Source organism: Streptomyces abyssalis (genome assembly GCF_001751365.1).
Lineage (GTDB): Bacteria > Actinomycetota > Actinomycetes > Streptomycetales > Streptomycetaceae > Streptomyces > Streptomyces abyssalis.
In genome coordinates, this window is the sequence record NZ_LJGT01000037.1 from 287972 (window position 1) to 517716 (window position 229745).

At 70.8% G+C, this 229745-nt stretch carries 203 protein-coding genes, 1 tRNA gene and 3 pseudogenes (2 of these 207 running past the window's edge); 115 read left to right on the forward strand and 92 right to left on the reverse strand.

Annotated features, from left to right (window positions below; all coding sequences use genetic code 11):
* The 4 genes from AN215_RS04455 to AN215_RS04470 form a co-directional block, all read right to left on the reverse strand.
* A protein-coding gene (locus tag AN215_RS04455) for an OFA family MFS transporter (protein WP_070010115.1) crosses the window boundary here: on the reverse strand, positions 1-388 show its 5' end (the start). It extends 995 nt beyond the left edge of the window; 388 of the gene's 1383 nt are visible here — the first part of the coding sequence; the start codon lies at positions 386-388; its stop codon lies beyond the left edge, outside the window.
* A 302-nt stretch (positions 389-690) separates the two neighbouring features.
* On the reverse strand, positions 691-2850 hold the full coding sequence (locus AN215_RS04460; RefSeq protein ID WP_070010114.1) for an acetate--CoA ligase family protein: 2160 nt from the start codon (positions 2848-2850) through the stop codon (positions 691-693).
* A gap of 3 nt (positions 2851-2853) precedes the next feature.
* Positions 2854-4086, reverse strand: coding sequence for a formyl-CoA transferase (gene frc / locus AN215_RS04465; RefSeq protein ID WP_079122780.1), 1233 nt, complete (start codon positions 4084-4086; stop codon positions 2854-2856).
* Positions 4087-4132: 46 nt separating this feature from the next.
* A complete protein-coding gene (locus AN215_RS04470) occupies positions 4133-5833 on the reverse strand; it encodes a thiamine pyrophosphate-binding protein (RefSeq protein WP_070010113.1) in 1701 nt (566 codons plus the stop codon).
* 151 nt (positions 5834-5984) lie between these two features.
* Here AN215_RS04470 and sucC point away from each other — a divergent pair, with 151 nt between their 5' ends.
* The 11 genes from sucC (at position 5985) to AN215_RS30215 (ending at position 16495) form a co-directional block, all read left to right on the forward strand.
* Positions 5985-7139, forward strand: coding sequence for an ADP-forming succinate--CoA ligase subunit beta (gene sucC / locus AN215_RS04475; RefSeq protein ID WP_070010112.1), 1155 nt, complete (start codon positions 5985-5987; stop codon positions 7137-7139).
* Positions 7140-7154: 15 nt separating this feature from the next.
* Positions 7155-8033 (forward strand): succinate--CoA ligase subunit alpha, encoded by an 879-nt coding sequence (gene sucD / locus AN215_RS04480; RefSeq protein ID WP_070010111.1) that lies wholly within the window; start codon positions 7155-7157, stop codon positions 8031-8033.
* A gap of 478 nt (positions 8034-8511) precedes the next feature.
* Positions 8512-8596 (forward strand) — tRNA-Leu (locus AN215_RS04485).
* Positions 8597-9034: 438 nt separating this feature from the next.
* On the forward strand, positions 9035-10579 hold the full coding sequence (locus AN215_RS04490; RefSeq protein WP_070010110.1) for a Re/Si-specific NAD(P)(+) transhydrogenase subunit alpha: 1545 nt from the start codon (positions 9035-9037) through the stop codon (positions 10577-10579).
* Between the two features lie 6 nt (positions 10580-10585).
* The gene (pntB, locus tag AN215_RS04495; protein WP_070010109.1) at positions 10586-12079 is read left to right on the forward strand and encodes a Re/Si-specific NAD(P)(+) transhydrogenase subunit beta; all 1494 of its coding nucleotides are present in this window, start codon (positions 10586-10588) and stop codon (positions 12077-12079) included.
* Positions 12080-12505: 426 nt separating this feature from the next.
* Positions 12506-12853, forward strand: coding sequence for a hypothetical protein (locus tag AN215_RS04500; protein WP_139140686.1), 348 nt, complete (start codon positions 12506-12508; stop codon positions 12851-12853).
* 67 nt (positions 12854-12920) lie between these two features.
* Entirely contained in the window at positions 12921-13226 is a 306-nt protein-coding gene (locus tag AN215_RS04505; protein WP_070010107.1) for a DUF6317 family protein, read from the forward strand.
* Positions 13226-14569, forward strand: coding sequence for a putative T7SS-secreted protein (locus tag AN215_RS04510; protein ID WP_070010106.1), 1344 nt, complete (start codon positions 13226-13228; stop codon positions 14567-14569). Before AN215_RS04505 ends, AN215_RS04510 begins: the two co-directional genes overlap by 1 nt.
* Positions 14569-15276 carry a hypothetical protein gene (locus AN215_RS04515; RefSeq protein WP_070010105.1) on the forward strand — a complete coding sequence of 236 codons (708 nt, stop codon included), beginning with the start codon at positions 14569-14571 and terminating at the stop codon, positions 15274-15276. Before AN215_RS04510 ends, AN215_RS04515 begins: the two co-directional genes overlap by 1 nt.
* Positions 15277-15459: 183 nt before the next feature.
* A complete protein-coding gene (locus tag AN215_RS04520) occupies positions 15460-15831 on the forward strand; it encodes a hypothetical protein (RefSeq protein ID WP_139140687.1) in 372 nt (123 codons plus the stop codon).
* 253 nt (positions 15832-16084) lie between these two features.
* Positions 16085-16495 (forward strand): hypothetical protein, encoded by a 411-nt coding sequence (locus tag AN215_RS30215; RefSeq protein ID WP_245694320.1) that lies wholly within the window; start codon positions 16085-16087, stop codon positions 16493-16495.
* A 97-nt stretch (positions 16496-16592) separates the two neighbouring features.
* Here the strand turns inward: AN215_RS30215 and AN215_RS30220 are convergent.
* Together AN215_RS30220 and AN215_RS04535 are read right to left on the reverse strand one after the other, a co-directional pair.
* Positions 16593-17036: pseudogene (locus AN215_RS30220) on the reverse strand (ATP-binding protein); the annotation flags it as partial.
* 106 nt (positions 17037-17142) lie between these two features.
* A complete protein-coding gene (locus AN215_RS04535) occupies positions 17143-18744 on the reverse strand; it encodes a GMC family oxidoreductase (protein ID WP_070010101.1) in 1602 nt (533 codons plus the stop codon).
* A 226-nt stretch (positions 18745-18970) separates the two neighbouring features.
* On the opposite strand from AN215_RS04535, the gene AN215_RS04540 reads away from it, so the two are divergent.
* Positions 18971-19825: a helix-turn-helix domain-containing protein gene (locus AN215_RS04540; protein ID WP_245694223.1), complete on the forward strand. Its 855-nt coding sequence runs from the start codon at positions 18971-18973 to the stop codon at positions 19823-19825.
* Positions 19822-20034, forward strand: coding sequence for a DUF397 domain-containing protein (locus AN215_RS04545; protein WP_070010099.1), 213 nt, complete (start codon positions 19822-19824; stop codon positions 20032-20034). The genes AN215_RS04540 and AN215_RS04545 overlap by 4 nt, the downstream gene beginning before the upstream one ends.
* A 98-nt stretch (positions 20035-20132) precedes the next feature.
* Here the strand turns inward: AN215_RS04545 and AN215_RS04550 are convergent, their stop codons facing one another.
* Positions 20133-21335: an acyl-CoA dehydrogenase family protein gene (locus AN215_RS04550; RefSeq protein ID WP_070010098.1), complete on the reverse strand. Its 1203-nt coding sequence runs from the start codon at positions 21333-21335 to the stop codon at positions 20133-20135.
* 563 nt (positions 21336-21898) lie between these two features.
* On the opposite strand from AN215_RS04550, the gene AN215_RS04555 reads away from it, so the two are divergent.
* Together AN215_RS04555 and AN215_RS04560 are read left to right on the forward strand one after the other, a co-directional pair.
* Positions 21899-23092, forward strand: coding sequence for a Glu/Leu/Phe/Val dehydrogenase dimerization domain-containing protein (locus AN215_RS04555; protein ID WP_070010097.1), 1194 nt, complete (start codon positions 21899-21901; stop codon positions 23090-23092).
* A 73-nt stretch (positions 23093-23165) separates the two neighbouring features.
* Positions 23166-23735 carry a GNAT family N-acetyltransferase gene (locus AN215_RS04560; protein WP_070010096.1) on the forward strand — a complete coding sequence of 190 codons (570 nt, stop codon included), beginning with the start codon at positions 23166-23168 and terminating at the stop codon, positions 23733-23735.
* 73 nt (positions 23736-23808) lie between these two features.
* Here the strand turns inward: AN215_RS04560 and AN215_RS04565 are convergent, their stop codons facing one another.
* From AN215_RS04565 to AN215_RS04575, 3 genes are all read right to left on the reverse strand, one after another.
* Entirely contained in the window at positions 23809-25143 is a 1335-nt protein-coding gene (locus AN215_RS04565) for a M14 family metallopeptidase (protein WP_070010095.1), read from the reverse strand.
* 190 nt (positions 25144-25333) lie between these two features.
* Positions 25334-26485, reverse strand: a complete 1152-nt coding sequence (locus AN215_RS04570) for a S8 family peptidase (RefSeq protein WP_245694225.1) — start codon at positions 26483-26485, stop codon at positions 25334-25336.
* Positions 26486-26933: 448 nt separating this feature from the next.
* Positions 26934-27380 carry a PaaI family thioesterase gene (locus AN215_RS04575; protein WP_070010093.1) on the reverse strand — a complete coding sequence of 149 codons (447 nt, stop codon included), beginning with the start codon at positions 27378-27380 and terminating at the stop codon, positions 26934-26936.
* A gap of 210 nt (positions 27381-27590) precedes the next feature.
* On the opposite strand from AN215_RS04575, the gene AN215_RS04580 reads away from it, so the two are divergent.
* The 3 genes from AN215_RS04580 to AN215_RS04590 all read left to right on the forward strand — a co-directional run bounded on the left by AN215_RS04580 (position 27591) and on the right by AN215_RS04590 (position 31044).
* On the forward strand, positions 27591-28730 hold the full coding sequence (locus tag AN215_RS04580; protein ID WP_079122691.1) for a site-2 protease family protein: 1140 nt from the start codon (positions 27591-27593) through the stop codon (positions 28728-28730).
* A gap of 174 nt (positions 28731-28904) precedes the next feature.
* Positions 28905-30095 carry an NAD(P)/FAD-dependent oxidoreductase gene (locus AN215_RS04585; RefSeq protein ID WP_070010092.1) on the forward strand — a complete coding sequence of 397 codons (1191 nt, stop codon included), beginning with the start codon at positions 28905-28907 and terminating at the stop codon, positions 30093-30095.
* A 10-nt stretch (positions 30096-30105) separates the two neighbouring features.
* Positions 30106-31044: a sigma-70 family RNA polymerase sigma factor gene (locus tag AN215_RS04590; protein ID WP_070010091.1), complete on the forward strand. Its 939-nt coding sequence runs from the start codon at positions 30106-30108 to the stop codon at positions 31042-31044.
* A gap of 33 nt (positions 31045-31077) precedes the next feature.
* Here AN215_RS04590 and AN215_RS04595 read toward each other — a convergent pair whose 3' ends face one another.
* From AN215_RS04595 to AN215_RS04605, 3 genes are read right to left on the reverse strand one after another with little or no spacing between them, the layout of a single operon-like run.
* A complete protein-coding gene (locus tag AN215_RS04595; RefSeq protein ID WP_079122692.1) occupies positions 31078-33546 on the reverse strand; it encodes a GcvT family protein in 2469 nt (822 codons plus the stop codon).
* The gene (locus AN215_RS04600; protein ID WP_070010090.1) at positions 33543-35159 is read right to left on the reverse strand and encodes an APC family permease; all 1617 of its coding nucleotides are present in this window, start codon (positions 35157-35159) and stop codon (positions 33543-33545) included. Before AN215_RS04600 ends, AN215_RS04595 begins: the two co-directional genes overlap by 4 nt.
* A gap of 49 nt (positions 35160-35208) precedes the next feature.
* A complete protein-coding gene (locus AN215_RS04605) occupies positions 35209-36162 on the reverse strand; it encodes a choline kinase family protein (protein WP_070010089.1) in 954 nt (317 codons plus the stop codon).
* A gap of 242 nt (positions 36163-36404) precedes the next feature.
* On the opposite strand from AN215_RS04605, the gene AN215_RS04610 reads away from it, so the two are divergent.
* Together AN215_RS04610 and AN215_RS04615 are read left to right on the forward strand one after the other, a co-directional pair.
* Positions 36405-37256, forward strand: coding sequence for a helix-turn-helix domain-containing protein (locus AN215_RS04610; protein ID WP_070010088.1), 852 nt, complete (start codon positions 36405-36407; stop codon positions 37254-37256).
* Positions 37253-37468 (forward strand): DUF397 domain-containing protein, encoded by a 216-nt coding sequence (locus tag AN215_RS04615; RefSeq protein ID WP_070010087.1) that lies wholly within the window; start codon positions 37253-37255, stop codon positions 37466-37468. Before AN215_RS04610 ends, AN215_RS04615 begins: the two co-directional genes overlap by 4 nt.
* A gap of 73 nt (positions 37469-37541) precedes the next feature.
* On the opposite strand, the gene AN215_RS04620 is transcribed toward AN215_RS04615, so the two are convergent.
* Both AN215_RS04620 and AN215_RS04625 read right to left on the reverse strand, forming a co-directional pair.
* Positions 37542-38399, reverse strand: a complete 858-nt coding sequence (locus tag AN215_RS04620) for a TauD/TfdA dioxygenase family protein (RefSeq protein WP_216093813.1) — start codon at positions 38397-38399, stop codon at positions 37542-37544.
* Between the two features lie 2 nt (positions 38400-38401).
* A complete protein-coding gene (locus AN215_RS04625; protein ID WP_070010086.1) occupies positions 38402-39610 on the reverse strand; it encodes an isocyanide synthase family protein in 1209 nt (402 codons plus the stop codon).
* A 105-nt stretch (positions 39611-39715) separates the two neighbouring features.
* Here AN215_RS04625 and AN215_RS04630 point away from each other — a divergent pair, with 105 nt between their 5' ends.
* The 3 genes from AN215_RS04630 to AN215_RS04640 all read left to right on the forward strand — a co-directional run bounded on the left by AN215_RS04630 (position 39716) and on the right by AN215_RS04640 (position 43215).
* Positions 39716-40690, forward strand: a complete 975-nt coding sequence (locus AN215_RS04630; protein WP_070010085.1) for a LysR family transcriptional regulator — start codon at positions 39716-39718, stop codon at positions 40688-40690.
* Positions 40691-41170: 480 nt separating this feature from the next.
* Positions 41171-42652, forward strand: coding sequence for an amino acid permease (locus AN215_RS04635; protein WP_070010084.1), 1482 nt, complete (start codon positions 41171-41173; stop codon positions 42650-42652).
* Between the two features lie 170 nt (positions 42653-42822).
* Positions 42823-43215, forward strand: coding sequence for a DoxX family protein (locus AN215_RS04640; protein WP_070010083.1), 393 nt, complete (start codon positions 42823-42825; stop codon positions 43213-43215).
* Positions 43216-43432: 217 nt separating this feature from the next.
* Here the strand turns inward: AN215_RS04640 and AN215_RS04645 are convergent, their stop codons facing one another.
* Positions 43433-44074 carry a DUF2238 domain-containing protein gene (locus AN215_RS04645; RefSeq protein ID WP_420856124.1) on the reverse strand — a complete coding sequence of 214 codons (642 nt, stop codon included), beginning with the start codon at positions 44072-44074 and terminating at the stop codon, positions 43433-43435.
* A gap of 1 nt (position 44075) precedes the next feature.
* Here AN215_RS04645 and AN215_RS30225 point away from each other — a divergent pair, with 1 nt between their 5' ends.
* Positions 44076-44225, forward strand: coding sequence for a hypothetical protein (locus AN215_RS30225; RefSeq protein ID WP_245694227.1), 150 nt, complete (start codon positions 44076-44078; stop codon positions 44223-44225).
* 346 nt (positions 44226-44571) lie between these two features.
* On the forward strand, positions 44572-46056 hold the full coding sequence (locus tag AN215_RS04650) for an amino acid permease (protein WP_245694229.1): 1485 nt from the start codon (positions 44572-44574) through the stop codon (positions 46054-46056).
* 53 nt (positions 46057-46109) lie between these two features.
* On the opposite strand, the gene AN215_RS04655 is transcribed toward AN215_RS04650, so the two are convergent.
* Entirely contained in the window at positions 46110-46667 is a 558-nt protein-coding gene (locus AN215_RS04655; protein WP_079122694.1) for a hypothetical protein, read from the reverse strand.
* 210 nt (positions 46668-46877) lie between these two features.
* On the opposite strand from AN215_RS04655, the gene AN215_RS04660 reads away from it, so the two are divergent.
* A complete protein-coding gene (locus AN215_RS04660; RefSeq protein WP_070010080.1) occupies positions 46878-47312 on the forward strand; it encodes a PaaI family thioesterase in 435 nt (144 codons plus the stop codon).
* A 137-nt stretch (positions 47313-47449) separates the two neighbouring features.
* Positions 47450-48442, forward strand: coding sequence for a hypothetical protein (locus tag AN215_RS04665; RefSeq protein ID WP_245694231.1), 993 nt, complete (start codon positions 47450-47452; stop codon positions 48440-48442).
* Positions 48443-48629: 187 nt separating this feature from the next.
* Here AN215_RS04665 and AN215_RS28385 read toward each other — a convergent pair.
* Both AN215_RS28385 and AN215_RS04670 read right to left on the reverse strand, forming a co-directional pair.
* Positions 48630-49100, reverse strand: a pseudogene (locus AN215_RS28385) (DedA family protein); the annotation flags it as partial.
* Positions 49097-49828 carry a class I SAM-dependent methyltransferase gene (locus AN215_RS04670; RefSeq protein ID WP_070010078.1) on the reverse strand — a complete coding sequence of 244 codons (732 nt, stop codon included), beginning with the start codon at positions 49826-49828 and terminating at the stop codon, positions 49097-49099. The pseudogene AN215_RS28385 and the gene AN215_RS04670, both read right to left, overlap by 4 nt.
* Before the next feature lie 132 nt (positions 49829-49960).
* On the opposite strand from AN215_RS04670, the gene AN215_RS04675 reads away from it, so the two are divergent.
* Together AN215_RS04675 and AN215_RS04680 are read left to right on the forward strand one after the other, a co-directional pair.
* Complete coding sequence (locus tag AN215_RS04675) at positions 49961-51097, forward strand: sensor histidine kinase (protein ID WP_070010077.1); 1137 nt, start codon at positions 49961-49963, stop codon at positions 51095-51097.
* Positions 51094-51750: a response regulator gene (locus AN215_RS04680; RefSeq protein WP_070010076.1), complete on the forward strand. Its 657-nt coding sequence runs from the start codon at positions 51094-51096 to the stop codon at positions 51748-51750. Before AN215_RS04675 ends, AN215_RS04680 begins: the two co-directional genes overlap by 4 nt.
* A 72-nt stretch (positions 51751-51822) precedes the next feature.
* On the opposite strand, the gene AN215_RS04685 is transcribed toward AN215_RS04680, so the two are convergent.
* Positions 51823-52254 carry a nuclear transport factor 2 family protein gene (locus AN215_RS04685; RefSeq protein ID WP_070010075.1) on the reverse strand — a complete coding sequence of 144 codons (432 nt, stop codon included), beginning with the start codon at positions 52252-52254 and terminating at the stop codon, positions 51823-51825.
* Between the two features lie 142 nt (positions 52255-52396).
* On the opposite strand from AN215_RS04685, the gene AN215_RS04690 reads away from it, so the two are divergent.
* Both AN215_RS04690 and AN215_RS04695 read left to right on the forward strand, forming a co-directional pair.
* Positions 52397-52966, forward strand: a complete 570-nt coding sequence (locus tag AN215_RS04690) for a PadR family transcriptional regulator (protein WP_070010074.1) — start codon at positions 52397-52399, stop codon at positions 52964-52966.
* Entirely contained in the window at positions 52953-53783 is an 831-nt protein-coding gene (locus tag AN215_RS04695) for an SGNH/GDSL hydrolase family protein (protein WP_070010073.1), read from the forward strand. Before AN215_RS04690 ends, AN215_RS04695 begins: the two co-directional genes overlap by 14 nt.
* A 130-nt stretch (positions 53784-53913) precedes the next feature.
* Here AN215_RS04695 and AN215_RS04700 read toward each other — a convergent pair whose 3' ends face one another.
* The 8 genes from AN215_RS04700 to AN215_RS04735 form a co-directional block, all read right to left on the reverse strand.
* Positions 53914-54711 carry an urease accessory protein UreD gene (locus AN215_RS04700; RefSeq protein ID WP_245694233.1) on the reverse strand — a complete coding sequence of 266 codons (798 nt, stop codon included), beginning with the start codon at positions 54709-54711 and terminating at the stop codon, positions 53914-53916.
* Positions 54708-55436 carry an urease accessory protein UreG gene (gene ureG / locus AN215_RS04705; protein ID WP_070010072.1) on the reverse strand — a complete coding sequence of 243 codons (729 nt, stop codon included), beginning with the start codon at positions 55434-55436 and terminating at the stop codon, positions 54708-54710. Before ureG ends, AN215_RS04700 begins: the two co-directional genes overlap by 4 nt.
* 122 nt (positions 55437-55558) lie before the next feature.
* Complete coding sequence (locus tag AN215_RS04710) at positions 55559-56227, reverse strand: urease accessory protein UreF (protein ID WP_070010071.1); 669 nt, start codon at positions 56225-56227, stop codon at positions 55559-55561.
* A 91-nt stretch (positions 56228-56318) separates the two neighbouring features.
* The gene (locus AN215_RS04715) at positions 56319-58067 is read right to left on the reverse strand and encodes an urease subunit alpha (RefSeq protein ID WP_070010070.1); all 1749 of its coding nucleotides are present in this window, start codon (positions 58065-58067) and stop codon (positions 56319-56321) included.
* A complete protein-coding gene (locus AN215_RS04720; RefSeq protein WP_070010069.1) occupies positions 58060-58392 on the reverse strand; it encodes an urease subunit beta in 333 nt (110 codons plus the stop codon). Before AN215_RS04720 ends, AN215_RS04715 begins: the two co-directional genes overlap by 8 nt.
* A 57-nt stretch (positions 58393-58449) precedes the next feature.
* On the reverse strand, positions 58450-58752 hold the full coding sequence (locus AN215_RS04725; RefSeq protein WP_070010068.1) for an urease subunit gamma: 303 nt from the start codon (positions 58750-58752) through the stop codon (positions 58450-58452).
* Positions 58753-59141: 389 nt separating this feature from the next.
* Positions 59142-60092: a sulfite exporter TauE/SafE family protein gene (locus tag AN215_RS04730; protein WP_245694235.1), complete on the reverse strand. Its 951-nt coding sequence runs from the start codon at positions 60090-60092 to the stop codon at positions 59142-59144.
* A 132-nt stretch (positions 60093-60224) separates the two neighbouring features.
* A complete protein-coding gene (locus AN215_RS04735; RefSeq protein ID WP_070010066.1) occupies positions 60225-60683 on the reverse strand; it encodes an RrF2 family transcriptional regulator in 459 nt (152 codons plus the stop codon).
* Between the two features lie 293 nt (positions 60684-60976).
* Between AN215_RS04735 and AN215_RS04740 the strand changes: the two genes are divergently transcribed.
* A complete protein-coding gene (locus AN215_RS04740) occupies positions 60977-62440 on the forward strand; it encodes a GntP family permease (protein WP_070010065.1) in 1464 nt (487 codons plus the stop codon).
* A gap of 66 nt (positions 62441-62506) precedes the next feature.
* Here the strand turns inward: AN215_RS04740 and AN215_RS04745 are convergent, their stop codons facing one another.
* Positions 62507-63313 (reverse strand): thioesterase family protein, encoded by an 807-nt coding sequence (locus AN215_RS04745; protein WP_070010064.1) that lies wholly within the window; start codon positions 63311-63313, stop codon positions 62507-62509.
* A 192-nt stretch (positions 63314-63505) separates the two neighbouring features.
* Here AN215_RS04745 and AN215_RS04750 point away from each other — a divergent pair, with 192 nt between their 5' ends.
* Positions 63506-64192: a TetR/AcrR family transcriptional regulator gene (locus tag AN215_RS04750; RefSeq protein ID WP_070010063.1), complete on the forward strand. Its 687-nt coding sequence runs from the start codon at positions 63506-63508 to the stop codon at positions 64190-64192.
* 159 nt (positions 64193-64351) lie between these two features.
* Positions 64352-65731: an MFS transporter gene (locus tag AN215_RS04755; protein ID WP_070010062.1), complete on the forward strand. Its 1380-nt coding sequence runs from the start codon at positions 64352-64354 to the stop codon at positions 65729-65731.
* Positions 65732-65880: 149 nt separating this feature from the next.
* On the opposite strand, the gene AN215_RS04760 is transcribed toward AN215_RS04755, so the two are convergent.
* Positions 65881-66330 (reverse strand): PaaI family thioesterase, encoded by a 450-nt coding sequence (locus AN215_RS04760; protein ID WP_070010061.1) that lies wholly within the window; start codon positions 66328-66330, stop codon positions 65881-65883.
* Between the two features lie 157 nt (positions 66331-66487).
* Here AN215_RS04760 and AN215_RS04765 point away from each other — a divergent pair, with 157 nt between their 5' ends.
* A complete protein-coding gene (locus AN215_RS04765) occupies positions 66488-66790 on the forward strand; it encodes an AMP-binding enzyme (RefSeq protein ID WP_070010060.1) in 303 nt (100 codons plus the stop codon).
* 91 nt (positions 66791-66881) lie between these two features.
* Here the strand turns inward: AN215_RS04765 and AN215_RS04770 are convergent, their stop codons facing one another.
* Both AN215_RS04770 and AN215_RS04775 read right to left on the reverse strand, forming a co-directional pair.
* The gene (locus AN215_RS04770) at positions 66882-67793 is read right to left on the reverse strand and encodes a cytochrome c biogenesis CcdA family protein (protein WP_070010059.1); all 912 of its coding nucleotides are present in this window, start codon (positions 67791-67793) and stop codon (positions 66882-66884) included.
* Positions 67794-67808: 15 nt separating this feature from the next.
* Positions 67809-68432 (reverse strand): redoxin family protein, encoded by a 624-nt coding sequence (locus AN215_RS04775; RefSeq protein WP_070010339.1) that lies wholly within the window; start codon positions 68430-68432, stop codon positions 67809-67811.
* 161 nt (positions 68433-68593) lie between these two features.
* Between AN215_RS04775 and AN215_RS04780 the strand changes: the two genes are divergently transcribed.
* Together AN215_RS04780 and AN215_RS04785 are read left to right on the forward strand one after the other, a co-directional pair.
* Positions 68594-69766 (forward strand): CapA family protein, encoded by a 1173-nt coding sequence (locus AN215_RS04780; RefSeq protein WP_070010058.1) that lies wholly within the window; start codon positions 68594-68596, stop codon positions 69764-69766.
* A 152-nt stretch (positions 69767-69918) separates the two neighbouring features.
* Positions 69919-70329 (forward strand): hypothetical protein, encoded by a 411-nt coding sequence (locus AN215_RS04785; protein ID WP_070010057.1) that lies wholly within the window; start codon positions 69919-69921, stop codon positions 70327-70329.
* A 52-nt stretch (positions 70330-70381) separates the two neighbouring features.
* Here AN215_RS04785 and dgoD read toward each other — a convergent pair whose 3' ends face one another.
* The 5 genes from dgoD to AN215_RS04810 form a co-directional block, all read right to left on the reverse strand.
* Positions 70382-71530, reverse strand: a complete 1149-nt coding sequence (gene dgoD / locus AN215_RS04790) for a galactonate dehydratase (RefSeq protein ID WP_070010056.1) — start codon at positions 71528-71530, stop codon at positions 70382-70384.
* A 60-nt stretch (positions 71531-71590) separates the two neighbouring features.
* Entirely contained in the window at positions 71591-72508 is a 918-nt protein-coding gene (locus tag AN215_RS04795) for a carbohydrate ABC transporter permease (protein ID WP_070010055.1), read from the reverse strand.
* Complete coding sequence (locus tag AN215_RS04800) at positions 72505-73479, reverse strand: carbohydrate ABC transporter permease (RefSeq protein ID WP_245694237.1); 975 nt, start codon at positions 73477-73479, stop codon at positions 72505-72507. Before AN215_RS04800 ends, AN215_RS04795 begins: the two co-directional genes overlap by 4 nt.
* Positions 73476-74801 (reverse strand): ABC transporter substrate-binding protein, encoded by a 1326-nt coding sequence (locus AN215_RS04805; protein ID WP_070010053.1) that lies wholly within the window; start codon positions 74799-74801, stop codon positions 73476-73478. The genes AN215_RS04800 and AN215_RS04805 overlap by 4 nt, the downstream gene beginning before the upstream one ends.
* 112 nt (positions 74802-74913) lie before the next feature.
* Positions 74914-76947 carry a beta-galactosidase gene (locus tag AN215_RS04810; protein WP_070010052.1) on the reverse strand — a complete coding sequence of 678 codons (2034 nt, stop codon included), beginning with the start codon at positions 76945-76947 and terminating at the stop codon, positions 74914-74916.
* A gap of 147 nt (positions 76948-77094) precedes the next feature.
* Between AN215_RS04810 and AN215_RS04815 the strand changes: the two genes are divergently transcribed.
* From AN215_RS04815 to AN215_RS04855, 9 genes are all read left to right on the forward strand, one after another.
* Positions 77095-77964, forward strand: a complete 870-nt coding sequence (locus tag AN215_RS04815) for an SDR family NAD(P)-dependent oxidoreductase (protein WP_079122695.1) — start codon at positions 77095-77097, stop codon at positions 77962-77964.
* Between the two features lie 92 nt (positions 77965-78056).
* Positions 78057-78788 (forward strand): FadR/GntR family transcriptional regulator, encoded by a 732-nt coding sequence (locus tag AN215_RS04820; protein ID WP_070010051.1) that lies wholly within the window; start codon positions 78057-78059, stop codon positions 78786-78788.
* A gap of 268 nt (positions 78789-79056) precedes the next feature.
* The gene (locus AN215_RS04825) at positions 79057-80358 is read left to right on the forward strand and encodes an ABC transporter substrate-binding protein (protein ID WP_070010050.1); all 1302 of its coding nucleotides are present in this window, start codon (positions 79057-79059) and stop codon (positions 80356-80358) included.
* The gene (locus AN215_RS04830; protein WP_070010049.1) at positions 80355-81314 is read left to right on the forward strand and encodes a carbohydrate ABC transporter permease; all 960 of its coding nucleotides are present in this window, start codon (positions 80355-80357) and stop codon (positions 81312-81314) included. Before AN215_RS04825 ends, AN215_RS04830 begins: the two co-directional genes overlap by 4 nt.
* A gap of 13 nt (positions 81315-81327) precedes the next feature.
* Positions 81328-82140, forward strand: coding sequence for a carbohydrate ABC transporter permease (locus AN215_RS04835; RefSeq protein WP_070010048.1), 813 nt, complete (start codon positions 81328-81330; stop codon positions 82138-82140).
* Positions 82141-82153: 13 nt separating this feature from the next.
* Positions 82154-85345, forward strand: coding sequence for a glycoside hydrolase family 38 N-terminal domain-containing protein (locus tag AN215_RS04840; protein WP_070010047.1), 3192 nt, complete (start codon positions 82154-82156; stop codon positions 85343-85345).
* Between the two features lie 51 nt (positions 85346-85396).
* Positions 85397-87103, forward strand: a complete 1707-nt coding sequence (locus tag AN215_RS04845; RefSeq protein WP_070010046.1) for a class I mannose-6-phosphate isomerase — start codon at positions 85397-85399, stop codon at positions 87101-87103.
* Complete coding sequence (locus tag AN215_RS04850; protein WP_070010045.1) at positions 87100-87951, forward strand: ROK family protein; 852 nt, start codon at positions 87100-87102, stop codon at positions 87949-87951. The genes AN215_RS04845 and AN215_RS04850 overlap by 4 nt, the downstream gene beginning before the upstream one ends.
* 17 nt (positions 87952-87968) lie before the next feature.
* Positions 87969-89015, forward strand: a complete 1047-nt coding sequence (locus AN215_RS04855; RefSeq protein WP_070010044.1) for a LacI family DNA-binding transcriptional regulator — start codon at positions 87969-87971, stop codon at positions 89013-89015.
* 137 nt (positions 89016-89152) lie between these two features.
* Here AN215_RS04855 and AN215_RS04860 read toward each other — a convergent pair whose 3' ends face one another.
* Positions 89153-90421 (reverse strand): PP2C family protein-serine/threonine phosphatase, encoded by a 1269-nt coding sequence (locus AN215_RS04860; protein WP_070010043.1) that lies wholly within the window; start codon positions 90419-90421, stop codon positions 89153-89155.
* On the reverse strand, positions 90418-91221 hold the full coding sequence (locus tag AN215_RS04865) for an alpha/beta fold hydrolase (protein WP_070010042.1): 804 nt from the start codon (positions 91219-91221) through the stop codon (positions 90418-90420). Before AN215_RS04865 ends, AN215_RS04860 begins: the two co-directional genes overlap by 4 nt.
* A 119-nt stretch (positions 91222-91340) precedes the next feature.
* Between AN215_RS04865 and AN215_RS04870 the strand changes: the two genes are divergently transcribed.
* From AN215_RS04870 to AN215_RS30230, 4 genes and pseudogenes are all read left to right on the forward strand, one after another.
* Entirely contained in the window at positions 91341-91967 is a 627-nt protein-coding gene (locus AN215_RS04870) for a MarR family winged helix-turn-helix transcriptional regulator (protein WP_070010041.1), read from the forward strand.
* The gene (locus AN215_RS04875) at positions 91967-92887 is read left to right on the forward strand and encodes an EamA family transporter (RefSeq protein WP_070010040.1); all 921 of its coding nucleotides are present in this window, start codon (positions 91967-91969) and stop codon (positions 92885-92887) included. Before AN215_RS04870 ends, AN215_RS04875 begins: the two co-directional genes overlap by 1 nt.
* Before the next feature lie 147 nt (positions 92888-93034).
* A complete protein-coding gene (locus tag AN215_RS04880) occupies positions 93035-95707 on the forward strand; it encodes an ATP-dependent Clp protease ATP-binding subunit (protein WP_070010039.1) in 2673 nt (890 codons plus the stop codon).
* A gap of 54 nt (positions 95708-95761) precedes the next feature.
* Positions 95762-95953: pseudogene (locus AN215_RS30230) on the forward strand (DUF4236 domain-containing protein); the annotation flags it as partial.
* A gap of 175 nt (positions 95954-96128) precedes the next feature.
* Here AN215_RS30230 and AN215_RS04890 read toward each other — a convergent pair.
* The 3 genes from AN215_RS04890 to AN215_RS04900 all read right to left on the reverse strand — a co-directional run bounded on the left by AN215_RS04890 (position 96129) and on the right by AN215_RS04900 (position 98357).
* Positions 96129-96839 carry a GAF and ANTAR domain-containing protein gene (locus AN215_RS04890; RefSeq protein WP_070010038.1) on the reverse strand — a complete coding sequence of 237 codons (711 nt, stop codon included), beginning with the start codon at positions 96837-96839 and terminating at the stop codon, positions 96129-96131.
* Between the two features lie 168 nt (positions 96840-97007).
* A complete protein-coding gene (locus AN215_RS04895) occupies positions 97008-97889 on the reverse strand; it encodes an Fpg/Nei family DNA glycosylase (RefSeq protein WP_070010037.1) in 882 nt (293 codons plus the stop codon).
* Positions 97890-97931: 42 nt separating this feature from the next.
* Positions 97932-98357 (reverse strand): OsmC family peroxiredoxin, encoded by a 426-nt coding sequence (locus tag AN215_RS04900; RefSeq protein WP_070010036.1) that lies wholly within the window; start codon positions 98355-98357, stop codon positions 97932-97934.
* 268 nt (positions 98358-98625) lie between these two features.
* Here AN215_RS04900 and AN215_RS04905 point away from each other — a divergent pair, with 268 nt between their 5' ends.
* The 3 genes from AN215_RS04905 to AN215_RS04915 all read left to right on the forward strand — a co-directional run bounded on the left by AN215_RS04905 (position 98626) and on the right by AN215_RS04915 (position 100613).
* Complete coding sequence (locus AN215_RS04905) at positions 98626-99177, forward strand: glycoside hydrolase family 25 protein (protein ID WP_070010035.1); 552 nt, start codon at positions 98626-98628, stop codon at positions 99175-99177.
* 101 nt (positions 99178-99278) lie between these two features.
* Positions 99279-99743 (forward strand): hypothetical protein, encoded by a 465-nt coding sequence (locus AN215_RS04910; RefSeq protein ID WP_245694239.1) that lies wholly within the window; start codon positions 99279-99281, stop codon positions 99741-99743.
* Positions 99744-99782: 39 nt separating this feature from the next.
* The gene (locus AN215_RS04915) at positions 99783-100613 is read left to right on the forward strand and encodes a DUF1707 SHOCT-like domain-containing protein (RefSeq protein WP_070010034.1); all 831 of its coding nucleotides are present in this window, start codon (positions 99783-99785) and stop codon (positions 100611-100613) included.
* Positions 100614-100785: 172 nt separating this feature from the next.
* Here the strand turns inward: AN215_RS04915 and AN215_RS04920 are convergent, their stop codons facing one another.
* The 4 genes from AN215_RS04920 to AN215_RS04935 all read right to left on the reverse strand — a co-directional run bounded on the left by AN215_RS04920 (position 100786) and on the right by AN215_RS04935 (position 105231).
* Positions 100786-102432: a CoA transferase gene (locus AN215_RS04920; RefSeq protein WP_079122697.1), complete on the reverse strand. Its 1647-nt coding sequence runs from the start codon at positions 102430-102432 to the stop codon at positions 100786-100788.
* Between the two features lie 189 nt (positions 102433-102621).
* The gene (locus AN215_RS04925; RefSeq protein WP_070010033.1) at positions 102622-103428 is read right to left on the reverse strand and encodes a DeoR/GlpR family DNA-binding transcription regulator; all 807 of its coding nucleotides are present in this window, start codon (positions 103426-103428) and stop codon (positions 102622-102624) included.
* The gene (locus AN215_RS04930) at positions 103425-104267 is read right to left on the reverse strand and encodes a class II fructose-bisphosphate aldolase (protein WP_070010032.1); all 843 of its coding nucleotides are present in this window, start codon (positions 104265-104267) and stop codon (positions 103425-103427) included. Before AN215_RS04930 ends, AN215_RS04925 begins: the two co-directional genes overlap by 4 nt.
* A 67-nt stretch (positions 104268-104334) precedes the next feature.
* Positions 104335-105231, reverse strand: a complete 897-nt coding sequence (locus tag AN215_RS04935) for an SIS domain-containing protein (protein WP_070010031.1) — start codon at positions 105229-105231, stop codon at positions 104335-104337.
* 421 nt (positions 105232-105652) lie between these two features.
* On the opposite strand from AN215_RS04935, the gene AN215_RS04940 reads away from it, so the two are divergent.
* From AN215_RS04940 to AN215_RS04960, 5 genes are all read left to right on the forward strand, one after another.
* Complete coding sequence (locus AN215_RS04940; RefSeq protein WP_079122698.1) at positions 105653-106909, forward strand: CaiB/BaiF CoA transferase family protein; 1257 nt, start codon at positions 105653-105655, stop codon at positions 106907-106909.
* Positions 106906-107931 carry an LLM class F420-dependent oxidoreductase gene (locus AN215_RS04945; protein ID WP_070010030.1) on the forward strand — a complete coding sequence of 342 codons (1026 nt, stop codon included), beginning with the start codon at positions 106906-106908 and terminating at the stop codon, positions 107929-107931. The genes AN215_RS04940 and AN215_RS04945 overlap by 4 nt, the downstream gene beginning before the upstream one ends.
* Before the next feature lie 100 nt (positions 107932-108031).
* Entirely contained in the window at positions 108032-109174 is a 1143-nt protein-coding gene (locus tag AN215_RS04950) for an acyl-CoA dehydrogenase family protein (protein ID WP_070010029.1), read from the forward strand.
* 65 nt (positions 109175-109239) lie between these two features.
* Positions 109240-110454, forward strand: coding sequence for an acetyl-CoA C-acetyltransferase (locus AN215_RS04955; RefSeq protein ID WP_070010028.1), 1215 nt, complete (start codon positions 109240-109242; stop codon positions 110452-110454).
* Between the two features lie 86 nt (positions 110455-110540).
* Positions 110541-112721, forward strand: coding sequence for a 3-hydroxyacyl-CoA dehydrogenase NAD-binding domain-containing protein (locus AN215_RS04960; RefSeq protein WP_070010027.1), 2181 nt, complete (start codon positions 110541-110543; stop codon positions 112719-112721).
* A gap of 9 nt (positions 112722-112730) precedes the next feature.
* Here the strand turns inward: AN215_RS04960 and AN215_RS04965 are convergent, their stop codons facing one another.
* Entirely contained in the window at positions 112731-113495 is a 765-nt protein-coding gene (locus AN215_RS04965) for a MerR family transcriptional regulator (protein WP_070010026.1), read from the reverse strand.
* A gap of 166 nt (positions 113496-113661) precedes the next feature.
* Here AN215_RS04965 and AN215_RS04970 point away from each other — a divergent pair, with 166 nt between their 5' ends.
* Positions 113662-115482 carry an AMP-dependent synthetase/ligase gene (locus AN215_RS04970; RefSeq protein ID WP_070010025.1) on the forward strand — a complete coding sequence of 607 codons (1821 nt, stop codon included), beginning with the start codon at positions 113662-113664 and terminating at the stop codon, positions 115480-115482.
* 95 nt (positions 115483-115577) lie between these two features.
* Here the strand turns inward: AN215_RS04970 and AN215_RS04975 are convergent, their stop codons facing one another.
* From AN215_RS04975 to AN215_RS05005, 8 genes are all read right to left on the reverse strand, one after another.
* Entirely contained in the window at positions 115578-116786 is a 1209-nt protein-coding gene (locus AN215_RS04975) for a cytochrome P450 family protein (RefSeq protein ID WP_070010024.1), read from the reverse strand.
* 68 nt (positions 116787-116854) lie between these two features.
* Positions 116855-118060, reverse strand: coding sequence for a cytochrome P450 (locus AN215_RS04980; protein ID WP_171904143.1), 1206 nt, complete (start codon positions 118058-118060; stop codon positions 116855-116857).
* A gap of 110 nt (positions 118061-118170) precedes the next feature.
* Positions 118171-118785, reverse strand: a complete 615-nt coding sequence (locus AN215_RS04985) for a GTP-binding protein (RefSeq protein ID WP_070010023.1) — start codon at positions 118783-118785, stop codon at positions 118171-118173.
* Positions 118766-119122 carry a DUF742 domain-containing protein gene (locus AN215_RS04990; RefSeq protein ID WP_070010022.1) on the reverse strand — a complete coding sequence of 119 codons (357 nt, stop codon included), beginning with the start codon at positions 119120-119122 and terminating at the stop codon, positions 118766-118768. Before AN215_RS04990 ends, AN215_RS04985 begins: the two co-directional genes overlap by 20 nt.
* Entirely contained in the window at positions 119119-119535 is a 417-nt protein-coding gene (locus AN215_RS04995) for a roadblock/LC7 domain-containing protein (RefSeq protein ID WP_070010021.1), read from the reverse strand. Before AN215_RS04995 ends, AN215_RS04990 begins: the two co-directional genes overlap by 4 nt.
* Positions 119532-121283, reverse strand: a complete 1752-nt coding sequence (locus AN215_RS05000) for a sensor histidine kinase (protein WP_079122699.1) — start codon at positions 121281-121283, stop codon at positions 119532-119534. Before AN215_RS05000 ends, AN215_RS04995 begins: the two co-directional genes overlap by 4 nt.
* A gap of 153 nt (positions 121284-121436) precedes the next feature.
* Positions 121437-121610, reverse strand: coding sequence for an acyl-CoA dehydrogenase family protein (locus AN215_RS30820; RefSeq protein ID WP_079122700.1), 174 nt, complete (start codon positions 121608-121610; stop codon positions 121437-121439).
* 345 nt (positions 121611-121955) lie between these two features.
* Positions 121956-123485, reverse strand: coding sequence for an aldehyde dehydrogenase family protein (locus tag AN215_RS05005; protein WP_070010019.1), 1530 nt, complete (start codon positions 123483-123485; stop codon positions 121956-121958).
* A gap of 507 nt (positions 123486-123992) precedes the next feature.
* On the opposite strand from AN215_RS05005, the gene AN215_RS05010 reads away from it, so the two are divergent.
* Positions 123993-124814 (forward strand): oxygenase MpaB family protein, encoded by an 822-nt coding sequence (locus AN215_RS05010; protein ID WP_070010334.1) that lies wholly within the window; start codon positions 123993-123995, stop codon positions 124812-124814.
* 201 nt (positions 124815-125015) lie between these two features.
* The gene (locus AN215_RS05015) at positions 125016-125801 is read left to right on the forward strand and encodes a VOC family protein (RefSeq protein WP_070010018.1); all 786 of its coding nucleotides are present in this window, start codon (positions 125016-125018) and stop codon (positions 125799-125801) included.
* Positions 125802-125973: 172 nt separating this feature from the next.
* Here the strand turns inward: AN215_RS05015 and AN215_RS05020 are convergent, their stop codons facing one another.
* Positions 125974-127473, reverse strand: a complete 1500-nt coding sequence (locus tag AN215_RS05020; RefSeq protein ID WP_070010017.1) for a M1 family metallopeptidase — start codon at positions 127471-127473, stop codon at positions 125974-125976.
* Between the two features lie 212 nt (positions 127474-127685).
* Positions 127686-128639, reverse strand: coding sequence for an FAD-dependent oxidoreductase (locus tag AN215_RS05025; protein ID WP_070010016.1), 954 nt, complete (start codon positions 128637-128639; stop codon positions 127686-127688).
* Positions 128640-128798: 159 nt separating this feature from the next.
* Between AN215_RS05025 and AN215_RS05030 the strand changes: the two genes are divergently transcribed.
* A complete protein-coding gene (locus AN215_RS05030) occupies positions 128799-132311 on the forward strand; it encodes a hypothetical protein (protein ID WP_070010015.1) in 3513 nt (1170 codons plus the stop codon).
* Positions 132312-132455: 144 nt separating this feature from the next.
* Positions 132456-134105, forward strand: a complete 1650-nt coding sequence (locus AN215_RS05035) for an ABC-F family ATP-binding cassette domain-containing protein (protein WP_070010014.1) — start codon at positions 132456-132458, stop codon at positions 134103-134105.
* An 82-nt stretch (positions 134106-134187) separates the two neighbouring features.
* Here AN215_RS05035 and AN215_RS05040 read toward each other — a convergent pair whose 3' ends face one another.
* From AN215_RS05040 to AN215_RS05050, 4 genes are all read right to left on the reverse strand, one after another.
* Positions 134188-136626: a Tex family protein gene (locus AN215_RS05040; protein WP_070010013.1), complete on the reverse strand. Its 2439-nt coding sequence runs from the start codon at positions 136624-136626 to the stop codon at positions 134188-134190.
* 54 nt (positions 136627-136680) lie between these two features.
* A complete protein-coding gene (locus tag AN215_RS30605) occupies positions 136681-136806 on the reverse strand; it encodes an LPFR motif small protein (protein WP_253186427.1) in 126 nt (41 codons plus the stop codon).
* Positions 136807-136892: 86 nt separating this feature from the next.
* Positions 136893-137756, reverse strand: a complete 864-nt coding sequence (locus AN215_RS05045; protein ID WP_070010012.1) for an SCO6745 family protein — start codon at positions 137754-137756, stop codon at positions 136893-136895.
* 55 nt (positions 137757-137811) lie between these two features.
* A complete protein-coding gene (locus AN215_RS05050; RefSeq protein ID WP_079122702.1) occupies positions 137812-138618 on the reverse strand; it encodes an enoyl-CoA hydratase/isomerase family protein in 807 nt (268 codons plus the stop codon).
* A gap of 220 nt (positions 138619-138838) precedes the next feature.
* Here AN215_RS05050 and AN215_RS05055 point away from each other — a divergent pair, with 220 nt between their 5' ends.
* Entirely contained in the window at positions 138839-139387 is a 549-nt protein-coding gene (locus tag AN215_RS05055; RefSeq protein WP_079122784.1) for an ATP-binding protein, read from the forward strand.
* Here AN215_RS05055 and idi read toward each other — a convergent pair.
* The 3 genes from idi to galE form a co-directional block, all read right to left on the reverse strand.
* Complete coding sequence (gene idi / locus AN215_RS05060; RefSeq protein ID WP_070010011.1) at positions 139338-139922, reverse strand: isopentenyl-diphosphate Delta-isomerase; 585 nt, start codon at positions 139920-139922, stop codon at positions 139338-139340. The genes AN215_RS05055 and idi overlap by 50 nt on opposite strands.
* A 64-nt stretch (positions 139923-139986) precedes the next feature.
* Positions 139987-140922, reverse strand: a complete 936-nt coding sequence (locus AN215_RS05065) for a cation diffusion facilitator family transporter (protein WP_070010010.1) — start codon at positions 140920-140922, stop codon at positions 139987-139989.
* Positions 140923-141160: 238 nt separating this feature from the next.
* Positions 141161-142156, reverse strand: a complete 996-nt coding sequence (galE, locus tag AN215_RS05070; RefSeq protein ID WP_070010009.1) for a UDP-glucose 4-epimerase GalE — start codon at positions 142154-142156, stop codon at positions 141161-141163.
* Positions 142157-142545: 389 nt separating this feature from the next.
* Between galE and AN215_RS05075 the strand changes: the two genes are divergently transcribed.
* The 7 genes from AN215_RS05075 to AN215_RS05105 all read left to right on the forward strand — a co-directional run bounded on the left by AN215_RS05075 (position 142546) and on the right by AN215_RS05105 (position 149778).
* Positions 142546-144462, forward strand: coding sequence for a DUF5941 domain-containing protein (locus AN215_RS05075; RefSeq protein ID WP_070031115.1), 1917 nt, complete (start codon positions 142546-142548; stop codon positions 144460-144462).
* Positions 144459-145211: a phosphocholine cytidylyltransferase family protein gene (locus tag AN215_RS05080; RefSeq protein ID WP_070010007.1), complete on the forward strand. Its 753-nt coding sequence runs from the start codon at positions 144459-144461 to the stop codon at positions 145209-145211. Before AN215_RS05075 ends, AN215_RS05080 begins: the two co-directional genes overlap by 4 nt.
* A complete protein-coding gene (locus tag AN215_RS05085) occupies positions 145199-146260 on the forward strand; it encodes an iron-containing alcohol dehydrogenase family protein (protein WP_070010006.1) in 1062 nt (353 codons plus the stop codon). The genes AN215_RS05080 and AN215_RS05085 overlap by 13 nt, the downstream gene beginning before the upstream one ends.
* Positions 146238-147017: a CDP-alcohol phosphatidyltransferase family protein gene (locus AN215_RS05090; RefSeq protein WP_079122785.1), complete on the forward strand. Its 780-nt coding sequence runs from the start codon at positions 146238-146240 to the stop codon at positions 147015-147017. The genes AN215_RS05085 and AN215_RS05090 overlap by 23 nt, the downstream gene beginning before the upstream one ends.
* A 17-nt stretch (positions 147018-147034) precedes the next feature.
* Positions 147035-147943: a glycosyltransferase family 2 protein gene (locus AN215_RS05095; protein ID WP_070010331.1), complete on the forward strand. Its 909-nt coding sequence runs from the start codon at positions 147035-147037 to the stop codon at positions 147941-147943.
* A gap of 67 nt (positions 147944-148010) precedes the next feature.
* Positions 148011-148955, forward strand: coding sequence for an ABC transporter permease (locus AN215_RS05100; protein ID WP_070010004.1), 945 nt, complete (start codon positions 148011-148013; stop codon positions 148953-148955).
* On the forward strand, positions 148942-149778 hold the full coding sequence (locus tag AN215_RS05105) for an ABC transporter ATP-binding protein (RefSeq protein ID WP_070010003.1): 837 nt from the start codon (positions 148942-148944) through the stop codon (positions 149776-149778). The genes AN215_RS05100 and AN215_RS05105 overlap by 14 nt, the downstream gene beginning before the upstream one ends.
* A 103-nt stretch (positions 149779-149881) precedes the next feature.
* Here AN215_RS05105 and AN215_RS05110 read toward each other — a convergent pair whose 3' ends face one another.
* A complete protein-coding gene (locus tag AN215_RS05110) occupies positions 149882-152098 on the reverse strand; it encodes an MMPL family transporter (protein ID WP_070010002.1) in 2217 nt (738 codons plus the stop codon).
* A 103-nt stretch (positions 152099-152201) separates the two neighbouring features.
* Between AN215_RS05110 and AN215_RS05115 the strand changes: the two genes are divergently transcribed.
* The 9 genes from AN215_RS05115 to AN215_RS05155 all read left to right on the forward strand — a co-directional run bounded on the left by AN215_RS05115 (position 152202) and on the right by AN215_RS05155 (position 162902).
* Positions 152202-152969, forward strand: a complete 768-nt coding sequence (locus tag AN215_RS05115) for a TetR/AcrR family transcriptional regulator (protein WP_245694241.1) — start codon at positions 152202-152204, stop codon at positions 152967-152969.
* Positions 152970-153157: 188 nt separating this feature from the next.
* Positions 153158-154072, forward strand: coding sequence for a squalene synthase HpnC (gene hpnC, locus AN215_RS05120; RefSeq protein ID WP_070010001.1), 915 nt, complete (start codon positions 153158-153160; stop codon positions 154070-154072).
* 7 nt (positions 154073-154079) lie between these two features.
* Entirely contained in the window at positions 154080-155021 is a 942-nt protein-coding gene (hpnD, locus tag AN215_RS05125) for a presqualene diphosphate synthase HpnD (RefSeq protein WP_070010000.1), read from the forward strand.
* Positions 155018-156601 carry a hydroxysqualene dehydroxylase HpnE gene (gene hpnE / locus AN215_RS05130; protein ID WP_079122704.1) on the forward strand — a complete coding sequence of 528 codons (1584 nt, stop codon included), beginning with the start codon at positions 155018-155020 and terminating at the stop codon, positions 156599-156601. The genes hpnD and hpnE overlap by 4 nt, the downstream gene beginning before the upstream one ends.
* The gene (locus AN215_RS05135) at positions 156598-157668 is read left to right on the forward strand and encodes a polyprenyl synthetase family protein (protein ID WP_070009999.1); all 1071 of its coding nucleotides are present in this window, start codon (positions 156598-156600) and stop codon (positions 157666-157668) included. The genes hpnE and AN215_RS05135 overlap by 4 nt, the downstream gene beginning before the upstream one ends.
* Positions 157669-157719: 51 nt before the next feature.
* Positions 157720-159744 (forward strand): squalene--hopene cyclase, encoded by a 2025-nt coding sequence (shc, locus tag AN215_RS05140; protein WP_070009998.1) that lies wholly within the window; start codon positions 157720-157722, stop codon positions 159742-159744.
* Positions 159741-160415: a phosphorylase family protein gene (locus AN215_RS05145; protein WP_070009997.1), complete on the forward strand. Its 675-nt coding sequence runs from the start codon at positions 159741-159743 to the stop codon at positions 160413-160415. Before shc ends, AN215_RS05145 begins: the two co-directional genes overlap by 4 nt.
* Positions 160416-160422: 7 nt before the next feature.
* Positions 160423-161436 (forward strand): adenosyl-hopene transferase HpnH, encoded by a 1014-nt coding sequence (gene hpnH / locus AN215_RS05150; protein ID WP_070009996.1) that lies wholly within the window; start codon positions 160423-160425, stop codon positions 161434-161436.
* An 83-nt stretch (positions 161437-161519) separates the two neighbouring features.
* Positions 161520-162902, forward strand: coding sequence for an aspartate aminotransferase family protein (locus tag AN215_RS05155; protein ID WP_070009995.1), 1383 nt, complete (start codon positions 161520-161522; stop codon positions 162900-162902).
* A gap of 55 nt (positions 162903-162957) precedes the next feature.
* On the opposite strand, the gene AN215_RS05160 is transcribed toward AN215_RS05155, so the two are convergent.
* Entirely contained in the window at positions 162958-163749 is a 792-nt protein-coding gene (locus AN215_RS05160; RefSeq protein ID WP_070009994.1) for a tyrosine-protein phosphatase, read from the reverse strand.
* A gap of 1012 nt (positions 163750-164761) precedes the next feature.
* Between AN215_RS05160 and AN215_RS05165 the strand changes: the two genes are divergently transcribed.
* The 5 genes from AN215_RS05165 (at position 164762) to AN215_RS05180 (ending at position 168774) form a co-directional block, all read left to right on the forward strand.
* Entirely contained in the window at positions 164762-166612 is a 1851-nt protein-coding gene (locus AN215_RS05165; protein WP_245694243.1) for a sensor histidine kinase, read from the forward strand.
* Positions 166613-166822: 210 nt separating this feature from the next.
* Complete coding sequence (locus AN215_RS05170) at positions 166823-167239, forward strand: roadblock/LC7 domain-containing protein (RefSeq protein WP_070009992.1); 417 nt, start codon at positions 166823-166825, stop codon at positions 167237-167239.
* A gap of 9 nt (positions 167240-167248) precedes the next feature.
* Entirely contained in the window at positions 167249-167632 is a 384-nt protein-coding gene (locus AN215_RS28400) for a DUF742 domain-containing protein (protein WP_070009991.1), read from the forward strand.
* Positions 167610-168215, forward strand: coding sequence for a GTP-binding protein (locus AN215_RS05175; RefSeq protein WP_070009990.1), 606 nt, complete (start codon positions 167610-167612; stop codon positions 168213-168215). Before AN215_RS28400 ends, AN215_RS05175 begins: the two co-directional genes overlap by 23 nt.
* Positions 168205-168774, forward strand: coding sequence for a GAF domain-containing protein (locus AN215_RS05180; RefSeq protein WP_070010329.1), 570 nt, complete (start codon positions 168205-168207; stop codon positions 168772-168774). The genes AN215_RS05175 and AN215_RS05180 overlap by 11 nt, the downstream gene beginning before the upstream one ends.
* A 118-nt stretch (positions 168775-168892) precedes the next feature.
* Here the strand turns inward: AN215_RS05180 and AN215_RS05185 are convergent, their stop codons facing one another.
* A complete protein-coding gene (locus AN215_RS05185) occupies positions 168893-170095 on the reverse strand; it encodes an acyl-CoA dehydrogenase family protein (protein WP_070010328.1) in 1203 nt (400 codons plus the stop codon).
* Positions 170096-170750: 655 nt separating this feature from the next.
* Between AN215_RS05185 and AN215_RS05190 the strand changes: the two genes are divergently transcribed.
* On the forward strand, positions 170751-171710 hold the full coding sequence (locus AN215_RS05190) for an alpha/beta fold hydrolase (protein WP_070009989.1): 960 nt from the start codon (positions 170751-170753) through the stop codon (positions 171708-171710).
* Between the two features lie 46 nt (positions 171711-171756).
* On the opposite strand, the gene AN215_RS05195 is transcribed toward AN215_RS05190, so the two are convergent.
* Together AN215_RS05195 and AN215_RS05200 are read right to left on the reverse strand one after the other, a co-directional pair.
* Positions 171757-173997 (reverse strand): putative bifunctional diguanylate cyclase/phosphodiesterase, encoded by a 2241-nt coding sequence (locus AN215_RS05195; RefSeq protein WP_070009988.1) that lies wholly within the window; start codon positions 173995-173997, stop codon positions 171757-171759.
* Positions 173994-174815: an SAM-dependent methyltransferase gene (locus AN215_RS05200; RefSeq protein WP_070010327.1), complete on the reverse strand. Its 822-nt coding sequence runs from the start codon at positions 174813-174815 to the stop codon at positions 173994-173996. The genes AN215_RS05195 and AN215_RS05200 overlap by 4 nt, the downstream gene beginning before the upstream one ends.
* Positions 174816-175593: 778 nt before the next feature.
* Between AN215_RS05200 and AN215_RS05205 the strand changes: the two genes are divergently transcribed.
* From AN215_RS05205 to AN215_RS05215, 3 genes are all read left to right on the forward strand, one after another.
* A complete protein-coding gene (locus AN215_RS05205; protein WP_070009987.1) occupies positions 175594-175794 on the forward strand; it encodes a DUF2180 family protein in 201 nt (66 codons plus the stop codon).
* Between the two features lie 138 nt (positions 175795-175932).
* Positions 175933-176346 (forward strand): hypothetical protein, encoded by a 414-nt coding sequence (locus tag AN215_RS28405; protein ID WP_079122706.1) that lies wholly within the window; start codon positions 175933-175935, stop codon positions 176344-176346.
* A 59-nt stretch (positions 176347-176405) separates the two neighbouring features.
* The gene (locus tag AN215_RS05215; RefSeq protein WP_070009986.1) at positions 176406-176909 is read left to right on the forward strand and encodes a hypothetical protein; all 504 of its coding nucleotides are present in this window, start codon (positions 176406-176408) and stop codon (positions 176907-176909) included.
* Between the two features lie 67 nt (positions 176910-176976).
* On the opposite strand, the gene AN215_RS05220 is transcribed toward AN215_RS05215, so the two are convergent.
* Together AN215_RS05220 and AN215_RS05225 are read right to left on the reverse strand one after the other, a co-directional pair.
* A complete protein-coding gene (locus tag AN215_RS05220) occupies positions 176977-178329 on the reverse strand; it encodes a transglycosylase family protein (protein WP_070009985.1) in 1353 nt (450 codons plus the stop codon).
* Between the two features lie 205 nt (positions 178330-178534).
* Entirely contained in the window at positions 178535-179326 is a 792-nt protein-coding gene (locus AN215_RS05225) for a DUF6227 family protein (RefSeq protein ID WP_070009984.1), read from the reverse strand.
* A gap of 199 nt (positions 179327-179525) precedes the next feature.
* Here AN215_RS05225 and AN215_RS05230 point away from each other — a divergent pair, with 199 nt between their 5' ends.
* Positions 179526-180167: a phosphoribosyltransferase gene (locus tag AN215_RS05230; RefSeq protein ID WP_070009983.1), complete on the forward strand. Its 642-nt coding sequence runs from the start codon at positions 179526-179528 to the stop codon at positions 180165-180167.
* A gap of 160 nt (positions 180168-180327) precedes the next feature.
* Here AN215_RS05230 and AN215_RS05235 read toward each other — a convergent pair whose 3' ends face one another.
* On the reverse strand, positions 180328-181509 hold the full coding sequence (locus AN215_RS05235; protein WP_070009982.1) for a zinc-dependent alcohol dehydrogenase: 1182 nt from the start codon (positions 181507-181509) through the stop codon (positions 180328-180330).
* 264 nt (positions 181510-181773) lie between these two features.
* Between AN215_RS05235 and AN215_RS05240 the strand changes: the two genes are divergently transcribed.
* Together AN215_RS05240 and AN215_RS05245 are read left to right on the forward strand one after the other, a co-directional pair.
* Entirely contained in the window at positions 181774-183321 is a 1548-nt protein-coding gene (locus AN215_RS05240; protein WP_070009981.1) for an FAD-dependent oxidoreductase, read from the forward strand.
* Between the two features lie 211 nt (positions 183322-183532).
* Entirely contained in the window at positions 183533-185014 is a 1482-nt protein-coding gene (locus tag AN215_RS05245; RefSeq protein ID WP_079122707.1) for an LCP family protein, read from the forward strand.
* A gap of 65 nt (positions 185015-185079) precedes the next feature.
* On the opposite strand, the gene AN215_RS05250 is transcribed toward AN215_RS05245, so the two are convergent.
* From AN215_RS05250 to AN215_RS05265, 4 genes are all read right to left on the reverse strand, one after another.
* Entirely contained in the window at positions 185080-186882 is a 1803-nt protein-coding gene (locus tag AN215_RS05250; RefSeq protein WP_070009979.1) for an acyl-CoA dehydrogenase, read from the reverse strand.
* 104 nt (positions 186883-186986) lie between these two features.
* Positions 186987-187994, reverse strand: a complete 1008-nt coding sequence (locus AN215_RS05255; RefSeq protein ID WP_079122708.1) for an SAM-dependent methyltransferase — start codon at positions 187992-187994, stop codon at positions 186987-186989.
* 42 nt (positions 187995-188036) lie between these two features.
* The gene (locus tag AN215_RS05260) at positions 188037-188294 is read right to left on the reverse strand and encodes a DUF397 domain-containing protein (protein WP_070009978.1); all 258 of its coding nucleotides are present in this window, start codon (positions 188292-188294) and stop codon (positions 188037-188039) included.
* Positions 188295-188298: 4 nt separating this feature from the next.
* Positions 188299-189156 carry a Sco1979 family transcriptional regulator gene (locus AN215_RS05265; RefSeq protein ID WP_070009977.1) on the reverse strand — a complete coding sequence of 286 codons (858 nt, stop codon included), beginning with the start codon at positions 189154-189156 and terminating at the stop codon, positions 188299-188301.
* Positions 189157-189375: 219 nt separating this feature from the next.
* Here AN215_RS05265 and AN215_RS05270 point away from each other — a divergent pair, with 219 nt between their 5' ends.
* Together AN215_RS05270 and AN215_RS05275 are read left to right on the forward strand one after the other, a co-directional pair.
* On the forward strand, positions 189376-189828 hold the full coding sequence (locus tag AN215_RS05270; RefSeq protein ID WP_171904128.1) for an ATP-binding protein: 453 nt from the start codon (positions 189376-189378) through the stop codon (positions 189826-189828).
* 174 nt (positions 189829-190002) lie between these two features.
* On the forward strand, positions 190003-190818 hold the full coding sequence (locus AN215_RS05275; RefSeq protein ID WP_070009976.1) for an SAM-dependent methyltransferase: 816 nt from the start codon (positions 190003-190005) through the stop codon (positions 190816-190818).
* Between the two features lie 100 nt (positions 190819-190918).
* Here AN215_RS05275 and AN215_RS05280 read toward each other — a convergent pair whose 3' ends face one another.
* Together AN215_RS05280 and AN215_RS05285 are read right to left on the reverse strand one after the other, a co-directional pair.
* Positions 190919-191836 carry a Sco1979 family transcriptional regulator gene (locus tag AN215_RS05280; protein WP_070009975.1) on the reverse strand — a complete coding sequence of 306 codons (918 nt, stop codon included), beginning with the start codon at positions 191834-191836 and terminating at the stop codon, positions 190919-190921.
* Positions 191837-192008: 172 nt separating this feature from the next.
* Positions 192009-192251, reverse strand: a complete 243-nt coding sequence (locus AN215_RS05285) for a DUF397 domain-containing protein (protein WP_070009974.1) — start codon at positions 192249-192251, stop codon at positions 192009-192011.
* Positions 192252-192462: 211 nt separating this feature from the next.
* Here AN215_RS05285 and AN215_RS05290 point away from each other — a divergent pair, with 211 nt between their 5' ends.
* The 3 genes from AN215_RS05290 to AN215_RS05300 all read left to right on the forward strand — a co-directional run bounded on the left by AN215_RS05290 (position 192463) and on the right by AN215_RS05300 (position 195333).
* Positions 192463-192666 carry a hypothetical protein gene (locus AN215_RS05290; protein WP_070009973.1) on the forward strand — a complete coding sequence of 68 codons (204 nt, stop codon included), beginning with the start codon at positions 192463-192465 and terminating at the stop codon, positions 192664-192666.
* A 211-nt stretch (positions 192667-192877) separates the two neighbouring features.
* Positions 192878-193777 (forward strand): universal stress protein, encoded by a 900-nt coding sequence (locus AN215_RS05295; RefSeq protein WP_070009972.1) that lies wholly within the window; start codon positions 192878-192880, stop codon positions 193775-193777.
* Positions 193778-193899: 122 nt separating this feature from the next.
* Positions 193900-195333 carry a dihydrolipoyl dehydrogenase family protein gene (locus AN215_RS05300; protein WP_070010323.1) on the forward strand — a complete coding sequence of 478 codons (1434 nt, stop codon included), beginning with the start codon at positions 193900-193902 and terminating at the stop codon, positions 195331-195333.
* A 115-nt stretch (positions 195334-195448) separates the two neighbouring features.
* Here AN215_RS05300 and ligD (AN215_RS05305) read toward each other — a convergent pair whose 3' ends face one another.
* The gene (gene ligD, locus AN215_RS05305) at positions 195449-196330 is read right to left on the reverse strand and encodes a non-homologous end-joining DNA ligase (protein WP_245694245.1); all 882 of its coding nucleotides are present in this window, start codon (positions 196328-196330) and stop codon (positions 195449-195451) included.
* Positions 196331-196535: 205 nt separating this feature from the next.
* Here ligD (AN215_RS05305) and egtA point away from each other — a divergent pair, with 205 nt between their 5' ends.
* From egtA to egtD, 4 genes are all read left to right on the forward strand, one after another.
* Positions 196536-197756 carry an ergothioneine biosynthesis glutamate--cysteine ligase EgtA gene (gene egtA / locus AN215_RS05310; protein WP_070009971.1) on the forward strand — a complete coding sequence of 407 codons (1221 nt, stop codon included), beginning with the start codon at positions 196536-196538 and terminating at the stop codon, positions 197754-197756.
* Between the two features lie 152 nt (positions 197757-197908).
* Entirely contained in the window at positions 197909-199267 is a 1359-nt protein-coding gene (egtB, locus tag AN215_RS05315) for an ergothioneine biosynthesis protein EgtB (protein WP_070009970.1), read from the forward strand.
* On the forward strand, positions 199267-200163 hold the full coding sequence (gene egtC / locus AN215_RS05320) for an ergothioneine biosynthesis protein EgtC (protein WP_070009969.1): 897 nt from the start codon (positions 199267-199269) through the stop codon (positions 200161-200163). Before egtB ends, egtC begins: the two co-directional genes overlap by 1 nt.
* Positions 200163-201173 (forward strand): L-histidine N(alpha)-methyltransferase, encoded by a 1011-nt coding sequence (gene egtD / locus AN215_RS05325; RefSeq protein ID WP_070009968.1) that lies wholly within the window; start codon positions 200163-200165, stop codon positions 201171-201173. The genes egtC and egtD overlap by 1 nt, the downstream gene beginning before the upstream one ends.
* Here the strand turns inward: egtD and AN215_RS30235 are convergent.
* Complete coding sequence (locus AN215_RS30235) at positions 201163-201504, reverse strand: DUF4190 domain-containing protein (RefSeq protein ID WP_245694296.1); 342 nt, start codon at positions 201502-201504, stop codon at positions 201163-201165. The genes egtD and AN215_RS30235 overlap by 11 nt on opposite strands.
* Before the next feature lie 12 nt (positions 201505-201516).
* Positions 201517-201675 carry a hypothetical protein gene (locus tag AN215_RS29725; RefSeq protein WP_171904129.1) on the reverse strand — a complete coding sequence of 53 codons (159 nt, stop codon included), beginning with the start codon at positions 201673-201675 and terminating at the stop codon, positions 201517-201519.
* A gap of 109 nt (positions 201676-201784) precedes the next feature.
* Between AN215_RS29725 and AN215_RS05335 the strand changes: the two genes are divergently transcribed.
* Entirely contained in the window at positions 201785-202426 is a 642-nt protein-coding gene (locus AN215_RS05335) for a TetR family transcriptional regulator (protein WP_070009967.1), read from the forward strand.
* 70 nt (positions 202427-202496) lie between these two features.
* On the opposite strand, the gene AN215_RS05340 is transcribed toward AN215_RS05335, so the two are convergent.
* From AN215_RS05340 to AN215_RS05350, 3 genes are all read right to left on the reverse strand, one after another.
* Positions 202497-204191 (reverse strand): serine/threonine-protein kinase, encoded by a 1695-nt coding sequence (locus tag AN215_RS05340; protein ID WP_070009966.1) that lies wholly within the window; start codon positions 204189-204191, stop codon positions 202497-202499.
* Positions 204192-204346: 155 nt separating this feature from the next.
* A complete protein-coding gene (gene ligD / locus AN215_RS05345) occupies positions 204347-205360 on the reverse strand; it encodes a non-homologous end-joining DNA ligase (protein WP_070009965.1) in 1014 nt (337 codons plus the stop codon).
* A gap of 178 nt (positions 205361-205538) precedes the next feature.
* Positions 205539-206057: a GNAT family N-acetyltransferase gene (locus tag AN215_RS05350; RefSeq protein ID WP_070009964.1), complete on the reverse strand. Its 519-nt coding sequence runs from the start codon at positions 206055-206057 to the stop codon at positions 205539-205541.
* A gap of 338 nt (positions 206058-206395) precedes the next feature.
* Here AN215_RS05350 and AN215_RS05355 point away from each other — a divergent pair, with 338 nt between their 5' ends.
* On the forward strand, positions 206396-207475 hold the full coding sequence (locus tag AN215_RS05355; RefSeq protein WP_070009963.1) for an ATP-dependent DNA ligase: 1080 nt from the start codon (positions 206396-206398) through the stop codon (positions 207473-207475).
* A gap of 94 nt (positions 207476-207569) precedes the next feature.
* Positions 207570-208130, forward strand: coding sequence for a DoxX family protein (locus AN215_RS05360; protein ID WP_070010320.1), 561 nt, complete (start codon positions 207570-207572; stop codon positions 208128-208130).
* On the opposite strand, the gene trxA is transcribed toward AN215_RS05360, so the two are convergent.
* Positions 208118-208525 carry a thioredoxin gene (trxA, locus tag AN215_RS05365; protein WP_070009962.1) on the reverse strand — a complete coding sequence of 136 codons (408 nt, stop codon included), beginning with the start codon at positions 208523-208525 and terminating at the stop codon, positions 208118-208120. The genes AN215_RS05360 and trxA overlap by 13 nt on opposite strands.
* Before the next feature lie 395 nt (positions 208526-208920).
* On the opposite strand from trxA, the gene AN215_RS05370 reads away from it, so the two are divergent.
* From AN215_RS05370 to AN215_RS05380, 3 genes are all read left to right on the forward strand, one after another.
* Positions 208921-209439, forward strand: a complete 519-nt coding sequence (locus AN215_RS05370; protein ID WP_070009961.1) for a lytic polysaccharide monooxygenase auxiliary activity family 9 protein — start codon at positions 208921-208923, stop codon at positions 209437-209439.
* Positions 209440-209742: 303 nt separating this feature from the next.
* Positions 209743-210816 (forward strand): LLM class flavin-dependent oxidoreductase, encoded by a 1074-nt coding sequence (locus AN215_RS05375; RefSeq protein ID WP_070010319.1) that lies wholly within the window; start codon positions 209743-209745, stop codon positions 210814-210816.
* A 122-nt stretch (positions 210817-210938) separates the two neighbouring features.
* Positions 210939-213077 (forward strand): neutral/alkaline ceramidase, encoded by a 2139-nt coding sequence (locus AN215_RS05380; protein ID WP_245694247.1) that lies wholly within the window; start codon positions 210939-210941, stop codon positions 213075-213077.
* Positions 213078-213108: 31 nt separating this feature from the next.
* Here the strand turns inward: AN215_RS05380 and AN215_RS05385 are convergent, their stop codons facing one another.
* On the reverse strand, positions 213109-214431 hold the full coding sequence (locus AN215_RS05385) for a S1 family peptidase (protein WP_245694251.1): 1323 nt from the start codon (positions 214429-214431) through the stop codon (positions 213109-213111).
* 361 nt (positions 214432-214792) lie between these two features.
* On the opposite strand from AN215_RS05385, the gene AN215_RS05390 reads away from it, so the two are divergent.
* Positions 214793-215386 carry an LAETG motif-containing sortase-dependent surface protein gene (locus tag AN215_RS05390; protein ID WP_070009959.1) on the forward strand — a complete coding sequence of 198 codons (594 nt, stop codon included), beginning with the start codon at positions 214793-214795 and terminating at the stop codon, positions 215384-215386.
* 118 nt (positions 215387-215504) lie between these two features.
* On the opposite strand, the gene AN215_RS05395 is transcribed toward AN215_RS05390, so the two are convergent.
* From AN215_RS05395 to AN215_RS05405, 3 genes are all read right to left on the reverse strand, one after another.
* A complete protein-coding gene (locus tag AN215_RS05395; RefSeq protein ID WP_070009958.1) occupies positions 215505-216848 on the reverse strand; it encodes an MFS transporter in 1344 nt (447 codons plus the stop codon).
* 147 nt (positions 216849-216995) lie between these two features.
* Complete coding sequence (locus AN215_RS05400) at positions 216996-218216, reverse strand: acetyl-CoA C-acetyltransferase (protein WP_070009957.1); 1221 nt, start codon at positions 218214-218216, stop codon at positions 216996-216998.
* 230 nt (positions 218217-218446) lie between these two features.
* The gene (locus tag AN215_RS05405; RefSeq protein ID WP_070009956.1) at positions 218447-219367 is read right to left on the reverse strand and encodes a LysR family transcriptional regulator; all 921 of its coding nucleotides are present in this window, start codon (positions 219365-219367) and stop codon (positions 218447-218449) included.
* A gap of 229 nt (positions 219368-219596) precedes the next feature.
* Here AN215_RS05405 and AN215_RS05410 point away from each other — a divergent pair, with 229 nt between their 5' ends.
* The 6 genes from AN215_RS05410 to AN215_RS05435 all read left to right on the forward strand — a co-directional run bounded on the left by AN215_RS05410 (position 219597) and on the right by AN215_RS05435 (position 226089).
* The gene (locus AN215_RS05410) at positions 219597-220544 is read left to right on the forward strand and encodes a CoA transferase subunit A (RefSeq protein ID WP_070009955.1); all 948 of its coding nucleotides are present in this window, start codon (positions 219597-219599) and stop codon (positions 220542-220544) included.
* A gap of 91 nt (positions 220545-220635) precedes the next feature.
* Entirely contained in the window at positions 220636-221430 is a 795-nt protein-coding gene (locus AN215_RS05415; RefSeq protein WP_070009954.1) for a CoA-transferase subunit beta, read from the forward strand.
* Positions 221431-221512: 82 nt separating this feature from the next.
* A complete protein-coding gene (locus tag AN215_RS05420; protein WP_070009953.1) occupies positions 221513-223084 on the forward strand; it encodes a 3-hydroxyacyl-CoA dehydrogenase NAD-binding domain-containing protein in 1572 nt (523 codons plus the stop codon).
* Complete coding sequence (locus AN215_RS05425) at positions 223081-224256, forward strand: acyl-CoA dehydrogenase family protein (RefSeq protein WP_070009952.1); 1176 nt, start codon at positions 223081-223083, stop codon at positions 224254-224256. Before AN215_RS05420 ends, AN215_RS05425 begins: the two co-directional genes overlap by 4 nt.
* Positions 224257-224383: 127 nt before the next feature.
* Positions 224384-225190 (forward strand): SAM-dependent methyltransferase, encoded by an 807-nt coding sequence (locus tag AN215_RS05430; RefSeq protein WP_070009951.1) that lies wholly within the window; start codon positions 224384-224386, stop codon positions 225188-225190.
* A gap of 119 nt (positions 225191-225309) precedes the next feature.
* A complete protein-coding gene (locus AN215_RS05435; RefSeq protein WP_420856130.1) occupies positions 225310-226089 on the forward strand; it encodes a VanZ family protein in 780 nt (259 codons plus the stop codon).
* On the opposite strand, the gene AN215_RS05440 is transcribed toward AN215_RS05435, so the two are convergent.
* Positions 226064-226747, reverse strand: coding sequence for a DUF4230 domain-containing protein (locus AN215_RS05440; RefSeq protein WP_070009950.1), 684 nt, complete (start codon positions 226745-226747; stop codon positions 226064-226066). The genes AN215_RS05435 and AN215_RS05440 overlap by 26 nt on opposite strands.
* 128 nt (positions 226748-226875) lie before the next feature.
* Positions 226876-228162 (reverse strand): FAD-binding protein, encoded by a 1287-nt coding sequence (locus AN215_RS05445; protein ID WP_070009949.1) that lies wholly within the window; start codon positions 228160-228162, stop codon positions 226876-226878.
* A 456-nt stretch (positions 228163-228618) separates the two neighbouring features.
* Between AN215_RS05445 and AN215_RS05450 the strand changes: the two genes are divergently transcribed.
* Positions 228619-229521 carry a Sco1979 family transcriptional regulator gene (locus AN215_RS05450; RefSeq protein WP_070009948.1) on the forward strand — a complete coding sequence of 301 codons (903 nt, stop codon included), beginning with the start codon at positions 228619-228621 and terminating at the stop codon, positions 229519-229521.
* A gap of 66 nt (positions 229522-229587) precedes the next feature.
* Here the strand turns inward: AN215_RS05450 and AN215_RS05455 are convergent, their stop codons facing one another.
* Positions 229588-229745 carry the final stretch of an MBL fold metallo-hydrolase gene (locus AN215_RS05455; RefSeq protein ID WP_070009947.1) on the reverse strand. It continues 967 nt past the right edge of the window, so the window shows 158 of its 1125 coding nt (coding positions 968-1125); the start codon falls outside the window, past its right edge — the gene reads right to left on this strand; the stop codon is at positions 229588-229590.

Here is a 229745-nt window from a genome sequence, read left to right on the forward strand (position 1 = left end):
TCACGTTCGGCGAATACGCGAGCGCAAGGTAGCCGATGAAGGTGCCGAGCGCGCCCCACATCATGGCCTGCCGCGCCGGGAAGCGCCCGCTCTCACGCAGCTTGCCGACGGGGAAGGCCACGCCGCCCTGGAAGAGGACCCAGATGCCCATCATCCAGAAGATGTGGGAGCTGTTCCAGCCGTGCGCGGTGTGAAGGGTCTCCTCGGCGGACGCGAAGGCGTACTCCGCCGAGCTGATGCCCATCATGCCGATCCACGGCAGGATGACCATCCACCGGCGGTGCCGTCCCATGATGTCCACATCGGACTCGCCGATGCGGAAGGTCCGTCCGTTCTTGTCGGTCACCTCCCTGTAGGGAAGGGCCGACGGTGCTTCTGTTGTTGTCATGTGCTGCACCCCTTGCGTTGAAGAGAGTCTGGCCAGCGCCCCCTGTCCCGATCCCTTGCTCTGGTGCTCCGTCCTGCCTTTCCGCTCGTGAAGTGTGTGGAGGGTGTTGAAGGGTGGACTCCGCCGTCACGGGAGGAGCCCGCGGTTCCGCCGGAGCCCTGCCGCGGGCCTCCCGCCGTGACGGCGAGGGGAGGTGGTTCCGCCCTCATGGGGGAGGCCCACGGCATCTGCGGCTCTTGTGATGTGCTTGCGGTGATGTGCTTCCGGATCAGCAGGCGTGCGTACGGCTGCGCGCCCCGCCGCTACTTCAGGAGGCCCGCCGCACGCGCCCAGCGGTACTTGGCGCCGAGCACGGCGACCGGCTTCTCCGTCGTGTACGGGTAGGCGACCACGCCGCGTTCGAAGAGGTACTGACTCGCCTCCTCGACCTCGGTGTCGCCCGCGAGTGACGCCACCACCGGCTTCTCGATGCCCTTCTCCCGCGCCTCGGCCACGACCCTGGCCGTCAGCTCCGCGAACACCATGGGAGGAGTGACGATCGTGTGCCAATAGCCGAGCACCAGAGAATGGATGCGGGGGTCCTCCAGACCGAGCCTGATCGTGGCCTCGTACGTGGAGGGCGGTTCACCTCCGGTGATGTCCACCGGGTTGCCCGCGGCGCCGAACGGCGGGATGAAGGCGCGGAACGCCTCGTCCAGGTCCGCGGGGATCTCCATCAGCGACATGCCGTTGTCGACGATCGCGTCCGAGAGCAGCACGCCCGAACCGCCCGCGCCGGTGATGATCACGGTGTTGTCGCCCTTGGGGGTGGGCAGCACGGGCAGCGCCCGCGCGTACTCCAGCATCTCGTTCAGGCCCGGTGCCCGGATGACGCCGGCCTGCCGCAGGACGTCGTCGTAGACCGCGTCGTCGCCCGCGAGAGCGCCCGTGTGCGAACCGGCGGCCTTGGCGCCGGCGCTGGTGCGGCCGGCCTTCAGCACGACGACCGGCTTCTTCGGCACGGTCTCCCGCGCCGCTTCCACGAACGCCCGCCCGTCCTTGAGGTCTTCGAGGTGCATCGCGATGCACTTCGTGTTCGGGTCGTCCGCGAAGTAGGTGAGCAGGTCGTCCTCGTCCAGGTCGGACTTGTTGCCGAGCCCGACGATCGCCGAGACACCGGTGCTGGTGCTGCGGGCGAATCCGAGGATGGCCATGCCGATGCCGCCCGACTGGGAGGTGAGCGCCACACCGCCCTTGACGTCGTACGGCGTGCAGAACGTGGCGCACAGGTCGTGCCACGTCGAGTAGTAGCCGTAGATGTTCGGCCCGAGCAGCCGGACACCGTGCTTCTCGCCGATGGCGACGATCTTGTCCTGGAGCTCCACCTCGCCCGTCTCGGCGAAACCGGACGGGATGAGCACGGCGTTGGGTATGCCCTTCGCGCCGACGGCCTCCAGCGTGTCCGGCACGAACTTCGCCGGCACGGCGAAGACCGCCACGTCGACGTCGCCCGGGATGTCCGCGACCGACTTGTACGCCTTGCGCCCCAGGATCTCGTCGGCCTTGGGGTTGACCGGGTGTATCTCGCCCGGGAACCCGCCGTCCACGAGGTTGCGCATGACCGAATTGCCGATCTTGCCCTGCTCGTTGGAGGCGCCGATCACCGCGACCGACGACGGCTGCATCAGCCGCTTCATCGAGACGCGGATCTCCTCCGGCGTGTACCGCCGCCGCTCGGCCGGCTGCCCCTCGGTGAGCAGGATGCGGATGTCCGCGGCCATCGCGCCGTCGGCCGACGCGAAGACGGGGTTGAGGTCGACCTCGGCCAGCTCGGGGAAGTCGTGCGCGAGCTGCGAGACGGACCGGATCACCCTGGTCAGCGCCGCACGGTTCACGGGGTCGCCCCCGCGTACGCCCTTGAGGATCTCGGAGGCACCGATGCCGTCGAGCATCGACTCCGCGTCCTCCTGGGAGGCCGGCGCCAGGCGGAAGGTGACGTCCTTGAGGACCTCCACCAGCACGCCGCCCAGCCCGAAGGCGACGACCTTGCCGAAGGTCGGGTCGGTGACCGTACCGACCAGCACCTCCTGCCCCGGCTTCGCCATCTGCTGCACCTGCACGCCGAGGACGTCGGCCTTCGCGTCGTACGCACGGGCGTTGCCGACGATCTCGGTGTACGCGCTGCGCACCTCCGCCGCGGAGGCAAGACCGACGCGGACTCCGCCCGCGTCGGTCTTGTGCAGGATGTCCGGTGAGACGATCTTCATGACGACGGGGAAGCCGAGCCTGTCGGCCAGCTGCACCGCCTCGTCGGCGGATTCCGCCAGCCCTTCGTCCGGTACGGGAATGCCGTAGGCGTCCGCCACGCGCTTGCCCTCGGGGGCGGTCAGCGAGGTGCGGCCCTCGGCGCGGGCGGCGTCCAGCACCGCCCGTACCGCTTCCCTGTCCGGCGTGGCGAGGCCGTCGTTCTTCTCCTGCGCCATCGGTCAGATCACTCCGTTCGTCTTGAGCAGCGCCAGTTCTTCCTCGTTCAGGCCCAGCTCGCCCAGGTAGACCTCTTCGTTGTGCTCACCCAGCAGCGGAGACGAGGTGATCTCCACGGGGGAGTCGGAGAGCTTCATCGGGGAGCCCACGGTGGTGAAGGAGCCACGCTCGGGGTGATCGACCTCGACGATCATTCCGTTGGCCGCCAGGGACTCGTCCTCGACGATCTCCTTCGTCGAGAGGATCGGCCCGCAGGGAATGTTGTGGGCGTTGAGCGCGCCCAGCACCTCCCACTTGGGCAGCGTCGAGGACCACTCCTCGATGAGCTGGAACATCTTGTTGAGCTTCGGCAGCCGCGCCTCGGGCGTGTTCCAGTCCGGGTCGTCGGCGAGTTCGGGACGGCCGATGAGCTTCGTCAGCGGCTCCCAGCCGACCGGCTGCACGATCACGTACACGTAGTCGTTGGGGCCGCCGGGTGCGCACTTGACCGCCCAGCCGGGCTGGCCGCCGCCGGAGGCGTTGCCCGAACGCGGCACCTCGTCGCCGAAGTCCTCGTTCGGGTACTCGCCGAGCGGGCCGTGCGCCAGCCGCTGCTGGTCGCGCAGTTTCACCCGGCACAGGTTGAGCACCGAGTGCTGCATGGCCACGTTCACCCGCTGGCCCTTGCCCGTGCGCTCACGCTGCAGCAGCGCGGCGAGGATCGCGGCGACGGTGTGCACGCCGGTGCCGGAGTCGCCGATCTGCGCCCCGGTCGCCAGCGGCGGACCCTCCTCGAACCCGGTCGTCGACATCGAGCCGCCCATGGCCTGAGCGACGACCTCGTACGCCTTGAAGCTGGTGTACGGGCCTTCGCCGAAGCCCTTGATGGAGGCGTAGACGAGCCTGGGGTTGATCTGCTTGATGCGGTCCCAGGTGAAGCCCATCCGGTCCACCGCTCCGGGGCCGAAGTTCTCCACCAGCACGTCGCTGCGCCGGATCAGCTCCGTCAGCAGCTCCTTGCCGCGGTCGGACTTGGTGTTGAGGGTGATGCTGCGCTTGTTGCAGTTCAGCATCGTGAAGTAGAGCGAGTCGACGTCCGGGACGTCCCGCAGCTGCTTGCGGGTGATGTCGCCCGAGGTCGCCTCGAGTTTGATCACGTCGGCACCGAGCCAGGCGAGGAGCTGTGTGGCGGAGGGGCCCGACTGGACGTGGGTCATGTCCAGTACGCGAATCCCGTCGAGCGCCTTCTCCGTCACCGTCGTCGTACCGGTCACATCGGTCACATCGGTCACCGCGGTCACCTCACTTGTACATCGTCTGGTTCATGGTTCCGGGGGCGTACGCGTCCGGGTCGATCCACACGTTGACCAGGGACGGCTTGCCGGAGGCGCGGGCCCGGTCCAGCGCGGGCCGGATCTCGGACGGTTCGCGCACGACCTCGCCGTGACCGCCGAGCATCCGCGCGAACTCCTCGTAGGGAACGTCGCCGAGGGTGTTGCCGACCCGCTCGCGCTCCTCGCCGTACTTGGCCTTCTGGCCGTAACGGATCTGGTTCATCGAGGAGTTGTTGCCGACGATGCCGACGAAGGGCAGGTTGTAGCGCACCAGCGTCTCGAAGTCCCAGCCGGTCAGCGAGAACGCGCCGTCGCCGAAGAGCGCCACGACCTCCTTGTCCGGACGGGCCTGCTTCGCCGCGAGCACGAACGGCACGCCGACGCCGAGCGTCCCCAGCGGCCCCGGGTCCATCCAGTTGCCCGGTGCCTTGGGCTGCACGACCTGACCGGAGAAGGTGACGATGTCGCCGCCGTCGCCGATGTAGAGCGAGTCCTCGGTGAGGAAGTCGTTGATCTCGCTGACCAGTCGGTACGGGTGGATCGGCGAGGCGTCCGAACGAAGCTGCGGCAGCCGCTTGTCCAGCGCGGTCTGCTCGGCGCTGCGCAGCTCCTCCAGCCATGCCTTGCGCTTGTCGCCGCCGCCGTTGAGCCGGCCGGAGGCCGCCTGCGTGACGGCAGAGAGCACCAGGTCCGCGGAGCCGACGATGCCGAGGTCGATGTCGCGGTTCTTGCCGACGGTGCGGTAGTCGAGGTCGATCTGCACGACCGTCGCGTCCTGCGAGAGGCGCTTGCCGTAGCCCATGCGGAAGTCGAAGGGCGTGCCGACGATGATGATGAGGTCGGCGTTGGAGAAGGCGTAGCGCCGCGAGAGCTGGAAGTGGTGCGGGTCGCCGGGCGGAAGGGTGCCGCGTCCGGCGCCGTTCATGTACGCGGGTACGTTCAGCGTCCGTACGAGCTCGGTCGCCGCGTCCGTCGCCCGGCACGTCCAGGTCTGCGAGCCGAGCAGGATCGCCGGGCGCTCGGCCTGCACGAGCAGGTCCGCGAGCTTCTGCACGTCCTCGGGGTCGCCCGGCTGGCGTGTGGAGGCACGGTAGTTGCCGGTCTTGGGCACCCGGGCCTTCTCCACGGGAACCTTCGCGTCGAGAACGTCGCGCGGGATCTCCAGGAAGGACGGGCCGGGCGCGCCGTGGTAGCACTCGCGGAACGCCATGGAGACCATGTCCGCCGCGCGCGCCGTGTCCGGCACCGTGGAGGCGAACTTGGTGATCGGCGTCATCATGTCCACGTGCGGCAGGTCCTGCAGGGACCCCATCTTGTGCTGCGTGTGGGCGCCCTGACCGCCGATGAGAAGCATCGGCGACTCGGCGCGGAAGGCGTTGGCCACGCCTGTGACGGCGTCGGTGGTGCCCGGGCCGGCTGTCACCACGGCGCATCCGGGTTTGCCGGTGAGCCGTGCGTAGCCGTCCGCGGCGTGCGCGGCCACCTGTTCGTGGCGTACGTCCACCACGTCGATTCCCTCGTCGACACAGCCGTCGTAGATGTCGATGATGTGGCCGCCGCAGAGCGTGTAGATGACCTCCACGCCCTCCGCCTTGAGCGCCTTGGCGACCAGGTGTCCGCCGGATATCAGGTCCTGGTTGTCGCGGCTGTCCTGGCTGTCGTCGGGCATGGCGTAGGAGTCCCTTCGTCGGGTACGAGCTCAGGTCAGAGCAGATTGCATACAGTCGACGAATACTGTATGAACCTTGTTATCCCGCATCGAGAGAGCGATGTCCAGGGGGCGTGCACCGATCGTTTCGAAGATCGACCAGGGAGCACATGTGGACCTTTTCGAGCACCAGGCGAGGGAACTCTTCGAGCGCTACGGCGTCTTGGTACCGGAAGCACAGGTCGCGGACACGGGCAGCAGCGCCCGTGAGGCGGCCGGGAAGCTCGACGCCGACCGGCACGGCGTCGTGGTCAAGGCGCAGGTCAAGACCGGAGGCAGGGGCAAGGCCGGCGGCGTGAAGCTCGCGGCCGACGCCGCTGCCGCCGAGATCACCGCACGCCAGATCCTGGGCATGGACATCAAGGGCCACACCGTGCACAAGGTGATGCTCGCCCGGCCCGTGAAGGTGGATCAGGAGTACTACGTCTCCTTCGTGCTGGACCGCGCGCAGGGATGCTTCATCGCGATCGCCTCCGCGGAAGGGGGCATGGAGATCGAGGAGGTGGCGGAGGCCCGTCCGGAGGCCGTCGCCCGCGTCCCCGTCGATCCGGCGGAGGGCGTGACGGACGAGAAGGCCGCGGAGATCGTGGCGGCCGCGGCGCTTCCGGCGGACGTCGCGCCGGTGCTGCGCAAGCTCTGGCAGATCCTGCAGTCCGAGGACGCGCTGCTCGTCGAGGTCAACCCCCTTGTCCGTACGGCGGACGGCGCGGTCGTCGCGCTCGACGGCAAGGTCACCCTCGATGACAACGCCCGTTTCCGGCAGGCGCGTTGGGGCGAGGAGGACGAGGGCGGCGACACCGGCGGGCTGGAGGCGCAGGCCGCGGAGAAGGGGCTGAACTACGTCAAGCTGGAGGGCGAGGTCGGCGTCATCGGCAACGGCGCGGGGCTGGTGATGTCCACCCTCGACGTCGTCGCCGGCTGCGGGGCGAGGCCGGCCAACTTCCTGGACATCGGGGGAGGAGCCTCGGCCCAGGTCATGGCCGACGGGCTGTCGGTCGTCCTCGGCGACCCCTCCGTGAAGTCCATCCTCGTCAACGTCTTCGGCGGGATCACCGCCTGCGACGCGGTCGCCGAGGGCATCACCCGTGCCCTCGGGCAGATCCGGCTGACCAAGCCGCTGGTCGTACGGCTCGACGGCAACAACGCCGCACGCGGGCGCGAGATCCTCGAAGCGAACCCGCACCCGCTGCTGGAGCAGCGGACCACGATGGACGGCGCCGCCCAGCGGGCCGCCGAACTGGCCACGGCAGCGGCTGCGGCCGCGTAGGGAGGCGGGAGAGGCATGGCGATCTTCCTCAACAAGGAGAGCAAGGTCATCGTCCAGGGCATGACCGGCTCCGAAGGCATGAAGCACACCCGCCGCATGCTCGCGTCGGGCACCGACATCGTCGGCGGCGTGAACCCCCGCAAGGCCGGAACGAGGGTGGACGTGGACGGGACCTCCGTCCCCGTCTTCGGCTCGGTCGCCGAAGCGCGGGACGCGACGGAGGCCGACGTGTCGGTGCTCTTCGTCCCGCCCGCCTTCTCCAAGGCGGCAGTCGTCGAGGCGGCGGACGCAGGCATCCCGCTCGCCGTCACCATCACCGAGGGCATCCCCGTGCACGACGCGGTCGCCTTCCGTGCGTACGCCCAGGAGCGCGGCACGCGCGTCATCGGCCCCAACTGCCCCGGGCTCATCAGCCCCGGGCTCTCGAACGCCGGCATCATCCCGGCCGACATCGCACCCGAGCCGGGCCGTATCGGGCTCGTCTCCAAGTCCGGCACCCTCACCTACCAACTCATGTACGAGCTGCGCGACATCGGCTTCTCCAGCTGCGTCGGCATCGGCGGCGACCCCGTCATCGGCACGACGCACATCGACTGCCTCGCGGCCTTCGAGGAGGACCCGGAGACCGATCTGATCGTGATGATCGGCGAGATCGGCGGCGACGCGGAGGAGCGGGCGGCGGACTTCATCAAGGAGAACGTCACCAAACCCGTCGTCGGCTACGTCGCCGGATTCACCGCCCCCGAGGGCAAGACCATGGGTCACGCGGGAGCCATCGTCTCCGGCTCCTCGGGCACCGCGCGTGCGAAGAAGGAGGCCCTGGAGGCGGCCGGTGTACGGGTCGGCGAGACCCCCACCGGGACGGCACGTCTCGTACTGGACCGGCTGGTGTGAACTGCTCAGGGGGTGCCGCCCGCGGCACCCCCTGAGAGGCCCGCGCACCCCTGCGGGCGGCCGGCCCGGTGCGAACCCGGGCGGCTCGCGCGCCTCGGGGCGCGGCCCGGCGACGTGCCCCGGCGGCCTGCCGCGACGTGACGTTCCGCATATCGGGGCGGTGGCGGGTGTGCCATCATGCGCCGACTCACTACTGTCCAGTAATAAGTCCACGCCGGCTTCATCGACCGCCCGTCCTGTGCAAACGAGAGCGGAGAAGAACGATGGGCAACACACCCTCACCCTCGTCACTCCCGACCACGACGCGACCGAACCCGACTGATCCCACCAGCCGGCGGCTTGACCGACCGCCGGAACCGCCGGCCCGGCGGAAGCCCCGCCGGGCCGGCCGTTCACCCGGGATCACCGAGGTGAAGACCGCTGCCGTGGCTTGGTATGGTTGTCCGCGTCGCCACGGCCGAGCCGGGCGACGACCCTTGTCCGGGTGGCGGAATGGCAGACGCGCTAGCTTGAGGTGCTAGTGCCCTTTATCGGGCGTGGGGGTTCAAGTCCCCCCTCGGACACAGAATTTGCGCCTTCCGGTGCCGGCCCCTTCTCCGGCCGGCACCCCGGGCCCGTCGGCGTCCCGCCGGCCCGGCAGCCGTCCTCTCTGCGTACCGAGGGTGTTCTCAGCCCCCGTCTGCCGCCGTGCCCCCGCCGCAGCGCGTCGCCACGGCCCACCGCCCGTCCCGGCACCGGGCTCTTCCCGGTCAGGGCCAGACCCGGCACCAACGCCCCCTCGCCTGCGCGGTCCTTCTCGGGTGATGCTTCCGTACGCAGGTACAGCGCCCCGCAGCGGAAGGTCACGGAGGAAACGCATGGCGACCCGAGCCCGTCACACTGACAGTAAATAAGCACGCCCCGAGTAGTCCCGTCACTGTCGCCCGTCCCCGCAGTACAACGGACCGTCCCGCCGCAGAACGGAACCGCAGAGCCGCCCAACACCCCGCAAAGGGAGACCGATGTCAGATTCACATCCGCAGCAGGTCGGCGTCGCAGCCGAGTCGAGAGCCGGTGAGACCCGGGTCGCGGCCACGCCCGACAGCATCCGGAAGATCCTGAAACTCGGCTACGAAGCCGTCGTCGAATCGGGAGCGGGCGCGGCCTCGGGCTTCTCCGACGAGCAGTACACCGAAGCGGGCGCACGGATCGGCGACGCCTGGCAGGCGGACATCGTCCTGAAGATCAACGAACCCTCCCGCGAGGAGACGGCACGGCTGCGCGACGACGCGACCCTGGTCGGCATGATCGGCCCGGGCCTGAACCCCGAGCTGCTGGACGACCTCGCACAGAGGTCGCTGACCGTCATGTCCATGGACGCGGTGCCGCGCATCTCGCGGGCCCAGTCGCTGGACGTGCTCAGCTCCATGGCCAACATCGCCGGATACCGCGCCGTCATCGAGGCCGCGCACGTATTCGGACGGTTCTTCACCGGCCAGGTCACCGCGGCGGGCAAAGTACCCCCGGCCAAGGTCCTCGTGGCAGGCGCGGGTGTGGCCGGGCTCGCGGCGATCGGCGCGGCCAGCAGCCTCGGCGGAGTCGTACGGGCGACCGACCCGCGACCGGAGGTCGCCGACCAGGTCCGCTCGCTCGGCGGTGAGTACCTCGCCGTAGAGGTCGAGCAGGAGGCATCCACCGACGGGTACGCCAAGCAGACCTCGGACGACTACAACCGCCGTGCCGCGGAGATCTACAGCGAGCAGGCCGCCGAGGTCGACATCATCGTCACCACGGCGCTGATCCCCGGCAAGCCCGCCCCGCGGCTGATCACGGCGGAGGACGTCGCGAGCATGAAGCCCGGAAGCGTCATCGTCGACATGGCCGCCTCACAGGGCGGCAACGTCGAGGGGACGGTTCCGGGCAAGGCCGTCGTCACCGGCAACGGCGTCACGCTCATCGGATACACCGACCTGGCCGGGCGCCTGCCCACGCAGGCCTCGCAGCTGTACGGCACCAACCTCGTCAACCTGCTGAAGCTGCTCACACCGGAGAAGGACGGGCAACTGACGCTGGACTTCGACGACATCGTGCAGCGCGGCGTCACCGTCGTACGGGACGGTGAGAAGACCTGGCCGCCGCCACCGGTACAGGTCTCCGCGGCCGCCCCGGCGCCCAAGACCGACGAGGCCGCCACCGCCGCCGAACCGGCGAAACCGCGGCTCACCGCCGCGGGGCGCTACGGCCTCATCGGCGCCGGAATGGCCGCGGTGTTCGCGCTGATCGCGTTCTCACCGACTCAACTCGCAGAGAACTTCACCGTGTTCGCGCTGTCGGTCGTCATCGGCTTCTACGTCATCGGCAAGGTGCACCACGCGCTGCACACACCCTTGATGTCCGTCACCAACGCAATCTCCGGCATCGTCGTCGTCGGGGCGCTGCTGCAGATCGGCCACGTGGGACCCGCGGTCACCGTCCTGTCGTTCGTGGCGATCCTGCTGACCAGCGTCAACATCTTCGGAGGCTTCTCCGTCACCCGTCGCATGCTCGGCATGTTCTCGAAAGGCTGAAGCCCCATGACTGCCACCACGTCTGCCCAGGCCGCCGATCTCGTCGCGGCCCTGTTGTTCATCCTCAGCCTGGCCGGGCTCTCGCAGCACCGTACGTCCCGCGCCGGCGTCGTCTTCGGCATCGCCGGCATGGGGCTGGCGCTGCTCGCCACCGTCGTTCTCGCCGCGCGCGAGATCTCAGCCACCGCCACCATCCTGATCCTGGTCGCCATGGCTATCGGCGCTGTGGCGGGCCTGTGGCGCGCCCGTCTCGTGGCGATGACCGAGATGCCGGAACTCATCGCGATCCTGCACAGCTTCGTCGGAGTCGCGGCCGTACTGGTCGGCTGGAACAGCTACTTCGAGGTCGAGGCGAAGGGGGACGCGCAGCACGTCGTCCCGGCCGAGCTGCTCTCGATCCACCACGCCGAAGTGTTCATCGGCATCTTCATCGGCGCCGTCACCTTCACCGGTTCGGTCGTCGCCTTCCTGAAGCTGTCCGCGCGGATCAAGTCGCAGCCGCTGATGCTGCCGGGCAAGAACGCCCTCAACCTCGGCGCCCTGGCCGCCTTCGTGGCGCTCACGGTCTGGTTCACCATCGCCCCGAGCCTCGGGCTGATGATCGCCGTGACCGTGCTGGCGCTGCTGCTCGGCCTGCATCTCGTCGCCGCGATCGGCGGCGGCGACATGCCCGTCGTCGTCTCCATGCTCAACAGCTATTCGGGCTGGGCGGCCGCCGCCGCGGGATTCCTTCTCAACAGCAACCTGCTCATCGTCACGGGTGCGCTGGTCGGCTCCTCCGGTGCGTACCTGTCGTACATCATGTGCAAGGGCATGAACCGGTCGTTCATCTCGGTCATCGCCGGCGGCTTCGGCATCGAGGCTCCTGCCGGCGGCGACGACGAACAGGGCGAGCACCGGGAGACCAGCGCGGAGGACGCCGCCGAACTGCTCGGCGCCGCAAGCTCCGTGATCATCACCCCGGGCTACGGGATGGCCGTCGCGCAGGCCCAGCACCCGGTGGCCGAGCTGACCCGCACCCTTCGCGAACGCGGCGTCGACGTCCGCTTCGGCGTCCACCCCGTCGCCGGGCGCCTGCCGGGACACATGAACGTCCTGCTGGCGGAGGCGAAGGTGCCCTACGACGTCGTCCTGGAGATGGACGAGATCAACGACGACTTCGAGCAGACGTCGGTTGTCCTCGTCATCGGTGCCAACGACACCGTCAACCCGGCCGCGACGGAGGACCCCACCAGCCCGATCGCGGGCATGCCGGTGCTGCGCGCCTGGGAGGCCGAAAACGTGATCGTCTTCAAGCGCTCGATGGCCTCCGGGTACGCGGGAGTTCAGAACCCGCTGTTCTTCCGGGAGAACACCGCGATGCTCTTCGGCGACGCGAAGCAGAGCGTGGAGAGCATCCTCCGGGCGCTGGACGACGCGGGGGCGCCCTCCGGGGCTGGGGGTTCCGCGTCCGGCGGCGCCGGCGCGGGGCGGCAGACGGCGGGCGCGTCGGCGGAGTAACGGCCGTACCTCCTCCGGTCCAGGCCGCCCGGAACTCGGGCGGCCTGGACCGGTGTTGCGGCTGCGGAACTGGCTCAACAAATCGTGATCCGCGCACGCTGAGGGGACCCAACGTTCGGGGCAGGGCCCCGACGTTCGGTATACGACTCTCCGGGAAGGGCCCACGCAGTGGACGTTCTGGCCCCGGGCGGAACTGTGCCGATGACGCTGGGATACGGTCGGGGCGAGCTGTTGCAGAGCAAGCGGCGGCGTGGGGGATGGGGTGCCGTCGCGGACATGCTGTGTGACACTGCGTGACCGGCTTCAGTACGGCTAGGTGGTCAGGGGGGACCGCGTGCCTGGGCTGTTTCACGGCCGTTTTCCTTCACGCCGATCGTCCAGTTCTTTGCCTTGGGGGTTTACGTGGGACCTTTCTTCGGATCACCAGTGGTGATGGCAGCACCGCCGGGGGGTGAATTCGGTACTGCGGGATGGTGGATTGTCGGCGCCATCGGTCTCCTTTGGATTGTGTCGCTTTTCGTCATGTTCTTGGAAGGCTGGAAGATGCGGAAGCGCACATTTGAGGAGCAGGTGGAGATCTTCCTTACGGACCTGCGATCCGGGGCTGTCACCAGGCGCGGCCACATCCGCTTGAATCCACACAAATACACGAAGCTGAGGAGGGAGGACGCGGACCGGGTCGCCGAGGAGGCCGGGTACTACCGGCAGACCTTCGGAACCAAGGGGAACTGGCTCTTCCTTCGCTCGGCGGACTCCGAGGATGAAAACAAGTGATCTCGCGATGATTCTGGGGACGCCACAGGGGCAAAGGTAGCAACATCAACACGGGGAGCAGGGGAACGTGGCACAGGCTGATTTTCAAGTTGACCTGGCTGAACTGCGGCAGCTCAAGCAGAAGCTGACCAGGAGCAAGGATCGTCTCGAGGAGTCCTTGCGACGTATGAAGGACACCGGCCCCAAGAACCTGGGGAAGCGTTCGCTCGACAGTGCCTGTGAGGACTTCGAGGACGACTGGGAGCACGGGCTGAACGAGACGAAGAAGCGCATCGAGACCCTGGAGGAAGGCATCGATGCGATTCTCAAGAACTACGAGAAAACAGAATCAGAGATCCACAAGAGTCTTACGCAATCTACACGGGGGCGGTAATGGGGGACGACTGGAGCGGGCTGGGCTGGAACCCCACGCCGGGACACCCGCGTTTGGCGACCAATCTCGCGAAGCACCTCAAGGGGACGGCTGACGTCCTCAAGGACACGCATGACCTGCTGGACTCTCTGAGGAAGGAGAGCTCGCACTGGAAGGGCAAGGCCCGGGAGAACTTCGTCGACAAGATTGCCGACCTGCCCAAGTACCTGGCAGATGCGAAGGATTCGCTTCGGGGCGCGAGCAAGGAGATCCAGTCCTGGAGTGATTCCCTCCAGGGGATGAAGACGAAAGCCGCGGACTACGAGGCGGAGGCCAAGAAGGCGCGGAAGGAGGAGGACGCGGCACAGGCGAAGTATGACGCGGCGCGGAAGAATCCCGACCTCCAGCTTGCGGGGCAGACCTTCAGTACAAAGGGCGAACTCGACAGTGCGCAGCAGCGCCTCGATACCGCCAACAACGATGTGCAGTCGGCGTGGAACCGACTGGACCGTGCCCAGACGGAGCTACAGGAACTCATCGACGCGGCGGAGAAATTGGAGCGCAGCCACTCCGACACCGCTCAGGACCACGCAGACCAGATACGCAAGCACGCCGAGGACCACGCCCCGGATGGTGGGGTGTGGTCGAAGATCTCGGACTGGTGGGACAAGCACGGCGGCGACGTGCTGACGGTCGCTGCGACGATTGCGGGCATTGCCGCCATCTTCGTGCCGGTCCTCGCTCCGGTCGCGATCGGTCTGAGCCTGGCCGCAGCGGGCCAGCATGCCCGCCAGTACGCCAAGAGCGGCAAGGACATGTGGCCACCGACATCCAAGAACATGTCCGAGTGGGCCACCCTTGGCGGAGATGTGCTGGGGGCCGTCCCGGGCGTGGGTCCCGCTGTCAAGGGAGCCAAGGCGGCCATCGCCACCGCCCGTGGTGCCAACGCCGCGAAGCTGGTGGGCACGGGGATGAAGAACGTCCGCGGCATCGTGGCGGCAGGCGAAGCCGCGAAGGGGGCCACCGGTGTTTCCCGTGCGGTGCATGCGGTGAGGAATGGTGCGGTTCATTTCAAGGAGTATTCGAAGGCTGCGGACCCGTTGAATCCGGTGTTCGCACACACGGTGGAGAAGGGAGCGGCCGCGTTGGGTGCCTCCAGCAATGCGGCTGGTACCGCTGCCGAGGTCTCCCAGGCTGTCGTGACGGGAGCGCTCGGTGCGCCCACAGCAGCGACCCTGTGGGATTCCAGCGACAGCACAGCGGACCTCGCGGTCAAGGGCACTATGGGCAACAACGTTCTTGTGGGCACGGGAATGGCAGCGGAACCCTTGGAAAGGATCTCCGCCGTTGCGAGGGCCTTGTGATGGCCGCTCCCACCGAACACCCCGCGATCGTCCCCGAGCCCATCCCCCTCTGGTACCGGATACCCGAGGGGTTTCGGCCCATCGACTTCGCTCAGCCACCGGAGGAGCGTTTCGATCAGGTCGTCGCCGACCTGTCAGAACTTCACCCCTCCGCGACGCGCGAGCAGATCGCAGTCACCGCTCTCAGTTTCGAAGCCTCGCTCGCCAAGCTGGCCGATGACGGGGTCGTGCACTTCAGTTCCTTCCTGCTGCGCACCGACGACGACGAACTGGTATCCGGCGTCTGCCAGATCGCGGTTGTGCAACGTCCACCCGGCGATCCTCACTTGTATCCGCTGAGTGTCCTGGAATCCAACGACCCTCCTCCCAAGGGCACGCATCAGGGCCTGGTGGAGCTGCCTGCGGGAGTGGCCGCGGTCATCGTCGCCGGTCATGAAATGTCCGTCCCGGGCGTGCTGTTCGGCATCGAGGAGGACACGCTGTCGCGGGTGCGCACGGTCACCTTCCAGCTTGCCTTCCCCTACACCGCCGAAGCTGTCTCCATCTCCTTCGCGACGGAGGACTTGGAGCACGGCGACGAATTCCTCGAACTGGCAACGGTGTTCGCCGCCGGCGTCTCCTTCACCGCTCCGCCCGAGCCGCCCACGGAGGAAGAGCTGCAGTCTGCTCAGCAGGTCCGGGACGACATCAGGGACACGTTCGGATAGTCGCGTGGCGGGCCTTCGTCCGCCCTTCCGGCAGGAACACGCCGCGAGGTACCAATACCGGCCGCCGCAGAGGCCCTCACCAGTCCGTTCGGGCGCCGTTGCTGGACATGCCGTATGGGGTGCATTGCGATCGCTGGCAGTTGCATGATCTCGATCGTCCAGTACTTTTCCTAGGGATTTCACATGGCACCGTCCTCGGAGACATCAGTAGTGATCGCAGCGCCGCCGGGGGGTGAATTTGCTGATTGGGGTTGGTGGGTTATAGGGGCCTTCGGTGTCCTGTTCGTCCTGTCGATCTTCTTCTCATTTTTGGACGGCTGGAAGATGCGGAAGCACACCTTCGAGGAACAGGCGGAGGTATTCCTTACGGACCTGCGTACGGGTGCTGTCACCGTTCGCGGCCACATCCGCTTGAACCCGGTCAAGTACACGAAGTTGACGGCCAAGGACGCGGATCGGATTGCTGAGGAGGCTGGGTATCACCGACAGACTTTCGGAACCAAGGGCCAATGGCTCTTCTTCCGCCCGTCGGATCCTGGCGAGGAGCCCAAGTGATCTCGCGGTAATTTTCTGGGGGCGCTGGCTTGGGGTGCCACTTGGGGCAGCGGAGGCAAGGGGATGAAGACGAAGGCCGCGGACTACGAGGCGGAATCCATTCGGATAATCGCGTGGCGGGCCTTCGTCCGCCCCTTCCGGCAGGAACACGCCGCGAGGTACCAATACCGGGGCCGCAGAGGCCCTCACCAGTCCGATCGGGCGCCGTTGCGGGACATGCTGTATGGGGTGCATTGCGATCGCTGGCAGTTGCATGATCTCGATCGTTCAGTTCTTTTTCTTGGGGGTTCACATGGCACCGTTCTTTGGGTCGACAGCGGTGATGGCAGCGCCGCCGGGGGGTGAATTCGGTGGTTGGGGTTGGTGGGCTCTCGGCGCCGTCGGCGTCCTGTGGCTCGTATCGCTCTTCGTCATGTTCCTGGATGGCTGGAAGATGCGGAAGCACACCTTCGAGGAACAGGTGGAGGTCTTCCTGAAAGACCTGCGTTCGGGGGCCGTCACCAGGCGTGGCCACATCGGTTTGAACCCGCAGAAGTACACGAAGCTGACGGACAAGGACGCAGATCGGATTGCTGAGAAGGCTGGGTATCACCGGCAGACTTTCGGAACCAAAGGACAATGGCTATTCTTCCGCCCGGACGATTCAGGTGAGGAGCCCAAGTGATCTCGTGATGGTTCCGTGGGCACGGGCCGGTCACGAGCCCACGCCTCGGAGGTTCCTTGATCTCCTCATTGGTCGCATCCGACACTTCCGGGCCCAGTAGTCGGTACTCCGCCCACACCGTCTTGCCGGGTCCGTCACCGAGCGGACGCCAGCCCCAGCGGGACGCCAGCGAGGCGACGAGCAGCAGGCCCCGGCCGCTGTCGCAGTCGCCGGACGGTGCGGAGGCGACGGGCACGCACTCGGACCGGGTGTCGGTGACCTCGACGCGTACCGTCGAGCCGAGGGCGGTCAGTACCAGACGGAAGTCGCGGCCCGGCACCCGGCCGTGCTGCACGGCGTTCGCCGCGAGCTCGGCGACGATCAGGGTCAGGGCGTCGTGCGCGGTGCTGTCGTACGGGATGTCCCACGCCTCCAGCCTGTTCCCGGCCAGGCGGCGGGCGAGGCGTGCGCCCCGTGGCGTGGAGCTGAACCGCATCGCGAAGTGGCCCACGAGAGCGGGCACTTGAGCGGCACGAACCGGTGGAACCGTCTCATTGGTCATGCCCGCAACGCTTCCGCCGGTCGCGCGGCGTGACCAGTGGTGACGCGCTGCGAGCGGGGCGTTGTACGCGGTGGTGCGGTGCGCTGTACGCGGCGGACGCCTGCGGTCAGGCTTCTCCGAGGATGAAGTCGGCCGCACGCCAGGCCAGCGCCGAGACCGGCCCGTTGAGATTGCCGGAGATCATGACGGGCAGCACCGAGGCGTCCACGACGCGCAGACCGGCGGCGCCGCGCACGCGCAGGCGCGAGTCGACCACGTCCTCGTCGTCCGGGCCCATGGCTGCGGTGCCAATCGCGTGGTATCCGCAGGAGCCCGTGGCCAGCCCGGCGTCGATGATCTCCTGGTCGGTCCGCACCTCCTGGCCCGGCACGGTCTCGTGCGAGATCCGCTCCGAGAGCGGCGCGGTGGAGAAGAGCCGGCGTACGGCGCGGAGGACCTCTGCGGACGTCGTACGGTCGTGCTCGGTGGCGAAGTAGCCCGGGTCGATGTCCAGCGGTGCGTCCGGGTCGGCGGACGTGATGCGGACACTGCCCTCGCTATCCGGGCGCAGCATGTAGGCGATGCACATGATGCCCGGCTCCTGCTCGATCTCGATGGCCTTACCGGGCTGGTGCGGCAGCAGGGAGTACGGAGCGATCTGCAGCTGTCCGTCGGGGCGGTCGAGTCCGGCGCGGGTCTTGAAGAAGCCGCCGATGTCGGACGACGGCGCGCCCATCGGCCCTCCCCGGGTCGCCCGGTACTCCGCCTGCGCCTGCTCCAGGCCCTCCGGAGTGCCGAGAAGGCGGTTGTATCCGATGTCCTCCGTGAGCCGGAACTGCATCAAGAATGCCCGGTGTTCGCGCATCCGGGCGCCGACGTTCGGGCTGTCCACCACGATGCCGACACCGGCGGCGGCCAGTGTCGCCTGGTCGCCGATTCCGGACAGCTGCAGGATCTTCGGCGTGGCCAGCGCACCGGAGGAAAGGATCACCTCGCGCGAGGCGCGGTACTCGACGGACTGTCCGTCCTGCCGGCCCTGGACACCGACCGCACGACCGCCCTCGAGCACGACCCGGTCGACGGATGTGCGCAGGGCGACGGTGAGGTTGGGCCGGTCCATGACCGGGTGGAGGAACGCGCCTGCCGCGCTGACGCGCCGGCCGTCGCGGATCGTCGCAATCGTGTAGCCGATGCGTTCCTCGTCGGCCTCGTTGAGGTCCTGCGCCCGCTGCCACCCGAGTTCGGTACCGGCGGTGATCACGTCCTCGAGCAACGGGTCACCGCCGTCCGAGGTCGACACCTGCAACGGGCCGCCCGCGCCCCGCAGTTCGGAGGCACCGAGCGCGTTGTCCTCGATCGTCCTGAAGACCGGGAGCATGTCGTCCCAGCCCCACCCGGGGTTGCCGAGCGCGGCCAGTGCGTCGTAGTCGGCGCGCTGCCCGCGGTTGTACACCATGCCGTTGACCGAACTCGACCCGCCGAGGGTCTTGCCCCGTACCCAGTACTCGACCCGCTGGGCAGGACCGAACGGGCGGGTCGGGTAGTGCCACGCGGTGGCGGGGTCGCCCAGCAGTTCGCCGAACCCCCGTGGCACGGCGATGAGCGGGCTCGTGTCCGCCCCGCCTGCCTCGACCAGCAGGACGCTCGCCCCGGCGTCCGCGGAGAGGCGGTTGGCGAGCACGCACCCCGCCGGGCCGGCGCCGACGATGACGTAGTCGAACTGTGCCACGGAAACTCCCCCTTGTCCGGTGCGGTCACCACAGCCCCAGTATGTCGCTCCTCGGGGTGACTCCAGCCTGAACGGCCGGGAGCGGGTTGTCACTTGGGTTTGTTGTCACTTGGGTTTGGAAGCTCGTTGTACGCGGGGTGCGGTGAGTTGTACGCGGTGCGCGGCGTGACCGCTGTTGCGAGGACGACGTTGGGCCGGGGAGTGGCCGCCGACGGGGAGGATGCCGATGACACACGGTGACGGTGAGCAGGGAGAGGGCGCCGGGGCGGGCCCTGAAGCGGAACCGGGGACGGGTGTGGTCGTTGCGTTCGGACGGCAGTTGAAGCTGCTGCGAACCCAAGCGGGCCTGGACCGGGCCGAGTTCGGGAAGCGCACGGGCTACGCACCGCAGTCGGTCGCCTCCTTCGAACAGGGCCGGCGCATTCCGCCGCCCAGGCTCATCGACCGCGCGGACGAGGTGCTGGGGGCTGGGGGAGTGCTCACGGCACTCAAGGAGGAGCTTGCGAGGGCCCAATACCCGGCGTTCTTCCGCGACATGGCGCGGTTGGAGGCCGGTGCGGTCGGCCTTTGTGTGTATGCGACTCACGCAGTGCCGGGCCTCCTTCAGACAGCGGAGTACGCGCAGGCTGTCTTTCGGATGCAGCGGCCGCTGCTGGATGACGAGGTGATCGAGCAGCGGTTGGCAGCACGCATGGCTCGCCAGGAAATTCTCACCCGCCGTCCTGCGCCGTTGTTGAGCTTCATCGTCGAGGAAGTCGTGCTGCGAAAACCGATCGGTGGCCGACGCGTACTCCGTGGGCAGCTGGAGCAGATTCTGCTAGCGGGACAGAAACGACACGTGGAGGTACAGGTGATGCCCACCGCGCGCGAGGATCACGCGGGATTGGGTGGGCCCTTCAATCTGATCGACACTTCTGAGGGCCAGCGCATTGCCTACACCGAGGTGCAGGACGACAGCCGCATGTACACAGGGCAGCGCAAAGTACATGAACTCGAGGCGCGCTATAGCATCTTGCGGTCGCAGGGGCTCACTCCGAGTGAGTCACTGGCCTTCATCGAGGATCTGCTGGGAGTGGAATGAGCATCCAGACGCCTGGGCCGACGGTGCCCGATTCGGCTTGGTTCAAGAGCAGTCACAGCAGTGGCGGCGGCGGCGAGTGCGTGGAGGTCGCCGCCGCGTCCGGCGCCGTGCACGTAAGGGATTCGAAGGTTGCCGACGGGCCGGTGCTCGCGGTCGCACCCGGTGCGTGGGCCCGGTTCGTCGGGATGGCAGCCGACCGGCTCGGCTGATCCGTCACGGGTACGGGGCCGCCGCACAACGCGTGCCGCGGCCCCGCTCACGTACGGGCGGCAGCCCGGGACATCGACCCGGCCGGGAGGCCGCCCCGTCAGGCCACCCCCAGCCTCCGCGCCGACGCCTGCGGCGCCAGACGCTGTGACCACTGACCCCGGGAGGTCCCCAGGGCCGTCTCCGCGAGGCGGTGGACCTGGATGTCGCCCGTGCCGGCGGGCGCGTAGGTGTGGTACGCGTCACGGACGAGGCGTTCGAGGGGACGGTCGGTCTGGAGGCCGGCCGCCGCGTGGATCTCCATGGCCGTGCGGGAGGAGTCGAGGGCCGCCTCGACGTTGATGTACTTGGCGTGCATCAGCTCCGCGTCGCACGGCTTGCCCTCGTCCAGGAGGTGCACGGCGTCGTAGGCGGTCAGCCTCGCGGTCATCAGCCGCGACTGCATCAGCCCGATCTTGTGCCTGACCGTGGGGAGGTCCGCCAGCGGACCGCCGTACCGCCGGCGCTCCTGCACGAAGCGGGTCGTCTCCTCCATGATCGCCTGGTGGATGCCCAGCGAGACCGCCGTCAGGTTGGGCCGGCCGTAGAGAATGCTGGAGGAGTACGCGACGGCCAAGCCGTCCCCCTCTTCCCCGACCAGGTTGGCGGCCGGTATCCGGCAGTCGTCGAGGACCAGCTCCCCGAAGCTGAAGCCGTGCAGGCCCATGGCCTGCTGGTGCGGGGTGAGCGAAAGGCCCGGCCGGTCCGACTCGACGAGGAAGGCCGACAGGCCCCTCGCGCCCGGGCCCGTACGGACGACGAAGCCGTGCACGTCGCCGACGTGGCTGTTGCCGACGAAGACCTTGCGGCCGTTGAGGACGTAGTCGCCGCCCTCCCTCCGGGCGGTGGCCTCCATGCCCAGGACGTGACCGCCGGACCCCGGCTCGGTGACCGCGATGGTGGGCAGGCACGACCCGTCGGCGAACCTCGGCAGCCAGTCCTGCTTCTGCCGTTCGCTGCCGAAGTGGATGACCTTGGCCACGCCCAGCTGGGACGCCTGGACCATTGCGCCCATGGCGCCGCTGACGCGTGAGATCTCCTCGATGACGATGGTCTTGGCGAGGTGGCCCGCACCCATGCCGCCGTAGGCGGGGTCGATGGTGACGCCGATCCAGCCCTGCTTGGCGATCAGCTCGGCCAGTTCCTGTTCGACGGCCGCGGAGGATTCCATCTCCGCCACCCGCGGGGCGACCTTGGTCTCCGCGAATTCCCTCACCTGCAGGCGGAGACGCTCGTGATCTTCGGTGACGTGCGAGGTGGACATCTCTCTTCCACTTTCTCCCCCGGGGCGGTTCTGGATCGGTTGGAGCGACGCCGCCGGTCGGAGCGGCAGAGGCGGCAGAGCCGGTACCCATCAGCCCGGATGTGGGCGTAACGGACATCGGCGTCACATGTGGGTGCTGGGTCGGATGAAGGGATGTGGAGGTTGAGCCGGCGCCCGGGCGGAACGGCCCGGCACGCTTCTCGAAATCGCCGGCCCCCGTGAAGCCGTCCGCGCGGCCGTCGGTGGCCGACGGAACCATTGCGGTGCAAGGGGGGCCGGTGCCAGGGGAGCGTCGAGCTCTCCCGGCCTGGGTTCGCAGAACCAATAGAGCACCATGTGCGACGGCTGTCGAGGGTGATGCGGCCGAAGTCACAGAAGGGTTTCGGCGCGATCTTGGACGTCGGAGCGGGCGGGTGCGCGGACGGCCAGGCCCCCGGGACCGGCCGGCGGTCCGGTGAATCGCCTCGTTGACACGGCTCCGGCACCTTTCGATACTGACTCGCCGATCAGTCGCGACCCACGCCCACCGCCCCTGGAGGCACCATGCCGGTCCGGTCTCTCCGATGAGCACGACCCCCGCGGACGCCCCGCTTGTCTCCCTCACGTGGACCGACCATGTGACAGGCCGCCAGGGCTACTTGGTCATAGACCGCCTCGTACGTGGCGTCTCCAGCGGCGGCCTGCGGATGCGCAAGGGCTGCACGCTTGACGAAGTGGCGGGCCTGGCACGGGGGATGACGATGAAGGAGGCGCTGCACTACGACCCGCAGGGCCGGTACGTACCACTCGGCGGAGCCAAGGGCGGCATCGACTGCGACCCGCAGGACCCGGAGGCCTACGGCGTGCTCGTGCGCTATCTGCGCGCGATGCGCCCGCACATCGAGCACTTCTGGACCACGGGCGAGGACCTCGGGCTGACGCAGACGACCGTGGACTCCGCGGCCGCCGAAGCCGGGCTGTCCTCCACCATCCAGGCCGTCTACCCGCTTCTCGACGACGAGCGTGCCGCGCGGCGACGGCTCGATGACGCCTTCGCCGTCGAAGTGGACGGCATCGGGCTCGACGAGCTGGTCGGCGGCTGCGGCGTCGCCGAAGCGGTGCTCGCGGCGCTCGACAGGGCCGGAGTGGCCTACGGGTCCGCCCGCGCCGCGGTGCAGGGGCTGGGCACCATGGGCGGCGCCACCGCCCGCTTCCTCTCCCGCGCCGGGCTGAAGATCGTCGCGGTGGCAGACGTCGAGGGGACCATCGCCGACCCCGCCGGGCTGGACGTGGAGGCCCTGCTCGCCGCGCGTGACGCGTACGGCACCGTGGACCGCTCGGCACTCGCCCCCGGCAACAGGCGGCTGCCGGGCGGCGCCTGGCTCTCCGCCGATGCCGAGGTCCTGGTCCCGGCAGCGGTCTCGTACGCCGTCGACACCGTCAACCAGTCGCAGATCACGGCCCGTTGGATCGTGGAGGCGGCCAACATGCCGGTGCTGCCGGAGGCCGAGGAACTGCTTGCCGCACGCGGGGTCACCGTACTGCCGGACGTCGTCGTCAACTCCTGCACGAACGCCTGGTGGTGGTGGACGCTCTTCGGCGACATCGGCGCCGACGCCGACGAGGCGTTCACCCGCACCCGCCGCTCGATGCGCGCCCTGACCGGCCTGATGCTGTCACGCGCGGAGGCCGACGGCACGACCCCGAGGGCTGCCGCCCACGCCATCGCCGCCGAGCGGCTGCCGGTCATCGCGGAGCGATTCGGGCGGTACGGGTGAACCCGTCGCCACGGGAGGCGCGAAGGAACTTATTGGTTTGCCGCCGGCCGGCCAAGTCGGATAGGAAATCCGCATGCTGAGGGGGAGCAAGGTCGGGCTCAGGGCCCGGCACGAGGACGACATCCCGGTCCTGCAGGCCGAGTTGCACAACGACGTGGTCAACTACTCGCGGTCCGACGACCAGCCGTGGCGCCCGGTCGCGCCCGGTGCGAAGGACTCGCAGTCGGTGGTGGACGACGACAAGAACCAGGCCCATGTCCGGTTCTCCGTGGTGGAGCTGGACGGTGGCGCGCTGCTCGGCTTCGCGAATCTGTGGGGCATCGACAATCACAACCGGTCCGCGCACATCGGGCTGGGGCTGCTGCCGTCCTGTCGCGGCAAGGGCTACGGCACGGACGTGGTCGCGGTTCTGTGCCACTACGGTTTCGTCGTGCGCGGCCTGCACCGGCTGCAGGTCGAGACGCTGTCGGACAACGCGGCGATGCTTGGCGCCGCCGAGCGCAACGGCTTCGTCCGGGAGGGCGTGCTGCGCTCCTCGGCCTGGGTGATGGGCGAGTTCATGGACGAGGTGCTGCTCGGCCTCCTCGTCCAGGACTGGAAGCCGGACTCGAAGCCGCGCTCGAAGCAGTACTCGAAGGGCTAGGCTGCCGCCCTGCCCAAGGGCCGGACCCCGGAGGCGCCGAAGCGCCCCCGGGGGTTCCCGGTGCGGCCGGCACTCAGGTGCCGGCGCAGTACTCCGCTTCCTTGCCGATGGAGCGGTACATGCAGTCGGCGTTCTCGATCAGCTGGAGCACCGCGTCGCGGTTGCGGTCCGTCTCGCGCTCGATGACCTCGTCCGGCGGGTAGAAGCCGCCGCCGGCGATGCTCTCCGGATACATCTCGAAGGTGTAGCCGAAGATCTTCTGGTTGCCCCACAGCCAGTCGTCGATCGAGCCGTCCGTGATGTAGAGGTCGCTGGACTGCTCGGCGGTGTAGCCGTTGCTCGCGCCCATCTTCTCGCCGACGGCCGCGAAGGCGTCACGGTCGTCCTGGGTGAGCCCCTCGGCGGTGTCGTCGTGGGTGTATCCGTAGGGCCACAGCACCAGTTCGCTGTAGGTGTGGAAGTCGATGGCCGCCTTGATCTGCTGCTTGCCTCCCGTGACCCGGGAGCGTACGAAGTCGGCGACGACCTTCACCTCGGGTGCCGACTCGGCGGACGGGCCCCGGTAGGTCTCAGAGCTCTCGTTGCCGGAAGAGCCGCCGCAGCAGCCCCACTTGTAGTCCCAGTTGCGGTTGAGGTCCGTACCGACCGCTCCGGCACCGGAGTTGGGCTGCCGGTTCTTGCGCCAGCTGCGGTAGGAGCCGGACTCGATGTCGTATTCGCCGCCGTCCGGATTGAGGTCGGGGACGATCCAGATCTCGCGGCCGTTCACGGCGTCCGCTATGCGGGAGTCCGTCGCGTAGTCCTCGCCGAACTCGCGCAGCAGGTAGAGCGCCATCTCGACGGTGAGGTGCTCGCGGGCGTGCTGGTGGTGGGTGAAGAGGACCTCGGGCTCGTCCTCGTCCGTGCCGACGTTGTCGCTGACCTTGACGGCGATGATGTCCCGGCCCTCGTGGGACTTGCCGATGACGGTCTTGCTCATGATCGAGGGGTTCTGCTCGATGCGCTGGTCGATCTCGTTCATCGCTTCGGCGTAGTTGTGGTAACCCGCGTCGTCGGGTGGGAAGTCGCGGGGCTCGGCGTCACGTCCGCCGGTGCGGGCAGGAGGCCCGGCCAGCTTCTTGAGGTCGTGTCCGAGCTTCCGCAGCGTGCGGGTCTGCGACGGGTCGGCGCTGACGACCACGGAGTGGTCGTGGACCTCGTCGATCGAGACTCCGGTGGCCGCGAGGGCGGTGCGGGCCGCCGGAGTGGACGGCCCGTGGATCTCGTACTGCCTGATGGTCTCCTCGGCGGTCGCGGTGGACGGCCGGTCGGGGGAAGAGGCGGTGGCTGCGGTGAGCGGCGCCGCGAGTGCGAGCGCCAGCAGGGCGGCGAAGGCGGCGGACCGCTTTCGGTGTGTACGAAGTCGCATGGCAACTCCTGGATCGGGAGCAAGGGGGGTGCCCGGAGGGCGCGGACGGGTCCGCGCCCTCCGGTCTGGCGATGCGAGGTGCTGTACGGCGTCCCGGGGCCGGCGGCACGGCCGTGGCTGCGCGCGCCGGGCCCGGGTGCGGTCCGGTGCTGGGAGGAACGGATGCTTCTCCGCGCACCGGACCGACGGATCAGAACAGGCTGTGGAGGAGCTTGTTCGGGGAACCGGTCATCGGGTCCTGGACCTTGTCGTTCGTGGCGTTGTTCACGAGCGCGTCGCGGACCTCGGCGGGGGAGGCGTCGGGGTGGTCGGCCAGGTAGAGGGCGGCCACACCGGCCGTGTGCGGCGAGGCCATGGACGTACCGCTGATGGTGCTGGTGGCGGAGTCGTCATCGATCCAGGCGGACGTGACGTCCACGCCGGGCGCGAACAGGTCCACGCACGTCCCGTAGTTGGAGAAGGAGGCGCGTGCGTCCGCGTTGTCGGTGGCGCCGACCGTTATCGCCTCGGTCACCCGGGCGGGGCTGGCGGTGCAGGCGTCCTGGGGGAAGCCGAGGAAGTCGCCGTTCCCGGCGGCGAGGGCGTAACTGACGCCGGAGGAGATGGAGTTGCGCACTGCGTTGTCGAGTGTGTCGCTGGCGCTGCCGCCGAGACTCATGTTGGCGACGGCGGGCTTCGCGGCGTTGGCGGTGACCCAGTCGACGCCCGCGACCACACCGGAGACGGTGCCGGATCCGTTGCAGTCGAGGACGCGGACACCCACGACCGAGGCTTCCTTGGCCACCCCGTACGTGGTCCCGGCAGTGGTACCTGCGACGTGTGTGCCGTGCCCGTTGCAGTCGTTGCCGTTCTGGCCGTCGCCGACGGTGTCGGTGCCGATGGACGCCCGGCCGCCGAACTCGCTGTGCGAGGTGCGGACTCCGGTGTCGATGACGTAGATGTTCACGCCAGAGGCCGTGGTGTTGTAGGTGTACGTGCTGTCGAGCGGCAGGTCGCGCTGGTCGATCCGGTCGATTCCCCAGGTGGCGTCCTGCTGGGTGTCGCTGACCGTGATCTTGGAGTCCTGCTCCACGAGGGCGACGCGCGGGTCGGTGGCCAGCTTGCGTGCCTGAGCCTCCGTCATCTTCGCGGAGAAACCATTCAGCACGTCGTCGTAGACATGCGCGGGACGGCCTTTGCCGGGGGTGAGTTCGTCCGCGACGGAGCCGGTGGACCGGGTGCCGTCCTTGAGGGTGACGATCCAGCTGCCCGGGATCTCCGTCCCGGTGGGTGCAAGCTTCACGTCGGCGGGGGAGGGCGTGGCGCTGTGGGCCGGCGTTCCGGCCAGTTGTATGCCTGCCATCAGCAGGACTGCTGGGACGAGGGCGCTGAGACGACGGGTGACAGATCGCATGAAGTGCACCAGACCTTTCCTGGACCAAATCTCGGACGCGTGCGGACCGGGCTGCTGCGTGCCTCGACCTGGCAGGGGCGTGGTGGGGCACGCGGATGTGTGACTGGTCAGGTGGTACACGGGGCAACTGGAGCTGCTTCCGGCCGAGTTGATCCGGCGTGCCGCCGAGCTTGGGTTCCGGTTGTCCGTCGGTGGGACGAGAACACCCGGGCCGGCGCACCGAAGCTGTCAACAGCCCTTGTCGAAGCCGCTGCCCTGCTGCGCAGAAGTCTGCGGGGCCCTGAAGACCTCGTCAAGAGCACGTCAAGAGTCAAGAGCCTCGGCCGGCGGGGGAATCGGCACGGGGCGGGCGGGCCGGGCCCGCGGTGTGGTCCTGCGAACGTCGGTCAGCGGGTTTTCAGACGGCGGACGCCGCGTCCGCGAGGTCGATGACGCGGGCGGTGGCGGAGGCCGTGGCGATCGTCGACTCGTCGCCGTCGAAGAGGGACGCCTCCAGGAACGCGAGATCACCCTCGCGGCGCACCACGCGTCCCCGCCCGATGAGCCGCCCCGGACGGGCCGGACGCAGGAAGCTCACCTTCAGCTCCAGGGTGGACTGGAACTCCCCGGGGCCGACCGTGGCGAGCAGGGCGGGGCCCACGGTGTCGTAGAGCATCGCGGAGAGGAACGCTCCCAGGACGTTGCCCATGGGGTTGGTGAAGTCCTCCGTCGCCGTGAACGCCAGCTCGATCGTGCCCTGTTCGGGATCGGCGTCCAGGAACTCAAGCCCCAGCGTCTGCGCTGCCCGCGGCATGGGCGCATGCCCGGCAACGCCGTCCCAGAACGGTCCGGTCCTCTCGGGCATGGTCGCTGCTCCTTCCGTCGCCTGCCTCCGCGGCCCTCGCGGCCTCCGCGGTCATCCGCATTGTCAGGCAAACGCGAGAGGTTCCGCGGTTCTTCCACACCCGCCCGGCCTCTCCGCAACCGCCCCACCGATGGCCCCCGGGGCGGTTCAAGTGGGCGGGCCGGTGGGACGACTGACTGTTCGTAGACGCTTCGAGCAGGGGAGAGAGACGTGCGGGCGACCTTCGTGATGGGACGGATCGCCGGTGTCCGTATCGGCGTCCACTGGAGCGTGCTGCTCATCTTCGGGCTCATCGCCTTCGGCCTGGCGCAGGGCCGCCTCGCCGACGCGTATCCGGACCAGCCGGTGGCCGTGTACTGGGTGGCCGGGTTCCTCGCGGCCGTCGTCTTCTTCTTCTCACTCCTCGCGCACGAACTGGCCCACGCCCTCGTGGCCCGGCGTAACGGCATCGACGTGGACGACATCGTCCTGTGGCTGCTCGGCGGAGCGGCCCGGATGAAGTCGGAGGCCGCGACCCCGGCAGCGGAGCTGCGGATCGCGGGCGTCGGCCCGCTGGTCAGCCTCCTGCTGGGCGGTCTGTTCGTGCTCACCGCCTGGGTGCTGGACGTGGCAGCCGCACCGGGGCTCGTCGTCGAGGCGGTGGCCTGGCTGGCGGCCATCAACGTCCTGCTCGCGGTCTTCAACTCCGTTCCCGCCGCCCCGCTCGACGGTGGCCGGCTGCTTCGTGCCTTCCTCTGGTGGCGTACGGGCGACCGGCTGAAGGCGACGGCGGGCGCCACCACCGCGGGACGTGTCTTCGGGTGGCTGCTGGTGCTGCTGGGACTCGTGCTCTTCCTGGGCAGCGGCTCGTTCGGCGGACTGTGGCTCTCGCTGGTCGGCTGGTTCCTCATCGCGGCCGCCACCGCCGAGGGACGGCAGGCGCAGCTGCGCGGGGTGCTGTCCGGCGTGCCGGTGCGGGACGCGATGACGCCCGATCCCATCACGGCGCTCACCGGGCTGATCGTGGCCGACTTCCTGGCCGGTCCGTCCTACCGGAAGCGGCACTCCGCCTTCCCGGTCGTCGGCGAAGCGGGAGCACCGGTGGGGCTGCTCACGCTGGAGGGCGCCAGACGGGTGCCGTGGGACAGCGCCGAGAAGGTGACGGTGGACGAGGTGATGGTGCCGCTGTCCCAGGTCACGGTCGTGGGTCCGCAGGACTCGCTGGCGGACCTGCTGCCGCGCATGGAGTCCGGTGCGCACAACCGGGTCCTGGTGGCGGACGGAGGGAGGCTCGTCGGCATCCTCACCCTCTCGGACGTGAGCCGCACGGTGACGTGGCTCATGGACTTCGCGGAGCCGGGGCGGCGCTAGGAGTCTCCGGGCGGCGTGCCCACCTTCACCGGGCAGACGGATCTCGCAGGCAGGTCGCCCGGGAGCGTCCGAGTCCTTCGTCCTGGTCGGGTGACCCGCGTCACATCAGGCTGCTGTCAGAAATCGGGGCGCCGTCTCGTTCAAGGGGCACGCGAACGAGACAGGAGCCACGCCATGAAGCACCGCATCGTCGTACTCGGCGCCGGTTACGCCGGGGCCTTCGCCGCCGGCAACCTGGCCCGCCGGCTCTCCCCGGCGGACACCGAGATCACCGTCGTCAACGCCGTGCCCGGTTTCGTCGAGCGGATGCGGCTCCACCAGCTCGCGACCGGTCAGGACGTCGCGTTCCGCGAGCTCGCCGACGTGTTCGCGGGCACCGGCGTGCGGCTGCGCCTGGCGCGCGTCACCGGCATCGACCCCGAGAGCATGACCGTCGCCGTGACCGGCGAGGACGGCGACGGCGAACTCGCCTACGACACGCTTCTCTACGCGCTCGGCAGCTCCGTGGCCCACCACGGTGTCCCCGGCGTGGCCGAGCACGCCTTCGATGTGACCGGCCTGTCCTCGGCGCTGCGTCTGCGCGAGCGCCTGGCCGGCCTCGGCGAGGGCGGCACCGTGCTGGTCGTCGGTGAAGGGCTGACCGGCATCGAGACCGCCACCGAGTTCGCCGAGTCCCGGCCGGGCCTGTCGGTCGCGCTCGCCGCCCGCGGCGAGCTGGGCGACTGGCTCTCCCCGAAGGCCCGCCGTCACCTGCGCCAGGCCTTCGACCGGCTCGGCGTCACCGTCCACGAGCACACCCGCATCGAAGCCGTCGAGCCGGGACGGGCGATCGCCGCCGGCGGTACGTCCGTCCCGGCTGACGTGACCGTGTGGTCGGCCGGGTTCGCCGTGCCCCTCATCGCGGCCGCCGCCGGCCTGGAGGTTGCCGGGACCGGCCAGATCGTTGTCGACCGCACCATGCGCTCGGTCTCGCACCCGGACGTCTACGCCGCCGGTGACTGCGCCTACGCGATCGGCGAGAACGGCCGGCCGCTGCCGATGTCCTGTGCCTCGGCCGGCTTCACCAACATGCAGGCGACCGCCGCGATCATTGCGCGCCTGACGGGCGGCGAGGTCCCTGCCACCGGGTTGAAGTACTACGGCAACCACATCAGCCTCGGGCGGCGGGACGCGATCTTCCAGATGGTGGACGGGAACGTCCGGTCGAAGTCCTGGTACCTGGGCGGCCGGACCGCCGCGCGGCTCAAGTCGGGCGTGCTCAAGGGGGCCGGGTTCGGCATCGCCCACCCGACCTTCGGCATGCCGAAGCGCAAGCGTCGCCTCGTCACCGCGCCTGACCGGGTCGGTGTGAGGGGCGCCGCATAGGCTGTTCCGCATGGACAGCGCGGCCATCGAGCGGTTCGAGGCCAGCCGGGGCCGGCTGGCCTCACTCGCGTACCGTCTGCTCGGCTCGGCGGCCGACGCCGAGGACGCCGTGCAGGACGCTTTCCTGCGCTGGCAGGCCGCGGACCGGGAACGTATCGAGGTGCCGGAGGCGTGGCTGACCAAGGTCGTCACCAATCTCTGCCTCGACCGGCTCCGTTCGGCGCAGGCCCGCCATGAGCGCGCTGCCGGGGACTGGCTGCCCGAGCCGCTCCTCGAAGGCGACCCGATGCTCGGCCCTGCCGAAAGCTTCGAGCAGCGCGAATCGGTGTCCCTCGCCGTACTGATCCTCATGGAGCGCCTCTCGCCGGTCGAGCGGGCCGCTTACGTCCTGCGTGAGGCCTTCTCGTACCCGCACGTCGAGATCGCCGGGATCCTGGACATCACCGAGTCCGCAAGCCAGCAGCATGTGCACCGGGCCCGGCGCCGGGTCGCCGCCGAGCGCCGCGGCGACGGCGAGGCGGACCCCGCGTCCGCGCGCCGGATCGTGGAGGAGTTCCTCGCTGCCGCCGCGTCGGGGCGCACCGAACGGCTGGTGGCGATGCTCACCGCCGACGCGACCGCGGTCTCGGACGGCGCCGGACTGGCCAGGCGGCTGCTGCGGTACGAGACGGGCGAGCGCGTCGCCTCCTTCGTGCGGGCCGGCTTCAAACCCACACCGGCCAAGCGGCGGCTGGCCGGCGGCTCACCCGCCTTCCACATCGCGCCGGTCAACGGCTCGCCAGCTGTCGTCGCCGTGGTCGGCGAACGGGTCGTGGGCGCCGTGGCGTTCGAATTCAGCGACGGCAAAGTCGCGTCCCTGCACGGCATCGCCGCCGCGGACCGGCTCACGCGTCTCAATGAGGCCTGGCAGCAGCACGAGTCCGACCCGCCGGTCATCAGCGCATGGTGACAGGCGCGTCAGGCACCGGCACCCGGCCCCGCCTCACCGCCCGACCTTGCTGAAGTCCGGGTCGTACGGCGCACGCAGGTGCACGGTGGCCGGGTGGAGCCGGCCGCCGACGTCGATCTCGTACGTGCCTGAGGTGAGGTAGCCGCGGGTGACCGGCTCGCCGTCGCGGCGCCGTACGTACGCGAGACCGGCGCACGCGCCGAGCGTGGCCCCCCATGCGGCGGAGGTGACCTGGCCGACGGCGGCCCCGTCGCGCAGCACCAGCTCACCGCCCCACATCATCGGTTCGGGCTCGTCGAGTACGAAGGACACCATCCTGCGCCGCGGCCCGTCGGACCTGGCCTTCTCGACCGCCTCACGTCCGCGGAAGGGGATGTCCGACCTGAGCTTGCACGCGAAGAGCAGCCCCGCCTCGACCGGGTTGTAGTCCGCCGTGAGGTCGCTGCCGATGGCACGGTAACCCTTCTCCAGCCGCAGCGAGTTGATGGCGTAGTACCCGGCGTCGACGAGGCCGTGCTGCTCGCCGGCCGCCTTGAGGAGCTCGTAGACGCCGACGGCGAACTCGACCGGTACGTACAGCTCCCAGCCGAGCTCGCCGACGTAGGTGATGCGGGTCGCCCGGACCGTGAAGTGGCCCAGGTCGATCTCCCGGCTGGTGGCGAAGGGGAACGCCTCGTGGGAGAGGTCGCTGCGGGACAGACCCTGCAGCAGGTCGCGGGAGGCCGGGCCCATCACGCCGTAGACGGCGTACATCGACGTCACGTCGACGACCGCGACGTGTGCGTCGGGGGCGGTCTGCTTCACGACGAGGTCGAGGTCCCGCCGCACCGCGCCGGAGCTGGTGACCCAGAGGAACTCGTCACGGGAGAGGCGGGTGACGGTGACGTCGGCCTCGTATCCGCCGCGGTCGCCCAGCACACCCGTGTAGACCGTACGGCCCGGGGGGACGGCGACGTCAGCCGTGCACAGCCACTGCAACAGGGCCTCCGCGTCGCGGCCCTTGACGAGCAGCTTTCCGAACGACGTCTGGTCGAACAGGGCGACGCTTTCGCGTGCGGCCCGGTGTTCGGCGTCGGCCCACGGCTGCCAGTTCTGCTTGCCCCAGGCGTACTTCCGGACCGGTTCCGTGCCGGCGGGGGCGAAGACGTCGGCTCGCTCCCAGCCCATCTTCGAGCCGAACAGGGCGCCCGCGTCCGCCAGGAGGTGGTGGACCGGCGAGCGGCGGAACGGACGGGCGGTGACGGGTTCGCGGTTGGGCCAGGGCACTTCGTAGTGCAGGCCGAGAATCTCGCCGACGCGGGCGCGCAGCCACTGGTTGTTGCCGTTGAAGGGGCCGAAGCGGCGGATGTCGACGCCCGCGACGTCGCCCGAGGGGGAGCCGTCGACGATCCATTCGGCAAGGGCGCGTCCGGCGCCGCCGGCGGAGGCGATGCCGACGGAGTTGAAGCCCGCCCCCACGTAGAAGTTCCGCAGCTCGGGCGCCTCGCCGAGGATGAACTGGTTGTCGGGCGTGAAGCTCTCCGGCCCGTTGTAGAACTTCTTGATGCCGGTCTCGTGCAGCGCGGGGATGCGCAGCAGGGCGCTCTCCATGAGGACGGAGAAGTGGTCCCAGTCCTCCGCGAGCAGCTGGAACTCGAAGGGGTGGGGCAGTTCGTCGGGTGCCACCCACGGCTTGGCCTCGGGTTCGAAGCCCCCGACGACGAGGCCGCCCACCTCCTCCTTGAAGTAGGTGTAGCCGTCGGGGTCGCGGAGGATGGGCAAGTCTCCGCGTACGCCGTCGATCCGGTCGGTGACGACGTAGAAGTGCTCGGCAGAGTGCAACGGCACGTTCACGCCGGCCAGTTCGCCCACCGCCTTGGCCCACTGCCCGGCGCAGTTGACCACGAACTCCGCCTCGATCTCGCCCTGTTCGGTCCTGACCCCGGTGACCGCGCCGTCGCGCGTGGCGATCCCGGTGACCCTCGTCCGCTCGATCACCCGGGCGCCGCGCATCCGGGCGCCCTTGGCGAGGGAGTTGGTGAGGTCGGTGGGGTTGGCCGTGCCGTCACCGGGCAGCCAGATCGCGCCGAGCAGATCCTGGGTCTCCAGGACCGGATAGAGCTCCTTCGCGCGGGCGGGGCTGATCAGTTCGCAGTCGAGGTCGTAGGCCTCTGCGGTGGCGGCGGTCCGCCGCAGCTGCGTCATGCGGTCCTCGGTACGGGCCACGGTGACGCCGCCGCAGCGCTTGTAGCCGGTCGCCAGACCGGTCTCGGCCTCCAGCCGCTCGTAGAGCCGGGTGGAGTACTGGACGAGGCGGGTGCCGCTCTGCGAGGCCCTCAACTGCCCGACGAGGCCTGCCGCGTGCCACGTCGTACCGCAGGAGAGCTGCCCCTGTTCGAGCAGCACCACGTCGCTCCAGCCCAGTTCGGTGAGGTGGTAGGCCACGCTGGTGCCGATGACGCCGCCGCCGATGACGACCACGCGTGCACGGTCGGGCAGCCGCCGGTCCGGTCCCGGGCTCACCGCAGGATCCCGTCGCCGAGACCGTCCGCTTCACCGGTCGCCGGCCGGCCGTCCGTTCCGCCCTCGGCGCCCGTCCCGGCGTCCGCCACGAAGTGGTGTTCCCGCGCGACCTCGTCGGCCTTGTGCCGCTGTACGAGCAGGTAGTACGCGCCGCCCAGCACCGCCACCCCGGCGAAGCTGACGACTCCGCCCCACGCGTAGCCGCCTTCCCCGTACAGGTCGACCCGTGGCCACAGCAGATTGACGGTCATCAGCAGACCGTATGCGACGGCCAGTCCGTTCACGACGAGCCCCGGGACCCGTCCCAGCGTGAACAGCCCGGTGCCGCCCCGGTCGTGCGGCCAGCCGCCGAGCCTGCGCCTGAGCACGGGCACGGTCACCAGCAGATAGGCGGCGTAGACGATCGCGATCGCGACGGACGTGACGATGGAGAAGATCTTGGGGTTGCCGACGTTGACGATCAGGATCGCCGCGGCCACCAGGCCGGAGACGAGCGCCGGAGCCGCGGGCGACTGCCGTGCCTCGGTGACGTGGGCGAGTTTCTCCCCGAAGGGCAGCTTGTTGTCGCGGGCCATGGAGAAGGCGATCCTGATCGTCGCCGTCTGGATCGCGAGGGTGCAGATGAAGACGGCGATCGCGACGTCCAGGAGAATGATCTTGCCCATGGTGGAGCCCAGCACCGTCTGCAGGATGTACGGAAGACCAGCCGTGCCGAGCTTGTCCAGGTCGAGCGTGCGGGTCGCCATGAGTGCGAGCAGCAGCAGCAGTGCCCCGGCGATGCCCGCCGCGCCGAGGGCCTGGAGCAGGGCGACCGGAGTGCGCTTGCGGGGATTCCGGGTCTCCTCCGCGAGCGAACCGGCCGTGTCGAAGCCGAACATGACGAACGCGGGCATGATCGCCGCCATCAGCAGCGGTGCACCGTAACCGAGGACCTCCCAGCCGTGGAGGCCGGGACCGGCGCCCTGCGTCGTGGCGACGACCTCCGGACCGCGTACGGCGTGCACCGCCAGCAGCACCAGCACCACGGCGACGCCCAGCAACTCGGCTGCCACGCCCACGTTGTTGACCTTCGTCATGACCTTCACGCCGAGCGCATTGATCACTGTGGTCAGGGCGATGCAGACGGTGCCGAGGAATACGGCGTTGTGCGTGTCGTCCGCGAACACCTGGAAGCCCGCCCAGAGTTGCGGCAGCACCACCTGGAGCGCCATCGTCACGGCGGCCACGCTGACGAGCGAGCCGACGAGCATCGTCCAGCCCGCCATCCAGGCGCCGCCGGGGCCGGAGATCCGCTTCGACCACTGGTAGACGGACCCGGCGATCGGGAACCGAGCGCTGAGCTCGGCGAAGACCAGCGCCACACAGAACTGCCCGCCGAGCACGATCAGCCACGCCCAGAAGATCAGCGGGCCGCCGAACCCGTAGCCCAGACCGAACAGCTGGAACATGCCGGTCAGGATGGAGATGTAGCTGAAGCCCGCGGCGAAGGAGGAGAAACCCCCGAGCCCCCGGTGCAGCCGCTGGCGATAGCCGAGCGAGGCGAGGTCGTCGGAATCCACCGTGTCGGACCGGACGGACCGGCTGTCCTGCGTCGTCGCGTTGCTCTTGCGCATGGTGGGCCTTTCGGGAGCGGCAGGCGAATGGCGTGTCCGGTTCCGGTGGTCATTCCGGGAGTGCGGCCTCGTCCAGAAGACGCTCGAAGCGGCGGTCGTCGGAGCAGATCGCGACCGCTGAGTCGTACTTCTCCATTCCCCAGCTCCAGAAGTCGAAGTCGATGCTGCTTGTCGCCTGCTGGATCGACGCCCAAAGCGTCCATCCGTACTTCGACATCAGCCCCTGGAGCTGCGCGCGTGCCACTTTGCCCGGTCGGGGGCGGCCGAAGTAGGCGGTGATCAGCTCCTCCAGCTGATCGAGTGACAGGTGGCATTCGCTCCAGATGTTGCCCAGCTCGAAGCAGGGGTCGTTGTTGCCCGAATACTCGTAGTCGATGATCCGGATCTGCTCGCCGTCGTCGATGAAGTTCTCGGCGAGGAGGTCGTTGTTACAGGGCACCGTGGTCACGGGGGTGGCGTCGAGTACGGCGCGTACGCGGTGCACGTACTCCATGTTCGCCAAGTAGCCCTCGGGCAGCCGGAATCCGCGCGTACGCACCGTGGCGAGATACTGGTCCTGCACGGCGGCCATGTCGAAGTCGCCAGCGAAGCGCGGCCCTTGGTGGAGCCGGCGGCAGGACTCCGCGACACGGGCCGGGTTCCCGGGCCGCCTCACCAGCTCCTCCGACAAGGTCACGCCGTCGATGTGGCCGACCACGAGCATTCCGTGCTCGGGGAGGTAGTCGATGACCGGAGCGCCGACGCCCGCCTCTGCGGCAGCACGGGAGTTGTGGAACTCGTGGTCGCGGTCGATGGGCAGCTCGGGTTCGTTCCCGAAGATCCTCACGACGCAGTCGACGCCGGCGGCCACGACCCGGTAGTTGCGGTTGGTCAGCCCGCCCGGGAGCCGTACGACCCTGCGAGAGAGGCCCGCGAGGACGGGGATCTTCTCCAGCAGATCATTCAGCCCGCCGTCCTCCGCCGGTGCGAGGCCCTCCACGATGCCGGTGTCCTGCTTGTCCATTCGCGGTCGCTCCTCAGGTCCTGCGTCCGGATCTCGGCCCCGAATCCTCCTCGCCGCGGGGCATGTGGCCAAGAGGGCGCGCTCGGAGGGCTTCCTGCGCTCGATGTCAGCACGGTCGCGTAGCGTGACCGGTGGTGACGTGCTGCGCTCAGGTTGTTGTACGCGTCCGGGGTCGGCCTGTACGCGGCGTGCGCCGTGACGACCGCTGCGCGCGGGGAGTTCGGCTGGGGAGGCGGTGGCCGATGGGACGGGACGAGGATGAACGAGAAGACGGGGAAGCGAAGCCGGAGGACGAGCCGGGCACGGGCGTGGTGCTCGCCTTCGGGCGCCAGCTGAAGCTGCTGCGGACCCAAGCGGGCCTGGAACGCACCGAGTTCGGCAAGCGCACGGGCTATGCCGCGCAGTCGATCGCGTCCTTCGAGCAGGGGCGGCGGATTCCGCCCCCGAAGTTCATCGAGTGCGCGGACGACGTCCTGGGGGCCGGGGGAGTGCTGAATGTGCTCAAGGAGGAGGTCGTCCGGGCGCAGTACCCCGCGTTCTTCCGGGACATGGCGCGGCTGGAGGCAGAGGCCGTGACGCTGCATGTGTACGCGACGCAGGCAGTGCCCGGTCTCCTCCAGACTGAGGATTACGCACGCTCGGTGTTCGGGATGCGGCGCCCTCTGCTCGATGAGGACACTGTTGAGCAGCGAGTCACCGCTCGGCTGACGCGGCAGGCGATCTTCTCCCGCACTCCGATGCCGACGCTGAGTTTCGTGATCGAGGAGTCCGTGCTCCGACGGCCCGTCGGTGGCCGGACAGTCCTCCAAGGTCAGCTGGAGCAGATCATGCTCCACGGGCACCGTCGCAATGTCGAGCTACAGGTGATGCCCACCGACCGCTCTGAACACTGCGGTCTGGCAGGGCCGTTCACCTTGATCGAGAACCGTGACGGCCGGAGGATGGCGTACGTCGAGGTTCAGCGCGACAGCCGTCTCCACACCGACAGAACCGCGGTGAGGGAAATCGAGGAGCAGTACGGCATCCTCCGGGCTCAGGCGCTGACACCGGGTGAATCGCTGGCCTTCGTAGAGGAACTGCTGGGAGCGGAATGAGTATTCAGACGCCTGAGCCGGTCGTGCCCGAGTCGGCTTGGTTCAAGAGCAGCTACAGCAGTGGCGAGGGCGGTGAGTGTCTGGAGGCCGCGTTCGCCGCGGACGGCATACGCATCCGGGATTCCAAGCACCCCGGCGGCCCCGTCCTGACCGTCACCGAGAACGCATGGGCCGGGCTCGTCGGGCTTGCCGCGGGCCACCGTATCGGCTGACCCGCGGCCTTCCCGTCAACCGGGTCGGGACGCCCCGGCCCGGGACTTCGGGGACCGTGGCCCGGTCAGCCGGTCAACTCCCCGGCGGCCGCCCGCCGGCCCGCAGCGCCGGGTTCTCCAGCGGCGGATCACCCAGCACGTGCACGCGGCGCAGATGACGCGGGGCGCGGCTCGTGAACGCCTCCCTGCCGTGGAGCAGCGTGTAGTTGTCCGCGACGACGAGGTCGCCCGTACGCCACTTGTGCGTGTACGCGTAACCGGGTGCGCGGAGGGCGCTGCTCAGGGTGCGGTGGAACTCCTCCAGACGGGCCTCCGGAACGCCGTCGAACTCCAGGTCGGGGTGGTTGATGAACTCGTCGTCCGCGGCGACCGGTTCGTTGTAGCGGATCACCGGCTCCCCGGTGACGGGGTGTGCGGTCACCACCGGTGAGACGGCCGTGCTCTCGTAGAACTCCATCTTGCGGCGGTAGGTCCCGCGGGCCCGCTCCCACAGCGCCCGCGTCCCGGCGTCGGCGTCACGCAGCACGGCGGAGGTCTGGGAGAAGACGGTGCCGCCGCCCTGGTCCTCGCCCGGTGCGCTCACGCAGTGGAAGAGCTGGAACTCGGGCACCTGGGGGCGGTACATGCCGTCCCAGTGCAGCGGTACGTGACGGTGGTCGAAGATGTGGTCGCCGGGGTTCTCGTGCTCGGTCAGCTCCAGCACGGCGCCGAAGGGCCACATGCTGATCTCGCCCCACAGCGTGCAGTACGCGGCCAGTTCGTGCGCGTCCGCGAAGGGCGAGAAGCCACGCAGGAGCAACAGGTGGTGGTCGCGGACCAGTTCGCGCAGCTCCGCGACGGGAAGGTCCTCCAGCCGCTTCTCCGGCGAGGCGGCCTCGAGGACGGCTCCGAAGCCGGCGAGCGGCGGACGGGCCGGGGTCTGGATGGTCAAGGTCACCACTCCTTCGGTGCGACGGGTGCGACGGGTGCGACTGGTACGACGGGTGCCTCGGGTACGGCGGGTGTCTCGGGTACGGCGGGTGTCTCGGGTACGGCGGGTGTCTCGGGTACGGCAAGGACAGCGGAAGCGCCGGGTGCGGCTGAACTGCCGGGTGCGGCGGTCGTGTTCGCGTGTACGGCCAGGGACCGGGCGCTGCCCTCGTGCGCGCTGCGAAGGGGCCCGCGCAGGACGAAATGGCTCGGCCTGCCCTCGCGTTCGACGAGATCGCAGCCGAGCCCCTCGGCCTCCGCCCGTTTCATCAGGACCAGCCGTCCGCCCACGTCGACGGCCACTCCGTGCCAGGGCGTGAGCCAGCTGCCGGTCGACGGGCCGAGCTGGATGCCCAGCTTGGCGGTGGCGCACGGCTGGGGGTGGATGGACAGCCGGACGGAGCCGGGGAAGTACCGGGCGAGGAAGTCGCCCCAGGCCTTGCTGCGCTGGATGACGACGTAGGCACGGGCTCGCGCGTCTCGCTGCAGTGCGGCCCGACTGCCCTTGTATTCGGGCGTGTTGCCGTCCTCGAAGAGGAAGCGGGTGATCGCCCTGTAGAGGGGTACGTCCTCCCCCTGCCGTACGCGGCTGCGCAGCAGCTCCAGCGGAACGGCGTGACGTTCCGTGAGAGCCGTGCGCATCCCGCCGTGACCGAGCCCCGCGAATTCGGGGACCTGGTCGAGCGTGAAGAGCGAGACGGTGCCGTGCGGGAGCGACTCGATCATCGTGCCCAACTCCCGGTGGTAGGCCGTGATGTCGTCGTCCGGTATGCCGACCGCGTCGCTGAAGACGCGCCCGTCGGAGCAGATCACGATCTCGGCGCCCGGCGGATGGATCCGCCGGACCGATGCGCCGAGGGAGTCGAGGAAGCCGAGGGCGTGCTCCTCGGCCATGTCCGGAAGGGTGCCCAGTACCTTGGCGCGGTTGGGCGACTTGCCGGGGAAGGCGGGCAGCAGGAGACGTACGGGGCGGTCCGCGCGCACGGACGGTTCGATCACCTCGGCCTGGGTGTCGCGGCAGCGGGTGCAGGGCAACTCCCGGCACTGGCCCGGCCCCAGTGGTCCGGGGCGGCCGGGACGGCCGTGGCCGCGCTGATGCTCCAGCAGCAGCCGGGCGATCTCATGGGCCCGCTCCCTGGCGCTGGAGGCAGGCAGGGCGTGCGACGTGAGCATGCGACAGCTCCTCGCGGTGTGGGTGGGGGGTGGGGGGCGCCCGACCCACACGATGCCCGCTTCCGCTCGCTACCTGCTCCTCCCGACTGGCCATAGCATCGAGTGATGGACCTCGAAGTGCGCCACCTCCGAGTGATCAGGGCAGTGGCGGACGCGGGGAGTCTGACCAGGGCTGCGGCCGCGCTTGGGCTGTCGCAGCCGTCCCTCACAGCGCAGTTGCAGCGCATCGAACGCATGCTGGGCGGCCCGCTGTTCGTACGGCACAGGGGCGGTGCCAGCCCGACGGCCCTGGGGGAGCTGGTCGTCGCGAAGGCCCGGGATCTGCTGCCGCAGCTCGACTCCGTGCAGCAGGAGGTGTTGTCCCATCTCGGCTTCTCCGACGGCCGGTTGTCCCTGCGTTACGTCGCCAACCCGGGGCCGCTGATGGTGCGGCTCCTGGAGCCCCTGGGGGAGCTGTTCCCCGGGGCCGACGTGAAACTGCGCACCGAAGCGGACGTCGGAACGGTCGTCGACCTCGTCGCCGACCGGCAGCAGGACCTGGGCGCGCTCGTGGAGTACGTGGGCAAGCCGCGGCCGCCGCGCAAGGAGGTCGAGGAGCGGGAGGTGGCCGTCGAGCCCGCGTTCGTGCTCCTGCCCGAAGGGCACCCGATGGCCGGACTCCCGGCGCTGGAGCTGAGCCGGCTTGCGGACGAGGTCTGGGTGCTGCCTCCCAGCCGGGGCAGCGGCCTGCACGACGCCTTCACCGCCGCGTGCACGCGTGCCGGATTCACCGCTGTCGTACAGCACGAGGCCGAGGCGGCCGCGGCCCGTGAACTGATCGGCGCCGGAGCGGCAGTCGGCCTGGGCCAGGCCACCTTCCGCAGCACGGCCGGCATAGCTCCGCGCCCCTTACGGGACACGCCGCTGCGGCTGCGGCACTCACTGGTGTGGCACCGCGACAGCGCTCTGGCCGCGTGCGGTGCGGCGCTGGTGGAGGGCGCCGAGAGAGTCTACGGGGACGCGATCGGCAACAACCCGCAGTATCCGGCCTGGCTCAGCGCCCACGGTCAGGAGGGTCCCGCGCACCGCGTGCCGCGCTGAGGTGCGCCGCGTGCGGGGGAAGACCGGGAAGGCCGTCCCCGGGGTGCGGCCGCCCCTTTCCCGCGATGCTCCGGGCGGTCCGCGGGATTGCGGCTCTCCTCAAGTGCCGCTCAAATTCCGGCGGGACGGACCGCGTGTACCTCAGGTAAAGCTCAACCAGAACCTCAATTCCCCCTCAAGCCTGTGGAGACTTCCTTAATCAGCCCTCAAATCGAGGTAAAGATCCGGGCGTCGACGGCGTGGAAATTGGGTCGTGACGCCGGTTTATGGGCGGTTCTCCCTGTGAGGCCGGTCACATTTCTTTGTGTGACTCGGCACGGCCGCCGTGATAAATCTTCACGATCTCCTGCACGGCATCCCTCCTGTCGTGCAGGAGACCCGTGCCGGCGGATTGCCAACCGGCACCTCCATTCATTCCCGGGAGATCCGGATCCGGCCGTACGGACAAGGCGGCCGGACGTGGGGAAAGGCACAGACTCAATGGTCTCGGTGGAAACCACGCAGCCTGAGGGCGCAGGAAAGGCCGCGAGCGGCGAATCCGAAGAGGGATACGAGCGCGGTCTGGGATCGCGCCAGGTTCAGATGATCGCGATCGGAGGCGCCATCGGCGTCGGCCTTTTCATGGGAGCCGGAGCGAATATCGCGAAGGCCGGCCCCAGCATCATCCTCATGTACGCGCTCGCGGGCGTGGTCGTATTCCTCATCATGCGCGCGCTCGGTGAACTCCTTCTGTACCGGCCCGTGTCCGGCAGCTTCGCGGAGTACGCCCGCGAATTCATCGGCCCCTTCTTCGGATTCGCCACCGGCTGGACGTACTGGCTGCTCTGGGTCGTCACCGGCATGGCCGAACTGACCGCCTCGGCCATCTATATCCATTTCTGGTTCCCGGTGATTCCGCAATGGGTCAGCGCACTGGTGTTCCTGGTGGTGCTCTTCGGGGTCAATCTGATCTCGGTCAAGATCTTCGGCGAGGTCGAGTTCTGGTTCTCAATGATCAAGGTCACGGCCATCATCGGCATGATCGTGATCGGCCTGGGCGTTCTCACCCTCGGCTTCTCGCAGGTCGGCGACACCGCCTCGGCCGCCAACCTCTACGCGCACGGCGGCTTCTTCCCCAACGGGATCGGCTCCAGCCTGATGACGCTCCAGGGCGTCATGTTCGCCTACCTCGCCGTCGAACTCGTCGGCGTCACCGCGGGTGAGTCGGAGAACCCGGAGAAGACCCTCCCCAAGGCCATCAACACGCTGCCCTGGCGGATCATCTTCTTCTACGTCGGCTCGCTGCTGGTCATCCTTGCGGTCGTGAAGTGGACCGAATTCTCCGAAGGCGAGAGCCCCTTCGTGAAGGCGTTCTCAGAGATGGGCATCCCGCTCGCCGCCGGGATCGTCAACTTCGTCGTGCTGACGGCGGCGCTGTCGTCCTGCAACTCCGGCATGTACTCCACGGGCCGCATGCTGCGGGACCTCTCGGCCAACAAGCAGGCGCCGAAGATCTTCGGCCGGCTCAACTCCCGTAAGTCGCCCGCCTTCGGAATCACCGCGTCCGTCCTGCTGATGGGCATCGGAGTGGTTCTCAACTACCTCGTGCCGGAGAAGGCTTTCGGCTATGTCACCTCGGTGGCCACAGCGGCCGGCATCTGGACCTGGATGATGATCCTCATCAGCCACATCCGCTACCGCAGGGCACTGAGCGCGGGAGCGCTGCACCGTTCGTCGTTCCCGGCGCCCGGCGGCGCCGTGGCCAGCGGGATCGCACTGGCCTTCCTCCTCATGGTCGGCGTCCTGATCGCCGTCGACCCGGAGGCCCGCATCTCCCTGTACGTCGGCGCCGTCTGGGCCGTGCTCCTCGCTGGCGGCTGGTTCAGGCTCAGGAGTCGCGGCGACGGGGCGGCGGCGGCCGCTCCGGTCAAGCAGGACGAAGAGAGGGCAGAGAGGGCGGACCGCTCCTCCGTCTCCGGATAGCCCGGCACACGCACACCGCCAGGCCGCCTCGTCCCGGCTTCGCGCGCCGCCACCCGCGGTGCGCGGCCGGACGGGGCGGCCTGCTTCACGTCACGGCCCGGGATGTCACACTCCGGTTCGCTGTTCCGTCCTGGTGGGTGACGACTGATCCCACCTCCCCCGGAGCCCGAATGAATGCCGCGCTGTGGACCGCGCAGATCCTGCTGGCCGCCCTCTTCCTGGTGTCGGGGGTGCTCAAGGTCAGCATGCCGAAGGACCGGCTGATCGCCTCGGGGCAGACCGGTGTGGCACCGTTCCCGCTCCCCGTGATCAGGGTGACGGCCACCTGTGAACTGTTCGCCGTGGCGGGCCTGTTGCTTCCCTGGCTCACGGGTGTGGCGCCGTCGCTGACCCCGCTGGCCGCGGTCGGTCTGGCGATCGTGATGGTCGGCGCCCTGAGCAGCCACAGCTGGCTGCTGCGCGCGGACCGCGCCGCCGGACGCGGCAACCGGGAAGCCGTGAACGTCGCCGCGAACGTGGTCGTCCTCGCCCTCTGCGTCTTCGTCGCGGCCGGGCGCTTCTAGCGTCCGTCTTCGAACGGGCGCGGCACCAGAGACACGGGGGAGCAGCAGTGAATTCGGGCCGGGCCGAAACGTTTCCCGGGAATGGCCGCGGCGCGCCACCATCGTGGCCGACTTCGTCGTGTCGGCAGGGTGCGGGGAACCACCATGGAAGGCGGAGACGTCCTGGTCGTGACGATCAGGAACCGGCTCTCCCGCAGATCCGTGATCGGCTCGAACGTCATCCGCCTGTGCGTCGGAGACTTCGACGCGGTTCAGGGGATGAAGTCGTCGATGGTGTCCGGCCGGTGCTGTCGCCGAGAGCGGTGAGCTGTTCGTCGTGCAGTCTGCTGAGGAGGAGCAGCGCCGACGTCGCGCCCAGCAGAGCCAGACACATGTCCCACTGGGTGTCCCAGACATCGCCCTGGGTGGCGAGGAAGTCGTCCGCGGCGGAACCTCCGATCAGCGCGGCCCACCATTCGATCAGCTCGAAGAAGGCGCTGAACGCCAGACAGCCGCAGACGACGAGCGGGGCCAGCCAGCGGCTGCCGCCCAGTGGCGAGCGCCGGACGAGGATCTCCCGCCACAGGATCGCGGGCACGAAGCCCTGCACGAAGTGGCCGATGCGGTCGTACGGGTTGCGCGCCAGTCCGAACCAGTCCTGCAGCCACTCGCCGGGCGGGGTGAGCGCATACGTGTAGTGGCCGCCCAGCACCAGGATCAGGGCGTGCAGCGTGAGCAGCACGCACAGCAGGCCGGTGAGCGGGAAGCGGCGCCACACCCGTACGAGGAGCGGGAGGCCGATGACGACCCAGAAGGTTTCCATCAGCCAGGTGGGGCGGTCATGGGGTGCCACGCCCGAAACGATCAGTGCGATCGTCACGGTGGCCACCGACGTGGCCGGAAGTGACAGGCGGGGGCGGGGCTTTGCGTACGCGCCGGACGCCGTGCCGGGCCCGGACGTCGCGGAGGAGCCGGAGTCCCCGGAGGAGCTGGAGGACGTGGGCGAGGGCATCTGGACCATCCCGGAGTGAGCTGCTGTCAGGACCGCGTTACTGCGGCCGGGCCGCGATCTGGGCGAGGTCGCGCAGGACCTCTCGCTGCCGCACTCTGCCCAAGACGGCCGCGTCCGGCATGAGTATCCGTACTCACCTCACCTGCGTCAGGCCTGGGCTCCCGGGCCCGGAGTCACGGGCGGCCCGCCTGGATCACGTGACCACGGCCGGGTTCACGGGTGGAACAAACCCGTGGCAGGGTTGGCTGCCGGCCGGAGCACAGTCCTGCTCATCAGCACGACGGACCCGCACCGCACCGCAGAAACCCGTCGCGGCCCGCCGGGTCCCCGACAGAGCGAGTTGCACCATGGACATCCTGCGCAAGATGCCCGTCGAGCATGTTCTCGACCGAACCCGGCAGAACACGCTCAAACGACGCTTGACGTCGTGGTCGCTCGCGGGCTTCGGCGTCGGAGTCATCATCGGCACGGGCATCTTCACCCTGGTGGGCGTCGAGGCCAAGGCGCACGCCGGCCCGGCGGTCGTGGTGTCCTTCATGATCGCCGGCCTGGTCGCGGCGCTCGCGGCCCTGTGCTACGCCGAGCTGGCGTCGGCCGTCCCGACGGCGGGCAGCGCCTACACCTACGCCTTCGCCACCCTCGGGGAGCTGTTCGCCTGGATCATCGGATGGGACCTGCTGCTGGAGTTCGCACTCGGTGCCGCCGTCGTGTCGCGCAGCTGGTCCGGCTATGTCGCCAACCTGCTGGATCTGCCTGCCGAATGGTTCGGGGAGCAGGCCACGGTGAACATCGGCGCCGTCTTCATCATCGCGGTCCTCACGGTCGTCGCCGTGGCGGGCATCCGCGAGTCCTCACGGCTCACCAACCTGCTGGTCGTCGTCAAGGTCTCCGTGTGCGTGCTGATCGTCGTCGCCGGCCTCTTCTTCGTACGGGGAGCCAACCTCGACCCCTTCGTGCCGCCGGCGAAGCCCGCCGAGGCCGGCGCGAGCCTCGTCGACCAGCCGCTGATCCAGGCGGTGGCGGGACTGGAGCAGTCGGTCTTCGGCTTCGGAGGCGTACTCACGGCCGCGGCGGTCGTCTTCTTCGCCTATACGGGCTTCGAAGCGCTGGCCAATCTCGGCGAGGAGACCAAGAACCCCAAGCGTGACCTGCCCCGCGGACTGCTCGGCAGCCTCGCCGTCTGCACGGTGCTCTACGTCGCGGTGGCGCTGGTGCTCACGGCCGTCGTCGACTACCGGAAGATCGACGAGGGCGCGCCGATCTCCGCGGCCTTCCAGTCGGTGGGCGCACCCTGGGTCGGTGCGCTGGTGGGGCTGGGAGCCATCACCGGTCTGACGTCGGTGATGATGGTCGAGCTCGTCACCCTCGGCCGCATCGGATTCGCGATGAGCCGGGACGGGCTGCTGCCGCGCCCCTTCTCCGAGGTCCATCCGCGGTGGCGCACCCCGCACCGCATGACCATCGCGATCGCCGTGCTGATCATGCTGCTGGCGGGGCTCGTCCCGATCACCGAACTCGCCGACATGGTCAGCATCGGAGCCCTGTCCGGGTTCTTCATCGTGGCGCTGGCGGTGCCGGTGCTGCGCCGCCGCAACCCGGAGCTGGAGCGGCCCTTCCGCGTGCCCCTGTCGCCCGTACTGCCGGTCGTCACCGCCCTGGCCTGCCTGTACCTGATGTCCAACCTCGACGTCTTCACCTGGCTGCGGTTCGGGGTGTGGCTGCTGCTCGGCCTCCTGATCTACCTCTTCTACGGACGCCGCCACTCCGTCCTCGCACACGGGGCCGGGAAGGGGACGGGAAAGGGGACAGAGCCGGGGCCGGGGATGAAGGACGGAGGAGCGGGCGACTGACGCTCGCGCGACCGGCGGTCCGGGAGAGGGGCCGCCGCCGCGCCCCGGTCAGGTCACCGCCCCTCGGCCAGCTTCCGCAGCGTCAGCAGCTGACGGCGCATCACCAGCAGGTCGCCCCATGCCAGCAACGGCCGCCGCAGCCGCCGGAGCGCGCCGTCCTCGCCGCCCACCACCAGCTTCGCCACCAGTCGCGTGGTGGCCGGCGCGTCGTCCGTCACCGCGTAGGTCACCGCGAAGTCCCCGAAGAGACGTTGCCCCTTGGGATCGTCCAGCATGAGCGTCAGATGCCCGTCCGGTGCGAAGTCCACGAGCCGGAAGATGGCCATCACCCGCTGTCCCACCGCGAGTTGGTCCGCGCCGGGGGTGAGCCGGCGGGGGCTGCGGCGCCCGGCGTTGTCGAGTAGGTCGTAGCTGTACGGGGCGACCTTGAGCTGGCAGAGCCAGCGGTGGACCGTCGCCCGGTCAGCGGCGACGCTGACGGCCCTGAACCACTCCTCCGTCGGCCCCGTGAGCAGGCCGTCGCACGGATACTCCCTGCGGACCTCGTCCTCCCGCGCACCCCACACCCGCGGGAGGCGGCCCCTGACCTCGGTGTCTCGTCTGCCGTTCACCTCTGCAGCCTCGGCCGGAGGGCAGCGCGCGGTCAAACCGCGCCGGAACGGTACGCCCGCAGACACCGCTGGGCGCCCGGCCGAGGGCGTCGCGCCAGCCCCCCTGTTCCGTGGGGCACCGCCTGCTGGCAGGCTGCGGAACACCGCAGCCTGCCGGCCTGCTCCCTGCACGAACCGGCCTGCTCCCTACACGAACCGAGGAGACCGCTCATGACGGACCCCGCCGGGGACACGCCCGTGCCCACGCTCGCGCAGATCGCCGCGTTGATGCCCTTCGCCCAGCGTCTCGGAATCCGGATCGAGGCGGCAACGCCCGAAGAGGTCGCGGCCACGCTGCCGTGGGCGGAGGACCTGTGCACCGCGGGAGGCGTGCTGCACGGCGGTGCGCTGATGTCGCTCGCGGATTCCGTCGGCGCTGTCTGCGCCTTCCTGAACCTTCCGCCGGGCGCCGGGACGACCACGGTGGAGTCGAAGACGAACTTTCTGCGCGGCGTACGTTCCGGTCAAGTGCGCGCTGTCGCACGGCCGTTGCACGTGGGCAGGACGCTCATCGTCGTCGAGACGAGCCTGTGGGACGAGAAGGAGCGGCGCGTCGGGCAGACCACGCAGAGCCAGCTCGTGACCCCGCCGCCCTCCGGCGCGTAGGGACGCCTGGACGGGGGAGCGGCGGTGCGTTCCGCGCTGACAACCGCCGGCGCGACCGGCGGCACCGGCCCCCGGCCCAGCCTCCGGACCCGGCACGTATGCTGCCCGGGACGTTCGCCAAGGGGGAGGCAGAGCACGTGAGTCAGGCAGGCAGGATGCTGCGCGAGATGGCGGTCGCACCGACGGTGCAGGTCGCCAGCAGGACGGGGACGGCCACCAGGCTTGCCCGACTGGTGCTGGTCGCCGAGCAGTTCGGCTTCATGTACGGGGACACGCATCAGAGCGGCGGGCGCGCACCCAAGACGGTGCTGACCCTCCACCGCGACCCCGCCCCCGAAGCACAGCGCCGGGCGGCGGACAACCATGCGCGATATCCGCAGGCGGCCGACGGCGGCGACCTGCCGGGGATGCAGCCGGGCGGCAAGCTCAGGCCGCTCCCCGACGCCGCCGCCCATCTCGAACTCCTCAAGGCGCGGATCAACTTCGACCTCACCGGCAAGCACGCCGAGAAGCGCATGCTCATCGGCGCCCTCGGTGCGACGGCGGGATTCGCGATCCTGATCCTCCGCCGCCTCGCCGAGGGGACGACTCCCGTCGTCGCCATCGTGGGTTACGTACTGGTTCTGCTGGCTCTCGGCGGCGGCTTCCTGTGGAACCGAAAACGCAACACCCGCTTCGAGCACGTCCTGCGCCAGGCGGGTCTCACTCCCGTGCAGGACGGAAGCGGCCGCACCCGCTATCTGCCGCCGGGCAGTCAACTGCCCGGCCAGTACAACCCGTTCGCCCAGCAGGGCACCGGGTTCCCGCAGCAGGCGCCGGGAGGTCCGGCCCCGCAGGCACCGGCCCAGGCCCCCGCGCCCGGGGTTCACCCGCAGCCCCAACAGCCGGGCGGGCACTGGCAGTTCCAGCCGCACCAGGCGTACCAGCAGGGGCCGTACCAGCAGCCGTACCAGCAGCAGCCGTACGGGCAACAGCAGCAGGGGCAGCCCCCGTACGGGCAGCAGCAGTACGGTCAGCAGCCGTACCAGCAGGGACAGTACGGTCACGGCGGGCCGTACGCCCAGCAGCAGCCCCCGCAGGCACCCCCGGTGCAGCAGACACCCCCTCAGCAGTACGGGCAGCAGGGCTAGGACGCCCTGCCCGGCCCGCCGGACGGCTCCGGAGTCCACCCCCGGTCGCCGCCGGACGGTGAGGAGTGCGGCGGCGCGTTCTCGCCCGTACCAGTGCGGCTCCGGCCGCTGTCGCCGCGACCGCCGCCAGTACGGGGCCGACGGCGAGGGAGTGCGGAACGGAGCCGGCTGCCGCGTATCCGATCCCGGCCTCGGCGGAGGCCCACACCATGGCGGCGACGGCGCTGTAGGGAGCGATGCGCCGGTAGGGCAGGCGGGTCGCACCGGCGAGGTGCGGGGTGACGGTGCGCACCACCGGAACGAAGCGGGAGAGGAGGACGGCCTGTCCGCCGCGCCGGGCCATCAGCGCCTCGGCGCGGCGCCATGCGGTACCGGGCACTCGACGGCCGAGACGTCCGGCGCGCAGGCGGCCGCCGAGCACACGTCCGGTGCGGTGCGCGAGGAAGTCGCCGGCCACCACGGCACATGCGGCGACCGCGATCACCAGGGGCAGGTCCAGCAACCCGGTACGCGCCAGTGCGCCCGCGGCGACCAGCAGGGTGAGCGTGGGGACGAAGGCCCCGATCAGCAGTACGGACTCGGCCAGCACGGCCACTGCCACCGTCGCGAGGGCGATGCCCGGGGACATGCCGCCGAGGGCGCCGGATGCAGCGGTCATCGGCGCGGCCCGGCCGCGGTGTTCCGCCGGGCCGGGTGCGGGTCTCCGGATGCGGGGCGCCTGAGCTGCCAGACCGTGGCCGGGGGGAGGTTGGCCCACACCGTGCTGCAGCCGGTGGCGTAGTGGCGCCGGTAGCCGGCCAGGACCTGTTCCACGGCCCGGTGCCGGTGCGCCTGGGCCGCGGACGCCAACAGGGAGCGGGCCCGCGCGGTGCCGCGGTAGGCGAAGTAGGTCAGGGTGCCGCCGGGACGCAGCAGTTCCAGATACCGGTCCATGATCGTCTCGACCTGCCCGGGGGAGAAGTTGGTGAAGGGCAGCCCGGAGACGATCACGTCGTAGCGGCGGGCGGTGTCCAGCCGCTCGACGTAGGCGGCGTGTATCCGGACCTGCCCCCGCCGTCCGGCCAACTGCGGGTGCGTGTCGACGAGTTCGCTCAGCCGGCCGGCGAACCGCGGGTTGGCCTCGGCGACATCGAGGTGGCTGCCCGGTGGCAGCTCCCGGATCAGGGCGCGGGTGACCGCTCCGGTTCCGGCTCCCGCCTCCAGGACGCTCAGCGGCCGTTCCGCCTGTGCGCCGACCGGTTCGATCAGGGCACGGACCAGTGACTTGCCGCTGGGCGCGACCGCGCCGACGGTACGGAGGTCGCGGGCTGCCTCCATCAGGAACGTCCAGCTGTCGGCGGGACGTTGTGCGGGTGCACGGTGGCGAGAGGTGGTCGAGTGGCTCATGGGGCCGACGCTAGGAACCGGCGCCGCACCCGCGGCTCCGCCGTTGTGCGACGGCGTCCCCCTACGAAAGTAGGGGGACGGCATGGAAGATCGCCGGAGGAAGGTCACCTGGACGGTGCCTAGGATCGCCGGGTGAGTTGGACAGCGAACCCTTCACGGGTCGCCTACGGGCGCCACGGTCTCGTACTGCTGCTGACCTTCGCCGCCGTCCAGTACGGCGCCGTGTCCACCGACGGCGGGTATGTGAGCGTGAGTTCCACGGCTGCGGTGCTGTGCGGGCTGGCCCTGCTGGCCCGCTCCCGCCTCCACTGGTCCGTCGCCCCGCTCCTCGCCGCCGCGGCGACAGGGCTCTTCGGGTGGCCGCTGCTGCCGCTGCTGCTGCTAGCCCTGTTCGACCTGGCCGCGCGCCGCCGCACCGTCGTGGCCATGGGCTGCGGCGCCGCCGTGCTGGTCACCGAGGCGATGCTGTCCTCGGCGACCTCGTCCTTCACGCTGCGCTTCAGCCTGCTCCTGCTGATCGTCGTGGGGGTCGGTCAGTGGGTGGGCAAGCGCCGCGAGGTGAAGGTGCTGAACGCTCAGGTCGAGCATCTGCTCATCGAGCGCGAACTGCGGGAGGAGGCCGCCCGCGCCGCCGAACGCTCCCGCATCGCCGCCGAGATGCACGACGTACTGGCCCACCGGCTGAGCCTCATCGCACTGCACACCGGCGTACTGTCCGCCACGACCGGCACGCTGCCCGAGGTGGTCGCAGAACGCCTCGCTCTGCTCCGCACCGCCTCGACCGAAGCCCTGGGCGACCTGCGCGACATCCTGGGTGCCCTGCACGGCCGTCAGGACTCCGTCGAGCGGGCTGCTCCCGCGCCTGTTCTGCGTGAGGTCGGCGAGCTGGTCGAGGAGGGCCACACGGCGGGGCAGCAGATAGAGATGAACGTCGAGGGGCAGCCCTCACAAGCCCCCACCGTTCACCGACTGGCCGTCTATCGTCTGGTTCAGGAGGCGTTGACGAACGCCCGCAAGCACGCCGGGGGCGCACCGGTCACCGTCCGGATCGACTACGGGCCGCCCGTCACCGTCGTCGAGGTCACCAACGGCCCCGGCAGCGCGGCGGCGGACACGGCCGGCTCCGGCTTCGGGCTGGTCGGTCTGCGCGAGCGTGTCACCGCGCTCGGCGGACGGTTGCAGACCGGGCCCGACGGTGCGGGGACCTGGCGCCTGGCCGCCCGCATCCCCTACTCCGCAGACATCGAGCAGAACGGCGTCCGTACATGATCCGCGCCATGATCGTCGACGACGACGCCCTGGTACGCCTCGGCCTGGCCGACCTCCTCGACGGCGAGGACGGCATCGAGGTCACCGCCCAGGCGTCCGACGGCCTGCACGCCGTCGAACTGGCCAGGGCCCACCACGTCGACGTCGCCCTGGTCGACGTCCGGATGCCCCGCCTGGACGGCATCGCCGCCATCGCACATCTGCGTGCGCTGCCGCACCCCCCGAAGGTGATCACGCTGACCACCTTCGACCTCGACGAGTACGTCTACAACGCCCTCGCCGCCGGTGCCGACGGTTTCCTGCTCAAGGACACCCGGCCCGCCGAGATCATCCGCGCCGTCCACCTCGTCGCCGCCGGCTCGGCCATGCTCCATCCCGCCGCGGCGCGCCGCCTCATCGACCGCTACCACGCGACCAGCCGTCCCCAGGCGGCCGCCGCCCGCAGGAGCATCGATCGGCTCACGCCCCGCGAACGCGAGGTGCTGACCCTGCTCGCCAGGGGAGACACCAACGCCGACGTGGCCGCGGGCCTCGGCATGCGCGAGAGCACCGTCAAGGCCCACGTCAGCCGCATCCTCACCGCGTTGGAGGTCGCCAACCGCGTCCAGGCGGCGCTGCTTGCCCGCGACGCGGGCCTCACCGACCGGCGGTGAGGCCGCGTCGCGGGTGAGGCCGAGGGCCCCGTCCCGTGAACGGAGTGCAGGACGGCGGCCCGTCCGGTCAGGTCAGCCGCCGGCGGGCCCAGGGGCCAGGCCCGCGGCCACGAGCCCGGCGAGCACCGCCTCGCCCAGGGCGTTCACCGCGGACTGCGGGCGGACCATCACGGTGAACTCCTTGATCAGGCCTGCCTCGTCGAAGTGCAGCAGGTCGATGCCGTGGATCTGCTTGCCGCCCGCCGTGGCCCGGAAGACGAGGATCTCCGCCGGAGCCTCCCCGCCGTCGGTGCTGGTCAGGGCGCTTCCCTCGAACCGGCCCACGTAGCGGAAGTCCTCGAAGGTGCGCAGCAGGACGCCGAAGAGCCCCATCACCATGGGCCGCCCCTCGAAGGGGGCGAACTTCACCGGGCTGTAGAAGCGGACGTCCTCGGTGAACAGGTCCTCCAGCGCGGCGTGGTCGCCTGCCTCGACAGCGGCGCGGAAGCGTGCTGCGGTCTCCATGGTCCCCTCCTGATGCTCGGGCACTGCGGCCGGCCCGGTGCCGTCACCGGCCTGTTGATACAAGGTGATACTCAAGAATCTGACTACTCACATTCTTGAGTATCATGCACGGACTGACGAACGCTGGGAAGGGGCGGCTGCGATGGCTCTGAGGCATGCCGTACTGGCTGCGCTGCTGGACGGCGAGTACAGCGGCTACCAGCTGGCCAAGGCGTTCGACGTGGGCGTCGCCAACTTCTGGCACGCCATGCCGCAGCAGCTGTACGCCGAACTCGCCAAGCTGGAGCGGGAAGGACTGGTCACGGGGCGTCAGGTCGTACAGGAGACCCGCCCCAACAAGCGCCTCTTCCGGGTCTCCGAAGCGGGCTTCGCGGAGCTGGAGCAGTTCGCGGCGGCGGCGGCGAAACCCTCGTTCATCCGCGACGACCTGCTCGTGAAGGTCCAGGCCGTCGACCGCACCGACGCCGGCCCGGTGATCGAGCAGCTCGAAGAGCGCGCGTCGGCCGCGGGAGCCAGGATCGCGCTCTTCACCGACCTGCTGCGGCGGATGCGCGGCGACATGGACGAGGAGGAGTTCCTGCGAGGCGGCGAACGGATCGGTCCGTATCTGACCTGCCTGCGCGGCCTGGCCTTCGAGGAGGGCCACCGGGACTGGTGCCGCCACGTCGCGGACGTTCTGCGGGAGAGGAGGCCGGCCGGTGTCCGACGGTGAGTATGTGCGCTACGTGGCTCTGGGAGACAGCCAGACGGAAGGGGTCGGCGACGGCGACGAGTCCGTGGGCCTGCGTGGGTGGGCGGACCGTCTCGCCGAACACCTCGCCGCCGTCAACCCCTCGGTCCGCTACGCCAATCTGGCCGTACGGGGCCGTGTCGCCGGTCAGGTACGCGCCGAACAGCTCGGCCCTGCCCTGGCGTTGCGTCCCGATCTGGTCACCGTCGTGGCCGGGATGAACGATCTGCTGCGGCCCCGCTTCGAAGCCGCCGAGGTGGCCGGCCACCTGGAGGAGATGTTCGCCGCGTTCACGGACGCGGGGGCCCGCGTCGCCACGCTGACCTTCCCCGACATCGGGAAGGTCATTCCTCTCGCCCGGCCGCTGAGGTCCCGCGTGTCCGTCCTCAACGACCGCATCCGGCAGGCGGCCGGCCGTCACGGCGTCACCGTCGCAGAGACCGCCGCGCACGCTGTCACCGCCGACCCGCGGATGTGGAGCGCGGACCGGCTCCACGCCGCCCCGCCCGGTCATGCGCGGATCGCCGCGGCCTTCTCGCATGCGCTCGGGCTGCCGGGCAGCGACGACACCTGGACGCTGCCGCTGCCGCCAGGGGCCGCCACTACAGGGCGGTACGGTCCGGCAGCGGAACTGCGCTGGAGCGCGGCGTTCCTGGGACCCTGGCTCGTGCGGCGGCTGCGCGGCCGGTCATCCGGTGACGGGCGCACCGCGAAGCGTCCGGGGCTCGAGCGAGTGATCTCCGAAGGGGCCCCCGGCGGGCCGTCCACGCCGGAGGCCGGGGGAAGGCCTGCGACATGAGCTGAAGCGGCGCGGCGGAGCCACCCGTCGCCGCGCGCGGAACCGGCTCACCTCCCGACGGTCAGGGTGGCGTCCGGCGGCGCGCGGCGGGGCAGGCCTCCGGCACGCGGCCGGGAAGCGGGTTCGGCCGTCAACTCACCCATGGCAGCGCCTCGTTGAGTACGCGTGACACGGCGAGGGCGTCCTCGCCGAGTACCGTGACCAGCACGGCGGGACCGGCCAGCGGCGTGACCACCGCGCCGGGGGACGGTACCCCGGGCTCCGCCGGCGCCGCGTCCAGCTCCGGGTCGACCACGAGCAGTTGACCCACGGCCCGGTGCCCGCCCAGTACGGCCGCGCTGTCCCAGCCGAGTGCGCCAGGGCCGAAGTCGAGCCGCTGCTGGAGGAGCGGGCGGCCGCTGATCCTGACCGACAGGCAGGTGGTGAGCCGTCCCGGCTCCTCGCAGCTGCGTCCCAGGACCGACACTTCCCGCAGAAACAGGCGGGCGGTCGGCGCGAGTTCCGCGTGAACGGTCTGCCGCAGGACGCTGCGCGACGCCGAGATGAGCGGTTCGGGCCGCCACTGCAGCCGTCCGTGTTCGCCCACGGACAGCCGTACGTCGTAACGGGAGGCCGCGTCGTCCCGGTTCGGCAGCGCGAGGGTGGCGGCGGCGGAGTCCATCCGCAGCCCTGCCCCGTCCTCGACCCGTACGTCCAGGGCCAGCCGGTCGCCGCCGAGCGGCCCGCTCATCGCACCGACGAGGGTGACACGAGCGTCACCGTCCGCGCTCCCGGTCAGACGCGGCGCGAGCGGCCCTTCGCCGCGGATCACCGAGACCGCGCTGCCGCCACGTCCGTCCGCGACGGCAGTGACGCGGGCGGTGGCACATACGGCCGAGGGGTGCGCCAGCGGCTTCCGGCCGGCCATGGCCGTGACCGGCCCGGTCACTGGGATACTGTCTCCCGCTGCTGCCAGGCCTCGAGGCGGGTGCGCGTCCAGTCCGCCACGGGCGCCACGCCGTCCTCGGAGTTGAGCGAGGTGAGGACGACGGGAAGGCGGCCGCGCTGTGTCTTCGCGTCCGCGGCCATGGCGGCCGGATCGCATCCGACGTACGGGGCGAGGTCGGTCTTGTTGATGACGAGGAGGTCGGCCGTGGTGATGCCCGGGCCGCCCTTGCGGGGGATGTCGTCCCCGGCCGCGACGTCGATGACGAAGATCTGGGCGTCGACGAGGCCCCTGGAGAAGGTGGCGGTCAGGTTGTCACCGCCGGACTCGACGAGGACCAGGTCGAGACCGCCGTGGGGGGCCGCCGCCCTCTCGAGGTCCTCGACCGCTTCGAGGTTTGCGGAGATGTCGTCGCGGATCGCGGTGTGCGGACAGGCGCCGGTCTCCACGGCGGTTATCCGCTCCGGTGCCAGCACGGCGGCGCGCAGCAGGAAGGCCGCGTCCTCACGCGTGTAGATGTCGTTGGTGACCACGGCGAGGGAGAACTCCTCGCGGAGCGTGCGGCACAGTGCCGCCACGGTGGCGGTCTTGCCGGAACCGACGGGCCCGCCCAGCCCGATCCGCAGAGCGCGGCGGGAACCGTCCGGACGGCCCGGCGCGGGGCCCAGTGGCGGTCCGGCGCTGTGACTGTGCCGCTGTGGGAAGGCTTCGGCGTGTTCCTTGTGCATGGTGGTGACTCCTCGGAGGGGCGTGCGAAGAGCGGAAGGGTCAGGTGCCGGACGGCAACGTCGCGTCGGGGACGCAGCGGGGCGGTGCCCGCGGACGGTCGGTGAGGCCACGGTCCCGGGCCTCACGACGCGAAGAGACGCACCGGCCATGCCGCGTGCTGCTCCGCGGTGACTTCCAGCAGCGGCGCAGATGCCGCCGGAAGGGCGTCGACGCCGCCGCGCACGGCTTCAGCGGCCTCACCGGCGACGCCGTCCATGTCGGGAGCCAGCCGCGCGATCACAGCCGTGGCTTCGAAAGGGTCGAGGGCGAGCAGCCGGACCGCTGCGGTGGCCGGTCCGGACACCGATTCGTACGCGGCGGCGTACGCACCGTCCTGCGGGGTGAGCCCGGCCGCTGCGACCACGAGCCCGAGCACGACGGGCTGGTGTGCGCCTTGCGGACGTGCTGCGGCAAGGGCGTCGAGCGCGGGTGAGGGCCATGCGGCGCGCGCGGCGCGCATCAGCTGGCGGCCGAGCCTGCGGGACGTACGGCGCAGGGCCGGGGAGGGCGTACGGGCGTCGGCCGCCTCGTCAAGGGTGCGGGGGTCGTGGACGCCGGCTGCCGCTGCGGCGGCGAGCCCCGAGGCCACCAGCCCCGCCGTGTGCAGGCGTCCACGGCAGAAGTCCTCCAGGGTGGCCGAGTCGGTGACGCGGCCCGCGCGCACAGCGGCCTCGGCTCCGCCGGAGTGTGCATGCCCTCCGGCGGGGAAGCGCCCGTCGGTCAGGACGAGGAGAGCTGCTGCCACGGTCATCGCAGTCGTGCCCTTTCCGAGTCGGTGAGTCGGGCGAGTCGGTGAGTCGGATGGGTTGGATGGGTTGGATGGGTGGGATGGGTCGGATGAGTCAGAAGAGGAAGTACCGCTGTGCCATGGGAAGTTCGGCCGCGGGTGCGGGATCCACGGGTTCGCCGTCCACGGTGACGGTGAAGGTGTCGGGGTCGACGGTGACGTGCGGCAGCGCATCGTTGCAGCGCATGTCGGCCTTCGTGACGCCGCGGGTGTTCCCTGCGGCTGTGAACTGCTTGCCGAGGCCCAGTCGTTCGGGCAGACCGTCCGCCAGCGCCGCCTCGTTGACGAAGTTGAGCGAGTTGGCGGCCGGAGCGCGGCCCAGAGCACCGAACATGGGCCGTGGCAGTACGGGTTGCGGAGTGGGGATGGACGCGTTCGCATCGCCCATCTGCGCGTACGCGATCTGCCCGCCCTTGATGACCAGTTGGGGCTTCACGCCGAAGAACGCCGGGTCCCACAGAACCAGGTCGGCGAGCTTTCCCGCCTCGACGGAACCGATCTCGGCGTCGACGCCCTGAGCGACGGCGGGATTGATCGTGTACTTGGCGACGTACCGGCGGGCGCGGGCGTTGTCGGCGTGGCCGTCACCGGCTGCCGCACCGTGGCGGAGCTTCATCACATGCGCGGTCTGCCAGGTGCGCACGATCACTTCACCGACGCGGCCCATGGCCTGGGCGTCGGAGGAGATGATCGAGATGGCGCCCATGTCGTGCAGGACGTCCTCGGCGGCGATGGTGGAGGGCCGGATGCGGGACTCGGCGAAGGCCAGATCCTCGGGGACGGCCGGGTCGAGGTGGTGGCAGACCATCAGCATGTCGAGGTGTTCCTCGGCGGTGTTGACGGTGTGCGGCCGGGTCGGATTGGTCGAGGACGGCAGCACGTTGGGCCGGCCGACGACGGTGATGATGTCCGGTGCGTGCCCCCCTCCCGCGCCTTCCGTGTGGTAGGCGTGAATGCCGCGTCCCGCGATCGCTGTGAGCGTGTCCCCGACGAAGCCGGCCTCGTTCAGCGTGTCGGTGTGCACGGCGAGCTGAGCCCCGCTCTCCTCGCAGACGCCGAGACACGCGTCGATGACCGCCGGCGTCGCCCCCCAGTCCTCATGGATCTTGAATCCGACGGCCCCGCCCCGGAGTTGGCTGCGAAGAGCCTTACGCGAGACCGTGTTCCCCTTGCCCAGCAGCCCGACGTTGACGGGCATCGCGTCCATGGCCGCGAGGGTGCGAGCCAGGTGCCAAGGGCCCGGGGTCACCGTGGTCGCCTTGGTGCCCTCTGCCGGGCCTGTTCCGCCGCCCAGCAGGGTTGTGACACCGGACGCCAGGGCCTCGTCGACAAGTTGGGGACACACGAAGTGGACGTGGGTGTCCACACCCCCCGCGGTGAGGATCTTGCCGTTCCCGGCGATGATCTCGGTCTCGGGCCCGATGACGAGAGCGGGGTCCACGCCGTCCATGATGTCCGGATTTCCCGCCTTGCCCAGTGCGGTGACGCGGCCGTCGCGGATACCGACGTCCGCCTTGACCACGCCCCAGTGGTCCAGGACGAGAGCGCCGGTCACGACGGTGTCGGGCGCGCCTTCCGCGCGGGTCGTGCGGGCCTGGCCCATGGACTCGCGGATGACCTTGCCGCCACCGAACACGGCTTCGTCACCCGCGCGTCCTGGACCTCCGCAGCGGTCCTCCTCGACCTCGACGAAGAGCTCCGTGTCGGCGAGACGGATCCGGTCGCCGGTCGTGGGGCCGTACCGGCCGGCGTAGTCGCTCCTGGAGAGAACGCCGCCAGCGCCGGCCGTATCCGCATCAGCCATCGTCCGTGCCTCCGCCGGCGTCGAGGGGGCCGCCGGTCTGCCCCCGCAGGCCCGCGACCACGCGCCGCCCCCGCAGCGGGACGAGCCCGATCTCGACGGGAACGCCCGGTTCGAACCGCACGGCCGAGCCCGCGGGGATCGCGAGGCGTCTGCCGTACGCGGCGGCGCGGTGGAATCGGAGCCCAGGGTTGGCCTCGGCGAAGTGGTAGTGCGAACCGACCTGTACGGGCCGGTCGGCGCCGTTGAGCACCGTGAGCCGGACGACGTCCGCTCCTTCGTTGAGCGGCACCGGCCCGGCGGCGTGCAGTATCTCTCCGGGGATCACTCGGCGGTGCTCCTTTCCGCCCTCTCCCGCGCTCCCAGCTGTGCGGGGCGGGACGTGTCAGGGGATGGGGCTGTGAACGGTGACGAGCTTGGTGCCGTCGGGAAAGGTCGCCTCGACCTGTACGTCGCGGAGCATCTCGGGGACGCCTTCCATCACGTGCTCGCGTCCGAGGACGGAACGGCCGGAGTCCATCAGATCGGCCACGGAGCGGCCGTCCCGTGCGCCCTCCAGCACATGTGAGGTGATCAAGGCGACGGCCTCCGGGTGGTTCAGCCGTACGCCGCGCCGCAGGCGCCTGTCCGCGACGTCCGCTGCTACGTGGATGAGCAGACGCTCCTGCTCGTGCGGTGTCAGCTGCATCGTCGTCTCCCGCCGGCGCCCCGTCACGTCTCCCCGCGGCGGGGTGGTTGCCCGCGGGTCGGGGCAGCGTATGCCGCAGGCGTTTCACCGGCGTTAACGCGGCGTCGGTGGTACCTGGGGGAGTACCGAAGGCATGAGAGGCGCCCCCGGAAGGCCGGACCGGGGAGCGCCGAGGGACTGCAACACGCGGTTCACAGGCGTGGCTGCCGCGGCCGCGGATACCGCGAGAGGACGGCCATGGGAGCGCGAACCGGGCGGCGGGACCTGGCCGTACGGGCAGGAACCGAACGGGCCGCGCCGTGGCGGCCGTCCAGCGCCGTCCTCCGCATCGCGTGCGGCCGGCCGCGTCGGTGCCCGCCGCGTGGCGGACTCTGGGCGGCCGGCTCTCGTCAGGCCGAGGGCGCGCCTTCCTTCGCGGCGCCCCCGCCGGTGCCCGCGCCCGCCGTCTCGGACTCGGCGCCGGAGCCGGTGCGCGCCTCCTGCCGCTCGCGGGCGGAGTTGCGGCGGTGTTCCCGGATGGAGTACGCCAGCGCCGCCGCCCAGGCCGCGTACAGCACCACGTACACGGCCCAGCTCACCGAGCCGCCCGCACCGATCCAGTCGCTGCCGAGCAGCGTGCGCGTGTTGGTGATGACGATGATGCCGCCGACGGCCGAACCGAGGACGCGCGGCGGAACGTGCCGGACGAGCCAGGCCGCGATCGGTGCCGCGATCACGCCGCCCACCAGCAGCGCTCCCGCCCACGCGAGGTCGATGCCCTCGGAGCCCAGCCCGGCCAGGAACCCGATGCTTGCCGCGACGCTGACGAGGAACTCGCTGGTGTCGATCGAGCCGATCACCTTGCGCGGCTCAAGCCGCCCGCTGGCGAGGATGGCCGGAGTGCCGACCGGGCCCCAGCCCCCGCCTCCGGTGGCGTCGACGAATCCGGCGACAAGGCCCAGCGGGGAGAGGAAACGCTTCCGCAGCGGCTTGCCGAGGTTCTGGGAGGAGAAGCCCACGAAGGTGAAGCGGCCCAGAAGGTAGAGGCCCAGGGTGAGCAGGATGAGAGCCATGGCGGGCTCGGCGACGGCGGTGGACAGGCCGGAGAGCACCGTGGCACCGGCGAACGCGCCGACGGCGCCCGGTACGCCGATCTTCGCCACGACCTTCCAGTCCACGTTGCCGAAGCGCCAGTGCGAGGCGCCGGAGACCAGCGTCGTGCCGATCTCGGCCAGGTGCACCGTGGCGGACGCGGCCGCGGGGTTGGTGCCCACGGCGAGCAGCAGCGTCGTCGACGTGACGCCGTAGGCCATTCCCAGGCTGCCGTCGACCAGTTGGGCCCCCAGGCCCGCGAGCGCCAAGAGGATGAGCGTACGCATGCTGCCCCGATCTGGATCCCTAGTATTCCTACCGCTTTGATAGGGAAATCTGCCCGACGGTCCGGCGGCAGGTCAAGGGCGTCTCGTCAGCTGGACACGATCAGGGATCGGTGATCAGGGATTCGTCCACGATTCGGGCTGCTCCGCGAGCTTGTACACCCGCTCGGGAAGCTCGGAGCGTGCGATGTCGGCGAGCGTCACCTCGCCCAGGATCGCCCGTACGTTGGCGCGTACGGCGATCCACAGCGGCAGCAGCGACTCGGCCGGGCCCGTGTACGACAGCGCGGGCGGACGCTCGCCGCGTACGGACACGAGCGGGCCGTCCACCACGCGGATCACGTCCGCGACGGTGATCGTCTCGGGAGGTGCCCCGAGCTTGTAGCCGCCCTGCCCGCCGCGCCGGCTGACCACGAGACCGCCCCGGCGCATGTCGTTGAGGATGCCCTCCAGGAACTTGCGGGGGACGCCCTGCGCCTCCGCGATCCGCTCGGTCTTGAGCGGGCAGTCGTCACCCGCGGCCGCCAGTTCCAGCGCGGCACGCACCGCATAGTCCGCTCTCGCCGAGATCCGCATACCGGCATTCTCCTGCACCCGCGGACCGCGCGGTCCCAGGGACCGCACGTCGCTCCTGGAGTGGCCTGGTGCGTCCGCTCGGCGCGGTCCGCGGTCCGTCGTTCCCGTGCCGGTGCCTGTCACTCCCGGCGGCGCGACCGGGCGGAGCCCTCTCGGCAAATTAAGTATGACTATGAAGGTCCTAACCCTTGAATAAGTCGTACGTATGAGTTTGAGTATGCCCGCGATGAGCCCACGGTGGCACCGCGGCAGCGTCGCAACCGACCTGGGAAGATGACGTCCGGAGCACCTCGATGGAAGCAATTGAACCGGCATACGGCACAGCCGTCCTGATGCTGATAGCGGCCGGCGCCGTAGCCCTGCTCCTTTTCCTGATCATGAAGGTGAAGCTCCATGCCTTCGTGGCCTTGGTACTGGTGAGCGTGGTGACGGCGGTCGCCGTCGGTTTCCCGCTCGCCAAGATTCCCGACGCCCTGATGTACGGCTTCGCGGACACGATCGGATCGGTCGCGCTGCTCGTCGCCTTCGGCGTCATGCTGGGCCGCCTGCTGGAGATGACCGGCGGCGCGCAGACCCTGGCCGACACTCTGATCAGCAGGTTCGGGGAGAAGAGGGCGCCGCTGGCGCTCGGCGTGGCATCGCTGCTGTTCGGCTTCCCGATCTTCTTCGATGCCGGACTGGTCATCTTCCTGCCCATCATCCTGACGGTCGCCCGCCGCTTCGGCGGCTCGCTTCTGCTGTACGCGCTGCCGGCAGCGGGCGCCTTCGCCGCCATGCACGCCATAGTTCCGCCGCACCCTGGGCCGGTGGCGGCGGCGGAGGCCTTCGACGGCAGCATCGCCGTCACGATGCTCGTCGGCATACCGATCGCCGTCGTGGCGTGGTACGTCGGCGTCATGCCGGTCTCCCGCTACCTGGGAGCAAGGCTCGACGTGGCCGTGCCCGAAGCGCTCTTCGGCAAGGTCAACGGCGGCCAGGACGTTGCCGGAGACGCAGGCGCAGACGGCGAGGCAGACGCCGGCCGCGGGGGAGACGGCGACGGCGGGGACAAGGACGGACCTGCCGGCGGGCGCCCGCCGGCCTTCGCGACGGTCCTCTCCCTGCTGCTGCTCCCGCTGGTTCTGATCTCGCTCGGCACGGTCGTGGACACGCTCGTCACCGCCAAGGCAGTCGCCGAGGACGCGGGCTGGGTCGCCTTCCTCCGGCTGCTCGGTGACACCCCGGTGGCCTTGATGATCACGGTGCTCGTAGCGATCGCCGTGCTCGGACGTCCCCGTGCGTCCCTCGCGCGGATCACCGGCATCCTGGACAGCGCTCTCGGGCCGGTCTGCTCGATCATTCTGATCACCGGCGCCGGCGGCATGTTCGGCGGCATCCTCGAGCTCAGCGGCATCGGCGCGGCGCTGAGCGGGTCGCTCGAGGGACTGGGGATGCCGCTGATCGTCCAGGCGTTCGTCATCGCCACGCTGCTGAGGGTCGCCCAGGGGTCGGCGACCGTCGCCCTGACCACCACGGCCGGTCTGCTCGGCAGTGCCGTTGCCGACGCCGGCCTGGGAGACGTCCAGATCGCTCTCCTGGTCGTCGCCGTCGCTGCGGGGGCCACCGTTCTCTCGCACGTGAACGACTCGGGCTTCTGGCTGGTCAGCCGCTTCTTCGGGATGGACGAGAAGACGACTCTGAAGACCTGGACCGTCATGGAGACGACTCTGGGCCTGGCGGCGTTCGTGATCGCCGCGGCCCTGTGGACCGTCACCTGAGCCGGACCTGGAACGGGATTCGGTCACCGGGAAGCCTCGCCCGGCTCCCGGTGACCGGCGTCCGTCTCAGTCCCGGGGCGCCACGAACAGGCTCTGCACGCCCCGGCCGATCGGACCGTGCTCGTCGTGGAGCGCCGCCTCCGACATGCCGACACCGGCCGCGTCGATGCTCGTACGGGCGTCGACGCAGACCCAGTCGCCCACCGGGTGGCGGTGCAGATGCACCGTCAAGTCGGGGTTGACGAAGACGTGCTGGGAGAAGTCCAGCACGTTGCTGACCCCGTTGCCGGAGTCCGCCGCGGTCAGCACGCGGTCCAGCGGGGAGACCTTCTCCCCGTCGACGAGGGGGACGCGCATCCGCATCCAGCAGGCCGCCGGCCCCTGTGCGAGGAACGAGCCGTGCACGAATCGGGTCTCCATGGCCGTGTGGTAGCCGACGTCCCACGGGACGGGGAAGAAGGGCTCCGGCTCCGCGCTCCCGGGGCCCGGAACCTCCGGCTCCGGCGTCACCTGCGGCACCGCGCCGGGCAGCGTGCGGATGCGCAGCGCCCGGGCCCGCATGACCTCCTCGCCGCCCTCCGGTGTCAGGGACGCCTCCACCAGTTCGACGCTGCGCCCCTCGCGGACCACGCGCGTGACCACCGTCAGCGGCTTCAGCGGAACGGGGCGGGTGATCTCGAAGGTGATCCTGGCCAGGCGCATGTCCTCACGGGCGCCCGTACGCGTCCGCACCGCCCGTCCCAGCAGCGCGGCGGGCGGTCCTGCGTGCTGACTGCCGGCGGACCACGGGCCGCGGGTGTTCTCGGTCGGTACGTACCGGTCGTCCGACACCTGCTCGAAGAAGGCCTCGGCGGAACTGGTCTGTGCTGTCACGGCTGTTCTCCTGCCCGCTGGCTGGTCGCCAAGAAGGCTACTGGCAGGTAGTCGAGGTGTCACCCGGTCGTCGTGCGGTCTGGATGCAGGCCGGATAAGGGCAGGTCAGCGGTCCGGGCGCGCACTCCGCGGAGGGGTCTGAGGCGCTTCGGCGAAGTTGGAGGTGAAGCCATGTTCATGTATAAGTTGACCATGGCTACCACTGCGTCCGCGTCCGACGACTGGGACGGCGCACCGCTGCCTTCGATGGTGAATCCGGCTCTTCTGCGCGAGACGCCGGCCACGCAGCGCGGTGCACGCCGGCGATCGGAGCTGATCGCGGCGGCACGCAAGGTCTTCGAGCGTTCCGGCTATCTGGACGCCCGCCTCACGGACATCACAAAAGAGGCGAAGTGCTCAACGGGGTCCTTCTACACGTACTTCAAGAACAAGGAAGAGATCTTCGCCGCCGTACTCGAGGTCGCCCAGCAGGAGATGCTGCACCCCGGCATGGGCCGCCTCCCGGACAGCGGCGACCCGTACGCCGTGATGGAGGCGAGCAACAGGGCGTATCTGGAGGCCTACCGGCGGAACGCGAAGCTGATGGCTCTGCTGGAGCAGGTGGCGACGGTCGACCAGACCTTCCGTGAGCTGCGCAGACGCCGTGGTGAGGCGTTCATCCACCGCAACGCGCGCGGCATCGCGGACCTGCAGAAGCGCGGCATCGCCGATCCGGATCTGGACCCGATGCTGGCCTCGCGGGCCCTGTCCGGCATGGTCAGCCGCTTCGCCTTCAGCGTCTTCGTACGGGGCGTGGACCACCCCGTGGACTTCGACGAGATCGTCTACACGGTGACGCGGATCTGGGCCAACGGTCTGCGGTTCCCCGGCCACCGCTGAACCGGCCGCCCGGTCACCGCCCGGCCCGTCGTCGCAGCGCAGAAGGTTCTGCCGCGACTGTTGACACCGCAACGGCCTTCACCCAGGCTTCGCTCTGAAGTTGAACATGACGTCAGCTTACGGTGACCGGTCGCAGTCCACCCCTCGAAGGAGTGCCCGATGACTGAAACGGCAGAACCGAGCGGGGAGGCGACCGCGGCGCCGGGCGGGATACCGCCCAAGAGCCATCGCAAGCTGCTCGCCGCGGGGCTGATCGGCAGCTCCATCGAGTGGTACGACTTCTTCCTCTACGGGACGGCCGCCGCGCTGGTCTTCCCGCACGTCTTCTTCCCGTCCAGCTCGCCGCTCACCGCGACGCTGCTCTCCTTCAGCACCTTCTGGGCGGGCTTCATCGCCCGTCCGCTCGGCGGCATCCTCGCCGGGCACTTCGGCGACCGCTACGGCCGCAAGCCCATGGTCGTCGTCTGCCTGCTGGGCATGGGCCTGGCGACCCTCCTGATCGGATGTCTGCCCAGCGCGGAACAGATCGGCGTAGCCGCGCCCACGCTGCTCGTGGTGCTGCGCTTCGTGCAGGGTCTGGCCTGCGGAGGGCAGTGGGGCGGCATCGTGCTGCTGCTGACCGAGTCGACGAGCCCCAAACGCAGGGGATTCGCCGGGACGTTCGGGCAGATGGGCGTGCCGTTCGGCGTGATCCTCGGCAATGTGGCGTTCCTCGCGGCGACCGCCGCCATGTCGGAGTCGGCGTTCCTGAGCTGGGGCTGGCGCATCCCGTTCCTCTTCTCCGCGCTTCTCTTCCCCGTCGTGCTGTACATCCAGACGAAGGTCGAGGACACCCCGGAGTTCCGGGCGCTGCAGGCGGAGGTGTCGGAGAAGAAGCCGCAGAAGGTGGCCCGCGCGCCGCTGAGCGAGGCCGTACGCAAGGACTGGCGGAAGATCCTGCTCGCGTGCGGCACGCTGGCCGCCACCAACTGCCTCTTCTACATCAGCATCGCGGGTGTCCTCAGCTACGCGACCGAGGAACTCCACATGAGCCACGAGTCGCTTCTCGCGGTCTCGCTTCTCACCTCGCTCGTCGGCGCCGGGGTGATCCTCTGGTCGGGCGCACTGTCCGACCGGGTGGGCCGCCGGCCGATGGTGCTGATCGGGTCGGCGATGCTGATCCTGTGGGCGTTCCCGTACTTCTGGCTCGTCGACACCAGGAGCCTGTGGCTGTTCTTCGTCGCCCTGGCCGTCGGCAGCGTCTTCCAGTCGATGACGTACGGGCCCGCTGCGGCCTACATCGGGGAGCTGTTCGCGCCCAACATCCGTTTCTCCGGTGCCTCGTTGGCGTACCAGCTGGCGGCCATCACGGTCAGCGGCGCGACGCCGCTGGTGATGACCGCGCTCATCGCGGAGACCGGCTCGACGACCCTGGTGTCGGCGTTCGTGGCGCTCATGGGGCTGATCACCTTCTGCTGCGCATGGGCGCTGCGCGAGACCAACCCCCCGGAGGTACGGGCCGACCCGGACGCGGTGCCGGGCGAACTGCTCCACGCCTGACGAAGCCGGGCCGTGCGAGGGCCCGTTCGCGGCGGCGCGCCACTGCGAACGGGCCCTCGCACGCGGCGGGATCGGGCTCCGGTCCCGGCCGGGCTCCGGTCGGTGCGGGCTCCGTCCCGGTATCCGGTCCCCGTGTCCGCGCCGCCCGTTCAGGCGCTCCCGGTCTGTTCCGGGGCCGGTGCCTGCCCGTCCCCTCCCTGCGGACCGCCGTCGCCGGCGGGGAGGTTGGTCAGGCGCACCTCGCCGCGGGCGATGTCGCGGCCCGCGTCGTCGGTGACGGTGACGAGCCAGAGCTGCTGGGTGCGGCCGCGGTGGATCGGGGTCGCGGTGGCGGTGACGGTGCCCGAGCCGATGGCGCGCAGGAAGTTCGTATGGTTGGCGACGCCCACGACGTTGCCCCGGTCGCCGTACCAGACGGCCGCGCCGATGCTCGCGGCCGTCTCCACCAGCGAGCAGTACACGCCGCCGTGGACGATGCCGTACGCCTGGAGGAGATCGGGAGTGATCTCGCAGGTGACGACCGTCCTGTCGGCCGTCATCTCGGGGAAGTCCATCCCCACGGTCTTCTCGAAACCCGTCCCGAACCCGTTCCCCATCATTCACTCTCCACGTCGTCGAGGGCTCCGCCCGTGTCCGTGTGGGGACCAAGTATGCGCCGCAAGGCCGTTGCCCTGTCCAATCATTCCACACTGCTGTTGACGAACGTCGTGAACATGTAGAGCATGACGCAACGGTTACAGGTGAAGGGGAGACCCTATGACCGCCCACAGCGTGACTCCGTCCGTCGCCCCCGGCGCACCCCTCGTCCCCGGCATGTTCAACGCCTCCGACTACCTCCTTCAGTCAGCGGTCGACCCCGCGACGGCGGACCGCAGGGCGGTCACAGGCCCGGCCGGTCCGGAGGAACTCATCGAGTTCTGCCGCGACGGACTCGCAGCCTTCAAACGGCCGCGTGAAGTCGTCGTCATGGACGAACTCCCCACCACGGCAAGCGGAAAGCTGCGCCGCCACGCGGTGCGTGAGCTTGCCGCCGCGCGCCTTGCGCAGACGGGGGAGTGACCGGGGAGCGGCCCGGTCCCGCGCCTTGAAATGGCTATGGTTGTACGGCACTTGACGGATCGGCGGATGACGCCGGGCGGCCGTCCCGGACTCACTTGCCGACAGGGTCCCGCTCCACGGCCTGCTCGCCGGGGGGCGGTGTGCCGCCGGCCCGGCGCCCGCGCCGCCCGCCCCACCGGAAGCGCGCCGCCGCGACGACGAGCAGCACCGCGAACGCCCCCGCCACCACGGGAATCCCCGTCCACTCCAGAGCCGCAGCGAGTGTCCGCTGCATCGTGCCCGCGAATTCGATGACCGGGTCGCCGCTGAGCGAACCGCCGCTCAGCGCGCGGATCTCGTACCAGCCGTAGTACGCGGTGTAGGCGCCCACGAGCACCAGCAGCCCGCCGCCCAGACGTGACGCGACCGCCCCCAGACTCCGCAGCCGCCCGACGGTGGACGTACGGGCCAGCGCCACCGCCAGGGCCGCCGTACCGACGACTGCGCCCATCCCGGCGGCGTACGCACCGAAGAGCAGCAGCCCGCCGGCGGTGGAACCGGTGCGGAACGCCGAGACGACGATCGCCAGGAAGGGCGCGATCGTGCAGCCGAGCGAGGCCACGGCGTACGCGCCGCCGAAGAGCGCCATGGACGGAACGGAACGTGTGACGCCGGGCGCGCGGCGGACCTTGGGCAACAGCGCGGGCAGTTCACGCCCCGTCAGCAGCCACACACCGGTCCCCGCGAGCAGCAGCCCGAAGACCACCGTGAACCAGGGCAGGTGCTGCTGCACCTGGCTCGCGACAGGAGCGACGACCAGGCCGAAGACCCCGAACACGGCGGCGAATCCCAGCGTCATGGCAGCGGTCGCCGCCAGCGCACGCCCCACGGCGGCACCCCGCGAGGGCGAATCGTCGCCCAGCACCAGCAGCGACAGATAGGCAGGCAGAAGAGCGAAGCCGCAGGGATTCACCGCCGCGAGCATGCCCGCGGTCAGCGCCAGCGCGAAGGGCAGATCGGCCATGGGGCGTCAGGCGGTTCAGCCGGCGAGCCCGGCCACCTGCTTGCTCAGCTGGTCGGGCCCGGTCGCCACTCCCGAATGGACCGTCTTGCCGTTCTTGTCGAGCATCACGTACGAACTCTGCTGCGAGATGCCGAACTTCTTCCAGACGGCACCCTTCTGGTCGTTGAGATGCGGGAAGTTGCCGACCTTCTGCGCCTTGACGAAGCTGCGTATCGGGTCGGTCTTGTCCAGCCCGGCCACGCCTACGAAGTTGACCTTGCCCTTGTACTTGTCGGCGAGCTTCGCCGTCTGCGCCGCCTGACCCTGGCACGTCCCGCACCACGGCGCCCAGAACCACAGCACCGACGGCTTGTCCGCCAGCGACGCGCCCTTGAACTCCTTGCCGTCGAGTGTCCGGCTCGCGAACTGCAGCTTCGCGGGGGCGCCGTCCGGTGCCTTCTCTCCGGGGGCGACGCCCTCCGGGGCGCCTTCGCCCTTGCCCTTGTCCTCCTCCGGGGCCTTGCCGGCGCCGTCCGCCGAGCCCTTGTCCGCGGGCTCGGGGGACGCGGCGCCTCCGTCGTCCATGCCGCAGCCGGCAAGGGACAGGGAGCCCGCCACGAGCAGGGCGGTGAGGGCCACACGGGTTCGGCCGGCACGCATCATCTGAATCCTCTGGATCCTGTGGTGATCAATCGGGCTCGTCACGCTAGGAGTTCCCGCTCCGCGCCGGTCGGTCTTTGTCGGCAGCTGACTAATCCGGCCCGGTCGCCGGGGCCGCCGCGTGCGCATGCCATGATCGTACGGCCGCATATATTGCCCCGATGAGCGCCGAATCAGCCGGAACTGTCACTTTGTCCCTGTGCGGTGACGTCATGCTCGGCCGCGGTGTCGACCAGATCCTTCCGTGCCCGGGCGATCCGGAGCTGCGCGAGGGCTTCATGCGGGACGCGCGGGCCTATGTCGGGCTGGTCGAGACCGTCAGCGGGAAGATCCCCGCGCCCGTGGAGCCCTCCTGGCCGTGGGGCGACGCGCTGGAGGTGCTGGACGAGGCGGCGCCCGACGTCCGGGTGATCAATCTGGAGACCAGTGTCACGCGGCACAGCGGGTTCGACCCGGGCAAGGGCGTCCACTACCGGATGAACCCGGGCAACCTCGGCTGTCTGGGCGCCGCACGGCCCGACGTGTGCGTACTGGCGAACAACCACGTGATGGACTTCGGGCGGCCCGGACTCGAAGAGACGCTGGACGCCCTCGCGGACAGGGGTCTGCGGACCGCCGGCGCGGGACGGCACGCGGACGAGGCGAGCAGTCCCGCGGTCGTCCCGGCCGGCGCAGGACGGCGCGTGCTCGTCGTCTCGATGGGGACGCCCTCCAGCGGCATCCCGCTGGAGTGGGCCGCGGGGCCGGACCGTTCCGGGGTGAACTTCCTGGCCCGGCCCACCCGGGCGGCTGCCCTCCGGGTCTCGTCCCGCATGCGGGAGTCGAAGCGCCACGGGGACGTCGTCGTCGCGTCCGTGCACTGGGGCTCCAACTGGGGCTACGGCGTCCCGGGGAGCCAGCGGGCCTTCGCGCACGCGCTCATCGACGGCGGCGGCGTGGACGTCGTCCACGGGCACTCCTCGCACCATCCGCGGCCCGTCGAGGTGTACCGGGGGAAGCTCGTGCTCTACGGCTGCGGCGACTTCGTCGACGACTACGAGGGCGTCGAGGGGCACGAGGAGTACCGCGACGATCTGCGGCTGCTCTACCTCGTCTCCGTCGAGGCGGACACGGGTCGCTTCGCGGCACTCCGCATGGCGCCCTTCCAGTCGCGGCGGATGCGGCTGCGGCATGCGTCACCGCAGGACGCCGAGTGGCTGCGCGGCGTACTCGACGGCATCAGCGGCGAGTTCGGCGTACGGGTGGAGAACGGCGAGGATGGCATGCTCACCCTCCTGCCGGCGGACCGGGGCCGGCCGGATGCGGCGGACGGCGGTCACCGCGATCCCTCCTGACGGCGATCGCCGTGCTCCAACGGAGCCGTGTGCACCGGGAGTTCGTCCTGTGAGCATCGGTGGCGCCACGTCCGTCAACGGACGGTCCGGCCCGCCTGCCGCGCCGGTAGGGTGGCGCATTCAGTCTGTGGAACGCCTTTCACCGGAGAGACATGCTTCATCGCAATGCGCGGCACCTCGGGGCCGTCTTCCTCGCACTCGTGGTGCTGACGGGGGTGTCGAGCAACGGATGCAGCGACGGGGTGCCCTCCGGCCGCCCTGGAAAAGGCGACGATTTCGACCAGGACGACATCAGGGTCACCGTCGTTGAATGCGCGAGCAAGAAGCGCCCCAGCGCGACCGTGAAAGTCAGAGCCAACACCTCGCCGAAGGACCGCCGGTACTTCGTCGGCGTCGAGTTCCTCGACTCGAAGGGACGCGTCGTCGACAGCTCGTCGCAGAAACTGACACCCCAGCCCGATTCTCCGGACAAGGACGAGATCACGGCGAACGTCAAGTTCCCCATGAGCGAGCCCAAGAAGGCAGGTCAGGTGACCTCCTGCAAGATGGACCACGCGTTCTGACCGCGTCACGGTCCAGCGGTCGAGGCCCCGCCGGACAGCCCGCTCACCACTTTTACCACTCCGCGAAGGCGCCGTCCCCGTGCCGCCAGACCGGGTTGTGCCAGCTGTCCGCCGAGCCGTCCGCCGCGCGTACGGCCTTCTCGTCGATCTCGACACCCAGTCCCGGCCCCGTCGGCCGCAGCAGATGCCCCTCCTCGAAGCGGAAGACGGACCGGTCCGCGACGTAGTCGAGCAGCTCGGCACCCTTGTTGTAGTGGATGCCGATGGACTGCTCCTGGATGAGGAAGTTCGGGGTGCAGAAGGCCAGTTGCAGGGACGCCGCGAGAGCGAGCGGCCCCAGCGGGCAGTGCGGTGCGACCGATACGTCGAAGGTCTCGGCGAGCGTGGCGATGCGGCGGCTCTCCGAAATGCCGCCCGCGTGCGAGAGGTCGGGCTGGAGCACTGCGACCCCCGCCTGCAGCGCGGGCAGCACGTCCGTACGCGAGAAGAGCCGCTCCCCGGTGGCGACCGGCAGCGCCGTCGCGCCGGTCACCCTCGGAAGGAGGTGCGTGTACTCGGGCAGTACGGGCTCTTCCACGAACATGGGCGCGTAGGGCTCCAGCACCCCGACTGCCCTGATCGCGCCCGCGGTCGAGAAGCGGCCGTGGAAGTCGATCGCGAAGTCCCGTCCCGGGCCGAGGGCTTCACGTGCGGCCTCCGCCCTCGCCGCCACGTCGTTCAGTTCGGAGACCGTGGGAAGGCGGCTCATCCGCCCCGAGGCGTTCATCTTCACCGCGGTGAAACCGGCGTCCACCTGCGCGGCCACCTGGTCCCGTACGGCCGCGGGCTCGTCGCCGCCCACCCAGCTGTAGGCACGTGCCCGCTCCCGCACCGGACCGCCCAGCAGCCGGTGCACGGGAGCGCCGAGCGCCTTGCCCGCGATGTCCCACAGCGCCTGGTCGATGCCGGCGACCGCGCTGGAGAGCACAGGACCGCCGCGGTAGAAGGACCCCTTCGTCATGAGCTGCCACAGGTCCTCGACGCGCGAGGGATCGGCACCTACGAGGAACTGGCCGGCGAGCTCCTGCACGGCCGTACGCACGCTGTCGGCACGGCCCTCCACCACGGGCTCGCCCCAGCCGACGAGACCGTCGTCCGTCTCGATGCGGCAGAAGAGCCAGCGCGGCGGCACGGCGAAGGTCTCGACTCGGGTGATCTTCAAGTGGTGCTCCAGGTCGGTCAGTCGGTACTCAGGGCAGCCGGTGCGGAAGGTCTGTGCCGCTCATCCCTTCACGCTTCCCTCCGTCAGGCCCGTCCTCCAGTAGCGCTGGAGGACCAGCATCGCGACGGCGAGCGGGATGACGGACAGGAAGGCACCTCCGACGGTGTACTGCACGAGTTCGGGAATCCGGTCCTGGGAGGTCTGCCACGTGGTCAGACCCAGCGTGATCGGGTACATGCGGTCGTCGGACAGCATGACCAGGGGCAGGAAGTAGTTGTTCCAGATGCCCACGAACTGGAAGAGGAAGACGGTCACCAGCGCCGGCGACATGATGCGCAGCGCCAGCCCGAAGAAGATCCGTCCCTCTCGCGCGCCGTCCACCCGCGCCGCCTCCAGCAGCGTGTCGTCGACGGACGATTCGGCGAAGATCCGGCACAGGTAGACACCGAAGGGACTCACGACGCTGGGGATCAGCACAGCCCAGTAGGTGTTGGTCAGCCCCACCTTGTTGAACAGCAGGTAGAGCGGCAGCGCCAGCGCGGTGTGCGGCAGCAGCACGCCCGCGAGCACGGACTTGAACACCGCTTCCCGTCCGCGGAAGCGGTACTTGGCGAGAGCGAAGCCCGCCGCGGCGGCCAGCAGCGTGGCCAGCAGCGCGCCGACTCCCGCGTACAGCAGCGTGTTGGCCACCCAGTAGAGGTACACGTGGCCGTCGTAGCTGAGGACCTTGCCGATGTTCTCCAGCAGTCGCGGGCTGTCGAACCAGAACCCGTTGCTGCCGTAGATCTTGTCGGTGCTCTTGGTGGCGGCGATGACCAGCCAGTAGACCGGCAGCAGGAAGTAGACCGTGGCGACCGCCAGCGAGGCGACGAGCAGGATGCGGCCGGGCGGCGGTACGCGACGCGGGCCCGGAGGCGTGGTGCGTGCGGACGTGACAGGAGCCGCCGGGGCCGCTTCGGGGGTGGTCGTGGCACTCACCGCTCCCTCCTTTGCTTACGGGTGACCAGGCTGAGGAATCCGAACGACAGGGCGCAGGCCACGATGGCGAGAATGACGGCCTTGGCGGCGGCGAGATGGATGTTGGCGTTCGCGAAGGCGTCGTTGTAGGCATTGAGGTTCGGTGTGTAGGTGCTGGTGACGGCCGGGGTCAGCAGCTTGAGCACGAGCGGCTCCGCGAACAGCTGCATCGTGCCGATGATGGAGAAGACGCAGGTGAGCACCAGCGCGGGACGCACCAGCGGGATCTTGACGCGCAGCGCCGTCTGCCACGGGCCCGCACCGTCGATCTTCGCCGCTTCGTAGAGTTCCTGGGGGATGGACTTCAGCTGCGCGACGATGATCAGCATGTTGTAGCCCGCGAACTCCCAGACCACGATGTTCGCGATCGACCACAGCACGTTGTCGTAGCTCAGGAAGTCCGGTGCGGCGCTTCCCAGCGCCTCGGTGATCGGGCTGATCCCCGGCACGTACAGGAAGCCCCACAGGATGGTGGCGATGACGCCGGGAATGCCGTACGGCAGGAAGTACGAGGCGCGCAGCAGGCCCGCCCAGCGGTCGGAGAGCTGGTCGAGCATCAGCGCCAGCGTGAGCGCGAGAAGCAGCATCACGGGCACCTGTACGACGCCGAAGAGCAGCACACGGCCGAAACTGTCGACGAAGTCGGCCTGTTGGAGCGCCAGCGCGTAGTTCTCCAGACCGGCGAAACCGATGCTGGGTTCGCCGAGGCCGAGCGGTCCGTGCCGCTCGACCGTCAGGAGGCTCTGGTAGATCGCGTAGCCGATCGGCAGAACGAAGGCGAAGAGGAACAGCGCGAGGAACGGGCCCAGGAAGTACCAGGCGGCGCCGTCCGGCCTGGAGGAACGGCGGGCGCTCCGCGACGCGGAGCCGGGTGGGCCGGACGGGGCCGGTGGGCGGGTCTCGCCCGGCGAGTCGGCGGTGGCCGTCATCATGCGCTCCTCACCTTGAGGCCCTTGGCCCTGAAGTCGTCCAGAAAACGGCCCTGTATGTCGCCGAGGGCGTCGACGAGGGTGCCGTTCCCGGCGGCCACCCGCCCCATGGCGTCCTTGATGTGCTCGAAGGACTGACTGGTGGTCGGCGCCCACTTCCACGAGGTGTCCACGTTGCTGTCGGACTCCTGGAAGACCTCGTTGTAGTGCTGGCCGCCGAAGAACGGATCAGGCTTGCCGAGCGCGGACTCGCCGAGGTCGATGCGGGCCGCGGGCCAGCCGTAGCCCGCCTCGACGAGCAGGTCGATGCTCTTGGCGTCGGTGTTGAGCCAGTGTGCGAACTCGATGGCCTCGGCCGGATGCCGGCTGCCCTGAAGGACCGCCGTGGCGGAACCGCCCTGGTTGGCCGAGGCGTTGTCCCCCTTCTCCCACTGCGGGAGCGTGGTCACCCGCCACTTCCCCTTGGTGCCGGGGGCGTTGCCGCGCAGCAGCGCGTCGCCCCAGTGGGGACCGGGCCAGCTGGCCATCCGGCCGGTCTGTGCCGCCCTGTACCAGCCGCTCTGCAAGTCGGCCATGGGCAGGACGAGTTCGTCCCGGAGGAGTCCGTCCCAGAAGTCGGCGACCTCGCGGGAGAGTTCGGAGTCGATGTCGACGATCCAGGTGTCGCCCTCGGTACGTATCCACCGGGCGCCGCGCTGCCATGAGAAGGAGGCGAACCACAGGGCGCTGTTGGGCGCGAAGGTGGTGATGCGGGAGCCGCCCCCACGCTTCTTGATCTTGATCGCCGCCTGGCGGAACTCGTCCCAGGTGCCGGGGACTTCGGCGCCGCAGCGCTCGAAGATGTCCTTGCGGTAGTAGAAGCCCATCGGCCCGGACGCCTGTGGCATCGCACGGAGCTGCCCGTCGAATACGCCCTGGTTCCACTGCCAGTCGACGTACTGGTCCTTGAGCTTGTCCACGCCGTACTTGCTCAGGTTCGTCAGGCCGTTGACGAGCAGGAACTCCGGAATCGTGTGGTATTCGACCTGAGCCAGGTCCGGAGGGCTGCCGGCCTTCAGCGACGAATGCATCTTCTGGTAGCCGCCGTTGAGGCCGTTCGGCACGATCTGCAGCTCGACGTGGACGTCGGGATGCGTCTTGTTCCACAGGGCCACGGACTTCTGCAGTGGCACCCACGTCCAGAAGACCAGCTCGACCTTCTTGCCGTCCCTGCGCGGCGCCTGCTTCGTGAGCCGGGCCGCTCCCGCCGACTCGCCGCATGCGGCCAGCAGGGGAGTGGCGGCAGCGGCTGCGCCCCAGGAGAGGACCTTCCTACGGACCGGCATCTGACCTCCTTGTCAGGGGGTCCCCCCGGCCGGGGCCTTGGGGGGAGGGTCCCCCCGGCCGGGGCCTCAGGGGGAGGAGTCCCGCGGGCCTCAGGCCCGGGGGACCGTGGGCTCAGCGCTCCATGACCGCGACGCCGCGCGGCGGAAGCGACACGGAGGTGACCGCACCGGAGCCCGGGCTCAGACGGTCACTCATCGGCTCAGGGAGAGCGACGACGGCGGAGTCGTCGCCGTGGTTGAGCAGGAACAGGAAGCTGTGCTCGTCGTCCTCTCGGACCGTGGCCTGGACGCCGCTGGGCAGCCCGGGCAGCACGGGGTCCACCCCTGCCGCCTGCCGCACGTGGTCCAGCAGGCCGCGCATGGCTGTGTGTCCGAGCCGTGTCCCGACGTACCAGGCGGTGCCGCTGCCGTACTGGTGCCGGGTGACGGCGGGACGTCCAACCAGCTCGCCCGAGCCGAAGACCGCCACGGCCTCCGCACCCTCCAACTCCACGGCCTCGGACCACAGATCGCCTTCGGTGCCCGGCTCCAACTCCGGTCCGGCGGACGCCACACCCTCGACGGGCACGCGCACGCCCTCGTCCAGCGGCCAGAACTCCTCGACGCGCAGGCCGAGCAACTGCCGCAGCGGGGCCGGGTATCCACCCGGGTGTACGCGGTCGCGCTCGTCGACGATGCCGGAGAAGAACGAGACGAGGAGCTGCCCTCCGTCCTCCACGTACCGCGCCAGGCGGCGGGCGTCGTCCGCCCGGAGCAGATAGAGATTCGGGACGACGACGAGCTTGTAGCCCGCCAGCTCACTGGAAGGCGGAAGGATGTCGCAGGCCACGCCCGCGTCGAAGAGCGGCCGGTGGTGCGCGCGGTTGATCAGCGCCTGGTCGAGGGCGGTCGAGGGATGCGAGTCGAGCTCCAGCGCCCACCAGCTGTTCCAGTCCGTCAGCAGCGCCGTCTCCGCGCGTGAGCGGGTGCCCGCGATCTCCGGTACGGAGGCGAACTCGCGCCCGAGCTCGCTCACTTCGCGGAAGGCGCGGGTGTCCGTGCCGCCGTGCGGAAGCATCGCGGAGTGGAACTTCTCGGCGCCGCCCAGCGACTGCCGCCACTGGAAGTACATGATCGCGTCGGCGCCCTGCGCGACTGCCTGCCAGCTCCACAGCCGCATCGCACCGGGGGGCTTCGGGCTGTTGCGGGGACGCCAGTTCACCGCGCTGGGCGCCTGCTCCAGCAGCATCCACGGCTGCCCGCCGAGAGCCGAGCGCATGAGGTCGAAGTTGAACGCGGCGCGCAGGTGCTCGTCCGGATCGTAGGGGTCCTGGTAGAAGTCCAGGGACATCACGTCCTGGTGGCGTGCCCACTCGAAGGCGTCCACCGGCTTGTGGTGCGCCATCAGGTTCGTCGTCACCCGGGTGTCCGGCGTGAGGCGGCGCAGCACGGCCAGCTCCGCGAGATAGCACTGGCGCAGGGCGTCGTCGCTGAAGCGCAAGTAGTCCAGCTGCTGGGAGGGGTTGGCGAACGTGGGCGCGAGCCGGGGCGGCAGCACCTCCTCGAAGGAGTCGTAGCGCTGCGACCAGAAAGCGGTGGACCAGGCCTCGTTGAGGACGTCGACGGTGCCGTAGCGCTCAGCCAGCCAGCGGCGGAAGTCCGCGGCCGAGACGTCGCAGAAGCACTGGCGGATGTGGCAGCCGTACTCGTTGCCGACGTGCCACACCTCCAGGGCCGGGTGCTGCGCGTAGCGGGTGGCGACCTGCTCGACGAGCCGGGTCGCGTACTGGCGGTAGACGGGGCTCGAGGGGCAGTAGTGCTGCCTGCCGCCGGGCCACTTGCGGCGGCCGTCCTCCGTCTCCGGAAGGATCTCCGGGTGCATCCGCGACAGCCACGGCGGCGGTGACGCGGTCATCGTCGCCAGGCACACGCGGAGGCCCGCCTGCGCGAGGTTGTCCATGACGCGGTCGAACCACCCGAAGTCCCATTCCCCGGGGCGCGGTTCGACCCTGGCCCAGGCGAAGACACCGGCTGTCACCAGGGTGACCCCGGCCTCCTTCATCAGCTGGACGTCCTCGGCCCACACCTCCTCGGGCCACTGCTCGGGGTAGTAGTCGCCGCCGAAGTGGATCCGCCTGTCCGGCCCTTCAGGCCTGTCTGCCCTCATGCTGCTGCGCACCTTCGCCTCTCGGGTCGCGGTTCGCTCTCGGACGTCAAGCGTGGTCAATCCATTAATTATGAATTAACGTAAGTGCAGCCCGGATGCCGGTCAACCCTCCGGGCGACGGTCCGTACCGGAGGAGGGGGCAGCGCCATGACAGGTCCGACGAAGGGGCCGGCGAACGAGTCCGCGCCCGGGTCCGAGGCCGGGTCGACGGGCGGGCCGGGGGCCGGCGCCGGGGCCCGGGCGGACGCGGGGACCGAGTCCGGTGGCGCCGGCCGCTTCCGTGGCCGTACCGCCGTCGTCACCGGCGCCGCCACCGGTATCGGCGCCGCCACCGCTCGCCGCCTGGCCGCCGAGGGCGCCGCCGTCGTGGTCGCGGACGTCGACGAGGCGCGGGGCGTACGGGTCGCGAGGGAGATCCGCGAAGGCGGCGGCGACGCGGTCTTCGTACGGGCCGACGTGGCGTCGCAGGAGGCGTGGGTGCGCATCCTCGAGTCCGCCCGCGCCTACGGGCCCGTCGGTGTCCTGGTCAGCAACGCCGTGAGGGTGGAGGTCGCTCCCGCGCACGAGACGTCGCCCGAATCGTGGAACCGCCAGATCTCCGTGGGGCTCACCGCCGCCTTCCTCGGCGTACGCGCCTGCCTCGAAGACCTGCGCGCCGAACGCGGAGCCGTCGTCCTCGTGTCCTCCGTTCACGCGCACCGCGGAATCCCCGGCCATCCCGCCTATGCGGCGGCGAAGGGCGGACTGCTCTCCCTCAGCGGCCAGTTGACCGTCGAGTACGGGCCGGAGGTGCGGTTCAACACCGTGCTGCCGGGCCCGGTCCTCACCGGGCTGTGGGACCGCGTGCCGGAGGAGGAGAGGGCGGCCAGCGTCGCGGAGACCGCCGCCCGCCGGTTCGGTACGCCGGAGGAGGTCGCCTCCGCGGTCGCCTACCTCGCTTCGCCGGAGGCGTCGTACGTCACCGGGGCGAGCCTCCTCGTCGACGGGGGGTGGAGCGTCATGAAGTCCTCGGCGTGAAGTCCCTTTCATGACAGGGGAGTCGGGGCGGGGGAGCGGTGCCCCGAGCGGAGGATTGGGGGACGGCACAACGGAGAGAGAAGGTCAGGGGAATGTCCGGTTATGCGCGTCGCGGGGTACACGGCCAGACCGTCGAGACCATCGCGCACCGTGTGCTGAGCGGCCGTATCGGTGAGGGGGACACACTCGACCTGGGGGCGCTTCAGACCGAACTCGGCGTCAGCCTCACCGCGTTGCGCGAGTCGCTGAAGGTGCTCGCCGCCAAGGGCATGGTCGACGCGCGGCAGAAGCGGGGCACGTTCGTGCGGCCGCGTGCCGACTGGCACTTCCTCGATGTGGACGTGCTGCGCTGGCAGTTCGAGTCGGCGGAAGGACCGGCCGCCTCAGCCGGCAATCCGCTGCTGCGGGACCTGGGCGAGGTGCGCGGCATCGTCGAACCGGCGGCGGTGCGGCTCGCCGCGGAGCGCCGCACCGAGCGGGACCTGGCCGTGCTGGACGGCGCGCTGGAGGCGATGGCGCGGGCCTCGGAGGTCGGCGAGGAGGCCGTCGACGCCGACCTCGCCTTCCACCGGGCCCTGCTCGCGGCATCGCACAACGAGATGCTGGAACGCATGGAGATGGTCATCGCGACGGGTCTCGCCCACCGCGACCGGCTCGTCCACGCCTCCGGCCACCGTCCGCAGAATCCCGTGCCGAGCCATGGCGCGGTGCTCGACGCCGTACGCGCACAGGACCCCGACGCGGCGGAGGCGGCCATGCGGGCCCTCCTGGAGCAGTCGGCCCGCGACCTGGAGGAGATCAGGGGGGCCGAGAGGGCCACCTGAACTCCTCCTGCGTCCACGTCGCTTGGACCGTGCCGCCGGAGCCGATGACTCTCGCGGCAGAAGCCCGGGTGATCTTCGGGCGCTTTCCCGGGGCGATCGGTCCAGGCTCGACATCCTAGGCAACGTCTCCGCTTCCGGGTTCGCCGGCCACCGCAGTCCGCGTTCCAAGCACCGGAAGCTGTCACGCCCATTGACATCCGGGAGGTGACCGGAGTTGGCTACGCGCCAGCATGTTAACGATAACACCCGCACGTGAGGGGCCGGTCCCATGCATGGACGCCGTCACAGCACCACCTCGAATCCCGCCCTGAACCGCCGGGCTCTCCTCGCGGCCGCCGGTGCCGCCGCCCTCACCACCGCTTGCGGAACTGCCGCGGGCCGGCCTCCGGGTGAGGTGGCCCTGCACGGCGACAACGCGTCGTGGGACAAACCGATCGCTGCCGCGGGCCGCCGGATGAGGACGGTCGCGGGCATCGAACTGGTCCCGCTGGTCATACCGTCGGTCGAGTCGTTCGAGCAGATCGTCAAGTCCTCGCTGCGCACCAGCAAGACGCCGGACATGCTCAAGTACTGGTCCGGGTACCGGCTTCAGGATCTGGCCCGTACCGGCGGGATCATCGAGATGACCGGCCAGTGGAAGAGGGCCGCCGCACGCGGCTGGGTCGATCCGAAGCTGCGCAGTGCCTTCACCTACAAGGGCCGTGTATGGGCCCTGCCGATGAACCTGACCTACTGGGTCTTCTTCTACAACACCGAGGTCTTCGCCCAGCACGACCTCGAGGCCCCGAAGACCTGGGACGACTTTCTCGCGGCCTGCAAGCGCCTCAAGAGCGCCGGGATCACACCGCTGCACGCCACCACCGACGGTCGCTGGCCGGCCTTCATCTGGTTCATGGAGGTACTCACTCGCCAGGACCCGCGTTTCTACCAGGACTTGATGAACGGGCGGGGCAGCTACAACGACCCGCGGGCGGCGCGAGCCATGCGCACCATCGTCTCGTTCTTCGACAACGACTGGTTCACGCCCATGGACATGAGCCACGACGACGCTGCCGCCGCCGTGGTGCACGGCAAGTTGGGGATGATGCCGGGCGGCACCTTCCTCACGCCCAACCTGCAGGCGGCGGGCGGCAAACCGGGTGCCGATGTGGACGCGTTCGTACTGCCCATGGCCGATCCCCGGGCACGGCCCAGCATGATCTTCGAGTCGAGCGCGCTGGTGTGCACGAGCAAGGGTCCCGACCGCGAGGAGGCCGTCAAGGCGGCAGGGCAGTGGTTGCACCCGCAGGTGTCGGAGGCGTTCACGCACACCCTGCAGGACGGATGCCCCAACCCCTTGGTGAAACCGGCCAATCCGATGGTCGAGGGCATCGCCCGCACTGTGCGGGAGAAGCGGCTGTGGATGCTCAACCGCTTCTGGGAGCAGGGCCCGCCGGAACTGGTGGAGTCGACCGTCGACGACTTGGCGGGCTTCCTGCTCGACCCGTCCTCCTACCGGCAGGTGCTCAGGAGGATGCAGGAACGTGCTGACGAGGCGTGGCGGGTGTGGAGGGAGGCGGAGAAGGTATGAGCGAGACGCTGAGCACCACCGGGCCGCTGCGGGTCAGGCGGCGGATTCCCACCCGGACGCCCGGGCGGGCCTCCGGCGGCGCGGCGGCGCGGGGCAGGCTGGGCAGCCCTGCCGGGTCGCTGGTGTGGGCCGCCCCGGCGCTGGCCTTCGTCGGGATCCTGCTGGTCTATCCGTTCTTCCGGAGCGTCTACGGCAGCCTGTTCGCGGACAACGGCTTCACCAGTGAGTTCGTGGGTCTGGACAACTACGTCCGCCTGGCGGAGGACCCCATCCTGGGTCGTTCGCTGATCAACACCGTGATGTGGGTGGCGGGGACGCTGCTGCTTCCCGTGGCTGCCGGGTTGCTGATCGCGGTCGCCACGCACCGGATGCGTCTGGGCAGTCTGGCGACGCTGGTGATCGTCCTGCCGTACGCGATCTCCGGGGCCTCGACGGCCGTGCTGTGGAAGTTCATGCTGACCTCGGACGGCGCCGTCAACCAGGTACTCGGCGCGGTCGGTCTGGACTCGCTGGCGCAGCCCTGGCTGCTGGAGTGGCCGCAGAACACGCTGTCGCTGATCGTCGCCGGCACCTGGCAGGCGACGGGCATCAACGTGGTCCTCTTCACCATCGGACTGCGTGCCATCCCCCGCGACATCGTCGAGGCCGCACACCTGGACGGCGTGAGCGGCTGGAGCATGTTCCGGCACATCACGCTGCCGCAGTTGCGGGCCATGACCGTGGTGGTCGTCGGCATGGCGATCGTCAACTCGCTGAAGGCGTTCGACCTGATCTGGGTGCTTACGCAGGGCGGGCCCTCGCGCTCCTCGGAGACGCTTGCGCTGACGATGTACCGCGAGGCCTTCCGGCTCTTCCACGTCGGCTACGGCTCGGCCGTGGCCCTGGTTCTGTCCGTCATCGTCGTCGCCGCGTCCTGGCTGTATCTGCGCCGCCAGATGCCCGGCGCCCGGGACTGAGGAGGCACGGACGATGGGACGTGCGCTGCGCAACATCTTCGTCGCCGGATGCGTGCTGCTCTGGCTGATCCCGCTCTATCTGCTGATCGTCAACGCCCTTACCCCTGCGGGTGGTTACACCGGTACACCGGACTGGGCACCGCGCGGGTTCGCGATCCTCGACAACCTGCACATCGCGTGGAGCGAGGCGGGCATCGGGCAGAGCTTCCTGGTCTCGCTGCTGTACTCGGTGGTGTGCGGGGCGGTGGCCGTGCTGGTCGCCGCGATGGCCGCATTCGCCGTCGTGGTACTGCCGGTTCCCAGGCCCGCCTTCTGGTTCTGGCTGATCTACTCCGGGACGCTCTTCCCGTTGCAGATGTTCCTCGCCCCCCTGTTCGGACTGTACGCGGACGCCGACCTCTACGACACACGGCTCGGCCTGATGCTGGTGTACGTGGCGTGGGCGGCGCCTTTTGCGTTCTTCCTCATCCGCAACCAGATGACGACCATGCCGCCGGAGATCACAGAGGCGGCGATGCTGGACGGCGCATCCTTCCGGCGGATCTTCTGGCGCATCCACGTGCCGCTGATGAGCTCCGGTCTGGGGGCGGCGTTCATCTTCCAGTTCGCCGCCGTCTGGAACGACCTGCTGCTGGGCATCACGCTCAGCCGCAGCCCCGAGGTGCAGCCGGTGATGGCGGCGCTGATGACGCTCAACTCCGCGTACAGCTCCTCCGGTCCGCCCGTGATCCTCGCCGGGGCGTTGATCGTCTCGGTGCCCACCCTGCTCGTCTTCCTCCTCTTCCGCGGTCTCTTCCTCCGCGGAGTCACCGCCATCGCCCGATGAAAGCGAGTGCCGCATGACGACCCGTGCCCTCGTACGGACAAACGACTGGGACCACGAGAGGATCCACGACAGCCTGCGCGCGTCCGTCGTCTCGGCGGAAGGGCGGCTGGGCGGCGGCAGGCTGCGGCTGGTCCAGGAGCCGCTGCTGCGCCGCGCCTCCGGCGGCGGACTGCTGCAGTCGCTGCGCGTGGAGCCGGCAGCCGGCCACGCCGTTCCGGATGAGCTGGACGTACGCACGGACTCCGGTGCGGGCCTGCCCGTCGAACGGCAGCCGGGCCCAGCGGGTTCGGTACGGCTGCTCGTGCCGGCCGTCGACTCGGCTCAGGACGTCGCCGTCTCGCTGCCGGGCCGGGACGAGGAGAGCATCGCGGTGACGCTGACGCCGCAGCGGCGGTGGACGGTCCATCTCGTCCACCACTCGCATCTCGACATCGGCTACACCGATCCGCAGGGCCGGGTGCTGGCCGAGCATCTGTCCTATCTGGACTCGTGTCTGGAGCTGACGCGGGCGACGGACGACTGGCCCGCCGACTCTCAGTTCCGCTGGTGTGTGGAGTCGCTGTGGTCCTTCCAGCAGTGGGCCGCGGCCCGGCCGGCGGAGCAGGTGGCGGAGTTCGTACGCCGGGTACGGCAGGGACGCATCGAACTGACCGCGATGCCGTTCAACCTGCACACCGAGACCTGCTCCACAGACGAACTCCACGAACTGCTGCGCTCCGCACGGCAGGTGAGCGACGAGCACGGTCTCACCCTCCCCTCCGCGATGCAGACCGACGTACCTGGCTCGGTCGTGGGGCTGGTGGATGCGCTCGCCTCGGCAGGCGTGAAGTACCTCTCGGTGGCGCATAATTGGGCGGGCCGCTCCGTGCCGCACCTCGTCGGCGGGGACAAGCTGCCCCGGCTGTTCCGCTGGGCGGCCCCCAGCGGCAACAGCCTGCTGGTGTGGGTGACGGACACCCCGCACGGGCTGGCCTACATGGAGGGCCCGCTGCTCGGCTTCGACACCGACTACGGTCGCGTCGACGATCTGCTGCCCGCCTATCTGACGGCGCTGGCGACCCGCCCCTATCCGTACCCGGGCAGCGTCTTCGGCTGGAGCATGGACCAGGAGCAAACCGAACGTGAGCCGTACCCGTGGGACGTGCTGCACCTGCGTGTACAGGGCAAGTTCGGGGACAACGCGCCGCCGCGCCGGATCATCGCCGACACCGTGCGCCGCTGGAACGAGACGTGGGCCTACCCGCAGTTGCGTCTCTCCCGTAACGAGGATTTCTTCACCGACGCGGAGGCGCGCCTCGGCGACAAGATCCGTACCTTCGAGGGCGACTGGACGGACTGGTGGGTCGACGGCGTCGGTTCGGGTGCGCATCCGCTCTCGATGGCGCGCACTGCCCAGTCCGCCGTCGCCGACGCCCAGACCCTCGGCACCTTCGCCGGAATAGTCGGCGCTGACGGCGCAGTTGAGGAGACAGCCGGAGCGGCCGGAGTCTACGAGGCCGTCTCTCTCTTCGACGAACACACCTGGGGAGCGGCCGACCCCTGGACCCACGGCCACGAGCACACGCACTCAGGCGAGCAGCAGTGGCACTGGAAGTACGGGCAGGCGCTGCGCGCCCACGACGACTCCCGGTCCTTGCTGGACCGCGCCGCCGCGCGCCTCGGGCAGCGGCTGGCCGCCGCGGAGGGAGCGGACGCTTCGTACCACGTGATCAACACCTGCTCGTGGCCGCGTACGGAGATCGCGGAGATCTGGCTGCCGGAGAGCAGCATCGGTCTGGGCGCGTCCGTGTCCGTACACGACGCCCGCACGGGCGAACCTCTCGACCACGAGGAACGCGCCCAGGTCAACCCCGAACACCGCGACGCGGGACGCTTCCTGCGCGTGCGCGTGGAGGACGTACCGCCGGCGGGCTCGGTACGCCTGGACATCTTCGCCGGGCCCGAGCCGGCGGAGAGTCCGCGTGCCGCTCCCCCGTGGAATCCGACCGGCGGTCCCGAGAAGCACGACCCCGGCGAGAGCGCGGCGCGGGCGCAGGCACACACGGACCCCGCGCTGCTGGAGAACGAACACCTCGCGGTGCGGGTCGACCTCGCCCACGCGTGCGTCTCGTCCGTCGTCGACAAGGCGACCGGCCGGGAACTGGTTCGCACGGACGCGACCGTCGGGTTCAACGCCTACATCCACGACAGCTACACCACGGCCGGAGGCTTCAACCACAACTCCAGCCGCACCACGGCCTCCGACCGGCTGGAGCACCTGGGCACGCGCGTGGTCGCGCCTCCCGCTGCGCTGATCGCCCGTACGTCCACCACCACTTCGGAGTCCGTCACGTACGAGACCCGGCCCGGCGGCGCGAAGCGGGTGCGCACCACCTTGACGCTGCCGCGCGGCATCGCCCGGCTCGACATCGACAACCGCGTCGACAAGGACGCCACGCTGGGCAAGGAGAGCGCGTACTTCGCGTTCCCCTTCGCCTTCGACGATCCCGAGGTGCGGATGGAGGCCTCGGGCGGCGTCACCGGCAGCGGCCTTCCCGTCGTGCCCGGTTCGGCTCTCCACATGCGGGCCGTGCGCCGCTGGATCACGCTCGCCGAAGGCGACTTCACCGTCGCGTGGGCCACGCAGGACGCGCCGCTGGTGCAGTTCGGGAACATCGCCCTGCCGTACGCGCCGTTCCCCCGCACACTGGAACACGACGAGCCGGCCACCGTCTTCTCGTGGATACACAACAACCTCTGGGACACCAACTTCCCCAGCACGCAAGGCTTCGACTTCAGCTTCCGCTACAGCCTCGCCTGCGCGTCCAGGCAGGCGGCGACCGGCCTCGGGCCGCGCACGGCTGCGGCCGGGAGCCGTCCGCTGCACGCCGTGCGGGCACGGGGCGGGCCCGGCGGCGGGGGCGGTGAGGCCGGGGATGCCCGCTCGCTGATGAGCGACTCCCTCGCCTTCGCCGAACTCGGCGACGCGCGGGTGCGTCTCGTCGGCGCGACGACTCCAGGCCCCGGCAAGGCCGTACTGCTGCGGCTGCAGTCCTTCGCCGAGGAACCCCTGACGTGCCCGGTACGGGCGCTCTTTCCCGTGACGGCCGCGCACCGCGCCGACTACCTCGGCCGCGCGGTGAGCCCGCTCCAGCTCGCCGACGGTACGACGCGCGTGGACATCCCACCGCTGAGCACGGCGGCGGTGCTTTTCGAACGTCCGTGACGCGGCCCGGCCCCACAGCCGCACCCCGCTTCCGTCCCCGAAGGAGAACCTGTGTACCGGCTCGACCCGCGATACGCCCCTGCGCCGCAGGCCCGCCTCGTCACCGGCTGGCAGGCCGTGTCCGCGGAACTGCCGCAGGAACCGGCGGTCGTGGCGGTGGACGGGCCGCCGGCCACGGACTGGGACACCCTGCGGAGCCGCCTGGCGAAAGACCTCTCCTCCAGCGGCACTGCGGTGGAGGTGCTCGACGTGCGCGACCACTACGCACCGGCGGAGGTCGTCGTGCGGCGCACCGTGCGGCCCGAGGACGCCGGTGACCCCTACTACTGCAAGCTCGCGGACAACTCTGTGGAGCACCTCTTCGGCACCGTCCCGGAGCCGGCGCCGCCGCGGGAGGGACTGCTGCTGATCTGCGGCCCGGGCGCAGCCGTGCTCGCACACGATGTGCTGTGGTACGCGGACGTACCCAAGCGCCACGCGGAGGCCGCTGTCGCGGCCGGCACCGGATCCAATCTCGGACTGCCGGGCCTGCGCGGCGAGTTGCGCCGGCTGTTCTACGTCGACTGGCCCATGCTCGACCGGCACCGGGACGCCCTGGCACCCCGCGTCGATGCCTGGCTCGACGTGCAGGAGCCCCAACACCCCGTCCTCATCGACGGGGACGGGCTTCGCGCCACTCTGGCGGCGCTGGCCCGGCGTCCCGTGCGCACCCGGCCGTACTTCAACTCCACACCGTGGGGCGGGCATTGGGCGCAGCACAGGCTTGGCTTCAACCCCGACGCGCGCAACACCGCCCTGGGCTACGAACTGATCGCCCCGGAATCCGGTGTCCTCATCGGCGAGGGCCCCGGGGCACAGGCCGAAGTCCCCTTCCAACTGCTCTGCGTGCTGCATCCGCTGGAGATGCTGGGCTCCGGGGTGCACGCCCGCTACGGCACCTCGTTCCCCATCCGCTTCGACTACCTGGACACCGTCGGAGGCGGAAACCTCTCGCTGCACTGCCACCCCAGGGAGCGGTACATGCGGGAGCGCTTCGGGTGGCACTACACGCAGCACGAGACGTACTACATGACCGTCGGCGGCCCCGGCACCCGTGTCTTCCTCGGCCTGCGGGAGGACGCCGACGTCGCGCTGTTCCGCAAGGAGGTCGAGGAGGCGGTCTCCGAGGGCACGCCGATGCGTCCGGAGGATCATGTGCTGACCTTCCCCGCCGAACAGGGAAGGCTCTTCATGATCCCCGCCGGCACGCCGCACGCGAGCGGCGCCGGCAATCTCGTACTCGAGATCAGCGCCACCCCGTACCTCTACAGCCTCCGCTTCTACGACTGGCTGCGTCCGGACGCCGACGGCAACCCACGCCCCCTTCCCTACGAGCACGGCCTGGCCAACCTCGACACCTGGCGCCGCGGCGAGGACGTCGCCCGCGACCTGGTGCCGCGGCCGCGCACCCTGCGTACAGGCGACGGCTGGCGGGAGGAAGTCGTCGGCGCGCTGGAGGAGATGTTCTACGAGGTGCGGCGTCTGGTCCTCGACGGCACCGCTGCCGCCGAGGACGACACCGACGGCCGCTTCCATGTGCTGAACGTCGTCGAGGGCCAAGGCGTGACGGTGGAGACCGCCAACGGCCACCGGCACCCGCTCGCCCACGCGGAGACCCTCACCGTGCCCGCGGCGGTCGGACCGTACCGGCTGCGCCCGGCCGGCGGCGGACCAGCCAAGGTCGTCAAGGCGCTCGTACGGCCGGAGGACGCGCCGTGAGAGCCGTACTCGAGATCGGCGGAACGCATGTCACGGCCGCGTTGGCCGACCCCGGGAGTGCCGAGGTCACCGCACACGTCAGCCGGCGACTCGATGCGCAAGGCAGCGAGGAGGACATCCTCGGCAGCGTCATCTCATGCGCCGCCGGGCTGCCCGCGCCGCCCGGCGCCGTGTGGGGCGTGGCCGTGCCCGGTCCCTTCGACTACGCCCGGGGCATCGGACTCTTCGAGGGCGTCGGCAAGTTCGACAGCCTGCGCGGCGTCGACGTACGCGCGGCGCTGCTGGACGGACTCTCCGGCCGTCCTGCCGGCATGGTCTTCCTCAATGACGCGCACGCTTTCCTGCTCGGGGAGTGGCACGCGGGAGCGGCACAGGGCCACGGGCGCTGTGCCGGGATCACACTCGGCACGGGCGTGGGTTCTGCGTTCCTCGCGGACGGCTCCCCGCAGACGGGCGGGCCGGCCGTGCCGCCCCAAGGCCGCGCCGATCTGCTGCAGTCGGGCGGACGGCCGCTGGAGGAGACGGTCTCCCGCCGTGCCATCCGCGAACGTTACGGCGAAGCATCGCTCGACGTCGACGGCATCGCCTCCCGGGCCCGCTCCGGCGAGGACCGCGCCCGCACCGTCCTCGACGAGGCGTTCACCGCTCTGGGAGACGTGCTGGCACCGTATCTGACCTCGTTCGGTGCCTCGGTGCTCGTCGTCGGCGGCTCGATGACGGGCTCCTGGGACCTGATCGGCCCCGCACTCCGGGCCGGACTGGGGGATACTCCGGTCACGGTGAGGGCAAGCCGTCTCACCGGCGACGCCGCGCTCATCGGCGCGGCCCACGCGGCGGTTGCGACGTGAAAGGGGGCTGGGCAGGGATGGCGGACGCGCGGGCGGCCAACGGCGGGAAACCCACGCTGCGGGACGTCGCCGAACTGGCGGGCGTCAGCTCCATGACGGCTTCGCGTGTTCTGCGCGGCGACCCGCGTGCGACGGCGGCGACGCGGAAGCGCGTACAGGCGGCGGCCGACGAACTGGGCTACATGCCCAACCACATGGCCCGCAGTCTCCGCCTCGGCGAGGGCACGGGCCTCATCGGTCTCCTCGTCACCAACCTCGCCAACCCCTTCTACTCGCAGCTCGCACTCGGCGTCGACTCGGTGCTGGCCCCGCACGGGCTGAAGACCGTCATCGCCAACACCAAGCAGGACCCGGTCACCGAGCGCGAACTCGTCGCCGACCTCGTGGCGCGGCGCGTCGACGGCGTCGTGGCCGTGCCCGCCTCGACCGACCAGCGCCACCTGGCGGCTGCGGCGGAGGGCGGTGTGCCCGTTGTCCTGGCCAGTCGTCCGCCGGAGGGGTTCGAGGCCGACTGCGTCCTCGTGGACGACTTCGGCGGAGCACGCCGTGCCACCGAGGACCTGCTCGCCCAGGGCCACCGCACGATCGGCTTCGTGGGCTCACCTCAGACCGTCTACACCGGAACGCAGCGTCTCAAGGGCTTCACCGACGCGCTCGAGGCCGCGGGGCTTCCCGTCGACGACCGCTACGTACGGCAGGGGCAGAAGACCACCGGTGAGGCGACGCTCGCCGCGCGGGAACTCCTCGCGCTGCCCGATCCCCCTACCGCCTTGTTCTGCTCGAACAACCGCAACACCATCGGTGCCTACCACGCCGTCCGCGCCGCGGGCCGATCCACCGCCCTCACCGGGTTCGACGACTTCGAACTCGCCGACGCCCTGGGGCTTCCGCTCACCGTCGTCGCGTACGACACCGACCAACTCGGCCGCCGCGCCGCCGAGTTGCTGGTATCCCGGATACGGCCCACCGGCCAGCCGTCGCCGGGGGAGCCCCGCCCGCCCCGCAGGATCACTGTCCCCACCTCGCTCATCACCTACAACCCGGCCGGCAGACAGGCTCTCTGACCGCGGTAGGCGTAGCGGCAGGGACGAACGGCGCAGCGCTCCGGCTGGAAACAGAGCGTGCGCGATCCGCCGTGCAGCGCACGCTGACAGAGGACGGAGCCGTTGTGCGCCTCAGCCGCCGTGCCGCGGCGGCCCGGTCACTCCCCCTCGTCCTGCGGAGGAACTCCCAGAGCCAGCACCGCCGCGTCGTCGACCAGGCCCTCGCCGAAGGCGTTCAGCAGCTCGGTCATGGCCCCGACGGTGGCCTCGGCGGAGCAGGGGGCCAGCACGTCGGCGTAGCCGAGCAGCGCGTCGTCGCCGTAGCGGTCGCCCGCGTCCGTGGCGGTGTGGGCCTCGGTGAGTCCGTCGGTGTAGAGGAGCAGAGTGTCTCCGGGGCTCAGATGCACGGTCGTGGTGGCGACGTCCGGTTCGCTCAGTACCCCGATCAGCTGGCCGCCCGGGGTGGGGATGTATCCCGCTGATCCGGAGCCGCTCAGCATCAGGGCGTTGGGATGGCCGCCGCTGGCGAGGGTGACGCGGAACCCTCTTCCCTCCTGCTTGAGCACGCCGAAGAGCACCGTGCAGAACCGGGGGTCGTGCTCGTGATCGGCGGTGTTCAGCACGGTGTTGAGGTTGCTGAGCACGGCCACGGGCTCGGGGTTGTAGACCGCGGTCGCCCGTAGCGTGTAGCGGGCCAGCGATGTCAGCACCGCGGCGGGTGCTCCCTTGCCGCACACGTCGCCGATGAACAGTCCCCACGCGTCGGCCGTGAGCGGGAACAGGTCGTAGAAGTCGCCACTGACCTCGTCGGGGGAGGCGATGTGGTAGTGCGCCGTGACCTCCAGCCCCGGAGGGGATGCCAAGGCCGGTGGCACCAGGGTCCGTTGCAGCGTGCTGACCAGGTTCTGGGAATGCTCACGTTCGCGTTCGGCCTTCTCGCGGGAGCGCAGCAGTTCCCTCTCGTACGCACGGCGGTCGCGGGCGTCGTTGACGGTGGTGCGGATCAGCTGCGGCTGCCCGGCGCTGTCCGTCTTGACGGCCGAGGTGACGAGAACCGGGAGGCGGGAGCCGTCGGCCGTCCTCAACTCCAGGGCGATGCCGCTGACTTCATGCTGAAGGTGGACGAGCGGGGCGAAGTGCGTCTCGTGGTAGAGCTTTCCGCCCATCGTCAGAAGATCGGCGAAGTGCATGCGGCCGACGACCTCGTCGTGCGAACGGCCCAGCCAGTGCAGAAGCGTGCGGTTGACCTTGACGATCTTCCCGTCCATCAGGGTGGAGAGGTAACCGCACGGTGCGTTCTCGTAGAGGTCCTCCGGGTTGTCCTCCAGCAGTTCGGCGTGCGGGACATGTCCGGGTGCACCGCCGCCGTCGGGAGTGCGGTGCGCTCGCGGCGGCTCCGCTGCGCCATGTCCTGCCCTGGACATCATCCGTCCCGTGCCGCGAATCCGGAGATGGCCTCGGCGGTGGCCTCCGGGGCGCTCAACTGCGGGCAGTGGCCCACCGCGTCGAGGGTCACCAGCTCACTGCCGGGGATCGACTCGTGCACGAACGCGCCGACCTCACGCGGCGCGATCACGTCCTGGGCGACCTCGATCACCCGCGTGGGCACGGACACGCGACGCAGATCGGCGCGGTTGTCGGAGAGGAAGGTCGCGCGGGCGAACACTCTCGCGACGGCCGGGTCGAGCCGGCAGAAGCTGTTGGTCAGCTCGTCGGTCAGTTCGGGGCGCTCCGGGTTGCCCATCACCACCGGCGCCAACGACTCCGACCAGCCCAGGTAGTTGCTGTCCAGCGATTCCAGCAGCTCGTCGATGTCCTCGGCGCTGAACCCGCCGCGGTAGCCCGCATCGTCGATGTAGCGCGGCGAGGGTGTGAGCAGGATGAGCTTCTCGAACAGCCGGGGCTCCGACGCGGCGGCCAGTACGGCGAAGACGGCACTCACCGAGTGTCCGACGAGTACGAGGGGGCCCAGGGCGAGTTCGTTGCAGATCTCGACGATGTCCTCGGCATAGGAGTCGAGCGAGGCGTACCGCTCGGCGCTCCACGCGGAGAGATCCGACTGTCCCGTCCCCACGTGGTCGAACTGCACGATCTTGAAATCGTCCGCCAGCCTGGGCGTCACGAGCCGCCACATGTTCTGGTCGCAGCCGAAGCCGTTGCACAGCATGATCACAGGCCCGTCCTCCCGGCCGGTGATCACCACGTTGTTCCTGCTCACCACATCCATAACGCCTCCATTGTCCTACTAAGTCCTGTATGGGGCACGGCTCGGCGAGGGGAGCGATCAGCTTGATCGACTTTCGTGCTGGGGTTGATGAACGGTGCGTAGGCACGTATGCATGAGTCATGCATGATGCCAATCGCACGGCCAACCTCCTCGGCGCCACCGCGCTCGCCGTCACCGACCTGACCCTCAGCGGAGCGACCGGCGCCGCCGGCACCAGCGCGAGCGGCGCGGCCGCGCTGGTGGTCCTCGACGCCGCACCCGGTCTGAGCGTCACCGAACTGGGCCGTCGCGTCGGCCTCTCGCAGCCCGCAGCGGCCCGCATGGTCGACTCGCTCGAATCGGGCGGCCTGGTCGAGCGCCGCCAGGGCCCGGGCCGCTGGGTCTCCGTGACCGCCACGCCCGCAGGCGCCCGCACGGCCCGTACCCTGCTCGCCGCCCGCGGCGCCCCGCTGAGCGCGGTCGTGGACGTACTGGACGACGAGGAGCGCGAGACGCTGGACGCTCTCCTCGGCAAACTGCTCCGCCGGCTCCATGGAGAGGTCGGCAACGCGGAGCTGCTGTGCCGCCTCTGCGACCGCGCCGGATGTGTACGGGACGGCGCGGTCTGCCCGGTCGGCCAGGCCGATCGCGACGAGCAGAACGACGAGCAGAAGGACCCGCAGAAGGACCCGCAGAACGACGGGCGGAACGACGGGCAGAACAGGGACGCCGGGCGCGACGAGGGTCCCGGACCGCGCGGCAGCTGATGGGTTCCCTGCTCGCGCTCGGCTCCGCCCTCTTCTACGGCATCGCCGACTTCACCGGCGGCCTGCTCTCGCGCCGCGCCGGCTTCGCCCTGGTGGCGCTCGCCGGACAGGCCGGAGGCCTGCTCCTGACCCTGGTCGCGACTCCGCTGCTGCCGGCCACCGAGCCGTCCGTCTCCGATCTCGCGTGGGGTGCGCTCTCCGGTGTCGGCACCGGGCTCGGCATGGTGTTCCTCTACCGCGGGATGAGCCGCGGTGCGATGAGCGTCGTGGTGCCGGTCAGCGCGGTGGGCGGCCTGGCCCTGCCCGTACTGGCAGGCGTCGTACTCCTCGGGGACCGCCCGTCGGCGCTGTCCTGGCTGGGCGTGGTGACCGCAGTGCCTGCGCTCTGGCTCGTGTCACGCAACGGTCCCGCGCGTTCCGGGTCGCCCGCCGCCACGGGCGCTTCCCTGGACGGACTGACCGCCGGAGCCGGGATCGCCCTGCAGTACGCGGCGCTCGCCCAGGCCAGTCAGGCGTCCGGGATCTGGCCCGTCACCGCCGGGCGCCTCGCCGCGACGGCCGTGATCCTGCCTGTCGCGCTGCGGGCCCTGCGAGGGGTGCGGCACCCCGCGCGCAACCCACGGACGCCCCGTCGGGCGCCGGAACCGCCGGAGCCGCCGGAACCTCGGACGCGTCCGGTGCTGCCGCCGCGCCATGCGGCCGGAGCCGTCGTCACGGGCATGGCGGCGGCGCTCGCCCTCGTGCTCTATCTCCTGGCGACCCGGGAGCAGATCCTCACCGTCGCCGTGGTGCTCTCCTCGCTCTACCCGGCGATCCCCGTGCTCCTCGGGCTCACCGTCCTGCGCGAACGCCCCACCCGGCTGCAGGTCACGGGCCTGACCGGCGCCGCCGCCGCGACCGGGCTGCTCACGGCGGGCTGACGCGCATCCGCGGAGAGCCGCGCGACACCCGCCGCCGCGTGCCGGCCGCCACGTGTCGTACCGCCGTACAGGGGAACCCCGCACCGGAAGCTTGATGCAGCCGACACAGCGTGGCCCGGCCAGGTCGGGTCAGCGGGACGGATACCTATGACCAGCGGGTACATGGGTCCCGAGGACTTCGGCAGGGACCCGTTCGGAGAGTTCATCGCGCGCTTTCTGGGAGGCGCAGCCTCGTCCGGCGGCAGCGGCAGCCGTGATCCCCGCTACTACGACTTCCTCCGGCTGATGAGCGAGCCCGCCAGGCAGCTCGTCTCCGAAGCCGCCTCGTACGCGGCGCAGCACGGCAGCAGCGACCTCGACACCGAGCACCTGCTGCGCGCGGCGCTCACCACCGAACCGACCCGCACGATGATCACCCGGGCCGGTGCGGACGCCGACGCGCTCGCCGAGAACATCGACCGGGACGTCGGAGAGGGCACGCCCCGCAAGTCCATCTCCGTCAGCCCCGCCGTGAAGCGTGCGCTGCTGGACGCCCACGACATCGCCCGTACCCGCGGGGCCTCCTACATCGGCAGTGAGCACGTTCTCATCGCGCTGGCCGCGAACCGCGACTCCACGGCCGGGCAGATCCTCGGCGCGGCCCACTTCGACCCGCGTTCGGCCTCCTCCGGCTCCTTCCCCGGCCACGGGGGCCACCCCGGTCACCCCGGCCAGGGCGCCCCGGGATACCCGGCCGGAGCGCAGGGCGCCGGCCCCGAGGGAGCGCCCGGCCGCGGACCGCAGGGCAAGCCGCGCACGGACACACCCACCGTCGACAAGTACGGCACCGACCTGACGGAGATGGCACGGGACGGCCGCATCGACCCCGTGATCGGCAGGGACGAGGAGATCGAGCAGACGATCGAGATCCTCGCGAGGCGCGGCAAGAACAACCCCGTCCTCATCGGCGAGGCCGGCGTCGGCAAGACGGCCATCGTGGAGGGCCTGGCCCAGCGCATCACGGAGGGCGATGTCCCTGACAACCTGCTGGGCCGCCGCGTCGTCCAGCTCGACGTCTCCGGAGTCGTCGCCGGCACCCGGTACAGGGGCGACTTCGAGGAGCGGCTGAGCAACATCATCGACGAGATCCGCGAGCACTCCGGCGAGCTGATCGTCTTCATCGACGAGCTGCACAACGTCGTGGGCGCCGGAGGAGGCGGCACCGAAGGCGGCTCGATGGACGCGAGCAACATGCTCAAACCGCCGCTCTCCCGTGGCGAGTTGCACGTCATCGGCGCCACCACGCTGGAGGAGCACCGCCGTCACATCGAGAAGGACGCGGCGCTCGCCCGGCGCTTCCAGCCCGTTCTCATCCCGGAGCCGAGCGTGCCCGACGCGGTGGAGATCCTGCGGGGCCTTCGCGACCGGTACGAGGCACACCACCAGGTGCGCTACACCGGTGACGCGCTCATCGCCGCCGTCGAGCTCTCCGACCGCTATCTGACGGGGCGGTATCTGCCGGACAAGGCCATCGACCTCCTCGACCAGGCAGGTGCCCGCGTACGGCTGCGCACCGCGACCCGCGGCACCGACGTGAGGGCACTTGAGCGCGAGGCCGAGCAGATCAGCCGCGACAAGGACCAGGCCGTCGCCGCCGAGGACTACGAGCGCGCCACACAGCTGCGCGACCGCCTCGCCGAGGTGGAGGAGGACATCGCCCGGAACGAACACCGGCACCAGCCCAACGGCCGCATCGCCGAAGTCACCGTCGAGGACATCGCCGACATCGTCTCCCGTCAGACGGGCATCCCCGTCAGCAACCTCACCCAGGAGGAGAAGGAACGCCTGCTGGGCATGGAGGACCGGCTGCGCGAGCGCGTCATCGGCCAGGACGAGGCCGTCTCCGCCGTCGCCGACGCCGTGCTGCGGTCCCGGGCGGGCCTGTCAAGCCCGTCCAAGCCGATCGGCAGCTTCCTCTTCCTCGGCCCCACGGGTGTCGGCAAGACCGAACTGGCCCGCGCTCTCGCGGAGTCGCTCTTCGGCACCGACGACCGCATGGTGCGGCTCGACATGAGCGAGTACCAGGAGCGGCACACCGTCAGCCGGCTCGTCGGCGCCCCTCCCGGCTACGTCGGGCACGAGGACGCGGGCCAGCTGACGGAGACCGTGCGCCGCAACCCGTACTCGCTGTTGCTCCTGGACGAGATCGAGAAGGCGCACGCCGACGTCTTCAACATCCTGCTCCAGGTGCTCGACGACGGCCGGCTGACGGACTCCCAGGGCCGGACCGTCGACTTCACCAACACCGTCATCGTGATGACCAGCAATCTCGGCTCCGAGGCCATCACCGGACGCGGCGCGGTCGTCGGCTTCGGCAGCGGTGACGAGGAGGACGAGGAGGACGCGCGCAGGGAACGTGTGATGCGCCCGCTGCGCGAGCACTTCCGGCCGGAGTTCCTCAACCGCATCGACGAGATCGTCATCTTCCGCCAGCTCTCCGACGAACAGCTGCGCACCATCACCGACATGATGCTCGACGAGACCCGGCACCGGGTGCACTCGCAGGATCTGGCCATCGAGTTCGCACCAGCCGCCGTCGACTGGCTGCTGCGGCGCGGCTATCAACCGGAGTACGGCGCACGGCCGTTGCGCCGCACCATCCAGCGCGAGGTGGACAACCAGCTCTCCCGGATGCTGCTCAGCGGTGAACTGAAGCCGCACACACGGCTGATGGTCGACGTGGACGGCGGCGAGCTGGTCTTCCGTACGGAGGGCACGGAGGGCACGGAGGGTACGGAGGAGGGAGCGGGCTCCGGCTCCGGTGCCGGCGGTGAGGGGTGAACCGACCGCAACGGGGCAAACGGCACTGCAGCGGCCCGAGTTGAGGAGGCGATGATGCCGCTGACATTCCGCAGGAGTTTCCGGCTGCTGCCGGGCGTACGACTGAACATCAACCGCAGGTCGTGGTCCGTGACCACGGGCGGTAAGCGGGGACCGCGCCGCACCTACGGCTCCACCGGCCGCCGCACGACATCGGTGGATCTGCCGGGCCCGTTCGGCTACCGGCACACCAGTGCCCGCGGCAGCCGCACGCAAAGCAGCCGCGGGCACGGGAGCAGGCTCAGCAGCGAGCTGATCAGGCTGCTCAGGAGCCGGGGCGGGCGCCGCGGCCGCGGCATGTGAGGCAGGCCGCGGGCAAATGAGCCGGGCTGCCCCGGCGCACGGAGGAAAGGCACCGGTCGTCAGGCCCCGGTCGTGGACCTCACGGCCGGGGCTTCGCGCCGGGGATCTCGCCGGTCTCCGTGACGACGCGCACGACCTCGCGCAGCTTGGTGTTCCGGTCCTGTGAGCTCTTCTTCAGCACGGCGAACGCCTGGTCCTCGTCGAGCTTGTACCGCTCCATGACGATCCCGATGGCCTCGCCGATGTTGTGCCGGGTCTCCATCGCGGTGTGCAGCTGAGCGTGCGTACGGGCGCTGGAGAAGGCGACCGCGCTGTGTGACGCCAGCAGCCAGCCGACGTGCTCGGAGCGCTGTGTGAAGGCGTTCGGGGTGGAGGAGTAGAGGTCGAGGGCGCCGAGGTTGTCGTCCTCGGTGTAGAGCAGGAAGCCCATCATGCTGCCGATGCCCAGTTCCCGTGCCTGCGGCGCGTACTGCGGCCACCGCTTCACCGTCTCGGTCATGTCCGCGACGCGGTAGACCTCCTCCAGGGTCCGGGCGGCGTCGAAGCAGGGGCCCTCGCCCACCTCGCCCTGGATACGGTCCGAGGCGCGCACCAGGTCGCTGGTGGTGGCGAGCGTCCTGACCTGCTGGTTCTCCACCGTCATCACACCGGCGGCCTCGCATCCGTCGACCAGCTCCACCGCGTGCACGACGACACGGTCCAGCGTCTTCTGGACGGAGTCCTGAGCGAGGAGATCACGGGCCATGCGTGCCAGACCTGTCGCGAATTCCTCCAGCTCATCAGCCGACATCCCTGTTCCTCCACCGCTCGTCACCCGCAGGACAATACCGAGGCACATTACGTGGCGCATTGCCCGGGCACTGCAGGGCCCGTGAGGGCCTTGCAGCGCGGGCCCTTGCCCGCGATCCGGGCCCACGGGCCGGACGGGCCCGTGAACCGGTCCCGCGAGCCGGGCGGGCTACTTGAGCAGGCGCGACATGCGGCGGTCCGCGAGCGGCTTGCCGCCGGTCTGGCAGGTCGGGCAGTACTGCAGGGAGCTGTCGCTGAAGGAGACCTCCCTGACGGTGTCGCCGCACACCGGGCACGGCTCGCCGGTACGGCCGTGCACCCGCAGCCCCGTCTTCTTCTCCGACTTGAGCTCCCCGGCCGCCAGCCCGCGTGAGCGTTCGACGGCGTCGCGCAGGGTGGCGCGGAGCGCCTCGTACAGGCCGGTGATCTCCTCCCCCGAGAGCTCTCCGGCGATCTTGAACGGTGAGAGGCGTGCGGCGTGGAGGATCTCGTCCGAGTAGGCGTTGCCGACACCGGCGATCACGCTCTGGTCGCGCAGTAGTCCCTTGATCCGGTGGCGCTCACCCCGTACGAGACCGGCGAAGACCTCCGCGGTGAATTCGCCGGCGAGCGGGTCGGGCCCCAGCCGTGCGACGCCCGGCACCTCCGAAGGATCGTGCACGCAGTAGACCGCGAGGCGCTTGCGCGTGCCTGCCTCCGTGAGGTCGAACCCGCCGTCGCCCCCGCCGCCCTCCTCCGGCGCGGTCAGCGAGAGCCGGAGAGCCAGCGGGCCCTTGCCCGGACGGGGCGGTGCCGGCGGGAAGGACTCCCGCCAGCGCAGCCAGCCCGCCCGGGCGAGGTGGACGACCAGATGGAGACCGCCGGCCTCCAGGTCGAGGAACTTGCCGTGCCGGGACACACCCGTGAAGGTCTGCCCCTCCAGCGCCGCCGGCTGCGGCTCGTACGTCTTGAGGACGCTGATGGCCAGCGGCGTGACGCGCTCCACCGTGCGCCCCGTGAGGCGGTCGTCGAGGAAGTCACGCAGCGCCTCGACCTCTGGCAGTTCCGGCATCTCTCCTCCGCTCCCGCCGGACCGGCGCGCGGCCGGCCGGGCTCAGCTCAGCTTGGCGGTCAGGGTGATGGTCGTGCCCGAAAGGGCCTGGGAGACGGGGCAGTTGACCTTCGCCTCCTCGGCGGCGGCGGTGAAGGCGGCCTCGTCGACGCCCGGCACCTCGCCCTGCACGGTGATGTGGATGCCCGTGATCCCGGTGCCCGGCTGGAACGTCACATCCGCCTGGGTGCTGAGCCGGGTGGGCGGGGTGCCCGCGGAGTTGAGCCCGTTGGACAGCGCCATCGAGAAGCAGCTGGAGTGCGCTGCGGCGATCAGCTCCTCCGGGCTGGTCCTGCCGTTCGGCTCCTCGGCGCGCGAGGCCCAGGTGACGGGCTGCGTGCCGATTCCGGAGGAGTCGAAGGTGACCTCTCCCGACCCCTGCTTGAGGTCCCCGTTCCACACCGTGTGCGCTGTGCGTGTCGTCGCCATGGTCGTACTCCTCCGTCGTGCGGGTTCGTCTCTGCCAGTGTGACGGGTGCCCGGCGGCGCACCCGCCCCGATCCTCCGCCCGCGGGCGCCGCCGGTACGGGGACGACGCGCCGGAGCACGCCGCCGGGCACGCCCGCACCGTGACCCCGAGCGACCGATCGGCGCCCCGCGGCGGGCCGTTCGGGGTACGGTGCGCCGCGTTACGGGTATCGGAACGGATGAGCGAAACGCAGCCGGACTGAAGAACCGGACTGAAGAAGGAGTCAAAGTGATCAAAGGCGTCGACGTCTCGTCGTACCAACCGTCGGACTACAGCACGAAGGGCCTCGACTTCGTCTTCATCAAGATCACGGAGGGTACGTCGTACACGAACCCGAAGTGGGTCGACCAGCGTCAGACGGCGCGCGACGCCGAACTCGTCACCGGCTTCTACCACTTCGGCCGCGCCGGCAGCATGAAGGCACAGGCCGACTACTTCATGTCGAAGATCAACCTGGTCAAGGGCGACATGCTCGTACTGGACTGGGAGGACGCCGCCGTCACCAACGCCGAGAAGGACGACTGGATCAAGTACGTGCAGAAGGAACGCCCCCACACCAGGGTGCTGCTGTACTGCAACGTCAACTTCTGGCTCAACCACGACACGACGTCCTTCGCCGGGGACGGTCTGTGGATAGCCCACTACAACGGCAAGCCGGGCAAGCCCGGCATCGAACACCCGTGGCGCTTCCACCAGTACACGGACGACCCGATCGACACGAACCTCGGGGACTTCGACAGCCGCGCCGATCTGCGCAAGTGGACCCACAAGGAGCCCTAGCGGAGGGGGAGTTGATCCGTGGTCCCGTCGCGTCCGGGGCGAGCCCGGCACCGCATGCACCCGCGCGCGACAGCGGGTCCGAATGCGGATAACCTCCCGGCATGCCGGAAGCCAACATAAGCCCGCCGACCGATGACGAGACGACCGCGCCCCAGAGCGGACCCGAGAGCGGACCCGAGCGCGGATCCGAGACCCCGCCCGGGAGCGGCACGGAGAATCCCCTGACCGGGTACGCGCCGGGGGAGGAGCCGTCGGACGAGTCGTCGGAGGAGCCGTCGGAGGGGGCAGACCCGGCCGCCCGCACGGGCCTGACGCCACGGCAGGCGCGGCGCGTCCGCATCATCGTCTCCGGCGTCGTCATGGTGGCCGTGGCGGTCGCGCTCGTCGTACGGCTGGGGAGCGCACCCTCCGTGCTCACCATGGGCTTCTACGGCATAGCGCTCATACTCTCCGGCACCGCCATCGTGCTGAGCCGCCGGGGCCGCACCCGGGTCGCGACCGGAGTGCTGGTGCTGGGATTCGCGGCGGTGGCGCTGGCCGAATGGCTGCTGGCGTCCGTCCAGTGAGCCGGCTGCGGCGGCCACGGCACGTAATAGGCTGACCGCATGAGTGACGAGCTGCCCGAGATGCGCGCTTCGGACGCCGAGCGAGAGCGCGTCGCCGAGGTCCTCCGTGACGCGCTGGCCGAGGGGCGGCTCGGCATGGAGGAGTTCCAGGAGCGTCTCGACAGCACCTATCAGGCCCGTACGCGCGGTGAGTTGGTCCCTCTCGTACGCGATCTTCCGCACCACGCCGACGGGGGCGCGGACGGGGCGGACGCCTCCGCCTCCCGCCTCCCGGACGTGGCTGGTGCGGGGGAGGCCTCGCTCGCACCGTCGCCCGGCAGGAAGCGGCGCTGGGCGGAACGGATCGGCGGGAGGGCCACCTCGCGCTGGGGCCTCGGCGTCATGGGCGGATTCGGGCGCAAGGGCGAGTGGACGGTGCCGCGCACCTTCACCGGCGTCGGCATCATGGGCGGCGGCGAACTCGACCTGCGGGAGGCCCGCTTCGAGGACCGGGACGTCGTCATCCGCTGCTTCGCGCTGATGGGCGGCTTCAGCGTCACCGTGCCGCCCGGGCTGGGCGTCGAGGTGCGTGGCGTGGGCATCATGGGTGGATTCGACTCCTCCGCCTCGGGGTTCGGGGACCCCGACGCACCACGCGTGGTGATCACCGGTCTCACGATGATGGGCGGCGTCGGCGTCGTACGGAAGCTTCCCCGGGCGGAGAAGCTGCAGTTGCGTGCCGAGAAGCGTGAACGGCGCGAGCTGGAGCGCCGTCAGCGCAAGGACGAGCGCGAACGCAGGAGCGGGCACGGCGACCCCGGCGCACACGGGGGACACGGGGGCCACGAGTGGCGCCGGGACGGCGGGGGCCACGGCGGCAAGTCCCTCTAGCGCAGTGGTGCTTGCCACCCGAGGGATTCACGCCTGAGGCACCCGGGAGCTCCGGGTGCGCCGCGCCCGGGGTGACGGCGGACCGCATGACGGCGGCTCCGGTACGGCACAAGGCGGTACCGCGGAAGGCGGGACGGCCGGTGGGCCGGACGGGCCGGTCGTCCGTGGCCGTTCACCACCAGGCGGCGGGATCGGCGCCCGGCACACCGGGCGGCCGTGACCAGTCGGCAGGGGCACCTTCGTAACCGACCGGCGGCAGTACATAGCGCAGCCGTCCGAGCGGGCTGTCGGTCTCGGCCAGCCAGGAGGCGGGGTCCGCCGGGCCGGCCGGACCGGGCGCCGCGGCCCCGGTGGCAGGGAGCCCCTCCGGCCGGGAGCCGGCTGTGCCCTGCGAGGTCAGCCCGCTGACGAGCCAGTCCGCGGTCTGGGCGAGTGCGAGCTGCACCAGCCGCGCGCCGGACCGGCCACACCGCTGCTCGGTGAGAGCCCGCATGACGGCGGCCGCGAGGAGATAGCCGGTGCCGTGATCGAGGGCTTGTGCCGGAAGGGCCCCGGGCCGCTCCTCGCCTGCCTCGTCCTGCTGCCTCTCCGTATGGGCGATGCCGCTCGCCGCCTGTACGAGGCTGTCGAAGCCGCGCCTTCTGTGCCACGGGTCGTACGCCCCCCACGCGCTGATCTGGCCCACGACCACGCCCGGGCGCCGGTCGGCCAGCGATTCCGGGGCGAGTCCGTAGCGGTCCAGCGCACCCGGGCGGTAGCCGGTGACGACGACGTCCGCCGCGGACAGCAACTCCTCGAAGTCGGCCTGCCCGGCGCGTGAGGAGAGGTCCAGGAGTGCGGAACGCTTGCCCGCGGCAGTGGCCGCGTGCGTGTCCGCGTCCTCAGGGAGGTGCGGGGCGTCGATGCGGAGCACGTCCGCGCCGAACAGCGCCAGGGTGCGGGTGGCGACGGGGCCTGCGAGGACCCGGGTGAGGTCCAGTACGCGGACCCCGTGCAGCGGGCCGTGGCCCGCGGGCTCGGGCAGCTTGCGGGGGAACGCCTGGTCCATGCGTGCGGTGGTGAGCAGCGGACGGCGTCCCGCCTGGGCGCCCTGCGGGTGTGCCGCCCACTCCTGAGGCGTACGGACGGCCACCGCGAGGCCGCCCGCCGCGTACACCGTCTCCTCGACCTCGGCGGCGTCGCGCCGGGCCAGTTCCGCGGCGACGGTCTCGACGAGCGCGGCGTCGTCTCCGTCCTCCCCGTCGATGCCGAGGGCGGCAAGCAGCCGGGCGCGGTGGTGCGGGTAGTTCGCGTGGGTGCGGAGCCAGCCTTCCGCGGTGCGCCAGAAACGGGACAGGGGGGCGAACCTCACCGGCTCGCGTCCGTCGATCCTCAGATGACGTTCGCTGGTGAAGGCGGTGGCGACCGCCCCGTCGTCCACGTCCACGGACGGAACGGCGCGGGTGCCGATGACGGTGCGGGTGCCCGTGCGGGTGCCGTTGACGGGACCGCTTGCCGCCCCGTCGGAACGTACGGACGACAGCTCGGCCGCGGCAAGCGAGCACACCGCCACCGAGGCCCGGGCCAGCTCCCGTACGGGCAGCCGCGAGAGGAGGGTTGCCCGCGGCGTGCAGGTGATCCGTTCCAGCAGTGCGCCGTCACCGCCGAGGGCGGCCCAGGCGTGTGCGGCGCCCGGGAGAGCGGCACCGGGGCCGCCGGTCTCCCCGGGCTGTGCCGGGGCGGGGTCCGCACTCAGCGGTTCACTGCGCAATTGGTCGGACGTTCCGGCCGGGGCTGCGGTACCGACTGCCGCTGATGAAGATCGTTCCATGCCGGGCATTCTGGCACTGGCCGTGCGATGTCCGGCGGCCAACGGACGCGAAGCACGGCCGCGTCGCCCGCCACGGCGCACGCGGCTCCCGGCAAGCACCGGCCGCCCGGAGCTGCCGGTGCCCGCCGCTGGTGCTCGCCGCAGGGGCCGGGGGCAGGAGTCTCAGGGGCAGCGTGCAGGGTGCCCGCTGTGGTGTCCTCAGCTGCCCGGCTCGGGCGGCGAGGCCGTCACCACGCGCATGCCGAGCTCGGTGAACTCCTGCCGTGCGGCCTCGGCCATGTCCGTGTCCGTGACGAGGGTGCCGAACACGTCCGCGCCGCCGACGCGGGCGAAGCAGCGCAGGCCCAGCTTGGTGGAGTCCGCGACCACCACGGCACGGGCCGCCCGCTCGGCCATGAGCCTGTTCGTCGTGGCCTCGGCCTCGTCGTGGACAGTGCCGCCCCATTCCGCGTCGATGCCGTTCACACCGATGAAGGCGATGTCCAGCGCAAGCTGTCGCAGCACCATCTCGCTGAAGGGACCGGTGAGTTCGAAGGAACGGGAGTGGGCCACGCCGCCCGTGAGGACGATCTTGATCTGCGGACGGACCGCCAACTCGTACGCGATGTTCAGGGAGTTGGTGACGATGGTCAGCCGGTCGTGGGGGGCCGCCTCCGCGAACTCCGGTCTGGTGGCCAGCGCCCTGGCGATCTCAGTCGTCGTCGTGCCCCCGCTGAGGCCGACGACGTCACCGGGCCCGGCCATGGCCGCCGCGGCCTCCGCCACGGCGTGCTTCTGCGCGGAATGGTGGCCGTGTTTGTAGCGGATCGGGAGGTCGTAGGTCACGGAGCTGAGGACCGCACCGCCGCGGGTGCGCTTGAGCAGCTGCTGCTCGGCCAGGGCGTCCATGTCGCGGCGCATGGTCGCCGCAGACACCTCGAGTGACGTCGCCGCCTCCTCCACATCGAGCCGCCCCCGCTCACCCAGCAGCTCCAGCAGTGCGTTCATGCGCTCGTGCCGCTTCATGCCGCCGGTGTCCCCAGCAGGCGCAGCAGCCGTTCCGCCTCCTGCGACACGGCCTCGCGGGCGGGCCCCACATACTTGCGGGAGTCGATGAGCGACGGACTCTCCGAGAGAGTCCTGCGCACCTCGCCGGTGAACACCGACACAAGGTGGGTCGAGATATTGATCTTCGTCATGCCGGCGGCGACGGCCGCACGCAGCTCCTCGTCGGGCACCCCCGAGGAACCGTGCAGGACCAGCGGCACGGGAAGCCGCTGCCGCAGTGCCCGGATCAGGTCCTTGTCGAGTACGGCCGTGCGCTCCCGCATGGCGTGCGAGGAGCCCACCGCGACGGCCAGGGCGTCCACCCGGGTGTCGTGCACGAAGGCGAGTGCCTCCTCCGGATCGGTACGCGCACCGGGTGCGTGCACTCCGTCCTTGCCGCCCACCTCTCCCAACTCGGCCTCGACGTAGACCTGCTGACTGTGGCACCAGCCGGTCAGTTCCGCCGTTGTGGCGACGTTCTCCTCGTACGGGAGAACGGACGCGTCGATCATGACCGAGCGCACCCCCGCACCGACGCCCTCCCGCAGCAGGGCGGGATCGGTGACGTGGTCCAGGTGCACGGAGACATCCGCCCCCGAGGCGTCCGCGAGCGCGAGGGTGGCGTGCAGCAAGGGCAGCAGACTCCCGTGATACCGGACGCAGTTCTCGCTGATCTGGAGAATCAGCGGAATGCCCGCGCGCTCCGCCGCGGCGACGAGCGCCTCCGCCGTCTCCAGATGCAGCACGTTGAAGGCAGGCGCGCCGACGCCCGCCGTACGTGCCGGACCGACGACCGACGCGGTGGGGACAAGGGGCATGCTGCGACCTCCGTCGAGGCGGAAAGGGGAAGCGGGGCGGGAGAACCGGGTGTGCGGGACGAGCCGGTCAGGCGGTGTCCAGCATGACTGAGCGGCTCAGGCTGCGTGGCGCGTCGGGATCGAGGCCGCGGGCCCGCGCCCGGGCCAGCGCCACTCGCTGCACCAGCACCAACTCCGCGAGTGGATCGCGCCGTTCGTGGTGCACGAAGGTGCCGCCCGTGCGCGCCACTTCCTGCTCCAGGCCCTCCGGCGGCGGCCCGAACTGCCAGGTCACGCGCCCGGGAGCTGCGATGGATATGGGCCCGTGCCGGTACTCCATGGCCGGATAGGACTCGGTCCAGGACTGCGACGCCTCCCGCATCTTCAGCGCGGCCTCATGAGCGAGGCCGACCGTCCAGGCGCTGCCCAGGAACGTGAACTGCTCGGCTTCCACCCACTCCGCCCGCACCTCGGCGGCCAGCGCCTCCCCGGCGTCCCGCACAGGGCCGCTGATGTCCTCGCCGAGATGCGCGCGGAGCAGAGCGAGCGCGCTCGTGGCGAACCGCGTCTGCACGACGGACCGTTCATCCGCGAACGGCAGGGCGACCGTCTCGTCCGAGACGGCGGTGGCCGGGGTGTCCGGGTCGCCGATGAGGGTCACCGTGGGGAGGCGCCCCCGCACCGCCTCCAGCACGCGGACGACTTCCGTGGTGGTGCCGGATCGGGTGACGGCCAGCACCCGGTCGTAGCCCCGTGCGGCGCCGAGCCGCGCCTCGGATGCCGCGAAAGCGTCCGTCACCCCCGACCCCGCGCTCTCCCGCAGGGAGGCGTACGCCTGAGCGATGAACCACGACGTGCCGCATCCCACGACGGCCACCCGCTCCCCGGAACCGGGCAGCGGGGCCGCCGCCGCCATCTGCGCGGCCGAGCGCCATGTCTCCGGCTGGCTGTGCAACTCACGCTCCATGTGCGTGGTTTCGCTCATCGGACCCCACCTCTCCGTGCCTCTCCGGCACCTCTGCCGGCCGGCTGCTCGACTCGTGCCCGGCGAGCGCAGGGCCGACGAACAGCGCTGACTGCGCCAGGCCCCCTGCGCCCACTTCCTATGCGCGCCCTGCGCAAAGTTGCTCTTTCTTCCGCCGTCTCAATCAGTATTGCGCAGTCAGGGCCTGTCGCGCCATCGCACGTACGAGTGAGGCGCCATGTCCTCTCTTGGCGACCCGCCGCCCCTGGGAAGGCCCGGTGCAACGGATGCCTGCACGGTCCCTGCAGGCCGGGCCTCCGTGTGGTGCATGCCACGGCGCGGCCCGTGCCCGCCCTGCGGCCCGGGCTTGTGGATTGCGCCGGGTCTCCATAGCATCCTTGGTGTTACATCAGTTGTGTCAAACGGTCTGAGGACGGGCGTGATGGCATCAGCCGCGTCGTACGGCGAGGGCCCGCTTCGCGGCGTACGCGTCGTGGAACTGGCCGGGATCGGGCCCGGACCCTTCGCCGCCATGCTGCTGGGGGACCTGGGCGCGGACGTCGTACGCGTCGACCGCCCCGGCGGCGCCGCCCTGGGCATCGACCCGGCACGCGACGTCACCAACCGGAACAAGCGTTCCGTCACGCTCGACCTGAAGGACCCGGACGGCCTGGCGACCGCCCTGGACATGGTCGAGCGCGCCGACGTACTGGTGGAAGGCAACCGCCCAGGAGTCGCCGAACGGCTCGGCGTCGGCCCCGGCCCCTGCATGGAGCGCAATCCCGCGCTCGTGTATGCCCGGATGACCGGCTGGGGCCAGGACGGCCCTCTCGCTCAGCGCGCCGGACACGACATCGGCTACATCGCCCTGACCGGCGCCCTCGGGATGACCGGTCCCGCCGGGGGGCCGCCGTACGCCGCCGCCAACCTCCTGGGGGACTACGCCGGAGGTTCGCTCTATCTGGTGATCGGTGTCCTGGCCGCCCTGCAGCACGCACGCACTCCGGACGGACGTGGCCAGGTCGTCGACGCCGCCATCGTCGACGGCACGAGCCACCTCACAGCCATGATCCACGGAATGCTCGCCGCGGGCGCCTGGCAGGACAGGCGGGGCGCCAACCTGCTGGACGGGGGCGCGCCCTTCTACGGCACCTACGAGACGGCGGACGGCGGCTTCATGGCCGTGGGCGCCCTGGAGCCGCAGTTCTACGGGGAGTTCACGAGGCTGCTCGGCATCGGGGACGAGGCGCCGGGCCGCGACGATCCGGCGGCCTGGGGAGAGTTGCGCGCCGTCGTGGCCGAGCGCTTCAAGGCCCGCACGCGGGACGAGTGGGACGAGGTCTTCCGCGACTCGGACGCCTGCGTCGCACCCGTGCTCTCGCTGCGGGAGGCTCCCCGGCATCCACATCTGGACGCCCGTGGAACCTTCGTCGAGCAGGGCGGCATCACCCAGCCCGCGCCCGCGCCGCGCTTCTCCGCGACCCCCACCGCCGTCTCGCGCCCGCCCGCGCTGCCCGGCGCGGACGCCCCCGAGGTGGCGCGCGACTGGCAGCTGCCCGCACTCGCCGGGACCGCCCGTCCCGGCTCCGGCCGTTCCGCGGACACGGGCGGTTCCGCAGACTCCGGCCGTTCCGCAGACTCCGCCCGCCCCGTCAGCTCCGCCGAGCCCGCCGACCCCGCCAAGGACAGTGACGCATGAAGATCGCGACGCCCCTCCAGTACGCCGACAACCCCCGCACGGCGGCCGAAGAGGTCGTGAAGCTGGAGGCCGCCGGCCTCGACGCGGTGTGGGTCGCCGAGGCCTACGGCTTCGACTCGCCCACCGTCATGGGCTACATCGCCGCACGCACCGAGCGCATGCTCATCGGCGCCGGCATCCTCAACGTCTACTCCCGCACCCCCGCGCTCATCGCCCAGACCGGCGCCGGTCTCGACGTCCTCTCCGCGGGGCGCGCCCTGCTGGGCCTCGGTGCCTCCGGGCCGCAGGTCGTCGAGGGCTGGCACGGCAGGGCCTACGACAAGCCGCTGGGCCGCACCCGCGAGACCGTGGAACTGTGCCGGCGCATCTGGCGACGGGAGATCATCGACCACCACGGCATCACGGACATGCCGCTGCCCGCCGAGAAGGGCGGCAAGCTCGGCAAGCCGCTGAAGTTCCTCAACCGCCCGCAGCGGGAGGAGATCCCGATCCACATCGCCTCCCTCGGCCCGGCGAACGTCCGTATGACCGCCGAGATCGCCGACGGCTGGCTGCCGCATCTCTTCGTCCCCGAGAAGGCCAAGCAGGTGTGGGGCACCGCGCTGGCGGAGGGCACCGCACTGCGTGACCCGGAGCGCGGCCCGCTGGAGATCTCCGCGGGCACGCTGCTGGCCGTCGGTGAGGACGCGGCGGCGGTACGGGAGCATGTGCGCCCCCTCATCGCGCTCTACATCGGCGGCATGGGGGCGAAGGGGAAGAACTTCTACAACGACGTGGCCCGGGCGTACGGTTATGAAGAGGCGGCCGAGAAGGTGCAGGACCTCTACCTCGCGGGGAAGAAGAGGGAGGCGGAGGCCGCGGTTCCCGCCGAGTTCTGCGAGCTCGTCTCCCTCTGCGGCCCCGAGGGATATGTGCGTGAGCGCATCGAGGCGTTCCGCGAGGCCGGGGTGACGATGCTCAACGTCACGCCGGTCGGGCCCGACCCGGCCAAGCTGATCGAGAAGGTCAAGAGCTGGCTCTGACCCGGCCGCCGGCAGGCGGCGGCGCGGGGCGGCCGGCCGCCGTCCCCCGCCACGACGCGGACAGGCGAGACGCGAAAGCCCGAAGGGGAGCACCGATCAGATGAAGCGCCAGATCTTCACCGAGGACCACGAAGCGTTCCGGCAGACGGTCCGCACCTTCCTCGCCAAGGAGGTGGAGCCGCACTACGAGCAGTGGGAGAAGGACGGCATCGTCTCCCGCGACGCGTGGCTGTCCGCCGGCCGCCAGGGCCTCCTGGGGCTGGCCGTCCCCGAGGAGTACGGAGGCGGCGGCACCGACGACTTCCGCTACGCCGCCGTGCTCGGCGAGGAGTTCGCCCGCGCGGGCGCCGCCGGCATCGCCGTGGGGCTGCACAACGACATCATCGGCCCGTATCTGACGTCTCTCGCCACCGGTGAGCAGAAGCGCCGCTGGCTCCCCGGCTTCTGCTCCGGCGAGATCATCACCGCCATCGCGATGACCGAGCCCGGCGCCGGCTCGGATCTCCAGGGAATCCGCACCACCGCTGAGGACGCCGGCGACCACTGGGTGCTGAACGGCTCCAAGACGTTCATCTCCAACGGCATCCTCGCCGACCTCGTGATCGTCGTCGCCCGTACGAAGCCCGAGGGCGGCGCCAGGGGCCTCAGCCTCCTCGTCGTCGAGCGTGGCATGGACGGGTTCGAGCGCGGCCGGAACCTCGACAAGATCGGACAGAAGTCGCAGGACACCGCCGAGCTCTTCTTCAACGACGTCCGCGTGCCGAAGGAGAACCTGCTCGGCGAGCTGCACGGAGCCTTCGTCCATCTGATGACGAACCTCGCACAGGAGCGGCTGGCCATCGCCGTCGGCGCCATCGCCGGAGCCGAGGAGATCCTGCGGCAGACGACCGGCTATGTGAAGGAGCGGGAGGCGTTCGGCCGGCCGCTCGCCAGACTCCAGCACGTCCGTTTCGAGATCGCCGAGCTCGCCACGGAGTGCGCCGTGACCCGCGCATTCCTCGACCGCTGCATCGAGGACCACGCGAAGGGCGAACTGGACGCCGCCCACGCCTCCATGGCCAAGTGGTGGGCGACGGAACTGCAGAAGCGCGTCACGGACCGCTGTCTCCAACTGCACGGAGGCTACGGCTACATGAACGAATTCCCCGTCGCCCGTGCCTACACCGACGGACGCATCCAGACCATCTACGGCGGCACGACCGAGATCATGAAAGAGATCATCGGCCGTTCGATCCTCGACTGAACAGACCCCTTGCCGGGAGGGGCACCGGACCCGCCCGACCCGTACGCACCGAAAGGCTGCCGATCTTGAGCACCGAAGCCTATCTCTACGACGCCGTCCGCACCCCGCGCGGCCGCGGCAAGGCCAACGGCGCCCTGCACGGGACCAAGCCCATCGACCTCGTCGTCGGCCTGATCCACGAACTGCGCCGCCGCTTCCCCGACCTGGACCCGGGCGCGATCGACGACATCGTGCTCGGAGTGGTCAGCCCCCTGGGTGACCAGGGCTCCGACATCGCCAAGACCGCGGCGATCGCCGCCGGACTCCCCGACACCGTCGCCGGAGTCCAGGAGAACCGCTTCTGTGCCTCGGGCCTCGAAGCGGTCAACCTCGCGGCGATGAAGGTCCGTTCGGGATGGGAGGACCTCGTGCTCGCCGGCGGCGTCGAGTCGATGTCCCGCGTGCCGATGGGCTCCGACGGAGGCGCCTGGGCCATGGACCCGATGACGAGCCTGGACACCGGCTTCGTGCCGCAGGGCATCGGCGCCGACCTCATCGCCACCATCGAGGGCTACTCCCGGCGTGACGTGGACGAGTACGCGGCCCGCTCGCAGGAGCTGGCCACCGAGGCGTGGAAGGACGGCCGCTTCGACCGCTCCGTAGTCCCCGTCGTGGACCGCAACGGCCTCACCGTCCTCGACCGCGACGAGCACATCCGGCCGGGCACCACCGCCGACTCCCTCGCCGGGCTCAAGCCGTCCTTCAAGGACATCGGCGAGATGGGCGGCTTCGACGCGGTGGCGCTGCAGAAGTACCACTGGGTGGAGGAGATCGACCACGTCCACCACGCGGGCAACTCCTCCGGCATCGTCGACGGCAGCGCCCTCGTCGTCGTCGGCAACGCGGAGGCCGGCGAGCGCTACGGGCTGCGGCCGCGCGCACGCATCGTCTCCGCCGCCGTCTCCGGCGCCGACCCGACCATCATGCTCACCGGTCCGGCGCCCGCCTCCCGAAAGGCGCTGGCGAAGGCCGGGCTGACCGCGGCCGACATGGACCTGGTCGAGATGAACGAGGCCTTCGCCGCGGTGGTGCTGCGCTTCGCCCGCGACATGGAACTGCCGCTGGAGAAGGTCAACGTCAACGGCGGGGCCATCGCCATGGGCCACCCGCTCGGCGCGACCGGGGCGATGCTGCTGGGCACCCTCGTGGACGAACTGGAGCGGCGCGAGAAGCGCTACGGCCTGGCCACCCTGTGCGTCGGCGGAGGCATGGGGAGCGCCACCGTCGTCGAACGGCTCTGATTCACGGGCCCGTTCGGGCCTCGCCGCGTCTCCGGCGCCCGCCGCGCCTCCACCGCACCGCTTCACGTACGGAGAGAAAACCCACCATGTCTGAGTCCACGACCATCCGCTGGGAGCAGGACGAGACCGGCGTCGTCACCCTCGTACTGGACGACCCGGACCAGTCCGCCAACACCATGAACGCCGCCTTCAGGGTCTCGCTCGGTGCCGTCGCCGACCGCCTGGAGCGGGAGAACGAGGCGGGCAACGTCCGCGGCGTCATCTTCACCTCGGCGAAGAAGACCTTCTTCGCGGGCGGCGACCTCCACGACCTCATCAGCGCCCGCCCCGAGGACGCCCAGCAGGTCTTCGAGTCGAGCATGCAGATGAAGCGGGACCTGCGCCGCATCGAGACCCTCGGCAAGCCCGTGGTCGCCGCGATCAACGGCGCGGCGCTCGGCGGCGGTTTCGAGATCGCGCTCGCCTGCCACCACCGCGTCGCCCTCGACGTGAAGGGATCCAAGATCGGCTGTCCTGAGGCCACGCTCGGGCTGCTCCCGGCAGGCGGCGGCGTGACCCGTACGGTCCGGCTGCTCGGAATCGCCGACGCGCTGCTGAACGTGCTGCTCCAGGGCCAGCAGTACTTCCCTGCCAAGGCCAAGGAGAAGGGCCTCGTGCACGAGGTCGTCGACACCCCGGAAGCCCTGCTGGCCGCCGCCCGCGCCTTCATCGACGCCAACCCGGAGTCCGTGCAGCCCTGGGACGTGAAGGGCTACAAGATCCCCGGCGGCACCCCGTCGCATCCGAAGTTCGCCGCCAACCTGCCTGCTTTCCCGGCCAACTTGAGGAAGCAGACCGGCGGCGCTCCCTACCCCGCCCAGCACAACATCCTGGCCGCCGCAGTCGAGGGTTCCCAGGTCGACTTCGAACTCGCCCAGGTCATCGAGGCCCGCTACTTCGTCGAGCTGGTCACCGGGCAGATCTCGAAGAACATGATCCAGGCGTTCTTCTTCGACATGCAGGCCGTCAACGCCGGGCGCAGCCGTCCCAAGGGCGTCGAGCCCCGCACCGTACGGAAGGTCGCCGTCCTCGGCGCCGGCATGATGGGCGCGGGCATCGCCTACTCCTGTGCGAAGGCCGGCATCGACGTCGTACTCAAGGACGTGTCCCTGGAGGCCGCCGAGAAGGGCAAGAGCTACTCCGAGGGTCTGCTGGAGAAGGCGCTCAAGCGCGGACGTACGACGGAGGCGAAGCGCGACGAGCTGCTCGCCCGCATCACCCCGGCCGCCGAGCCGCAGGCCGTCGCGGGCTGCGACGCCGTCATCGAGGCCGTCTTCGAGGACCCGGCGCTCAAGCACAAGGTTTTCCAGGAGATCCAGGACGTCGTCGAGCCGGACGCCCTTCTGTGCTCCAACACCTCCACGCTGCCCATCACCGCCCTCGCCGAAGGAGTCGAGCGCCGGCGCGACTTCATCGGGCTGCACTTCTTCTCACCCGTCGACAAGATGCCGCTGGTGGAGATCATCAAGGGCCGGGCGACGGGGGACGAGGCGCTGGCACGCGCCTTCGACCTGGTGCAGCAGATCAAGAAGACCCCGATCGTCGTCAACGACTCCCGGGGGTTCTTCACCTCCCGCGTCATCGGCCACTTCATCAACGAGGGCGTCGCGCTCGTCGGCGAGGGCGTGGAGCCCGCGACCGTCGAGCAGGCCGCCGCGCAGGCCGGCTACCCCGCCAAGGTGCTCTCCCTCATGGACGAGCTGACGCTGACCCTGCCCCGCAAGATCCGCGAGGAGACCCGCCGCGGCCTGGAGGCCGAGGGAATCGAGTGGAAGGCACACCCTGCGGACGCGGTCATCGACCGCATGGTCGACGAGTTCGGACGGACGGGCCGAAGCGGCGGAGCGGGCTTCTACGACTACGGCGAGGACGGCAAGCGCGGCAAGCTCTGGCCGGGCCTGCGCGAGCACTTCAAGAAGGACGCCGATCCCGGCATCCCCTTCGAGGACATGCAGGAGCGGATGCTCTTCGCAGAGGCGCTGGACACCGTCCGCCTCTTCGAGGAGGGCGTGCTGACCTCCGTCGCCGACGCCAACATCGGCTCCATCATGGGCATCGGCTTCCCGCCGTGGACCGGCGGCGTGATCCAGTACATCAACGGCTACGAGGGCGGCACCGCCGGCTTCGTAGCCCGGGCCCGCGAACTCCAGGAGCGCTACGGCGACCGCTTCGCCGTGCCGGACCTGCTGGCGGAGAAGGCCGCCAAGGGCGAGACCTTCAAGGACTGACCCGGCCTTTCAGTCGGAGGACTGCGGGGAGCGCGCGTTCGGGAACGCGCCCCGCAGTTCCTCCTTCAGCGAGCGCTGGAAGGCGGTCATCAGCGCCTGCACGACCATCGGCTGCATGTGGGCCGACAGCGACTTCATCCGCTCGACCTGCTCCGGGTCGGTCTCACGAGCGCGGTAGGGCTGCCACACCTCGTCCTTGAAGAGCCGGCTGAGCTCGCGGGCCGCCGCACGCGCGTGCTCCAGCATCGCCTCGCGTGCGGCCAGGATCGTCTCCTGCGACAGCGGCATGTCCAGCAGCCGGACGCCCAGATGCAGCAGCGCGGGGTCGACCAGGAAGCGGGCGGGGTCGTCGGTGGTCTCCAGCACCCCCATCGCCGTCAGCCGCTCCAGGTCCTCGCCCGTCAGCTCCCGTCCCACGCGCCGCTCCAGCACCTCGCGGGTGGCCTCGTCGACGGTGTCGGGCATCCAGGAGGCGACCATGGCGCGGTGGATGGCGAGATCGTGGGGGTCCGTGTCCTCCGGCAGGCGCCGCAGGTAGCGCTCGATCGCCGACAGCGTCATGCCCTGGTTCTGCAGCTCCTCGATCAGGGCGAGCCGGGAGAGGTGGGCCGGGCCGTAACGGCCGACCCTGCGCGGGCCGATGGTGGGCGGCGGCAGGAGACCGCGGGTGCTGTAGAAGCGGACCGTGCGGACCGTGACGCCCGCCCGTGCGGCGAGCTGGTCCACGGTCAGGCTGTCCGTGCCGTCCTGGCCGCCCGGCTGCTGCTGCTCCATGCGCGTTCTCCCTGACACCGTCCGCTGACTCGTTCAACAGTATTGCTGTCTCACCAGTCTTGTACTGCAATGCTCCAGTGGGAAATCCCGCACCGAGCGGCCCGTACGAGAGGGCCCGTGTGTGCCTGCCGCAGCCGCGGACACGCCCCAGCCCCGGAGGCCCGCCATGACGACCGTCCTGCGACTCCCCGCATCCGACCCGGCCGAACTCACAGTCCCCGCCCTGCTGTTGCGCAACGCAGAAGATCAGGGCGGCCTGCCCGCGCTGTCCTGGCAGGAGCAGGGCGAGGGCGGGCGTAGCCGCTGGGCCACCCTGACCTGGGGCGAGGTGCGCGAGCGCGTCGCCCGGATCGCCGCGGGCCTCGCCGCGCTCGGCGTCGAGCGCGGAGACCACGTCCTGATGATGATGGGCAACCGCCCCGAGCACTGGCTGACCGACCTCGCCCTCGGACATCTCGGTGCCGTCCCCGTCTCCGTCTACGGCACCGCCGCGCCCGGCCAGATCGCCCACATCGTCGAGCACAGCCGGGCCCGGCTCGCCGTGGTCGAGGGAGCGGACGAGGTGGCCACGTGGCAGCCGCTCATGGACCGACTCGTCGTGGTGGAGGCGGGGGCCGCCGAGGGGCACATCTCCTTCGCCGAGGTGGACCGCCCGTACGACACGGAGGTCTTCGAGCGCACGTGGCGGGCGGTGCGCGCCACCGACCCGGTGACCGTCGTCTACACCTCCGGCACCACCGGCGCCCCGAAGGGCGTCGTCATCTCGCACCGCAACGTCGTACTCAACGGTCTCGCGCTCGACGACGTCGTCGACCTGCCCGACCATGTCGAGCACATCTCCTATCTGCCGTTCGCACACATCGCCGAGCGGATGCTCGGCATCTATCTGCCGGTGCACCGCGCCTCGCACGTCCACCTCTGCGCGGACCCCACCCAAGTCGCGGCTACGGCACGGGAGTTGCACCCCGCCCAGTTCTTCGGGGTGCCGCGGGTGTGGGAGAAGCTGGCCGCGTCCGTACGGGCGGCGCTCGCGCAGCTTCCCGAGGAGCGGCGCACGGCCGTGGAAGAGGCAGGCGACACCGGCCGCGAGTACGTCGCCCACCTCGAACGCGGGGAGGAGCCCCCCGCCGGGCTGGCCGCCGCCTACGAACGGGCACGGGACGGGATCTTTCAGCCGCTCCTGGCCGCTGCGGGCTTCGACCGGCTGGTGTGGACGGCGAGCGCGTCGGCGCCGATGCCGCAGGACGTCGTCCGGTTCTGGGCGGGATTCGGCATCGTGATCATGGACGCCTGGGGGCTGACGGAGACGGTGGGCGCGGCGACTGCCAACAGGCCGGGGGCGTTCCGGCTCGGCTCGGTCGGCAAGCCCATCGGCGGTGTCGAGCTGCGCGTCGCGGAGGACGGCGAGATCGAAGTGCGCGGGCCCACCGTCTTCGATGGGTATCTGCGCCCCGACGGTTCCGTTGAGTCCGCGACGGACGCGGAGGGCTGGTTCGCGACGGGCGACATCGGACGGGTCGACGAGGACGGGTTCCTTTGGATCACCGACCGCAAGAAGGAAATGATCGTTACCTCCACGGGCAAGAACGTCTCACCCGCCCTGGTCGAGAACGCCCTCAAGGAACACCCGCTGATCGGCCAGGCGTTCGTGCACGGCGAAGGCCGTTCGTACCTCGTGGCCCTGCTGGTGCTGGACGGTGAGATGGCACCTGCCTGGGCGCAGGCCAACGGCATCGACGCGGAGCCCGGGCAGCTGCCCTTCCACCCCGCGGTCCTGGCCGAGACCGACCGCGCCGTCGAGGCGGCCAACGCCCGCCTCAACCGCACGGAACAGGTCAGGCGCCATCAGCTGCTCGGCGAGGAATGGGGGCCGCAGACCGGTGAGTTGACGCCGTCGCTCAAGCTGCGCCGCAGGGCCGTACGGGAGAAGTACGGGCACCTCATCGAGGAGCTGTACGGCCAGGGCGGGCATACGCCCGGGGGCTGATCCGCCGCCGGACCCTCCCGCGAGTGCCGTGCGACCATCGCGGCGCCTCGGCGTCGGCGGTCGCACGGCACGAGCGGGCAGGGCACACAGCGGGGCTATGGACGCAGACGCACCGGGAGCTCGTACAGCTCGTTCTGCGTGACGGCCGGCTTGTTGCGCAGATCGCTCGCGGGGACGGCCAGCGACAGATCGGGGAAGCGGCCGAAGAGTGCGGGCAGAGCGATCCTGGCCTCCAGGCGCGAGAGCGGCGCCCCGGGGCACACGTGGGGTCCGTGCCCGAAGGAGAGGTGCCGGTTGGGGGAGCCTGTGACGTCGAACTCCTGCGCCCTCGCCCCGTGCTGGGCCTCGTCGCGGCCGATGGCGCCGTACGCCACGATCAGTGCCTCCCCCTCGCCGACGACCCGGTCGCCGACGGGGATCTCCTCCGTGGCGAAGCGGATCAGGACATGTGTGGTGGGCGGGTCCCAGCGGAGGGTCTCCTCGATGACGCCGTCCCAGCTCGCCTCTCCGGACCGTACGAGCGCCAGCTGTTCCGGATGCGTGAGCAGGGCGACGACGGCGTTGACGATGAGGCTGATCGTCGTCTCATGGCCCGCCGCGATCATCACCTGGAGCGTGGCGAGCACTTCTTCCCCGGTCAGGTGGTCGCCGTCCTCGCTCGCCTGGAGCAGAGCGCTGGTGAGGTCGTCGCCGGGGGAGCGCTTCTTGTCCTCGATGATGCGGCCGAAGAGTTCGAACAGCTCGCCCATGATGGCCTGCACCCGGTCGGGCGGCGTCACGCTGGAGAAGAAGCCGTCGTAGAGCTCGCGCAGCCGGGGGTGCGTGTCCGAGCCGATGCCCATCAGCTCGCTGATGACGTTCATGGGCAGTGGGTAGGCGAAGCGGGCCTTGAGGTCGACGTGCCCGCCGGCACCCGCCGCGCGTTCCCGCCTGTCGAGCTCGTCCAGTCCGTCCAGCAGCTGCGAGGTGATGGCTTCGATGCGCGGACGCATCGACTCCACCCGCCTCGGTGTGAGCGCCTGGGCGGTCAGCGTGCGGAGTCTGCGGTGCTCCGCGCCGTCGAACGTGAGCATGCTCGGGCCGGGATCGGCGAGGCCGATCATCGACCACGTTCTGGGTATCTCACCGCGCCGCCACGCACCCCACGTCTCGATGTCCTTCACGAGGCGGGAGTCGGTGAGGAGCCTCCGTGCCTCCGCGTGGTGCGTGACCGCCCACACCCGGATTCCGCCCGGCAGTTCCACGGGCGCGAGAGGCCCGGCCGCGCGCAGTCTGGCGCCCTCGCCGACGAGATCACCCACCATCGGGTCCAGTACGACGACCTCTTGGTCCGCGTTGTGTGCCGCGCGATCTCCCCGGTGCGGGCACGACGTCACGCGCGACCTCCCACGGCGGAGGTGGGAGTGAAGGTGACGGGCAGCGCCTCCAGGCCGCGCAGGAAAGGGGAGGGCCGCCACGCCAGCTCCTCTTCGGGCACGGCCAGATCGACGTCGGGCAGCCTGTCCAGCAGCACCTCGATCCCCGTACGGGCGATACCCTCGGCGATCTCCTGAGCGGGGTACGGGCAGCGGTGCGAGCCGTGCCCGAAGGAGAAGAAGGCGCTGTTGCCGCCGGTGAAGGAGTGCTGGTCCGGACGGATCTGGGGATCCGCGTTGGCGGCCGCGAAACTGAGGATGAGCAGGTCGCCGCTCTGGATGCGCTTGCCGGCGAGCTGGGTGTCGCGGGTGGTCCAGCGGCCGGCGATGTTCTGCGTGGGCGTCTCCTCCCACAGCACCTCGTTCATGGCCTCCCCGACGCTGGCCCTGCCCCCGCCGAGTGAGGCGGCGAACCGGTCGTCGGTCAGCATGAGCCGCAGCGAGTTGCCGATCCAGTCCGCGGAGGGCTGATGGCCCGCGATGATGTTGACCATCATGTCCTCGAGGATCTCCTCGGAGGAGAACTCGCCCGAGCTCGGATGGGTCTGCATCCGCGTGGCGACGTCGCCGGCGGGGGTGATGGCCCGCGAGCGCAGCAGCGACCCCATGGCCTGCTGGATGTGCTGCCTGCCCTCCAGCGCGCCCTCGGACCCGTCGACGACCGCGTTGATCCGGGGGAGGAGCGTGGTCGCGTCCTCGTCGGAGAAGCCGAAGAGCCGGGCGAGCACGAGGGCCGGGAGCTTCTTGGCGTACTCGGCGACGAGGTCGGCCTCGGCGCGCCCGCAGAAGGCGTCGATGAGCTCGTCGGCGTGCTGCTCGGAGTGGTGGCGCAGCTCGAAGGGGTCGACCTCGCGGAGCGCGTCGCTGACGAGGGCGGAGCGGCGCTCGTGGCGTTCGCCCACCTCGTACAGGATCGAGGGCTGCCTGCCGACCATCGGCGTCAGCGGCCAGTCGTGCGGTATCCGGTCCCACATGTTCCAGACGGACGAATCGCGTGTGAAGAGCCCCGGGTTGCCGGTGATCTGGTGCAGTTCGCGGTAGCCCAGCACCAGCCAGGCGGGGATGTCGCCGATGAGGGTCACGGGGGCGATCGGGCCGTGCTGTTCGCGCATGTCGCGGTAGAGCTGCCCGCGGTCCTCGGTGATGAAGCGGGGGCCGAACATGGCGACGGCGTCCGGGTCCACGGGGCAGCCCGGAGCCCTTTCGGTCCGCCGTGCGTCCGGGTCACCGGGCTCGGGGGACTCGTCCGGGCCGGACTGCGGGTGCTGCGTGGTCACGTAGTGCTCTCCCGAGCGGAGGAGGACAGGGTGTACAGGTGGTTGACGAGGGTGATCAGCACTTCCTTGCTGGACTCGCGGGAGCGCGCGTCGCATTCGATGAGCGGGATGTCATCGGGAAGGTCGAGCGCCTCGCGCACGTCCTCGGCGGAGTAGTGCGGCCCGCCGAAGTCGTTGCGGGCCACGATGAAGGGCATGCCGTGCTGTTCCAGACGGTCGATCGCGTACCAGGAGTCCACGAGTCTGCGCGTGTCCACGAGCACGACGGCGCCGAGCGTGCCGGTGAAGAGCCGGTCCCACAGGAACCAGAAGCGCTCCTGGCCCGGCGCCCCGAACAGGTACAGCACCGTACGGTCGTTGAGGCTGATGCGCCCGAAGTCGAAGGCGATCGTGGTCGTCGTCTTGCTGGGCACGTCGTCGGCGTTGTCGACGCCCTCGCCCGCCCGCGTCATCGTCTCCTCGGTGTTGAGCGGACGGATGTCGCTGACGGAGCGGACCATCGTGGTCTTGCCGACGCCGAAACCGCCGACGATGACGATCTTGAGGCCGTTGTCGGCGGTGCTGCGCAGTGGTGGGCGGGTTCCGGTCAGATCAGAGGTTGCGGAGTCCAACGAGCACCTGCTTCAGGATTTCTGGATCGGGGAGTTGATCCGCGGATGCGGCCGTACGCGGATGGCGGGCGGTGATCCGGCCCGCGGCGTGCAGGTCGCCGAGCAGGATCCGGACGATGCTCACGGGCAGCCCGAGGTCGGAGGCGATCTCGACCACCGCCGTGGGCGAACGGCAGATCCGCAGGATGGAGGCGTGTTCCGACTGCATCCCGGGGGTCGGCTCGGACTCGCTGACCACCAGCGTCACCAGGTCGAAGGCGTCGGTGCCGGACCGGCTGCGCCCACCTGTCACGGTGTACAGCCGGTCCGGGTCGTCGTCCCGGCCCGGCCGTTTCATGCGGGGTCTCTGGTCTCGTCCTGCTGCCTGGGCGGAGTGGTGAGGTACTCGCTCAGTTGCTCGACGAGTTCGTTCATGTTGTGGCCGATGAGGCCGACGTCCGAGTCCTCGGTCGCCACCACCGCGAGGTGGGCGCCGGAGCCCGCCTCGACGACGAAGAGGATGCCGCCGTAGAACTCGGCCATTGCCTGGCGCACGCCTCCGCTGCCATTGCCGAACTCCACGGACGCGCCGTGGGAGAGGCTCTGGATGCCTGCGGAGATGGCGGCCAGCTGGTCGGCCTGGTCCATGTCGAGTTCGGAGGAGCTGCACAACTTGAGTCCGTCGCGGGACAGCACCAGGGCGTGCCGTGCGCCCGGTGTCCGCCGCAGCAGACTCTCCAGCAGCCAGTCGAGCTTGCCGTCGGTGATCATTCGGTGTTGTCCTCCGGGCGGGAAGAGGAGGTGGAGGGGGACACGGAAGAAGCGTCGTCGTCGGGTTTCTGCTCCTGGGCGGACGAACTGCCCTGTACGGCGCGGCGGAAGGCCCCGAACCGCGATCCCGACTGCGCGGCCGTTCTGGCCGCCTCTGCCGCACTGCCCGACTGGGACGACGCGTTGCGCTGCTGGGCCGCGGCGAGCGTCTGTCCGCGCCGCCGCTTGGGCAGACCGCTGGGGCCGCTCTCCGCGACGGATGCGTGCTCGGGGGATGGTTCGGTGCCGGTGTTCCCGGAGGAGAGGTCCCCGCCGTCCTGGCCGGCCGTCTCGTTCACCGGCGTTTGCACCGTGCGCCTGCGCTTCGGCAGTTCGCCCGCCCCCCGCGGTTCACGGGACGACAGGGACGCCGTGTCGCCGGACCGGGCCACCGGTTCGGACGGCCGCGGCCCGGACGGCCCGGAAGCAGCGGACGGAGCGGACAGTGCGGAAGGAGCGGACGGTGCGGCTGCGGGGGCGGCGGCCGGCCGCGGTCCCGTGCCGGCACTGCTCTCGCGGACCTGGGCGGGCGCCGGGCTCTCGGTCTCCCGCGCGGGCCGTGTGATCAGCGTCTGCGGAATCCTCAGCAGCACACCCGTGCCTCCGTGGGCGGACGGACGGAACGACACCGAGAGGTTGTGCTTGTGGGCGAGCCGTCCCACCACGGCGAGGCCGAGCCGCGTACCGGAGAGGTTGGTCAGGTCCAGGGACTCCGAGGAGACGGCCTGCTGGGCGCGTTCCAGGGCGACTTCACCCATGACCAGTCCGCCGTCCTCGACGGTGACGATGACGCCGGCCGACGCCTCCTCCACGTACACATGCACTTCGGAGGTCGGCGGGGAGAAGTTCGCGGCGTTGTCCATGAGTTCGGCCAGCGCGTGCATCACGCCCTCGGCCGCGTGGCCGGCGACGGCCAGCTCGCAGGAGGAGTGCAGCCGGATGCGCTGATAGCCGCTGATGCGGCCCATCGCGCCCCGCAGGATGCTCTCCATCACGATGGGCTTGGCCCAGCGACGCCCGGTGCGGGCCCCGGTCAGCACGGCGATGGAGTCCGCGAGGCGTCCGGTCTGCGCCGTGCGGTGGTCCAGGTGCAGCAGGTCGCCGAGGACCTCCTCGTCGGAGTACCTGTGCTCCATCTCCCGCAGGTCCGCCGCCATGCTGGTGGCCAGCGCCTGTACGCGGCCCGCGGCGTTGGCGCACGCGGCCATCGCGGCGGCGCGCATTCCCTCACCGCGGTGCACCTCGTTGGCCAGCGAGTGCAGTACCCGCTGGTGGGTGCTGTTGGCGACCGTCGGCACGGCGGCGAGCGCGGTCTGCGCGGAGGCGCCTGAGCGGAGCCGTTCCACCAGGATCGGGACGATGACGTCCGCGAAGTGCGCGGCGACCGCCCGCTCGGCCTCGGCGTCGGCGTTCTGCTGCTTGATGACGGCGCGCAGCCCGCGTGACACGAGGATGCCTCGGGTGGCGAGGGCGACCGCGATGCTCAGCACGAGCGCGGCCGAGCCGCTGCCCCAGGCCATGCCCGGGCGTATGGACTGCGGCGCCGCGTAGACGGCTGTCAGGCAGGCGGGGCCCGTGACGAGGAGGGCTATCAGCAGGGCGAGAGCGGTGCCCGTCCCCGCTCTGGGTTTGTTCGGCGGCTGCCCGGTTCCGGGGGCCGCGGCGCCGTGGGCGGAGCGTTTGGGCGGTTGGGAGGTCTCGGGGGTCATCAATCAGGGTCCTTGTGGACAGGTCCGGGCGGACAGGTCGGGGAGCCGCGACAGTCCGGTCAGCGCCGCACCAATATAGGGGAGGCAGCGATCATTTAAAGCCGCAGGCCGAAAACATCTGATCAATCGCTCACCTACATCCGACTGTTCAGATCAGCCCGGTACCGCAGGACCGCCCCTGGCGGCGGGCCGGGGTCCGAAAGTCCTGCCGATGATGTCCCGTTGGATCTCGATTGTGCCGCGCCGAACCGTGAATACCACAGCTGTACGCAATTGGCGTTCCATGTCGTATTCGATCGCATAGCCATAACCGCCCATCGTTCGCATGCCTTCTGGGGGGCGTGCCTGGCCAGTTCAGTGGTCCTCAGTCTGGCCATGGAAGCGCCCCGTGGGAAGAGTTCGTTCCGCTCGGCATCGCAATGTGGCGCAGTTCCCGTACGGGAAGGCGTACACACCCCAATTCGGTTGCCGGAACGGCCAGTCGGCGATGCGGGTGCCCGGAAGAAGCGGACGGACCGCCCGGACTGCCCGCGGACGATTGCCGGTCCGGCTTTCGTATCCCGGAGTGCCGCCGGAATCACGCGTGGTGAACGGAACACCGCCCGTCCCGGCAGGGCCGCCCGGGCCGCCCGGTATTCCGGCAGCGTTGTCAGCGGGCCGTGCGCGCGGCCCTCACATGCGTGCGTGGAGACGGCGAGCCAGCTCGACCATGCGGGAGGCCTTCGCCCGCGGGGTGGCGTACGACGTCAGATCCGCGAGCGGCGCGAAGCGCCGTACCGTGATCGCCTGCGGTGCGGCGAAGCCGCGCAGCCCGTCCGCACCGTGCACCCGGCCGTAACCCGACTCCCCGGAGCCCCCGAAGGGCAGCGACGGGATCGCGGCGAAGCCGAGCACCGAACCCACCGACACGGCGCCCGCGCGCAGCCTGGCCGCGGCCTCCTCGCCGGTCCGCCGCGAGCCGCTGAAGACGGCGGCGCCGAGGGCGTACGGGGAGGCGTTGGCACGTTCGACGGCCTCGTCCAGGTCGCGCACCGGGTTCACCGCGACGACAGGGCCGAAGGTCTCCTCGCGCATGACGGGCGAGTCCTCCGGCACGTCCGCCAGCACGACCGGGTGCACGTACGGCGCACGCACCGACTCCGGTCCGCCGAGCAGCACGCGGGCACCGGCCGCGATGGCATCCTTGAGATGGTGCTCGACCTTCGCCGGCTGCGAGGGGAGCGTCAGCGGTCCGTAGTGGGGGTCCCGGCTCCCGTCCGCGGATTCCGTCCCGGCGGTTTCCGTCTCCGCCGGCCCTGTGACGACCTGCTTCGCCCGCCGCACGATGCGCTCGCACAGCTCCTCGTGCACGGACGCGACCGCGTACACCCGCTCCACACCCGCGCAGGTCTGGCCCGCGTTCGACATGGCGCCCCACACGACGGCCTCCGCGGCCCGGTCCAGCCCCGCGTCGTCGAGGTCGCCGCCGACCAGCACCGCGTCCTTGCCGCCGCCCTCGGCCACCAGCGGGGTCAGGGACTCCGCGCAGACGGCCGCGACCTTGCGCGCCGTGCCGGATGAGCCGGTGAAGGCCACCTTGTCCACGCCGGAGCGCGCCAGAGCCTCTCCGGTCGGCCCCTGACCGGTCACGGTGCGGAACAGGTCCGCGTGTTCGGGCAGCGTCTCGGCCCAGATGCGCGCGAGCAGGACGCCTGTGCCGGGGGTGAGTTCGGACGGTTTGAAGACAACGCCGTTACCTGCCGCGAGCGCGTAGCCGATCGACCCCATGGGCGTGTGGACCGGGTAGTTCCACGGACCGATCACGCCGACGACCCCGAGCGGCCGGTATGCCAGCAGCGCCCGCTGGTGTGCGGAGAGCAGTCCGGGAGCGACGCTTCGGCGGCCCAGCACGCGCCGGGCGTGACGGGCGGCCCAGTCCAGATGGATGACGGCCAGCAGCACCTCGCTGCGGGCGTCGTGATCCGGTTTGCCGGTCTCGGCCGCGACGACCGCGGCGATCTCGCCGGTACGTGCGGCGAGCGCGCGCTTGTACGTGAGCAGAGCCGCCCGGCGCCCGCTCCAGCCGGCCCTCGCCCAGCCCTTCGCCGCCTCGCGGGCGCGGCCGACCGCCGCTGACACCTCCTGCTGGCCGTGCACCGGATAGCCGGCGAGCTCTGCCCCGGTGGCGGGCGAAAGGGAGACGAAACGTCCGGTACCGGTCATCAGACTTCCTCTGGTGGGAGGGGCGCGGGCGGTCGGTGCTGCGCGCTCACCCGGCCCGGACCGCGGAGCGCGTGAGGCGGCCGGCGAGGGCGCACAGCCGCGCAGGCTACCAGCGGGCCGGCGCGGCAAGCGGATGGCAAGTCCTGTTGGCAGCAGGGCAGTTGGCCCGTACGTGCCCCCGCCCTCGTGCCTGTTCCGCTTGTCCGGTGGCCCGTTCCGCTCGTCCAACTTGCCCCCGGCGGCGGTCGCTCCTTCAGGGGTACGCGGTAGGGAGGCGCCGGTACGGGACGGCACACCGGGCTGATCGCCCACGGGCCCAGGCCCGCCACGTCCCCGGCGGGGGAGCGGGCCGCGCACGCGCACACGGCTGGGAGCATCATGAACAGGATGAGGAGGAAAGCGAGCGACAGCAGCGAGAGCACCGGGACAGGCCGCACCGGAACCGCCCACGGCGGCGCACCCACGCGGCCGCCCCGCGACGAGCCGGAGCCGCCCGGGCCGGGCGGGATGCTCTGGGACCTCGCGGGCGAGGTCCGGATGCTGCTGACGCTGCCCCCGGCCCTGGTCATGCAGGTGGCGCATCCCGCCGTCAGCGCCGGAGTCGACGAGTACTCCGTCTTCCGTACGGACCCCTGGGGCCGCGCCGAACGTTCCCTGGCCAGCGTGCAGCTCTGGGTGTACGGCGGTGCCGGGGCGGCCGAGGAGGGGAGGCGGCTGCGCAGGCTGCACCGCGGGATCGAGGGTGTCGACGCGCACGGCCGCGAGTACCACGCGCTGACCCCGGCCAACTACTCCTGGGTGCACGCCACGGGCTTCCCCGTCTACCGGCACGCGCAGCACTACCTCGGCAGCCGCCCGTACACGGACGCCGAGGAGCGGCAGCTGTACTCGGAGTGGCTCCAGGTGGGGCGCGTCCTCGGTCTGCGGGAGCGGGACATGCCGCAGACGGTCGAGGAGTTCTGGCCGTACTACCGGCGGATGCTCGCCGAGGAGATCGAGAAGACCCTCGTCGTGGAGGAGCTGACGGACATCGGCCGTCCGCTGCCGCCCCCCGACCGCGGTCCGCGCCCCGTACGAGCGGTGCTGCGGCTGCTGTGGCCCGCGCTGCGGCCCGCGTTCGCCCGATTCCAGCGCTTCGTGACCATCGGGCTGATGCCGGCCGACGCCCGTGAGGCCATCGGCCTCGCCTGGACGCGGCGGCAGGAACGGCGCCTGGTGATGCTGGGGCGCGTGGTGCGCGCGGTGGTGCCGCTGCTGCCGGAGCGGCTCCGGTTCCTGCCCGCGGCGTACAGGGCCCGCAAGGCGTACCGGGAGGGGCGCCGGGACTGACGGCCGCCGGCCCGGACCAGCTGCCACCCGCCGCGACCGCCCGTACCCGCCGCGCCCCCTACGACGAGGCCTAGGGCGAGGCGAGGAGGGGAGGCGGGTGAATTCGGCGGCGGCCCGGGCCGCGCGGCGGCGTGGCGGGAGCGGCACGGCCCGGCGCTCTCGGCACAGTGACCGGCACCGAGTCCCCGACAAGGAGCTGCCATGCCCGAGGTAACTGCGAGGTACGAACCCGGCGTCCCGTGCTGGGTCGATCTGATGGTCCCCGACCAGCAGGCGGCCCTGGACTTCTACAAGGATCTCTTCGGCTGGCAGGGCGAGATCGGGCCGCCGGAGAACGGCGGCTACTCGGTCTGCACTCTGCACGGCAAGCCCGTTGCGGGCATCATGTCGGCGGCGGGCCAGGAGGGTGGGTCCACGCCGCCGCCCGCGTGGACGATGTATCTGGCGACGGAGGACGCCGACGCCGCCGCACACCGCGTCACCGACAGCGGAGGCACCGTGATGGTGCCGGTGATGGACGTGATGGACCTCGGGCGGATGGCTGTCGCCACGGACCCCGCGGGAGCCGTCTTCGGCCTGTGGCAGGCGAAGGACTTCATCGGCGCTCAGATGGTCAACGAGCACGGAGCCGTCATCTGGAGCGAACTCAACACCTCGGCCATGGACGCCGCCAAGTCCTTCTACCGCAGCCTCGGCATCGAGACCAGGCCGATGGAGGGCGCACCCGGCTACCACGCCCTCACCGTGGGCGGCCGTACGGTCGGCGGCGCGCAGGGCCTGGAGAACTCGCCCCCCGGTACGCCTTCGCACTGGATGACGTACTTCGCGGTCGACGACACCGACAGCACCGTCGACGCCCTCGTCCGGGCGGACGGTTCGGTGCTCGTGCCGCCGTTCGACATGATGGCGGGCCGCATGGCCGTCGTTCAGGACCCGCAGGGTGCGGCGTTCGCGCTCATCAAGCCCGTACCGGTGGACGGGGCCTGACCCCGACCGGCGCACAGCAGCACAGCACGCGCGGCAGCACATCCCGCGCCCGCACACAGCCTCACCGCCGCAGGCGCGGCACACCACATGGCCCGGCCCCCGGAGCGGACGTGCTCCGGGGGCCGGGCCATGTGCCTGTGTGTTTCCTGGTCTTCCGGCTCCTGTTCCGGGCTCAGTGGTGGCGGTGGGCGCCGTGAACGGCCTGGAGCTCCTCCCATGACTCCGGGCGCTCACCCTTGTCCCCGGCCGCGGCCGTGCCACCGCCGAGAGCGGGCTTGCCGGGCTTTGAAGCCTTGCGGAGCCATGTGCCGAAGAGCGACTTGAGGGGCTTGCCGGAGACCTTCTCGGCGTACTTCACGAACTGCCCGACGCGTGCGTTGCCGCCCTCGTGCTCGGCGGGCCAGCCCTTGAGGATCTTGAAGAAGTCCTTGTCGCCGGTCTTGTTGCGCAGTGCCTGCAGCGCCATCGCGCCCCGGTCGTAGACCGCGCCGTGGAACTGGTTCTCCGGGCCGGGGTCGGCGGGCTTGACCTTCCAGAACTCGTCACCGGCCGGGTAGGAGTCGTAGACCTCGTCGGCGATCTCCTGCGCCGTGCCCTCGCCCTCCTTCTCCGACCACAGCCACGACGCGTACGTGGCGAAGCCCTCGTTGAGCCAGATGTCCCGCCAGTTGCGCACCGAGACACTGTCTCCGTACCACTGGTGCGCCAGTTCGTGCACGACGACGGAGACGTCCGTGCCGGACTTGAAGCGCTCGTTGCCGTAGAACGGCCGGGTCTGCGTCTCCAGTGCGAAGCCGGCGCCCGTGTCGGGCACATAGCCGCCGACGGAGCTGAATGGGTACTTGCCGAAGACGCCCTCCAGCCAGTCGGTGATCTCGGCGGTGCGCTCAAGGCTGGCCCGCGCGGAACCGTCCTCGCCGTCCAGTTCCCTGCTGTAGGCGTTGACGACGGGGATGCCGCTCTCCGTGCGGCTCTTGGTGACGTCGAACTTCCCCACGGCCAGTGTCGCCAGGTACGTGGTCTGGGGCTCGCCGGAACGCCAGTTGGAGCGGACCCAGCCCTTGCCGGCCGGCTCCTCGGAGACCAGGTCGCCGTTGCTGATGCTCTTGTAGCCCTTCGGGACCGCGACGCTGATGTCGAACGTCGCCTTGTCGCTGGGGTGGTCGTTGCTCGGGTACCACCACCAGGCCGACTCGGGCTCGCCCGCCGCGACCCCGCCGTCCGGCGTGCGCTGCCAGGCCGTGTAACCGTCGACCTCCACCTCGGACGGTACGCCCGAATAGCGCACGACGACGCTGAAGTCCTCACCCTCGGCGAGCGGTTCGGCCGGGGTGACGCGCAGTTCGTGGGAGCCGGCCGTGGACACCTTGGCCTTGCGGCCGTTGACATGCACCTCCTTCACATCGAGCGAGAAGTCCAGGTTGAAGCGGCTCAGATCCTGGGTGGCCCTGGCGAGGACGGTCGCGGTGCCGTTCAACTCGTCCGTCTTCGGCTGGTACTTGAGCCTCAGGTCGTAGTGGGAGGCGTCGTAGCCGCCGTTGCCGTAGTCCGGGTAGTAGGAGTCGCCCACGCCGGGTGCGCCCGGCGATGGTCCCGCGCCGGCGGCCGAGGCCGGGACCGTCAGCGTGAGGGCGGCCACCACCGCACCCGAAACGATGAGTCTTTGACGCACGAGTCCTCCAACTCCCTTGCGACAGCGCCGAGATGACGCCATGACGCGATCCGATGCGACACGAATGGTCGAAAGGGTATGTACTCGGGTGGCCCGCCGTATCTGTTTCGTATGCATCTACACATGAATGCCATGCGGTTGCATCACGCGCCGTACCCCTGGATCGCGTACGGCGTACCGCGTGCCGCCGGCCGCACCGGGCGCCCCGCAGGTCAGCCGTCCGCGGCCGGTACACCGCCGTCCCCGCCGTGCCCGCCCCCACCGTCCGGGCGCAGGAGCCGCACCGCCTCCAGCGCACAGCCCCACGAGACCGTGACGCCCGCGCCGCCGTGACCGTAGTTGTGCACGCACGGCGTGCCGTCCGGCAGCGTCTCCGCCTCCAGCCGCACCCTCGGCCGGTACGGGCGCAGGCCCACCCGCTCCTCGAGGATGCGCGCCCCGGCGAGTGCGGGGTGCACACGCGCGCAACGCTCCACGATGGCACGGGTCGTGGCGGGGTCGGGCGTGGTCTCCTCGGCGTCCTCGTCGGCCGTGCCGCCGAGGAGCAGGCCGTACGGCTGCGGCAGTACGTACGTGGTCTCCGGGACCCCCGCCTCGGACGAGAGGAACCACTCCTCGACGCCCGGGTTCTCCACGACCACGATCTGCCCCCGCACCGGCCGCATCCCGGTGTCGCCCGCCAACTCCCGCGCGCCCAGGCCGCTGCAGTCGACCACCGCCTCCGCCCGCGCCGACGCCTCGGCGAGCGAGCCGATCCGGCGCTGCTCCCAGCTGCCGCCCGCAGCCGTCAACCGCCCCCGCAGATAAGGGAGATACGTCAGCATGTCGACAATGGGGGTTCGTGGAGGCGACCCGATCAGCGAGATCCATTCCGGCGGCACCGAGGCGGCCGCGCCGCCCTCCAGGGTGCCCCGCACCAGGCGTACTCCCGTGTGTGCCGGCTGTTCGGCGAGCCAGGCGAAGTTGCGGAAGGAACGCACCGCCCACTCCAGGGCCTTCTCCTGGGGCTCGATGCGGTACGGCCAGCACAGCCCACCGGAGACCCCCGATGCCGTGTCCGCGTCCAGGTTCCGGCTCCACACCCGGACCTTCAGGCCGCGCTCTGCGAGGAGCACCGCCGTGGTCAGTCCGCTCACCCCGCCGCCGACGACGATCACTTCATCCATGGAACGACGTTATCCCGCGGCACCGGAGGGCATTCTCCGGCGGGAAGAGTTCCCCGGAGGCGTGCCCGCGTACACGTACCGGCCGCAAAACACTCACGTCCTGCACATCCCTGTGAAGAACTCTTACGCGGCACACAGGCAGCGGGCAGAATCCACGCCATGTCCCGTGCAGCCGCCACCGAACTCCTCGACAGCCTCGAGCCGCTCGCGTACCCGCAGCGCACACGGCTGGTCGCGGCCCACGCGCGGGCCGTCGGCCACGAGGAGCTGACGGGGCTTCTGCACGGGCTGGAGGAGTACGGGATGTACGGGAAGCGGGTCGCGATCATTGCCGCCTGCGCCGCCCGTGACACCGACTACCTCTCCGCCCGGCTCGCGCACCCCGACCCCTTCGTCCGCGGCCACGCACAGCGCGCCGCCCGCGCACGTTCCGCCGCCATCAGCGACGACGCCCTGTGGGTGGCGCTGCACGACGCGCCGTCCGCCGTGCGCGCCCAGCTGACCCGCACCATCGTCCGCGGCCGCCGCACGGAACTCGCGGACGGCCTGATCGACGCCGTCCGCACCCGCTGGGGCGACACGGAGGCCGCCCGGCTGCTGCCCGGCTGCGGGACGGAGACCGTGACGCGGCTGCTGCCCGCCCTCTTCCACGCCGTCACCGCCTGGCGCTCGCTCGCGTCCCGGCACCCGGACCTCCTCCTGGCGGAGGCGGGACGGCAGCTCGAAGACCTGCCGCACGTACTGCGGGAGCAGTGGTGGCAGCGCTACGGCGCGGGCGTCGCCCGCATCTGCGTGGGCCGGCCCCGGCGCGTACTGGACCTGCTGGAGCAGTACCGCGAAAGTGGCCTGCTCAGCCCGGAGTTCCTGCCCCACCTGGGACGGCTCGTCGCTGCCGACGCGGGGCGCGCCCTGCGGCTGCTGCTGCGTCCCGGGCAGGTCGCCGAGCTGCGCGAACTCGGCCTGCCTGTACAGGTGTTGAGGCGCCTGGTGCATACGGACCCGTCCGGCCTGGAGGATCTCGGGCGCGTCTTCAGCGGCCGCCCCGACCGATTCGCCCAGCTGCTGCGCGCGCTTCCGCCGGGCCGCCGTGCCGAGTTCCACGACATGGTGACCGACGCCGAGGAGCGCGCACACGGAGTCCTCCACGAGGACGTCCTCTCGGCGCTTCCGCACAGCCGCCGCGAGGAGGAGGCACGGCGGACGGCCCAGCAGGCACGCGCTCGCGGAGCGCACTGGTCCACCGTGCTCGCCGCCCTGGCACACCTGCCCGACGAGTCGGCGTACGCGGAGGTCACCGCCGCCACCCGCCGGCCCTCACCCGAGGACAGGGCGCGCGCCTGGCCGATGCTGGTCCGGCAGGCCGCGCACACCGCCGACCGGCACGGCGGCAACAGGACGGTGGTGACGGCTCTCGTCGCCGACATGGCGCGGCTGCGTGACGAGCACGAGTCCGTACGGGCGGCGGCGCTCGCCGCCCTCGCGGAGGTGCCGGCGCGGCTGTTCGAGGACGAGGCGGTCGACCACCTGGACCGCGTCGCCGGTGACGCCGTAGGGGTACCGGGCTCCTCGCAGGAGAGCCGTGCCGCACTGGGCCGTCTCGCCCGCTCGCTGCTGCGCGAACACGTCGCGGGCAGCCGGCAGGGTCTGGTCGGCTGGGCGCTGCGCACGACCGTGCGGCTCTCCGGCAACACCGACGGGGCGGATCTCGGTCAGCTCGACCGCCGACTTCCGTACGGACACGAGTTCGCCGTCTACGAAGCGCTGCGGTACTGGCTGGAGGCGGGCGCCGAGAACGACGACCACGGACTGACGTTCGCGCTTGCGCGAGCCGTCGGGCGGCGCGCGGCAGGCATGCCCGAACTGCAGCAACTGCTGTGGCAGGCCGTCCAGTTCGGCAGCGAGTCCACCGCCCGCACCGCCGTCGCACTGTGGCTGGACAACCCGGTCACGCGCGCGGAGAGAGCGGAGCGGGTGCTCGCGGTCGACGCCTCCGCGGCGCTGCTCCCCAGCGTCTCGCGGACGATCACGACGCGGCGCACCGATCTGCTCGACCCCGTACTCGACGTCACCCCGCCCTACGGCCGCTTCCTCAGCAAGGAGAGCCGCCGTCCCCAGCCTCCCGTCGGGCGTTGCGCGGCGCGCTGGCTGCCCCGCCAGCAGCGGGCCGCCGCAAGCCTGCTGGCGCAGGAGGCGGACGACGACGGCAGCGAGATGCATGTGCGGCGCGAGGCGCTGCGGCGGCTCGCCACCGTCCCCGGCGAGGGCGCGAGGGAGCTGCGGCTGTGGGCCAACGATCCCGTCGAGGCGGAGTCGGAGCTCGCCGACACCGCGCTTGCCGCGACGGCGCGTACCGACCGCCCCGACGAGGCGTTGCCCCTGCTGCTGGAGCACGCGCGCGACGGACGCGCCCACGTCGCCGTCCCCGCGCTGGCTCGCGTGTTCCGCCACACGGATCCCTGGCGGCTGTCCGACGTACTGCACCGCCTGCTGCTGCCGTCTCCTTCCGGGGCGACGGCGACGGCGAAGGACGACGCGGCGGCGAACGGTACGGAGGGAGCGGCGGCGGCCGCTCCGGCGGCCGGGAGCGACCGGAACGGCCAGGGCGCGGCCGAGCCGGTCGCCGGCCGCAAGGCGACGGTACGGATGGCAGTGGACTGCCTCCCGCTCGCCGAGGCGGCGGAGCTGCTGCTGAAGGTCTACTCCCTGCAGGGCCAGCACCCGGAGGTGAAGGCGGTCTGCGTCGAGTGCGCACCCCGCCTGCTCGACGACGACCGGGCCTGGGAGCTCGTCGAGTCGGCGGCTCAGGGAGTGCCCGCACTGCGGCACGCGCTGCTGCGCGTACGACCGCTCGGACTGCCCGAGCGGCACCGCGAGCGGTACGCGCGGCTGGTCTCCGGCCTGTGCCACGCGGACGACCGGGGCGTCACCGAAGCCGTCTACTCCTCGCTCGCCGACTGGGCGCTGTGGGCGCCGGACGCGGCGGCCGTACTCTCCTCGGCCGTCACCGACCTCGGCAACCGCGGAACCTGGCGGCAGGCCGCCGAAGGACTGGTCGAGCTGGTCATCACGCTGCCGGGCACAGGCCGCGCCTTCGAGCAGGTGCTGTCCGGACTCATCGCGGCGGACTCCGCGCCGGACACCCCCGACGCCCGCGCGGACCGGGACCGCCCCGCCAGGCGCCGCGTCGAGCACATCGCGCTGACCCTCGGCGACTGCGCCCGCCGGCGGCGCATCGCGCGCCGCCTCGCCGGACGTACGGGCGTACTCCTCGCCGGACACGAGGAGTTCGTACCGCTGGCGGCCCGGCTGCTCTGCTCCGCCGTGACCCTGGAGAGCGACGCCGAGACCCTCGGCAGGCAGCTGCGCGGCATCGCCGGTCTGCACAGCGGCCGGCCCGGGCTGGCGTGGCGCACGGCCGGGGAACTGCGCCGCTCGCTCGGGCCCGTACAGCGGCCGGCCGAGACCAGGGAACGGCTGCTGCCCGTCGCGCAGGACCTCGCCGCCGACGGCGGCACGGCGGCCGGGCTGCTGGCCGTGACGCTGATCGCGGCGGTCAATCCGGCGAGCGGCTGGCCGGAGCCGTGGCGTGAACTCCTGCGCTCCGTACGCCGCCACGAGGCGTCCGACGTACGGGCGGCAGCGCTGGAACTGGCGACCGACCCGGGGGAGTGACCCGTTCGCGGCACGGCGCACGGCACGCGCCGGACACCGGGCCGCACCGGACCACGTCATGCCATGCCGCACCGCCCGCACCGCGCCGCGCCTGCCGGGAAACCCGTGCGACCCGTGGGCGGAATGCCCGTAACATCGGCGGCCATGTCCGCCACTCTCGTCGCCAAGTCCCTCGCGGCCGGGCACGGCGACCGTCCGCTCTTCTCCGGCCTGGACCTCGTCGTCTCCCCGGGAGAGGTCGTGGGCCTCGTCGGCGTGAACGGTGCAGGCAAGTCCACCCTGCTGCGCATCCTGTCCGGGCTGGCCAAGCCGGAAGCGGGCGGCGTCGCACTCACACCGCCGACCGCGACCGTGGGGCACCTTCCACAGGAGCCGGAGCGCAGGCAGGGCGAGACGGTCCGCGCGTTCCTGGAGCGCCGCACCGGGGTCGCCGCCGCCCAGACCGCTCTCGACACGAGCACGCGCGCCCTTGAGGAGGACCGGCCCGGCGCCGCTGACGACTACGCCGTGGCGCTGGAGCGGTGGCTCGCCCTCGGCGCCGCCGACCTGTCCGAGAGGGCGGCCGAAGTCACCGCCCGGCTCGGCCTGGACGTCACCCTGGACCGGCCGGTGACCTCTCTGTCCGGGGGACAGGCGGCGCGTACCTCCCTCGCGTCCCTGCTGCTCAGCCGCTACGACGTCTTTCTGCTGGACGAGCCGACGAACGACCTGGACCTGGACGGGCTGCGCATTCTGGAGACCTTCGTCTCGGGGCTGCGTGCCGCCACCGTACTCGTCAGCCACGACCGTGAGTTCCTGTCGCGGACGGTGGACACCGTGCTCGAACTCGACCTGGCACAGCAGCTCGTGGGCCACTACGGCGGCGGCTACGAGAGCTACCTGGAGGAGCGCGCCCGCGCCCGCAGGCACGCACGTGAGGAGTACGACGAGTACGCGAGGACCCGTGCCGGCCTTGAGGACCGGGCACGAAAGCAGCGCGGCTGGATGGACAAGGGCGTGCGCAACGCCCGCCGGAAGATGCCCGACAACGACAAGAACGTACGGAACGCCCGCATCGAGGCGACCGAGAAGCAGGCCGCCAAGGCACGGCAGACCGAGCGGATGATCGAACGGCTGGACGCCGACGCGGTCGAAGAGCCCCGCAAGGAGTGGGAGCTGCGCATGGAGATCGCGTCGGCACCGCGTTCCGGGTCGGTCGTCGCCACCCTGCGCGGCGCCGAAGTCCGGCGCGGTGCCTTCCGGTTGGGGCCCGTGGACCTGCAGATCGACTGGCGCGACCGTGTCGCCGTCACCGGGCCCAACGGTGCGGGCAAGTCGACGCTGCTCGCCGCGCTGCTGGGCAGGACGCCACTCGACGCCGGGACCGCCTCCTCGGGCGCGGGCGTCGTGGTCGGCGAAGTCGACCAGGCGCGCCGGCTGTTCCACGGGGAGGAGAGCCTGCTGGAAGCCTTCCGGGACGCCACGTCGACGGAGCCGCAGGAAGTACGCACCCTGCTGGCGAAGTTCGGCCTCACGGCCCGGCATGTGCTGCGCCCCGCCGTGACCCTCTCACCCGGCGAGCGGACCCGTGCCGCGCTGGCGCTGCTCCAGGGGCGCGGAGTGAACCTGCTGGTGCTGGACGAGCCCACGAACCATCTCGACCTGCCCGCGATCGAGCAACTGGAGTCGGCCCTGGCCTCATACGAGGGCACCCTGCTGCTCGTCACCCATGACCGCCGCATGCTGGAGGCCGTGCGCACGACGCGGCACATCGAGGTGGCCGACGGCGTGGTGAGAGAACTTCAGCGCCGGTGACGGCCCTTGGCCCCACCGCCGTCCGGCAGTGGCCGGACCCCTCCGCGCAATCCGGCGGAGCGGCCCGGCCGGCCGTGTGCGCTCAGCGCTTCTTGCCGTCCCCGCCCAGCAGCCCGGCCCTGCGCAGCGCGTCGGCCATCTCGCTGTTGGCGGGGGCCGCGTCGCGGCGCTGCTGCCGGCCGGCGCCGCTGCGGCCGCCGCCCTGGTTGCCGCCGCCCTGCTTCCTGGCGCCCTGGTTTCCGCCGCCCTGCTTGCCGGCGCCCTGCCGTGGCCGCGGCGAGCGCTCCGTACCGCCCTGGCGGCGGCCGCCCTCCGCGCCTCCGGAGCCCTGCCCGGAGGTGTCGTCGTCCAGACGCATCGTCAGCGAGATCCGCTTCCGCGCGGCGTCGACCTCGCGGACCTTGACCTTCACGATGTCGCCGGGCTTGGCGACGTCCCGCGGGTCCTTCACGAACGTCTTCGACATCGCCGAGACATGGACGAGCCCGTCCTGGTGCACGCCGACGTCCACGAAGGCGCCGAAGGCCGCGACGTTGGTGACCACGCCCTCCAGGACCATCCCCGGCTCCAGATCCGTGAGCTTCTCCACGCCCTCCTTGAACTCCGCGGTCCTGAAGGCGGGACGCGGGTCACGGCCGGGCTTCTCCAGCTCGCGCAGGATGTCCGTGATGGTCGGCAGGCCGAACGTCCCGTCCACGAACTGCTTCGCGTCGAGCGAGTGCAGCACCGCCGTGTTGCCCACGAGCGTGGAGACGTCGGTGCCGGAGGCCTGCACCATCGTACGGACGACCGGATAGGACTCGGGGTGCACGCTGGAGGCGTCCAGCGGGTCCTCGCCGTCGCGGATGCGCAGGAAGCCCGCGCACTGCTCGTAGGCCTTCGGGCCCAGCCTTGCCACGTCCTTCAGCTCGCGGCGGCTCTTGAAGGGGCCGTTGCCGTCGCGGTGGGCGACGATGTTCTCCGCGAGCACCGTGCCGATGCCGGAGACCCGCGAAAGCAGGGGAGCGGAGGCGGTGTTGACGTCGACGCCGACGCCGTTCACGCAGTCCTCCACCACGGCGTCCAGCGAGCGCGACAGCTTCACCTCGGACAGATCGTGCTGGTACTGGCCCACACCGATCGACTTCGGGTCGATCTTGACGAGCTCCGCGAGCGGGTCCTGGAGCCTTCGTGCGATGGAGACCGCGCCGCGCAACGAGACGTCCAGCTCGGGCAGTTCCTGCGAGGCGAAGGCCGAGGCGGAGTAGACGGAGGCGCCCGCCTCCGAGACGGTGACCTTCGTCAGCTTCAACTCGGGCTGCATGGTGATGAGTTCGCCCGCCAGCTTGTCCGTCTCGCGCGACGCGGTGCCGTTGCCGATGGCGATCAGCTCGACGGAGTGCTCACGCGCCAGCGCCGCCAGCTTCGCCAGCGACTCGTCCCACTGCTTCTGCGGTGCGTGCGGATAGACGGTGTCCGTGGCGGCGACCTTGCCGGTCGCGTCGACGACGGCGACCTTCACGCCGGTACGCAGACCGGGGTCGAGGCCGAGCGTGGAGCGCGTGCCCGCGGGAGCGGCGAGCAGCAGGTCACGCAGGTTCGACGCGAAGACCCCGACGGCCTCGTCCTCGGCCGCCGTTCGCAGCCGCAGCCGCAGATCCAGGCCGAGACGCACCAGGATGCGAGTGCGCCACGCCCAGCGCACCGTCTCCGCGAGCCACGGGTCGGCGGCACGCCCCTCGTCCCGTACGCCGAAGTGGTGGGCGATCGCGCTCTCGTACGCGCCCGGCGTGCCGGGTGCGCCCTGCGCGGACTCCTCCTCCGGCTCCAGGGCCAGGTCGAGGATCTCCTCCTTCTCGCCGCGGAGCATGGCGAGCACCCGGTGCGAGGGCAGCTCGGTGAAGGCCTCCGCGTAGTCGAAGTAGTCCTTGAACTTCGCGCCCTGCTCCTCCTTGCCCTCCCGCACCCTGGCGGTGAGGCGTCCACGCAGCCACATGCGTTCGCGCAGCTCGCCGATGAGGTCGGCGTCCTCGCTGAAGCGTTCGGCGAGGATCGCGCGGGCACCCTCCAGCGCCGCGGCGGCGTCCGCGACGCCCTTCTCGGAGTCGGTGAAAGCGGCGGCCGCGGCCTCGGGTTGCACACCCGGGTCGCCCAGCAGCCCGTCGGCCAGCGGTTCGAGACCGGCTTCGCGGGCGATCTGCGCCTTGGTGCGGCGCTTGGGCTTGAACGGCAGGTAGATGTCCTCCAGGCGCGCCTTCGTCTCGGCCGTCCGGATCTGCTGCTCCAGCTTCGGTTCGAGCTTGCCCTGCGACCGTACGGATTCGAGGACCGCCTCGCGCCGCTCCTCCAGCTCCCGCAGGTAGCGCAGCCGCTCCTCCAGGGAGCGCAGCTGCGCGTCGTCGAGCGTCTCGGTCGCTTCCTTGCGGTAGCGCGCGATGAAGGGCACGGTCGACCCGCCGTCGAGCAGCTCGACGGCGGCCCTGACCTGGCGCTCCCGTACGCCGAGTTCCTCGGCGATCCTGCCTTCGATGGTCGTCGTCACGATGGTTGGTCCGCCTGTCGTCTCCCGTCGTCACGGCGGGGTCGATACGGGGGCTCAGACCCTCCGGCCTGCCCGCGATGCGCCGCCGAACAGGCGCGCCAGCAGGCGGAACGGCAGGGTCACTACGGTTGCGATGGCGCCCGCGATCATGCGGAGGCCGTCTGCGATTGCTCGGAACATGCGAGCCGGGTAGCCGTTGACGGCACGCGTAAACCGGCGGCGGTCCGCGGACCTTGCGTGCCGCCCCGCCAACCTGCCCCCGGGACTCAGTCCTTGCCGAACAGGTCCTCCGGGAAGGCGCCCGCGTTCGCGGCCGACGCGGCGAAGCCGCCTGCCAGTTCGGTGAGCCGCGCGACACCCGCCTCCCCGAGGTGCTCGTACGGGCCGCTGTCCAGGCGGTCGGTGCTGTACTCCAGCTCCTTGCGCAACGCCATGCCGTCCTCGGTGAGTTCACCGCCGGCGTCCACCAGCCCCCGCTCCCGCAGCCGCTCCTGGGCCGCCGCCCAGTCCTGCTGGTTGTAACCGCGGGTGGCCAGCACCCACTTGGGCGCCATGCCACGGCCGCTGGCGGTGTGGCTTACCAGCGCCTCCAGGGGGTCCAGGCCCTCCGAGAGCAGTACGGCTATGTGCGCGTCGCCCCGGTGCTCACGCAGGAGCGTGGCCGCGTGCCAGTACGCGAGATGCGGCGCCTCCGGTACGGGCAGATCGGCGTTGGCGGCGTAGAGCGGGCGGCCGGGACGTGTGCACGCCTCGGCCGCCTTCAGAGCGAGCTGAGCCGCCTCGGTCATCTCCGGCGAGGAGACGGCCTCGTCGCCGAGCAGCTCCCGCAGCATCGAGTCGACCGCCCGCAGCCGCGCGGCGAGCACCGTGGCGGGGGAGGCGGACTCCCACACCGCGGGCACGAAGCGTGCGACGAGAGCGTGGCTGAAGTTGTAGAAGGTGGCCGTGACCGTGCCGGCGCTCGCCGCGCCCAGGGGCGCCGCACGTCCGGCGAGGTAGACGGCGCTGGGGTCGTCGATGCCGTACGGGGCGAGCTCCTTGCCCAGCGCGGGGGAGAAGTAGACGGCGGAGTGGAGCGGGTTGACCATGTTGTGGCACCGCCGGGCGGCGCGTTCCGGGAGAGACGTCATGCCCACCACGTTACCCAGAGGTAATAGTGGTGTCGCCGGGCGTACCCGCCGCGTCTCACGGAGACCAGCGGAAGCGCGGAGCGCGCCGCTCCATGAACGCGGCGGCGCCCTCCGCCGCCTCTCCGCTCTCGGCGGCCACGCGCCGCCAGTGTCCGCTGCGGGACGGGTCCGGTGCCGGGCCGCTGAACTCCTTGGCGGCCGCCTGCGTCAGCTGCGAACGCTCCACCAGCGTGCGTGTGAAGGCCGCGACCCGCTCCTGCAGGCTCTCCCGCGGATGCACCTCGTCCACGAGACCGGTCCGCAGCGCGCGGTCGGCGTCGATCAACTCCCCGGAGAAGAGCAGGTACTTGGCCGTCGCCGGCCCCACGAGCCGTACCAGCCGCTGCGTGGAGGAGACCGGGTAGACGATGCCGAGCTTCGCCGGAGTCACCCCGAACAGCGCGCCTTCCGCGGCGAACCGCAGATCGCAAGCGGCGGCGAGCTGTGCGCCGCCTCCCACGCAGTGACCGTCCACGACGGCCAGCGCCGGCTTGGGAAACGCGCTCAGCGCCTCCTCGGCCGCCACGGCCAGCCCCTGCGAGGACTCCACGGAGTCACGCAGCGTGGAGATGTCGGCGCCCGCGCAGAAGGTGTTCTCCGCCCCGGTGACGACGAGAACGCGGACGGACGCGTCGTCCGCGAGCCCCGCCAGCAGCCCTGGCAGCTCACGCCACATGGCCTCGGTCATCGCGTTGCGCTTGGCCGGATTGTGCAGGACGAGGGTCGTCACGCCGTCGGCGTGCTCGGTGAGCAGCGCGGGCGGGTGTGCCTGGCGGCCTTGCCCCGCGGGCCGGGGCTGCTCTGCGGGTCGTGCTCGTTCCATGTACGGATCGTAGCCGGGCCATGGCCAGGGGCTGCCGCCGCGTGGATGCAAGCTCTGTCACTGAGCCGTCCCGGGCGTAAGTCTTCTGTCAAATGCCATCGATAAGTGCCGACTTGCGGTCAGTGGGCCGGACCAGGCCTCTGGCATACCAACACTCGATGCACGTACATCTGCAAGTGCACGGGCGTGCAAGAACATTCGAAGGAGAGGGGTGCCGGAGATGGAGAGCCGCGGGAGTGGTCCGCCCGGGCCGGGCGGAGTGTCCCCGCTCGCGCTGCCCGTTCAGGAACGGGACAGGGCTCGTACCTGCGAGGGGACCTGGCGGTTCACGGCTTCCGCGCTGGACTCCTCGGTGCCCCAGCTGCGGCACGCCGTGCGGGACCTCGTCCGGCGCCAGGGCGCCGTGCCGGACGAGATCCTGCAGAACCTGCTGCTGATCCTCTCCGAACTGGCCACCAACGCGGTACGGCACGCGGCCCTCCTCTCACCCGAGATCGGAGTGGAGGTGCGGCTGCAGGGCGGATGGCTGCGCATCGCCGTCGAGGACAGCCATCCCTACAGACCCAAGGCCCTGGACGCCGACCCCGATCAGGAGCACACCGGCGGAAGAGGGCTGCTGCTGGTCAAGATGATCACAGCCGAGTCGGGTGGCGTCTGCGACGTGGAACAGACCGGGACGGGAGGGAAGGTGATCTGGGCGGCCCTGCCGTTGCCGGTCGTCAGCGGCGCACTTCCGCCGATGGTGACCAGCCGGCCTCCGCTCCCGTGACCTCGCTGATCGCCGGGCGTGCCGCATCGAGCACCGTCATGAACCAGGCGGAGAACGCCCCCTCGGCGTGCCGCCGCGCCAGCTCGCCGGAGGTGACGAAGGCCGTCTCGGCGATCTCCTCGGGGTCGGGGCGCAGTTCGTCGCGCACGACCCCGGCGAAGAGGTGGTTGTACTCCTGCTCCACCAGACCCGAGTCGGGGTCGGGGTGGTTGTAGCGGACGGTGCCCGCCTCACGCAGAAGTGACGGGGCCACGCCCAGTTCCTCGTTCACGCGCCTCGCCGCGGCGGCGAACGGAGCCTCACCCGGATACGGGTGGCCGCAGCAGGTGTTGGACCACACACCGGGGGAGTGGTACTTGCCGAGCGCGCGGCGCTGAAGCAGCAGCCGTCCCGAATCGTCGAAGAGGAAGACGGAGAACGCGCGGTGCAGGCGGCCCGGCGCCACGTGGGCGGAGAGCTTCTCCGCGGTACCGATCGTGGTGCCGTCCTCGTCGACCAGTTCGAGCATGATCGGTGCCGCTGCGCTGTTCACCATGTTGACCCTTCTGTCGGGGCTGTCCGCCGTCCGCCGGCCGCGATGATCCCCAGTCTGCCGCAGATCAATGGCACAACTTCGCTTCGTGGGCAGCATGTCCGCGCGGCTCCAGCTGGAACGTGCAGTGCTCCACGTCGAAGTGGTCGCCGAGGCAGAGCTGGAGGTCGTGCAGCACCCGTTCCTGCCCTACGGAGTCCAGGGTCTGCTGGGTGACCACCACGTGCGCCGAGAGCACCGGCATGCCGGAAGTGATCGTCCACACATGCAGGTCGTGCAGCCCGACCACGCCGTCCACGGCGAGGATGTGCTCGCGCACCTCGGCCATGTCCACATCGCGCGGGGCCGATTCCAGCAGCACGTCCAGGGCCTCGCGCGCCAGCCGGAGCGTACGCGGGACGATCATCGCTCCGATTACGAGCGAGGCGGCGGGGTCGGCGCCTTGCCAGCCCGTCGTCGCGACGACGAGCGCGGAGAGCAGCACGGCCAGCGAGCCCAGTGCGTCCGCCAGCACTTCCAGGAAGGCACCCCGCACATTGAGGCTCTCGCGCTGGCCGCGCAGCAGCAGCGAGAGCGAAATGACGTTCGCCACAAGGCCGATGGCGCCGAACACCGCGGTCAGGGCGCCGTCGGTGCCGGCCGGCTCGATGAAGCGCTCCACCGCCTCGAAGAGGATGTAGCCGCCGACGCCCAGCAGCAGCAGGCAGTTGGCCAGCGCGGCGAGGATCTCGGCGCGGGCGAGGCCGAACGTGCGCCGCTCGCTCGCGGGCTTGTTGGCGAAGTGGATCGCGAGCAGCGCCATGCCGAGCCCGAGCGCGTCGGTGGCCATGTGCCCGGCGTCCGCCAGCAGGGCGAGCGAATCGGCGAGCAGTCCGCCGGTGATCTGCGTGACCAGCACGGCGAGAGTGATGAACAGCGCGACACGCAGCCGCCTGCGGTACGCGGCGGCCGCCGTGCCGCCCGCCGCCGGAGCGGGCCCTCCGTGAGCGTGCCCAGCGCCCATCGCTGCGAGCCTCCGCGTCCTCGGTCCCTGCGCCGTGCGGCGCCTGTCGGTGGCAAGTGAACTACGCCCGACGGGCAGGTGCAACGCGACGCTGAACACCGTTGTCATGTGCTGTGACCTGGGGTTTCCGTCCGAGGTCAGGTGCGAGCGAAGCCGGCGTGCACCGTGCTGTCGCGGGGTGCCGCCGTGCCTGCGGTGCCTGACGGGCCAGCGGCCCCCAGGACCGGGGACCGCCCCCTCAGCGGGCGCCGGGATGACGCAGGCACCAGCCCTCCCACGCGGACGCGATCATCTCCCGCACGCTGTGCCGGGCCGTCCAGCCGAGCTCCTTCTCCGCGAGCTCCGCCGACGCGACCACGCGTGCCGGGTCGCCCGGCCGCCGCTCGGCGACCCTGGCGGGATCGGGCTTCCCCGTGACCTCGGCGACGAGGTCCGCCATCTCCCGTACGGACAGGCCCCTGCCCGTACCGATGTTCACGGTGAGGTCGCCCGCGGCCTCGCCCGCGGGTGCGGAGAGCCGCCGCGCGGCCGCCAGATGCGCCTCGGCCAGATCCTGCACGTGGATGTAGTCGCGGACGCAGGTGCCGTCCGGAGTCGGATAGTCGTCGCCGAAGATCAGCGGCGCCTCGCCGCGGGTCAGGGCGTCGAAGAACATCGGCACGATGTTGAAGACCCCGGTGTCGGCCAGCCGCGGCTCGGCGGCGCCCGCGACGTTGAAGTAACGCAGACAGGTCGTGGCGATGCCCTCGGCGAGCCCGGTGGAGCGCACGAGCCACTCTCCGGTGAGCTTCGTCTCACCGTAGGGATTCATCGGCACGCACGGCGTCTCCTCGGTGACGAGGTCCACGTCCGGCGTGCCGTAGACGGCGGCGGAGGAGGAGAAGACGAAGCGGCGCACCCCTGCCGCGACGACGGCCTCCAGCAGCACCGTCAGCCCGTGCACGTTCTCCCGGTAGTAGCGCAGGGGCTGCTCGACGGACTCCCCGACCTGCTTGCGGGCGGCCAGATGCACCACGCCCGTGACCTCGTGCTCCGCGAACGTCCGGTCCAGCAGCGCCCGGTCCAGGACCGAGCCCCGCACCAGGACCGGATCCGGCCCTGGCATGCCCTCCAGACGCTCCGGCACCCCCGCCGAGAGATCGTCCAGGACGGTCACCCGCTCCCCGGCCGCCGCCATCGCCCGCGCCACGTGTGCGCCGATGTATCCCGCCCCACCTGTGATCAACCACGTCATATCGGCAGCCTATCCGCAGCCGCGGACGGCGGACCGGGCTCCGGATCCCGCCGGCCGCACGCAGGAGCCTCCGGCCGCCAGGACCGCCGGAGGGCACCACCCGAACGAGGTCGCGCGGGTCCGGCACCGTACCGGCACCACGGAGCGGGTACGGGCGGCCGGCACCCGCATTTGTCGCACCGTCCAAGATCGACCATGCTGTGCCGCGGCAGTGCAACGCCCGCCGGGTGAACGCGCGATGAAAGCCCGCCCGTTCGATCCGATAGCCTCTGCCGACGCGCCGCCCGCCACCGTACGGGCCAGGCGCACCCTGCCCGTTGCCCGGCCGCCCCGGCCGCAGAACGCGCTGTGCCGGCGCCGCCGTGCCGGCGTCCAAGGAGTGAGTTCGACTGTCGACCGCCATCCTCACCGGTCCGCCGGTCGCGGGGTCGCCGCTGGAGAGCGACCTGCGGTCGCTGGGGTTCGACGTGCGCGTCGCGGCGGAGGCCGGCCAGGTCCCGGCGGAGGTCGCGGCCGTTCCGGCCGGCACCGCGGTAGCGCTCGTCGATCCGGGCTTCGTCGGCCACGTCCACGCCCTGCGGCTCGCGCTGACCGACCCCCGCTTCCCGGCGGGTGCGGTCACCGGCGCGCTCTCCGTACGGGCCCCGGCGCGCGGCGCGCTCACCCGCGCCCTGCACGAGGCGGACTCCGCGGGCGCGGCCCCTGCCCCGCCAGAGCCTTCGGCGGGTGCCGCCGTGCGTACCGGTGAGGACGAGGGCGCCGCCGTCACGGCTCCGCCTCGCACCCTGCCGGACGCCGTGGCCGAGGCGCTGACGGCGGGCGGCGTCGACGTGCACCACCCCGAGCTGGGCACCCTGGTCGCCTCCGTGCCCACCGACGACGGCGCCCGCGCCGAAGCCCGCGAGGCCGTCGCCGCCGTCGACGACGAGGCCGTCCGGCTGCGCAACGCGGTGAAGGCGCGGGACGGCTTCTTCACCACCTTCTGCGTCAGCCCGTACTCCCGCTACATCGCACGCTGGTGCGCGCGCCGTGGCCTCACGCCGAACCAGGTCACCACCGCCTCCCTGGTGACCGCCCTTATCGCCGCAGCCTGTGCCGCCACCGGCACCCGCGGCGGCTTCGTCGCCGCCGGCGTGCTGCTGATCGCGTCCTTCGTGCTGGACGCGACCGACGGCCAGCTCGCCCGCTACGACCTGCAGTACTCGACCCTCGGCGCCTGGCTCGACGCCACCTTCGACCGGGCCAAGGAGTACGCCTACTACGCGGGCCTCGCCCTGGGCGCCTCCCGCGGCGGCGACGACGTATGGGCACTGGCCCTCGGCGCGATGGTGCTGCAGACCGTCCGGCACGTCGTCGACTTCTCCTTCAACGAGGCCAACCACGACGCCGCCGCCAACACCAGCCCCACAGCGGCCCTCTCCAGCAGGCTCGACAGCGTCGGCTGGACGGTGTGGCTGCGCCGCATGATCGTGCTCCCGATCGGCGAACGCTGGGCGCTCATCGCGGTACTGACCGCGTGCACCACACCCCGCATCACCCTCGTCGTGCTCCTGGCCGGCTGCGCGCTCGCCGCCTGCTACACCACCGCTGGCCGCGTGCTGCGCTCGCTCACGAGGAAGGCCCGCCGCACCGACCGCGCGGCGCGTGCCCTCGCCGATCTCGCGGACAGCGGCCCCCTCGCCGGGGGCTTCGCCTCCCTGGCCCGCCGTGCCGGCCTGCGCCTGCCCGGTTACGGGCCGCCGGCGCTCGCGTTCATCGGTACCGCCCTGCTCCTCGCCACCGCGCTGTGGACGCCGCAGGGCAGCGTCTGGCCCTTCGTCGCCGTCCTTGTCTACGCACTGACCTCGGGCTTCGCCGTCGCAGGGCCGCTGCGGGGGCCGCTGGACTGGCTCGCGCCGCCCTTGTTCCGTACAGCCGAATACGTGCTCGTGCTCGTCCTTGCGGTACGCGCGGAACAAGCGGGGGTGAACGGCGCGCTGCCCGCCGCTTTCGGGCTGGTGGCGGCGGTCGCCTACCATCACTACGACACGGTGTACCGCATCCGCGGCGGCACCGGCGCGCCTCCCCGCTGGCTTGTCCGTGCGACCGGGGGGCACGAAGGACGAGCCCTGGCCGTCGCCCTCGCCTCGGCCCTCTGGGCGGCCGGCGAAGGCCGCGGCGACCAGGGCCCAGGTTTGACAGGTTTCACCATCGCGCTGACCACGCTCGCCGTGGCCATCGCGGCAGTGGTGCTCGTCGAGAGCATCCGCTTCTGGGTGTCCTCCAAAGCACCCGCCGTACACGACGAAACAGGAGAACCCGCATGATCGGCCTCGTGCTGGCCGCCGGCGCCGGACGGCGTCTGCGCCCCTACACCGACACCCTCCCCAAGGCGCTCGTTCCGGTGGGCCCCGAAGGCGACGAGGAGTCCCAGACCGTCCTCGACATCGCCCTCGCCAACTTCGCCGCGGTCGGCCTCACCGACGTCGCCGTCGTCGTCGGCTACCGCAAGGAGGCCGTGTACGAGCGCAAGGAGGCCCTGGAGAAGAAGCACGGGGTCAAGCTCACCCTCGTCGACAACGACAAGGCCGAGGAGTGGAACAACGCCTACTCCCTGTGGTGCGCGCGTGACGTCATCAAGCAGGGCGCCCTGCTGGCCAACGGCGACACCGTCCACCCCGTCTCCGTCGAGAAGACCCTCCTCGACGCCCGCGGCGGCGGCCAGAAGATCATCCTCGCTCTCGACACGGTCAAGCCGCTGGACGAGGAGGAGATGAAGGTCGTCACCGACCCCGAGAAGGGCGTCCAGCAGATCACCAAGCTGATGGACCCGGCGACGGCGAACGGCGAGTACATCGGTCTGACCCTGATCGAGCCGGAGGCCGCCGAGGAGCTGGCCGACGCCCTGAAGACCACCTTCGAGCGCGACCCGCAGCTCTACTACGAGGACGGCTACCAGGAGCTGGTCAACCGCGGCTTCAAGGTCGACGTCGCCCCCATCGGCGACGTGAAGTGGGTCGAGATCGACAATCACGACGACCTCGCCAAGGGCCGGGAGATCGCATGCCAGTACTGACCCGCCTCATTCCGTCGCCCGTCGTCGTCGACATCAGCCGCGGCGCCCTGGACGACCTGGCGGGCCTGCTGGCCGATCAGCGGATCTCCTCCAACGGCAAGCTCGCCTTCGCCATCAGCGGTGGCTCGGGCGCGGCTCTGCGTGAGCGCTTCGCCCCCGCCCTCCCCAGCGCGTCCTGGTACGAGGTCGGCGGCGGCACCATCGACGACGCCATCAAGCTCGCGGACGCCATGAAGTCCGGGCGCTACGACGCCGTCGTCGGCCTGGGCGGCGGCAAGATCATCGACTGTGCGAAGTTCGCTGCCGCCCGCATCGGCCTGCCCCTGGTCGCCGTGGCCACCAACCTCAGCCATGACGGCCTGTGTTCGCCGGTCGCGACCCTCGACAACGACGCGGGCCGCGGCTCGTACGGAGTGCCCAACCCGATCGCCGTCGTCATCGACCTCGACGTCATCAGGGAGGCCCCGGCCCGGTTTGTACGCTCCGGGATCGGCGACGCCATCTCCAACATCTCCGCCGTACGGGACTGGGAACTGGCCCACACCGTGCGCGGCGAGGACATCGACGGCCTCGCCGCCGCCATGGCCCGCCAGGCGGGGGAGGCCGTGCTGCGCCACCCCGGCGGAGTCGGTGAGGACGCCTTCCTCCAAGTGCTCGCGGAGGGCCTGGTGATGACCGGCATCTCGATGTCGGTCGCCGGCGACAGCCGCCCGGCGTCGGGCGCGTGCCACGAGATCAACCACGCCTTCGACCTGCTCTACCCCAAGCGCGCCGCCAGCCACGGCGAACAGTGCGGTCTCGGGGCGGCGTTCGCCACGTTCCTGCGCGGCGACCGGGAGATGTCGATGCTGATGGTCGAGGTGCTGCAGCGCCACGGCCTGCCCGTATTGCCTCACGAAATCGGCTTCGACGAGGACGAGTTCGTGAAAGTGACGGAGTACGCCCCGGACACCAGGCCCGGGCGGTACACCATTCTCGAACACCTCGACCTGTCCGCCGACCAGATCAGGGACGCATACCGCGACTATGCACAAGCCATCAGTAGCTGAGCTCCGGCCGGTCGTTCATCCCGCGGGTGTGAAGGACCGGCGCAGCGGTGAGCACTGGGCCGGCCGGCTCTACATGCGCGAGGTCTCACTGCGCATGGACCGGCACCTGGTGAACACGCGGGTGACGCCCAATCAGCTCACCTACCTGATGACTGTCGCCGCATTCCTCGCCGCCCCTGCCCTGCTGGTGCCGGGGATCGGCGGGGCCGTGCTGGGCGTGGTGATGGTTCAGCTCTATCTGCTCCTCGACTGCGTGGACGGCGAACTGGCCCGCTGGAAGCAGCAGTACTCGCTCGGCGGTGTGTACCTGGACCGGGTCGGCGCCTATGTGTGCGACGCCGCCGTCCTGGTGGGCTTCGGCCTGCGCGCCGCCGACCTGTGGGGCGGGGGCCGGGTGGACTGGCTGTGGGCCTTTCTGGGCACCCTCGCCGCGCTCGGCGCCGTGATGATCAAAGCGGAGACCGACCTCGTGGGCGTGGCCCGTCACCAGAGCGGGCTGCCGCCCGTGAAGGAGTCCGCGAGCGAGCCGCGCTCGTCGGGTGTGGCGCTCGCCCGCAAGGCCGCCGCGGCGCTCAAGTTCCACCGCCTGATACTCGGGATCGAGGCCTCGCTGCTGATCCTGGTCCTCGCGGTCGTCGACATGATCGCCGGGGGCCTCTTCTTCACCAGGCTCGGAGTCGCCGTGCTCGCCGGCATCGCCGTCGTCCAGACGCTGCTGCATCTGGTGTCCATCCTCGCCTCCAGCAGGCTCAAGTGACGGAGGGAGCCGCCACCATGCCGCAGCAGAGCCCGGAGCGTTCCGCGCAGTCCCCGAGGCTCGGCGCCGTCGTCCTCACGATGGGCAACCGCCCCGAGGAGCTGCGGGCGCTGCTCGACTCCGTGGCCAAACAGGACGGCGAGCCGGTCGAGACCGTCGTGGTGGGTAACGGCGCGCCGCTGCCCGCGTTGCCGGAAGGTGTACGGACGGTCGAGCTTCCGGAAAATCTCGGCATCCCCGGAGGCCGCAACGTCGGCATCGAGGCCTTCGGGCCCTCCGGCGCCGAAGTCGACGTGCTGCTCTTCCTCGACGACGACGGACTGCTGCCGGACACCGGCACCGCCGAGCTCGTACGCGAGGCCTTCGCCGCCGATCCGTCGCTGGGCATCATCAGTTTCCGCATCGCCGATCCGGACACCGGCGAGACACAGCGCCGCCATGTTCCCAGGCTGCGGGCCGCGGACCCGATGCGTTCCTCCCGGGTCACGACCTTCCTCGGCGGCGCCAACGCCGTACGCACGAAGGTCGTCGCCGAAGTCGGCGGACTGCCCGACGAGTTCTTCTACGCCCACGAGGAGACGGACCTCGCCTGGCGGGCCCTGGACGCCGGCTGGTCGATCGACTACCGGGCCGACATGGTGCTGCACCACCCCACCACCGCGCCCAGCCGGCACGCGGTCTACCACCGCATGGTGGCCCGCAACCGCGTCTGGCTCGCCCGCCGGAACCTGCCCGTCCTGCTCATCCCCGTCTACCTCGGAGTCTGGCTGCTCCTGACGCTCGCCCGCCGTCCCTCGCGCCCGGCGCTGCGCGCGTGGCTCGGCGGCTTCAGGGAGGGGTGGACCAAACCGTGCGGTGCCCGCAGACCGATGCGGTGGCGTACGGTGTGGCGGCTGACCCGACTAGGTCGCCCGCCCGTGATCTGACAAGCTCGTCTCCAGCAGCACAATTTCTTCCAGTTCACCTGCGCGTGTGAGGACGAAAGTTTCCAACGTGACCGAGACAACGCACGGCGGTGCGGTGGGCGTGAAGCCCCCGCCCACCCCGGACGACCGTCTGTCCCCGGCCGATCTCGCGGCGAAATACGGCCTGTCGGTGAGCGGGGCCCGGCCCTCGCTGGCGGAGTACGTGAGGCAGCTGTGGGCGCGGCGCCACTTCATCGTCGCCTTCTCACGGGCGAAGCTCACAGCGCAGTACAGCCAGGCGAAGCTTGGCCAGCTGTGGCAGGTGGCAACGCCGCTGCTGAACGCCACGGTCTACTTCTTCATCTTCGGTCTGCTGCTGGGCGGCAGGAGCGGCACACCGGGCGGCGAGCAGAACTACATCCCCTTCCTGGTCACCGGCGTCTTCGTCTTCACCTTCACCCAGACCTCGGTGCTCAACGGGGTCCGGGCGATCTCGGGCAACCTCGGCCTGGTCCGCGCCCTGCACTTCCCGCGCGCTTCCCTGCCGATCTCCATCTCGTTGCAGCAGCTCCAGCAGTTGCTGTACTCGATGATTGTGCTGGTGGCCATCCTGGTCGGATTCGGACACTTCCCGACCTGGTCCTGGCTGCTGATCTTCCCCACGCTCGCCTGCCAGTTCCTCTTCAACACCGGCATGGCACTGATCATGGCGCGGCTGGGCAGCAAGACCCCCGACCTCGCGCAGCTGATGCCTTTCATCCTGCGTACCTGGATGTACGGGTCCGGCGTGATGTTCCCGCTGGAGCCCATGCTGCGGGATCGGGCACACGCGCCCGGGTGGCTGGTGGACATCGTCCAGGCCAACCCGGCTGCAGTCTTCATGGACCTCATGCGCTTCTCGTTCATCGACGGCTACACCTCTGCGGATCTCCCGCCGCACGTCTGGGCCCTGGCGCTGGGCTGGGGGCTGTTGATCGGCATCGGCGGATTTGTTTTCTTCTGGAAGTCGGAGGAGCGTTATGGCCGTGGCTGAGGACACCCAGGAGGAGACGAAGACGCTCCAGCAGCAGGCAGGGGCGCCTGCCCAGCAGGAACCGTGGATTCCCACCGTCATCGCCGAGGACCTGCACATCGTCTACCGCGTCTACGGCGGCGCGAAGGGCAAGGGCAGTGCCACGGCGGCCCTGAACCGCATCGTCCGCCGCAAGCCGGGCGGCGGCAGCGTGCGCGAGGTGCACGCGGTCAAGGGCGTCAGCTTCACCGCGTACCGCGGCCAGGCCGTCGGCCTGATCGGCTCCAACGGTTCGGGCAAGTCGACGCTGCTGCGCGCCATCGCCGGTCTGCTGCCCGCGGAGAGCGGGCGCGTCTACACCAACGGGCAGCCGTCGCTGCTGGGCGTCAACGCGGCGCTGATGAACGACCTGACCGGCGAGCGCAACGTCGTCCTCGGTGGTCTGGCGATGGGCATGTCGCGCGACGAGGTCGCCGAGCGCTACCAGGGGATCGTCGACTTCTCCGGCATCAACGAGAAGGGCGACTTCATCACGCTGCCGATGCGCACGTACTCCTCCGGCATGTCGGCCCGGCTGCGCTTCTCCATCGCGGCCGCCAAGGACCACGACGTGCTGATGATCGACGAGGCGCTGGCGACGGGCGACAAGAAGTTCCAGCGGCGCTCGGAGCAGCGCGTCCGCGAACTGCGTGAGGAGGCGGGCACCGTCTTCCTCGTCAGCCACAACAACAAGTCGATCCGCGACACCTGCGAGCGGACGCTGTGGCTGGAGAAGGGCGAGCTGGTGCACGACGGTCCGACGGAGGAAGTGCTCAAGGAATACGAGAAGTTCACGGGGAAGTAGCGCGACCGGCCCGCCCGCGGGCAGGCACACACGAAGCGGCGGCCGGCCCCGGTGGGAGTACCGGGGCCGGCCGCCGCTTTCGTCCGCGCCGGAATACTCCGTGTCACACCCCCGCGGGCGTCCGCTCCCGTTCCTCCGGCTCCGGCCGGGTCCGTGGCGCCGACTCCTCCAGGCCGACCTTGCCGTGCAGCCTCCGCAGCGCCCGCGGCGCGTACCAGGCGCCACGGCCCAGCACCCGCATCGCGGCCGGTACGAGCACTCCGCGTACGGCGACGGCGTCGATGAGGATCGCCAGTCCGCTGCCCAGCCCGAACATCTGCAGGAAGCTGATCTCGCTGGTCGCGAAGGCGAAGAAGCTCACCGCCAGCAGTCCCGCCGCCATCGTCACGATGCGTCCCGTCCGTGAGAGCCCGCGGGTGACGGCTTCCCCGTTGGGGGCGCCCTCGTCGTGCAGCTCCTTGATCCGGCTGGTGACGAAGACCTCGTAGTCCATGGACAGGCCGAAGACGATGCAGAACATCAGCACCGTCATCGATGTGTCCATCGGCATCTCCGTGAATCCGAGGACGGACGAGAGATGCCCGTCCTGGAAGATCCACACCATCGCGCCGATCGACGCCGTGAGGCTCACCGTGTTCAGCACGAGCGCCCGCAGCGGCTGGACGACGCTCCCGGTGAAGAGGAAGAGCAGCACGAACGTCGTGCCGACGACCATGCCGATCGCGCCCGGCAGCCGGTCCCCGATCGACGCCTTGGTGTCCACGAGCTGTGCGTCGCGCCCACCCACCAGCGCCTCACCGGTGCCGGGTGCGGCCAGGCCGCGGATGCTGCGCACCGTGTCCTGCCGCTCCTCCGCCCCGGACCCGGTCTCCGGCGTGACGGTGAGGAGCTGCGCGTCCGGTTTGCCGAGCGCGGCCTGCGCAGGGCCGGGCGGCGTCGTCTTCCCGTCCGTGTGGACGCCGCCGGCCGACTGGACGCGGGCCACCCCATCGATGCGTGAGACGCGCTCCGCGTACGCCTCCAGCTCGTCCTGGGGCGCTCCGGCGGTCGTGACGATCTGGAGGGCATCGGCGGAGCCGCCGGGGAAGTCCTTCTCCAGCGCGGTGCTGACCTGCCTGCTCTGCGCGTCCTCGGGCAGCACCCGCTCGTCCGGCATCCCGAAGCGGGCCCCCAGCAGCGGGCTCGCGGCGAGCAGCAGCACCGCCAGCACGGGCAGCGCGGTGAGCACGGGGCGGCGCATGACCGTACGGGCGATCCGGCCCCACACGGGAGCGTCGGGACGCCGTACGGCGTCGGCCCACGGCAGCCGGCCCTTGTTCACACGGTGCCCGAGCACCGCCAGCAGGGCAGGCACCACGATGAGCGCCGCCAGCGCCGCGACGGCGACGACCCCGATCCCGGCGTACGCGAACGAGCGCAGGAAGAACGGCGGGAAGAGCAGCAACGCCGCCAGCGCCGCGACGACCGTGGCCGCCGAGAAGGCGATGGTGCGTCCCGCCGTCGTCACGGTCGTGCGCAGGGCGTCCCCGACGTCGTCGCCCGCCGAGAGCCGTTCGCGGAAGCGGCTGACGATCAGCAGGCCGTAGTCGATTCCGAGACCGAGTCCGAGCGCGGTCGTGAGGTTGACGGAGAAGACCGACACGTCGGTGACGCTGCCCAGGACGAACAGCTCGGCGAATGTGCCCAGAATCGCGATCAGCCCGATCGCCAGCGGCAGCAGCGCGGCGACGAAGCTGCCGAACGCGATGACCAGCAGCACGAGCGTCAGGGGCACCGCGACGGCTTCCGCGACCGCCAGATCCGCGGACACCTGTTCGGAGATGTCGTTGTTGAGCGCCGCGCCGCCGCCCGCCCGGACATCGACGGGACCCTGGTCCCCGCTCCACCTGCCGGTGATCTCCTCGGTGTGGTCGGCGACCTCTGTGCTGTCGCCCCGCACGTGCGCCAGTACGAGCGCCTGCGAGCCGTCACGGGAGGTCAGGGCAGCGCCGCCGGCGTCCCAGTAGGACGAGACCCGGGAGATCTCCCGCTCCTCCTTCAGCTCCTTCGTCAGCTTCCGGCCCGCGTCCCGTACGGCGGCCGAGTCCAGGTCTCCGCTGTCCGCGCGCACCAGCAGCACGAGGTTGTCCTCGCCGCCGAACTTCTCCTCGATGAGGGTCTGCGCGCGGCTCGAAGGCGCGTCGGGGTCCTCGAAGCCGCCGGCCTGCAGCTTTCCGAAGGCGCCGAAGCCGATGGCCCCCATGGCCACAACGGTGATCAGGCTGAGCAGGAGCAGTGCCCGTGGCCGGTGCAGGGCCAGCTCCGCGATTCGTCTTAGCACTGTCTTCGTCCCCCCATGAGACATCGATGCGCCGATGTTTACGGCGTCAACATAGACTCTTCCAGTGGATGTTAATAGTGTCAACATCGGGCAGGATGAAAGCATGGCGGACATGGAGGGCAGGACCGGTTCGGGCGCGCCCCGCACGGCGAAGGGCCTGGGGGAGGAGCCGGCCGACCGGCGAGGCGGCCGGTCCGGCGGCGCCAAGGGCGCCTACCACCACGGCGACCTGCGCAACGCCCTGATCGAGGCCGCCACCGACCTCGCCCGCGAGGGAGGTCCCGAATCCGTCGTGCTGCGTGCCGCCGCACGCCGCGTCGGCGTCTCGCCGACGGCCGCCTACCGGCACTTCGCCGGCCAGGCCGAACTGCTCCACGCGGTCAAGGAGCTGGGCCAGGAGCGCCTGGCCCGGAGCATGGAGGCCGGCGGCCGCGCAGACTCCGGTGCTGCCTCAGGCGGTTCCCCCGAGGCGGCAGAGGCGGCCGAGGCGCGGATGCGGGCGCTGGGCCACGGCTATCTCGCCTTCGCCCTCTCCGAGCCGGGTCTCTACCGGGTCGCCTTCTGCCGCGACGCACTCCACCCGCACCTGTTCCACGGAGCCGCAGACCCGGACGGCGGCGACGGTTCGTGGGAATTCCGCTCCTTCGAGATCCTCATCCAGGCCCTGGACGGCCTCGTCGAGCACGGCCGCATGCCGGTGGAGCGGCGCGCGGGGGCGGAGATCACGGCCTGGTCGACCGTGCACGGGCTGGCCATGCTCCTCCTGGACGGCCCCCTGGCGAACCTGTCACCCGAAGAGATCCACGAGACGGCCGAGCGCACGTTCGACGTACTCATCGCGGGGCTCACCGCGCCGCCCGCGCCGCACTGACGCGCCGCCGCCCGGCGGGACGGGGTCCGGCCGGGCCTGAACGCGCCCTCCGTCGCCGCTCTCACGCCGTGCTCATGGCGCCTCGGGCCGCCCGCCCGACACCGTGCCGGAGCGGCGTGTCCGAAATAGGATGTTTTCGCCCAGCGGTGTAGAAACGGAGATGTGACGGCAATGGCTTCTGGCAGCACGTGGTGAGCGCGGAGGCGGACGCGCATGCGCGTGCCGTCCTCGCCAAGGCCACGCGGGAGAACTTCCCAGTGGCGCCCGGATTCCTGCCGCGCGAATGGCGTTACGACCTGATGGCCGTGTACGGCTACGCCCGGCTCGTCGACGACATCGGCGACGGCGACCTCGCCCCCGGCGGCCTCGACGCGAAATACCTCGGTCTCGGCCCTGCCTGGGGGAGTGAGCCCGGCGCCGACCGCCTCGCCATGCTCGACGCATTCGAGGCCGACCTGCGAGGTCTCTTCGAAGACGGCCGTCCCGCCCCTGACCACCCCCTGCTGCGGGCGCTCGTGCCCACCGTGCGCCGCCGCCGGCTCACGCCCGAACCGTTCCTGGCGCTCATCGAGGCCAACCGCCAGGACCAGAAGGTGCGCCGCTACGCCGACCACGCCGAACTGCTCCAGTACTGCGAGCTGTCCGCCAACCCCGTGGGCCACCTGGTGCTCGCCATCACCGGGACCGCCACCCCCGACCGGATCCGGTACGCCGACGACGTGTGCACCGCGCTCCAGATCGTCGAGCACCTCCAGGACGTCGCCGAGGACCTGAGCCGCGACCGCATCTACCTGCCCGCCGAGGACATGGCCCGCTTCCACGTCACAGAGGCCGACCTCGCCGCCGCCAGCGCCAACGCCTCGGTCCGTGCGCTGCTGGCATTCGAAGCCGAACGGGCCCGCGAGCTGCTCTCGGCGGGAGCCCCCCTCGTGGCCAGCGTCCGCGGACGTCTCAGGCTGCTCCTCGCGGGCTTCACCGGCGGCGGACGCGCCGCCCTCCGTGCCATCGGCCGTGCCGGATACGACGTACTTCCAGGACCTCCCCGGGCCACCACGCGCGGGCTGCTGCGCGAGGTGGCCGCAACCCTGCGACGAGAGGGGTGAGCGGACCGTGGACAGAGCTCGGCCCGTACCGTACGTGCCGCCGTCGGTGGCCGCCGCGTACGACTACTGCGAGTCCGTCACGGGCCAGCAGGCCCGCAATTTCGCCTACGGAATCCGGCTGCTGCCGACCGGGAAGCGCCGGGCGATGTCCGCTCTCTACGCCTTCTCGCGGCGGGTCGACGACATCGGCGACGGCCCGCTCGAACAGTCCGTCAAGGTGGCCCGCCTCGAAGAGACCAGGGAGCTGCTCGGCCGTATCCGGGACGGCGCGATCGACCAGGACGACACGGATCCCGTCGCCGTGGCCCTCAGCGACGCCGCCCGCCGCTACCCCGTCCCGATGGACGGGCTCGATGAACTGATCGACGGTGTGCTGCTGGACGTACGCGGCACCACGTACGGCAGCTGGGAGGAGCTGGAGGTCTACTGCCGATGTGTGGCCGGCGCGATCGGCCGCCTCTCGCTCGGGGTGTTCGGCACCCTGCCCGGCGTGCGGGACGCCGTCCGCGCCTCCGAATACGCCGACACCCTCGGACTGGCCCTCCAGCTCACCAATATCCTCAGGGATCTCCGGGAAGACGCTGATCACGGACGTACGTATCTGCCTGCGGAGGATCTTGAAAAGTTCGGCTGCTCCGCTGACTTCCGAAGTGACGACGCTCAACCGGGAAGCGACTTCCACGGGCTCGTGCATCACGAAGTCCAGCGAGCCCGCGCCCTGTTCGCGCAGGGGTACCGGCTGCTCCCGCTGCTCGACCGCAGGTCGGGTGCGTGTGTCGCCGCGATGGCCGGGATCTACCAGCGTCTGCTGGAACGTATCGCCGCCGATCCCCACGCGGTGCTGCGCGAGCGTGTATCGCTGCCGAGCAGGCAGAAGGCGTACGTCGCGGTGCGCGGACTCACCGGCATCGACGCCCGGCACGCCGCGAGGCGGAGCGCACGCACATGACAAGGGCTGACACCGGCCGGACGGCCGCTCGTGGCGACAGCGTCAGGAGCCGCGACGCCGTCGTGATCGGCGGCGGGATCGCCGGGGTCACCGCGGCGCTCCGGCTGGCCGACGCAGGCGTGCACACGACGCTCCTCGAGTCGCGCCCGCGCCTGGGCGGGCTGGCCTTCTCCTTCCGCCGCGACTCCCCGGCCGGGGGGCTCACCGTCGACAACGGGCAGCATGTGCACCTGCGTTGCTGCGACGCGTACACCTGGTTCCTGCGGCGGATCGGCGGCGAGGGACTCGCTCCGCTGCAGCGGCGCCTGGATGTGCCCGTACTCGATGTGGCCCCCGCGCGGCCCCGGTTGAGCAGGCTGCGCCGCAACTCACTGCCGGTACCGCTGCACTTGGCCGCCGGAATGGCGAACTACCGGCATCTGTCGCCTGTGGAGAGAGGGCTTGCCGCGCGCGCCGCGCTCGCCCTGCAGAGGCTCGACCCGGCCGATCCCGCCCTGGACGACGTGGACTTCGCGACCTGGCTGCACGCACAGGGCCAGAGCGGCCGTGCCATCCGAGCGCTCTGGGACCTGGTGGGCACGGCCACGCTCAACGCCCGTGCGCCGCATGCCTCGTTGGGCCTCGCGGTGAAGGTCTTCCGGACGGGCCTGCTGTCCGCCCCGGGCGCCGCCGACATCGGGATCTCCCGCGTACCGCTCGGGCATCTGCACGACACGCTCGCCCGTGAGGCTCTGCGGACAGCCGGTGTACGGACGCTGACCCAGGCCAGGGCCCGCGCGCTGACCGCGGCACCCGGCGGCGGCTGGAACATCTCCGCCGAGCACGGTCAGGGGACCACGGAGGAACACCGCGCCGACGCGGTCGTGCTGGCCGTGCCCCAGCGCGAGGCACACGGTCTGCTGCCCGAAGGGGCGCTGCCCGCGCCCGGCAGGCTTCTGGAGATCGGCACCGCCCCGATCCTCAACCTCCACGTGGTCTACGACCGCCGCGTGCTGCGCCGTCCCTTCTTCGCCGCGCTCGGAACGCCCGTCCAGTGGGTCTTCGACCGCAGCGGTCCCTCCGGGCTCGGCCGCGGCCAGTACCTCGCGGTCTCCCAGTCGGCGGCGCACGGAGAGATCGACCGGCCCGTCCCGGAGCTCCGGGAGCGCTATCTGCCGGAGCTCGAACGCCTGCTGCCCGCCGCACGGACCGCTCGGGTGGTGGACTTCTTCGTCACCCGCGAGCGCACCGCCACCTTCGATCCGCGCCCCGGCGTCGGCCGGCTCCGCCCCTCAACCCGCACGGCGGCTCCCGGCGTCTGCCTGGCGGGAGCTTGGACCGATACTGGCTGGCCGGCGACCATGGAGGGCGCCGTACGGAGTGGAGCGACCGCCGCCAGGGAAGCCCTCACCGTCATGGGCCGCCCGTACGACAATGATCCGGTGCCAGGCACCACACGAAAGGGCGGTGGCATGAGCAGCGCCGACGCAGGCGGCACGTCCGGAGACAGCAGACGGACGGCACCGCAGCATCCCCCCACACCGTCACCGCGAGCAGCGGTACCCGCACGGCCCGCACATAACGCAGAGGAGACCCCGTGACAACGGCGAACCAGCACACCGTCGTCGACAACACGAGCGTCAGCGCTCTGCTGGAACGCGGGCGAAGGCTCGCGACTCCCATGCTCCGCGCCGCGGTCGCCCGCCTCGCGCCACCGATGGACACCGTCGCCGCGTATCACTTCGGGTGGATCGACGAGAGCGGGCGCCCCTCGGAGGCGTCCGGCGGCAAGGCCGTACGCCCCTCGCTGGCCCTGCTCTCGGCCGAGGTCACCGGAGCCCCGCCGGAGACGGGCCTGCCCGGCGCCGTCGCCGTGGAACTCGTGCACAACTTCTCGCTGCTGCACGACGACCTGATGGACGGCGACGAGCAGCGGCGCCACCGCGACACCGTGTGGAAGGTGCACGGCCCGGCACAGGCGATCCTCGTCGGCGACGCGCTCTTCGCCCTCGCCAACGAAATACTGCTGGAGCCCGGTACGCCCGAGGCGGGCCGCGCGACGCGGCGCCTGACGCGGGCCACCCGCAAGCTCATCGACGGGCAGGCACAGGACATCTCCTATGAGGACCGTGAGCAGGTCACGGTCGAGGAGTGCCTGGAGATGGAGGGCAACAAGACGGGCGCGCTGCTCGCCTGCGCCGTCTCCATCGGCGCCGTGCTGGGCGGTGCCGACGACCGCACCGCCGACGCCCTGGAGTCCTACGGCTACCACCTGGGTCTCGCCTTCCAGGCCGTCGACGACGTACTGGGCATCTGGGGCGACCCCGAAGCCACGGGCAAGCAGACCTGGAGCGACCTGAGGCAGCGGAAGAAGTCCCTCCCCGTCGTCGCCGCTCTCGCCTCTCCCGACCCGGCAGCCGCACGCCTTGCCGAGCTGATGCGGGCGGACGCGACGAAGAGCCAGGCGGAGTTCGAGGACTTCGACGAGGCCGAGTTCGCCACGCGTGCCGCGCTGATCGAGGAGGCGGGCGGCCGCGAGTGGACCTCCGCCGAGGCGCAGCGGCAGCACACGACCGCTCTCGCCGCCCTCGAACCCGTCGACATGCCCGCGCACGTGCGCGATCAGCTGACGGCCCTGGCCGACTTCGTCGTCGTACGACAGCGATGACCACCCGCCCCGGCGCTCACCGCGTCGCCGGACCTTCCCGGAGGGACTGAGATGACAGCGACGACGGACACCGGCGCCGGGGCGAGCGCCACCGCCGAGGCGGGAAGCGCCGGGAGCCTCGCCGAGCGCGCGGAGCACGCCGCCGCCCGCGCAGTGGAGAACCTGCTGGCCAGGCAGGACGCGGCCGGCTGGTGGAAGGGCGACCTGGAGACCAACGTCACCATGGACGCCGAGGACCTGCTGCTGCGCGAGTTCCTCGGCGTCCGCGACGAGACCACCACGCGGGAGTCGGCCCGCTTCGTGCGCTCCCAGCAGCGGGCGGACGGCACCTGGGCGACCTTCCACGGCGGGCCGGGCGACCTGTCGACCACCATCGAGGCGTACGTCGCGCTCCGGCTCGCCGGCGACGCCCCCCACGCACCGCACATGGAACGGGCCTCGGCGTGGGTGCGGGAGCAGGGCGGCGTCGCCTCCAGCCGGGTGTTCACCCGCATCTGGCTGGCGCTCTTCGGCTGGTGGCGCTGGGAGGACCTGCCCGAGATGCCGCCGGAGATGATCTGGTTCCCGAAGTGGTTCCCGCTCAACATCTACGACTTCGGCTGCTGGGCCCGGCAGACGATCGTGCCGCTCACGGTGGTGTGCGCGAAGCGCCCCGTACGGCCGGCGCCGTTCCGGCTCGACGAACTGCACCGGGACCCGGCGTGCCCCAACCCTCCGCGCGCGATGGCGCCCGCGGCCAGCTGGGAGGGCTTCTTCCAGCGCCTGGACCGCACACTGCACGCCTACCGCAAGGTCGCCTCCCGCTCGCTGCGTTCGGCGGCGCTGCGCAGCGCCGCCCGCTGGATCATCGAGCGGCAGGAGAACGACGGCTGCTGGGGAGGCATCCAGCCGCCCGCCGTGTACTCGCTGATCGCGCTGCGCCTCCTCGGCTACGACCTGGACCACCCCGTCATGCGGGCCGGACTGGCATCCCTGGACCGCTACACGGTCCGGTACGAGGGCGCCCGCGAGGGCCAGGACACGGGAGCGGCGCCGGACGGCGAGGACGGTGCGGTGCGGATGGTCGAGGCGTGCCAGTCACCCGTGTGGGACACCTGCCTGGCCACCATCGCGCTCGCCGACGCGGGGCTGGCTCCCGACCATCCCGCACTGGTCAAGGCAGCCGGCTGGATGCTCGGCGAGCAGGTGCTGCGGCAGGGCGACTGGTCCGTACGCAAGCCTCAACTGCCGCCCGGCGGCTGGGCGTTCGAGTTCCACAACGACAACTATCCCGACACCGACGACACCGCCGAGGTCGTCCTCGCGCTGCGCCGCGTACGCCACCACGATCAGCAGCGCGTGGACACCGCCGTACGCAGGGCCGTGCGCTGGAGCCTGGGCATGCAGTCCAGGAACGGCGCCTGGGGTGCCTTCGACGCCGACAACGACAGCGCCTTCCCCAACCGGCTGCCGTTCTGCGACTTCGGCGAGGTCATCGACCCGCCCTCCGCGGACGTGACCGCCCACATGGTGGAGATGCTCGCCTTCGAGGGGAGGCACGACGACCCCCGGGTGCGCAGAGCCGTCTCCTGGCTGCTGTCCGAACAGGAAGCCGGCGGTGCCTGGTTCGGCCGCTGGGGCGTCAACTACATCTACGGCACGGGCTCCGTGGTGCCTGCGCTGGTCGCCGCGGGGCTGCCCGCGTCCCATCCGGCCGTCCGCCGCGCCGTGAACTGGCTGGAGAGCGTCCAGAACGGCGACGGCGGCTGGGGCGAGGACCTGCGTTCCTACCGTCCGGGCCATGAGCGCGAGTGGGCCGGACGGGGCACCTCCACCGCGTCGCAGACCGGCTGGGCCCTCCTCGCGCTGCTCGCGGCGGGGGAGCGGGAATCGATGTCCGTGGAGCAGGGGATCAGCTGGCTCGTGCGTACGCAGCAGGAGGACGGCTCCTGGGACGAGCCGCACTTCACCGGCACCGGCTTCCCCTGGGACTTCTCCATCAACTACCACCTCTACCGGCAGGTCTTCCCGCTCACCGCACTCGGCCGGTATCTGCACGGCACGGGTGCCGCTCCCGGGCGGCAGGAAGAGAGATGACAGTCTCCGGTGACCGCGGCCCCCTGCTGATCGCCTGCGCGCTGGGCATCGAACGGCTCGCGCTGCGGCGCTTCGGCGACGCCCCGGACGGGGCGGACGGGCAGGTCACCGTGGTGCGTACCGGGATGGGCCCGCACGCGGCGGAACGCGCGGTCGCGCGGGTGCTGCGAGACGAGCGCGAGGCCGGCAGCACCGCGGTCGTCGCCACGGGATTCTGCGCCGGGCTTCTCCCCGGTATGCACCCCGGCGACCTCGTCGTGGCCGACGAGACACGGGACGCCGCCGGGCGTACGGAATGCACGGGGACGAAGCTGCTGGCCGACGCCCTGCGCCCGCACGGAACGGTGCACGTCGGGCCGCTCGCCGGCTCCGCGCACATCGTGCACGGGCCCGCACGGGCCGCGCTGCACAGCACGACCGCGGCCGTGGCCGCCGACATGGAGTCGGCCGCCACGCTGCGCACCGCCACGCTCCCGCTTCGGGACGGGGCGGCGGCCGGGCCGGAGCGGAAGCGTCCCGTTGCGGCCGTACGGGTGGTGGTCGACGCCCCAGGACATGAACTGATCCGTCCCGGGACACTGCGAGGTGGAATATCGGCATTCCGCGTACTCCGCGGCCTTATGCCCGCATTCCTCGAATGGCACCGATCCTTGCTGCTCCCCTGGAGGTGAGCGAGTCATGGCCATGCCTCTGCGTCAGACCGTCCGAATCGGCACCTATCTCTTCCAGCAGAAGCTGCGAGGCCGCGAGAAGTTCCCGTTGATCGTGGAGCTGGAGCCGTTGTACGCCTGCAACCTGGCGTGCGAGGGGTGCGGGAAGATCCAGCACCCCGCGGGTGTCCTCAAGCAGCGGATGCCGGTCGCTCAGGCGGTCGGGGCGGTCACGGAGTCGGGCGCGCCGATGGTCTCCATCGCCGGTGGCGAGCCGTTGATGCACCCGCAGATCGGGGAGATCGTCCGCCAGCTCGTGGCCAAGAAGAAGTACGTCTTCCTGTGCACGAACGCGATGCTGCTGCGCAAGAAGCTGAAGGAGTTCACGCCGTCCCCGTACTTCGCCTTCGCGGTGCACATCGACGGACTGCGCGAGCGGCACGACGAGTCGGTGGCGAAGGAGGGTGTCTTCGACGAGGCGGTGGAAGCGATGAAGGAGGCCAAGCGGCGCGGGTTCCGCGTCACCACCAACTCGACGTTCTTCAACACCGACACGCCTCAGACCGTCATCGAGGTCCTCGACTACCTGAACGACGAGCTGCAGGTGGACGAGATGATGGTCTCGCCCGCCTACGCATACGAAAAGGCCCCGGACCAGGAGCACTTCCTCGGTGTCGAGCAGACCCGTGAGCTGTTCCGCAAGGCTTTCGCCGGTGGCAACCGGCGTCGCTGGCGCCTCAATCACAGTCCGCTCTTCCTCGACTTCCTCGAAGGCAAGGCCGACTTCCCGTGCACGGCCTGGGCGATCCCCAACTACTCCCTCTTCGGGTGGCAGCGGCCCTGCTACCTGATGAGCGACGGATACGTCACCACGTACAAGGAGCTCGTCGAGGAGACCGACTGGGAAGCCTACGGGCGCGGACGCGACCCCCGCTGCGCCAACTGCATGGCGCACTGCGGATACGAACCGACCGCCGTGCTGGCCACGATGGGCTCGCTCAAGGAGTCGCTCCGCGCGGCCCGGGACACCGTACGCGCCTGACCGAGCCCTGCCCTTGCGGCCGCCGCCGGGCAGCGGACCGCACTCCACGACGAGGAATCCGACACCGAGAAGGGGGCCGGGGGATGAGCGACTTCGACCTCAACGAGCTGCTGGCGGAACGCGGAGCCGAACGGTACGAGCTGTACGCACGGCACCTGAACCACCAGCAGCCGCGGATGCTGCGGACCATCGGCTTCGACAAGGTCTACGAACGCGCCGAGGGTGCCCATCTCTTCGACGCCGAGGGACACGACTACCTGGACATGCTCGCCGGCTTCGGCGTGATGGGAGTCGGTCGCCACCACCCCGTCGTGCGGCAGGCCCTGCACGACGTGCTCGAAGCGCAGCTGGCGGACCTCACCCGCTTCGACTGCCCTCCGCTGCCGGGGCTGCTCGCCGAGCGGCTGCTCGCGCACGCGCCGGGAATGGAGCGCGTCTACTTCGGCAACAGCGGGACGGAGGCCGTCGAGACGGCGCTGAAGTTCGCCCGGTGCGCCACCGGACGGCGGCGCGTCCTCTACTGCGACCACGCCTTCCACGGGCTCACGACAGGCTCCCTGTCGGTCAACGGGGAGGACTCCTTCCGGCGCGGGTTCGGTCCGCTGCTGCCGGACACCGCCGTGCCGCTGGGCGATCTGCCGGCTCTGGAGCGGGAGTTGAGAAGCGGCGACGTGGCGGCGCTCATCGTCGAGCCGATCCAGGGCAAGGGCGTGCACCCCACGCCGCCCGGGTTTCTGAGCGCGGCCCGCGAACTGCTGCACCGGCACGGCGCGTTGCTGATCGCGGACGAGGTGCAGACGGGCCTCGGGCGTACCGGCGACTTCTTCGCCTACCAGCACGAGGCGGATGTGCAGCCGGACCTCGTGTGCGTGGCCAAGGCGCTGTCCGGCGGTTATGTGCCGGTGAGCGCCACGCTCGGCAAGGAATGGATCTTCAAGAAGGTCTTCTCGTCGATGGACCGGGTGCAGGTCCACTCGGCGAGCTTCGGCTCCAACGCGCAGGCGATGGCCGCCGGGCTGGCGACACTGGCCGTACTGGAGAACGAGGACCTCACCTCCAGGGCCCGCCGCACCGGGGACATGCTGCGGAGCAGACTCGCGGACCTCGTGGGGGACTACGAGATGCTCAAAGAGGTGCGCGGGCGCGGACTGATGACGGGCATCGAGTTCGGCAGGCCCAAATCCCTCGGCCTGCGCGGCCGCTGGACGATGCTGCAGGCGGCGCGGAAGGGACTCTTCGCGCAGATGGTGGTCGTACCGCTGATGCAGCGGCACCGCATCCTCACCCAAGTCTCCGGCGACGAGCTCGAAGTCATCAAGCTCACGCCGCCGTTGGTGATCGGGGAGCCGGAAGTCGAGCGCTTCGTGGGCGCGTTCAAGGAGATCATGGACGAGGCGCACGACGGCGGGGGCCTGATGTGGGAGTTCGGGCGCAATCTGATCAAGCAGGCGGCGGCGAACCGCTGAGCACACCCGCGAGCGTCCGCCCGCATTCCGCGGGCACCGCCGTCCCGCGCGTCCGTCAGCCGTCCTCCAGGAGCCTCTCCCGCAGGCGTTCGCGCGTGGCCGTCTCCAGGCCGAGCCCCTCCGTGAGGTACGCCTCGACGCCGCCCCACGTCTCGTCGATGGTGGTCATGGCGGCGGTGAGGTAGGCGGTGCGCGCGTCGAACAGCGGGGAGAGCAGTTCGGCCACCTCGGGGGACATGCTGCCCTGCGAACCGCGGTGCATCTTGTAGCGCCGATGGGGCGAGTTGGACTGCAGATAGTCGGCCTCGATCGCGTCCTGCTCCACGCCGAGCGCCATCAGGGTCACCGCGATCGACAGGCCGGCCCGGTCCTTCCCCGCGGCGCAGTGCATCAGGGCAGGCACGCTGTCCTCCGCGAGGGAGTGCAGGATCCTGCTGTGCTCGGCGGTGCGGTTCTTGATCATCGAGCGGTACGAGGCGATCATGCGGGCGGCGCCCTGGCCGTCCGCGAGGACGCTCCGCAGCTGCTCCAGCTCGCCGTCGCGCACCATCTTCCAGAACTCGGCGCCGTCCGCGGGGTCGGACAGCGGGATGTTCACGTTGCGTACGCCCGGGAGCTCCACGTCCGGGCCTTCGAGGGCCTGATCGGCGGAGTTGCGGAAGTCGAAGACCGTATGCAGTCCGAGGCGGCCCAGGAAGTCCGCGTCGTCCTTCGTCGCATGGGCGAGATGGCCGCTGCGGAAGAGCACTCCGTGCCGCAGCCGCCGTCCGTCCGCCGTCGGTACTCCGCCGACGTCGCGGAAGTTGCGGACTCCGGTCAACGTGGGTTCGGTGGACTGCTGGCTCACGGATGCTCCTCGTCTGTAGCGACAGCCGATGCCCGACCCGACGATACGACATAGGAAGGGGCTGACCCGTCCGGCGACGGAGAGGGATGGCTCACGGTGTCCGGCCGGCCGCGGTGCGTACTGGCCCCTTTTATGGCCTGCGGTGCCGAGTGCCCCGTCGGGATCGAATTCCGGCCCCATATCCGGAGTTGTTGGCGGGATGGGGCCAGGGGTGGCGCGGCCCGGGCGGGTGGCGGGCAGGGGGCGGGCGAGCCGCGAATATGCCCGCGTCAGCCGGAGGACGCGGGTGCTGCGCGTTCCCATATGTACTGTTCGACCGAATCGGGTCGCCCCGGGAGCAGGGGAACGCATTCCGCTTGTGAAACGGTTCACGGCGGGCCCGGCCGCGTGGCGCTTGCGGCGGTCCGGCGGCGGCAACTCGCTTTCTCCGGTGGCGAATTCGCAGGTCAGCGTGGGCGATGTCGCGAACTCGGCGACGGCCGGGGCGAGTTGCCGGCCGCCGGTGGTCTCCCTCGTGCTGCCGCCGAGTGGGTGGCGAAGAGTAACTGGGAGGCTGCGCAAGGGAGTTACGATCACACCGCGTGCCCGAGCGTCCACGCTTGCGATCTTCACTCGTTAGGAGCTGGCGAAGGGTGGCGAATATGTCATCCGCGTCCGCGATGAGCGATTGTGAGCACTAGCGTGGCCGTGGCGCTGCCAGAGCTGACGCGCACTGTGCTCGTGCTTCGAAGAAGCCCACCAGCAGACCTCAAGTCAACCGAGGAATCCGATGCCTGAACCCCCGAGCCATGCGGTGCAGACAGGAAGGGGAACATCCGGTCCCGCACACTCCTCAGGGCCCCACCCCGGCAGCGCCCCGCTTCCGGTCGCCACTCCCGGGGCAGGCGGCGCCGCCCCGCAGGGAGCACCGGCATCGCCGGCGCCCGCGGTGACGGCGGCGGGCGGCTCCCGGCGACGGCACGGCCGCGTGCCGGCCCGGCAGAGTCCGGGCGACGCCGCACTCAGACGCCGGATGGTGCGCCTCGCCGTGATGCCGGCGGGCGTCATCGCCGTGGCCGCCGCCGCGGTGATCGCGTACGTGATGAGCGTCGAGGGCAGCGCGGACGCCTCGGGGGCGCCCGCGCAGGGCACCGGCGGAGTCGTGCTGTGGAGCATCCTCGGTGCCGCGCTCTTACTCGTCTGCGGCGTCATCTTCGGCGCCGCTCACTCCGCCACCGCACAGGCCCGCCGCACCCTCGACCGCCAGACCGTGCTGCGCCGCTCCGTTTCCCGCGGGCAGTCCGAGATCCGTGCCCTGCTAGGCAGCCTCGAACAGGGCGAGCGCCCGCGTCCCCGCCCGTGGCCGGCACTGCCGGAACCGGGCCCGCAGGCAGACGCGTTCGAGCTCCTCAACCACGAACTCGCCCACGCACAGCACGCCGCGGAGTCGGCCGTGACGCAGGCCGTGGCCCTCGTACGCAGCACGGCGACCGGCAGCGAGGAGAAGGTCGAGGTCTTCGTCAACCTCGCCCGGCGTCTGCAGTCCCTGGTGCACCGGGAGATCGAGCTCCTGGACGAGCTGGAGAACGAGGTCGAGGACCCGGACCTGCTCAAGGGGCTCTTCCACGTCGACCACCTCGCCACCCGCATCCGCCGGCACGCGGAGAACCTCGCCGTGCTCGGCGGTGCCGTCTCCCGCCGCCAGTGGAGCCGCCCGGTCACCATGACCGAGGTGCTGCGCTCCTCGATCGCCGAGGTCGAGCAGTATCCGCGGGTCAAGCTCGTACCGCCGATCGAGGGGACCCTTCGCGGTCACGCCGTCGCGGACGTCATCCACCTGCTCGCCGAACTCGTCGAGAACGCCACGGTGTTCTCCGCGCCCCAGACCCAGGTGCTGCTCCGTGCACAGCATGTGACGGCCGGTCTGGCCATCGAGGTCGAGGACCGCGGTCTGGGAATGCCCGCCTCCGAGCAGAACCGCATGAACGCGGTGCTCTCCGACCCGGAACGGATCGATGTCGGCGAGCTGCTGCAGGACGGGCGGATCGGGCTGTTCGTGGTCTCGGCGCTCGCGCAGCGGCACGGCATCGTCGTACAGCTGCAGAGCAACATCTACGGCGGTATCCAGGCCGTGCTGGTGCTGCCGCGTGAGGTGCTCGGCGAGGAGCCGGGAGCGGCCGAACGCTCGGGTGCCGCCGTCGGCAGGGCGGCGAACGGGGTGAACGGCGCGGCAGGTGCGAACGGCGCGGCCGTGGGCTCGGGCTCTGAGCCCGCCGGCGCGAACCCGGCCGTCGTCGGCGCCCGGCTGCCGCAGGGACGGACGGAGATCACCGCGCACAAGGAGCAGCAGCCGTCGGGGGCCGCGGAGACGGCGGGCGCCATTCCCGCGCAGCCCCGGCCCGAGCCGGAGGCGACGTCCCACGCGGCAGGGCACCACGGCCTTCCCTCGTACGAGCAGCAGCCGCACTCCCATGTCCGGCCGCCGGCGCAGTCCCAGCCCCAGCCCGAGCCCCAGTCTCATTCGCATGGCTCTCCGTCCTCGCCCCGCGCGCAGCAGCCCGGTCCGCAGCCGCATCCTCAGACGCTCCCGCGGCGCTCCGTACCGGCGGCCGGCGCGCAGAACGGCGAGCGGCCCGAGCTGCCCAGGCGGCGCCGCCAGGAGCACCTCGTGCCCGAGCTGCGCGAAGCACCGGCCGCACGCGGCGGTGAATCCGGGGAGGCCGGCTGGGACGAGGCGTCGCAGGGCCACGACCCCGGCCTGCTCGCCGCGTTCCGGCGCGGAACCAGCCTCGCCGAGGGCTCCGAAGGAACGACCGAAGGCACGGGTCCTGGCACAGGTACAGGCCCTGGCACAGGCACCGACGCCCCCCACCCCGCCAACTAGGGCTTCGCCGGTGCGTTTTCCGCGATCCTCCGGCCTTCGGCATGGGCGTCCCCACCCGCCCGCCGGCACGGCGGATCGGACGTCCCCGAGCCCGCGGCCCGACGCAGCACACGCCGCGGGACCGATCCCAAGATTCCGACGGACCGGGCCCGGCAGGGCCATGGTCCTGCCCGCTCTGCGGTTCCCGCCCTGAAGGAGAAGAACGCGATCATGGTGAGCGAAGCCCCCATCGGCCACACGACAGACCTCTCCTGGCTGCTGACCGGACTCGTCCAGCGCGTGCCCCACACGCGCAGCGCACTCCTGCTGTCCTCCGACGGCCTCGTGAAGGCCGCACACGGCCTGGAGACCGACACCGCCGACCACATGGCGGCGCTCGCCTCCGGGCTGTACTCCCTGGCACGCAGCGCAGGGGTGCGCTTCGGCGACGGGGGTGAGGTGCGCCAGGTGGTCGTGGAACTCGACACCTCGCTGCTCTTCGTCTCGACCGCGGGTCAGGGCGCCTGCCTTGCCGTGCTCGCGGGGCGCGACGCCGACGCCGCCGTGCTCGGATACGAGATGGCCATGCTGGTGAAGAGCGTCCGCCCCTATCTCGGCACTCCAGCGCGACAGCCGGCCGGTCACTGAGGCGGCCGGATGAGACAGGAGCCGTTAGAAGGCCCGTGGCTCGACGACGACGCCGGGCGGCTGATCCGCCCGTACACCGTCAGCAACGGACGCACGAAACCGTCGGCCAAGTTCGACCTGCTGACCATGGTGATGGCCACCGGCGACCGACCGAACAACTACCTGGGACCGGACCACAGCCATGTGCTGACGCTGTGCGGCGGCCCCGTCTCGGTGGCGGAGATCGCCGCTCAGATAGCCCAGCCCGCAGTGGTCACCAAGGTGCTGCTGTCCGACCTGGTGGACTGCGGAGCAATCACTTCGCGGGCCCCGGGACGAGTGCCGCTGGGAAACGACCCGACCGATCGAGACCTGCTGGAGGCGGTGCTGGATGGGCTCCGTAGACGACTCTGACCTGAGCCGTGCCGATCCGTTCCCTACCGCGCTGAAGATCCTCGTCGCCGGCGGCTTCGGCGTCGGCAAGACGACGTTCGTCGGTGCCGTGAGCGAGATCGAGCCGCTCAGTACCGAGGAGCTGCTGACTCAGGTCAGCGCCGCGACCGACAGCCTGGAGGGCGTCGAGGACAAGGCCACCACGACCGTGGCCATGGACTTCGGACGCATCACCCTCAGCGCCTCGCACATGCTCTATCTCTTCGGCACGCCGGGCCAGGAGCGCTTCTGGTTCATGTGGAACGAGCTGTCCGAGGGCGCGCTGGGTGCCGTGGTGCTCGCCGACACCCGGCGTCTCGAACACTGCTTCGCCGCCGTGGACTTCTTCGAACGGCGCGGGATCACCTTCATCGTCGCGGTGAACGAGTTCGACAACTCCTACCGCTACGAGCCGGACGAAGTGCGCGCCGCGATCGACCTCAAACCCGATGTGCCGGTGGTGCTGTGCGACGCCCGGCAGGCGAGTTCCGGCACGCAGGCTCTCGTCTCCCTTGTCCAGCATCTGATCAACACGAGGAGCTCCCATGGCACCGATGTCGTTTGACCCCACCAGCCATCTGCTGCTGACGCCCGAGGACACCGAGGCTCCCAACAGGGTCGTGCGGCTGCGGGAGTTGGGTCTCGGTGAGGCTCCCGTTCCCGAGTTCGACGACTTCGCCCGTCATCTCGCGCGGGTCACCGGCGCTCCGTACGCCATGGTCAATTTCATCGAGGAGGACCAGCAGTACTTCGCGGGGCTGTACGCGCCCGGCGCCGACCAGGCCGTCGAGCTGGACCCCTCGTCGAACGCCGGCGCCTCCGTCGGCCGCGTGATGGCGCGCGACCACGGCTACTGCCCGCACGTCATCGTGCGGCGCAAGGCCCTGGTGCTGGAGGACGTCTGCGACTATCCGCGCTTCGCCGGGAACCCCGTCGTCGACGAGATCGGTATCCGCTCCTACCTCGGGGCCCCGCTGATAGACCGTACGGGCATGGCGCTCGGCACCGTGTGCGTGGTCGACCAGGAGCCCCGGCCGTGGGGGCGGCAGGGGCTGGAGACGATCAAGTCGATGGCAGCGGACCTGGTGGAGCAGATCCACCGCCGGGAGCACCAGGGGCTCTGACTGCGGCAGGGCCCTCGCGGCCCCGGCACGGCACCTGGCGGCCCCGGCGCGGACGGCCCGCCGCCGGTGGGTTCCGGTGCCGGCTCCGGAACCCGCCGCCTGCGTCCGTTCCGTCCGGTCAGCCGGCGGGTTCGGGCTCCAGCCGCACGAGTTCGCTCAACCGCTCGGACCAGTCGCCCTTGGCCGTACCGAGGGCGACCTCGCCCAGGCGCAGCCGCTGTACGTCGGAGGTGCCGGCCGGAGCGAAGATGTGGTGCGCGTCGCGCAGATAGCGCTCCACGGGGCGGTCGGTGAAGAGCCCGCATGCCGCGTGGATCTCCATGGCGTCGCGCGCGGAGTCCAGCGCGTACTCCACGTTGACCAGCTTCGCGTTCATCAACTCCGCGTCGCAGGGCTCGCCTTGGTCGAGCAGGTGCACCGCGTGGTAGGCGGCGAGGCGTGCCGTCATGAGCCGCGACTGCATCTGGCCGAGCTTGAGCTTGATGGAGCCGAGCTCGCCGAGCGGAGCCCCGTAGCGCTGCCGTTCGGAGCAGAACGCCGAGGTCTCGTCGAGGATCGCCTGATGGATGCCGAGTGAGACGGCCGTGAGGTTCGCGCGCCCGTACAGGACGCTGGAGGAGTAGGCCACGGCGAGGCCGTCGCCCTCGCCGCCCAGCCGGTTGGCCGCGGGCACCCGGCAGTTGTCGAAGGCCAGCTCGCCGAAGCTGAAGCCGTGGAGGCCCATGGCGGGCCGCTGGCGGCCGAGGGAGAAGCCGGGGGTGTCCGGTTCGACGAGGAAGGCGGTGAGGCCCTCGGAGCCCGGACCGGTGCGGGCCACCACGCCGTGCAGATCCCCGACGTGGGAGTTGCCGACGTAGACCTTGCTGCCGTTGAGGATGTAGTCGTCGCCGTCCCGCACGGCGGAGGAGGTCATTCCGAGTACATGGCCTCCCGACTCGGGTTCTGTCACGGCTATGGTCGGCAGGCAGTCGCCTGAGGCAATTGCCGGTAGCCACGTTTTCTTTTGCTCTTCGTTGCCGAAGTGAATGATCTTTGCGACGCCGAGCTGTGACGCCTGCACCATGGCGCCCATCGCGCCGCTCACCCTGGACAGTTCCTCGATCACCACGGTCTTGCCGAGGTGGCCGACGCCCATGCCTCCGTATCCGGGTGGCACGGTGGCCCCGATCCAGCCCTGACGGGCGATCAGACGGGACAGCCCGACGGATGCCGAGCGGGTGGCCTCCATCTCGGCTATTCGGGGTGTGACCTCGTTCTTCGCGAACTCCCGGACCGCCCTGCGTAAGGCATCGTGGCGATGGTCCGTGAAGTAGCGTTCCATGACGAGCCCTTCTCCGCGGGTGGCTCCGCTTCCGGTCGGGCGGAGGTCGTGCATCGGCAGCTGACCCGCCCCTGGCATAGGCCGACCGCATTATCCTCCACTGTTGCAGCGCCAGTTCAAGATCGCTCGGGCCATTTGGCCGAAAGCCTCCCTCTTGCAATCCCAACTGGCCTGTGCGGAGGGGTGAATGACGCCGACGGCGAGCCGGCGCATGCGGGGACACCCCACCAGCACTACCCACTGGCATAGCACCGTTACCGCTTGCGGTCAGCAATTCCCGGCGATTGGCGGCAAGTCGACACCGGAGGAACCCAAAGCGGATTCGTTGCGATGCGATGCCGCTCGTCGTCGTGTGTGCCGGTTTGTGCTGGCTGATGGCGCTGTGCGCAGGCTCGGGACTCCGGCACGGGCTCCGCCCCGACCGGCGCGCGCGGCGCATGTGCGACCCCAGGGCGGCCGACGTGCGCCCCACGGGCCGGAGAGTCCGCTCCCTCGGCTGCGCGGTGGCGTGAACTGTGCGATGACCAGAGTTCTTACGTCGTCGACGAGACAGCGCGGACGGCACTCGCTGTACCCGCTCTCACCTCGGGGCGGTGACCTTCACGCCGAACGCGCGCGGACAGTACGGTGACTCTCTGCGAGGAGCGAACAGGCCATGCGAGGAGGCGGACACGTGAGCGGCGTACGGCAGGACCACACGACGGCAGCCGACGGCACCCGGATCGCCACCTACACATGGCACCCCGACGACGCGGAGGGTGCCGGCCGCATGCCGCGCGCCCTGGTCCAGATCGCACACGGCGCCGCCGAACACGCCCAGCGCTACGACCGGTTCGCCCGCTTCCTCGGCCGCTACGGCTACACCGTCGTCGCCTCCGACCACCGCGGCCATGGCGCCACCGCCGAGCACACGGGCGGCTACGGCGTGGTCGGGGACAGCGGCTGGCGTGCGACCGTCGACGACCTCAAGACCGTCGGCGACCGCGTGCGGGCCGAGCTGCCCGAGGGCACGCCCTTCGTCTTCTTCGGGCACAGCATGGGCTCACAGCTCGCCCGCGACTACGCACAGGAGTACGGCGAGGGTGTGGCCGGGCTGATTCTCTCCGGCACCTTCCGCTCCCTTCCCGGCTGCGAGACGGAGACGGCCGTCCGGCAGCTGGAGCGCGAGATCGACAAGGGCGGACGGGAGGCCGTGTCGGACTTCGTGCCCGATCTGTTCAGCTCGTTCAACGACCCCTACAGCCACCGCACCGGCTTCGAATGGCTCTCCCGCGACGAGGACGAGGTCGACGTCTACGCCGGCGACGAGCGGTGCGGCTTCGCCTTCAGCGCCGGGCTCTCCCTGGACTGGGTCACCGGCAGCCGCAAGATCAACGACCCGGAGCAGCTCGGACGTGTCCCGCGCGACCTGCCGGTGCACATCGCCGTCGGCGACCAGGACCCGTGCAACCAGGGCATGACACTCGTCTACGAACTGCTCGAGGACTTCCGGTACTTGGGGATGCGCGAGCTGGACTGGCGGGCGTACGCGGACGCGCGGCACGAGATCCTCAACGAGACCAACCGCGACGAGGTCCACACCGACCTGCTGCAATGGCTCAACTCGCACGTGTGAGGCGTGAGCGTGCCCGCCACGGCGGCAGCAGGCCAGGCCGGCCAGGTCACGGAATGACGGCGAAACCCTGCTGGAAGCTGGAGGCCGGGCCGGGACGTGCGTAGTACCAGCCCTGAGCGGTGTCGCAGCCCAGGTCCCGCAGCTTCGACGCCTGGTGCTCCGTCTCCACGCCCTCCACGGTCACGGCCAGCCCCAGCGCGTGAGCGAGCGTCACGATTCCCTCGACGAAGGTGACGTCGGCCGGGTCCGCCGGGTGCTGCTGGAGCCCCTGGGTGAAGGAGCGGTCCAGCTTCAGCGTGGTGGCCGGCAGCCGGCGGAGATTGGCGAGGTTGGAGTAGCCGGTGCCGAAGTCGTCCAGCGCGATCTCGACGCCCAGCTCCGCGAGTTGGCGCAGCGGCTTCAGCTCGTCCTCGTCGGCGCCGATCAGCGCGCTCTCCGTCACCTCCAGGCAGAGCGAGGAGGGGGCCATGCCCGCCGCCTCCAGCACGGCAACCGTGTCCGGCACCAGGTCGGGGTGGTGGAGCTGGCGCGGGGAGAGGTTCACGTTCACCCGCAGCGGCCTGCAGCCGTCGTCCGAGGCGCCGCTGCCCGCGCTCTTTCCCTTGCCCTTTCCCTTGCTCTTCCCCTTGCCTCCGCCGTTCTTCGAGGCGGCGCTGCGCTCCTCGTGCCAGGCGCACGCCTGCCGTACCGCCTGCTCCATCACCCAGCGCCCCAACGGGACGATGAGACCGGTGTGTTCGGCCAGCGGGATGAAGCGGTCCGGGCCCAGCAGGCCGTGCACGGGGTGCTTCCAGCGAACCAGGGCCTCGGCGCCGTCCACGTGACCGTCGCTCATGCGGATCAGCGGCTGGTACTCCAGGAAGAACTCGTCCCGCTCAAGTGCCGCCGGGAGCCGGTTGGTCAGGCTGTGCCGGTCTATGGCACGCGCGTCCGAGTCCGGGTCGGCCAGCTCGTAGCGGTTGCCGCCGGCGTCCTTGGCCCGGTACATGGTGATGTCGGCGCTGCGCATGACCTCTTCGGGACGCAGTTCGCCGCTCGGGCCCTCGACGATGCCGATGCTCGCCCGTACGGACAGCTCACGCCCGTCGATGCCGATGGGCGTCGCCAGGGCCGCCAGCACCTGGCGGGCGAGGTCCGTGACGTCCTCCGGGCCTGACGGGTCGGTGACCAGGGCCGCGAACTCGTCGCCGCCGATACGGGCCACGAGGTGACCGGAGCCGGCGGTGCAGGACTGGAGACGTTCGGCCACGGAGATGAGCAACTGGTCGCCGACGGCGTGCCCCAGGCTGTCGTTGACCGCCTTGAAGCCGTCGATGTCGAGATAGCACAGCCCGAACCGCTTCACGTCGCCGCTGGCCGACAGCAGCCGGTCGAGGCGCTCCGCGAACAGGGTGCGGTTGGGCAGCCCCGTCAGCTCGTCGTGCGTCGCCTCGTAGCGCAGGCGCAGGTGCAGCAGACGGCGTTCGGTGATGTCCTCCAGCAGCGCGAGCTGGTAGCGGGGTTCGCCGTCGGCGTCGCGGAGGAGCGAGACGGTGAGGTTGGTCCACAGCACCGTGCCGTCCGGGCGGTGGTACGGCTTCTCCACGCGGAAGTGATCGCGTTCGCCGCGCACCAACTGGCGGTGCATGCGCCACACATGGGGAGCGTCGTCCGGGTGCACCCACTCGTTGACGTTCCGCCGGCGCATCTCCTCCGCGGAGCGGCCGAACATCCTGGCGAGTGCCTCGTTGGCGTCCCTGATGCGTCCGTCCATGTCGGCGATGGAGATACCGATGGTGGCGCTGTTGAAGACGGCGCGGAAGCGGGTCTCGCTGGCGTGCAGGGCCTCCTCGACGGCCGTCTGCGCCGCGAGGGCCGCCCGGGAGAGGGACTCCTGCTCGCTCAGGGTGCGGTCCCGCAGCGCCTGCGTGAAGCCCGCCGCGATGGAGTGCTGGAGGCGGGAGCAGCGGGCCCGGGCCTCGTCGACGTCGAGCGTGGTGCTCTCCGGGTCGCGCCCGTACAGCACGAGGTAGGAGTCGATGACACCGAGCAGGTGCGGCAGCGCGTCCGGGCTGGTGCAGTGGGCGTCCACGAGAGCCGACCCGACCTCACGGCCCACGGCGGGCGTGAAGGGGTGGGCGTGGAGCGCGTCGCAGAGCCGCACGGCCAACGGGTAGAGGTAGTCCTCCAGTTCGGCCCGCGTCATCGAAGTCTGCGTCGCCGGGTAGACGGCGCGGCTCCAGATGGTCGCGAAGCGCCGTAGTCCGTCCTTCTCGAGCCCTTCGGGCTCGTGCGGCCCGGAACTCACCCGACGCTTCCCGCCTTGCGGCCCACTCCCGCGTAGCCGCTGAGGAGGAGGGGATCTTCCGTCTCGGGCATGTCCTCGGGGCGCCAGCGGGGCAGCGGAACCACTCCAGGTTCGACGATGTCGAAGCCCTCGAAGAACTGCTTGATCTCCGAGCGGCTGCGGGTGATCAACGGCGAACTCGTCTGTCTGTAGACGTCGCGGACGCCGGCGCCGACGTTGCGCATGGGACCCTCGTCGGCCGAACTGTGCGACACCACAAGGAGACTGCCCGGTGCGAGCTCGTCACTGATCTCTCTGACGGTCTTCCAGGGATCGTCCTTGTCCTCGACGAAGTGCAGCAGCGCCACGAGCAGCAGGGCCACGGGCCGCTGGAAGTCCAGGAGCCGTTCGACCTCGGCGCTGTGGAGGATGTCCTGCGGGGAGCGGAAGTCGGCCGAGACGACGTCCGCGCCCTCGTTGCCCTCGAGTACGGCGCGGCTGTGCGCGACGGCCACGGGGTCGTTGTCGACGTAGACCACGCGGGCCGAGGAGTCGGCGGACTGGGCGACTTCGTGGACGTTGCCGAAGGTGGGGATGCCCGAGCCGATGTCGAGGAACTGGGTGACGCCTTCGCCCGTCGCGTAGCGGATGGCGCGGCGCATGAAGGCACGATTCGCCTGGATGATTTTCGGCAACCCCGGCCAGGCTTCGATGGCCCGTTTTCCGGCTTCGCGGTCCACCTCGAAGTTGTGCGAGCCGCCCAGGTAGTAGTCGTACATCCGGGACACACTCGGCACCGTCAGGTCTATGCCCTGCGGGGCCCAGGCAGGACGTTCCATCTGGGTCTCCAGCTCGTTCAGCTCCACGGCGGTTGCCGTTGGGTCATGAGGCTACTGACAGGTGCGGGGCAGTTGGAAGGAATCGGTAACTCTACGGCTGGATCTTGTCCGCTGGTGCGGGAGTTTCCGGGGCATAGCACCCTGGCAAGTCACCCCCGGCCGGATGAGGACCCCGAGAACAGGACGAACTGGACGCCCCTGCCCCTGCGTTGGCCCCGGCTCGTCCGGCGGTGCGGGATGCGACGCGCGGATGCATGGCACCGTAACCCCCTTCGGCGGGTGAGCGCTGCGGAACGGGCGACCTTCGGTGCGAATTCCCCATGAGCCGGCACGTGCGGAGTGATCCTCGTGTTCCGTGTGATCCCGCGCGAGGGGTGCGAAGACCGGCCGGGGCGGCGCCAACCGGGCATGCTCCGGGGTCTGTTCGTGTGCTCGTACGGTTCGGTGCCACGAACCGCTCGTGTGCTCGTACGACTCGGGTGCCCCGTGCGGTTCCGGTGCTCGTACCGACCGCCGGCCCGCCGCTTGTCCGTGCCGCCGGAGGGCCGGTCCGGGGGATGCCCGGTCGCCGTCACGCAGCCGGGTCCGGCCCCTCCCGTCCCGTTCAAGGCCGGGCGTCCCGGAGCCGTGCGGGCGGCAGCCGCAGGCGGGGTGACCGGCGGCTCACCGGAGCGGCCCCCCGTACGGAGCCGTTTCCGTGGTCCCGCCGGTGGAACCCGGGCGCCGAGTGGCGGCGATCCCGCCGGGGCCGTCACGGGCGGTGAGAGGGAGGCCGATCATGAACTGCTACGACTGTCTGACGCGGCAGAGGACCAGCGTCGCGGTGGCGGCCTGCAGCCGGTGCGGAGCGGGTCTGTGCCTGGACCATGTGCACGTGGCGCCGCAGACCGTCCACGAGGCCGCAGGCACGGGCCTGTCCACTCACACACCCGACGCACGGCGGCTCACCTGCGGCGTCTGCCACGAGGCCGAGATCTGAGCGGAGTGCGGCAAGGAGCCCGCGCCCCGCTCGCACGTCGCGGCCGGCGTCCCCGCGCACCCGCCGGGAGTCCCGTCCGCGGTCCCGACCGGCGCACACTGGAAGTGGCAGACCCGACAACGGGAAGAGGCGAGAGAGATGACGCTTCGCCGTCCCGGGCAGCAGGCGGGCACGTCGCGTTCCGGACAGCGGGCCGAGGCACCGCCGCCCCCCGAGCAGGAGCGCGCTGAAGCGCGGCGCCAGAAGCCGCAGCGACCCGAGCCGCCGCAGCCCTTCGAACGCTACTGGCCACGTACGGGCACCGAACCGATCACCGCCCGTAGCGCCATGGGCGTGCGGCTGATACTCGCGGTGATCTTCACGCCCCTGTTCCTGGCCGGAACCGCGCTGCTCGGATTCTGGCTGACACAGACGGGCCCCGGTGACGTGCCGGATACGGAGTCACTGCGCAGCCTCACCGCGATCTGCGCGGGCCTGTCGCTGTTCGCGCTGACCGATCTGGTCATCCTGCTGCGGCGCCGGCGCAGGCGGCGCCCGTCGCCCTACCTGTGAGGCGCCGCATGCGCCGCACGGACGTTTTCCGCAGGCCCACACGGGTACCGCCGGGTGGCATGACTGAGGACGAAGGCCACGACCCGGGGGCGGCGCCGGAGGACGAGGGAATCCCCGACTTCCAGGACGACGGTCTGCCGGAGTCGGAGCTGGCGGGCGACCCCCAGCGGGCGTCCGTGCCGGGGGACGAGCCCGTGGCCGTCGAGAGCTACGGCACCACCTTCTCCGAACAGGTCGAAGGCGAGTCCCTGGACGATCACCTCGCCGAGGAGGAGCCCGACATCGGCGACGAGGCCACGGAGGAGCCCGCCGACGAGCCGGCCGGGCAGCTGAGCGACGATCCGCTGGCCTGGCGGGCCGCCAACCAGGACACCTTCTCCACGGCCTCACCGGCGCACGGGCTGTCGGGGGAGGAGGCAGCCATGTACGTCGCCGAGGACGACGAGCGCGAACTCGGCCTGGAGCTGGAGAACATCGAGGAGGCCGCGGAGGGCGCAGACCGGCGTCCCGCCCGTCCGGCCGGACCGCAGCAGGTCGACCTGGACACCGACGAGGACCAGTGACGCGGCGAGGACCGGTGACGCGGCGAGGACCGGTGAGTCCGGCGGTCGCAGCGGTGCCCGGTCTCCGTCACAGGCGTACGCCGCGCCCCCGGAGGTAGCCGAGCGGGTCGATGTCCGTGCCGTAGCCGGGTCCCGTACGGATCTCGAAGTGCAGATGCGGGCCCGTGGCGTTGCCCGTGGAGCCGGAGCGGCCCAGGCGCTGGCCGGGTGTGACGCTCTGGCCGGCGCGTACGGAGATCGCCGACAGGTGTCCGTACTGGCTGTACCGGCCGTCGCGGTGGCGCAGCACGACCTCGTAGCCGTACGCGTCGGCCCAGCCCGCGGAGACGACCTTGGCGGCGGACACGGCCTTCACGGTGGTCCCCGTGGGGACGGGGAAGTCCACGCCCGTGTGGTGGCCGGACGACCAGCTGCTCCCGGCGGCGCGGTACGCGGTGCCGGGGCTGACGCCGCTGACCGGGGCGGACGCGGCGGTGGAGGCGGGCTTCCGGGCCGGCGCCGCGGCCTTCTGCTCCTTCTTGTGTCCGCTCCTGCTCTCAGGCTTGCGTTCGGTCCTGCGGTCCGCGTGGTGCTCCGCTCCGGCCTTCTTCCGTGCCTCTGCCTTGTCGCCGGACTCCGCACCGGACTTGGACTCTGCCTTGGCTCCGGACTTGGCCCCTGCCTTCGCTCCGGACTGTGCTCCCGACCCGGCCCCGGCCCCTGGTTCGCCCGACCGCTGCTTGCCCTCCAGCTCCAGCCGCTGCCCAGGAAGGATGAGGTCCGGGTTGCCGCCGACGGTCTTCCGGTTGCGCTCGTACAGACCCGGCCAGCCGCCCTTCACGCCGTGCTCGCCGGCGATGGAGGAGAGGCTGTCGCCGCTCACGACCTCGTAGGTCGTCGCCTTCTTCGAGCGTTCCGCTCTTGCCCGCTCGGCTCTCTCCGCTCGCTCGGCCCGCTCCGCCTGCGTCGTGGGCAGCTCGCCTTCCGCGGTCTCCTTCTCCGCCTCCTTCTTCTCCGTGCGCTGCTCTGTGCCCGCCGCCGCACGTGCCGCGCCCGGCTGGGCACCCGCGCGCGAAAGCCCGCTGCGCGGGCCGCAGTTCGGCCACGCCTTGGGGCCCTGACCCGCCAGCACCTTCTCCGCGACGGCGATCTGCTGGCCCTTCGTGGCGAGGTCGGCGCGGGCGGCGTAGGCCGTGCCGCCGTATGCCTCCCAGGTGCTCTGCGAGAACTGAAGGCCGCCGAAGTAGCCGTTGCCCGTGTTGATCTGCCAGTTGCCGCTGCTCTCGCACGCGGCGACCTTCTGCCAGGTGTCCGCCGGGGCGGCTTGTACGAACTGCGCCCCGACGAGAGGTAACGCGACGCCCGCACCGCCCGCGGTGACCTTGAGCGACGTACGGGAGAGCGTGCCGGTGCGGTTGCGGCGGTGACGTCCGCGGGCCATGGCGGGACCTCCGGTCAAGTGGGCACCCCGTCAAGGGAGTTACGGAGCGTCAGTGATGTTACGGAGCGCGCCCACGATACGTTCGGCGCCCAGAAGGTCACAAGGGGTCACAAGAAGTCGCACAGAGGCATCCGGCCGCACCGGGCCGTACATGCGCGGCGCACGGACGGTCAGGAAAGCCGGTCAGGAAAGCGGTCGGGACAGGTCAGGAACCGAAGCCGCGGTCGCGCACCAGACGGTTCACGGCGCGGTCGGCGTAGCCCTCTTCCAGATAGACCTCGCAGACCAGGGCGCCCGTGCCGGACAGGTCGTGCTCGACCTCGTACAGGCTGATCTCGGACCCGTCGGCCAGCAGGAACGCGTGCTCGTACACCGTGCACCACACCTGCCACTCGTGGGCCACCACCTGCGGCCTCGGTACGGGCAGGATCTCGTGGCCCCGTGCCGTCTCCAGCAGGCGTGCCACGTCCTCGCCGGGGCGGTCGGCGTTCTCGGCCCGCCGCAGCAGCCGGCGCGCGTGATCCGGGGAGTCGGTCTCGCTGTAGGTGCGGCGGCCGAAGGGATGGTCCGCCGTCAGCAGGAGCTCGAAGGGGACTTCGCGCCCGCCCCGCCGCCTGCCCCGCGGGCCGCGCGCCGCGGCACGGTGCGCCTGCTGCACACGGCACTCGGAGCGTACGAGCGCCTCCTCGCTCTCGTACACCTCGTGCAGGACCTCGCCGCCCGCGGCGCCGTCGGCGGCGCCGGTGCCGCTGTCGTAGCTCAGCTCCCACAGGGATACGAGTTCGCCGTCCGGCAGCAGGAAGACGTGACGGTGACTGCTGCACCGCAGGCTCGGAGCCGGTGCCTTGCGCTGCCGCCAGCCGTGCAGCTCGACGTGGCACACGACGGCGTCCGCGAGACGGGCGAGCACGGCGTCGGAGACGTCGAACGGATTCCGGGCCCGCGCCAGCAGTTCACGCACATGCACAGCAGGCGTCGGCACTGCTTCCATGCCCATGGCGGAGCCCCTCCCCGGCATATACCAAATGACGACCCCCGCAGGCACACACCGTAGTCCTGAGGGCACGCTCGCGGGAGCGGATTCGATGGAATTCCCGTGCCGGAAGCGGAACTTATGCGCCGCGGTCCTGTGTGATTCGTTCGAAGACGGGTACCGCGTGCCGCAGAGCTCCTCGGGGTGGAGGGAGGCCGCCGCCATGCAATTCCGTGACCGCCGGGAGGCCGGCAAGGCCCTCGCCGAGAAGCTGACCGCACAGCAGCACGGACGACTGCCCGATCCCGTCGTGCTGGCGCTGCCGCGCGGAGGTGTGCCCGTCGCCGACGAGATCGCCCGTGTACTGGGCGCACCCCTGGACGTCGTCGTCGCCCGCAAGATCGGCGCCCCCTTCCAGCCCGAGCTGGGGGTCGGAGCGGTGGCGGGCGACGCTCCGCCCGTCTACGACCCCGGGCTGCTGCGGCAGTTGGGGCTGAGCGAGCGTGACCTGGCAGCGACGGCCGAGCACGAGCACACGGAGCTGAAGCGGCGCGAAGAGGTCTACCGGCGCGGCCGTGGGCCGCTCGACCTCTCGGGCCGGTCCGCTGTCGTCGTCGACGACGGAGTCGCCACCGGTTCGACCGCGCGTGCCGCGCTTCGCGCCGTACGGGAGGCGGGCCCGCTGCGCACCGTTCTCGCCGCTCCCGTGTGCTCGCGGGAGGCGCTGGAGCAGCTGTCGGGGGACGCCGACGAGATCGTCTGCGCGTACGTGCCGCCTGCGTTCGGCGCGGTCGGCTTCTGGTACGAGGACTTCCCGCAGCTGAGCGACGAGGAGGTGCTGGGCATCCTGCACGTCACGAAGTGACGGGGCAGAACCCCCAGCCCGGCCCCGGACGCCCCGCCCGGGGCCGGGCCCTGCTGCGGCCCGGCCCGTTCCGGCAGGCCGCCGGGACGGACGCGGCTCCGCCTGCGCCGGCCGGTGCCGAGACGGGCGCCGACCGGAAAGGACCCGTCCTGCCGCCCGCTCAGGGCCGCAGGACCACCTTCACCGCGCCGTCCGCCTTCTTCTGGAACATCTCGTACGCCTCGGGCGCCTGCGTGAGCGGCAGGTGGTGCGTGGCGAAGTCGTCCACGCCCAGCACGTCCTCGTCGGTGAGCAGCGGAAGGATCTCCGGCGCCCAGCGCTTGACGTTCGCCTGCCCCATGCGCAGCTGGATCTGCTTGTCGAAGAGCGTCAGCATCGGCAGGGGGTCGGCGGCGCCTCCGTACACGCCGGAGAGCGAGATCGTCCCGCCGCGGCGCACGATGTCGATCGCCTGCTGGAAGGCCGCGAGCCGGTCCACCCCGGCCTTGGCGACGGCCTTCTCCGCCAGCTTCCCCGGCAGCATGCCGCCCACCGTCTGCACGAGCTTCCCCGCGATGTTGCCGTGCGCCTCCATGCCGACGGCGTCGATGACGGCGTCCGTGCCGCGCCCGTGCGTCAACTCCCGTACCGCAGCGCCGATGTCGTCGTGCTCCGTGACGTCCAGCACCTCCGCTCCGCGGGCACGTGCCCGTGTGAGCCGCTCGGGCACGAGGTCGATCCCGATGACCTGACGTGCGCCGCGGTGCAGCGCGATCCGGCATGCCATGTCGCCGATGGGACCTAGGCCGATGACGGCGAGAGTGCCGTCCTTGGGCACGTCCGCGTACTCCACGGCCTGCCAGGCGGTGGGCAGCACGTCGGAGAGGAAGAGGAAACGGTCGTCCGGAGGGCCCTCGGGGACCTTGATCGGCCCGTACTGGGCCTGCGGTACGCGCAGGTACTCGGCCTGCGCCCCGGGGACCGCGCCGTAGAGCTTGGTGTAGCCGAACAGTGCCGCGCCCATGCCGTGCTCACGCACCTGCGTCGTCTCGCACTGCGTCTGCAGGCCCTGATCGCACATGAAGCAGGTCCCGCAGGAGATCTGGAAGGGGACCACCACACGGTCGCCGGGCTTGAGCCCCTGCACCTTGCTGCCGACCTCTTCGATGACGCCCATCGGTTCGTGCCCGAGGATGTCCCCGGGTGTCATCAGGGGCGTCAGGACTTCGTAGAGATGCAGGTCGGACCCGCACAAGCCGCTCGACGTGATCCGTATGACCGCGTCTGTCGACTCCCGTACGGCGGGGTCGGCCACATCGGTGACCTGTATGTCCCGCTTTCCCTGCCAGACAGCTGCCTTCATCCGTCGTCACCTCCATGTGAGGCCGCCCGGGTGCCCGTGACGCCGCCGGCGGACACGTGAGCGGGCGGTGAAACCCGCCGTCACGCGTGACCCGCGCGGCGCCGGGAATCACAGCAGGGTCGAACTGCCCTACGGCGGCTGCCGCCCGACGGCGACGGCTGCGCGACGACAGCAACCGGGGGAGAGCAGGAAGCGGGGGAGAGCAGCACGACCCGGACGAGCCGGATGAGCCGGCGAGCCGCGGACGACCAATGAGGAGCAGCGGTGACCACACTGCCCGTCGGTTACGAGTCCTACTGGATGCTGTCCGCAGCGGCCGCTCCCCATCCGCCCCTTCCGCCCGGGAGCGTGACGGAAGTGGACGTGGTGGTCGTCGGAGGCGGGGTCGCGGGCCTGTCCGTCGCCTGGGAACTGGCACGGGCCGGCCGGAGCGTCGCCGTGGTCGAGGCGGACCGCATCGCCGCGGGCGTCACGGGACACACGACCGGAAAGGTCTCCGCCCTGCACGGCCTGGTCTACTCGTACCTGCGTGACAGGCGCGGTGCCGAGGACGCGCGCCTCTACGCCACGTCGCAGCAGCAGGCGATCGAGCATCTCGCCGCCGTGACAGGGGAGTTGGGGATCGACTGCGAACTGGAGCGGGTTCCCGCCCACACCTTCGTCGAGTCCGAGCACCACGCCGACGAGATACGCGCCGAGGCCGAGGCGGCACGCGAGGCGGGCCTGCCCGCCTCGTTCGTCACGGATACCGGTCTGCCCTTCCCGGTGTGCGCGGCCGTACGGGTCGAGGACCAGGCCCAGTTCCATCCGCGCAAGTACCTCCTCGCCCTCGCCGAGGACCTGTTGCGCCTCGGCGGCCGCATCCACGAACGCACCCGCGTCACCGGCCTGGACGAGGGTGAGCCGTGCCGGGTCGTCACCGAGAACGGGGCCGAGGTCGTCGCGCGGGACGTCGTGGTGGCGACCCACTATCCCGTCTTCGACCGCGCGTTGATGTTCTCCCGGCTCGAGCCCCGCCGCGAGCTCGTCGTCTCGGCACTGCTTCCCGGCGGACAGGACCCGCAGGGCAGCTACCTCACCCCGGAGCGGGGGACCCGCTCGGTGCGCACCGCCCCGTACCCGTTCGGCAGGGGGAACCGGCTCCTGATCGTCACCGGGGAGAAGTTCATCCCCGGGACCGCCGGCCAGGGCTCGGTGAGCGCGGGCTACGAGCGGCTGGCGGCCTGGACGTACGAACGCTTCCCCGACGCGCGGCTCGTGCACCGCTGGGCGACGCAGGACAACGACACCACCGACCGCGTGCCCTACATCGGCGCCTTCCACCCCGCCTCGCAGCACACCTGGGTGGCCACGGGGTTCGGCGGCTGGGGCATGTCGGGCGGCGTGCTCTCGGGGCAGCTGCTGGCCGCGTACATCACCGGTGAACAGCTGCCCCCCTGGGCCAAGTTGTACGAGCCGCGCCGGCTGAGCCCCCGTGAGGCGCCGGCGATGCTGCGCTTCCAGTCGACGGTCGCGGGCCGGTTCGTCGGCGACCGGCTGCGGTCGTCGTACGCCGACTCCGTGGACGAGATCGCCCCGGGTGCGGGAGCGATCGTGCGCGTGCGGGGGCGCCGCTGTGCCGTGCACCGCACGCCGGAGGGCGAGGTGCGCGCGCTCTCACCGCGCTGCACGCACCTCGGATGCCTCGTACGTTTCAACGACACCGAGGGCGCCTGGGAGTGCCCCTGCCACGGCTCGCGCTTCGACACCGAGGGCCGTGTCATCCAGGGGCCGGCGACCAGACCGCTGGAGCGGCGCGACGACGTGACGTGAGCCGCCCGGGGAGCGGAGGACCCGGGCCGGGGTACCGGGGCGGGGACGGACGGGACCGGGCGAGGCCTGCGGGATCGGACGGGACGGGAGAGGCGGATTGGCGTTCATCTGACCGGGTGACCCGGACGGGTGGCCCGACGTATCGCCGGAGTCTGGATACGGGCCGTGCCTAGCATGCGGAATCCCATATTCCGCGGAGGTGCACAGGCTCATGTCCCCCCTCTCCCGCCTCGCCCGTTCCCCGCGCTCGCGCCGCACGCTCGCCCTCTCCTGCGCCGTCTGCGCAGCCCTCACCTGCGGCGCCGGACCTGAAGCAGGGTCCGCCGCCACCAATGCGCCCGCGCCGCCCGGCGGCTCCGACCGGGCGCGCGACGCATTCGACAAGGTCCCCGCTGCCGGCCGTCCCGCACGGGGCCCCGGCACCAACGTCCTCCTCGTCGGCCTCGACCGGAGGGAGGGCCTCTCCCAGAAGACGAAGAACAGGCTGCACGTGAACGGCGAGCAGTGCGACTGCACTGATGTGCTGATGCTGCTCCACATCTCCGCCGACCGGGACCGCGTCAGCGTCGTGGGCATCCCCCGCGACTCCTATGTGCGCTTCGCCGAACACCGGGACCACGGCAAGGGCTTCGGCAAGATCACAGACCGCTCCACCCGCCACCTGGGAAAGATCAACAGTACGTACGCCCACGGCGGCCCCGCCCTGACCATCCGGACCGTCGAGCAGGTGACGGGCGTACGCGTCGACCACTACGCCGAGACCGACTTCCGCGGGTTCGAGAAGACCGTGAACCGGCTGGGCGGTGCGGAGGTGTGCTCCAGCAAGCCGCTCCAGGACAAGAACAGCGGTCTGAAGCTGGCCAAGGGCACACACGTCCTGAACGGGAACCATGCGCTGCGGTTCGTACGTGCCCGGCACGTCGACCCGCCCGGCGACCTCGGCCGGATGCGCCGCCAGCAGCACGTGCTCGGGGAGCTGCTGCGGACGCTGACCGGCGGGAGCATGGCGGAGAATCCGCTCGAAGTGGTCCGCGCCGCCGCGGCGCTCCGCGATTCGGTCCGCCGGGACAAGGGCCTCACGCCGCAGCGGCTGGCAGGGCTGGTGCGTGACCTGCGCGGACTGACCCCGGAGCAGACCGAGTTCGCGACCGTGCCGATCCTCGAGTTCGACCACCGCGCACCCGTGTGGGGCTCGACCCTCAGATGGGACGGTCCGCGGGCACGCGCGCTCTTCGCCGATCTGCGCGCCGACCGGCCCGTCACCGGAAACCCGGCGACGGGACCCGCACCCGGCGCCACTCCCGTTCCGTACAGGCCTGAGGACGTCAGCGTCCGGGTGGCGGGCACCGGCGAGACCGCGGCACGCATCGCGCAGGATCTGCGGGACAACGGCTTCAACGTCCTGGACCCGCTGCGCGGTGCCGCGTCCGGACCGCGAGGCGGACGCACCGAGATCACCTACGACGAGCACTGGCAGCGCAAGGCGAGCACGGTCTCGGCGGCGATGCCTGGCGCCGTGATGCGCCCCAGGAAGGTGGCGGGCAGCAAGCATTCGCAGGTCTTCACCGTGCGGCCCGGTACGGAGGGCACCGATGTGGCGGACGTCGTGTACGACCGCAGCAGCGTGGAGGGCGCCCCGGTACGGGGTGACGACCTCGACTGCGACGGGCGGACCCCGCACAACAGAAGCTGAACCGGAGGCGGTTGCTCTCCCGCGCCCCGCTTCCGGAGCGCCGGGACGCCGCGACGCCGGGCGACTCAGAAACAGCCGGGGTCCGTGTCGAGGGTCGTCGTGTCGAGCGAGTCCAGCAGGTCGAACTGGGGCCCTGTACGGGGCAGTTCGTAACGGAAGAAGTAGCGGGCCGCCTGCCGCTTGCCCTCGTGGAAGCTGTCGTCGTGGCCCGCCGTGGCAAGGAACTGGCCGAGCCATATCCACGCGACGACCGTGTGACCGACGGCCTCCAGGTACACCGACGCGTTCGCAAGCGCCACCGACGGGTCGCCCGTGCTCCACAACCGCGACGTCACCTTGGAGACGCGCTCCCACGACTCCTGCAGGGCGGCGCCGAGTTCGGCGGACTCGCCACCCGTGGCGAGCGCGCGCTCGGCCGTCTTGCCGATGGTCTCGCCCAGCGCCGTGAGACCGGCACCTCCGTCCATGACGGCCTTGCGGCCGAGCAGGTCGAGCGCCTGGATGCCGTGCGTGCCCTCGTGGATGGGGTTGAGCCGGTTGTCGCGGTAGTGCTGCTCGACGTCGTACTCACGGGTGTAGCCGTAGCCGCCGTGCACCTGGATCGCCAGGCTGTTGGCCTCCAGGCACCACTGGGAGGGCCAGCTCTTGGCGATCGGGGTGAGCACGTCCAGCAGCAGGCCCGCGTGCGACCGCTCCTCCTCCCGCTCGGCGGTCTGCTGTTCGTCGACGAGCCGCGAGCAGTACAGCAGCAGGGCCAGCGCGCCCTCCACGTACGACTTCTGTGCCAGCAGCATCCGCCGCACGTCGGCGTGTTCGATGATGGGGACCTGCGGCGCGGTCGCGTCCTTGGCGGCGACGGGCCGGCCCTGCGGGCGCTCGCGCGCGTAGGCGAGGGACTTCAGATAGCCGGTGTAGCCCAGCGCCATCGCGCCCGCGCCGACACCGATGCGCGCGCCGTTCATCATGTGGAACATGTACGAGAGTCCGCAGTGCGGTATGCCCACGATCTGCGCGGCCGCGCCCGGCTTCCCGTCCGGAGTGTGCGCGCCCTCACCGAAGTTGAGCAGCGTGTTGGTCGTACCGCGGTAGCCCATCTTGTGGTTGAGCCCCGCCGTCACGACGTCGTTGCGCTCTCCGATGCTCCCGTCCTCCCCGACCAGGTACTTGGGCACGATGAACAGGGAGAGGCCCTTGACGCCCGGAGGCGCTCCGGGGATGCGGGCCAGGACGAGGTGGACGATGTTCTCCGCCAGCTCGTGGTCGCCGGCCGAGATCCACATCTTGCTTCCGAAGAGCCGGTAACTGCCGTCCGGCTGGGGTTCGGCGCGGGTCGTCACGTCCGCCAGCGAGGACCCGGCCTGCGGCTCCGACAGGCACATGGTGCCGAAGAACCGGCCCGCGAGCATGGGCCGTACGTATGTGTCGATCTGCGTCTGCGAGCCGTGCTCGCACAGGAGCCTGGCGTTGCCGAGGGTGAGGAAGACGTATGCGGACGTGCCGACGTTGGCCGCCTGGAACCAGCTGAAGCAGGCCGTCGTCAGCAGCTGGGGCAGCTGCATGCCGCCCAGCTCCTCGTCCATGGGGGCGGCGAGCAGGTCGGCGCCGGTGAAGGCGTCCAGAGCCTGCTTCGCCTCGGGCACGGTGTGCACGCGCTCCCCGTCGAAGCGCGGCTCCTGCTGGTCGTTCTTCTTGTTGTGCGGTGCGAAGTGCCGCGTGGCGATCTGCTCGCTGAGGTCGAGCACGGCGTCGAAGGTCTCGCGGGAGTGCTCCGCGAAGCGCGGGCGCCGGGTCAGCTCCTCCGCGTCGAGCCACTCGTGGAGCAGGAAGTCGAGATCCCGGCGGGAGAGCAGGAGCGACGATGTGGCCATGTGGCGTGATCCGATCACGGTCGGCGGGCGTACGGGCGCATGCCTAAGCGCTCGCTTATCCTGCGTCCGTCCGCCGTCCCCTGTCAACGGCACCTGCCCGGGGGTCAGGGCTTGCGGGCGACTCCCGCGTAGCTGGGGACGTCCGCACCGGTCAGGCGCGCGGGGGTGTCCGGGCCGGGGTGCCAGCGGTGTGGGAGCACGAGACCGGGGCCGGCCATCTCCAGGCCTTCGAAGAAGCGGGCCACCTCCCGGTGCGTACGCGGCCGCAGCGGGGAGCCGCCCTTCTCATACGTCTCCAGCACCTCCCCGGCCCGCTTCGCCTGCGCCGCGTCCAGGAAGTCGGCCGTCGTGTGGGTGAGGACGAGGTGACTCCGCGCGGGCAGCGCGCCGAGCAGCGTACGGACGATGTCGTACGGATGCTGCTCGTCCCCCACGAAGTGCATGACGGCGCACAGGGAGAGGGCGACGGGACGGCCGAGGTCGATCGTGTCGCTCAGCCCGGGCGCATCCAGGATGCTCTCCGGATCGGTCAGGTCCGCGTGCACGTACGCGGTGTTCCCCTCCGTGTCACCGCCGAGCATCGCGCGGGCGTGCCGGAGGACGAGCGGGTCGTTGTCGCTGTAGACGACCTTCGCCTCGGGCGAGACCCCTTGGGCGACCTGGTGGAGATTGGGCTCGGTCGGAATGCCGGACCCTATGTCCAGGAACTGCCGGACGCCGCGCTCCTCGGCAAGCCAGCGGGTCGCTCTGACCATGAAGTCCCGGTTGGCGCGCGCCGCCGTACGCACCGTCGGCAGCGCGGTGGCGACCGCCTCCGCCGCCCGCACGTCGGCTTCCGAGTGATCACGGCCGCCCAGGTAGTAGTCGTACATGCGGGCCGGGTGCGCCCTGCCGGGCTGTGTCGCGGACTGCGCCCTGCCGGGCTGTGTCGCGGACGCGGAAGCCGCTCCGGTCGCGGAAGCCGCCCCGGGCTCGGAGGCCGGTGCCGCCGGCGTCGCCTCCGCCTCCGCCGCACCGGCCCTGCCCCCGCCGCTCCCGCTGCCGCCGCCGCGGGCCGTGCCGCCCGGCCGTGTCTGCCCCGTACGTCCCGTCCAACGTGTGGTTCCGGTCACTCCAGTCAACGGTGTCTCCGTTTCCGTCCTGGGCGGTCGTGTTCATCCGTGGGTGAGCAGGAAGTCGGCTTCTCCGCGCTTGGCTCCGCGTATGAAGATGTCGATCTCGGCGGGGTCGTATATCAGGGCGGGCCCGTCCGGGTCGTTGGACTGCCGCAGTGCGACACGGCCGTCCATGAGCTTCATGACCTCCAGGCAGTTGCCGCCGTTGGGGCCGCTCCACGGCTTGTGCCAGCCCTCGGTGCCGAGTTCGCGGGAGGGCATGCCGTTGTAGATGTGCTGTGTCGTGTCGCGGCCCATGCAGTCAGAACTCCTTGCGGATCTCACCGAGGAGGGCCTCGGTGCGTTGTGCCGGTGCGGCCTGCGCACCCATGCGGTCCAGTGCCTCCAGGAAGACGGCGGTGTCGCGGCGTTCGTCGTGGTAGACGGCGCCGCTGAGGCTCTCGGTGTAGACGATGTCGGGCAGCTCCGGGATCTCGAACCGGAAGAGCTGGAACGGCCCGAACATGGCGGGGTGCGGGCCTGAGGCGTAGGGGATGATCTGCACGGTCACGTGCGGCAGGGCCGCGGCCTCGGTGAGGCGGTCCAGCTGGGCGCGCATCACGTGCGGTCCGCCGACGTGCCGCCGCAGGACCTGTTCCTCCAGCAGCACCCACAGCCGCGGAGCGTCCTCCCGGCGCAGCAGCTCCTGGCGTTCCATCCGCAGGGCGACGCGGCGGCCGAGCTCCTCGTCGCTCGCGTTGGGGAAGCCGGTGCGCAGCAGTGCGCGCGCGTACTCCTCGGTCTGGAGCAGCCCGTGCACGCAGTGCGGCTCGTAGGCGCGGATGAGGCTCGCCTCGCCCTCCAGGCTGACGTAGAGGCTGAACCAGGACGGCAGTACGTCGCGGAATCCGTGCCACCAGCCGGGCCGGTTGGCTTCGTCCACCAGTTCCAGGAACGCGGTGATCTCGTTCTCCGGGATGCCGTACGTTTTGAGCAGTTTCTCCACATACGGGGGCTTCAGTCCGACTTCTGCCTTCTCCATGCGCCGGACCGTCGTGGTGTTGACGCTCAGTGCGCCGGCCGCTTCGGCGAACGAGTATCCGGCGGCTTCCCGCAAGTCCCTCAGTCGCAGGCCGAGGACCATCTGACCCACGGTCGGTGCGGTGCGTCCGTCAGCCAAGACGCCTCCCTTCCACCGGACTTGCTGCGCTAGAAGTGTGCCATGCGATCAGTGCACCGGCCACACTGTTCCTGCGATTCTGCAATTCGCAGACCGCCTCTTGCCAACTGAGACGAGCGCGGAGCATAGTGATGTACGTGATACAGCTCATGACCCGCATCGTGCTGCTTCCGCGCCCTGTCCCCTCGTCCAGCGGGTAGTCGGAAGGCATATCCCACCGTGGCTCTGTCCCGCCCCGTCATACCGTTCACCCCGTCCGGACCGGTCGGGGCTGCTGTGCGCCGTGAGGGATTCGAACTGCCGGCGCACGCGACGGCGGTGGCCGATGCGCGGGAGAAGGTGCGCGGCCAGGTGCGCAACTGGGGCCTTCCGGAGGAGCTGGGGCGCGCGGCGCAGCTGGTCGTCTCTGAGTTCTTCACCAACGCCGTCGTGCACACCGACAGCTGCCGCGTCCGCTGCAGACTCCAGGTCAGCGGCCAGCGGCTGCGTATAGAGGTGTGCGACGAGGGGGACGAGGAGAGCCAGGTCACGCCCCGCGAGGCCGCGGCGGAGGATGTGAACGGGCGCGGGCTTCAGCTCGTGAACGCGCTCGCGGAGACATGGGGTGTGCGCTCGGAGGACTCGCACTCCGGGCGCGTCGTGTGGGCGGAGCTGACTCTCCCCGGGCTGTGACCGCGGGTCACGTCCGTCACTTGGGTCCCTGCCGCCGCACCAGTCGCACTTCTTGCGAATTTCCTTTCCCTACTGGGCAGTTGAGGTGCTCTGCGCCACATCACCGTGCAATGCTTCGCCGTAACGGATCGTGTACGCAACGGGACGCGTTCACAGCGAGACGGTGAGGCACGCATGGGCGAGGACGAAGTGGCGGTGGCTGGGGGAGTGGACGTCAACACCCCCAGTGTGGCGCGGATGTACGACTACTACCTGGGCGGGAAGGACAACTACGAGGTCGACCGCCAGGCCGTCGAGGAACTCGACAAGGTCGTGCCGAGCACCCGGCCGCTGGCCGTCAACAACCGCCGCTTCCTGCAGCGCGCCGTGCGGGTTCTCGCCGAGGACTACGGCGTACGGCAGTTCCTGGACCACGGTTCAGGGCTGCCCACCCAGGACAACGTGCACCAGGTCGCCCAGCGGGTCGACCCGGAGGCAAGGGTCGTCTACGTCGACAACGACCCCATCGTGCTCGCGCACGGACGGGCGCTGCTGGAGGAGAACACCAATACGGCGGTCATACAGGCGGACCTGCGGGACACCGAGGAGATCTTCGCGTCCCCCGACGTGCGACGGCTGATAGATCTCTCGCAGCCCGTCGGTGCGCTCTTCGTCTCCGTGATGCACTGCATCCCCGACTCCTCCGACCCCGCGGGCGTCCTGCGGGGGATCATCGAACGCCTGCCCTCCGGCAGCTTCCTGGTGATCAATCAGCTGGTGAGTGAGGACAAGGCCACGCGGGACTTCGTCACGGACTTCATGGCGAAGGCCACCGGCGACCGCTGGGGCAGGGTGCGTCAGGCGCACGAGGTCGAGCGCTACTTCGACGGCCTGGAGATCCTTGAGCCGGGCCTCGGGGAGATCAACGACTGGCGGCCGGACTCCGAGCTCGGCCCGAGGCAACTGACCGACGAGTGGTACGAGTTCGGGGGCGTGGCCCGCAAGCCCTGACGCGCCGGGGCGGTGTGGCGGACCGGCCCTCCCGGCCACCTCGCCGCCCCCGGCGGTGCAGGAGGATACGGCGCCGGCCGGTCCGTTCGCGGCCTGACGCTCAGCCCGCCTGACCCTCGAAACGGCTGAGCAGGCGCTCCAGGAAGTCGACCGTCATGGAGGGCGGTTCTGCGGTGGCGCACAGGCGGTCCATGACCACCATGTAGTTCTCCACCTCTTCGCGCTTCTCCAAGTACAGCGAGGAGGTGAGCTGTTCCAGATAGACGATGTCGGGCAGATCCGGCTCCAGGAAGCGGAGTATCGTCACCGGCCCGCCGGCCGCCGCGAGGCCGCCGATCGCGAACGGGGCGATCTGCACAGTGATGTTGGGCTGTTCCGTCGCCCACAACAACCGCTTGATCTGCTCGTGCATCACCGCGGCCCCGCCGAGCGGACGCTGCAACGCCGCCTCGTCGACGACGACCCACAGCTTCGGGCTGTGCGGCCGGGTGAGGATGGCCTGGCGGTCCTGGCGGAGTTCGACGCGGCGCTCGATCTCCTCCGTCGACGCCCGCGGATGGCCCAGTCTCATCACGGCGCGGGCATAGTCCGGCGTCTGCAACAGGCCGGGTACGAACTGCACTTCGTACATGCGGATCACGGAAGCCGCTTCCTCCAGGCCGATCAGCCTGTCGAACCACGGCGACATCACATCGCTGTACTTCTGCCACCAGCCAGGCGTGTTGGCGTGGCGGGCCAGTACCAGATATTCCTCCCGCTCCTCCGCGTCCGTGACTCCGTAGAGCGCGAGCAGGTCGGCGACGTCCCTCTCCTTGCAGCCCACACGGCCCAGTTCGAGACGGCTGATCTTGGCGTGCGAACCGCGGATCGCGTCTCCGGCGGCCTCACGGGTGATACCGCACTCCTCGCGGAGCCTCCGCAGTGCCGTACCGAGCACGATGCGCAGAATCGTCGGCCCACCGCGCGGGTGGTCGAGGATCCGCCTGACCGACGAATCGCCTTCCTGCTGTGCTGACATCAGGTCTTCCTGCTCCCGTGAGTGACGAGTCGAGCGCTCAGTGTCCCACTAGGCGAACGGCCCGTACAGTCATGCTGGTTGCACATACCCCGGCCATGTGCCGCTGCCATCACGGCCCCGTACAGGGCCGGGGACGTGCGCACCCCCGCTGTCTGCTTGTTCCTGTGGCGGTTCAGCCTTCGGCGGCCAGCAGGTCGTCGAAGTCGCCGTCCTTGGCGCCCTGTACGAAGGCCGCCATCTCCGCCGGGGTGTAGATCAGTGCCGGGCCGGAGGGATGGCGCGAGTTGCGTACAGCGACGTGGCCGCCGGGGAGGCCGGCCAGTTCCACGCAGTTGCCGTTCGGGTTGCTGCGTGAGCTCTTCCGCCACACGACGTTCTCGATCCGGGTCGCCTCTGTGCCGTTCTCGATCTGCATGAATGCGTCTCCGTGACTTCCATCTGACAGGCGTACGGGGGTTGTTGGCTCGTACTGTCTCACAGCGGAGCGTTCTTGCATCTGTAATTGCAGATGTACTTGCAGCAGTATGTGTGTGCATGGAGAATGGCGTGCGCAGCGGTACTTGAGTGGTGAACATGCCCTGGTGGCACCGCCGTTCGGCTCATCTGTCCCTCACCCTGGAGTCCTGGTGACCTCATTCGGATTCGAACGTCCCGCCACGGCCGGGCCGGTGGACACACAGGCCGCCATCGCGGAACTCGAACACTGCGACTGGGACGACCCGTTGACGCGCCTGCTGCTGCTGCTGGAGATCGCCGACCGTCCCGCCTGGCTGCAGGAGGTCGCCCGCACCGCACGGCGCGACACCACAGGCAGGTCCTCGGACGCCTGACCGCGCCCTTCCGGGGCGGCACCTGCCCGGCCGCCGGGGCGGCGGCGCCCGCTCCACCCGGCCCCGCCGCGCGTCAGTTCACTCCGCGTCACCCTCGCGCCAGGCACCCGTCACCCGCTGCTCCAGTTGCTGCGCGCCGCCTTCTCCCGGCGTTCGCCCGAATCCCGCACACTGGGACACACGGACGAGCCGACGCGAGGAGAGCCCCCAGATGAATGACCGCTCCGCAGCCCCTGCCGCCGAAGGCCGCGTGGTCGTCGGCGTCGATGGATCAGAACCTTCGCTGCGCGCCCTCGACATGGCCGCCGAGGAGGCCGGCCGGCGCGGTGCCACCCTGGAAATGGTGTATTCGGCCGGATGGCCCCGCCGCTCGCGTGTCCCCGTGACTGAGTCCGACACCGAACGGATGCGGACGGCCGCGGCAGCCGTCCTGGACGAGGCGGGCCGGCGCGCCCACGAGCACGTGCCGGGGCTGCGCGTCGTCGCGCAGGTCCACACCGAGGCCCTCGCGGCCGACGTCCTCGTCAAGGCCTCCCGCACCGCCGCCCTGACCGTGGTCGGCACCCGCGGGCACGGCGGATTCGCCGGGCTGCTCGTCGGCTCCGTCAGCCTCCGTGTGGCCACCCACTGCGAGGGACCGCTGCTGGTGGTGGGCGACAGCAGGGACCGCGGCGGCCCCGAGCGCGGGTCCGTCCTGGTGGGCATGCACACCGAAGCGGACGTACCGGCGCTGCGCTTCGGTTTCGAGGAGGCGGGCCGCCGCAGCTCGTCCCTGCGCGTGCTCCACGCGTGGAACCAGCCGCGCATGCCCGGCAGGCTCCAACTGCCGCCCAACGAGGCCCGGAAGGCCCAGGCCGCGGCGTCGGACCTGCTGCGCGAGACGGTCGGCCCGATCAGCAAGGACCACCCCGGCGTCGAGGTCAGCTCCGAGGAGAAGAGCGGCAGCCCCGCCGCCACCCTCATCGAGGCGAGCCGGGCCGCCGACGTCCTCGCGATCGCGGTGCACCGGCGTGCGCCGCGCCGTCTCGGGCTGCAGCTCGGTCCCGTCGCGCACGCGGTGCTGCACCACGCGCACTGCCCGGTCGTGCTGCTGCCCAACCGGGTGAGCTGACAGTCGGGTGAGCTGACCCGCCCGCACATGGCGTTCGTGCTCCACCGCCCGTTGTGCGCCGTTTACGCCCGGCGTCTGCGCGCACCCGCAGCACCCCAGCAACCCAGCACGTGGAGGCCGACATGCCAGCCGACGAGTACGACGTCATCGTGATCGGAGCCGGCCCGGTAGGGGAGAACGTCGCCGATCGCGCGCACGCCACGGGGCTCAGCGCGGTCGTCGTGGAGAGCGAACTCGTCGGCGGCGACTGCTCCTACTGGGCGTGCATCCCGAGCAAGGCCCTGCTGCGTCCCGTCTCCGCGCTCGCCGACGCCCGCCGGGTGGCGGGTGCCGCCCAGGCCGTCGACGGCGGCCTGAACGCGGAGGCGGTGCTGGCCCGGCGCACCTCCTTCGTCTCGGACTGGCAGGACGACGGCCAGGCCGCCTGGCTGGACTCCGTCGCTGTGGACCTCGTACGCGGGCACGGCCGCCTCGACGGGCCCCGCCGCGTGGTCGTGGAGACCCCCGACGGCTCGTCCCGCACCCTGACCGCCCGCCACGCCGTCGCCGTCTGTACGGGCAGCCGCGCCGCTCTCCCCGACCTGCCGGGAATCGTCGAGGCCCGTCCCTGGACGAGCCGGGAGGCGACGTCCTCCAAGGAGGTGCCGCGGCGCCTCGCGGTGGTCGGCGGGGGAGCGGTCGGCGTGGAGATGGCCACCGTGTGGCAGGCGCTGGGCGCCGAAGTGACCGTGCTGGTACGGGGAGACCGGCTGCTGCCGCGCATGGAGCCGTTCGCGGGCGAACTCGTGGCCGGCGCGCTGACGGAGGCCGGGGCGAGCGTGCGTACGGGCATCTCCGTCGAGAGCCTGGAGAGGCCCTCCCCGGACCGGCCCGTCACGCTCACGCTCAGCGACGGCGGCCGGCTGGAGGCCGACGAGGTGCTCTTCGCCACCGGACGGGCGCCGCGCACCGATGACATCGGCCTGGAGACCGTCGGCTGCGAACCCGGCAACTGGCTGACCGTCGACGACAGCTGCCGCGTGAAGGGCGTGCACGGCGGCTGGCTGTACGCCGTGGGGGACGCCAACGGCCGGGCTCTCCTCACCCACCAGGGCAAGTACCAGGCGCGGATCGCCGGCAGCGCCATCGGTGCGCGCGCGGCGGGCGTGCCGCTGCTGGAGACGGACCGCTGGGGTGCGCACGCGGCCACCGCCGACCACGACGCCGTGCCGCAGGTCGTCTTCACCGATCCCGAGGCCACGTCGGTCGGGCTGACCGCCGCCGAGGCGGAGGACCGCGGACTGCGTGTACGGGTGGTCGACCAGGACATGGGCGAGGTCGCCGGGGCCGCGCTCTACGCCGACGGCTACCGGGGCCGCGCCCGCATGGTGGTCGACCTCGACCGCGAGGTGATCGTGGGGCTCACCTTCGTCGGGCCGGGCGTCAGCGAGCTGCTGCACTCCGCGAGCATCGCCGTGGCCGGTGAGGTGCCGATGGACCGGCTGTGGCACGCGGTCCCCTCGTTCCCCTCCGTCAGCGAGGTGTGGCTGCGGCTGCTGGAGGGCTACCGCGGGTGACGCGGGGCGGTGCGGCGCAGCGTCCGAGCGGGGCCGCCGATGCCGCCCGTGCCGCCGGTCCCGCCCAGTGCCGCCGGTCCGTCCGCGCCCGTCCGTTCGCCCGTGCGCCGGCCCGTCAGATCCTGTCCGACAGCCGCCGGTCCGCCGCCCGTACCGAACGGCCCCTGGCGCTCACCTTCGCCCACGGGTCGTCCTCACGCAGCCGCCCCGCGATGTTCCGTACGGTCCACCGGTCGGGCCGCAGCTGAGGATCGTCCAGCTCCGACCAGGCGATAGGAGTGGCCACCGGCGCTCCCGGCCTCGCCCGCACCGAGTAGGGCGCGACGGCCGTCTGCGCATAGGCGTTGCGCTGGATGTCGAGATAGATGCGGTCGCCACGGTCCGCCTTGCGGGGCTCGTCGGTGAGCCGCCCGGGGTGGCGCCCCACGAGCACCTGGGAGATCCGGCGCGCGAAGGCACGCACCGTGTCGAAGTCCGACTTGCGGTCCAGGGCGGCGATGACGTGGATGCCGCGCGAACCGGTCGTCATCAGCTGCGTCGGCAGCTCGACCGCCTCCAGCAGCCCGCCCACGCACGACGCCGCCCACCGCACGTCGTCGAAGTCCGCACTGCCGCTGGGGTCCAGGTCGAAGACGAGCAGGTCCGGGTCGTCCGGCCGGTCCGCCTTGGACAGCCAGCGGTGCGGGGTGATGCACGCCTGCCCTGCGAGATACACCAGCGTGTCGCTGTTGTCGCACACGGCGTGCCGCACCGTGCCGCCCTCCTTGGGCAGTTCGGCGGTACGCACCCAGTCGGGGAAGTAGCCGGGGACGTTCTTCTGCATCAGCGGTTTGCCGCCGATGCCGTCCGGATGCCGTTCCATCATCAGCGCCCGCCCCCGCAGCCGTGGTACGGCGCGGGAAGCCACGCTCCGGTAGTGCCCGGCGAGTTCGCTCTTGGTGATCCCGTCGCCGGGGAAGAGCACCTTCTCCGGTCTGCTGATCCCGATGTCCCTCACACGATGCCGAGTTGACAGCTCCGAGCTGCGTAAACCGCAGTCCGTCTCACTCCGTCCGGTTTGGTGCACCGCTTCGAGGGCCACCCGTGGGCTCACCCGAGCCGCCGTTGCCGTCTTGCGCGCAGCGCTTCCCCGAAGCAGTCTCGGACTCCTCAGGACTTACGCACACGCACCGATCCGTATCCGACAGGAGGCACCGGATCCGATGGATGCCGTGCTGAACGAGGACGAAGCAGCCGCATACGTCGGCGGGATCTGTTTCAAGACGGGCCCGCCGCGCAGGGTCGGAGTGGAGCTGGAATGGCTCATCCGGGACCGCTCCGCGCCGTCCCGGGCCGTACCTCCGGTCCGCCTGGAGAAGGCGCTGGCTCCGCTGTGGGCCCGTGGTCTGCCGGGCGGCAGCAGACTCACACGGGAACCTGGCGGACAGCTGGAGGTCTCCTCCCCACCGGGCGAGACGCTCGCCGAGTGCATCGCCACCACCGCCGCCGATCTGACCGTACTGCGCAACCGCGTGCGCCGCTCCGGCGCACTGCTCTACGGACGGGGTCTCGACCCGTATCTCAGTCCGCCGCGGGTGCTCGAAGACCCGCGCTACCGCGCCATGGAGGCGCACTTCGACCGTTCCGGCCCGTGGGGCCGGATGATGATGAGAGCCACCGCCGCGGTCCAGGTCAGCCTGGACGCCGGTGACGACTCCGAAGGCCCCACCGGCTACCGCCACCGCTGGCGGCTCGCCCACCGGCTCGGCCCTGTACTGGTGGCCGCCTTCGCCAACTCGCCGCTGTGGCGCTCCCGTCCGACGGGGTGGGTCTCCACCCGGCAGAGCGTGTGGGCACGCGCGGACCCCGGACGCACCAGCCCTCCCCGGACGCACAGCGACCCGCGTGAGAGCTGGGCGCGCTACGCGCTCGATGCCGAACTGCTCTGTCTGCGCCGCGATCCGCCCGCGGAGTGGACGGCACCGCCCCGGCTCTCCTTCCGCGCATGGCTGCGGGGCGCGCACCGGGAACGCCCGCCCACCCGCGACGACCTCGACTACCACCTCGGCACGCTCTTCCCGCCCGTGCGTCCGCGCGGCTGGCTGGAGTTGCGGATGATCGACGCGCAGTGCGGGGACGGCTGGATCGCGGCCACCGCCGTGGCGGCGACCCTGCTGGACGACCCGGAGGCAGCGGCGTCCGCGTGGGACGCCACCGAGCCGCTGGAAGGCGACTCGACGGTGTGGCAGCGCGCCGCGCGGGACGGGCCGGCCGATCCGCTGCTGGGTCCGGCGGTGCGCCGGTGTGTCGCCGCCGCCGAGTCCGCGCTGTCCCGACAGGGCCCCAGCAGCGTGGTCCACGACTCCGTCGCCGAGTTCGCCGAGCGCTACTCCGAACGCGGACGGTGCCCCGCCCACGACCAGTTGGACGCGATGCGCGGCTGAGGCTGCGGCTGATCCGCCGCGCGCACATTCGCGCCCGTTCCCCCTGCGCCTTCGGCCCGGGTGGCCCCACGTGCACACAGGACGTGCACGCGAGATGTTCACGTCACGACGTGCACGCAAGGACGTGCACACAGGAGAGGAGAGACCCGAGGATGTCCGACCCCGCAGCCGCGCCCGCCACCACCACCCATGCCGTACGCGGCGGCCGTGAGCAGGCGCTCGCCGCGCTGGAGCGCGCGCGGCGGCGCACCGAGGCCCTCACGGACTGCCTGGACGAGACCGAACTGACCGCACAGCACTCCAAGTTGATGTCACCACTCGCCTGGGACCTGGCGCACGTGGGAAACCAGGAGGACCTCTGGCTGCTGCGTGAGGCGGGCGGCACGAGCGGGGTGCGTCCCGACCTGGACGCTGTCTACGACGCGTTCCGTACGCCGCGCGCCGACCGGCCCGGCCTGCCGATGCTCTCGCCCGACGAGGCCCGCGCGTACATCGCCGAGGTGCGTGCCCGTGCGCTGGACGTGCTGGCGTCGCCCCCGGCCGACGGCGTCGACGGCGCGCTCTTCGAGGGCGACTTCGTCTTCGGCATGGTCGCCCAGCACGAGCAGCAGCACGACGAGACGATGCTCGCCACGCACCAGTTGCGCCGGGGGCCCGCGGTGCTCGACGCCCCCGACCCGCCGGCTCCCACCTCACGGGCCCGGGACGAGAGGCACGGCGAAGTGCACGTCCCGGCGGGGCCGTTCACCATGGGAACCTCCACCGAGCCGTGGGCGCTGGACAACGAACGTCCCGCCCACACCGTCGACGTGGCCGCCTTCGACCTCGACGCCGTGCCGGTGACGAACGGCGCGTACCAGCGCTTCATCGAGGACGGCGGATACCGGGACGCCCGCTGGTGGCACCCCGAGGGCTGGGCGTATGTGCAGAAGGCGGAGCTGAGCGCGCCCTTGTTCTGGCGGCGGGACGGGGAGATGTGGCTGCGGCGGCGCTTCGGCTACACCGAGCGGGTCCCGCCCGGCGAACCGGTGATGCACGTGTGCTGGTACGAGGCGGACGCGTACGCGCGCTGGGCGGGCCGCCGCCTGCCGACGGAGGCCGAGTGGGAGAAGGCGGCACGCCACGACCCGGAGACGGGCGAGTCGCGCCGCTACCCGTGGGGCGACCAGGGACCGGACGAAGGCCGCGCCAACCTGGGCCAGCGGCATCTGCGTCCCGCGCCCGCGGGCGCCTACGCGGCCGGGGCCGCACCCTGCGGTGCGCGTCAGCTCATCGGTGACGTGTGGGAGTGGACGTCCTCGGACTTCACCGGCTATCCGGGCTTCAAAGCCTTCCCCTACCGCGAGTACTCCGAGGTCTTCTTCGGCAGCGAGCACAAGGTGCTGCGCGGCGGGTCGTTCGGCACCGACGAGGTCGCCTGCCGCGGCACGTTCCGCAACTGGGACCTGCCGGTGCGCCGGCAGATCTTTGCCGGCTTCCGTACCGCGCGCAGCAGCACGGGAGCGGACTGATGTGCCGCCATCTCGCCTATCTGGGACCGCCGTCGTCCCTGGCGGACATCGTCGTCCGTCCCCCGGGCGGTCTGTACGAGCAGTCCTGGGCACCGCGCATGCAGCGGTACGGAACCGTCAACGCCGACGGTTTCGGGCTGGGTTGGTATCCCGCGCCGGACTCCGGGAGGGACGGCCACGAGCAGCACCCGGCACGCTACCGCCGGGCGGTCCCCGTCTGGGCGGACGTGAACCTGCCCGATCTCGCGCGCGCCGTTCACAGCACGGCCGTGCTCGCCGCCGTGCGCGACGCAACCGAGGGCACGGCGCAGGACGAGACGGCCGCTGCGCCGTACGCCGACGGCCGACTGCTCTTCAGCCACAACGGCGCCGTACGCGACTGGGAACGGCTCGTGGACGACCTCGGGGTGCCGGTGGAGCCGGCCGAACTGCTCCGTCTGGAGGCTCGATGCGACTCCGCGCTGCTGTGGGCCCTGCTCACGCGGAGCATCCGTGCGGGCGAGCCGCCAGAGGACGCCCTGGCATGGCTCACGGGCCGGGTGGCGGAGATACGCCCCGGTGCGCGGCTCAACTTCCTTCTCACCGACGGCCGCACGATCTGGGCCACCCGCTGCGGCGACACCCTCTGGTACCTCACCGGCCGGTGCGGCGTGCGCGTGGCGTCCGAGCCGGACGTCGCCCCGCTGGAGGACTCCGAGGCCGGATGGCAGGAGGTCCCGGACGACTCGCTGCTCGTGGCGACCGTCTCGTCCGTACGCACCGTCCCGCTGGCCCACGCCGCCGGCCGGAGCGGGGCGCGGACCTCCGGAGCCGCACACGGCACTCACGGCACCCAAGGCACTCACGGCACTCATGACGCCCACGGCGTCCACGGCATCCAGGCGAGGAGAACCTGATGACGGGCCACTTCGACCTCACCCGCCGTCTGCCCGACGGATACTTCACCGACGCGCTCCACACCGACGTGCTCAAGGGCCTGACCGGCCGCCCCAAGACCCTGCCGCCGAAGTGGTTCTACGACGGACGCGGAAGCGAACTCTTCGAAGAGATCACGCAGTTGCCCGAGTACTACCCGACACGGGCCGAGCACGCGATCCTCCGCGAGCGGTGTGACGAGATCGCCTCGGCCACCGGCGCCCGTACCCTCGTCGAGCTGGGCTCCGGCTCGTCCCGCAAGACGCGGCTGCTCCTCGACAGCCTGCTGCGGCACGGCACTCTGGAGTCGTACGCGGCGCTCGACGTGAGCACCGACGCCCTGCGCGAGGCGGGCGAGCAGCTGCGCCGCGAATACCCCGACCTGAAGGTGACGGGCTGCGTCACGGACCTGGAGACCGACCTCGGGATGCCGGACGGCGCCCCGGGCCCGCGTCTGGTGGCCTTCCTCGGGGGCACCCTGGGCAATCTCGACGGCGACGCACGGCCGGCCTTCTATGCCGCGCTGCACAGTGAACTGGGCCCGGGGGACGCGCTGTTGCTCGGCGCCGACCTGGTGAAGGATCAGGGAGTCCTCGTCCGGGCGTACGACGACGCGCAAGGTGTGACCGCCGAGTTCAACAAGAACGTCCTGCGGGTGCTGAACCGCGAACTCGGCGCGGACTTCGACCCGGACGCCTTCCAGCACGTCTCGGTGTGGAACGAGGGGGAGGAGCGCGTCGAGATGCGGCTGCGGTCAATCCGTGCGCAGGCCGTCGAGTTGCCCGCCCTGGAGATGACCGCCGAGTTCGAGGAGGGCGAGGAGATCCTCACGGAGATCGCCGTGAAGTTCCGGCGCGCTGCCCTCGCGGCCGAACTCGCCTGCGGCGGCTTCGAGTTGAGTCACTGGTGGACGGACGGAGAGCAACGCTTCGCCCTCCTTCTCGCCGAGCCGGCGGCAGACCGGCCCGGCGCTCGGCCGCTCAGCCCGTGAGGCTCCACGAGAAGGACTGGTCCGCGGCGGCGACCGATGCGAGGACGATCAGGTCGGCGGCGCCGAGCGCCAGCCCGAGGAAGGCCCGGCCGCGGCGCTTCGTGCCGCGCGTCAAGGCCAGGCCCGCGAGTACGAGGGCGCAAGGCCCGAGGAGGAGGTTGAAGACCAGCAGCCCGGTCAGGCCCATCACGAACGAGGCGACGGCCATGCCGTCCGCGTCACGCAGGCGCGCGGTGGCCCCCGTGCGCGCGGCGTCCGGCTGCTGCTCGGTCTCCCCGGCCGCGGCGGATGCCTGCGGGTTCGAATTCCGGGGACGGACAAGGGTGTTCATGGCGTTCACGGGTCAGCTCCCTTGACGGTGGTGCTTGCGCTCACGGATCGCGAAGACCAGCAGCCAGGCGCCGATGGCCGCGGCTGCGGCGAGGGTCGCGGGGACCGGTATGTGCGCCGCGGTTCCCACCAGAAGTCCCAGCAGGAGGAAGGCGGCAACGATGAAGAGCATGTGAGGCCCTTTCGTTTCGGAGGTTCTCAGTGAACAGTTGGGAGTACAACTGTTCACTGAGAACAGCCTACCTTGGCATCGAGCCGCGAACACCTGTTTACTCAATGACATGAGCCACACCCCCACGTCCGCACCGACCGCCCGCGAGGCCCAGAAGGCCAGGACCCGGCGCGCGCTCCTCGACGCGGGCCTGCGGCTGCTGGAGCACCAGAGCCTCAGCAGCCTCGGCCTGCGCGAGGTGACCCGCGTCGTGGGCGTGGCACCCGCCGCCTTCTACCGGCACTTCAGGGACATGGGCGATCTGGGCGTCGCCCTCGTCGAGGAGTCGCTGGGCAGCCTCCACGAGGTCGTACGCGAGATCCTCGCCGCCCCCGCGGACGAGGAGGCGCGCATCGAACGCACCGTCTCCGCCATCGCCCGCTACGTGCGCGAACAGCCCACGCACATCCGCTTCGTCGTGCGCGAACGTCACGGCGGCGTCCCCGCCGTACGCGCCGCGATAGGCGCCGAACTGGACCGTTTCGCCGACGAGGTGGCCGGGGCGCTGGCCAACGACGAGGTGTCCCAGGGCTGGAGCGCTCAGGACATGCGGATGCTCGGTGAACTCTTCGTCGACCACATGGTGATGACGGCGTCGGCGTTCCTGGACGCCGCTCTCGGCGAGGGACCCGACGAGGAGAGCGTCGCCCGCACGGCTCGCCGGCGGCTGCTGCTCATCAGCACGGGCCGCAGGCACTGGCTCGACCGCTGAACCTCGCCTCGCCGGCGCAAGCCGTGAGGCCGCGGGAGGTCCCTCGCGCAGGCCCCCGTCAACCGGGCGCTCAGCCGCCGGAGTCGACGCGGAAGGTCTTCACCGCCATGTCGAAGTACTTCTTGCAGGCGGCCCAGTCGGCGTCGGGTGCCGAGAGATAGATGGCGTAGTGCTGCTCGCCCTCCTTGCCGAAGCCGAGGTCGACTGCGTGGTAGGGACGGGCCCGGCCCTGCCAGGTGTACTCCCAGATCGCGGCGTCCTGGCCCTGGTAAGTCGTGGCGTTCATACGGAGGCTGCGGTAGCCCGGCGACTTCTGGCGCACCTCGGGCTCCAGCCGGCGCCAGTGCCTGAGGGGGCTGTCGCCCGCGAAGTCCAGCACGCTGAACTTCAGACCCGTACGCCGGGAGGGAGCGAGGTAGTCGACCTGCTGTCCGCCCGCCGACCCCTGCCGCGTCCAGTTGTCCGGCACGTCGACCGAGAAGCCGAGTTCGTCCTTGACGCGCTTGTAGCCGTCCGCGACAGGGGGACGCGGTCCGGGGCCGGACTCGGACGGGCCGGGGGACTGGGGTGCGGAGGTCGGGCCCTTGCCCGGATCCTTCCCTGCGGCGCCGTCCTCCCGTGTCAGCCACCAGCCGCCGCCCAGGACGGCGGCGACGGCCACCACGGCGGACACGGCCAGGACCACGGCGCGCCGGCCGCGTGGTCGTGGGGCGACCGGCGGCGCCGGTGCGGCGGCCGGCGGGGGCGTGCCCGTGGCTACGGCTACGGGTGCCGGTGCCGGTTCCGGTGACGAAGGCTGCGCCCGCGTCCCTGTCCGTACGGGCGCCCCTGCCTGTTCCCCTGCCCCTGCTTGCTCCTGCTCCTGCTCCTGCCCTGGCTCCGGCTCCCGCCGCAGGCCCTCCGCCGGTTCACGCTCGCTCCACGGCGCACCCGAGGGCAGCGCCACGGTGCCCACGGCGCCCGCCAGCCACTCCTCCGCCTGCGGCAGTGTCAGCCGCTCCTGCGCGTCCTTCTCCAGCAGGCCCTCGATCAACTCGCCCAGGGCACCGGCCCGTTCCATCGGGCGGGGCGGTTCGCTCGCGGTCGCGTAGGCCGTCTCCACCCAGGTGCTCCTGCGGAACGGCGCGACCCCTTCGACCGCTTCGTAGAGCGTCGCGCCGAGCGCCCAGGCGTCGGCGGCCGGCCCCGACTCGCCGCCCTGCATGCGCTCCGGGGCCGCGTAGTTGATGGACCCGACGAACTCGCCGGTGCGGGTCAGTGTGGCCGTGCCGGAGGCGGCGGCGATGCCGAAGTCGGTGAGGACGACGCGTTCCTGGCCCTCCGACAGCAGTACGTTGGCCGGCTTCACATCACGGTGCAGCACCCCCGCCGCATGAGCGGCACGCAGCGCCGAAGCCATCGCCACCCCCGTACGCGCCGCGTCCTGAGGAGTCAACGGGCCGTCCTCGCGCAGGACATCGCCGAGAGAACGCGAAGGCACGTACTCCATGACGATGCACGGCCGCCCCTCCTCCTCGACGACGTCGTGCACGACGATGACACCGGGATGGCTTATCCGGGCCGCGCTGCGCGCCTCGCGGCGCGTGCGCTCGTGGAGCCGCACCCGCTCGTCGTCCTCCAGATGCGGCGGCACATGCAGCTTCTTGACGGCGACATGCCTGTCCAGCAGCGCGTCCTGCGCCAGCCACACCGTCCCCATGCCCCCGCGGCCGAGCTGACGCGAGAGCCGGTATCTCCCCGCCAGCAGCCGGTCCTCGTCGGTCACCTCGAACTCCTGGTCCCCCTGTGCACACCCGTTTCAGAGGTGAACCCTAGCTGCCCGTACCGCGGTTGCGGCGGCGGAGTGCCCCAGCCGGTGCCGAGGAGCCGGGGTGCCGAGGTGCCGGGCGGACCGTCACCGGCTTCGAGGGCACGAACGTGTCAGGCGCCCGCGCGCTTCGCCCTGCTCGGCTGCACGCGCTTGGGCTCGCCCTTCACCTTGGGGTGCTCCGGCGGGTAGGGCAGATCGCCGAGGCCGTGCTCGCGCTCGTCCTTGTTCGCCAGCTCCAGCGCGGCGTCCAGCCGGCAGCGGTGCGCGTCCATCTCCGCGTGCACGTCGCCCACTTCGGCGTAGCGCAGCGGCATCGTCACCACGTCGAAGTCGTCGGGATGCGCGCTGCCCAGTTCCTCCCAGCGCAGCGGCGCGGAGACGGTGGCACGCTGGTTGGGGCGTACGGAGTAGGCGCTGGCGATGGTGCGGTCCCGCGCCGTCTGGTTGTAGTCGACGAAGATGCGGCTGCCGCGCTCCTCCTTCCACCACGCGGTGGTGACGCGGGTGGGGTCGCGCCGCTCCAGCTCCCGGCCGACGGCGATGGCTGCGCGGCGTACCTGCGCGAAGTTCCACTCGGGCTCGATGGGCACGAAGACGTGCAGGCCCCGACCGCCCGAGGTCTTCGGCCAGCCCCGCAGCCCCAACTCCTCCAGCAGCGGCCGGAGTTGCTGCGCCGCCCGTACGGCGTCGCCGAAGTCCGTGCCCGGCTGCGGGTCGAGGTCGATGCGCAGCTCGTCCGGGTGGTCGGTGTCGGCGCGGCGCACCGGCCACGGATGGAAGGTCAGACAGCCGAGGTTTGCGGCCCACAGCACCGCCGCGGGCGAGGTCGGGCAGATCTCGTCGGCATGCCGTCCGCTGGGGAAGCTGATGCGCGCGGTGGGGATCCAGCCGGGGAGGTTCTTGGGCGCCCGCTTCTGGAAGAAGGATTCGCCGCCGATGCCCTCCGGATAGCGCTCCAGCGTCGTGGGCCGCTCGTGCAGGGCGCGTGCGATCCCGTCACCGACGGTCACGTAGTACCGGGCGACGTCGAGCTTGGTGAGCCCGCGCTCCGGGAAGTAGACCTTGTCCGGGCTGGACAGCCGCACCTTCTGCCCGCCGACCGTCAGTTCCACCGCCTCACCCATACAGCAACGCTATGCGCGCGGACGCCGCACCGCCTCCCGGCGGACGGTAAAGCTTTGCCGTGGCCGATGCGCAGGCACGGCGGGTAGCCGCAGGCGTCGCGGCCACCGCAGACGTCCGGCGTCACGGCAGGGGAGCGGTGCGGGGGCACGGTCGCCCCCGCACCTCCGGAGGTGAGCGTCAGATGCCGAACGGCGCGGCGTAGCGCACCGTCCCGCCCGGCAGCCGGTGTCCGCCGTCGAGGGCCAGGGCCATCAGCGCCTCGTCCGGTACCTCGATGGTCAGGCCGATGCCGTGAGCGGAGGCACGGGTGAAGCCGAACCTGGGGTAGTAGTCCGCATGTCCCAGGACGATGACGTACCGCTCACCCATGTGCCTGGCCGTCCGCAGGACGGCGTGCACGGCCGCTGAGCCGGCGCCGCTCCGCTGCCGCCCGGGCAGTACGGCGACCGGCGCCAGACAGAGCGCCGGCACGTCGTCGATGTGGCATCGGGTGAGCAGCGCGTGGCCGACCGGCTCGTCGTTCTCGTCCGTTGCGAGGACGGACAGACCGTCGATCCACGCGCCCTCGTCGGCGCGCAGTGCGTCCACGAGGTCGGCCTCCTCCGCGGTGGGGAAGGCGGCGAGGCAGATCTCGCGGACGGCGTCGATGTCGGCGCCGGTCTCGGCGCGCGTGGTCCAGGTATGGCGAATGCTCATGGTGGATGGAGATCCGTTCAGAGTGATGTCCGTGTGCCGGTGACGCCTCGCGGGCTCACGCTCCCGCCGAGGGTCTGTCGAGCGGCCTCGGCCGTGCAGACCGAGGTCAGGTCATGTCCCGGGACGTGAGGCGGACCCGGGCGCTGCGCGCAGATGCGGTCTCCGGAGCGGTCATCGGCCTCACCTCCCATCTCCTCGGTCCAGGCCGGACACGAACGGGCTCCAGTGTAGGGAGTCTTCACCGGCTCCGCTGCCGTCCCTCGCATCCGTCCGTACGGTCCGTGAAGCCGTTGCGCGAGAACAGGCGCACGCACGCACGCGCGAATAGAGTTCTCGTCATGGACCTGCCGGTGATGCCGCCCGTGAAACCGATGCTCGCCAAGCTCGCCTCGAAGATCCCGGCGGGCATGCAGTACGAGGCGAAGTGGGACGGCTTCCGCGCCATCGTCTTCCGCGACGGCGAAGAGACCGAGATCGGCAGCCGCACCGGCAAGTCGCTCAAGCGCTACTTCCCCGAGCTGGTCACGGCACTGCAGGAGAACCTGCCCGAGCGCTGCGTCGTGGACGGAGAGATCGTCCTCACGCGGAACGGCAGGCTCGACTTCGACGCCCTGTCCCAGCGCATCCACCCCGCCGACTCACGTGTGCGGAAGCTCGCGGCGGAGACCCCGGTCTCCTTCGTCGCCTTCGACATGCTCGCCCTCGGCGACGACTCGCTCATGGAGACGCCTCTGCGGGAGCGCCGCGGGATCCTTCAGCGCGCCCTGCGGCCGGCACTTGACCCCGTCTTCCTGGCGCCGGCGACCTCGGACATCGAGCTGGCACGGCAGTGGTTCGACCAGTTCGAAGGAGCAGGCCTGGACGGGCTCGTGGCGAAGGCGCCCGGCTTGCCGTACCGGCCGGACCAGCGCCTCATGGTGAAGGTCAAGCACGAGCGCACGGCCGACTGCGTGCTCGCAGGGCTGCGCCCCCACAAGAGCGGCGAGGGAGTCGGCTCCCTGCTGCTCGGCCTGTACGACGAGTCCGGCACGCTCCAGCACGTGGGCGTGTGCGCCTCCTTCACCATGAACCGGCGCCGGGAGCTGATGACCGAGCTGGAACCGCTGCGCATGGCCGACCCGGCGGAGCACCCGTGGGCGCGCTGGCAGAGCGAGGAAGCGCACATGGAGAGCCGGATGCCGGGTGCCCCGAGCCGCTGGACCGGCACGAAGGACCTCTCGTGGGTGCCGCTGCGCCCGGAGCGCGTCTGCGAGGTGGCCTACGACCACATGGAAGGGGACCGCTTCCGGCACACCACACAGTTCCGGCGCTGGCGCACCGACCGCGACCCGCGCGGATGCACGTACGCCCAGCTCGAAGAGCCCGTCAGCTACGACCTGTCCCGCATGCTGACCGACGCGCCCGAAACCCCCGCCTGAGTACGTCAGACCCGAGTACGTGACACCTCAGTACGTGAGACCAGAGCACGTGAGACCTCAGTACGTGAGAAGGGACGACGCCATGGGCCACCCGATGTGCCGCAGCCGCCGCCGGCGCGCTCACCGCATCCACAGCACCCGGCACGACCTCGGACTCCTCGCACTCCGCCTCGGCACCGGCGGCGTGCTCTTCGCGCACGGCACACAGAAGCTCTTCGGCTGGTTCGGCGGACACGGCCTGGCGGGGACCGGTGGCTTCATGGAGCAGCTGGGCTTCCGGCCCGGACGCCGCAGCGCCCTCGCCTCGGGCCTCGGTGAGGCCGGCGGCGGGACGCTGCTGGCCCTCGGCCTGGCGACGCCGGGAGCCGGCGCTGCCGTGGCCGCGGCGATGACGGGGGCCGCCTCGACCCATGTGCCTGCGGGATTCTTCAACGACCAGGGAGGGCTCGAGTATCCGGCCTTCCTGGGCCTCGCCGGAACGGCTCTCGCCCTCTCGGGGCCGGGGAGCCTCTCCCTGGACCGCGTACTGGGGCACCGGCTCAACCAGCCCTGGATGATCGGGGTGATGTTCGCCGCCGCGGCCGCGGGGGCCGCGACCGTCGTCTCACGGCGGCAACGGGTCCTGCGGGAGGAGGAGCGCGCTCAGCCGGGCTGACCCGGGGCGCCGGGCTGCCCGCCGTCGCCGGGGGCGTCCTCCGGCGTGGCCGCGGACTGGCGTACCTCTTCCATGTCCAGGCCGCGGGCCTGGCCGATCAGGTCCTCGAGCGCGGCCTCCGGCAGCGCACCCGGCTGCGAGAAGACGACGATGCGGTCGCGCACGATCGCCAGCGTGGGGATCGACTGGACCTCGAACGCGGCGGCCAGCTCCTGCTCGGCCTCGGTGTCCACCTTCGCGAAGGTCAGATCGGAGTGGCGCTCGGCGGCCGCCTCGTAGACGGGCGCGAACTGGCGGCACGGACCGCACCAGTCGGCCCAGAAGTCGATCAGTACGAAGCCGTCGTCGGCGACGACGTCGTCGAAGTTGTCCTTGGTGAGCTCCTTGGTGCTCATGTGCTCTCCTGCTGTTGAGGACGGTGTGTCGGACCGTGGCGGCCCTCGGTCGGCCCGACGGGTGATGCCGGGAGTCCCGGACCGCGTTCCCACCGTCGCGCTCGGCGTAAACGCCTCTTCCGGGACCGATGTTCCGCAAGCGCTGTCACCAATCGGCGCGCACCTCTTGACCGAGGACAGACAGTCGCTATGGTCTAGACTAATGGCGAGCGTGAATACCGGGTCCCCCAGCTCGAAGCCGTCAGAACCTCCTACCGCGGCTGGTCCTCGCCGCTGGTGGGGCGTGCCTTCACATCGCCTCCGCGTTCAACGAGGCCGTCCGTAAGGGTGAGCGGCGCCTGTGCGCCCTCCCCTCCTCGCCGCTTGCCGGCGGCCCGGACCGTGAAGGAGCAGGAATGAACTTCAAGAGAAAGCTCGCGGCGGGAATCGGGGCGGGGATGGCCCCCGTACTCGTGCTCACACTGCCGGCCTCCCCGGCCAGTGCGCACGGCTACGTCGACTCCCCGCCCAGCAGGCAGGCGCAGTGTGCCGCCGGCACCGTCGAGTGCGGACCCATCAAGTGGGAGCCGCAGAGCGTCGAGGGGCCCAAGGGCCTCACGAGCTGCAGCGGCGGCAACGAGCAGTTCGCCGAGCTGGACGACGACAGCAAGGGCTGGACGGTCACCCCGGTCGGCAGCTCGCAGAGCTTCAAGTGGCGCCTGACGGCGCGTCATTCGACAAGCACCTGGCAGTACTTCGTCGGCGGCTCGAAGATCGCCGAGTTCGACGACGGAGGGGCGCAGCCGGGCGAGACGGTCACGCACCAGGTCGACTTCGGGGGTGTGAGCGGCAAGCAGAAGGTGCTCGCGGTCTGGAACATCGCCGACACGGCCAACGCCTTCTACGCCTGCATCGATGTGAACATCGGCGGCTGACGGCTGACGGCTGACGGCTGACGGCCGCCGGCCGGCGGCGGGCTCCGCACGCGGTGCCGCCGGAGGTGAGCCTCCGGCGGCACCGTGCTGTGCGCGTCCGCCCTCGCGGCGTCCTCCTCGCCCCACTCCGCTCCCGCTCGCGCTCCGTACGTACGGGCCCTGGGTGCGCGCACTCGACGGCCCGCGGTCATGCCGCGCGACCATGGAAGGAGACCGTGGGAGACTGTCGGGACTCTGTAGTTCAAGGATGAACTACATGCGCCGACGCGATCTCCTGCCGGAGCGGACGAGAGGGTGAGAGTGGTGCAGTTCGGGATCTTCACCGTCGGGGACGTCACGACCGACCCCACCGACGGGAGCACGCCGAGCGAGCACGAGCGGATCAAGTCGATGGTCGCCATCGCGCTCAAGGCCGAGGAGGTGGGGCTCGACGTCTTCGCGACCGGCGAGCACCACAACCCGCCCTTCGTGCCGTCGTCGCCGACGACCATGCTCGGCCACATCGCCGCCCGTACCGAGCGCCTCGTCCTGTCCACCTCGACGACGCTGATCACCACCAACGACCCGGTGAAGATCGCCGAGGACTACGCGATGCTCCAGCATCTGGCCGACGGCCGGGTCGATCTGATGATGGGCCGGGGCAACACCGCACCCGTCTATCCCTGGTTCGGGCAGGACATCCGGCAGGGCATCCCTCTCGCCATCGAGAACTACGCGCTGCTGCACGAGCTCTGGCGCAAGGACGTCGTGGACTGGGAGGGCCGCTTCCGTACGCCGCTGCAGGGCTTCACCTCGACTCCCCGCCCGCTGGACGGCGTGCCCCCGTTCGTCTGGCACGGCTCGATCCGCAGCCCCGAGATCGCCGAACAGGCCGCGTACCACGGCGACGGCTTCTTCGCGAACAACATCTTCTGGCCCAAGGAGCACTACATGAAGCTCATCGGGCTCTACCGCGAACGCTTCGCGCACCACGGGCACGGAACCCCGGAGCAGGCGATCGTCGGTCTCGGCGGACAGGTGTTCATGCGCAGGAACTCCCAGGACGCGGTACGGGAGTTCCGCCCGTACTTCGACAACGCGCCCGTCTACGGACACGGGCCCACCCTGGAGGAGTTCACCGAGCAGACGCCGCTGACGGTGGGCAGTCCGCAGGAGGTCGTCGACAAGACCCTCACCTTCCGCGAGGCCTTCGGGGACTACCAGCGGCAGTTGTTCCTGATGGACCACGCGGGTCTGCCGCTGAAGACCGTGCTGGAGCAGCTGGACATGCTCGGCGAGGAGGTGGTGCCCGCGCTGCGCAAGGAGTTCGCCGCCCGGCGGCCCGCCGGAGTGCCGGACGCTCCCACGCACGCGTCGCTCCTCGCGCAGCGCGGCTGAGACTGCTTCGCGGGTTGGTCCGGTCCAATTCTCCGGCAATCCCCGCAAGTGCATTGTGACCGGGGTCACGGGGGTGGCATGCTCACGGCATTACCGGGAAGTAGCCCTACCGAGGAGCCCCGTTGAGCAGTACCCACCCCCACACCCCGCCCTCCGGCGGACATCCGGAGGACATCCCGTCCACCCCCCAGGACCCGCAGAGAAGCAGCCGCCGTACCGTGCTGCGCGCAGGCGCGGCGCTGACGGGACTCGGCCTGGCCGGGGTCACGCCGAGCGCCCGTGCCGAACAGGCCGCCCAGCCGTCGGCGGCCCCCGCCGCTTCCGCCGGCGGATACCGCGTGGGCCGGGGCGTCGCCGACGCCACCGGTGAGATAGCCGAGGTCGGCATGATGGGCTACGGCCGCGTCGACCAGCAGGCCCAGGGTCTCCACAACCGCCTGCGTGCCCGCGCGTTCGTCTTCGCCGGCGAGGAGAGCGAAGAGCGCGTCCTCCTCGTCGTCGTCGACACGGCGATGATCTTCGAGAGCGTTCACCAGGCCGTCCTCAAGAGACTCGCGGAGAAGTACGGCGATCTCTACACCCACCGCAACGTCATGCTCACCGCCACCCACACCCACTGCGGCCCGGGTGGCTCCTCGCACCACCTGCTCTACAACCTGACCTCGCTGGGCTTCCACGAGAAGACCTTCAAGGCCATGACGGACGGCATCACCGAGGCGGCCACGCGCGCCCACGACGACCTCGCACCGTCCGAACTCACCCTCACCCACGCGGAGTTGCGCGGCACCAGCGCCAACAGGTCCCGCGAGGCCTTCGAGCGCAACCCGTCGGACCTGCGCGGCCACTTCCCCGAGGGCATCGACCCGCAGAGCACACTGCTGCGCATCGAACGCGACGGACACGTGGCCGGGGCGGTCAACTGGTTCGCCGTGCACTGCACGAGCATGTCCGGCGAGAACAAGCTGATCAGCGCCGACAACAAGGGCTACGCCGCCTACCACTGGGAGCGGGAGGTCGAGGGCGTGGACCATCTCGCGGACGGCAAGCCCGACTTCGTCGCCGCGTTCGCGCAGACCAACGCGGGCGACATGTCCCCGAACCTGGATCTCAAGCCGCCTACGACTCCCGCCGACTTCGGGAACACCCGCGAGTGCGGCCTGCGCCAGTACGAGGCCGCGGCAGGTCAACTCGACCGGCGCGGCACGAAGCTGACGGGCGGTGTGGACTCACGGCTCGTCTACATCGACCTCTCCGGCGTGACCGTCGAGCCCGAACACACCGGTGACGGCAAGCGGCACAAGACCTCGGGGCCCGCCATCGGCGCGGCGATGGCGGCCGGCAGCCTGGAGGACGGACCGGCGTTCCCCGGCTTCGACGAGGGCGAGAACCCGCTGTGGGACGCGATCTCGGACTCCGTCATCTACGAGGCGTCACCCGAACTGCGCGAGGCGCAGGCGCCGAAGGGCATCGTCGCGCCCGTCGGCGTGATGAACGCCGTCTACCCCTGGGTCCAGGAGCAGGTGCCCGTACAGCTGCTGCGCATCGGGCAGTTGTATCTGATCGGAGTGCCCGGCGAGGTGACGGTGTGCGCCGGGCTGCGGCTGCGCCGCACGGTCGCGGAGGCGGTCGGCGCGGAAGTGCGTGACGTACTCGTCGCCGGCTACGCCAACTCCTACTTCCACTACCTCACCACGCCGGAGGAGTACGACTCCCAGCAGTACGAGGGCGGCAGCACCCTCTTCGGGCGCTGGCAGCTGCCGGCCGTCGAGCAGACGGCGGCACAGCTCGCACGTGCCATGCGGGACGGCAAGAGCCTGCCGATCGGGCCGGTCGCCCCCGACATCTCGGACAAGACAATCTCCCTGCAACCGGGGATCGTGCTGGACGCGCCGCCGCTGTCCCACGAGTTCGGAGACGTGCTCACCGCTCCGCGCGCCAACTACCGGCCGGGGGAGCGGGTGACGGTGGTCTTCGCGGGTGCCCACCCCGGCAACGTGCTGCACCGGGGCGGGACCTACCTCCGCGTGGAAGCGCGGAAGGACGGCGAGTGGCGCACCGTCGCGGACGACGGTGACTGGTCGACGGCCTTCCGCTGGGAGCGCTACGGCGTCGCCGCCTCGAAGGTGACGGTCACCTGGGACATTCCCGGGGGAACGGCCTCCGGTGAGTACCGGATCACCTACGAGGGCGACGCCAAACCGGTCGCGGGCGACCCGAAAGCCATCTCGGGAACCTCTTCGGGGTTCACCGTGAGCGGCTGACGGATCGCCCGTCGGGGCGGCCGGTCAGTGCTTACTGGAACGAGCCCACTTCCTGCTCCTGGCCCTGTTCCTGTTCCTGCCCGGCCTCCCCGCCGCCGGCGCCGATCTCCGCGCCGGTCGCCTCGAGCGCGGCCGTGACCGGCTGGAAGAAGGTCTCGCCGCCCTGCGTGCAGTCGCCGCTGCCGCCGGAGGTCAGGCCCACGGCCTGGTCCTCGGAGAACATCGCGCCGCCGCTGTCGCCGGGTTCGGCGCAGACGTTCGTCTGGATCATTCCGTTGACGACGTCGCCGTTGCCGTAGTCGACGGTGGCGTCCAGTGCGGTGACCTCGCCGTCCGTGACGCCGGTCGTGCTGCCGCTGCGCTGCACCTGCATGCCCACGGCGGCCTCGGCGGCTCCGGTGATCTCCTGCGTGCCGCCCTGGCCCTCGCCCAGCGGATCGAGGTTCACCGCGCTGGGTGCCTCGGCCTGCGCGTCGTCGAGAGTGGCGATCGAGAAGTCGGTCTCCGGGAACTGCGAGTCCGTGAGCGTGCCGAGCGCCTCGGCGCCGGCCTGGTCGGAGGTGAAGGCCGTGCCCGCTTCGCCGCAGTGGCCCGCGGTCAGGAAGCCGGGAGCGCCGTCGACCGTGACGTTGAAGCCGAGGGAACAACGGCTGTCCCCGGCGAAGATGGCGTCGCCGCCGAGTACGCCTTCGGCGGCGGCCTGGCCGCCCTCACCGGCGCCCGCGCCGTCGTCACCCGCGCCGTTGCCGGCGCCCTCGTCGCCCTGGCCCGCGCCCTGGCCGGCGCCGTTTCCGGCCCCGTTGCCCTCCTCCTCGGCACCGGCGCCGCCGTTGCCGTGGAACTTCTGGAACTTACCGGCGGTCCGCTTCACCGACATCATGCCGTCCATGCCGGCGGCGGTCTTGTTCAGCGACGCCCACTCCGCGCTGTCGACCGTGCTGTCGGCCAGTACGGAGACCTTGTTCGTACGCGGGTCGACCGACCAGGCCGAGCCCGCCACCGAGGCGCCGTTCGCCAGGGTGTCGCTGACCTTCTTCAGCTCCGCCTTGGAGTTCTGGACGAGTCTGGCCTCGGCACCGCTCTCCTCGACGCGCTGAGCGGTCTCCTCGTCGGTGACGTTCATGACCAGCTTCTTGGCCTTGCTGTCGATGAACCAGCCCGCCGTGCTCGACTCGTTCGCGTCGGCCAGCTTGGTGCCCATCGCGGCTGCCGCCTTGGCGCTCATCGTCCGCGGACCGGTCTCGTCCTGTCCAGCGTTCGCGTACGGCAGCGTCACGGCGGCCAGTGCCAGCGCAGCCGTGCCTGCGCCGGCTATCACATACGCCCGCTTGCTGTCCTTGCGTCGATGGCTCAACTCACTGACCTCCCTGGGTGGTGGACCGGCGCCTCATTGCCGGTTCGGCGCAGTGGCACGCCATGGTTTCTCCACAGGTACTCCGTCCCGCCGTTTCGTAGTTGAGACCACTCAATGTCCGTGAGTTTCCCCCGCCGATGCGGCTGAGGCGGTAGGGTCAGCGGGTTCCAGCGGGAACGGGCGGGCAGCCACCGGACCGCACGGGGGAGTGCATTCGCATCACACGCCACCACGCCTGAACTGCCCCTTTTGCAGTGCCTCTTGGTCATTCGGGGGGCGGGCGCGACCAGTGATGTACCGGGGAGTACCGTGCTGTCCTCGCACGCGCTCTTCACCACTTCTTCATCCTCAGAGGGAGACCATGACAGCTATACGCCAGAGATGGCAGCGTTCCGCCGCCGTCGCCACGGGTGCCGCCGCTCTCGTCGGCACAGGGATGTTCGTCGCTTCTCCCGCCTCGGCGCACGTGCCGGGCTGGAAGGTGGACTGCTACTCGACGAGCATCCACCTGGAGAACTACAGCGAAAAAGGCAACACCATCAAGATCACCGCGGGTGGCAAGACCCTGGTGGACGAGCAGTTCGGCCGGACCTTCGACAAGAAGGTGGACCTGCCCGAGCACACCTCCCCGCTGGAGGTGCGCCTGCAGATCGACGCCTCTGACGACAACAAGTTCGACGTCAACGAGAGCAAGATGTCGCCCGTCTGCGAGGAGTCCCCCTCGCCCACGCCCACCGAGTCCTCGCCCGCTCCCTCGCCCAGCGAGTCCAGCAGCGAAGCCCCGGCGCCGTCCGAGGAGCCCAGCACCGCGCCGAACGGCGGAGGCGACGACCTCGCCGAGACCGGTGCCTCCAGCGCCACCCCGATGATCGCCGGTGCCGCCGGTGTCGTCCTCGTCGCCGGTGCCGGCCTCGTAGTGGCCGCCCGCAAGCGCCGTTCGGCCGCGCAGGACTGAGCCCGCACCGCGCAGAACCCGGGGCGCTCCGCGCTCCCATGAGCACAGCCCGCGAGGGCCCGGCAGCCGAACCGTGGCTGCCGGGCCCTCGTCGTATGCGCAGGTGTCGTGGGTGAGTTCAGACCGCGGCGACGGGCACGCCGGTACCGGTCGCCTCCTGCGTCCGCGGCGAACTCCGGTCGTGGTCGGGCCTCTTGAGCAGCAGAAGCATGCAGCCCAGCGTGAGGAGCACCTGGAAGACCGCGTAGCAGATCACCGCGGTGATCGAGCCCGTACGGTTGAGCAGGAACTGCCCGATGACCGGTGTGGTGCCGCCGAGCAGCGTCGCGCAAAGCTGGTAGCACAGCGAGATTCCGGTGTAGCGGACGTTCGCGGGGAAGCGGCTCGCCAGCATCCCCGCCAGCGCCGCGTAGTAGAGGCAGTGCGGGACGGTCGCCACGGAGACGCCGAGCATCGCCAGGCCGTAGTTGCCCGTGCCGATGAGGACGAACATCAGGGGCATCAGGACCAGTTCGGGCAGCAGCATGATGCACACGGCACGCGACCAGTTGTGCATCCGCGTCACCAGGAGGGCCCCGAAGGGCTGCACGAAGATCTGGGTGACGTTGGCGACCAGGAGGATCGTGAGGAACGAACTCCGTTCGAAGTCGAGGCTGGACGTCGCCCACGACAGCGCGAACGTCGACTTGAAGTACGTGGCCGACAGCCCGATGGTGCAGGCCCCGATGCCCAGTGCGATGAGGCCTGGGCAGGTGCGCAGCACCTCCTTCAGCGGCAGCTTCGCGACGTCCTTCTTCTCGATCAGCCGGGCCATCGCCGGGGATTCGGTGACCTTCATCCGCAGGAAGAGGCCGACGACCACGAGCAGCGCGGAGGCGAGGAAGGGTATCCGCCAGCCCCAGCTGAGGAACTCGGGCTCCGGCAGCGCGCTCACGGCGAGGAAGGCCACGGTGCTCAGCGTGTTGCCGACGGGTGAGCCCTGCTGGGCGAAGGCGCCGTAGAGGATCGACTTGCCCTTCGGGGCGTGTTCGGAGGCGATGAGAACCGAACCGCCCCACTCGCCGCCCAGCCCGATGCCCTGGATCATCCGGATCGTGACGAGCAGGACGGGAGCGGCGACACCGATCGTGGCGTAGCCGGGCAGCACGCCGATCAGGGTGGTGGAGACGCCCATCAGCAGCAGCGTGATGATCAGCGTCTTCTTGCGGCCGAGCCGGTCGCCGAAGTGCCCGAAGACGATGCCGCCCAGCGGCCGGGCGAGGAAGCCCACCCAGAAGGTGGCGAACGCGACGAGGGTGCCCACGGCGCCCTCGAGTTCGGGGAAGAAGACCTTGTCGAAGACGAGGGCCGAGGCGGTTCCGTAGATGTAGAAGTCGAACCACTCGATCGTGGAGCCGACGAAGGCTCCGAATCCCGCGCGGTTCGCGGTCCTTCTCTTCTCCTGGGTGAGCGGGGTGCTCATGCGGCGGCTCCGGATGAGGACGGGGGCGGGCGGCGGCGCACGGGCACGCTCGCGTCCCGGTGTGCGGGTGGGACGGCGGTAACCGTGACAGCACCGACCTAGACGGGTCCAATACCGAATAACTGACGCAGTGAGACGTGCTGCGTATTAATAGCGCTCGAAGACGGCCGCGAGGCCCTGCCCGCCGCCGATGCACATGGTCTCCAGCCCGTACCGTGACTGCGTGCGCACCATGTGATGAGCCAGCGTCGTGAGGATGCGCGCGCCCGTGGCACCCACCGGGTGGCCCAGGGAGATACCGGAGCCGCAGACGTTGATCCGCTCCTCGTGGTCCGTCTCCGTGAGCCCCAATTCGCGTGTGCACGCGAGGACTTGAGCGGCGAAGGCCTCGTTGAGCTCGATCAGGTCCATGTCGGCGAGCGACAGCCCGGCGCGCTCCAGGGCCGTCCTCGTCGCGCCCACCGGACCGATCCCCATCGTCTTCGCCGGAACGCCCGCACGCGCGAAGGAGACCAGCCGAACCAGCGGCGTCAGTCCGAGACGCTCGGCCGTGGCGGCCGAGGTGACCAGACATGCCGCGGCGGCGTCGTTCTGGCCGCTCGCATTGCCGGCGGTCACCGTCGCCTCCGGGTCCGACTTGCCCATCACCGGGCGGAGCGCCGCCAGTTGCTCGGCCGTCGTGTCCGGACGCGGATGCTCGTCGGCGGAGACGGTGCTCTCGCCCTTGCGCCCGCGCACCGTCACCGGCACGGTCTCCTCCGCGAACCAGCCCTCCTCCGCGGCGCGGGCGGCGCGCTGCTGCGAGCGCAGCGCCAGTGCGTCCTGGTCGGCACGGGAGACGCCGTACTCGCGGCGCAGGTTCTCCGCCGTCTCGATCATGCCGCCCGGCACCGGGTGGTGCTCGCCCCCGGCCGTCACGCGCCCGCGGGCGAGGGCGTCGTGCAGCTGGAGCCCGGGGCCCTTGATGCCCCAGCGGCCCTCATGCGTGAAGTAGGGCGCCGCGCTCATCACGTCGACTCCGCCGGCGATCACGACCTCGCTGAAGCCGGCCCGTATCTGCATGGCCGCGTCCAGCACCGCCTGGAGGCCGGAGCCACAGCGCCGGTCCGTCTGAATGCCGGTGACCGACTCGGGCAGCCCCGCGTCGAGTGCCGCCACCCGTCCGATGGCCGGGGCCTCGGCGCTGGGGTAGGCGTGCCCGAGGATCACCTCGTCGACCTGCGAGCCGTCGGCGCCGCTGCGTGCGACCACCTCGGAGATGATGCCCGCCGCGAGTGCGGCCGGGCGCTGACCTGCAAGGGCGCCGCCGAAGCGCCCGATCGGTGTGCGCAGCGGAGCGCAGATGACGACGTCGGTCTTGGCCGGCATGCGGGCTGACATGGATGAGGCCTTCCTGGCTGGTGTCGCTGGCTGGTGTCGCTGGCTTGTGGGGTGGCTGATGCGCCGGGGCGCCGGAGCCGGAACGGGGTCGGGCCGTCAGGTCGTCGGGGCCGGGGCCGGGTCGCCGCACGGGCCTGCTGTCTTCGCCGTACGACCCTTCCACCGCGCACTATTCCGGTCCAATATCCGATCCGCCTCGCACTGATACGCGGACGTACTCAATCGGTGGCGTCGGCGGCTGACGCGTTCCCGGGCGGCGGCAGCGCCTCCGCCGCGACGTCCAGGACGCTGTGCAGCGCCGCCGACGGGTTGTCCGTACGCCACGCGAGCGCCGCCTGAAGCACCACCGGCGGCCCGGCCAGCGGCCGGTAGACGAGCCCGGTCTGCTGGATGTGCATGCAGGAGGTGAGGGTGAGCGTCACCCCGACCCCCATCGCGACCAGCGCCAGGATCGTGTACGAGTCCGGGGCCTCCTGCACGATCCGCGGGTGGAAGCCGGACCGCTCGCACGCGTCGACGGCGACGTCGCGGAGGCTGGAGCCGGTGCGGGCGGGAAAGCTCACGAACGGCTCCTCGGCCAGATCGCCGACGGTGATCCTCTCGTGCCGGGCCAGCCGGTGGTCCGAGGGGAGAGCGCAGACCAGCTCCTCCTCGGCGATCACCCGGTGCTCGACACCGGGCAGACTGACCGGCAGCCGTACGAAGCCCAGGTCGAGGGTGCCGTCCGCGACCCGCGTCAGCGCGGTGTGGGCGTAGGTCTGGCCGAGCATGACCAGCTCGATGCCGGGGTGTGCCGCCCGTACGGCGCGGGCGAGCCGTGGCAGGGTCGCGTGGCTCGACGCACCGGCGAAGCCGACGCTCACCCGCCCGTACTCGCCGCGACCGGCGGCCTTGGCGACGCGGGTGGCGATCTCGATGTCCTCGAGGACCGTGCGGACGGGCTTGAGGAAGGCCTCGCCCGCGCTGGTCAGGCGCACCGAACGGGTGCTGCGTTCGAAGAGCTGGACGCCCAGCTCCTTCTCCAGCTGCCGGATCTGCTGGCTCAGCGGCGGCTGTGCCATCTGCAGCCGCTTGGCGGCACGGCCGAAGTGCAGCTCCTCGGCGACGGCGACGAAGGAGGAGAGGTAGCGCAGTTCCACGTCAGACCCATTCATCGGCTGACCGGTCGGCCAGTTATCAGTTTCACGTCTCAAACTGACCTTAATTCGGTATTGGACGCCAATCAATGGAGGGTGGGAACGTGGGCGGGCAGGGTGACCCGGGTCCCGGCCGGAGCGTGCCCGCCCCCGCACGCGGCCGGGCAGGCCCGGATACGGCCGGGCAGGCCCCGGGACTTGCCGCGACGAGCCGCACCGAGGAGATGTGGAGATGGCCGTGGAGACCGCGACCGACAAGACGATGACCATGCGGGAGGCCGTCGGCGCATACGTACGGGACGGCGACACGGTCTCCCTCGAAGGCTTCACGCATCTCATACCGACCGCGGCGGGTCACGAGATCATCCGCCAGGGCCGCCGCGGCCTGACCGTGGTCCGCATGACCGCCGACATCGTCGTCGACCAGATGCTCGCCGCGGGATGCGTCTCCCGGCTGGTCTCCTCCTTCGTCGGCAACTCCTCCGCGGGCTCGCTGGGCGAGCTGCGCCGCCGCGTGGAGCGCGCGGACCCCGAGCCGCTCGCCTTCGAGGAGTACAGCCACTACGGGATGATCTGCCGCTACATCGCAGGCGCGCAGCGGCTGCCCTTCTACCCGCTGCGCAGCTACGGCGGCAGCGACCTGCCCGGCGTCAACCCGGCCATGCGCAAGGTCACTTCGCCCTATCCGGGTCCGGACGGCGAGAGCGAGCAGATCTACGTCGTGCCGCCCGTCAACCCCGACGTGACGATCGTGCACGCACAGCGCGCCGACCGCTCCGGCAACACCCAGGTCTGGGGCCTGACCGGAGTCCAGGCCGAAGCCGTCTACGCCGCGCGTAAGGCCGTCGTCGTGGTGGAGGAGATCGTCGAGGACGAGGTCGTGCGTTCCGACCCGAACCGCACCTTGATCCCGGCACACGCCGTGGACGCCGTCGTCGTCTGCCCGCGCGGTGCCCACCCCTCCTTCGCCCAGGGCTACTACGACCGGGACAACGCCTTCTACCGCGCCTGGGCGGGGATCAGCAAGGACAAGGAGCGGCTGACCGCCTGGCTGGCGGAGTGGGTGCACGGGACCCGAGACCACGCCGAATACGTCGCCAAGCTCGGCGAGGAGTTCTGGGACGGGCTGGCCGTCGGCGAGGCGATGAGCCTGCCGGTGAACTACGGGCGCCGGCTGTGACCACGCGCCGCCGCGAGCGGCCCCACCGGCCCGACCGGCCCCACCGCCCCGACCGTCCCGCACTCCCGAACGCACGGAAGTGAGCCCGCAGATGACCACTGGAACCAGCGAGAACACCGGATCAGCCGCAGCCGTGACCTCCTCCGAGCTGCTCTCCGTCGTCGCCTCCCGCGAACTGGCGGGCAGGCGCACCGTGTTCGCCGGAATCGGGCTGCCCACACTCGCCGCCTCCCTCGCCCATCTCACCGTCGCGCCCGGCCTGGAGATCGTCTACGAGTCCGGGGTGTGCGGCGCGCATCCCTCGCATCTGCCCGAGACCATCGCGGACGCCGTGCTCATCACCGGCGCCGAAGCGGTGATTCCGATGCCCACGCTCTTCGGCTCCGTCCTGCAGGGCGGGCACATCGACGTCGGTTTCCTCGGTGCCGCCCAGATCGACAAGTGGGGCAACCTCAACTCGTCCGTCATCGGCGACTGGCACCACCCCAAGGCACGGCTGCCCGGATCGGGCGGCGCGAACGAGGTCATGGCCAACTCCCGTGAGGTGTTCGTGGTCATGCGCCGTCACGACCCGCGCTCCTTCACCGAGGAGCTCGACTTCTGCACCTCGCCGGGGCCGGACCGGGCGCTCGCCGACGGGATACGGCCGCTGGGCGCCGGAGTCACCCGGGTCATCACGGAGTTGGGCATCCTCGCCCGCGAAGGCGTCGGCGAGGAGCTGAAACTGACCGCCCTGCACCCGGGCGTGACGGCCGAGGACGTCAAGGCCGGCACCGGCTGGGATCTCCAGGTCGCCGACGACCTGAGCGTCATCGAGCCGCCCGGGGACGCCGAACTGGCCCTGCTGCGTGACGACGTCGACCCCGAGCGCGTATATCTGCGCTGACCGGCATCCGCGCCGACCGGACGGCACGGCGAGGATACGGGGACGGCGCGTGGGCGCCGGGGGAGCGGAGGCTGGAGAAGACATGCGCATCAGAATCGTCGGCACGGGCGTCATGGGCCGCGGCATCGCACAGTGGGCCGCGACGGCAGGCCACACCGTCGAACTCGCGGACGCACGCGAGGAGTCGGTCACCGAGGCGGTCGCGTTCGTGACCGGAATGCTGGAACGGGCCGCGCAGAAGGGCCGGATGAGCGCGGACGAAGCCGCCTCCGCCCGGGAGCGGCTCGTGCCCCTCGGCTCGCCGTTCACGGCGCCGGCGGGCGACGAGGCTCCCGCCCTCGTCATCGAGGCCGTACGCGAGGACCTGGAGACGAAGACCTCCGTCTTCACGGAGCTCACGAAGGTGCTCCCGGAAACCACCGTCTTCGCCACCAACACCTCCTCCCTGTCCGTCACGGAGATCGGATCGCGGCTGGCCGACCCCTCCCGTCTGGCCGGGCTGCACTTCTTCAACCCCGTACCCCTGATGAAGATCGCCGAGGTCGTGCCGGGCGCGGCGACCCGCGAGGACCTCCCCGGGTTCCTCACCGAGTTCGTCGAGGGCTGCGGACACCGGGCCGTGACCGTGGCGGACACGCCCGGGTTCCTCGTCAACCACGCGGGGCGCGGGCTCGTCACCGAGGCGCTGGCGCTGCTGGAGGAGTCCGTCGCGCCGCCCGCGGACCTCGACGCGATCGCCCGCGACGTACTCGGCCTGCGGATGGGCCCGTTCGAACTCATGGACCTCACCGGTCTCGACGTGACCGCGTCCGTCATCGAGACCGTCTGGCGCGGCTTCCGCCACTCCGACCGGCTGCGGCCCTCGTACCTGACGGCGAACCGGGTCGCCGCCGGGCTGCACGGCCGCAAGACCGGGCGCGGCTTCTACCCCTACGGCCCCGACGCCCCCGGCGACGCCGCCGCGCCCACGCCGCCCCCCGCCGGCGGCGACGCCGCACGGCCGGTCGCCGTCGTGGGCGAGGGGCCCGACGCCGACGCGGTGAGCGCCCTGCTCGACGGCCGCACGGTGCCGGGAGGCCAGGGCCGGGACGGCACCGGGAGCGGGGACGGCTCCCGCCCGGAGCCCCTGCTGCTCGTGCCCACGTGGGGCGGCACTGTCGCGGCGGCGGTCGCCGCACAGGGCCTGCCCGCCGGTCGCGCCCTCGGCATCGACCCGCTGTCCGCGGACACCGGCCGCTTCGTGCTCGCCGTGACGCCCGCTTCGGAGCCCGGGGCGGTACGCGACGCGGCAGCCGTCCTCGCCGCCACCGGCGCGGAGGTCACCGTCGTACGGGACACCGCGGGCTCCGTCGCGCAGCGCCTGCTCGCGTCCGTCGTCTCGGTCGCCGCCTCCATCGCCGAGCGCCACATCGCCGCTCCCGAGGACATCGACCTGGCGGTCACCGCCGGGCTCGGCTACCCGTACGGGCCGCTGGCCTGGGGCGAGCGGATCGGTGCCGCCCGGATGCTCGGCCTGCAGCGGGCACTGCTCACGGCCACCGGCGATCCCCGCTACCGGCCGCCGCGCTGGATCGCCGAGCGCGCGCAGCTCGGCCTGCCGCTCACCGCCCCCGACATCCCGCTCGCCGGGCACTTCGAGGAGAACTCCCCATGACGGGACGGGACTTCACGGGCCGGGACTTCGGCCTCACCGAGACGCAGCGCGACATCCGCGCCATGGCCGCGGACTTCGTGGACGCCGAGATCGCACCGTACGCCCGCGAATGGGACCGCGCGGAACGCGTGGACCCGGGCATCCCCCGACGCCTCGGGGAGCTGGGCTTCCTCGGGCTGACCGTCCCCGAACGCTACGGCGGGACCGAGGCGGATCTGCTCTCGTACGTCCTGGCGACCGAGGAGCTCGGACGTGGTGACTCCGCCGTGCGCGGCATCGTCTCCGTCTCACTCGGCCTCGTCACGAAGACCATCGTCTCCCACGGCACCGAGGCTCAACGCGAGGAGTGGATACCGCGGTTGGCCAGCGGCGAGGCGCTGGGCTGCTTCGCGCTGACCGAACCCGGCACCGGTTCCGACGCCGGCTCGCTGAGCACCCGGGCCACGCGCGACGGCGGCGACTGGGTCATCGACGGCAGCAAGATGTTCATCACCAACGGCACCGTCGCCGACGTCGCGCTGACCTTCGCCCGTACGAGCGAGAACGGCATCACCGCGTTCCTCGTGCCCGCCGGCACCCCCGGTCTGACCGCCACGGAGATCCACGGCAAGCTCGGCCTGCGCGGTCAGGCCACGGCCGAACTCGCCTACGAGGGCGTACGGGTGCCGGACTCGGCCCGCCTCGGCGAGACCGGCCGCGGACTCGGCATCGCGCTCGGCGCGCTCTCCCGCGGACGGATCTCCGTCGCGGCCGGCGCGGTCGGCCTCGCACAGGCGGCGCTCGACGCCGCCGTCGGGTACGCGACGCAGCGCGAGCAGTTCGGGCGGCCGGTCGCCTCGTTCCAGCTGGTGCAGGAGCTGCTTGCCGACTCCGAGGTGGACATACGGGCGGCCAGGCTGCTCACCCGCCAGGTGGCGCGCATGGCCGACGCGGGCGCGTCACCGAAGGAGTACGCGACGGACGCGTCCGTCGCCAAATACCACGCGAGTGAGACGGCCGTGCGAGTCACGAACAACTGCCTGCAGACTTTCGGCGGTTACGGCTTCATAGACGAGTACCCCGTCGGCAAGTACCTCAGGGACGCCCGGGTGCTCACTCTCTACGAGGGCACCAGCCAGGTCCAGAAGCTGATCATCGGCCGCGCGCTGACCGGCGTCGACGCGATGACGTGAGCCCGGAGAACGGGTGAGAGCGCCGGAGAACGCGTGAGAGTGCGTTTTCCGGCCGGACCAGGGGCTGTCCGGGCGGCCCATCGGTGAGAAGGTGTGTCGCCGGCGACCGCGCGCACAGGGGAGAGCAGTGACCGCCAACGACGAGATCGACATCAGCAGGCCCCACCCGGCACGTGTCTACGACTACTGGCTGAACGGCAAGAGCCACTACGAGGCGGACGCGGCCGCGGCCGAACGCGTCGTAAGGGTGTGGCCCGGAGTCGTGCTGGGCGCCCGGCTCAACCGCGAGTTCATGCACCGGGCGACGCGCTGGCTCGCGAACGAGGCCGGCGTGCGGCAGTTCCTGGACATCGGCTCGGGCATACCGACCGAACCCAACCTCCACCAGGTCGCCCAGGCGGTGGCTCCCGAGACCAGGGCCGTCTACGTGGACAACGACCCGATCGTGCTCGCGCACGCGCAGGAACTGCTGAGCAGCACTCCGCAGGGCCGTACCGCCTATCTGCAGGCCGACTTCACCGAACCCGAGAGCATCCTCGCCTCTCCCGAGCTGGGGGAGACGCTCGACCTCGGACGCCCGGTCGCGCTGTCGCTGATCGCGCTGCTGCACTTCATCACCGACGAGCGGGGCGCGTACGACATCGTGCGCAGATACATGGACGCCCTGCCGTCGGGCAGCTACCTGGTCGTCTCGCACGCGACCGCCGACTTCGACCCGGACCTGCTGACGCGTGTGGCCGAGGCGTACCAGTCGACGGTGGCGGAGGGCCAGATCCGCTCAAGCTCGGAGGTGAACCGCTTCTTCGAAGGGCTGGAACTCGTCGACCCGGGCGTTGTCGTGGCCCACAGGTGGCGGCATGACGGCGACGAGGCGCAGGCGGACATCACCGACGCGGAGTTCCCCGTCTACGGAGGGGTCGCGCGCAAGCCCTGATCACGCGGGGTGCGGCCGCGGCAGTGCGGCGCATGCTTCGTTCCACCGGGGGTAACTGCAGGCCAGACAGTACCGAGGCCCTCCGGGGGTGCAAGCAGGTGCAGAACTTTCTGAACGGGATGACGGAAAAGGCGAAGGCAGCGGCAGGCAGGCCGGGCCGGAGCGCAGGGAGCCGGACGGCGACCCGGAAGCCGGCCGGGAAGAAGACAGCGGCGGGCAAGCCCAAGCAGAAGGGGGCGAACAACACCGCTGCGGGCAAGGCAGGCGCGAAGAAGTCGGCCGGGAAGAGCCCGGCGACGAAGAAGACGGCCACGAAGGGACCGGCGGCGAAGAAGCCGTCCGCGAAGAAGAAGACGTCCAGAACGGGCAAACGGCCGGTTCTGGACGCCTACCTCAGGCAGCACCAGCTGCCCGTCGTCTGGCGGGTGCTGATCCTGCTCGCGGCGTTCGCCGCGATGGTGGGCTTCGCCGTCGTCCTGTCGAAGCTGACGCTCGCGCCCTCGGCCGCTTCCGAGTCGCTCGTGCACAGCAACCTGCGCCCCGGTGACTCGATCCGCAACTACCTCGCGCAGCCGGCCCTCCGCGACACCGTCAAGCAGCTCGGCGGCAACATCGTGCTCGGCATGCCCTTCGGCGCGCTGCTGCCCGCCCTCGTGCCGCGCACCCGCGGCCTGCTCCGGGTGATGGTGGCGACGGCGCTGGTCATGCTGCTGGTGGAACTGGTCCAGGGTGCCCTCGTACAGGGCCGGGCCTTCGACATCGACGACGTCATCCTCAACACCACGGGCGCCCTGCTCGGTTACCTGATCATCGGGCGCCGCCTCGGCCGCGCCGTGCACCCGCGCCGGCGCCACTGGTGGCACCGCAAGACGGTCAGTGCTTCCCGTGGCCGTCCGTGAAGCGGACGGACACCTTCTCGTAGCCCAGCGAGACCAGCAGCTCCCGCAGCATGTTCCGCGTGTTCTTCTCCGCCCGCTCGGTGAGGTCGCTCTTCCCGGCGGCCTCGCCGATGTGGCGGACGGCCAGCTTGTGTACCTCGCGCTCGTCGTTGGGGTTGTCGGAGAAGAAGTCACCGAGCCTGTCGAGCAGGCCGCGCTGCTTCGTCACGGCGTACGATCGTTCCGCGTCCAGCGCCGGCTTCTCGAGGCGGGCACGGGGGAGTTCGAGGGTCGCCGCCGTGCGGTCGCGGTTGACCTTCACCGCCTCCTCCCCGACGTTCCCCAGGTCCACGTATGCACCGACCTCGCCCTTGCCGACGAAGAGGGTGCGGTTGCCGCGCACCGCGTCCGGCAGGAACTTGGCGTCCTTGTCCAGGTCGACGACGACCTGGAAACTGCCGGACGCCGCCTCGTAACGGCTCATGTCCTGGATCGACTTGAGCAGCACGGGCCCGGTCCGGTCCTTGGTCTCGGTCGCGAACGGATTGCTCGCCTTCGGCAGGAGGTTCAGCATTCCCCCGAGCAGGAGCACGAGGAGCACCAGGACCATGGTCATGGAGACCACGACCCACCACGGCGGGCGCTTGCGGGTACCGGCTGGGCGCTGCACGGATGACATCTGACCGTCCCTTCGGAGCACCGGTGGTACTGACGACACCCTCCGGTTGCCCCGGCACCCGGCGGTTCATGGTCGGCAGTCCCCGCGCGGCGCGGACGGCAACATCACCGACGGGGTGGCCGGTTCGGTCAGCCGAGGCCGAAGACCTCGTCCACGAAGTCGTTGGCGAAGACGCGCCGCGGGTCCCGCTCACGTACCAACTGCCGGAAATCCGCGGCCCGTTCGTACAGCGACGCGATCCGTTCAGGCTCCATGGCGGTGAGCTTGCCCCAGTGGGGCCGGGCGCCCAGCGGCAGCAGCTTCTCCTCGACGGCGGCCACCACCGGCAGTACGGCCCCGGGGTCCTTGACCCAGGTGAAGTGGAAGGCGACGCAGTCACGTCCGGAAGCGGGACTCAGCCACAGGTCGTCGGCGGCGACGGTGCGCACCTCCGAGATCCGCAGCACAGGCGCGACACGTTCCCCGAGGGAGCGCAGCGCCTCCAGCGCCTCGGGGGCGGCGGCGCGGGGCAGCAGCACCTCCGACTGCAGCTCGTCGCCGCTGCTGGGCGTGAACTCCGGCCGGAAGTGCGGCAGCCGCTCGAACCAGGGCCCGGGCACGCCCAGCTGCTGGGTGCAGTGTGTGGCGGGGATGCCGGGGATGGGGTGGTGGGCCTCGTCCGCCGGGGTCTCACCCGTCCAGCCGGGCGGCCGCACGCGACCGTCCCGTTCCGTCGTACGGCGCTTGACCCACACCCGCGCCTCGCCGCTGCGGTAGTCGGTGAACGCGCTGACGCTGTAGGCACATCCGTAGATCTCGTCGAAGCGTGCCGCCAACTCCGTGAGCCGGACGCCCGTGTAGATGTGCTGCGTGACCTCGAAGGCCGGCTCGACGCGGAGCGTCAGCCGGGTGACGATGCCGAGGGCGCCCAGCGCGACGACGGAGCCGGGGAAGCGCTCCGGGTCGCTCCGTCGGCTGAGCCGCGACAGCTCCCCGTCCGCGCCGATGAGTTCGATCTCCGTCACCGCAGCGGCCAGGCACCTCTCCGAGTCGCCCGAGCCGTGGGTGCCGGTCGCGCAGCAGCCCGCCACCGAAATGTGCGGCAACGACGCCAGGTTGGCCAGCGCGTGGCCGGATGCGTGCAGGACGGCGGTCACTTCGCTGTACGGCATTCCGGCACCGACGGTGACCGTGGAGCCCTCCGGGTCGACGTCCACGACAGGCGGCAGGCAGTCCAGCCGCACCAGGTCCCCGCGGGTGTCGGCGACGCGGTTGAAGGAGTGGCCGGTGCCGAGCGCGCGCACCCGGTGGGCGGCACCGACGATGTGCTGCAACTCCTCGACGGATTCCGGGCGTTGGACCCGGTGGGCGCTGAACTCGGTGTTGCCCGCCCAGTTCCGGACGGGAGGGCCTGATGCGGGGCCGGAGACAGTCATGCGCGTTCCTGGGGGTCGGGGCGTGTCCGCAGTCTCCCGCCCGGGCTGCGGGAGGGGGAGGGCCTTCTGGGCCGAAGACCCGGGGGAGGACGACGCCACCTCGCGGGCGCGCCCTGGTTCCGATGGCGCGGATCCGGCCATGGGGCGTCAACCGGCCTCTCCGGGGCCGGAATTGGCCGGGGTTGTGCGGAGTGCGGACCGTGGGGAAATATTTCGGCCTCTGGGATTGGCCGATCCACGCCACACAACGTACATTCCTTCCCTTGTGCAACATGCGCAACGGTCTCGCCCCCCAGTGACCCGGTGGCGGGGACTGGACAGAGGCATGTGCGGGAATGAGGACGGACAGTGCCGTGGAAACGTACCCCTCGCGCGGCGCGAGGAGGAGTGGACCGGAGCGGACACGCATGGTCACCGTGGCGAGGCCCATGCGTTCACAGCACGGGGAGCTGAGGCATGCGCATCACTGAGATTTCGGGCGGCCTGCCCGACCGCCGCATACCGGACCGGCCGCCGGGGCCCGCCGTGCCCCGCCTGGTGCTGGGAGAGCGGTTGCGCAGACTGCGTGAGGCACAGTACATATCCCGCCAGGAGGCCGGTGAGGCCATCAGGGCCTCCGAGGCCGCCATCGCCCAGCTGGAGCGTGGCCGCCGGGGTTTCCGCGAGCGGGACGTGACCGACCTCCTGACCATCTACGGGATCACCGACGAGACCGAGTACGCCACGCTGCAGACCCTGGCGGCGCAGACCAACGCTCCGGGCTGGTGGCACGCGTACCAGGACATCGTGCCCGACTGGTTCCGCACCTACCTCGGGCTGGAACAGGCCGCATGCGTCATCCGCAGCTACGAGGTGCAGTTCGTCCCCGGGCTGCTGCAGACCCCCGAATATGCCCGCGCCGTCGTCGGACTCGGACGTACGGCCGGCCCCGGCGCGCAGATCAGGCGGCGCGTCGAACTGCGCATGCTGCGCCAGCGCATCCTCCACTGCTCACAGCCCCCGCACCTGTGGGCCGTCATCGACGAGGCGGCACTGCGCCGCCCCGTCGGCGGCACCGCCACCATGCGCGGCCAGCTGGAACATCTCATCGCCGCGTGCGAACTGCCGCACGTCACGATCCACGTCATGCCGTTCGCGGCCGGCGGTCACGCCGCGGCCGGCGGGCCGGTCACGCTGCTGCGGCTGCCCGAGCGTGAGCTGCCCGACGTGATCTATCTGGAGCAGCTCATCGGCGCCGCCTACCCGGCCGAGCGGGAGGAGGTCGAGTACTACCGCCACGTCATCGACCGTCTGGTGACCGACGCGGCACCGGCACGGGAGACGCGCGCGATCCTGCTCGGGATGCTCGACGAACTCTGATGATTCGCGGCCGGGTGGAGGCCCACGGGCGTGGGTGGGAGGCCCGGCCCCCGGGCCTCCCACCGTTCAGGGCTGCCGGACCTGGGCCTCCAGGGGCCCCGCCGACGTGGCGCTCCGCCCCTCGGCAAGGCCGCGCCACCACGGGGCGCCGGGCAGCACGGGCGCGGACGGTTCGAAGCTGCCGCCCGGCAACGGCAGCGCGGCCCGTACGCCGGCGTCCGCCG

Coding starts and splice junctions, on each gene's coding strand:
- AN215_RS04460 (WP_070010114.1), bottom strand. CDS start 2,850: ATGGCGCAGGAGAAGAACGACGGCCTCGCCACGCCGGACAGGGAAGCG.
- AN215_RS04470 (WP_070010113.1), bottom strand. CDS start 5,833: ATGCCCGACGACAGCCAGGACAGCCGCGACAACCAGGACCTGATATCC.
- sucD (WP_070010111.1), top strand. CDS start 7,155: ATGGCGATCTTCCTCAACAAGGAGAGCAAGGTCATCGTCCAGGGCATG.
- AN215_RS04490 (WP_070010110.1), top strand. CDS start 9,035: ATGTCAGATTCACATCCGCAGCAGGTCGGCGTCGCAGCCGAGTCGAGA.
- pntB (WP_070010109.1), top strand. CDS start 10,586: ATGACTGCCACCACGTCTGCCCAGGCCGCCGATCTCGTCGCGGCCCTG.
- AN215_RS04510 (WP_070010106.1), top strand. CDS start 13,226: ATGGGGGACGACTGGAGCGGGCTGGGCTGGAACCCCACGCCGGGACAC.
- AN215_RS04515 (WP_070010105.1), top strand. CDS start 14,569: ATGGCCGCTCCCACCGAACACCCCGCGATCGTCCCCGAGCCCATCCCC.
- AN215_RS04520 (WP_139140687.1), top strand. CDS start 15,460: ATGGCACCGTCCTCGGAGACATCAGTAGTGATCGCAGCGCCGCCGGGG.
- AN215_RS30215 (WP_245694320.1), top strand. CDS start 16,085: ATGATCTCGATCGTTCAGTTCTTTTTCTTGGGGGTTCACATGGCACCG.
- AN215_RS04540 (WP_245694223.1), top strand. CDS start 18,971: ATGACACACGGTGACGGTGAGCAGGGAGAGGGCGCCGGGGCGGGCCCT.
- AN215_RS04545 (WP_070010099.1), top strand. CDS start 19,822: ATGAGCATCCAGACGCCTGGGCCGACGGTGCCCGATTCGGCTTGGTTC.
- AN215_RS04550 (WP_070010098.1), bottom strand. CDS start 21,335: ATGTCCACCTCGCACGTCACCGAAGATCACGAGCGTCTCCGCCTGCAG.
- AN215_RS04555 (WP_070010097.1), top strand. CDS start 21,899: ATGAGCACGACCCCCGCGGACGCCCCGCTTGTCTCCCTCACGTGGACC.
- AN215_RS04560 (WP_070010096.1), top strand. CDS start 23,166: ATGCTGAGGGGGAGCAAGGTCGGGCTCAGGGCCCGGCACGAGGACGAC.
- AN215_RS04565 (WP_070010095.1), bottom strand. CDS start 25,143: ATGCGACTTCGTACACACCGAAAGCGGTCCGCCGCCTTCGCCGCCCTG.
- AN215_RS04570 (WP_245694225.1), bottom strand. CDS start 26,485: ATGGCAGGCATACAACTGGCCGGAACGCCGGCCCACAGCGCCACGCCC.
- AN215_RS04575 (WP_070010093.1), bottom strand. CDS start 27,380: ATGCCCGAGAGGACCGGACCGTTCTGGGACGGCGTTGCCGGGCATGCG.
- AN215_RS04585 (WP_070010092.1), top strand. CDS start 28,905: ATGAAGCACCGCATCGTCGTACTCGGCGCCGGTTACGCCGGGGCCTTC.
- AN215_RS04590 (WP_070010091.1), top strand. CDS start 30,106: ATGGACAGCGCGGCCATCGAGCGGTTCGAGGCCAGCCGGGGCCGGCTG.
- AN215_RS04600 (WP_070010090.1), bottom strand. CDS start 35,159: ATGCGCAAGAGCAACGCGACGACGCAGGACAGCCGGTCCGTCCGGTCC.
- AN215_RS04605 (WP_070010089.1), bottom strand. CDS start 36,162: ATGGACAAGCAGGACACCGGCATCGTGGAGGGCCTCGCACCGGCGGAG.
- AN215_RS04610 (WP_070010088.1), top strand. CDS start 36,405: ATGGGACGGGACGAGGATGAACGAGAAGACGGGGAAGCGAAGCCGGAG.
- AN215_RS04615 (WP_070010087.1), top strand. CDS start 37,253: ATGAGTATTCAGACGCCTGAGCCGGTCGTGCCCGAGTCGGCTTGGTTC.
- AN215_RS04625 (WP_070010086.1), bottom strand. CDS start 39,610: ATGCTCACGTCGCACGCCCTGCCTGCCTCCAGCGCCAGGGAGCGGGCC.
- AN215_RS04630 (WP_070010085.1), top strand. CDS start 39,716: ATGGACCTCGAAGTGCGCCACCTCCGAGTGATCAGGGCAGTGGCGGAC.
- AN215_RS04635 (WP_070010084.1), top strand. CDS start 41,171: ATGGTCTCGGTGGAAACCACGCAGCCTGAGGGCGCAGGAAAGGCCGCG.
- AN215_RS04640 (WP_070010083.1), top strand. CDS start 42,823: ATGAATGCCGCGCTGTGGACCGCGCAGATCCTGCTGGCCGCCCTCTTC.
- AN215_RS04650 (WP_245694229.1), top strand. CDS start 44,572: ATGCCCGTCGAGCATGTTCTCGACCGAACCCGGCAGAACACGCTCAAA.
- AN215_RS04660 (WP_070010080.1), top strand. CDS start 46,878: ATGACGGACCCCGCCGGGGACACGCCCGTGCCCACGCTCGCGCAGATC.
- AN215_RS04670 (WP_070010078.1), bottom strand. CDS start 49,828: ATGAGCCACTCGACCACCTCTCGCCACCGTGCACCCGCACAACGTCCC.
- AN215_RS04680 (WP_070010076.1), top strand. CDS start 51,094: ATGATCCGCGCCATGATCGTCGACGACGACGCCCTGGTACGCCTCGGC.
- AN215_RS04685 (WP_070010075.1), bottom strand. CDS start 52,254: ATGGAGACCGCAGCACGCTTCCGCGCCGCTGTCGAGGCAGGCGACCAC.
- AN215_RS04690 (WP_070010074.1), top strand. CDS start 52,397: ATGGCTCTGAGGCATGCCGTACTGGCTGCGCTGCTGGACGGCGAGTAC.
- ureG (WP_070010072.1), bottom strand. CDS start 55,436: ATGCACAAGGAACACGCCGAAGCCTTCCCACAGCGGCACAGTCACAGC.
- AN215_RS04710 (WP_070010071.1), bottom strand. CDS start 56,227: ATGACCGTGGCAGCAGCTCTCCTCGTCCTGACCGACGGGCGCTTCCCC.
- AN215_RS04715 (WP_070010070.1), bottom strand. CDS start 58,067: ATGGCTGATGCGGATACGGCCGGCGCTGGCGGCGTTCTCTCCAGGAGC.
- AN215_RS04725 (WP_070010068.1), bottom strand. CDS start 58,752: ATGCAGCTGACACCGCACGAGCAGGAGCGTCTGCTCATCCACGTAGCA.
- AN215_RS04735 (WP_070010066.1), bottom strand. CDS start 60,683: ATGCGGATCTCGGCGAGAGCGGACTATGCGGTGCGTGCCGCGCTGGAA.
- AN215_RS04740 (WP_070010065.1), top strand. CDS start 60,977: ATGGAAGCAATTGAACCGGCATACGGCACAGCCGTCCTGATGCTGATA.
- AN215_RS04750 (WP_070010063.1), top strand. CDS start 63,506: ATGGCTACCACTGCGTCCGCGTCCGACGACTGGGACGGCGCACCGCTG.
- AN215_RS04755 (WP_070010062.1), top strand. CDS start 64,352: ATGACTGAAACGGCAGAACCGAGCGGGGAGGCGACCGCGGCGCCGGGC.
- AN215_RS04760 (WP_070010061.1), bottom strand. CDS start 66,330: ATGATGGGGAACGGGTTCGGGACGGGTTTCGAGAAGACCGTGGGGATG.
- AN215_RS04765 (WP_070010060.1), top strand. CDS start 66,488: ATGACCGCCCACAGCGTGACTCCGTCCGTCGCCCCCGGCGCACCCCTC.
- AN215_RS04770 (WP_070010059.1), bottom strand. CDS start 67,793: ATGGCCGATCTGCCCTTCGCGCTGGCGCTGACCGCGGGCATGCTCGCG.
- AN215_RS04775 (WP_070010339.1), bottom strand. CDS start 68,432: ATGCGTGCCGGCCGAACCCGTGTGGCCCTCACCGCCCTGCTCGTGGCG.
- AN215_RS04780 (WP_070010058.1), top strand. CDS start 68,594: ATGAGCGCCGAATCAGCCGGAACTGTCACTTTGTCCCTGTGCGGTGAC.
- AN215_RS04785 (WP_070010057.1), top strand. CDS start 69,919: ATGCTTCATCGCAATGCGCGGCACCTCGGGGCCGTCTTCCTCGCACTC.
- AN215_RS04800 (WP_245694237.1), bottom strand. CDS start 73,479: ATGATGACGGCCACCGCCGACTCGCCGGGCGAGACCCGCCCACCGGCC.
- AN215_RS04805 (WP_070010053.1), bottom strand. CDS start 74,801: ATGCCGGTCCGTAGGAAGGTCCTCTCCTGGGGCGCAGCCGCTGCCGCC.
- AN215_RS04810 (WP_070010052.1), bottom strand. CDS start 76,947: ATGAGGGCAGACAGGCCTGAAGGGCCGGACAGGCGGATCCACTTCGGC.
- AN215_RS04815 (WP_079122695.1), top strand. CDS start 77,095: ATGACAGGTCCGACGAAGGGGCCGGCGAACGAGTCCGCGCCCGGGTCC.
- AN215_RS04820 (WP_070010051.1), top strand. CDS start 78,057: ATGTCCGGTTATGCGCGTCGCGGGGTACACGGCCAGACCGTCGAGACC.
- AN215_RS04825 (WP_070010050.1), top strand. CDS start 79,057: ATGCATGGACGCCGTCACAGCACCACCTCGAATCCCGCCCTGAACCGC.
- AN215_RS04830 (WP_070010049.1), top strand. CDS start 80,355: ATGAGCGAGACGCTGAGCACCACCGGGCCGCTGCGGGTCAGGCGGCGG.
- AN215_RS04835 (WP_070010048.1), top strand. CDS start 81,328: ATGGGACGTGCGCTGCGCAACATCTTCGTCGCCGGATGCGTGCTGCTC.
- AN215_RS04840 (WP_070010047.1), top strand. CDS start 82,154: ATGACGACCCGTGCCCTCGTACGGACAAACGACTGGGACCACGAGAGG.
- AN215_RS04855 (WP_070010044.1), top strand. CDS start 87,969: ATGGCGGACGCGCGGGCGGCCAACGGCGGGAAACCCACGCTGCGGGAC.
- AN215_RS04860 (WP_070010043.1), bottom strand. CDS start 90,421: ATGATGTCCAGGGCAGGACATGGCGCAGCGGAGCCGCCGCGAGCGCAC.
- AN215_RS04865 (WP_070010042.1), bottom strand. CDS start 91,221: ATGGATGTGGTGAGCAGGAACAACGTGGTGATCACCGGCCGGGAGGAC.
- AN215_RS04870 (WP_070010041.1), top strand. CDS start 91,341: ATGCATGATGCCAATCGCACGGCCAACCTCCTCGGCGCCACCGCGCTC.
- AN215_RS04875 (WP_070010040.1), top strand. CDS start 91,967: ATGGGTTCCCTGCTCGCGCTCGGCTCCGCCCTCTTCTACGGCATCGCC.
- AN215_RS04880 (WP_070010039.1), top strand. CDS start 93,035: ATGACCAGCGGGTACATGGGTCCCGAGGACTTCGGCAGGGACCCGTTC.
- AN215_RS04890 (WP_070010038.1), bottom strand. CDS start 96,839: ATGTCGGCTGATGAGCTGGAGGAATTCGCGACAGGTCTGGCACGCATG.
- AN215_RS04895 (WP_070010037.1), bottom strand. CDS start 97,889: ATGCCGGAACTGCCAGAGGTCGAGGCGCTGCGTGACTTCCTCGACGAC.
- AN215_RS04900 (WP_070010036.1), bottom strand. CDS start 98,357: ATGGCGACGACACGCACAGCGCACACGGTGTGGAACGGGGACCTCAAG.
- AN215_RS04910 (WP_245694239.1), top strand. CDS start 99,279: ATGCCGGAAGCCAACATAAGCCCGCCGACCGATGACGAGACGACCGCG.
- AN215_RS04915 (WP_070010034.1), top strand. CDS start 99,783: ATGAGTGACGAGCTGCCCGAGATGCGCGCTTCGGACGCCGAGCGAGAG.
- AN215_RS04920 (WP_079122697.1), bottom strand. CDS start 102,432: ATGCCCGGCATGGAACGATCTTCATCAGCGGCAGTCGGTACCGCAGCC.
- AN215_RS04925 (WP_070010033.1), bottom strand. CDS start 103,428: ATGAAGCGGCACGAGCGCATGAACGCACTGCTGGAGCTGCTGGGTGAG.
- AN215_RS04930 (WP_070010032.1), bottom strand. CDS start 104,267: ATGCCCCTTGTCCCCACCGCGTCGGTCGTCGGTCCGGCACGTACGGCG.
- AN215_RS04935 (WP_070010031.1), bottom strand. CDS start 105,231: ATGAGCGAAACCACGCACATGGAGCGTGAGTTGCACAGCCAGCCGGAG.
- AN215_RS04940 (WP_079122698.1), top strand. CDS start 105,653: ATGGCATCAGCCGCGTCGTACGGCGAGGGCCCGCTTCGCGGCGTACGC.
- AN215_RS04945 (WP_070010030.1), top strand. CDS start 106,906: ATGAAGATCGCGACGCCCCTCCAGTACGCCGACAACCCCCGCACGGCG.
- AN215_RS04950 (WP_070010029.1), top strand. CDS start 108,032: ATGAAGCGCCAGATCTTCACCGAGGACCACGAAGCGTTCCGGCAGACG.
- AN215_RS04960 (WP_070010027.1), top strand. CDS start 110,541: ATGTCTGAGTCCACGACCATCCGCTGGGAGCAGGACGAGACCGGCGTC.
- AN215_RS04965 (WP_070010026.1), bottom strand. CDS start 113,495: ATGGAGCAGCAGCAGCCGGGCGGCCAGGACGGCACGGACAGCCTGACC.
- AN215_RS04970 (WP_070010025.1), top strand. CDS start 113,662: ATGACGACCGTCCTGCGACTCCCCGCATCCGACCCGGCCGAACTCACA.
- AN215_RS04975 (WP_070010024.1), bottom strand. CDS start 116,786: ATGGTGGGTGATCTCGTCGGCGAGGGCGCCAGACTGCGCGCGGCCGGG.
- AN215_RS04980 (WP_171904143.1), bottom strand. CDS start 118,060: ATGTTCGGCCCCCGCTTCATCACCGAGGACCGCGGGCAGCTCTACCGC.
- AN215_RS04990 (WP_070010022.1), bottom strand. CDS start 119,122: ATGAAACGGCCGGGCCGGGACGACGACCCGGACCGGCTGTACACCGTG.
- AN215_RS04995 (WP_070010021.1), bottom strand. CDS start 119,535: ATGATCACCGACGGCAAGCTCGACTGGCTGCTGGAGAGTCTGCTGCGG.
- AN215_RS05000 (WP_079122699.1), bottom strand. CDS start 121,283: ATGACCCCCGAGACCTCCCAACCGCCCAAACGCTCCGCCCACGGCGCC.
- AN215_RS30820 (WP_079122700.1), bottom strand. CDS start 121,610: ATGCGAACGATGGGCGGTTATGGCTATGCGATCGAATACGACATGGAA.
- AN215_RS05005 (WP_070010019.1), bottom strand. CDS start 123,485: ATGACCGGTACCGGACGTTTCGTCTCCCTTTCGCCCGCCACCGGGGCA.
- AN215_RS05010 (WP_070010334.1), top strand. CDS start 123,993: ATGCTCTGGGACCTCGCGGGCGAGGTCCGGATGCTGCTGACGCTGCCC.
- AN215_RS05015 (WP_070010018.1), top strand. CDS start 125,016: ATGCCCGAGGTAACTGCGAGGTACGAACCCGGCGTCCCGTGCTGGGTC.
- AN215_RS05025 (WP_070010016.1), bottom strand. CDS start 128,639: ATGGATGAAGTGATCGTCGTCGGCGGCGGGGTGAGCGGACTGACCACG.
- AN215_RS05030 (WP_070010015.1), top strand. CDS start 128,799: ATGTCCCGTGCAGCCGCCACCGAACTCCTCGACAGCCTCGAGCCGCTC.
- AN215_RS05035 (WP_070010014.1), top strand. CDS start 132,456: ATGTCCGCCACTCTCGTCGCCAAGTCCCTCGCGGCCGGGCACGGCGAC.
- AN215_RS30605 (WP_253186427.1), bottom strand. CDS start 136,806: ATGTTCCGAGCAATCGCAGACGGCCTCCGCATGATCGCGGGCGCCATC.
- AN215_RS05045 (WP_070010012.1), bottom strand. CDS start 137,756: ATGACGTCTCTCCCGGAACGCGCCGCCCGGCGGTGCCACAACATGGTC.
- AN215_RS05050 (WP_079122702.1), bottom strand. CDS start 138,618: ATGGAACGAGCACGACCCGCAGAGCAGCCCCGGCCCGCGGGGCAAGGC.
- AN215_RS05055 (WP_079122784.1), top strand. CDS start 138,839: ATGGAGAGCCGCGGGAGTGGTCCGCCCGGGCCGGGCGGAGTGTCCCCG.
- idi (WP_070010011.1), bottom strand. CDS start 139,922: ATGGTGAACAGCGCAGCGGCACCGATCATGCTCGAACTGGTCGACGAG.
- AN215_RS05065 (WP_070010010.1), bottom strand. CDS start 140,922: ATGGGCGCTGGGCACGCTCACGGAGGGCCCGCTCCGGCGGCGGGCGGC.
- galE (WP_070010009.1), bottom strand. CDS start 142,156: ATGACGTGGTTGATCACAGGTGGGGCGGGATACATCGGCGCACACGTG.
- AN215_RS05080 (WP_070010007.1), top strand. CDS start 144,459: ATGATCGGCCTCGTGCTGGCCGCCGGCGCCGGACGGCGTCTGCGCCCC.
- AN215_RS05085 (WP_070010006.1), top strand. CDS start 145,199: ATGCCAGTACTGACCCGCCTCATTCCGTCGCCCGTCGTCGTCGACATC.
- AN215_RS05090 (WP_079122785.1), top strand. CDS start 146,238: ATGCACAAGCCATCAGTAGCTGAGCTCCGGCCGGTCGTTCATCCCGCG.
- AN215_RS05095 (WP_070010331.1), top strand. CDS start 147,035: ATGCCGCAGCAGAGCCCGGAGCGTTCCGCGCAGTCCCCGAGGCTCGGC.
- AN215_RS05105 (WP_070010003.1), top strand. CDS start 148,942: ATGGCCGTGGCTGAGGACACCCAGGAGGAGACGAAGACGCTCCAGCAG.
- AN215_RS05115 (WP_245694241.1), top strand. CDS start 152,202: ATGGCGGACATGGAGGGCAGGACCGGTTCGGGCGCGCCCCGCACGGCG.
- hpnE (WP_079122704.1), top strand. CDS start 155,018: ATGACAAGGGCTGACACCGGCCGGACGGCCGCTCGTGGCGACAGCGTC.
- shc (WP_070009998.1), top strand. CDS start 157,720: ATGACAGCGACGACGGACACCGGCGCCGGGGCGAGCGCCACCGCCGAG.
- AN215_RS05145 (WP_070009997.1), top strand. CDS start 159,741: ATGACAGTCTCCGGTGACCGCGGCCCCCTGCTGATCGCCTGCGCGCTG.
- hpnH (WP_070009996.1), top strand. CDS start 160,423: ATGGCCATGCCTCTGCGTCAGACCGTCCGAATCGGCACCTATCTCTTC.
- AN215_RS05155 (WP_070009995.1), top strand. CDS start 161,520: ATGAGCGACTTCGACCTCAACGAGCTGCTGGCGGAACGCGGAGCCGAA.
- AN215_RS05165 (WP_245694243.1), top strand. CDS start 164,762: ATGGTGCGCCTCGCCGTGATGCCGGCGGGCGTCATCGCCGTGGCCGCC.
- AN215_RS05170 (WP_070009992.1), top strand. CDS start 166,823: ATGGTGAGCGAAGCCCCCATCGGCCACACGACAGACCTCTCCTGGCTG.
- AN215_RS28400 (WP_070009991.1), top strand. CDS start 167,249: ATGAGACAGGAGCCGTTAGAAGGCCCGTGGCTCGACGACGACGCCGGG.
- AN215_RS05175 (WP_070009990.1), top strand. CDS start 167,610: ATGGGCTCCGTAGACGACTCTGACCTGAGCCGTGCCGATCCGTTCCCT.
- AN215_RS05180 (WP_070010329.1), top strand. CDS start 168,205: ATGTCGTTTGACCCCACCAGCCATCTGCTGCTGACGCCCGAGGACACC.
- AN215_RS05185 (WP_070010328.1), bottom strand. CDS start 170,095: ATGGAACGCTACTTCACGGACCATCGCCACGATGCCTTACGCAGGGCG.
- AN215_RS05190 (WP_070009989.1), top strand. CDS start 170,751: ATGCGAGGAGGCGGACACGTGAGCGGCGTACGGCAGGACCACACGACG.
- AN215_RS05200 (WP_070010327.1), bottom strand. CDS start 174,815: ATGGAACGTCCTGCCTGGGCCCCGCAGGGCATAGACCTGACGGTGCCG.
- AN215_RS05205 (WP_070009987.1), top strand. CDS start 175,594: ATGAACTGCTACGACTGTCTGACGCGGCAGAGGACCAGCGTCGCGGTG.
- AN215_RS28405 (WP_079122706.1), top strand. CDS start 175,933: ATGACGCTTCGCCGTCCCGGGCAGCAGGCGGGCACGTCGCGTTCCGGA.
- AN215_RS05215 (WP_070009986.1), top strand. CDS start 176,406: ATGACTGAGGACGAAGGCCACGACCCGGGGGCGGCGCCGGAGGACGAG.
- AN215_RS05220 (WP_070009985.1), bottom strand. CDS start 178,329: ATGGCCCGCGGACGTCACCGCCGCAACCGCACCGGCACGCTCTCCCGT.
- AN215_RS05225 (WP_070009984.1), bottom strand. CDS start 179,326: ATGGGCATGGAAGCAGTGCCGACGCCTGCTGTGCATGTGCGTGAACTG.
- AN215_RS05230 (WP_070009983.1), top strand. CDS start 179,526: ATGCAATTCCGTGACCGCCGGGAGGCCGGCAAGGCCCTCGCCGAGAAG.
- AN215_RS05235 (WP_070009982.1), bottom strand. CDS start 181,509: ATGAAGGCAGCTGTCTGGCAGGGAAAGCGGGACATACAGGTCACCGAT.
- AN215_RS05245 (WP_079122707.1), top strand. CDS start 183,533: ATGTCCCCCCTCTCCCGCCTCGCCCGTTCCCCGCGCTCGCGCCGCACG.
- AN215_RS05250 (WP_070009979.1), bottom strand. CDS start 186,882: ATGGCCACATCGTCGCTCCTGCTCTCCCGCCGGGATCTCGACTTCCTG.
- AN215_RS05260 (WP_070009978.1), bottom strand. CDS start 188,294: ATGGGCCGCGACACGACACAGCACATCTACAACGGCATGCCCTCCCGC.
- AN215_RS05275 (WP_070009976.1), top strand. CDS start 190,003: ATGGGCGAGGACGAAGTGGCGGTGGCTGGGGGAGTGGACGTCAACACC.
- AN215_RS05280 (WP_070009975.1), bottom strand. CDS start 191,836: ATGTCAGCACAGCAGGAAGGCGATTCGTCGGTCAGGCGGATCCTCGAC.
- AN215_RS05285 (WP_070009974.1), bottom strand. CDS start 192,251: ATGCAGATCGAGAACGGCACAGAGGCGACCCGGATCGAGAACGTCGTG.
- AN215_RS05295 (WP_070009972.1), top strand. CDS start 192,878: ATGAATGACCGCTCCGCAGCCCCTGCCGCCGAAGGCCGCGTGGTCGTC.
- AN215_RS05300 (WP_070010323.1), top strand. CDS start 193,900: ATGCCAGCCGACGAGTACGACGTCATCGTGATCGGAGCCGGCCCGGTA.
- egtA (WP_070009971.1), top strand. CDS start 196,536: ATGGATGCCGTGCTGAACGAGGACGAAGCAGCCGCATACGTCGGCGGG.
- egtB (WP_070009970.1), top strand. CDS start 197,909: ATGTCCGACCCCGCAGCCGCGCCCGCCACCACCACCCATGCCGTACGC.
- egtC (WP_070009969.1), top strand. CDS start 199,267: ATGTGCCGCCATCTCGCCTATCTGGGACCGCCGTCGTCCCTGGCGGAC.
- egtD (WP_070009968.1), top strand. CDS start 200,163: ATGACGGGCCACTTCGACCTCACCCGCCGTCTGCCCGACGGATACTTC.
- AN215_RS30235 (WP_245694296.1), bottom strand. CDS start 201,504: ATGAACACCCTTGTCCGTCCCCGGAATTCGAACCCGCAGGCATCCGCC.
- AN215_RS29725 (WP_171904129.1), bottom strand. CDS start 201,675: ATGCTCTTCATCGTTGCCGCCTTCCTCCTGCTGGGACTTCTGGTGGGA.
- AN215_RS05335 (WP_070009967.1), top strand. CDS start 201,785: ATGAGCCACACCCCCACGTCCGCACCGACCGCCCGCGAGGCCCAGAAG.
- ligD (WP_070009965.1), bottom strand. CDS start 205,360: ATGGGTGAGGCGGTGGAACTGACGGTCGGCGGGCAGAAGGTGCGGCTG.
- AN215_RS05350 (WP_070009964.1), bottom strand. CDS start 206,057: ATGAGCATTCGCCATACCTGGACCACGCGCGCCGAGACCGGCGCCGAC.
- AN215_RS05355 (WP_070009963.1), top strand. CDS start 206,396: ATGGACCTGCCGGTGATGCCGCCCGTGAAACCGATGCTCGCCAAGCTC.
- AN215_RS05360 (WP_070010320.1), top strand. CDS start 207,570: ATGTGCCGCAGCCGCCGCCGGCGCGCTCACCGCATCCACAGCACCCGG.
- trxA (WP_070009962.1), bottom strand. CDS start 208,525: ATGAGCACCAAGGAGCTCACCAAGGACAACTTCGACGACGTCGTCGCC.
- AN215_RS05370 (WP_070009961.1), top strand. CDS start 208,921: ATGAACTTCAAGAGAAAGCTCGCGGCGGGAATCGGGGCGGGGATGGCC.
- AN215_RS05390 (WP_070009959.1), top strand. CDS start 214,793: ATGACAGCTATACGCCAGAGATGGCAGCGTTCCGCCGCCGTCGCCACG.
- AN215_RS05395 (WP_070009958.1), bottom strand. CDS start 216,848: ATGAGCACCCCGCTCACCCAGGAGAAGAGAAGGACCGCGAACCGCGCG.
- AN215_RS05400 (WP_070009957.1), bottom strand. CDS start 218,216: ATGCCGGCCAAGACCGACGTCGTCATCTGCGCTCCGCTGCGCACACCG.
- AN215_RS05410 (WP_070009955.1), top strand. CDS start 219,597: ATGGCCGTGGAGACCGCGACCGACAAGACGATGACCATGCGGGAGGCC.
- AN215_RS05415 (WP_070009954.1), top strand. CDS start 220,636: ATGACCACTGGAACCAGCGAGAACACCGGATCAGCCGCAGCCGTGACC.
- AN215_RS05420 (WP_070009953.1), top strand. CDS start 221,513: ATGCGCATCAGAATCGTCGGCACGGGCGTCATGGGCCGCGGCATCGCA.
- AN215_RS05425 (WP_070009952.1), top strand. CDS start 223,081: ATGACGGGACGGGACTTCACGGGCCGGGACTTCGGCCTCACCGAGACG.
- AN215_RS05435 (WP_420856130.1), top strand. CDS start 225,310: ATGACGGAAAAGGCGAAGGCAGCGGCAGGCAGGCCGGGCCGGAGCGCA.
- AN215_RS05440 (WP_070009950.1), bottom strand. CDS start 226,747: ATGTCATCCGTGCAGCGCCCAGCCGGTACCCGCAAGCGCCCGCCGTGG.
- AN215_RS05445 (WP_070009949.1), bottom strand. CDS start 228,162: ATGACTGTCTCCGGCCCCGCATCAGGCCCTCCCGTCCGGAACTGGGCG.
- AN215_RS05450 (WP_070009948.1), top strand. CDS start 228,619: ATGCGCATCACTGAGATTTCGGGCGGCCTGCCCGACCGCCGCATACCG.